General features: G+C 63.8%; 208 protein-coding genes, 9 tRNA genes, 1 other RNA gene and 1 riboswitch (2 of these 219 running past the window's edge). Of the genes, 106 read left to right on the top strand and 112 right to left on the bottom strand.

Annotation, left to right across the window (positions count from 1 at the left end; genetic code table 11):
* Positions 1–239 carry the 5' portion of a homoprotocatechuate degradation operon regulator HpaR gene (gene hpaR / locus HKX24_RS07330; RefSeq protein WP_067263235.1) on the bottom strand. It extends 223 nt beyond the left edge of the window, so the window shows 239 of its 462 coding nt (coding positions 1–239); the start codon lies at positions 237–239; the stop codon falls past the left edge of the window.
* Positions 240–434: 195 nt separating this feature from the next.
* On the opposite strand from hpaR, the gene HKX24_RS07335 reads away from it, so the two are divergent.
* A complete protein-coding gene (locus HKX24_RS07335; protein ID WP_271691583.1) occupies positions 435–1835 on the top strand; it encodes a pyridoxal-dependent decarboxylase in 1401 nt (466 codons plus the stop codon).
* On the opposite strand, the gene HKX24_RS07340 is transcribed toward HKX24_RS07335, so the two are convergent.
* Positions 1832–2707: a hypothetical protein gene (locus HKX24_RS07340; RefSeq protein WP_271691584.1), complete on the bottom strand. Its 876-nt coding sequence runs from the start codon at positions 2705–2707 to the stop codon at positions 1832–1834. The genes HKX24_RS07335 and HKX24_RS07340 overlap by 4 nt on opposite strands.
* Positions 2708–2834: 127 nt before the next feature.
* On the opposite strand from HKX24_RS07340, the gene HKX24_RS07345 reads away from it, so the two are divergent.
* Positions 2835–2910 (top strand) — tRNA-Thr (locus HKX24_RS07345).
* Positions 2911–3038: 128 nt separating this feature from the next.
* On the opposite strand, the gene purU is transcribed toward HKX24_RS07345, so the two are convergent.
* Positions 3039–3923, bottom strand: coding sequence for a formyltetrahydrofolate deformylase (purU, locus tag HKX24_RS07350; RefSeq protein ID WP_271691585.1), 885 nt, complete (start codon positions 3921–3923; stop codon positions 3039–3041).
* Positions 3924–4158: 235 nt separating this feature from the next.
* Positions 4159–9378: a DUF11 domain-containing protein gene (locus HKX24_RS07355; RefSeq protein WP_271691586.1), complete on the bottom strand. Its 5220-nt coding sequence runs from the start codon at positions 9376–9378 to the stop codon at positions 4159–4161.
* 272 nt (positions 9379–9650) lie between these two features.
* On the opposite strand from HKX24_RS07355, the gene HKX24_RS07360 reads away from it, so the two are divergent.
* Positions 9651–12170, top strand: a complete 2520-nt coding sequence (locus HKX24_RS07360; protein WP_271691587.1) for a heavy metal translocating P-type ATPase — start codon at positions 9651–9653, stop codon at positions 12168–12170.
* Between the two features lie 9 nt (positions 12171–12179).
* Positions 12180–12572, top strand: coding sequence for a Cu(I)-responsive transcriptional regulator (gene cueR, locus HKX24_RS07365; RefSeq protein WP_067260948.1), 393 nt, complete (start codon positions 12180–12182; stop codon positions 12570–12572).
* A 68-nt stretch (positions 12573–12640) separates the two neighbouring features.
* Here the strand turns inward: cueR and choV are convergent, their stop codons facing one another.
* From choV to dctP, 14 genes are all read right to left on the bottom strand, one after another.
* Positions 12641–13657, bottom strand: coding sequence for a choline ABC transporter ATP-binding protein (gene choV / locus HKX24_RS07370; RefSeq protein ID WP_271691588.1), 1017 nt, complete (start codon positions 13655–13657; stop codon positions 12641–12643).
* A complete protein-coding gene (gene choW / locus HKX24_RS07375) occupies positions 13654–14487 on the bottom strand; it encodes a choline ABC transporter permease subunit (RefSeq protein ID WP_271691589.1) in 834 nt (277 codons plus the stop codon). Before choW ends, choV begins: the two co-directional genes overlap by 4 nt.
* A gap of 86 nt (positions 14488–14573) precedes the next feature.
* The gene (locus HKX24_RS07380; protein ID WP_271691590.1) at positions 14574–15494 is read right to left on the bottom strand and encodes a choline ABC transporter substrate-binding protein; all 921 of its coding nucleotides are present in this window, start codon (positions 15492–15494) and stop codon (positions 14574–14576) included.
* Between the two features lie 127 nt (positions 15495–15621).
* Positions 15622–17238, bottom strand: a complete 1617-nt coding sequence (locus HKX24_RS07385; protein ID WP_271691592.1) for a caspase family protein — start codon at positions 17236–17238, stop codon at positions 15622–15624.
* A gap of 118 nt (positions 17239–17356) precedes the next feature.
* Positions 17357–17752, bottom strand: a complete 396-nt coding sequence (gene mnhG / locus HKX24_RS07390) for a monovalent cation/H(+) antiporter subunit G (RefSeq protein WP_271691594.1) — start codon at positions 17750–17752, stop codon at positions 17357–17359.
* On the bottom strand, positions 17749–18036 hold the full coding sequence (locus tag HKX24_RS07395; RefSeq protein ID WP_067260936.1) for a K+/H+ antiporter subunit F: 288 nt from the start codon (positions 18034–18036) through the stop codon (positions 17749–17751). Before HKX24_RS07395 ends, mnhG begins: the two co-directional genes overlap by 4 nt.
* Entirely contained in the window at positions 18033–18533 is a 501-nt protein-coding gene (locus tag HKX24_RS07400) for a Na+/H+ antiporter subunit E (protein WP_067260934.1), read from the bottom strand. Before HKX24_RS07400 ends, HKX24_RS07395 begins: the two co-directional genes overlap by 4 nt.
* A 1-nt stretch (position 18534) precedes the next feature.
* Positions 18535–20079, bottom strand: coding sequence for a monovalent cation/H+ antiporter subunit D (locus HKX24_RS07405; protein WP_067260933.1), 1545 nt, complete (start codon positions 20077–20079; stop codon positions 18535–18537).
* Complete coding sequence (locus tag HKX24_RS07410) at positions 20076–20423, bottom strand: Na+/H+ antiporter subunit C (RefSeq protein WP_271691596.1); 348 nt, start codon at positions 20421–20423, stop codon at positions 20076–20078. The genes HKX24_RS07405 and HKX24_RS07410 overlap by 4 nt, the downstream gene beginning before the upstream one ends.
* A gap of 2 nt (positions 20424–20425) precedes the next feature.
* Positions 20426–23284, bottom strand: a complete 2859-nt coding sequence (locus tag HKX24_RS07415; RefSeq protein WP_271691597.1) for a monovalent cation/H+ antiporter subunit A — start codon at positions 23282–23284, stop codon at positions 20426–20428.
* Positions 23285–23458: 174 nt separating this feature from the next.
* Positions 23459–24976, bottom strand: coding sequence for a malonyl-CoA synthase (locus HKX24_RS07420; RefSeq protein ID WP_271691598.1), 1518 nt, complete (start codon positions 24974–24976; stop codon positions 23459–23461).
* A 175-nt stretch (positions 24977–25151) separates the two neighbouring features.
* A complete protein-coding gene (locus HKX24_RS07425; protein WP_271691599.1) occupies positions 25152–26468 on the bottom strand; it encodes a TRAP transporter large permease in 1317 nt (438 codons plus the stop codon).
* Position 26469: 1 nt separating this feature from the next.
* Positions 26470–26952, bottom strand: coding sequence for a TRAP transporter small permease (locus HKX24_RS07430; protein ID WP_271691601.1), 483 nt, complete (start codon positions 26950–26952; stop codon positions 26470–26472).
* A gap of 19 nt (positions 26953–26971) precedes the next feature.
* Entirely contained in the window at positions 26972–27943 is a 972-nt protein-coding gene (dctP, locus tag HKX24_RS07435) for a TRAP transporter substrate-binding protein DctP (RefSeq protein WP_271691602.1), read from the bottom strand.
* Positions 27944–28171: 228 nt separating this feature from the next.
* On the opposite strand from dctP, the gene HKX24_RS07440 reads away from it, so the two are divergent.
* Together HKX24_RS07440 and HKX24_RS07445 are read left to right on the top strand one after the other, a co-directional pair.
* Positions 28172–29407 carry a putative DNA modification/repair radical SAM protein gene (locus tag HKX24_RS07440; protein ID WP_271691603.1) on the top strand — a complete coding sequence of 412 codons (1236 nt, stop codon included), beginning with the start codon at positions 28172–28174 and terminating at the stop codon, positions 29405–29407.
* On the top strand, positions 29407–30837 hold the full coding sequence (locus HKX24_RS07445) for a UdgX family uracil-DNA binding protein (RefSeq protein WP_271691604.1): 1431 nt from the start codon (positions 29407–29409) through the stop codon (positions 30835–30837). The genes HKX24_RS07440 and HKX24_RS07445 overlap by 1 nt, the downstream gene beginning before the upstream one ends.
* On the opposite strand, the gene HKX24_RS07450 is transcribed toward HKX24_RS07445, so the two are convergent.
* Complete coding sequence (locus HKX24_RS07450; protein ID WP_276153904.1) at positions 30834–31472, bottom strand: SOS response-associated peptidase family protein; 639 nt, start codon at positions 31470–31472, stop codon at positions 30834–30836. The two genes, HKX24_RS07445 and HKX24_RS07450, sit on opposite strands and share 4 nt — an antisense overlap.
* Before the next feature lie 145 nt (positions 31473–31617).
* Here HKX24_RS07450 and HKX24_RS07455 point away from each other — a divergent pair, with 145 nt between their 5' ends.
* The 13 genes from HKX24_RS07455 to HKX24_RS07515 all read left to right on the top strand — a co-directional run bounded on the left by HKX24_RS07455 (position 31618) and on the right by HKX24_RS07515 (position 44818).
* Entirely contained in the window at positions 31618–32352 is a 735-nt protein-coding gene (locus tag HKX24_RS07455) for a hypothetical protein (protein WP_271691607.1), read from the top strand.
* Positions 32300–33787, top strand: a complete 1488-nt coding sequence (locus tag HKX24_RS07460) for a DNA polymerase Y family protein (protein WP_271693833.1) — start codon at positions 32300–32302, stop codon at positions 33785–33787. The genes HKX24_RS07455 and HKX24_RS07460 overlap by 53 nt, the downstream gene beginning before the upstream one ends.
* The gene (locus tag HKX24_RS07465; protein WP_271691608.1) at positions 33787–37116 is read left to right on the top strand and encodes an error-prone DNA polymerase; all 3330 of its coding nucleotides are present in this window, start codon (positions 33787–33789) and stop codon (positions 37114–37116) included. The genes HKX24_RS07460 and HKX24_RS07465 overlap by 1 nt, the downstream gene beginning before the upstream one ends.
* 111 nt (positions 37117–37227) lie before the next feature.
* A riboswitch (TPP riboswitch) is annotated at positions 37228–37324 on the top strand.
* Between the two features lie 68 nt (positions 37325–37392).
* Positions 37393–38196, top strand: a complete 804-nt coding sequence (gene thiD, locus HKX24_RS07470) for a bifunctional hydroxymethylpyrimidine kinase/phosphomethylpyrimidine kinase (RefSeq protein WP_271691609.1) — start codon at positions 37393–37395, stop codon at positions 38194–38196.
* The gene (locus HKX24_RS07475) at positions 38189–39169 is read left to right on the top strand and encodes an FAD-dependent oxidoreductase (RefSeq protein ID WP_271691611.1); all 981 of its coding nucleotides are present in this window, start codon (positions 38189–38191) and stop codon (positions 39167–39169) included. The genes thiD and HKX24_RS07475 overlap by 8 nt, the downstream gene beginning before the upstream one ends.
* Positions 39159–39356, top strand: a complete 198-nt coding sequence (gene thiS / locus HKX24_RS07480) for a sulfur carrier protein ThiS (RefSeq protein ID WP_067260908.1) — start codon at positions 39159–39161, stop codon at positions 39354–39356. Before HKX24_RS07475 ends, thiS begins: the two co-directional genes overlap by 11 nt.
* Positions 39357–39359: 3 nt before the next feature.
* Positions 39360–40121, top strand: a complete 762-nt coding sequence (locus tag HKX24_RS07485) for a thiazole synthase (protein ID WP_067260906.1) — start codon at positions 39360–39362, stop codon at positions 40119–40121.
* On the top strand, positions 40118–40714 hold the full coding sequence (locus tag HKX24_RS07490; RefSeq protein WP_271691613.1) for a thiamine phosphate synthase: 597 nt from the start codon (positions 40118–40120) through the stop codon (positions 40712–40714). Before HKX24_RS07485 ends, HKX24_RS07490 begins: the two co-directional genes overlap by 4 nt.
* Complete coding sequence (locus HKX24_RS07495) at positions 40711–41673, top strand: HesA/MoeB/ThiF family protein (protein ID WP_271691615.1); 963 nt, start codon at positions 40711–40713, stop codon at positions 41671–41673. Before HKX24_RS07490 ends, HKX24_RS07495 begins: the two co-directional genes overlap by 4 nt.
* Before the next feature lie 37 nt (positions 41674–41710).
* Positions 41711–42658, top strand: a complete 948-nt coding sequence (locus HKX24_RS07500; protein WP_271691616.1) for an ABC transporter substrate-binding protein — start codon at positions 41711–41713, stop codon at positions 42656–42658.
* Positions 42655–43338, top strand: coding sequence for a TenA family protein (locus tag HKX24_RS07505; RefSeq protein ID WP_271691617.1), 684 nt, complete (start codon positions 42655–42657; stop codon positions 43336–43338). Before HKX24_RS07500 ends, HKX24_RS07505 begins: the two co-directional genes overlap by 4 nt.
* Positions 43335–44072: an ATP-binding cassette domain-containing protein gene (locus tag HKX24_RS07510; protein WP_271691618.1), complete on the top strand. Its 738-nt coding sequence runs from the start codon at positions 43335–43337 to the stop codon at positions 44070–44072. Before HKX24_RS07505 ends, HKX24_RS07510 begins: the two co-directional genes overlap by 4 nt.
* On the top strand, positions 44072–44818 hold the full coding sequence (locus HKX24_RS07515) for an ABC transporter permease (protein ID WP_271691620.1): 747 nt from the start codon (positions 44072–44074) through the stop codon (positions 44816–44818). Before HKX24_RS07510 ends, HKX24_RS07515 begins: the two co-directional genes overlap by 1 nt.
* A 259-nt stretch (positions 44819–45077) precedes the next feature.
* Here the strand turns inward: HKX24_RS07515 and HKX24_RS07520 are convergent, their stop codons facing one another.
* Positions 45078–45425 (bottom strand): GNAT family N-acetyltransferase, encoded by a 348-nt coding sequence (locus HKX24_RS07520; protein ID WP_209218687.1) that lies wholly within the window; start codon positions 45423–45425, stop codon positions 45078–45080.
* A 553-nt stretch (positions 45426–45978) separates the two neighbouring features.
* Here HKX24_RS07520 and hemN point away from each other — a divergent pair.
* From hemN to HKX24_RS07540, 4 genes are all read left to right on the top strand, one after another.
* Positions 45979–47334: an oxygen-independent coproporphyrinogen III oxidase gene (gene hemN, locus HKX24_RS07525; protein WP_271691624.1), complete on the top strand. Its 1356-nt coding sequence runs from the start codon at positions 45979–45981 to the stop codon at positions 47332–47334.
* Positions 47335–47492: 158 nt separating this feature from the next.
* Entirely contained in the window at positions 47493–47837 is a 345-nt protein-coding gene (locus HKX24_RS07530) for a DUF3140 domain-containing protein (protein ID WP_271691625.1), read from the top strand.
* Positions 47838–48193: 356 nt separating this feature from the next.
* Positions 48194–49147: a TAXI family TRAP transporter solute-binding subunit gene (locus tag HKX24_RS07535; protein ID WP_271689789.1), complete on the top strand. Its 954-nt coding sequence runs from the start codon at positions 48194–48196 to the stop codon at positions 49145–49147.
* Between the two features lie 61 nt (positions 49148–49208).
* Complete coding sequence (locus HKX24_RS07540; protein WP_271691627.1) at positions 49209–50993, top strand: TRAP transporter fused permease subunit; 1785 nt, start codon at positions 49209–49211, stop codon at positions 50991–50993.
* A gap of 425 nt (positions 50994–51418) precedes the next feature.
* Here HKX24_RS07540 and HKX24_RS07545 read toward each other — a convergent pair.
* Positions 51419–51508: transfer RNA gene (locus HKX24_RS07545), tRNA-Ser, on the bottom strand.
* Positions 51509–51755: 247 nt separating this feature from the next.
* Here HKX24_RS07545 and HKX24_RS07550 point away from each other — a divergent pair.
* The 7 genes from HKX24_RS07550 to HKX24_RS07580 all read left to right on the top strand — a co-directional run bounded on the left by HKX24_RS07550 (position 51756) and on the right by HKX24_RS07580 (position 58295).
* Complete coding sequence (locus HKX24_RS07550) at positions 51756–52655, top strand: SPOR domain-containing protein (RefSeq protein WP_276153905.1); 900 nt, start codon at positions 51756–51758, stop codon at positions 52653–52655.
* Between the two features lie 22 nt (positions 52656–52677).
* A complete protein-coding gene (locus HKX24_RS07555; RefSeq protein WP_271691629.1) occupies positions 52678–53868 on the top strand; it encodes a D-alanyl-D-alanine carboxypeptidase family protein in 1191 nt (396 codons plus the stop codon).
* Entirely contained in the window at positions 53865–54509 is a 645-nt protein-coding gene (gene tmk / locus HKX24_RS07560) for a dTMP kinase (RefSeq protein WP_271691630.1), read from the top strand. Before HKX24_RS07555 ends, tmk begins: the two co-directional genes overlap by 4 nt.
* Positions 54510–54561: 52 nt before the next feature.
* A complete protein-coding gene (locus tag HKX24_RS07565) occupies positions 54562–55674 on the top strand; it encodes a DNA polymerase III subunit delta' (RefSeq protein ID WP_271691631.1) in 1113 nt (370 codons plus the stop codon).
* 13 nt (positions 55675–55687) lie between these two features.
* Positions 55688–56494: a TatD family hydrolase gene (locus HKX24_RS07570; RefSeq protein WP_271691632.1), complete on the top strand. Its 807-nt coding sequence runs from the start codon at positions 55688–55690 to the stop codon at positions 56492–56494.
* Entirely contained in the window at positions 56494–57303 is an 810-nt protein-coding gene (locus HKX24_RS07575) for an MBL fold metallo-hydrolase (protein ID WP_271689690.1), read from the top strand. The genes HKX24_RS07570 and HKX24_RS07575 overlap by 1 nt, the downstream gene beginning before the upstream one ends.
* Positions 57304–57365: 62 nt before the next feature.
* Complete coding sequence (locus HKX24_RS07580) at positions 57366–58295, top strand: AEC family transporter (RefSeq protein WP_276153906.1); 930 nt, start codon at positions 57366–57368, stop codon at positions 58293–58295.
* Between the two features lie 40 nt (positions 58296–58335).
* Here HKX24_RS07580 and HKX24_RS07585 read toward each other — a convergent pair.
* Positions 58336–58419: transfer RNA gene (locus HKX24_RS07585), tRNA-Leu, on the bottom strand.
* A gap of 134 nt (positions 58420–58553) precedes the next feature.
* Between HKX24_RS07585 and HKX24_RS07590 the strand changes: the two genes are divergently transcribed.
* Entirely contained in the window at positions 58554–59075 is a 522-nt protein-coding gene (locus HKX24_RS07590) for a Hint domain-containing protein (RefSeq protein WP_067266333.1), read from the top strand.
* Here HKX24_RS07590 and HKX24_RS07595 read toward each other — a convergent pair.
* Complete coding sequence (locus HKX24_RS07595) at positions 59072–59926, bottom strand: NAD(P)H-hydrate dehydratase (protein WP_271691635.1); 855 nt, start codon at positions 59924–59926, stop codon at positions 59072–59074. The genes HKX24_RS07590 and HKX24_RS07595 overlap by 4 nt on opposite strands.
* 211 nt (positions 59927–60137) lie before the next feature.
* On the opposite strand from HKX24_RS07595, the gene HKX24_RS07600 reads away from it, so the two are divergent.
* From HKX24_RS07600 to ligD, 11 genes are all read left to right on the top strand, one after another.
* Positions 60138–60476, top strand: a complete 339-nt coding sequence (locus HKX24_RS07600) for a P-II family nitrogen regulator (RefSeq protein WP_067266338.1) — start codon at positions 60138–60140, stop codon at positions 60474–60476.
* Positions 60477–60525: 49 nt separating this feature from the next.
* A complete protein-coding gene (glnA, locus tag HKX24_RS07605; protein ID WP_168613076.1) occupies positions 60526–61932 on the top strand; it encodes a type I glutamate--ammonia ligase in 1407 nt (468 codons plus the stop codon).
* A 139-nt stretch (positions 61933–62071) separates the two neighbouring features.
* A complete protein-coding gene (locus HKX24_RS07610; protein ID WP_271691636.1) occupies positions 62072–62662 on the top strand; it encodes an exopolysaccharide biosynthesis protein in 591 nt (196 codons plus the stop codon).
* Positions 62663–62745: 83 nt separating this feature from the next.
* Positions 62746–62976, top strand: a complete 231-nt coding sequence (locus HKX24_RS07615; protein WP_271691637.1) for a hypothetical protein — start codon at positions 62746–62748, stop codon at positions 62974–62976.
* Between the two features lie 140 nt (positions 62977–63116).
* Positions 63117–63872 (top strand): lytic murein transglycosylase, encoded by a 756-nt coding sequence (locus HKX24_RS07620; RefSeq protein WP_271693835.1) that lies wholly within the window; start codon positions 63117–63119, stop codon positions 63870–63872.
* Positions 63873–64157: 285 nt separating this feature from the next.
* On the top strand, positions 64158–64775 hold the full coding sequence (locus HKX24_RS07625; protein WP_271691638.1) for a hypothetical protein: 618 nt from the start codon (positions 64158–64160) through the stop codon (positions 64773–64775).
* Complete coding sequence (locus HKX24_RS07630) at positions 64772–65170, top strand: phage holin family protein (RefSeq protein WP_067266354.1); 399 nt, start codon at positions 64772–64774, stop codon at positions 65168–65170. The genes HKX24_RS07625 and HKX24_RS07630 overlap by 4 nt, the downstream gene beginning before the upstream one ends.
* Complete coding sequence (locus HKX24_RS07635; protein ID WP_271691639.1) at positions 65160–66431, top strand: DUF3618 domain-containing protein; 1272 nt, start codon at positions 65160–65162, stop codon at positions 66429–66431. Before HKX24_RS07630 ends, HKX24_RS07635 begins: the two co-directional genes overlap by 11 nt.
* 74 nt (positions 66432–66505) lie before the next feature.
* Positions 66506–67453 (top strand): YihY/virulence factor BrkB family protein, encoded by a 948-nt coding sequence (locus HKX24_RS07640; protein ID WP_067266359.1) that lies wholly within the window; start codon positions 66506–66508, stop codon positions 67451–67453.
* Between the two features lie 10 nt (positions 67454–67463).
* Positions 67464–68303: a Ku protein gene (locus HKX24_RS07645; RefSeq protein ID WP_271691640.1), complete on the top strand. Its 840-nt coding sequence runs from the start codon at positions 67464–67466 to the stop codon at positions 68301–68303.
* Complete coding sequence (ligD, locus tag HKX24_RS07650) at positions 68303–70762, top strand: DNA ligase D (RefSeq protein WP_271691642.1); 2460 nt, start codon at positions 68303–68305, stop codon at positions 70760–70762. Before HKX24_RS07645 ends, ligD begins: the two co-directional genes overlap by 1 nt.
* Positions 70763–70800: 38 nt before the next feature.
* Here the strand turns inward: ligD and HKX24_RS07655 are convergent, their stop codons facing one another.
* Complete coding sequence (locus HKX24_RS07655) at positions 70801–71955, bottom strand: aminotransferase class I/II-fold pyridoxal phosphate-dependent enzyme (protein ID WP_271691643.1); 1155 nt, start codon at positions 71953–71955, stop codon at positions 70801–70803.
* Between the two features lie 168 nt (positions 71956–72123).
* On the opposite strand from HKX24_RS07655, the gene HKX24_RS07660 reads away from it, so the two are divergent.
* From HKX24_RS07660 to HKX24_RS07675, 4 genes are all read left to right on the top strand, one after another.
* On the top strand, positions 72124–73335 hold the full coding sequence (locus HKX24_RS07660) for a bifunctional alpha/beta hydrolase/OsmC family protein (protein ID WP_271691645.1): 1212 nt from the start codon (positions 72124–72126) through the stop codon (positions 73333–73335).
* A gap of 315 nt (positions 73336–73650) precedes the next feature.
* The gene (gene purB, locus HKX24_RS07665; protein WP_271691646.1) at positions 73651–74955 is read left to right on the top strand and encodes an adenylosuccinate lyase; all 1305 of its coding nucleotides are present in this window, start codon (positions 73651–73653) and stop codon (positions 74953–74955) included.
* A gap of 74 nt (positions 74956–75029) precedes the next feature.
* Positions 75030–75188, top strand: a complete 159-nt coding sequence (locus tag HKX24_RS07670) for a hypothetical protein (RefSeq protein ID WP_162931827.1) — start codon at positions 75030–75032, stop codon at positions 75186–75188.
* A 137-nt stretch (positions 75189–75325) separates the two neighbouring features.
* On the top strand, positions 75326–76234 hold the full coding sequence (locus HKX24_RS07675) for a lysophospholipid acyltransferase family protein (protein ID WP_271691647.1): 909 nt from the start codon (positions 75326–75328) through the stop codon (positions 76232–76234).
* A 9-nt stretch (positions 76235–76243) separates the two neighbouring features.
* Here HKX24_RS07675 and HKX24_RS07680 read toward each other — a convergent pair whose 3' ends face one another.
* Positions 76244–76966, bottom strand: a complete 723-nt coding sequence (locus HKX24_RS07680) for a DUF1223 domain-containing protein (protein WP_271691649.1) — start codon at positions 76964–76966, stop codon at positions 76244–76246.
* A gap of 251 nt (positions 76967–77217) precedes the next feature.
* On the opposite strand from HKX24_RS07680, the gene acnA reads away from it, so the two are divergent.
* On the top strand, positions 77218–79992 hold the full coding sequence (gene acnA / locus HKX24_RS07685; RefSeq protein ID WP_271691651.1) for an aconitate hydratase AcnA: 2775 nt from the start codon (positions 77218–77220) through the stop codon (positions 79990–79992).
* 143 nt (positions 79993–80135) lie between these two features.
* Positions 80136–80948, top strand: coding sequence for a hypothetical protein (locus HKX24_RS07690; RefSeq protein WP_271691653.1), 813 nt, complete (start codon positions 80136–80138; stop codon positions 80946–80948).
* Between the two features lie 34 nt (positions 80949–80982).
* On the opposite strand, the gene HKX24_RS07695 is transcribed toward HKX24_RS07690, so the two are convergent.
* From HKX24_RS07695 to yajC, 10 genes are read right to left on the bottom strand one after another with little or no spacing between them, the layout of a single operon-like run.
* The gene (locus HKX24_RS07695; protein WP_271691654.1) at positions 80983–81522 is read right to left on the bottom strand and encodes a DsbE family thiol:disulfide interchange protein; all 540 of its coding nucleotides are present in this window, start codon (positions 81520–81522) and stop codon (positions 80983–80985) included.
* Entirely contained in the window at positions 81515–81670 is a 156-nt protein-coding gene (gene ccmD / locus HKX24_RS07700) for a heme exporter protein CcmD (protein ID WP_271691655.1), read from the bottom strand. Before ccmD ends, HKX24_RS07695 begins: the two co-directional genes overlap by 8 nt.
* Complete coding sequence (locus HKX24_RS07705; RefSeq protein ID WP_271691656.1) at positions 81670–82404, bottom strand: heme ABC transporter permease; 735 nt, start codon at positions 82402–82404, stop codon at positions 81670–81672. The genes ccmD and HKX24_RS07705 overlap by 1 nt, the downstream gene beginning before the upstream one ends.
* A 52-nt stretch (positions 82405–82456) precedes the next feature.
* Complete coding sequence (gene ccmB / locus HKX24_RS07710; protein ID WP_271691657.1) at positions 82457–83113, bottom strand: heme exporter protein CcmB; 657 nt, start codon at positions 83111–83113, stop codon at positions 82457–82459.
* On the bottom strand, positions 83110–83721 hold the full coding sequence (gene ccmA, locus HKX24_RS07715; RefSeq protein WP_271691658.1) for a heme ABC exporter ATP-binding protein CcmA: 612 nt from the start codon (positions 83719–83721) through the stop codon (positions 83110–83112). The genes ccmB and ccmA overlap by 4 nt, the downstream gene beginning before the upstream one ends.
* Positions 83722–83740: 19 nt before the next feature.
* Complete coding sequence (locus tag HKX24_RS07720; protein ID WP_067266397.1) at positions 83741–84094, bottom strand: Mth938-like domain-containing protein; 354 nt, start codon at positions 84092–84094, stop codon at positions 83741–83743.
* Positions 84095–84112: 18 nt separating this feature from the next.
* Positions 84113–84868 carry a sulfite exporter TauE/SafE family protein gene (locus HKX24_RS07725; protein WP_271691659.1) on the bottom strand — a complete coding sequence of 252 codons (756 nt, stop codon included), beginning with the start codon at positions 84866–84868 and terminating at the stop codon, positions 84113–84115.
* Positions 84861–85829: a protein translocase subunit SecF gene (gene secF / locus HKX24_RS07730; RefSeq protein WP_271691661.1), complete on the bottom strand. Its 969-nt coding sequence runs from the start codon at positions 85827–85829 to the stop codon at positions 84861–84863. The genes HKX24_RS07725 and secF overlap by 8 nt, the downstream gene beginning before the upstream one ends.
* 1 nt (position 85830) lies before the next feature.
* Positions 85831–87480, bottom strand: a complete 1650-nt coding sequence (gene secD / locus HKX24_RS07735) for a protein translocase subunit SecD (RefSeq protein WP_271691662.1) — start codon at positions 87478–87480, stop codon at positions 85831–85833.
* Between the two features lie 35 nt (positions 87481–87515).
* On the bottom strand, positions 87516–87794 hold the full coding sequence (gene yajC, locus HKX24_RS07740) for a preprotein translocase subunit YajC (RefSeq protein ID WP_067627241.1): 279 nt from the start codon (positions 87792–87794) through the stop codon (positions 87516–87518).
* Positions 87795–88011: 217 nt separating this feature from the next.
* Between yajC and serS the strand changes: the two genes are divergently transcribed.
* Positions 88012–89304, top strand: a complete 1293-nt coding sequence (gene serS, locus HKX24_RS07745) for a serine--tRNA ligase (RefSeq protein WP_271691663.1) — start codon at positions 88012–88014, stop codon at positions 89302–89304.
* Between the two features lie 167 nt (positions 89305–89471).
* The gene (locus HKX24_RS07750) at positions 89472–90188 is read left to right on the top strand and encodes a hypothetical protein (RefSeq protein ID WP_271691664.1); all 717 of its coding nucleotides are present in this window, start codon (positions 89472–89474) and stop codon (positions 90186–90188) included.
* A 6-nt stretch (positions 90189–90194) separates the two neighbouring features.
* Here the strand turns inward: HKX24_RS07750 and der are convergent, their stop codons facing one another.
* From der to HKX24_RS07765, 3 genes are all read right to left on the bottom strand, one after another.
* A complete protein-coding gene (der, locus tag HKX24_RS07755) occupies positions 90195–91676 on the bottom strand; it encodes a ribosome biogenesis GTPase Der (protein ID WP_271691665.1) in 1482 nt (493 codons plus the stop codon).
* A 60-nt stretch (positions 91677–91736) separates the two neighbouring features.
* A complete protein-coding gene (locus HKX24_RS07760; protein ID WP_271691666.1) occupies positions 91737–93119 on the bottom strand; it encodes a PQQ-like beta-propeller repeat protein in 1383 nt (460 codons plus the stop codon).
* 67 nt (positions 93120–93186) lie between these two features.
* On the bottom strand, positions 93187–93891 hold the full coding sequence (locus tag HKX24_RS07765; protein ID WP_271691667.1) for a tetratricopeptide repeat protein: 705 nt from the start codon (positions 93889–93891) through the stop codon (positions 93187–93189).
* A gap of 151 nt (positions 93892–94042) precedes the next feature.
* Between HKX24_RS07765 and HKX24_RS07770 the strand changes: the two genes are divergently transcribed.
* Entirely contained in the window at positions 94043–94492 is a 450-nt protein-coding gene (locus HKX24_RS07770) for a DUF302 domain-containing protein (protein ID WP_276153907.1), read from the top strand.
* A gap of 23 nt (positions 94493–94515) precedes the next feature.
* Here HKX24_RS07770 and HKX24_RS07775 read toward each other — a convergent pair whose 3' ends face one another.
* The 3 genes from HKX24_RS07775 to HKX24_RS07785 all read right to left on the bottom strand — a co-directional run bounded on the left by HKX24_RS07775 (position 94516) and on the right by HKX24_RS07785 (position 99505).
* The gene (locus HKX24_RS07775) at positions 94516–95346 is read right to left on the bottom strand and encodes an ion transporter (RefSeq protein WP_271691669.1); all 831 of its coding nucleotides are present in this window, start codon (positions 95344–95346) and stop codon (positions 94516–94518) included.
* A gap of 103 nt (positions 95347–95449) precedes the next feature.
* Positions 95450–97234: an ABC transporter ATP-binding protein/permease gene (locus HKX24_RS07780; protein WP_271693836.1), complete on the bottom strand. Its 1785-nt coding sequence runs from the start codon at positions 97232–97234 to the stop codon at positions 95450–95452.
* 204 nt (positions 97235–97438) lie between these two features.
* Complete coding sequence (locus HKX24_RS07785; protein WP_271691670.1) at positions 97439–99505, bottom strand: LysM peptidoglycan-binding domain-containing protein; 2067 nt, start codon at positions 99503–99505, stop codon at positions 97439–97441.
* A gap of 104 nt (positions 99506–99609) precedes the next feature.
* Between HKX24_RS07785 and HKX24_RS07790 the strand changes: the two genes are divergently transcribed.
* Entirely contained in the window at positions 99610–100158 is a 549-nt protein-coding gene (locus HKX24_RS07790) for a TIGR00730 family Rossman fold protein (RefSeq protein ID WP_271691671.1), read from the top strand.
* Here HKX24_RS07790 and rarD read toward each other — a convergent pair.
* The 9 genes from rarD to HKX24_RS07835 form a co-directional block, all read right to left on the bottom strand.
* Complete coding sequence (gene rarD / locus HKX24_RS07795) at positions 100095–101015, bottom strand: EamA family transporter RarD (RefSeq protein WP_271691672.1); 921 nt, start codon at positions 101013–101015, stop codon at positions 100095–100097. The two genes, HKX24_RS07790 and rarD, sit on opposite strands and share 64 nt — an antisense overlap.
* A 66-nt stretch (positions 101016–101081) precedes the next feature.
* Complete coding sequence (locus HKX24_RS07800) at positions 101082–101537, bottom strand: host attachment family protein (protein WP_209218648.1); 456 nt, start codon at positions 101535–101537, stop codon at positions 101082–101084.
* Complete coding sequence (locus HKX24_RS07805; protein WP_067266439.1) at positions 101534–101743, bottom strand: hypothetical protein; 210 nt, start codon at positions 101741–101743, stop codon at positions 101534–101536. The genes HKX24_RS07800 and HKX24_RS07805 overlap by 4 nt, the downstream gene beginning before the upstream one ends.
* A gap of 256 nt (positions 101744–101999) precedes the next feature.
* On the bottom strand, positions 102000–102599 hold the full coding sequence (locus HKX24_RS07810) for a superoxide dismutase (protein ID WP_276153908.1): 600 nt from the start codon (positions 102597–102599) through the stop codon (positions 102000–102002).
* 122 nt (positions 102600–102721) lie between these two features.
* Positions 102722–103300, bottom strand: a complete 579-nt coding sequence (locus HKX24_RS07815) for a sarcosine oxidase subunit gamma family protein (RefSeq protein WP_271691675.1) — start codon at positions 103298–103300, stop codon at positions 102722–102724.
* Entirely contained in the window at positions 103293–106310 is a 3018-nt protein-coding gene (locus HKX24_RS07820) for a sarcosine oxidase subunit alpha family protein (RefSeq protein ID WP_271691676.1), read from the bottom strand. Before HKX24_RS07820 ends, HKX24_RS07815 begins: the two co-directional genes overlap by 8 nt.
* 61 nt (positions 106311–106371) lie before the next feature.
* Complete coding sequence (locus HKX24_RS07825; RefSeq protein ID WP_209218644.1) at positions 106372–106701, bottom strand: sarcosine oxidase subunit delta; 330 nt, start codon at positions 106699–106701, stop codon at positions 106372–106374.
* A gap of 108 nt (positions 106702–106809) precedes the next feature.
* Positions 106810–107100, bottom strand: a complete 291-nt coding sequence (locus HKX24_RS07830) for a hypothetical protein (RefSeq protein WP_209218643.1) — start codon at positions 107098–107100, stop codon at positions 106810–106812.
* Between the two features lie 103 nt (positions 107101–107203).
* Complete coding sequence (locus HKX24_RS07835; RefSeq protein ID WP_271691677.1) at positions 107204–108448, bottom strand: sarcosine oxidase subunit beta family protein; 1245 nt, start codon at positions 108446–108448, stop codon at positions 107204–107206.
* 196 nt (positions 108449–108644) lie between these two features.
* On the opposite strand from HKX24_RS07835, the gene ccmI reads away from it, so the two are divergent.
* Genes ccmI through HKX24_RS07850 form a run of 3 tightly spaced genes read left to right on the top strand, consistent with a single transcriptional unit; the run spans position 108645 to position 110576 of the window.
* Entirely contained in the window at positions 108645–109874 is a 1230-nt protein-coding gene (gene ccmI / locus HKX24_RS07840; RefSeq protein ID WP_271691678.1) for a c-type cytochrome biogenesis protein CcmI, read from the top strand.
* Positions 109871–110344 (top strand): Holliday junction resolvase RuvX, encoded by a 474-nt coding sequence (gene ruvX, locus HKX24_RS07845; protein ID WP_271691679.1) that lies wholly within the window; start codon positions 109871–109873, stop codon positions 110342–110344. Before ccmI ends, ruvX begins: the two co-directional genes overlap by 4 nt.
* The gene (locus tag HKX24_RS07850; RefSeq protein WP_271691680.1) at positions 110337–110576 is read left to right on the top strand and encodes a DUF1289 domain-containing protein; all 240 of its coding nucleotides are present in this window, start codon (positions 110337–110339) and stop codon (positions 110574–110576) included. The genes ruvX and HKX24_RS07850 overlap by 8 nt, the downstream gene beginning before the upstream one ends.
* A gap of 8 nt (positions 110577–110584) precedes the next feature.
* Here the strand turns inward: HKX24_RS07850 and HKX24_RS07855 are convergent, their stop codons facing one another.
* A complete protein-coding gene (locus HKX24_RS07855; RefSeq protein ID WP_271691681.1) occupies positions 110585–110839 on the bottom strand; it encodes a hypothetical protein in 255 nt (84 codons plus the stop codon).
* A 151-nt stretch (positions 110840–110990) separates the two neighbouring features.
* The gene (locus tag HKX24_RS07860) at positions 110991–111812 is read right to left on the bottom strand and encodes a sulfite exporter TauE/SafE family protein (protein ID WP_271691682.1); all 822 of its coding nucleotides are present in this window, start codon (positions 111810–111812) and stop codon (positions 110991–110993) included.
* A 185-nt stretch (positions 111813–111997) separates the two neighbouring features.
* On the opposite strand from HKX24_RS07860, the gene HKX24_RS07865 reads away from it, so the two are divergent.
* Positions 111998–113185, top strand: a complete 1188-nt coding sequence (locus tag HKX24_RS07865) for a multidrug effflux MFS transporter (RefSeq protein WP_209218638.1) — start codon at positions 111998–112000, stop codon at positions 113183–113185.
* Positions 113186–113187: 2 nt separating this feature from the next.
* Here the strand turns inward: HKX24_RS07865 and dusA are convergent, their stop codons facing one another.
* Entirely contained in the window at positions 113188–114213 is a 1026-nt protein-coding gene (gene dusA / locus HKX24_RS07870; protein ID WP_271691683.1) for a tRNA dihydrouridine(20/20a) synthase DusA, read from the bottom strand.
* Between the two features lie 116 nt (positions 114214–114329).
* Positions 114330–117209, bottom strand: a complete 2880-nt coding sequence (locus tag HKX24_RS07875) for a response regulator (protein ID WP_276153909.1) — start codon at positions 117207–117209, stop codon at positions 114330–114332.
* 373 nt (positions 117210–117582) lie between these two features.
* Between HKX24_RS07875 and HKX24_RS07880 the strand changes: the two genes are divergently transcribed.
* From HKX24_RS07880 to HKX24_RS07890, 3 genes are all read left to right on the top strand, one after another.
* Positions 117583–118713: a DNA repair exonuclease gene (locus HKX24_RS07880; protein WP_271691685.1), complete on the top strand. Its 1131-nt coding sequence runs from the start codon at positions 117583–117585 to the stop codon at positions 118711–118713.
* Positions 118710–121310, top strand: coding sequence for a chromosome segregation protein SMC (locus HKX24_RS07885; RefSeq protein ID WP_271691686.1), 2601 nt, complete (start codon positions 118710–118712; stop codon positions 121308–121310). The genes HKX24_RS07880 and HKX24_RS07885 overlap by 4 nt, the downstream gene beginning before the upstream one ends.
* A gap of 72 nt (positions 121311–121382) precedes the next feature.
* On the top strand, positions 121383–122489 hold the full coding sequence (locus tag HKX24_RS07890) for an AI-2E family transporter (RefSeq protein ID WP_271691687.1): 1107 nt from the start codon (positions 121383–121385) through the stop codon (positions 122487–122489).
* Positions 122490–122495: 6 nt separating this feature from the next.
* Here the strand turns inward: HKX24_RS07890 and HKX24_RS07895 are convergent, their stop codons facing one another.
* The 3 genes from HKX24_RS07895 to HKX24_RS07905 all read right to left on the bottom strand — a co-directional run bounded on the left by HKX24_RS07895 (position 122496) and on the right by HKX24_RS07905 (position 125639).
* Positions 122496–123896 (bottom strand): TRAP transporter large permease, encoded by a 1401-nt coding sequence (locus tag HKX24_RS07895; protein WP_271691688.1) that lies wholly within the window; start codon positions 123894–123896, stop codon positions 122496–122498.
* Complete coding sequence (locus HKX24_RS07900) at positions 123896–124525, bottom strand: TRAP transporter small permease (RefSeq protein ID WP_067260512.1); 630 nt, start codon at positions 124523–124525, stop codon at positions 123896–123898. Before HKX24_RS07900 ends, HKX24_RS07895 begins: the two co-directional genes overlap by 1 nt.
* A gap of 97 nt (positions 124526–124622) precedes the next feature.
* Positions 124623–125639 carry a C4-dicarboxylate TRAP transporter substrate-binding protein gene (locus HKX24_RS07905; protein WP_271691689.1) on the bottom strand — a complete coding sequence of 339 codons (1017 nt, stop codon included), beginning with the start codon at positions 125637–125639 and terminating at the stop codon, positions 124623–124625.
* A gap of 349 nt (positions 125640–125988) precedes the next feature.
* Between HKX24_RS07905 and acs the strand changes: the two genes are divergently transcribed.
* Positions 125989–127944 (top strand): acetate--CoA ligase, encoded by a 1956-nt coding sequence (gene acs / locus HKX24_RS07910; RefSeq protein WP_271691691.1) that lies wholly within the window; start codon positions 125989–125991, stop codon positions 127942–127944.
* Between the two features lie 60 nt (positions 127945–128004).
* Positions 128005–128577 (top strand): hypothetical protein, encoded by a 573-nt coding sequence (locus tag HKX24_RS07915; protein WP_271691692.1) that lies wholly within the window; start codon positions 128005–128007, stop codon positions 128575–128577.
* A gap of 72 nt (positions 128578–128649) precedes the next feature.
* On the opposite strand, the gene HKX24_RS07920 is transcribed toward HKX24_RS07915, so the two are convergent.
* On the bottom strand, positions 128650–129156 hold the full coding sequence (locus HKX24_RS07920) for a DUF992 domain-containing protein (protein WP_271691693.1): 507 nt from the start codon (positions 129154–129156) through the stop codon (positions 128650–128652).
* A gap of 278 nt (positions 129157–129434) precedes the next feature.
* Here HKX24_RS07920 and HKX24_RS07925 point away from each other — a divergent pair, with 278 nt between their 5' ends.
* A complete protein-coding gene (locus HKX24_RS07925) occupies positions 129435–129953 on the top strand; it encodes a flavin reductase family protein (protein ID WP_271691694.1) in 519 nt (172 codons plus the stop codon).
* Between the two features lie 33 nt (positions 129954–129986).
* Here HKX24_RS07925 and HKX24_RS07930 read toward each other — a convergent pair whose 3' ends face one another.
* From HKX24_RS07930 to HKX24_RS07940, 3 genes are all read right to left on the bottom strand, one after another.
* Positions 129987–134327, bottom strand: coding sequence for a translocation/assembly module TamB domain-containing protein (locus HKX24_RS07930; RefSeq protein WP_271691696.1), 4341 nt, complete (start codon positions 134325–134327; stop codon positions 129987–129989).
* Positions 134327–136141, bottom strand: coding sequence for an autotransporter assembly complex family protein (locus tag HKX24_RS07935; RefSeq protein WP_271691697.1), 1815 nt, complete (start codon positions 136139–136141; stop codon positions 134327–134329). Before HKX24_RS07935 ends, HKX24_RS07930 begins: the two co-directional genes overlap by 1 nt.
* A 290-nt stretch (positions 136142–136431) precedes the next feature.
* A tRNA-Leu gene (locus HKX24_RS07940) sits at positions 136432–136517 on the bottom strand.
* A gap of 220 nt (positions 136518–136737) precedes the next feature.
* Between HKX24_RS07940 and HKX24_RS07945 the strand changes: the two genes are divergently transcribed.
* From HKX24_RS07945 to HKX24_RS07965, 5 genes are all read left to right on the top strand, one after another.
* Positions 136738–137418: a DsbA family oxidoreductase gene (locus tag HKX24_RS07945; protein WP_271691698.1), complete on the top strand. Its 681-nt coding sequence runs from the start codon at positions 136738–136740 to the stop codon at positions 137416–137418.
* A gap of 46 nt (positions 137419–137464) precedes the next feature.
* Positions 137465–138145 (top strand): lipoyl(octanoyl) transferase LipB, encoded by a 681-nt coding sequence (gene lipB / locus HKX24_RS07950; protein WP_271691699.1) that lies wholly within the window; start codon positions 137465–137467, stop codon positions 138143–138145.
* A gap of 186 nt (positions 138146–138331) precedes the next feature.
* On the top strand, positions 138332–140005 hold the full coding sequence (gene ctaD / locus HKX24_RS07955; RefSeq protein WP_067261244.1) for a cytochrome c oxidase subunit I: 1674 nt from the start codon (positions 138332–138334) through the stop codon (positions 140003–140005).
* Between the two features lie 219 nt (positions 140006–140224).
* Positions 140225–140299 (top strand) — tRNA-Gly (locus tag HKX24_RS07960).
* A gap of 155 nt (positions 140300–140454) precedes the next feature.
* Positions 140455–140529: transfer RNA gene (locus HKX24_RS07965), tRNA-Gly, on the top strand.
* Positions 140530–140779: 250 nt separating this feature from the next.
* Here the strand turns inward: HKX24_RS07965 and rlmB are convergent.
* Positions 140780–141556 (bottom strand): 23S rRNA (guanosine(2251)-2'-O)-methyltransferase RlmB, encoded by a 777-nt coding sequence (gene rlmB / locus HKX24_RS07970; RefSeq protein ID WP_271691701.1) that lies wholly within the window; start codon positions 141554–141556, stop codon positions 140780–140782.
* A 113-nt stretch (positions 141557–141669) separates the two neighbouring features.
* On the opposite strand from rlmB, the gene HKX24_RS07975 reads away from it, so the two are divergent.
* Positions 141670–141753, top strand: a tRNA-Tyr gene (locus HKX24_RS07975).
* A gap of 80 nt (positions 141754–141833) precedes the next feature.
* On the opposite strand, the gene HKX24_RS07980 is transcribed toward HKX24_RS07975, so the two are convergent.
* A complete protein-coding gene (locus HKX24_RS07980) occupies positions 141834–142409 on the bottom strand; it encodes a hypothetical protein (protein ID WP_271691702.1) in 576 nt (191 codons plus the stop codon).
* A gap of 92 nt (positions 142410–142501) precedes the next feature.
* Here HKX24_RS07980 and HKX24_RS07985 point away from each other — a divergent pair, with 92 nt between their 5' ends.
* Both HKX24_RS07985 and HKX24_RS07990 read left to right on the top strand, forming a co-directional pair.
* Positions 142502–143506, top strand: coding sequence for a hypothetical protein (locus HKX24_RS07985; protein ID WP_271691703.1), 1005 nt, complete (start codon positions 142502–142504; stop codon positions 143504–143506).
* A gap of 76 nt (positions 143507–143582) precedes the next feature.
* Entirely contained in the window at positions 143583–144875 is a 1293-nt protein-coding gene (locus HKX24_RS07990; RefSeq protein ID WP_271691705.1) for an O-acetylhomoserine aminocarboxypropyltransferase/cysteine synthase family protein, read from the top strand.
* A 51-nt stretch (positions 144876–144926) separates the two neighbouring features.
* Here HKX24_RS07990 and HKX24_RS07995 read toward each other — a convergent pair whose 3' ends face one another.
* Positions 144927–145628, bottom strand: a complete 702-nt coding sequence (locus HKX24_RS07995) for an SIMPL domain-containing protein (protein WP_271691706.1) — start codon at positions 145626–145628, stop codon at positions 144927–144929.
* 151 nt (positions 145629–145779) lie between these two features.
* On the opposite strand from HKX24_RS07995, the gene HKX24_RS08000 reads away from it, so the two are divergent.
* Complete coding sequence (locus HKX24_RS08000; protein ID WP_271691707.1) at positions 145780–148590, top strand: hypothetical protein; 2811 nt, start codon at positions 145780–145782, stop codon at positions 148588–148590.
* Between the two features lie 61 nt (positions 148591–148651).
* Here HKX24_RS08000 and hppD read toward each other — a convergent pair whose 3' ends face one another.
* Positions 148652–149746, bottom strand: a complete 1095-nt coding sequence (hppD, locus tag HKX24_RS08005; RefSeq protein WP_271691708.1) for a 4-hydroxyphenylpyruvate dioxygenase — start codon at positions 149744–149746, stop codon at positions 148652–148654.
* A 137-nt stretch (positions 149747–149883) separates the two neighbouring features.
* Between hppD and HKX24_RS08010 the strand changes: the two genes are divergently transcribed.
* Both HKX24_RS08010 and HKX24_RS08015 read left to right on the top strand, forming a co-directional pair.
* Positions 149884–150339 carry an Lrp/AsnC family transcriptional regulator gene (locus HKX24_RS08010; protein ID WP_067262495.1) on the top strand — a complete coding sequence of 152 codons (456 nt, stop codon included), beginning with the start codon at positions 149884–149886 and terminating at the stop codon, positions 150337–150339.
* A gap of 18 nt (positions 150340–150357) precedes the next feature.
* Entirely contained in the window at positions 150358–152271 is a 1914-nt protein-coding gene (locus HKX24_RS08015; RefSeq protein WP_271691709.1) for a monovalent cation:proton antiporter-2 (CPA2) family protein, read from the top strand.
* A gap of 37 nt (positions 152272–152308) precedes the next feature.
* Here HKX24_RS08015 and cobT read toward each other — a convergent pair whose 3' ends face one another.
* Positions 152309–153322, bottom strand: a complete 1014-nt coding sequence (cobT, locus tag HKX24_RS08020) for a nicotinate-nucleotide--dimethylbenzimidazole phosphoribosyltransferase (RefSeq protein ID WP_271691710.1) — start codon at positions 153320–153322, stop codon at positions 152309–152311.
* A gap of 79 nt (positions 153323–153401) precedes the next feature.
* On the opposite strand from cobT, the gene cobS reads away from it, so the two are divergent.
* The gene (gene cobS / locus HKX24_RS08025; RefSeq protein WP_271691711.1) at positions 153402–154208 is read left to right on the top strand and encodes an adenosylcobinamide-GDP ribazoletransferase; all 807 of its coding nucleotides are present in this window, start codon (positions 153402–153404) and stop codon (positions 154206–154208) included.
* Between the two features lie 52 nt (positions 154209–154260).
* On the opposite strand, the gene HKX24_RS08030 is transcribed toward cobS, so the two are convergent.
* From HKX24_RS08030 to HKX24_RS08050, 5 genes are all read right to left on the bottom strand, one after another.
* Positions 154261–154773 carry a CarD family transcriptional regulator gene (locus HKX24_RS08030; RefSeq protein WP_007120274.1) on the bottom strand — a complete coding sequence of 171 codons (513 nt, stop codon included), beginning with the start codon at positions 154771–154773 and terminating at the stop codon, positions 154261–154263.
* Positions 154774–155086: 313 nt separating this feature from the next.
* Positions 155087–155422: a ferredoxin FdxA gene (gene fdxA, locus HKX24_RS08035; RefSeq protein WP_271691712.1), complete on the bottom strand. Its 336-nt coding sequence runs from the start codon at positions 155420–155422 to the stop codon at positions 155087–155089.
* A 51-nt stretch (positions 155423–155473) separates the two neighbouring features.
* Entirely contained in the window at positions 155474–155857 is a 384-nt protein-coding gene (locus HKX24_RS08040) for an RNA-binding S4 domain-containing protein (protein WP_271691713.1), read from the bottom strand.
* Positions 155858–158842: a helicase-related protein gene (locus HKX24_RS08045; protein ID WP_271691714.1), complete on the bottom strand. Its 2985-nt coding sequence runs from the start codon at positions 158840–158842 to the stop codon at positions 155858–155860.
* A gap of 15 nt (positions 158843–158857) precedes the next feature.
* On the bottom strand, positions 158858–159415 hold the full coding sequence (locus HKX24_RS08050; protein ID WP_271691716.1) for a hypothetical protein: 558 nt from the start codon (positions 159413–159415) through the stop codon (positions 158858–158860).
* Between the two features lie 74 nt (positions 159416–159489).
* Here HKX24_RS08050 and HKX24_RS08055 point away from each other — a divergent pair, with 74 nt between their 5' ends.
* From HKX24_RS08055 to HKX24_RS08080, 6 genes are all read left to right on the top strand, one after another.
* Entirely contained in the window at positions 159490–159780 is a 291-nt protein-coding gene (locus tag HKX24_RS08055; RefSeq protein WP_271691717.1) for an SCP2 sterol-binding domain-containing protein, read from the top strand.
* Entirely contained in the window at positions 159780–160727 is a 948-nt protein-coding gene (locus tag HKX24_RS08060; RefSeq protein WP_271691718.1) for an alpha/beta hydrolase, read from the top strand. Before HKX24_RS08055 ends, HKX24_RS08060 begins: the two co-directional genes overlap by 1 nt.
* Before the next feature lie 70 nt (positions 160728–160797).
* A complete protein-coding gene (locus tag HKX24_RS08065) occupies positions 160798–161802 on the top strand; it encodes a ligase-associated DNA damage response exonuclease (protein ID WP_271691719.1) in 1005 nt (334 codons plus the stop codon).
* On the top strand, positions 161799–163397 hold the full coding sequence (locus HKX24_RS08070) for an ATP-dependent DNA ligase (protein ID WP_271691720.1): 1599 nt from the start codon (positions 161799–161801) through the stop codon (positions 163395–163397). The genes HKX24_RS08065 and HKX24_RS08070 overlap by 4 nt, the downstream gene beginning before the upstream one ends.
* 56 nt (positions 163398–163453) lie before the next feature.
* Positions 163454–165274 (top strand): M3 family oligoendopeptidase, encoded by a 1821-nt coding sequence (locus tag HKX24_RS08075; protein ID WP_271691721.1) that lies wholly within the window; start codon positions 163454–163456, stop codon positions 165272–165274.
* Positions 165274–165516 (top strand): hypothetical protein, encoded by a 243-nt coding sequence (locus tag HKX24_RS08080; protein ID WP_067262457.1) that lies wholly within the window; start codon positions 165274–165276, stop codon positions 165514–165516. Before HKX24_RS08075 ends, HKX24_RS08080 begins: the two co-directional genes overlap by 1 nt.
* A gap of 2 nt (positions 165517–165518) precedes the next feature.
* On the opposite strand, the gene HKX24_RS08085 is transcribed toward HKX24_RS08080, so the two are convergent.
* From HKX24_RS08085 to HKX24_RS08095, 3 genes are all read right to left on the bottom strand, one after another.
* Positions 165519–165788, bottom strand: a complete 270-nt coding sequence (locus tag HKX24_RS08085; RefSeq protein ID WP_276153910.1) for a DksA/TraR family C4-type zinc finger protein — start codon at positions 165786–165788, stop codon at positions 165519–165521.
* Positions 165789–165953: 165 nt separating this feature from the next.
* Positions 165954–166340 (bottom strand): hypothetical protein, encoded by a 387-nt coding sequence (locus HKX24_RS08090; RefSeq protein ID WP_271691722.1) that lies wholly within the window; start codon positions 166338–166340, stop codon positions 165954–165956.
* Positions 166341–166541: 201 nt separating this feature from the next.
* On the bottom strand, positions 166542–167102 hold the full coding sequence (locus tag HKX24_RS08095; RefSeq protein ID WP_271691724.1) for a hypothetical protein: 561 nt from the start codon (positions 167100–167102) through the stop codon (positions 166542–166544).
* Between the two features lie 87 nt (positions 167103–167189).
* Between HKX24_RS08095 and HKX24_RS08100 the strand changes: the two genes are divergently transcribed.
* Complete coding sequence (locus HKX24_RS08100; RefSeq protein WP_271691726.1) at positions 167190–167825, top strand: GntR family transcriptional regulator; 636 nt, start codon at positions 167190–167192, stop codon at positions 167823–167825.
* A gap of 56 nt (positions 167826–167881) precedes the next feature.
* Here the strand turns inward: HKX24_RS08100 and rpoH are convergent, their stop codons facing one another.
* On the bottom strand, positions 167882–168778 hold the full coding sequence (rpoH, locus tag HKX24_RS08105; protein WP_276153911.1) for an RNA polymerase sigma factor RpoH: 897 nt from the start codon (positions 168776–168778) through the stop codon (positions 167882–167884).
* Between the two features lie 173 nt (positions 168779–168951).
* Positions 168952–169998 carry an RluA family pseudouridine synthase gene (locus HKX24_RS08110; protein WP_271691727.1) on the bottom strand — a complete coding sequence of 349 codons (1047 nt, stop codon included), beginning with the start codon at positions 169996–169998 and terminating at the stop codon, positions 168952–168954.
* Here HKX24_RS08110 and HKX24_RS08115 point away from each other — a divergent pair.
* Positions 169997–170287 carry a DUF6476 family protein gene (locus tag HKX24_RS08115; RefSeq protein ID WP_271691728.1) on the top strand — a complete coding sequence of 97 codons (291 nt, stop codon included), beginning with the start codon at positions 169997–169999 and terminating at the stop codon, positions 170285–170287. The genes HKX24_RS08110 and HKX24_RS08115 overlap by 2 nt on opposite strands.
* On the opposite strand, the gene HKX24_RS08120 is transcribed toward HKX24_RS08115, so the two are convergent.
* Positions 170288–171073 (bottom strand): inositol monophosphatase family protein, encoded by a 786-nt coding sequence (locus HKX24_RS08120; protein WP_067264836.1) that lies wholly within the window; start codon positions 171071–171073, stop codon positions 170288–170290.
* Positions 171074–171240: 167 nt separating this feature from the next.
* On the opposite strand from HKX24_RS08120, the gene HKX24_RS08125 reads away from it, so the two are divergent.
* Complete coding sequence (locus HKX24_RS08125) at positions 171241–172281, top strand: NADP-dependent oxidoreductase (protein WP_271691729.1); 1041 nt, start codon at positions 171241–171243, stop codon at positions 172279–172281.
* Between the two features lie 84 nt (positions 172282–172365).
* On the opposite strand, the gene HKX24_RS08130 is transcribed toward HKX24_RS08125, so the two are convergent.
* Positions 172366–173271, bottom strand: coding sequence for a LysR family transcriptional regulator (locus tag HKX24_RS08130; RefSeq protein ID WP_271691731.1), 906 nt, complete (start codon positions 173269–173271; stop codon positions 172366–172368).
* Between the two features lie 94 nt (positions 173272–173365).
* On the opposite strand from HKX24_RS08130, the gene HKX24_RS08135 reads away from it, so the two are divergent.
* Both HKX24_RS08135 and HKX24_RS08140 read left to right on the top strand, forming a co-directional pair.
* Entirely contained in the window at positions 173366–174232 is an 867-nt protein-coding gene (locus tag HKX24_RS08135) for a methylenetetrahydrofolate reductase (protein WP_271691732.1), read from the top strand.
* A gap of 85 nt (positions 174233–174317) precedes the next feature.
* Positions 174318–174800 (top strand): PaaI family thioesterase, encoded by a 483-nt coding sequence (locus HKX24_RS08140; protein ID WP_271691733.1) that lies wholly within the window; start codon positions 174318–174320, stop codon positions 174798–174800.
* A gap of 78 nt (positions 174801–174878) precedes the next feature.
* Here the strand turns inward: HKX24_RS08140 and HKX24_RS08145 are convergent, their stop codons facing one another.
* Together HKX24_RS08145 and HKX24_RS08150 are read right to left on the bottom strand one after the other, a co-directional pair.
* On the bottom strand, positions 174879–175334 hold the full coding sequence (locus HKX24_RS08145) for a PRC-barrel domain-containing protein (RefSeq protein ID WP_271689592.1): 456 nt from the start codon (positions 175332–175334) through the stop codon (positions 174879–174881).
* Between the two features lie 169 nt (positions 175335–175503).
* Positions 175504–175580, bottom strand: a tRNA-His gene (locus HKX24_RS08150).
* 337 nt (positions 175581–175917) lie between these two features.
* Here HKX24_RS08150 and HKX24_RS08155 point away from each other — a divergent pair.
* On the top strand, positions 175918–176106 hold the full coding sequence (locus HKX24_RS08155) for a DUF6324 family protein (RefSeq protein WP_209219317.1): 189 nt from the start codon (positions 175918–175920) through the stop codon (positions 176104–176106).
* Between the two features lie 63 nt (positions 176107–176169).
* Here the strand turns inward: HKX24_RS08155 and HKX24_RS08160 are convergent, their stop codons facing one another.
* The gene (locus tag HKX24_RS08160; RefSeq protein ID WP_271691734.1) at positions 176170–176646 is read right to left on the bottom strand and encodes an MmcB family DNA repair protein; all 477 of its coding nucleotides are present in this window, start codon (positions 176644–176646) and stop codon (positions 176170–176172) included.
* An 89-nt stretch (positions 176647–176735) separates the two neighbouring features.
* Here HKX24_RS08160 and HKX24_RS08165 point away from each other — a divergent pair, with 89 nt between their 5' ends.
* The 3 genes from HKX24_RS08165 (at position 176736) to ssrS (ending at position 179064) form a co-directional block, all read left to right on the top strand.
* Positions 176736–178061 (top strand): hypothetical protein, encoded by a 1326-nt coding sequence (locus HKX24_RS08165; protein WP_271691735.1) that lies wholly within the window; start codon positions 176736–176738, stop codon positions 178059–178061.
* Complete coding sequence (locus HKX24_RS08170; RefSeq protein ID WP_271691736.1) at positions 178058–178834, top strand: hypothetical protein; 777 nt, start codon at positions 178058–178060, stop codon at positions 178832–178834. Before HKX24_RS08165 ends, HKX24_RS08170 begins: the two co-directional genes overlap by 4 nt.
* A 75-nt stretch (positions 178835–178909) precedes the next feature.
* Positions 178910–179064, top strand: a non-coding RNA gene (gene ssrS / locus HKX24_RS08175) — 6S RNA.
* Positions 179065–179122: 58 nt separating this feature from the next.
* On the opposite strand, the gene nusB is transcribed toward ssrS, so the two are convergent.
* The 4 genes from nusB to HKX24_RS08195 form a co-directional block, all read right to left on the bottom strand.
* On the bottom strand, positions 179123–179599 hold the full coding sequence (nusB, locus tag HKX24_RS08180; protein ID WP_067264814.1) for a transcription antitermination factor NusB: 477 nt from the start codon (positions 179597–179599) through the stop codon (positions 179123–179125).
* On the bottom strand, positions 179596–180147 hold the full coding sequence (locus HKX24_RS08185) for a 6,7-dimethyl-8-ribityllumazine synthase (protein ID WP_271691737.1): 552 nt from the start codon (positions 180145–180147) through the stop codon (positions 179596–179598). The genes nusB and HKX24_RS08185 overlap by 4 nt, the downstream gene beginning before the upstream one ends.
* A gap of 5 nt (positions 180148–180152) precedes the next feature.
* Entirely contained in the window at positions 180153–181277 is a 1125-nt protein-coding gene (gene ribB / locus HKX24_RS08190; protein ID WP_067264809.1) for a 3,4-dihydroxy-2-butanone-4-phosphate synthase, read from the bottom strand.
* An 81-nt stretch (positions 181278–181358) separates the two neighbouring features.
* Complete coding sequence (locus tag HKX24_RS08195) at positions 181359–181946, bottom strand: riboflavin synthase (protein WP_209219322.1); 588 nt, start codon at positions 181944–181946, stop codon at positions 181359–181361.
* Positions 181947–182076: 130 nt separating this feature from the next.
* Here HKX24_RS08195 and HKX24_RS08200 point away from each other — a divergent pair, with 130 nt between their 5' ends.
* The 3 genes from HKX24_RS08200 to HKX24_RS08210 all read left to right on the top strand — a co-directional run bounded on the left by HKX24_RS08200 (position 182077) and on the right by HKX24_RS08210 (position 186648).
* Positions 182077–183369 (top strand): capsular biosynthesis protein, encoded by a 1293-nt coding sequence (locus tag HKX24_RS08200; protein ID WP_271691738.1) that lies wholly within the window; start codon positions 182077–182079, stop codon positions 183367–183369.
* Positions 183370–183483: 114 nt separating this feature from the next.
* Entirely contained in the window at positions 183484–184614 is a 1131-nt protein-coding gene (locus HKX24_RS08205; protein WP_197470901.1) for a polysaccharide biosynthesis/export family protein, read from the top strand.
* A gap of 9 nt (positions 184615–184623) precedes the next feature.
* A complete protein-coding gene (locus HKX24_RS08210; RefSeq protein WP_271691740.1) occupies positions 184624–186648 on the top strand; it encodes a capsular polysaccharide biosynthesis protein in 2025 nt (674 codons plus the stop codon).
* A 3-nt stretch (positions 186649–186651) separates the two neighbouring features.
* On the opposite strand, the gene ribD is transcribed toward HKX24_RS08210, so the two are convergent.
* Together ribD and nrdR are read right to left on the bottom strand one after the other, a co-directional pair.
* A complete protein-coding gene (gene ribD / locus HKX24_RS08215; protein ID WP_271691741.1) occupies positions 186652–187749 on the bottom strand; it encodes a bifunctional diaminohydroxyphosphoribosylaminopyrimidine deaminase/5-amino-6-(5-phosphoribosylamino)uracil reductase RibD in 1098 nt (365 codons plus the stop codon).
* Positions 187750–187760: 11 nt separating this feature from the next.
* Positions 187761–188228 (bottom strand): transcriptional regulator NrdR, encoded by a 468-nt coding sequence (gene nrdR / locus HKX24_RS08220; protein ID WP_067264800.1) that lies wholly within the window; start codon positions 188226–188228, stop codon positions 187761–187763.
* A gap of 186 nt (positions 188229–188414) precedes the next feature.
* Between nrdR and HKX24_RS08225 the strand changes: the two genes are divergently transcribed.
* The gene (locus tag HKX24_RS08225; RefSeq protein WP_271691742.1) at positions 188415–189086 is read left to right on the top strand and encodes an SDR family oxidoreductase; all 672 of its coding nucleotides are present in this window, start codon (positions 188415–188417) and stop codon (positions 189084–189086) included.
* 18 nt (positions 189087–189104) lie between these two features.
* Here HKX24_RS08225 and HKX24_RS08230 read toward each other — a convergent pair whose 3' ends face one another.
* The 11 genes from HKX24_RS08230 to HKX24_RS08280 form a co-directional block, all read right to left on the bottom strand.
* On the bottom strand, positions 189105–189521 hold the full coding sequence (locus HKX24_RS08230) for a secondary thiamine-phosphate synthase enzyme YjbQ (protein WP_271691743.1): 417 nt from the start codon (positions 189519–189521) through the stop codon (positions 189105–189107).
* 1 nt (position 189522) lies between these two features.
* Positions 189523–190002: a hypothetical protein gene (locus HKX24_RS08235; RefSeq protein ID WP_271691744.1), complete on the bottom strand. Its 480-nt coding sequence runs from the start codon at positions 190000–190002 to the stop codon at positions 189523–189525.
* 70 nt (positions 190003–190072) lie between these two features.
* Complete coding sequence (locus HKX24_RS08240; protein ID WP_271691745.1) at positions 190073–190486, bottom strand: hypothetical protein; 414 nt, start codon at positions 190484–190486, stop codon at positions 190073–190075.
* Positions 190487–190587: 101 nt separating this feature from the next.
* The gene (gene rpoD, locus HKX24_RS08245; RefSeq protein WP_067264850.1) at positions 190588–192570 is read right to left on the bottom strand and encodes an RNA polymerase sigma factor RpoD; all 1983 of its coding nucleotides are present in this window, start codon (positions 192568–192570) and stop codon (positions 190588–190590) included.
* A gap of 135 nt (positions 192571–192705) precedes the next feature.
* On the bottom strand, positions 192706–194700 hold the full coding sequence (dnaG, locus tag HKX24_RS08250; protein ID WP_271691746.1) for a DNA primase: 1995 nt from the start codon (positions 194698–194700) through the stop codon (positions 192706–192708).
* 114 nt (positions 194701–194814) lie between these two features.
* Entirely contained in the window at positions 194815–195123 is a 309-nt protein-coding gene (locus HKX24_RS08255) for a hypothetical protein (RefSeq protein WP_271691747.1), read from the bottom strand.
* A 51-nt stretch (positions 195124–195174) separates the two neighbouring features.
* A complete protein-coding gene (locus HKX24_RS08260) occupies positions 195175–195711 on the bottom strand; it encodes a sarcosine oxidase subunit gamma family protein (RefSeq protein ID WP_271691748.1) in 537 nt (178 codons plus the stop codon).
* On the bottom strand, positions 195704–198640 hold the full coding sequence (locus HKX24_RS08265; protein WP_271691749.1) for a sarcosine oxidase subunit alpha family protein: 2937 nt from the start codon (positions 198638–198640) through the stop codon (positions 195704–195706). Before HKX24_RS08265 ends, HKX24_RS08260 begins: the two co-directional genes overlap by 8 nt.
* Positions 198637–198909, bottom strand: a complete 273-nt coding sequence (locus HKX24_RS08270) for a sarcosine oxidase subunit delta (RefSeq protein ID WP_271691750.1) — start codon at positions 198907–198909, stop codon at positions 198637–198639. Before HKX24_RS08270 ends, HKX24_RS08265 begins: the two co-directional genes overlap by 4 nt.
* Before the next feature lie 12 nt (positions 198910–198921).
* The gene (locus HKX24_RS08275; RefSeq protein WP_271691751.1) at positions 198922–200175 is read right to left on the bottom strand and encodes a sarcosine oxidase subunit beta family protein; all 1254 of its coding nucleotides are present in this window, start codon (positions 200173–200175) and stop codon (positions 198922–198924) included.
* Between the two features lie 151 nt (positions 200176–200326).
* Positions 200327–201757 carry a Glu/Leu/Phe/Val dehydrogenase gene (locus HKX24_RS08280; protein ID WP_168612392.1) on the bottom strand — a complete coding sequence of 477 codons (1431 nt, stop codon included), beginning with the start codon at positions 201755–201757 and terminating at the stop codon, positions 200327–200329.
* A 340-nt stretch (positions 201758–202097) separates the two neighbouring features.
* Between HKX24_RS08280 and HKX24_RS08285 the strand changes: the two genes are divergently transcribed.
* From HKX24_RS08285 to HKX24_RS08295, 3 genes are read left to right on the top strand one after another with little or no spacing between them, the layout of a single operon-like run.
* On the top strand, positions 202098–203534 hold the full coding sequence (locus HKX24_RS08285; protein ID WP_271691752.1) for a Tad domain-containing protein: 1437 nt from the start codon (positions 202098–202100) through the stop codon (positions 203532–203534).
* Positions 203531–204070 carry a pilus assembly protein gene (locus HKX24_RS08290; RefSeq protein ID WP_276153912.1) on the top strand — a complete coding sequence of 180 codons (540 nt, stop codon included), beginning with the start codon at positions 203531–203533 and terminating at the stop codon, positions 204068–204070. The genes HKX24_RS08285 and HKX24_RS08290 overlap by 4 nt, the downstream gene beginning before the upstream one ends.
* The gene (locus HKX24_RS08295; RefSeq protein ID WP_271691754.1) at positions 204070–204618 is read left to right on the top strand and encodes a hypothetical protein; all 549 of its coding nucleotides are present in this window, start codon (positions 204070–204072) and stop codon (positions 204616–204618) included. The genes HKX24_RS08290 and HKX24_RS08295 overlap by 1 nt, the downstream gene beginning before the upstream one ends.
* Here the strand turns inward: HKX24_RS08295 and HKX24_RS08300 are convergent.
* The 5 genes from HKX24_RS08300 to HKX24_RS08320 form a co-directional block, all read right to left on the bottom strand.
* Positions 204615–205121: a hypothetical protein gene (locus HKX24_RS08300; RefSeq protein ID WP_276153913.1), complete on the bottom strand. Its 507-nt coding sequence runs from the start codon at positions 205119–205121 to the stop codon at positions 204615–204617. The genes HKX24_RS08295 and HKX24_RS08300 overlap by 4 nt on opposite strands.
* 123 nt (positions 205122–205244) lie before the next feature.
* Positions 205245–205763, bottom strand: coding sequence for a periplasmic heavy metal sensor (locus tag HKX24_RS08305; RefSeq protein WP_271691756.1), 519 nt, complete (start codon positions 205761–205763; stop codon positions 205245–205247).
* 1 nt (position 205764) lies between these two features.
* On the bottom strand, positions 205765–206121 hold the full coding sequence (locus HKX24_RS08310) for a hypothetical protein (protein ID WP_271691757.1): 357 nt from the start codon (positions 206119–206121) through the stop codon (positions 205765–205767).
* The gene (locus HKX24_RS08315) at positions 206114–206710 is read right to left on the bottom strand and encodes an RNA polymerase sigma factor (RefSeq protein WP_067264752.1); all 597 of its coding nucleotides are present in this window, start codon (positions 206708–206710) and stop codon (positions 206114–206116) included. The genes HKX24_RS08310 and HKX24_RS08315 overlap by 8 nt, the downstream gene beginning before the upstream one ends.
* A gap of 46 nt (positions 206711–206756) precedes the next feature.
* Positions 206757–207380 carry a calcium sensor EFh gene (locus tag HKX24_RS08320; protein WP_271691758.1) on the bottom strand — a complete coding sequence of 208 codons (624 nt, stop codon included), beginning with the start codon at positions 207378–207380 and terminating at the stop codon, positions 206757–206759.
* A gap of 217 nt (positions 207381–207597) precedes the next feature.
* On the opposite strand from HKX24_RS08320, the gene HKX24_RS08325 reads away from it, so the two are divergent.
* Together HKX24_RS08325 and HKX24_RS08330 are read left to right on the top strand one after the other, a co-directional pair.
* Positions 207598–208014, top strand: a complete 417-nt coding sequence (locus HKX24_RS08325) for a DUF983 domain-containing protein (protein WP_276153914.1) — start codon at positions 207598–207600, stop codon at positions 208012–208014.
* Between the two features lie 42 nt (positions 208015–208056).
* Positions 208057–208752, top strand: coding sequence for an NUDIX hydrolase (locus HKX24_RS08330; RefSeq protein ID WP_271691759.1), 696 nt, complete (start codon positions 208057–208059; stop codon positions 208750–208752).
* Here HKX24_RS08330 and HKX24_RS08335 read toward each other — a convergent pair.
* Genes HKX24_RS08335 through HKX24_RS08345 form a run of 3 tightly spaced genes read right to left on the bottom strand, consistent with a single transcriptional unit; the run spans position 208749 to position 211298 of the window.
* Positions 208749–209669: a DMT family transporter gene (locus HKX24_RS08335; RefSeq protein ID WP_271691760.1), complete on the bottom strand. Its 921-nt coding sequence runs from the start codon at positions 209667–209669 to the stop codon at positions 208749–208751. The genes HKX24_RS08330 and HKX24_RS08335 overlap by 4 nt on opposite strands.
* Before the next feature lie 40 nt (positions 209670–209709).
* Positions 209710–210255 (bottom strand): lipocalin family protein, encoded by a 546-nt coding sequence (locus HKX24_RS08340; protein ID WP_271691761.1) that lies wholly within the window; start codon positions 210253–210255, stop codon positions 209710–209712.
* Positions 210255–211298 carry an aldo/keto reductase gene (locus HKX24_RS08345; protein WP_271691762.1) on the bottom strand — a complete coding sequence of 348 codons (1044 nt, stop codon included), beginning with the start codon at positions 211296–211298 and terminating at the stop codon, positions 210255–210257. Before HKX24_RS08345 ends, HKX24_RS08340 begins: the two co-directional genes overlap by 1 nt.
* Before the next feature lie 155 nt (positions 211299–211453).
* Here HKX24_RS08345 and HKX24_RS08350 point away from each other — a divergent pair, with 155 nt between their 5' ends.
* Together HKX24_RS08350 and metG are read left to right on the top strand one after the other, a co-directional pair.
* Entirely contained in the window at positions 211454–212677 is a 1224-nt protein-coding gene (locus HKX24_RS08350; RefSeq protein ID WP_067267478.1) for an MFS transporter, read from the top strand.
* Between the two features lie 70 nt (positions 212678–212747).
* Positions 212748–214460 (top strand): methionine--tRNA ligase, encoded by a 1713-nt coding sequence (metG, locus tag HKX24_RS08355; RefSeq protein WP_271691763.1) that lies wholly within the window; start codon positions 212748–212750, stop codon positions 214458–214460.
* Between the two features lie 66 nt (positions 214461–214526).
* Here metG and HKX24_RS08360 read toward each other — a convergent pair whose 3' ends face one another.
* The gene (locus HKX24_RS08360) at positions 214527–215117 is read right to left on the bottom strand and encodes a PAS domain-containing protein (RefSeq protein ID WP_271691764.1); all 591 of its coding nucleotides are present in this window, start codon (positions 215115–215117) and stop codon (positions 214527–214529) included.
* A 310-nt stretch (positions 215118–215427) separates the two neighbouring features.
* On the opposite strand from HKX24_RS08360, the gene HKX24_RS08365 reads away from it, so the two are divergent.
* Positions 215428–216969 carry an MHYT domain-containing protein gene (locus HKX24_RS08365; RefSeq protein WP_271691765.1) on the top strand — a complete coding sequence of 514 codons (1542 nt, stop codon included), beginning with the start codon at positions 215428–215430 and terminating at the stop codon, positions 216967–216969.
* Positions 216970–216983: 14 nt separating this feature from the next.
* Here the strand turns inward: HKX24_RS08365 and HKX24_RS08370 are convergent.
* Positions 216984–217070 (bottom strand) — tRNA-Leu (locus tag HKX24_RS08370).
* A 78-nt stretch (positions 217071–217148) separates the two neighbouring features.
* Complete coding sequence (locus HKX24_RS08375; protein ID WP_067267484.1) at positions 217149–217625, bottom strand: Lrp/AsnC ligand binding domain-containing protein; 477 nt, start codon at positions 217623–217625, stop codon at positions 217149–217151.
* Positions 217626–217732: 107 nt separating this feature from the next.
* Here HKX24_RS08375 and putA point away from each other — a divergent pair, with 107 nt between their 5' ends.
* The 4 genes from putA (at position 217733) to HKX24_RS08395 (ending at position 223536) form a co-directional block, all read left to right on the top strand.
* Positions 217733–221149 (top strand): bifunctional proline dehydrogenase/L-glutamate gamma-semialdehyde dehydrogenase PutA, encoded by a 3417-nt coding sequence (gene putA / locus HKX24_RS08380; RefSeq protein ID WP_271691766.1) that lies wholly within the window; start codon positions 217733–217735, stop codon positions 221147–221149.
* 26 nt (positions 221150–221175) lie between these two features.
* Positions 221176–222327 (top strand): amidohydrolase, encoded by a 1152-nt coding sequence (locus tag HKX24_RS08385; protein ID WP_271691767.1) that lies wholly within the window; start codon positions 221176–221178, stop codon positions 222325–222327.
* 82 nt (positions 222328–222409) lie between these two features.
* On the top strand, positions 222410–223153 hold the full coding sequence (locus HKX24_RS08390; protein WP_271689547.1) for a rhomboid family intramembrane serine protease: 744 nt from the start codon (positions 222410–222412) through the stop codon (positions 223151–223153).
* Positions 223150–223536: a GFA family protein gene (locus HKX24_RS08395; RefSeq protein ID WP_271691768.1), complete on the top strand. Its 387-nt coding sequence runs from the start codon at positions 223150–223152 to the stop codon at positions 223534–223536. Before HKX24_RS08390 ends, HKX24_RS08395 begins: the two co-directional genes overlap by 4 nt.
* Here the strand turns inward: HKX24_RS08395 and HKX24_RS08400 are convergent.
* From HKX24_RS08400 to HKX24_RS08410, 3 genes are all read right to left on the bottom strand, one after another.
* Positions 223509–224528 (bottom strand): DUF2235 domain-containing protein, encoded by a 1020-nt coding sequence (locus HKX24_RS08400; protein WP_271693837.1) that lies wholly within the window; start codon positions 224526–224528, stop codon positions 223509–223511. The genes HKX24_RS08395 and HKX24_RS08400 overlap by 28 nt on opposite strands.
* A gap of 73 nt (positions 224529–224601) precedes the next feature.
* Positions 224602–226899: a xanthine dehydrogenase family protein molybdopterin-binding subunit gene (locus HKX24_RS08405; RefSeq protein ID WP_271691770.1), complete on the bottom strand. Its 2298-nt coding sequence runs from the start codon at positions 226897–226899 to the stop codon at positions 224602–224604.
* 70 nt (positions 226900–226969) lie between these two features.
* Entirely contained in the window at positions 226970–228130 is a 1161-nt protein-coding gene (locus tag HKX24_RS08410; RefSeq protein WP_271691771.1) for a type III PLP-dependent enzyme, read from the bottom strand.
* A 100-nt stretch (positions 228131–228230) separates the two neighbouring features.
* Here HKX24_RS08410 and HKX24_RS08415 point away from each other — a divergent pair, with 100 nt between their 5' ends.
* Positions 228231–228385, top strand: the 5' portion of a protein-coding gene (locus tag HKX24_RS08415) for an Lrp/AsnC family transcriptional regulator (protein WP_271691772.1). Its footprint extends 286 nt past the window's final position; the window shows 155 of its 441 coding nt (coding positions 1–155); its start codon is at positions 228231–228233; its stop codon lies beyond the right edge, outside the window.

Raw genomic sequence — 228385 nt, forward strand, 5'->3', positions numbered from 1 at the left:
AGCCCCTCCTCCTCCATCGCGCGCAGCATGCGGGTCAGGCTCGGCAGCAGCAGACAGGCCTGCTGCGCCAGTGCGGTCTGCTCCATCGGGCCGGATTCCTCGACCACGCGCAGCACGCGGAATTTCTGTTCCGAGATGCCGCTTTCGTTCAAGATCTCGCGGATCGGCCCCATCACCCTTTCCCGCGCGCGCAAAAGCGCAATCGGAAGGGAGCGGGCAGTGCGGCGCAGGGGGGGCATTGGGGCCATTCTTGACGGTTTCCTGATCGCTACTTACCAAGTCAAAGACCGCCCAAAAGGGCGTGACGACCACCATAGCCGCTGCGACAACATTCTTGAAGAGGTCAAGCCCAGCGGAACAACAGTGAGACAATACAACAACATGGGGCAGGAAATGCGGATGACAACCAGAATTCCACAGCAAGGGAGCGGCGCATGAATTGGGAGGATTTCCGAGCTTGGGGCCGCCGCGCCGCCGACTGGGCTGCCGATTACCACGCGGGTCTGCGCAACCGCCCGGTGCGCGCGCAGGTGGCCCCCGGCGCGGTGCTTTCCGTCCTGCCCGATGCCCCGCCCGAAGGGGCCGAGGCGATGCAGGCGATCTTCGACGATTTCGAACAGACGCTCATGCCCGGCATGACCCATTGGCAGCATCCCCGCTTCTTTGCCTATTTTCCCGCCAATGCCGCGCCGGTCTCGGTGCTGGCGGAATATTTCGTCTCGGCCATCGCGGCGCAATGCATGCTGTGGCAGACCTCTCCGGCCGCGACGGAGCTGGAGACCCGCGTTTGCGATTGGATGCGTCAGGCGATCGGCTTGCCGGATGGCTTTACCGGGGTGATCCAAGACAGCGCCAGTTCCGCCACGCTCTGCGCCGTGCTGACAATGCGCGAACGCGCGCTTGATTGGCAGGGCAACCGCGCGGGGCTGTCGGGCCAGCCGCGCCTACGGGTCTATTGCTCGGACGAGGTGCATACCTCGGTCGACCGGGCCATCTGGATCGCGGGGTTGGGCGAAGAGAACCTTGTCCGCATTCCGACCCAAGGGGCGAGCCGCGCGATGGATGCCGAGGCGCTGCGCGCCGCCATCGCCGCCGACCGCGCGGCGGGGCATCTGCCTGCGGGCATCATAGCCTGCACCGGGGGCACCAGCGCGGGGGCCAGCGATGACATTGCCGCCGTAATGGATGTGGCCGAGGCCGAAGGGCTCTACACCCATGTCGACGCCGCTTGGGCCGGGTCGGCGATGATCTGTCCTGAATTCCGCAGCCTCTGGGCCGGCGTCGAACGGGCCGACTCGGTGGTGATGAACCCGCATAAATGGCTGGGGGCGCAGTTTGACTGCACGACCCACTTCCTGCGCAATCCCGACGATCTGGTGCGCACCTTGGCGATTCAGCCGGAGTATCTGAAGACCCATGGCGCGGATGGCGTGGTGAACTATTCCGAATGGTCCGTGCCGCTGGGCCGCCGTTTCCGCGCGCTCAAACTGTGGTTCCTGATCCGCGCCCATGGGCTGGAGGGGCTGCGCGAGATGATCCGCAACCATGTGACATGGGCGCAGGATTTGGCCGCGCGGCTGGACGCGACGGAGGGGTTCGAGATCGTGACCCAGCCGATGCTCTCGCTCTTCACCTTCCGCCATCTCGGAGCCGAAGATCTCGATGCCCATAACCAAGACCTGCTGAACCGGATCAACGACGATGGGCGCATTTACCTGACCCAGACCCGGATCGACGGAGCATTCGTGATCCGCTTTCAGGCAGGTGCCTTCACCGCCACGGCCGAAGATGTGGCCATGGCCTATGACGTGATCACCGAATTGGCCGGGACTTAGGGTGCGATCAGCGTGACGCCCGGCATGGCGCGGATGACCTCGACATCCGCGTCATAGATCGCCGTCATCCGCTCGACCAATTCCTCGGTCCAGCCGGGCATGTCGAGCTCTTCTTCGATCTCTTCCTTCAGCGCGTATTTGTCGAGGAACGCGGTGATCACGCGGCGCTTTTGCGCCTCGGACATATCGGGGTGGGTGTCGAGATAGCCGCGAAAGCGTTTCATCCCCTCCTCCGACATGATCGTCTGCAAAAGATCGAAACCGCCTTTGATCTTGGTCTCGGGCGCCAGCCCCGCCATCTCCCGAATGATCTGCGCCCAGATCAGCGGCGCGTCTTCATTGCACCACAGGGTGATGGGAATCCCCGGCGCGGCCTCGCGCAGCTGGCCAATCGTCTCGGACCAGCGCAGATCCTCCGGCCCCCGCTCCCCCCAGAACGCGGCCGAGGTTTTATCCGCCGCTTTCTCATAAAGCACCGGCACGAGGGAGGCGGGATTGCGGATCGCCATAAAGATGCGAATCTCATCTTCGGGGAAAAGCTGCGCCATGCGCAGCATGCGCACGGCGGCGGCGGGATAAAGCACGCCTTCTTGCAGGGCCGTGGCAGGCGAGCGGAAGAAATTCGCATCCGATAGGATCACCCGGCTGGCTGTCCCATCATCGAGGATCGCATCCAGCAAAACGTCCCGCGCCATCTCCGACGGCTCCGCCTTATGCATCGCGTTGAGCGTGTCGCGGAACAGGTTGCGATAGGTGCTAGGCCCGGGCACTTTGACGCCCGTCTTGGCGAAATCGTTCTGATTGCGCAGCAGGCATTTCAGCAGCCGCTCGTCTTCCGTGAAATGGACACCTGTGTGCAAAACGAGCTGCATGATACTCTGCTTACCCTTGAAAATCTCGGCGTTGAATAGCCCGTCCCGGCGCGCGTGTAAAATCCGAAAGAATCTCGCATTTCCCCTCTTGCACCCCCCGGCTCCTTTCTCTAAATGAGCCCTCAGTGCCCCTATAGCTCAGCTGGTAGAGCAACTGATTTGTAATCAGTAGGTCCGCGGTTCGAGTCCGTGTGGGGGCACCACTTATCTCTTTAAATCATACGCTGATCCGCTGCCGTTGCGTGCTAGTTTACGCCTGCCTACAGGCTCGGCCAAGCCGCCCGATGGCCCCGCGCCCCCGCCGCATTCGGCAGACGCGGGGCCGTGGCCCCTAACCCATTCGCTTGGAGCTGTAGCTGCCGGGCGATGCGGGAAAGACCACGGTTTTATTGCCGTTCAGAAACACCCGGTGGTGGGCATGGGCGTGAATCGCGCGCGCCAAGACGCTCGCCTCCACATCGCGACCGAGCGAGACATAATCCGAGGCGCTTTGCGCATGGGTGATGCGCACGATGTCCTGTTCGATGATCGGGCCCTCGTCCAGATCGGCGGTGACGTAATGCGACGTGGCACCGATCAATTTCACGCCCCTTTCATAGGCCTGCTTGTAAGGGTTCGCCCCCTTGAAGGACGGCAGGAAGGAATGGTGAATGTTGATGATCCGCCCTGACATCTTTTGGCACATGGCGTCCGACAAGATCTGCATGTAGCGCGCCAGCACGATCAGCTCGGCGCCGGTTTCCTCCACCACTTCCATGATCCGCGTTTCGGCCTGCGGTTTGTTCTCCTTCGTCACCTTGATGCAGTGAAATGGAATGTCGTGGTTCGCCACGACCTTTTGATAGTCCATATGGTTCGAGATCACGGCGACGATCTCAATCGGGAGCGCGCCGATGCGCACACGGTAGAGCAGATCGTTCAGGCAGTGCCCAAAGCGCGAGACCATGACCACGACCTTCATCGTGGTGTCTTGGTCGTGGAATTCATAGGTCATGCCAAAGGGTTCCGCGACCGCTGTGAACCCCTCGCGCAGGGTCTCGAGCGTGCCACCGGTTTCAGCCTCGGCGCTGATCCGCATGAAGAACTGGCCGTTTTCGGTGTCGTCGAACTGCGCGCTGTCGGTGATGTTGCAGCCGGTTTCGGCGATGTAATTGGCGATGGCGGCGACAATCCCGCGTTGCGAGGGGCAGGTCACGGTCAGGCAGAACTTGGTCATGGGCGGTCCTTAGGGAGGTTGGTCGGGGCGGCAGGGCTTGCGTCGCTTACTCTACCGTTTGCAGGCTCCACGCGGGAAGGCAAGCGATAGCGCGCGTATGACGGGGGTCGCCCATGCCAAGATCGACAGCCCTGCCTAGGTGCCGTTTTCCTATGCGCATCAATGTTGATCATCCGTCAAAAAAACAGGCGGCGGCGCATCAAAATGCACCGCCACCCCGGCAAGCATTAGCGACCTATTGAATGCCGACCCTGAATTGCACGGCCCCGGTCTCCCCCGGCAACATCTGGCCCGTGCAATTCCACTCGATCGTCCCGGCATAGCTGGCCACATTGCTTGCCGGCACCACCAGATCACAGCTGAGGTTGGGCGAGACCTGTTGCGGATCGACGATAGGCTCCGACAGCTGCGTATAGGGCGGGGTTCTATCGTAAATCTTGACGTTGGACGCCTGCGTGGTCGCGTTGTTTTGCAGATAGATGCGGTAAAGAAGGATATCGTTCACACTGCCGAGGTTGGTGGTGCCCTCCCCAGTGCCTTGGGTCTCATTCTCGACCGTTTTGCGCAGTTCAATCTGGGTCGAACGCCCCCCGACCGAGACCTCATCTGTATTGCTGGCCGAACTGGTCACCGTGGTCCGGGCGAATGCCGTGGTCGCCAGCACCTGATAGACGTAGGTACTGCCCTGCCCAGCGCCCGAACCGGCTGACACCCGTGAGACGATACAGATGGTCTGCCCCGTGGTGACGGCGATGGGGCCGGTGATCGGCCCGTCGACGCTATCGTCACAGCCGATATCTTGGAACAGGGCCGCGCTGAACGCGCCGGTGGGGGTCGAGGTGGCACCGGCGTAGGAGAAGGTCACCTGCCCGTCTGAGGTGGCGGTATAGATATGCGGCAGGGTCGCAACCTGCCCCTGCGCGACGGTCGTGGTCCGGTCGTTGGTCAGACTGGGCAGTTGCAGCAGTCCAATATCCAGCCCCATGCGATTGCCAAAAGCCTCGGGCGTGAAGGTGAATTCACCGTCATGCGGGTTGGTGTCAACCAAATCGGGCAGGCCGGTCGTCGCTTCCGAGATCGCCCGGTAGTTATTCGCCGGGATCGCGCGGATCGTGATCGGCCCGCTGTAGCTGCCAGAAAGCCCATAGCTCCAAGTGCCATCGGTCGCGAGACCGGGGGTCGCCAGCACTGCACCGCCACTGTCGAGGATCTCCAACACCGCCGAGGATGCCCCCCCTTCGCTGCCATTGCGCAGAGCGTCATGGGCGGTGCCGCCATCTGCACCATTGTCGATGAAGACACGGCCCGTCAAAATCCGCTCTCCGGTGACGAGGGTCACGGAATAGGAGGCTTCGTCATCGTCGGGCAGTTGGTCGAACAGGTCATCGGTCAGCGGGCCCGTGCTGGGATCGCTGTCGGGATCGGGCAGAGAGCTATAGATGATCTCGGCCTGATTGGTGAAATCACCGCTGCCCAGCACCGTGGTGGTGATCCTCAGGGTCTCGCTCTCTCCGCTGAGCAGTTCATCCACGAACCACAAGCCCGTGTCGGGGTCATAGGTATCCCCCGTCGCGGGCGCATCGTCCGAGACATAGGCGAAACCGCTTGGGATCTGGTCGATCACCTTGACCCCCGAGGGCGAGCCGCCGCTGACATTGGTGATGGTGATGATCCAATCGATGGTATCCCCCTCCGATACATTGGTGATCGGTGTCGTCGTCCCGGTAGCGGCGGCGATTTTGCTGAGTTCGAGGTCACTGCCAGCCGGATCGAAGCCAAAGTCTTGGTCACTTGTCACGCTATTGCCGGAGACAGGAACACCAAGCAGCGGGTTGGAGGTGCCAATGGTCAGCCCCGAAGGCAGATCGGGGTCCGCCTCGTCCAATGCGACACGGTAGGTCGTGTTCACCATCAACTCCCCAACCGCATAGGTGCCATCGGCCAAGGTATCCGTGGTTACTAGAAAGATGTCATCGGCGGTATTGGCCGGGGTGCCATTGTCGGCATAGACCGAAATGCCCACGCCCGCGCCGAAATTGGTCTCCCCATTGTCTTTCACGTCCGAGGCATCCGCGTCTTCATAGATGTTGCCCGAGATGCCCCCCAGTGGGATCGGCGCAGGCCCCCGGCAGGAGATGCCATCGCTGCGCCCGCCTTCATCGACCGGAATGCCGGATACCAGTTGCGGCACACCTGTCGCCGTTGAGATGACAAAGAGGTTGTTGGTGGTGTTGGAATAGCCATAGAGCCTGCCGTCACGGTCGAACCACAGCGCGTCGAACATGCCCGCATAGACGGCAGGGCCGATCGCTTTGGGTGTCACGCTCCCCGGGGTGCCGTTGTTGACCGCTGCGCGGAACAGGAAGCCCGAGTTTCTGTCGATCCCGTACATGATGCCATCCACGGGGTTGAAGGCGAGGTCTTCGGGATTGACGCCGATGGAGAGGCTGATCTCGCCCAAGGCGATCGGCGTGGCGGGATTGCTCAGATCGATGATCTGCCATGTATTCAGATCCACTTCGTAGATCAGCCGCCCATTCGGCAGGATATCCCCCGCGTTCAACGCATCCCCCGCGCCGGGGATACTGCCGAAATCCGTGATGTCGCCCGCCCCGTCGATCCGGTAGAGCCGCCGACTGTTCTCATCCACGCCGTAGATATAGCCGTCCAGCGCGTTATAGCCCCAGGCGCCGTCGCGGTTCTGTCCGGTGCTGCCCGAGGTCTCAACCGTCGTGGCATAGCTCCCCCCACCATCGCGGAAGGTCATACGCCTCAGCGCTGAGGGGCTGTCGATGATGGCATAGAGCGAAGCATCGCAGACCAGCGGCGGCGGATCGCTTGAGATGGTGAGCGTATAGTCCTCCACCTCCCCCTCAAAGGCTGTGACAAGGCCGGTGCTGTCGGTCGACCAGCGAAAGCGGGCATAGGTGGGCAGTGTCGTAGCCCCCGCGGGCACAGCCACTTCGAAAAGGATCGTACCATTGCTGAGGCCGTCCTTGTCCTGCGGGCCGCCGTCTTGCAGGTTCACCGCCACCTGCTCCCCGGCTTGGTTGAAGGTGCCATCGCCATCGAAGTCGATAAAGGCCTGCAGATAGGACGACCCCGGCGCGGCGATCAGATCGCTGACTGTCACCGTGATCTCGGCCAGACCACCACGGTAGAATTGCGGCAGGATCACCCCGTCCTCATCATCCGACCCGTCGGTATCATCCCCCGTGGCCCCGATGGAGTTCTGCGTCAGCAGATCGATATCCGGCGGTGTGCTGCCCAGATAGACCTCAGGTGCGCCCGGGCCTTCGATGATATGCTGCGGATCGCCATAGCTCGCCGGGGCATCGCCCCGGTCGGCGTCGGGCGGTGTCTTGATGGTGATGCCATAGTCTTCGACCTCCCCATCCGGGGCGGGGGTGATCGCATCGAGCCCCGCGGTCGAAGACCAGCGCAGCCGGACGAAGGTCGGGGTCAGAACGGCGGTAACCGGCACGCTGACGGGGAATGAAATCTCACCATTCACCACCCCGTCGAGGTCTTGCGCCCCGCCGTCTTGGATATCCGTCGCAACCTGATCGCCAAGGAAGAGGCCATCGCCGCCGAAATCGACGAAAGCCTGCAGATAGCCGGTGCCGGGGGTGGGTTCGTTGACCACCACGGTCACCGTGCGGGTCAGATCGCCATAGAGCTGGGGAAAGCTCTCTTCGCTTTCGTCATCCTTACCGTCGAGGTCATCGCCGGTGCCATCGACGGAATGCTGCGCCGAGCCATCGCCGTCACCGTTGAGCGCGCCGATCCAATATTGCGCGGTGTCCGCGTGCTGCGGATCGCCATAGGTGACCGGCGCATCCCCCCGGTCGGGGCCGGAGCCTGCGTAGATCGTCGTGGGATCATCACGCCCTTCGCCCGGCCCGTTCGACGCCACGCCATCCCCGTCCCCGGGGTTCTCGGAATCCGACAGGTCCGAGACTGCTGTCCCCCCCGGTGTCTCAGCCGTGACCTGCGCTTGGTTGCTGATCGTGGTGTCCAGATCCTCAGGCACCAGCGTGTAGGTCGCCGTATAGACGGCCTTCTCCCCGACCAACAGCGTGCCTTCGGGCGACAGCGACGTGGCGGCCTGAAAGGTGATCACCGGGGGCACGCCTTTGCCGCTGAACTGCGTCTCGGCAAGCTGCACATTGGTCAGATCGACGTTGCCGAAGTTCTCAGCGGTAAAGACATAGGCGATCGTCTCACCCGGATCGGCATAGCCGTTGAGGTTGGTATCGACCAATTGCGCCAGTTTCAACAGACCGACAGAGCCCACATCGATCGAGACCTGCGCGGGCGCGGAATAGGCCCGCGGCTCATTCGGCAGGATGATGGGCGATTGATAGCGGTAGCTGATTGGCGTCGGCGCGGCAAAGAAGGCGACGAAGGGGGTAAAGGTCAGCTCCCCGGTCAGGTCGTCATAGCTCCATGTGCCCTCCCCCAGAATGTCGAAACCCACCCGGTGGCCCTCGGAATCGGTCACGATGTTCTGCGCCCCAGCAGGGGGGATCAGATCGACAGCCTGTTTCGCATATTCGCTAGGCTGGCCCGAATTATTGGCCGGCGCATTGTTGTTTTCCGTCGCGAGACTGTCGTTGAACAGGATGTTGACCACCACAGGCTCGCTCAGCACCTGTTCTTTCAGATCGTCCTGCAAAACGGGTGCTTTGAAGTCACCGCATTGCAGGTCATAGGTCTGCGCTTCGTCATAGGTCGGATTGGCGAGCCGGACGAGGAAGCCACTGTTGGCGGTCCGACCAAAGCGAAAGGTCGAGGTCTGCGGGTAGAAGATTTCAAGCCCCGATACCGGCTGGTTGCTATAGTTGCGGTCCCCGGCAAGATAGAACACCTCTGTCCCGAGGTTTGCATCCGGCCCTTCGATATAGCCCCGATAGGTCGTCGCGCTGCGGTCAATGCGGACATATTCGACCGTGCCGTCGCAGACGTTCACATAGACCTGCTCATTCAACGGACCGTCGATGTCATTAATCTGAAAGAAAACATCCGCCACCACCGGCACCCCGCCAGTATTGGTCGTGATGTTATGGGTGCCTGCCTCATAGAGGTAGAAATCCATGAAATGCGGGTCTTGCCCGGTCGAGGTAATCTGGATTTGCCCATTGCCCGAGGCGAAAATATGATCCCGCCCGGCAACGGCCATTTCACCGACGATATCGACCGACACCCCGCCAACCGTGCCCGCGTTGCGCCACAAGGCCCGCTCCCCCACGCCGGCCCCGACCACGGTGGGCGCGGCGACGGGATTGAGAATGAGCTGCTGCGCCAAGGCGGCTCTGGTCAGCAAAGCCAGCAAGAACAATGTCCAAAACGATGCCGCGATCATCCGAAGCCAAGGCCCCTGCCCTGCCAAGGCCGAAAGGCGGCGCAAGTGCTGCGCCGTGAACGTGCCGAGAAAATAAGTGTAAAAATGCATATCTTTGCTCACAACCTTTTAAGACACAGCCTAGCGACGAAGCGGGTTCTGGGGACTTACGCAGAAAGGTATTAAGATATGCTTCCGGTTATAGGGGCGGTGAAGGGATAGGTGGTGGTCGCTCTTGTGCATATGCCTCTGTGCCCTAGCGGGCAGGCAAAACTGCCGCGCCTGTGCCGCCGCGCTACCAAATCAATTTTCCGAAAATGACCTATTGACCCTCCAGCGACTGGAAGCCCCATATTCAGCCCCAGACGAATAGAGGGCGTGAAATGGGTAAAGCGGAAACACTCACTTTTGGCGTGCAGAACATGAGCTGCGCGTCCTGTGTGGGGCGGGTTGAAAAAGCGCTAAACGCGCTGGAGGGGGTCGACGAGGCCCGGGTGAACCTTGCGGCAGAAACCGTGCGCGTGACGGCACACCCCGCGTTTAACGCGGGCGAGCTCGATGCCGCCTTGGCGCAGGCGGGCTACCCGGCGCGCAAGACCACCCACCGTTTGCGGCTTTCGAACATGAGCTGCGCCTCCTGCGTGGGCCGTGTGGAACGCGCGCTGCTTGCGGTGCCGGGGGTGCTCTCAGCCTCGGTGAACCTCGCCAGCGAAGAGGCGCGGGTCGAAATCTTGGAAGACGCCGATCTTTTGCCCGCCCTGCGCGATGCGGCGGCAAAGGCGGGCTATCCCGCCAGCGTCGACACGCCCGAGGCGGGCACCCCCGAGGCCGCGACTCGCAAGGAAGCGGAGGCCATCCACCTCAAACGGATGACCCTGCTGGCCGCCGCGCTCACCCTACCCGTCTTCGTGCTTGAGATGGGTGGCCATCTGGTGCCCGCTTTCCACCATTGGATCGCGACGACCATCGGGATCGAGACAAGCTGGCTCATCCAATTCATTCTCACCACCCTCGTGCTGGCATGGCCGGGGCGGCATTTTTATAGCAACGGCCTGCCTGCGCTGGCGAAGGGCGCGCCGGATATGAACTCTCTCGTGGCACTCGGATCGGGAGCGGCGTGGCTCTACTCGGTCACCGCGCTCTTCGCGCCGGGGCTACTGCCCGCAGGCAGCCGCGTGGTCTATTTCGAAGCCGCCGCCGTGATCGTCACGCTGATCCTGCTGGGCCGCTATCTTGAGGCCCGCGCCAAGGGGCGCACCGGGGCCGCGATTGCCAAGCTCATGGGCCTGCGCGGTACCAGCGCACGGGTGGAGCGGGACGGCGCCGTCATCGAACTGCCCTTGGAAAAGATCGAAACCGGCGACATCATCTACCTCCGCCCCGGCGAGAAGATCGCCACCGACGGCATCGTCGTCGAAGGGCAATCCTACGTCGATGAAAGCATGATCACCGGTGAGCCTGTGCCGGTGGAGAAGACCGGCGGTGCGGCTCTCGTCGGCGGCACGGTCAATGGCACCGGCAGCCTGACCTATCGCGCCACCAAGGTGGGCGGTGACACGGTTCTGGCGCAGATCATCCGCATGGTCGAAGAGGCCCAAGGCGCGAAACTGCCCATTCAGGACTTGGTCAACCGCATCACCCTGTGGTTCGTCCCCGCGGTGATCGCCGTGGCGCTGGTGACCTTTGGCGGCTGGCTGGCCTTTGGCCCCTCGCTCAGCCACGCGTTGGTGGCGGCAGTGGCGGTGCTGATCATTGCCTGCCCCTGTGCGATGGGGCTGGCCACGCCCACGTCGATCATGGTCGGCACCGGGCGGGCGGCGCAATTGGGCGTGCTATTCCGGCAAGGCGATGCGCTGCAAAGCCTACAAGGCGTCACGACCGTTGCCTTGGACAAGACCGGCACGCTGACCAAGGGCACCCCCGAACTTACCGACCTCGTGCTGATGAACGACATGACCGAGGAGAGGCTGCTGCCGCTGATCGGCGCGGTCGAGGCGCGCTCGGAACATCCTATCGCCCAAGCCATCCTGCGCCGGGCCGAAGCGGCTGGCCCCGTGCCGCGCGAGGTGAGCGACTTCCAATCCCATACCGGCTACGGCGTCAGCGCATTGGTGGCGGGCCGCCGTGTCACGCTGGGCGCGGACCGGCTGATGACCCGCGAGGGGATTGATCTGGGCAATGCCCAGCGGATCAGTGCGGATCTGGCCAAGGCGGGAAAAACCCCGCTGTTCGCCGCGATCGACGGCAAATTAGCGGCGGTCATCGCCGTGGCGGACCCGATCAAGCCTGGCACGCCCGAGGCCATCGCGCGGCTGCACGACCTCAACCTCGAAGTGGCGATGATCACCGGCGACAACCGCGGCACGGCAGAGGCCATCGCAGCGCAACTGGGCATCGACCGCGTCGTCGCCGAGATACTGCCCGATGGCAAAGTGGCCGCCATCGACGACCTGAGAAAAGGCGACAACCGCATCGCCTACGTCGGTGACGGGATCAACGACGCGCCAGCGCTTGCGCAGGCCGATGTCGGGCTGGCCATCGGCACCGGCACTGATGTGGCGATCGAAGCGGCGGATGTGGTGCTGATGTCGGGCGATCTACGCGGCGTGGTCAATGCCATCGACGTAAGCCAGCGCAGCATGGCGAATATCCGGCAAAACCTCTTCTGGGCCTTCGGCTATAACGTCCTGCTGATCCCCGTGGCCGCTGGCGCCTTCTACCCGCTGACCGGTTGGCTCTTGTCGCCCGCGCTGGCTGCCGGGGCAATGGCTTTGTCGAGCGTTTTCGTTCTCAGCAATGCCCTGCGCCTGCGCTGGATCGCCGCCCCTCTGAATGAGAGTGCCACCCCATCCCACGGCCCCCAGGCCGCCGCCCCCGTGGCCGCAGACGTAGCCGCAGAATAGGATCGTCCCATGAATATCGGAGAAGTCTCACAACGCACCGGGTTGCCGCCCAAAACCATCCGCTATTACGAGGATATCGGGTTGGTCAAACCGCTGCGCGACGCCAATGGCTACCGTGCCTTCCGCGAAAGCGAGATGCACAAGCTCGCCTTTCTGGGCCGCGCCCGCACGCTGGGGTTCAGCATCGAAGATTGCCGCAACCTGTTGGCGCTTTGGGAGGACAAGAACCGCGCCAGCGCCGATGTGCGCGCCATCGCCAAGGACCATCTGGCCCAGATCGAAGCCAAGATAAGCGGCCTGCAAGAGATGCGCGACACGCTCAGCACGCTGGTCCGCGACTGTGCGGGCGATGACCGGCCAGATTGTCCGATTCTGAAGACGCTCGGGACAGCGGCGAACTGACCCTATTAACCGCGGAGGGCAGCGCTGCCCTCCGTGAGACAGCGCTGCCGGGGCGGGTGGCCCCCGCCCTAGCGTTTCAGCCGTTCCACGATGCTATGCGCCGTCACCGTGCCAATCTGCCTGCCCTCGTCCATCACCGCGAAACCCGCCTCCGGGCCGCGCAGACCGTCCATCAGATCCCGCACCGGCGTCTCGGCGCTGGTCTCGGGATGGGCGGCCCCATCGGCTGGCCCCATCACATCGCGGGCGGTCAGAACCTCCAGCGGGTTCATATTGGCCACGAATTCCGCCACATAATCCGAAGCGGGGTTCGAGAAAATCTCGCGCGGGGTGCCGATCTGCACGATCCGCCCGCCTTCCATGATCGCAATACGCCCGCCCAGTTTGAACGCCTCATCAAGGTCATGGCTGACGAAAATAATCGTGCGGTTAAGATCGCGTTGCAGGTCCAACAACTCATCCTGCAACCGCGTGCGGATCAGCGGATCGAGCGCTGAAAAAGGCTCATCCATCAGCAGGATCGGCGCTTCGGTGGCAAAGGCACGGGCAAGGCCCACACGCTGCTGCATGCCGCCCGAAAGCTCCCCCACCTTGCGATCGGCCCAATCGCTGAGCCCCACCAGCTTCAACTGCCGCTCGGCCCGTTCCAACCGCTCGCCCTTGGGCACATTCGACAGTTCCAACCCAAGCGCCACATTGTCGCGTACCGTGCGCCAAGGCAGCAGGCCGAACTGTTGGAACACCATCGACACGCCTTCACGGCGTACCCGGCGCAGCTCTGCCGCGTTGCTCTCATGCACATCGCAGGACCAGCCCTCGGCATGGACCCGCACGGTGCCGCGCACCATCGGGTTCAGCCCGTTCACCGCCCGCAACAGCGTTGATTTGCCCGACCCCGACAGGCCCATCAGCACAAGGATCTCGCCATTCTCAACGGTGAGCGAGCAATCATGCACGCCCAGCACCTGCCCCGTCGCCGCTTCGATCTCGGCGCGGCTTTGGCCTTCGTCCATCAGCGGCAGCGCCTTCTCCGGCTTGTCGCCAAAGACGATGGATACGTTGTCGAATTCTACTGCTTTATTCATTTCCGTCCCACCCGCAGGATACGGTCGAGCATGATCGCCACGACAACGATCACCAACCCGGATTCAAATCCCAAGCCTGTGTTGACTTGGTTCAGGGCACGCACCACCGGCACGCCCAAGCCATCTGCGCCCACCAATGCTGCGATCACCACCATCGACAGCGACAGCATGATGGTCTGGTTCAGACCCGTCATGATCTGCGGCAGCGCATAGGGCAGTTCGATCTTCCACAGCGTCTGGCGCGGCTTGGCGCCGAACGCCTGCGCGGCCTCAAGAAGCGCCTTTGGGGTCGAGGAGATGCCAAGCTGCGTCAGCCGGATCGGCGCGGGCAAAACGAAGATCACCGTAGCGATCAACCCGGGCACCATGCCGATGCCGAAAAAGACAATCGCGGGGATCAGATAGACGAAGGTCGGCAGCGTCTGCATCAGGTCCAAGACCGGGGCCACCCATGCATAAAGCCGGGGCCGATGCGCCACGGCGATGCCAATCGGCACGCCCACGCCCATGCAGACCACACAGGCCGAGAGCACCAGCGTCAGGCTCTCCATCGTTTCTTCCCAGTAGTCTTGGTTGAGGATGAACAGAAAGCCGAGCACCACAAAAGCCACGGTTTTCCAATTGCGCTGAATGGCCCAAGTGATCGCGGCGAAGACGGCGATCAGGATCAGCGGATGCGGGGTTTGCAGCACCCAGAGGATCGCCTCGATCAGCCGCTCCATCAGGTCCGACAGCCCGTCAAAGAACCACGCCCCGTTCGTTTGCAACCAATCCAGCGCCTCTTCGGCCACATCGGCCACGGGGATCTTGTTTTCTGTCAGCCAGTCCATGTCAGTCCTTCAGGATCGGAGAATTGCGCATGAGAATGACCCGCCCCATCGATCTGGAGCGGGTCTTGTCCATCATAGCGTGAGGATCACTTCAGCGAAGCGACAGCTTCCATCGCATCGCCGCCATCGACGGTGGTCACACCGTCCAGCCATGTGTCGAGCACGTCAGCGTTCGCCTTGATCCAATCGGCGGCGGCCTCTTCCGGCTTTTCGCCATCATCGAGGATCGCGCCCATGATCTCGTTCTCCATCTCAAGGCTGAATTCGAGGTTCTGGAGGAATTTGCCAAGGTTCGGGCATTCTTCGACGAAACCGGCGCGTGTGTTGGTGTAAACCGTCGCACCGCCCAGATCGGGGCCAAAATAATCGTCACCACCTTCAAGATAGGTCAGGTCGAAGTTGGCGTTCATCGGATGTGGCTCCCAACCAAGGAAGACAACAGGCTCTTCCTTGCGGCTGGCGCGCTGCACCTGAGCGAGCATCCCTTGTTCAGAGGATTCGACAACTTCGAAGTCGCCCAGTTCAAAGGCATTTTCGTCGATCATCGACTGGATCAGGCGGTTGCCGTCGTTGCCCGGCTCGATGCCGTAGATCTTGCCTTCGAGTGCGTCGGCATTGGCAGCGATGTCGGCGAAGGTCTTGATGCCCATATCTGCGGCGGCTTTGTTTACGGCCAGCGTGTATTTCGCGCCTTCAAGGTTCGCGCGCACGGTGTCGACGCTGCCCTCTTCACGGTACTTGGCGATATCGCCTTCCATGGTCGGCATCCAGTTGCCGAGGAAGACGTCGATGTCGCCCGAGGCAATGGAGGTATAGGTCACCGGCACGGCGAGGATCTTGGTCTCGGTGTCATAGCCGAGCGCGTCGAGCACAACAGAGGCAGCGGCGGTGGTGGCGGTGATGTCGGTCCAGCCCACGTCGGAGAAGGTGACTTCGCTACATTCGGCAGCGGCCAGCGAGGTCGCAGCGACCGTCGCCAGAGCGGATGTCATAAGCAGTTTTTTCATTGGTGTTCTCCCCAGAGAAGTTTTTATTGACTGATGCGCCAATCAAAAGCCATCGGCCGCGATATTGCAACCGGATTAATTTTGCCAACCTACTGGAGGGCAAAATGCAATACACTTGTTTCAAAACTCACTCCCGCGCGGCCTGTTTGGGGCGTAGAACCGGGGTGACATTTTCACCCGCGCCGGGCTCTGGCTCGGCATCGATTTCGGGGGCGTCTTCGGTTTGGGTTGTCGTCTCTTGGTCAGGCTCCTCCTGCGGCGTCTCGGATTCTATCGGAGACGTTTCCGACGTCTCGCCCTCCGCCGTTTCCTCAATTGTTTCAGTGGCTTCACCCGGAAGCGCGCCCGCCTCCATCCCAAACGCCGCGCGGATCGCGGCTTGGGTGCCATCGCCATAAAGCCCGTCGATCGCACCGTCATAAAACCCGAAATCCGACAGCTTGCGTTGCAGCGCTTTGCGGGTGTCGCTGTCGAACAAACGCGGCTCTTCCTGCATCAGCCCCAGCAAGGTGCCATCCCCTGCCCGCAGCGCGCGATAGAGGTAGAGCGCGGCATCCGCAGCCCCGCGCCCCGGCACTTTGTCATCGTCGATCATCGCGGCAAAGTTGAACATCGCAGCAGGGTGTCGCCTGTCGGCTGCGCGGCGGAAGTAATCAAGCGCCAGTTCGGGGTCGGCCTTTTGCCCCAATTCGCCCTGCAAATGGATGAAGCCCAGATCGTTCAACGCCCCGGCATGGCCCCGCTCGGCAGCGTCGCGATAAAGCTGCATCGCGCGGGCCTCGTCCTGCTCCACGCCCCGGCCCTCTTCGTAGAGCTGGGCCAGTTGATAGCGCGCTTCGGCTGAGCCGGTCTCAATCGCGCGCATGAGCTGCGCCGCCGCATTCTGCGGATCATAGCGCGGATCGTCGGGATCGCTTTGCAGGGCGGCGAGGCCGAGTTGCGAGCGGGTATCGCCCTGCCCCGCCAATTCGGCCAAACGCTGGCCCTGCGTCTCGTTCAAATCGGCCCAGCCCCCCGGGGCCGCCTCCCCGTCACCGCTGCCGAGGAAGAATGGCATGGGGTTCAGCCGCCCATAGCGCCGCGCCGAGAGGCTGCCACCGCTGCGGCTGCGCAAAGCCGCGCGGAAATCATCCAGCATGGCCCCGACTTCGACCTCCGGCTGGGCCAAAACCTCGGCCAGCGTTGCGGCGAAAAGGCCCGCGTTTTCACCACCCTCATCACAAGCGCCCACCTCGCCAGAAGTCACGACCAACGTGCCAAGGCGTGGCTCAGGCGGTGGCAAGGGCGCGGTGGCTTGCTGCGGGGCGGCGTGACAGTTGTCGAGCAGAACAAGCCGTATCTGCCGCGCCTTGCCCGCCGCACGCAGCAGCGCAGGCAGGGCCACCCCCTCGCGCCGCAGCGCCGAGGCTGGGGCCAAGGGCGCGTCGACCGGGATCAGGTAGCTCTGCCCGCCGGAGGCGACACGGCGGCCTGCGTAGTAAATCAGGGCGATGTCCGCCGTTTCGGCCTGAAAGGCAAAGTCGGATAGCGCTTGTTTGAACGCTGCGCTCTCGGCGTCGATCAGCGTGGTGACGTCGAAGCCCTGCCCGTCCAGCGCCTTGGTCAGCCGCGCCGCATCCGCGCGCGGGCCGTCGAGCGTGGCGGCATCCTCATAGGCGGAGTTCCCGATGACCATCGCCACACGGTCTTGCGCTGCCGCGGCGAAGGGCAGGAACAACATCAGCAGAAGCGCGGTCAGACGCATATGGCAGGATCCTTTCGGTCAGCTTCGGTTGGGCAGCGCCGCCCATTAACCTATGCTGGCAGGAAAAGGTTTCCACCATCGTAACAGTTTGAAATGAATCCGACCTTGGCCCCGCGCCTCAGGCGTTGGGCGAAGTCTCTTCGATCTCGCGGTCTTCTTCAGGCACGTTCAGCGTGGCCCAAGTATCGCCATCCGGCAGCTCCGGCGGGTTTGGCAGGCAATCGCGGCGGTGGATATTCGCCTTGGCCATGAAATTGGCCGAGACCGGCGCGGTGACAAAGATGAATGCCATGATCAGCAGCTCATGCAGCGACCCCGCGCCAGAGACGAAGGAGTTCACCACGGCGGCCAGCAGATAGGCCCCGATCCCCAGCGTCGCGGCCTTGGTCGGCGCGTGCAGACGCGTCATCGGGTCGTTCAGCTTGAGCAAGCCAATCCCGGCAACAAGCACGAAGAAACTGCCGATCACCAGCAGCGCGATAACGAAGTAAGTGGCGATGATCTCAGGGCTCATTCGATGATATCTCCGCGCAGGACGAAACGGGCATAGGCCACGGTCGAGACGAAACCAAGCATGGCGATGATCAGCGCGGCCTCAAAGTAGATCTGCGTGCCTTGCAAAACGCCCAAAAGTACGATGATGCCGATGGCGTTGATGAACATCGTGTCCAGCGCCAGAATACGGTCCCCGGTGCCGGGGCCGATCCACAGACGGATCATCGCCATGAACTGCGCGATGGCGACGAGGGTCAGCGCCCCATAAAGTGCCAGCGTCAAAAGGTCGGTCGCTTGGGTCATACGAAAATCTCCTTCAAGCGGCGTTCGTAGCGGTCTTTGATCTCATCACGCACGGCGTCGGGGTCGCTCGCGTCCAGCGCGTGTACCAAAAGGTAGCGCCCGTTGTCCGACAGGTCCGCCGAGACGGTGCCGGGGGTCAGTGTGATGGTGCCCATCAGGATCGTGATCGCCTCGGGTTCTTTCAGGTCCAGCGGCACGACGACCCAAGCGGGCGACATGCTGGCGTTGGATTTGGTCAGGATGATCCAAGCCACTTGAATATTGGCGATGACGATATCCCAGATCACCAAAAGCACATAGGCCAACGTCCGCAGCGGGCGGATGCCCTGCGCACGGTCGGTCCACCAACGCGCGGTCAAGATCGGGATCACGACGCCAAGGATCAGGCCAAAGACCAGCATGCCGGCGCTGAACTTGTTTTGCAGCAGGATCCACACCGCCGTCAGCAGCAGGGTCAGAAACGGGTGCGGCAAAAGCCAACGGATCGGTCGCATCATGTCAATGGGCCTCCTCTTTGCCGTCCGACAGTTTGCCGGGGGTCTCCAACACGGTGGTCAGGTAACGTTCCGGCCCGAACAATTGCTTTGAAATCGCGGTGGCATATTGGGTGGCCGGTCCGGCCAGCAGGGTATGTGCCACCAGCAGGGCCAAGAGCCCGCCCACCGCGACATAGCTCAGCGCCGAGGGGCGCTCGGCCGGGGTCGCCCCCTCCTCCGGGGTGACGCTGCGCGCCTTCCAGAAGACCACGCTGCCCGCGCGGCCAAAGCCCACGAGGCTCAAAAGGCTCGCGCCCAAGATCACGGCCCAGATCCAGACCCAAGCATCGCTGGCGGCGGCGGCATCCATGATCAGCAGCTTGCCCAGAAAGCCGGAAAGCGGCGGCACGCCGACCATGGCGATAGCGGCAACAAAGAACAGGGCCGAGGTCAGCTTGGCCCCCGCCACCTGCGGCTGCGCCGTCAGATCAAGATTGTCGCGCCCGGCCCGCGCCAGATCGGCAATCAGGAACAGCGCGCCCGCGGCCAGTGTCGAATGCACGATATAGTAAAGCGCCGCGGCGATCCCCTCGGGCGTGAACAGCGCGATCGAGATCATCACCATGCCCATGGAGCCGATGACGGAGAAGGCCACCATACGGTCCAACTGCTTGGCCGCCAGCACGCCGATCATGCCAAGCGCCAGCGACAGCAGCGCGGCAGGAAGCAGCCATGTGGTGTGCAGATCCGCCGTCACGGCCAGTTCGGGCGGGAAGATCAGCGTATAGACGCGGATGATCGCATAGGCGCCGACCTTGGTCATGATGGCGAAAAGCGCCGCCACCGGGCCGGGCGCTTCGGCATAGCTCGACGGGAGCCAGAAATGCAGCGGCACCACGGCGGCTTTGACCGCAAAGACCATCAAGAGCAGCACCGCCGCGATGCGGATACCCACGGTCGCGCCTGCGTCGATCAGGGCAACGCGCTGCGCCAGATCGGCCATGTTGAGCGTTCCCGTCTCGGCATAGATGGCACCAAGCGCAAAGAGGAACAGCGTCGAGCCCAGCAGGTTATAGAGCACATATTGCACCCCTGCCCGCAGACGCGGCGTGCCACCGGCGTGGATCATCAACCCGTAGGAGGCGATCAGCAGCACTTCGAAAAAGACGAAGAGGTTGAAAAGGTCGCCCGTCAGAAAGGCGCCCATGATCCCCATCAGCTGGAACTGGAACAGCGCATGAAAATGCCGCCCGCGTTCGTCCCATTTCGACCCGATGACGTAGAGCAGCACAAACAGCGCCAGCACCGCCGTCAGCGTCACCATCAGCGTCGACAGGCGGTCGCCGACCAGCACGATGCCAAAGGGCGCGGCCCAATCGCTGAGACGGTAGAGCATGACATTGCCGCTCGCCGCCTCGACCGAGAGGCCAAGGCCCACGACGACCAGCGCCAGCGCGCCAAACAGCGACAGCACCCGCTGGATGGTGATGTGATAGCGTGCGGCCAGAATGATGAAAGGCGCGATAAACGCGGGCAGCACGATGGGCAGGATCAGCCAATGGGTCATGTGCAGTCCTCCGCCTTGGTATCGGTCAGCGGCTCGTCCACATGATCATCCTTATTGCCCAGATAGGCCCCGAGGGCGATCATCACCACCACGGCGGTCATGCCAAAGGAAATCACGATGGCGGTCAGCACCAGCGCTTGGGGCAGCGGATCGGTATAGCGCGCGGCATCGCTCAGGATCGGCGGCGCGCCCACGGTCAAACGGCCAGAAGCAAAGAGAAAGACGTTCACCGCATAGGTCAGCAGCGACGTGCCCATGATGACCGGAAAGCTCCGCAAGCGCAGCACGAGGTAGAGGCCAGAGGCCGTCAGGATGCCGATGGCGGACGCGACGAGAAGTTCCATGTTTATGCCTCCGCCTTGGTGTTGTCTTCGCGCGATGGGTCGATGTCCATCGGATGATCGGCCTCGGGCACATGCGCCCGGCGCGCCAGCCGCGAGAAGCTTTCAAGCGACAGCATCACCGCCCCGACCACGGCAAGGAACACGCCCAGATCGAACAGCGCCGCCGTCGCCAGTTCGAACTTGTCGAAGGGCGGGATGCGCACATAGGTGAAGTCCGACGTGAGGAAGGGTTTGGCAAAGAGCCACGATCCGATCCCCGTCAGCCCCGCGATCAAGACGCCGGTGCCGATGATCCCATGATAGGGATAACGCAGCCGCGCCGAGGCCCAGGCAAAGCCACTGGCCATATATTGCATCACCACGGCGATGGAGACGATCAGACCGGCGATGAAACCGCCCCCCGGCTCGTTATGACCGCGCAGGAAGATGTAGAAACCCACCATCAGCACGACGGGCATGATGACGCGGGTCATCACTACCATCATCATCGGATGCCGGTCGCCCGCGCGCGGCTGGTCGGGCTTGCGGTTCAGCAAACGCGCCCGCACCGGGCCCGAGAGCAGCGTCTCGGTCAGCGCGTAGATCAGCAGGGCGGCAATGCCCAGCACGATGATCTCACCATAGGTATCGAAGCCCCGGAAATCGACGAGGATCACGTTCACCACATTGGTACCGCCGCCACCCTTGTAGGAGTTGGCAAGGTGGAATTCGGAAATGCTCGGCGCGACGGTGTCGCGCAGCAGATAGTGATAGGACAGCGCCATGGTCGCCGCCCCCGCCGCGAGGGAGACGACAACGTCCCGCGTCCGACGCAGCACGCTGCTTTCGATCGGTGTGCGGTTGGGCAGGAAGTTCAGCGCCAAAAGCAGCAGGATGATCGTCACCACCTCGACCGTCAGCTGGGTCATCGCCAAGTCAGGCGCGCTGAAGAAGACGAAACCAGCCGAGACGATCAGCCCGACGATGCCGATCAGGATCAGCGACAACAGGCGGTTGCGGTGCAGGAAGACAAGGCCGCAGGCCGCCGCGACCAGCATCAGCCAGCCCGCGATCTGCACGGCATTCGTCGGTTGCAGCGCGCGGCTCGCCGCGCCCACCGTGCCGGTGGCCCAAGCGTAATAGCCCACGCCCACGACGGTCACCGCCATCACGGCGGCATAGCGCGAGAAGGCCCCATTGTGCAGCCGCAGCGATACCGCCTGCGACAGGCCGACAGAGGCCGCGATGATCCGGTCAAAGATACGCTTGGCCTCGGGCCGTGGTGCGGCATCCCAGACGCGCAGCAACGGGGTGAAGAGCGCCAGCAGGATCAGCCCGCCCACGACCGCGATGATCGACATATAAAGCGCCGGACCCAGCCCGTGCCAGATTTTGAAATGCGCAGAAGACATCTCGGCCGCGTCGCCAAGGACAGAGGCGGTCACCAGCTTGACGAAAGGCTCGGCCAGAAACGGCGCGAGGCCGATCACCACCACGGGGATGATCAACAGCGCCGGCGGCAGCCAGAGGCCGGGCTTGGGGTCATGCGGATGGTCGGGATAGTCGTCGCGCTCTTTGCCAAGGAAGGTGTGGCCGATCAGCCGGAAACTATAGGCTGCCGAGAAGAGCGCGCCAAAGGTCGCCAGCGCAGGCACCAGCCACGGCAGATCGAAAAGCGTAGTGTGCAGCGTCTCTTCCAGCATCATCTCTTTCGACAGGAAGCCATTGAACAGCGGGATCCCCGCCATCGAAAGCGATGCCAGCGTGGCGATCACGAAGGTTACCGGCATCAGATGCCGCAGCCCGCCCAAACGGCGGATATCGCGCGTATGCACCGCGTGATCCACAATCCCCGCTGACATGAAGAGCGCGGCCTTGAAGGTCGCGTGGTTCAGGATGTGAAACACCGCCGCCAGCGCGCCAAAGGCCGTGCCAGTGCCCAGAAGCATGGTGATCAGACCAAGGTGACTGACGGTCGAGAAAGCCAAAAGCGCCTTCAGATCATGGTTGAACAGCGCGATCACCGCGCCCAGCACCATGGTGATCAGCCCCGCCGTGGTGACGATGACGAACCACTCCGGCGTGCCCGAGAGCACCGGCCACATCCGCGCCATCAAGAAGATCCCCGCCTTCACCATCGTGGCGGAGTGCAGATAGGCCGAGACCGGCGTGGGCGCGGCCATGGCGTGGGGCAGCCAGAAGTGGAATGGGAACTGCGCCGATTTGGTGAAACAGCCTAGAAGGATCAGGATCAGCGCAGGCAGATAGAGCGGCGAGGCTTGGATCGCCTCGCGGTTTTCCAAGATCACGCTCAGGTCATAGCTGCCGACGATCTGCCCCAGCAGCAACATGCCACCGATCATCGCAAGCCCGCCCATGCCCGTCACGGTCAGCGCCATCCGCGCCCCTTGGCGGCCTTCGGGGAGATGCTTCCAATAGCCGATCAACAGGAAGGACGACAGCGAGGTCAGCTCCCAGAAGATCAGCAAGATCAGTACGTTATCACTCAGAACGATGCCGACCATCGCGCCTTGGAAGAGCAATAGATAGGTGAAAAACTCACCCATATGATCGTCGCGCGACAGGTAAGAGCGCGCATAGGCGATGATGAGCAGACCGATGCCAAGGATCAGGCAGGCAAAGAAAAAGCCAAGACTGTCGAGCATCAAGGTCAGGTTCAGACCAAGCTGCGGGATCCAGTCAACCCGCGCGGTCAGCACCTCTCCGGCCAATACGGCGGGCAGATGGGTGAGCAGGCCGACAAAGGCCACGAGGGTAACCATGAAGGTGACCCCGGCGCAGGCTTGGCGCCCTGCGGAATTCATCAGTCCGGGTAGCAAAGCACCAAGGAAAGGCAAGGCAACGATAAGGAAGAGGGACACGCGAACTCCTGATCTAGCGGACTGAAAGGTCACCACGTTCTGTAGAAATTTTCCCGGCACCTCAAGCGAAACCGGGCATTAAACGCCAGATTGTCGCAGGTTACGCCCCCTCCCTACCCCGTGGGAGGGAGATGCCCGTGCCTTTGCCCGTCCGACAGTCCCCCTCGGGCCGCGTCACCCCGGCTGGAAGAGGTTCCGGTAGTTTTCGCGCAGCACGTTCTTTTGCACCTTACCCATCGTGTTGCGCGGCAGTTCCGGCAGCACGATCAACTTCTGGGGCTGTTTGAACTTGGCCAGCGATCCGGCCACGCCCTCAGCGATCTGCTCCACGTCCAGCTCCACCCCCCTGCGCGCCACCAGCACCGCCACCACGCTTTCGCCGAAATCGGGGTGCGGCACGCCGATCACCGCGCTTTCCAACACGCCCGGTTGGTCGTCGAGCAGCAGTTCGACCTCTTTGGGGTAGATGTTATAACCGCCCGAGATGATCAGATCCTTGTCGCGGCCCACGATGGTGACATAGCCATCCGCATCGCGCCGCCCCAGATCGCCGGTGATGAAAAACCCGTCTTCGCGCAATTCGGCGGCAGTCTTCTCGGGCATTTGCCAATAGCCCTTGAAGACATTCGGCCCCCGCACTTCGATGCTGCCAATCTCGCCATCCGGCAGGGTCGCGCCGGTTTCGGGGTCGGTGATCTTCAACTCCACATCCGGCAGCGGCAGGCCCACAGTGCCGGCGCGGCGCTCGCCCTCATAGGGGTTACTGGTGTTCATATTGGTCTCGGTCATGCCGTAACGCTCAAGGATACGGTGGCCGGTCCGGGTCTCGAAATCCACATGGGTTTCCGCCAGCAGCGGGGCGGAGCCCGAGATGAACAGCCGCATATTCGCCGCCGTCTCACTGGTAAAACGCGCGTCGTCCAACAGCCGGGTGTAGAAGGTGGGCACCCCCATCATCGCGGTGGCATGGGGCATCCGGTCGATCAGTCGGTCGATGTCGAGCTTGGGCATAAAGATCATCGCGCCCCCCGCCACCAGCGTCACATTGGTCGCCACGAACAGCCCGTGGGTATGGAAGATCGGCAGCGCATGGAGCAGCACGTCTGCATTGGTAAAACGCCACAGATCGGCCAGCGTCTGCGCGTTGGACAAAAGGTTCGCCTGCGTTAGCATTGCCCCCTTTGAGCGCCCCGTCGTGCCGGAGGTATAGAGGAATGCCGCCAGATCATCAGCCTCACGCGCGACGGTCTCGAACTGATCGGGGGCCGAGGCTGCGCGGTCCGCAAAACTGCCATCGTTTTCGGTGCCCAGCGTCTCAAGCTGGCAGCCCGTGTCCTTGGCCAGCGGCGCCATCTCATTGCGCCGCGCAGGCTGGCAGACGAAAGCCGCCGCCCCGCTGTCGGTCACGAAATAGCGCACCTCATCCGCCGTATAGGCCGGGTTCAGCGGCAGAAAGATCACCCCCGCCTGCACGCAAGCGGCATAGAGCGCCAGAGCATCCGCGGATTTGTCGATCTGCACCGCCAGCCGGTCACCCGGCTTCACCCCCAGCTCGGTTAGCACATTGGCAAAGCGGCCCGCCCGGCTCAGAAAGCCCGCATGGGTCAGCGTCACCCCGCCGTCGAGGTGCAAAAAGGCGGTCGTCTTGCCCGCGTGACGGCCAAACAGAGTGTCATAAAGGGGATTTGCCATCACGGTGCTCCTCACGTGTTGTTCTTGGGAAAGCCGATTGGCTCCTCGCGGAATTACAACCGTATTACGCAGGGTAATGCAAGCAGGCGGAGGGCTGCGTGCGGCTGCGGTGAGGGGAAATGTTGAACCGAGGCAATAGCTTGTAGGGCGACGCTCGGACGCGTCGCCCTGCGGATTAGCGGCCCATCAAGCCCGGCAACCACGTACCGATGCCCGGCAGCCAGACGACCAGCGCCAGCACGAAGAGCTTGATTAACAAAAAGGGCATCACCGAGGCATAGATTTGCGGCATCCGGATCTCTTCGGGCGCCACGCCCCGCATGACGAAGAGAAGCAGCCCGAAGGGCGGTGTCAGCAGACCGATCTCCATGGTCAACAGGTAAACCACGCCGAGGGTCAGCTCGTTGATCTCCATCGCGCCCGCCAAGGGCACGAAAACCGGGACCGTCACCATCAACATCGACACTTGATCGATGAAACACCCCAGAAACAGCAGGATCGCGATCATCCCCAAAAGCACCATCAAGGGCGTCGGATCGACCGCGTTGATCGCATTGATCAACCCGTTGGTCGCGCCCGAAAAGCTCAGCACCTGCGCAAAGGACTGGCTGGCCGCAATGATGAACAGGATCATCACCGACAGTTTCAGCGTCTCCATCAGAGCACGGCCCATCTTCTCCCAACTCAAGGCCCGATAGGCTGCCCCGATGATCACCGCCGTGATACTGCCCAGCGCAGCGCTCTCCGTGGGTGTGGCGATCCCTGCCAGCAAAGAGCCGATTACCACCGCGAAAAGTACCGTCAGCGGCAAGACATAGATCGCAAAGGGCGTCCACCGTTCGCGCAGCGACATATCCTCGTAAACATCGGGCGGCGCGACCTTTGGGTCCAATACACTGCGCCCCACCACATAGGCCACGAAAAGCACCGCCAGCAGCAGGGCCGGAAGTACCCCCGCGATCAGCAGCCCCGCGATGGAAATACCGGCGAGCGAGCCCACCAGCACCGCCAGCGCCGAAGGCGGGATCAGCATCGCAATCGCCCCCGAAGCCATGATCGGCCCCATGGCCATCGACGGGTGGTAGCCCCGTTTCAGCATCCCCGGAAGCAGCGTGCCGCCCAGCATCGCGGTATTGGCGATGGTCGAGCCGGAGAGTGCCGCAAAGATCGTGCCGCCGAAGATCGTCACCACTGACATGCGGCCCGGGATGCGGGTCACCACCCGCTCAATGGCGTCGATGGCGCGGTGCGCCACCCCGGTCTGGAAGAGGATCTCCCCCATCAGGATGAACAGGGGTATCGGGGCAAGCTGGAAATTCGCCACCGACTGCGCAGAGTTGCGCGCCAGTTGCAGAATGCCACGTTCGCCACCCAGCACGAAGTATGCGCCCACGGTGGTCACGGCGATAAAGGCAAAGGCGACCGGCAAGCCGATCAGCAAAAGCACCGCGAGGCTGCCCAGCATGAGCGTCAGGATCAAAGCCCAATCCATCTCAAAGACCACTCAGACTACGCTCGGCCGTTTCCGGATAGAAAAGGCGGCGGATAAAAATAATCGTGCAAAGCGCCAATGACAGCGGCACAAAGGCCAGCATCCACCATTCCGGGATGACGAATGACGTGCGGATCATCGACCCCCGCGCGGCCGACGCCAGCACCGCTTGCAATCCGTACCACCCCAACACCCCCGCCGTGACAGCGCCGATGGCGCTGGTAAGACGGGTGAGCACATGGGCCGTGCGTGGCGCAAGATTGCTGGTGATCAGATCGACCTTCACATGGCCACCGATCGACAGCACCCAAGGCGCGCCAAGGAAGGTGGCGATCATCAGCGCGTATTGGATCGCATCCAGCGCGCCATAGACCACCGGCAGGCCAAGATTGCGCAGCACAACATTGAGAGCGATGAACACCGCGATCACCCCGAGGATACCAGCCGAAAAGACGGCCAGCCCCCGGAGTGTCCGGTCAAACATTCTAGAGATCATTGGAGGATCACTTGGTCATGCAGGCGCGCATCTGCTGCGCAAGATCGGCATCGACCTCTTCCACCGCGGCCCAACCGGCATCGCGGGCGGCAGCGATCCAAGTCTCGGCATCGGCCTCGCCAAAGGTGATCGTCTCGATACCCGCCTCGGCCTGCGCCGCATATTCCGAGGCGTTCCGATCCGCGTTGTCGTTGTTCAGCTCTTCCATCCAAGCGGCACCTTCGGCCAGCTTGGCGCGCTGCTGCTCCGTTAGCCCGTTCCAAGTATCAAGGTTCACCAGAACGTTGACGTCGACGTTGTAAAAGCTCGGGTCGACACGGTACTTCGTCTGCTCGTCCCAACCAAGGTCCAGCACCCCCTGCGAGGGCCAGCCGTAGCCGTCAATCGCCCCACGCTCCAGCGCGCTGTAGACCTCGCCCGGCGCGGTCCGCACGAGGTTGGCACCAAGCTGCGTAAACATCGCTTGGTAAACCGGCGTGGTGCGGATGGTCAGACCGCTCAGATCCGGCCCCTCGACCGGTTTGGTGAGATAAAGGTGATAGCCGATCCCGTCGCCCGCATGGGCGAGGTATTTCACGTTCATCTGCTCTTGATGGATACGGTCGACCAGTTCATAGCAGCCATTGGCGCGCTGGTCCTGAATGGTGTTCTCGGCCAGATGCAGTGCGTCGCCGGTGGGCAGCAGGTTGGGGTAATAGGCCGTGGTGTTATTAGCGATGTCGACGACACCGGACTGCACCGCATTGCCCAGTTCAAAAGGCGGCACGGCCTCAGGACCGCCGACCAGATTGATCTGCACGACCCCTTTGCCGTTCTCGTTGATCCACTCGACAAAGGACTCAAACTCGCGGCTAAAGGCGGTGCCAAGGGTAAAGGCCGAAACGGCGCGCAGGGTCACTTCTTCGGCCTGAGCGATGCTGCCGGTGGCAAATGTGCTGACGGCAAAGACCGCCGCGCTAAGCGTGGTTGTTGTTTTCATGGTCGTCTCCCAGTTGTGATCAAAAGCCCGCGATCTTTGCCCCGGTGCTCTCGCATGCAAATGCATAATATGTATCTGCATGTAATTGGTAGCGACTAGATTTCCCTACGTCAATTTAATCTCGGCGCCACGGGGCCACCCCGCCCCCCCTTGCCTGCCCCCGCGCAAATTGTCGCGGCATTAAGATAGATTAATGACGCCGCCCCGTTGAGAACATATATAGAACGCATGGCAAGACAAACCCTCGATCAGAAACTGGCGATTCTCAGCGACGCGGCGAAATACGACGCCTCCTGCGCCTCCTCGGGCTCCACCGAGCGCGATTCGCGCGACGGCAAGGGGCTGGGCTCCAACGAAGGCAGCGGCATCTGCCACGCCTATGCCCCGGACGGGCGGTGCATCAGCCTGCTCAAGATCCTGATGACGAATTTCTGCATCTACGATTGCAGCTATTGCATCAACCGCGTCTCCTCGAACGTGGAGCGCGCGCGCTTCAGCGTGGACGAGGTGGTCAAGCTCACCATCGAGTTCTACCGCCGCAATTACATCGAAGGGCTGTTCCTCTCCTCGGGCGTGATCCGCTCGCCCGATGCCACGATGTCCGACATGGTGCAGATCGCCCGCAAGCTGCGCCACGAGGAGAATTTTCGCGGCTACATCCACCTCAAGACGATCCCCGACGCCTCCCCTGAGTTGATCGAGGAAGCGGGCCGTCTGGCGGACCGACTGTCAATCAACGTGGAACTGCCCACCGACACGGCGGTGCAGCAATATGCGCCCGAGAAAAAGCCCGAGCAGATCCGCCGCGCCATGGCCAACGTGCGGATGACCAAGGAGGCGAGCAAGGAGAAGTCCTTCTCCGGCAAGCGCCCGCCGCGGTTCGCGCCCGCGGGCCAGTCGACGCAGATGATCATCGGCGCAGATGGGTCCAACGATGCCACGGTGCTGGGCCAATCGACGCGGCTCTATTCCAGCTACAAGCTGAAGCGGGTCTATTACTCCGCCTTCTCGCCCATTCCCGACAGTTCCTCGAAACTGCCGCTGATCCGCCCGCCCCTGCAACGTGAGCACCGGCTTTATCAGGCCGACTGGCTGCTGCGGTTCTACGACTTTCAACTGGATGAGATCACCTCCGTCACCCGCGACGGCAACCTTGATCTTGAGGTCGACCCCAAGCTCGCCTGGGCGCTGGTGCACCGCGAACACTTCCCGCTCGACGTCAACCGCGCCAGCCGCGAGATGCTGCTGCGGGTGCCGGGGTTTGGGGTGAAGACCGTGAACCGCATTCTCGCCGCCCGTCGGCATCGCAGCTTGCGCTACGAGGACCTCACCCGCATGGGCGCTTCGATGAAAAAGGCCCGCGCCTTCGTCACCGCGGGGGGCTGGACCCCCGGCGGCCTCACCGACAGCGCCGACCTGCGCGCGCGCTTCGCGCCGCCGCCCGAGCAGTTGACCCTGTTCTGATGCACCGCGTCTCCCTGCCCCCGATCGGCACCGCCAAGGCATGGCGCGAGGCTGCGCGCGGCTTTCTGGCCGCGGGCGTGCCGCCCGAGCAGATCCTCTGGGGCGATCATGCCGCGGCTCCCGACCTTTTCGGCGGGGAGTCCGCGCCCGTGGCCACGGGCCACGTCGCGGTGCCGCGCAGCTTCGTGTCGATGGCCGAGACGGCGGTCTGGCACAGCGACCCGGAGCGTTTCGCGCGGCTTTATGCCTTCCTCTGGCGCGTGAAGGACGCGCCGCATCTAATGGCCGACCGGGGCGATGCCGACCTCGCCGTCTTGCGCGGGATGGAGAAGAACGTCCGCCGCTGCCAGCATAAGATGAAGGCCTTCGTCCGCTTCCGCGAGATTGGCGATCCGAACGCCCCGCGCCGCAGCTTCGCCGCGTGGTTCGAGCCCACGCATCACACGGTTGAGCCCACGGCGGATTTCTTCGTGCGGCGGTTTTCCGACATGGACTGGCGCATTCTCACGCCCGACGTCTCGGCCATCTTCGAGGGCGGCAAGCTCAGCTTTCAAGAAGGCCACGCCAAGCCTGACCTGCCCGAGGACGCGGGCGAGCAGTTGTGGATCACCTACTTCCAGAACATCTTCAACCCCGCCCGCCTGATGGTGAAGGCGATGCAGTCGGAGATGCCCAAGAAATACTGGAAGAACATGCCCGAGGCCGCCTTCATTCCCCAGATGATCGCCGAGGCCCCGGCCCGCGCCCGGGCCATGGCCGAGGCCGCCCCCACCCTGCCGCCCGCGCGCATGGACCGGGTGCAGGCGCAGCTTTCGGCCTTCTCATCTGCTTGGGACGGTCCAATGGAAGAGCTTCCCGCCGCGATCCGCGCCTGCGCCCGCTGTCCGCTGCATTGCCACGCCACGCAGGCCGTGCCGGGTGAAGGGTCGAGGCATGCCGATCTCATGGTCGTGGGCGAACAGCCCGGCGATCAAGAAGACCTCGCGGGCCGCCCCTTCGTCGGGCCGGCGGGGCAGATGTTCGACCGCATCGCCGGCGAAGCGGGGCTGGACCGAGACGCTGCCTTCGTCACCAATGCGGTCAAACACTTCAAGTTCACCGCCCGCGGCAAACGCCGCATTCACCAGCGCCCCGAGACGCCGGAGATCGACCAGTGCCGCTGGTGGATGAACGCCGAGGTGGCGCAGGTTCAACCGAAACTCATCCTCGCCATGGGCGCCACGGCGGCGCAAAGCCTGACCGGCAAGGGCGCGGGCATCCTGAAACGCCGCGGCACGATCGAGGCGGGGCCGGAGGGCATTCCGGTGCTGATCACCCTGCACCCCTCCTACCTCTTGCGCGTCCCCGACCCCGCATTGCGCGAGGAGGCGGAGGCGCAGTTCCGCTCGGACCTCGCGATGGCGGCGCGGATGATGGCCGAGGCGGCCTAGTCCTCGGGGTCGATCACCTGCAGGGCACCGTCGGGCAACGGGCGCTGCAACGCCGCAAGCTCGGCGGTCTCGGCGCTGAGCCACGTCTGCACCTCGTCGGGCGTGGTCAGGATCACCGGCATGGCCTTGGGGTGCACGGCACCGACCTCAACATTGGGCTCGGTGGTTAGAAAGCCGAAGAGGTCGTCGGTCGTCTCCTCGTCTTTCAGTTTTCGCACGCTCGTCCAGTTCGTCCAGACCCCAGCAAAAAACCCCAGCGGGCGGTCCTCGCCAAGCGCGAACCAGATCGGGCGCGAACGCTCTCCGGGGCGGTTCAGCGGCTCGGAAAAGGCGGTGAAGGGCACCACGCAGCGATGCGCAGGCCCCAGCCATCGCCGCCAATGCGGTGAGGCGATGTTGCGGATGTTCGTGACGCCGCGGTCGGTCTTCTTGCCCTTGAGCGCAAAGGCCGGGGACGGCATCCCCCACCGCATCATCTGCAAGATCGGGCCGCCGTCGCTACTGCGCACCACCGGGGCCGGGTAGTCGGGGTAAATGCCGGGCATCGGCGGCAGATTGCCCGCCTGGTCGTCGATCCCGTCGAACCAGCCGCGGATCGCGTCTTGCCCCTTGGTGAGGGAGTAAAGATTGCACATCGGTCGCCTCCTGTCGCAGCCCTTGGCCCAGTAAATGCGGGTTTTCCGCGCCCCGACAAGGGCTTCGCGGTGCCGCTCAAAATTTTGACAGCAGCGCAGTTCATCGTTTATGAATAGAACAAAATGTGAACATATGGAGTCGTGCATGACAACCGATTCTACATATGGGCAGGTCCTTACCCTGCCGCGGCGACGGCCGTCGACACCGCCCGAGCCGGGGGTTCTGGCCACGCATGCGCCGCTGACGGATGTCTTTCCCGGGGCCTTCGCCAGTGCTTCGGCGAGTGGCTTCGTGCTGTCGCTCTTGCCGCGCGGCAAGGGGCCGGTGCTCTGGGTGCAGGACTTCCTGTCGCGGCGCGAAAACGGCGCGCCCTATACCCCGAGCCTCGCGGCCTTCGGGCTGGAACAGCCGGTGCTGCTGGTCACCGCCAGCCATCCGCGCGACGTGCTTTGGGCGATGGAGGAAGGGGCCGCCTGCGCGGGTCTTTCCGCCGTGGTGGGCGAGGTGCATGGCGGGCCGGAGGTGCTGGATTTCACCGTCACCAAGCGGCTATCGCTGCGGGCCGAGGCTTCGGGCGTGCCGCTCTACCTCATCCGCAGTGGCGACCCCGGGGGCCTGAGTGCGGCGCGAATGCGTTGGCGTATCGCCTCCCTGCCCGCGCAGGCGCATCCCGACGATCCGCAGGCCCCGGGCGCGGCCCGCTGGGATCTGGAACTGTTTCGCGCGCGCGGCCATGCGCCCGGCCGATGGGTGGCCGATTATGAGCCCGACAAACGCCACAGCCCCCGCGCCGCGGATCGTCTCCGTCTGGTTCCCCGATCTGACGATGGAGCGCTGGCGCCGGGTGATCAGCCAATACCGCAGCGTTCCGGGGGATGAGGTGCCGGTGGTCCTGTCGCGTGACGGGACGCACGGGCCGGTGGTCCATGGGCTGAGCGCCGCCGCCCGCGCCCGCGGCATCGAGGTGGGCGCGCGGGTGGTCGATGTGCAGGCGATCCACCCCGATCTGCATGTCGAGCCCGCCGATCTCGACGGCGACACCGCGCTGGTCAAACGGCTGGTGCATTGGGCCCGGCGCTGGTGCCCCTGGACGGCGCGGGATCAGGACCACGGCCTGCTGCTCGACGTGACCGGCTGCACGCATCTGTTTGGCGGCGAGGCGGCGATGTTGCGCGACATCCGCAGCCGCTTTGCCCTGCAGGGGCTGACCGCGCGCTGCGCCATGGCCCCCACCCCCGGTGCCGCGCAGGCGCTGGCGCGTTTCGGCTCCGGCGCGCAGATCTGCGGTGCCGAGGACGTGGGTGCCGCCCTTGCCCCCCTGCCCGTCGCCGCCCTGCGGCTCGATGCCCAGACCACGCGGCTGCTGGACCGGCTTGGCCTCAAGGCCATCGGCGCGCTCAGCGATCTGCCCCGCGCCGCGCTGATGCGCCGCTTCGCCAGCCTGAAGCCCGAGCGCAACCCGCTGATCCTGCTCGACAAAGCGCTCGGCAAGGCCGCCGATCCGCTGAACGCCCCGCCCGACCATCGCCATTTCATGGCCCGCAGCCGCCTGGCTGAGCCGGTGCTCGACCCCGCCCCGCATCTGCCCGCGCTGGTGGAAGACCTCTGCACACAACTGGCCCGGGCCGAGCTCGGCGCGCGACGGCTGCGGCTGACGGTCTACCGCATCGACGGCGATTGGCGCACCCTCGGGGTCGCCACAGCGCGGGCCAGCCGCGACCCGGCGCATCTGCGCAGGCTTTTCGATGGCAAGCTGGAGAATATCGACAGCGGCTTTGGTTTCGATCTGCTGACGCTGGAGGCCACCGACAGCGAGCCGCTGCCGCTGATGCAGGACCACCTCGACGGCAAGCGCGATCCTTCGGCGGACGTGGCCGGGCTCTTGGACCGTCTGGTCGCCAAGCTCGGCCCCGAAAAGGTGAGTTGGCCGCAGTGGCGCGAGACCCACAAGCCCGAGGCGGTAGAGGAACGCGCCCCGGCCCTGCAGGCCAGCCCCACAGCCGCCCCCGCGCTGCTGCGCGAACGCCCACTGCGTCTGCTCACCCCGCCCGAGGAGGTGCGCGTGATCTACGCCGTGCCCGAAGGCCCGCCCTCGCAGTTCAACTGGCGCCGCGTCACCTACAAGACCACCCGCCACGCGGGGCCTGAGCGCATCGCGCCGGAATGGTGGCGCGACCGCCCCGGCACCCGGCTGCGCGATTACTATAAAGTGGAGGTCGCGGGCGGCCAGCGCTTCTGGCTCTACCGCGAGGGCGTGATCCACGACGGACGCGGGGCCGAGCCGCGCTGGTTCCTGCACGGGATGTTCGCCTGATGCCGCAGCAGGAGGGACATAAACGCCGCACCTTAGGCGAGGACGGTTTCGCCGCCCCCGCCCGCGCAGAATATGTGGAGTTCGGGCTGGCCAGTTGCTTTTCCTTCCTGCGCGCTGCCTCCGACGCCGTCGATCTGGTCCAGACGGCGCATCACCACGGCTACGACAGCCTCGGCATCGCGGATCACAACACGCTGGCGGGCGTGGTGCGGCTGCATGTAGAGGCCGAAAAGGCGCATATCCGGCCCCTGATCGGCGCGCGTCTGGTGCTGCTCTGCGGGACCGAGATCCTCGCCTACCCGCAAGACCGCGCCGCCTATGCCCGGCTCTCGACGCTTCTGTCGGCGGGCAAGATGCAATCGGTCGACGGCGAGTGGCAGCAAAAGGGCGAGACCCATCTGACGCTGGAGATGCTGCAGGGCCATGCCGAAGGGCTGCACCTCATCGTCATGCCGCCCGAGAACCTCGACCTCTTCGCCGCGGGCCTGCCGCGGCTGCTGAAAGCGCTGCCGGGGATGCGCCACATCGGCGCGAGCTTTCTCTACCGGGGCGACGACCGGGCGCGGATCAACCGGCTGGATGCGCTGGCCCGTGCCCATGGGCTGAGGCTGCTTGCCACCAACGATGTGCTTTACCACGCCCGCCACCGCCGCCCGTTGCAGGACGTGATGGTGGCGATCCGCGAGGGGGTGATCGTGCCCAAGGCGGGCTATCTTCTGGCCGCCAATGCCGAACGCCACTTGAAATCCCCCGAGGCGATGATGCGCCTCTTCGCCGACTGGCCCCATGCCATCGCCGAGACGCGCCGCCTTGCCGACCGGATCGAATTTCGCCTCACAGATCTGGCCTATGAATACCCCCATGAGATCGTCCCCGAGGGCGGCAGCCCGATGGAGGAACTGGCGCGCCTCACATGGGAAGGCGCCGCCCGGCGCTACCCCGAAGGCGTGCCCGAGGCGGTGAAAAAGACCATCGAGAAGGAATTCGCGCTGATCTCCTCCAAGAAGATCGCGCGTTATTTCCTGACCATCTATGACATCGTCCGCTTCGCCCGCGAGGAGGCCGAGCCGCCGATCCTCTGCCAGGGGCGCGGCTCGGCGGCCAATTCCGCCGTCTGCTTCTGTCTCGGCATCACCTCGGTCGACCCGGCGGTGCATGACCTGCTCTTCGAGCGCTTCCTCAGCGAGGAACGCGACGAGCCGCCCGACATCGACGTCGATTTCGAGCATGAGCGGCGCGAGGAGGTGATCCAGTACATGTACGGCAAATACGGCCGCCACCGCGCCGGGCTCTGCGCCACGGTGATCCACTACCGCCCGCGCTCGGCCATTCGCGAGGTCGGCAAGGCGATGGGGCTTTCCGAAGACGTGACCTCGAAACTCGCGGGCACGATCTGGGGCAGTTTCGAGGGCGAGATGGACGACGCCCGCGCCCGCGAGGCGGGGCTGGACCTGTCGGACCCCTACCTCCGCATGGTGCTGAAACTCGCCTCCCAGATGATCGGTATGCCGCGGCACCTGAGCCAACACGTCGGCGGCTTTATCCTCACCGAACGCCCCCTGACCGAGATCGTCCCCATCGGCAATGGCGCCATGCCCGAGCGCAGCTTCATCGAATGGGACAAGGACGACATCGACGCGCTGCAAATCTTCAAGGTCGATATCCTCGCCCTCGGCATGCTGACCTGTATCGCCAAATGTTTCGACCTAATCGAGGCGCATTACGACCGCCCGCTGGAACTGGCCACGGTCCCGGTGGAGGATCACGAGGACGATGCCACCGGGCGGCCCACCTACGACATGCTCTGCCGGGGCGACAGCCTTGGCGTGTTTCAGGTCGAAAGCCGGGCGCAGATGGCGATGCTGCCGAAACTGCGCCCGCGCGTCTTCTACGATCTGGTGATCGAGGTCGCCATCGTCCGCCCCGGCCCCATTCAGGGCGACATGGTGCACCCCTACCTGCGCCGCCGTCAGGGGCTGGAAAGCGTCGTCTACCCCGCCCCCGGCCCGGCCTATCCGCAGGACGAGCTGTTCAGCATCCTCAGCCGAACATTGGGCGTGCCGATCTTTCAAGAACAGGCGATGAAAATCTCCATCGACGCGGCGCGGTTCTCGCCCGCCGAGGCCAACGAGCTGCGCAAGGCCATGGCCACCTTCCGCTCGCGCGGGACCATCGAAAAGCTGCAGGACAAGATGGTGGGCCGGATGACCAAACGCGGCTACGATCCGGTCTTCGCGCAGCGCTGTTTCGACCAGATCAAGGGCTTTGGCGAATACGGCTTTCCCGAAAGCCATGCGGCGAGCTTCGCCAAGCTGGTCTATGTCTCGTCATGGATGAAATGCCACTACCCGGCGGCCTTTGCCTGTGCGCTTTTGAACTCCCAGCCGATGGGGTTTTACGCGCCCGCCCAGATCGTGCGCGACGCGCGCGAGCATCAGGTCGAGGTGCGCGGCGTCGACGTGAACCTCTCGGACTGGAACTGCACGCTGGAGCCCTGCGGCGATGGCTTTGCCCTGCGGCTGGGGCTGCGCATGGTAGACGGGCTGCAGGAAAAGGCCGGCGCGCGGATCATGGACCGGCGCGACGCGCCTTACGCCGATGTCGAAGACCTCAAGACCCGCGCGGGTCTCGATGCCAAGGCGATCCGCCAGCTCGCCGCCGCCGACACGATGCGCAGCATGGGGGTCGACCGGCGCCAAGCGCTCTGGCAGGCCCAAGGGCTGCGCGACGCGCCCGCCTTGCCGATCTTCGATCATGCCGAAGCCTCGGCCCGCGGCCCGGAACCAGAGGTGCATCTGCCGGTGATGCCGAAGGCGGAACAGGTCGTGGCCGATTACCAGACGCTGCGCCTGTCGCTGAAGGCGCATCCGATGTCCTTCTACCGCGCCAGCCTTGCCGCGCAGGGGTTCTCCTCAGCGCGGGACCTTTCACGCATGGGCCACGGGCGGCGGGTGAAACTGGCGGGGCTTGTGCTGGTGCGCCAGAAACCCGGCAGCGCCAAGGGGGTCTGTTTCATCACGCTGGAGGATGAGTTTGGCGTCGCCAACCTCGTGATCTGGCCAAACATGTTCAAGCTCTACCGCCCCACGATCATGTCGGCGAGGCTTCTGGTCGTGGAGGGGCGCGTGCAGACCGACGGGCGGGTGATCCATGTCGTGGCAGACCGGCTCGAGAACCGCTCCGACCGGCTGGCAGCACTATCGGAAGCACCGATGCCCGGCATCACGACGCGCGGCGATCACCCGACCCATCCGCTGCCCGGTCAGGTGGCCATGCACGGCCACCCGCGCGATGCCAAGGTGATCCCCAAATCGCGGGATTTTCATTAACGAATCCTCATGCAATGCATGAGGTACGAACCACAACTACTTGATATAAAAAGTAAACAAATAAATAACCGATCCCCTGTTGACCCTCTGAACGCCCCTCGCTAGCCTGCCGGAAATCCGTTGGGGTGCCGCAAGGCTGAGAGGTGAAAACCGACCCATCGAACCTGATCCGGGTCGTACCGGCGTAGGGAACGGAAGCAAGCATCAGCCCCATCCGGGCGGTCGTTTACCCCGTATCTCCATGCCCTCGGCCCATCTAACGAATGGGGGGGCCGAATGGCGTTTCAAGCACTGACGATTGCGGGGTCCGACAGCAGCGGCGGGGCGGGGATTCAGGCCGATCTCAAGACCTTTAGCGCGCTTGGCGTCTATGGGGCCAGCGTGCTCACCGCCGTCACCGCCCAGAACACCCGCGCCGTCGCCGCGGTCGCCATGATCGCGCCTGCGATGATCCGCGCGCAGATGGCGGCGGTCTTTGACGATCTGGCCATCGGCGCGATCAAGATCGGCATGTTGGGCGATCCGGCCACGATCTCCGCCGTGGCCGAGGGGCTGGCCGACTGCCCCGCGCCCATTGTGCTCGACCCGGTGATGGTGGCGAAATCCGGCGATGCGCTGCTCTCTGCCGAAGCGGTCAAAACCCTGCGCGCCCGGATGCTGCCCCGCGCCCATGTGCTGACGCCGAACCTGCCCGAGGCCGCACGGCTACTGGACACAGAAGAAGCCACCGACGAGGCCACGATGCTCGCGCAGGGCCGCGCGCTGCTGTCGCTCGGTCCGCGCGCGGTGCTGATGAAGGGCGGCCATGGCAAGGGCGAGACCTGTGTCGATCTGCTGATTTCCAAGACCGACACCCTGCGCCTTTCCGCGCCCCGCCAGCAGACGGCGAACACCCATGGCACCGGCTGCACGCTCTCTGCCGCCATTGCCGCCGGTCTGGCGCGGGGCCTGCCTCTGCCGCAGGCGGTGGGAGCCGCTCATAGCTATCTGCAACGCGCCATTGCCGCGGCGGACGCCCTCAACATCGGCCATGGCCACGGGCCGGTCCATCATTTTCACGGCGTTTGGCCCCATGAGTGATGTCACCATCATCGGCGCGGGCGTGGCAGGGCTTTGGGCCGCGCGGGCCTGTCTGGCGCAGGGGCTGCGGCCCCGGCTCGTTGACCGCAAAGGCCCGCCCGGGCCGCATGGCTGTTCGTGGTGGGCGGGCGGCATGCTCGCCCCCTTTTGCGAAGGCGCGCTGAGCGAGCCTGCGGTGGTAACCCATGGGCGGCGTGCCGCGGCGCTATGGGGGGAGATCACGGAAGTCACCCATCGGGGCACGCTGGTCCTCGCCCCCGAACGGGACCGCGCGGAATTGCAGCGTTTCGCCGCCCGCACCGAAAGCCACAGCCCCTGCGACGCCGAAGCCATCGCGGCCTGTGAGCCGGACCTCGCCGGGCGCCATCGCCGCGGGTTGTTCTTTGCCGAGGAAGCGCATCTGAACCCGCGCCAAGCGCTGCAAGACCTGACCCATGCGCTGGCCGCCGAGGGCGTGACGGTTAAGACCACGGCCCTCACCCCTTCGGAGGTCACAGGCCCGGTGATCGACTGCCGCGGCATGGTGGCCCGCGACGCTCTGCCCGGTTTGCGTGCCGTGCGCGGCGAGATGATCCTGCTGCGCGCGCCTGAGATCACCCTCACCCGCCCGATCCGCCTGCTGCACCCGCGCCACCCGCTTTACGTCGTGCCGCGCGGGCAAGGCATCTACATGCTGGGCGCGACCCAGATCGAAAGCGCCAGCCGCAGCGGCATGACCGCCCGCTCGGCGCTGGAACTGCTCTCAGCCGCCTATGCGCTCGACCCGCGCTTTGCCGAGGGCGAGATCATCGAGATGGGCGCCGACCTGCGCCCGGCTTTCGCCGACAACCTGCCCGGCATCGTACAGCGCGGGGCGGTGCTGCATCTGAACGGATTGTTCCGGCACGGCTTTCTCATGGCGCCCGCCTTGGCCGAACAGGCCGCGGGCTTTCTGGCAACAGCGACAACGGGGGATTTATTCCGTGAAGATTGAAGTGAACGGCGAGACGCGTGAGGTCACCGCCGCGCAGCTTGACGCGGCACTGGCAGAGCTTGGTTGGGGCGAAGCGAAAGTCGCCACCGCCCTCAACGGCAGTTTCGTCCCCGCAGGCGCGCGGGGTGAGACCATGCTGAGCGACGGCGACCGGCTCGAAGTGCTCAGCGCCATGCAGGGGGGCTGAACGATGCGCGATTTCTACGGCACCGCCCTGCCCCTGCCGCTGATGCTGGGCACCGCGCGCTACCCCTCGCCCGCAGTGATGGAGGCCGCCTTTCGCCAAAGCGCCGCGCCGGTCGCCACGGTTTCGCTGCGCCGCGAACAAGGCGCAGGACAGGCGTTTTGGGACATGGTGCGCGGCTTGGGCGTGCATCTGCTGCCCAACACCGCCGGCTGCCATTCCGCGCGCGAGGCGATCACCACGGCGCAGATGGCGCGGGAATACTTCGGCACCAATTGGATCAAGCTAGAGGTCATCGGCCATGCCGACACGCTGCAACCTGACCCCTTCGGGCTGGTCGAGGCTGCCGAGGCGCTCTGCGCCGATGGGTTCGAGGTCTTCCCCTATACCACCGAGGATCAGGTGCTGGCCGCGCGGTTGGTCGATGCGGGCTGCCGGGTGCTGATGCCTTGGGGTGCGCCGATCGGCTCGGGGCTGGGGCTGAACAACCTGCACGGGCTGCGCAGTCTGCGGGCAGCATTTCCCGATGTGGCCATGGTGATCGACGCGGGCCTCGGCCTGCCCAGCCATGCGGCACAGGCGTTGGAGATGGGGTTCGACGCGGTGCTTTTGAACACCGCCGTGGCCGAGGCCCGCGACCCCGCCGCCATGGCCGAAGCCTTTGCGCTGGCCTGCCGCGCGGGCGCGCTTGCCGCCGCCTCCGGCCCTATGGGCCAGCGCGACATGGCCGTGCCCTCCACCCCCGTCATCGGAAAGGCTTGGCTATGAGCTTGCCGCGTTTCTACCCCGTCTTCGATAGTACCGCATGGGTCGCGCGGGCCGTGCCCTTGGGCGTGAAGCTGGTGCAACTGCGCATCAAGGACGCGCCCGAAGAGGTGCTGCGCGCCGAGATCACCACCGCGCTCGACCTCTGCCGCCAGCACGGCGCACTGCTGGTGGTGAATGACCACTGGCAACTGGCGATTGAACTGGGGGCCGATTGGCTGCATCTGGGGCAAGAGGATTTGGACAGTGCCAACATCCCCGCGATCCGCGCCGCCGGGCTGAAGCTGGGCCTGTCGACCCATGACCATGCCGAGCTTGACCGCGCGCTGGCCCTCGCCCCCGATTACATCGCCCTCGGCCCCGTCTATCCGACCATTCTGAAAAAGATGAAATGGACCGAACAGGGGCTCGACCGTTTGACGGAATGGAAGGCGCGGATCGGGGATATCCCGCTTTGCGCCATCGGCGGCATGTCTGTCGCCCGTGCGCCGGGGGCCTTTGCCGCCGGGGCCGATACGGTGGCGGCGGTCACGGATATCACGCTGAACGCAGACCCCGAAGCGCGGATGCGCGAATGGCTTGAGGTGACGGCATGAGCCGTTACGCCCGCCAGATCATTCTGCCGCAGGTTGGCGCCGAGGGGCAAGCGCGGCTCACGGCGGCGCATGTGCTGGTCGTCGGTGCCGGAGCGCTGGCGGTGCCTGTGCTGCAATATCTCGTCGGGGCCGGTGTCGGGCGGATCACATTGGTGGACGGCGATCAGGTGGCCTTGAGCAATCTGCACCGCCAACCGCTCTACCGGATGGACGGTATCGGCAGGCCCAAGGTCCGTGCCGCCGCCGAGGCGATGGCGGCGCTGAACCCCGAGGTGACGCTTGTCCCGCGTGCCGAATGGCTCACCCCTGCCAATGCGCCCGCCCTGCTGGCGGGCTGCGATATCGCGCTCGACTGCGCCGACACTTTCGCCGCCAGCCTGACCCTGTCGGACGAAGCCCGCGCGCAGGGCAAACCGCTGATTTCAGCCTCGGCCCTTGGGCTGTCGGGCTATGTCGGTGGTTTCTGCGGGGGTGCCCCTTCGCTCCGCGCTGTTTTCCCTGACCTGCCGCAGACCGCAGCGACATGTGACACGGCGGGTGTTTTGGGGCCCGTGGTGGGGATGATCGGCGCGGCGCAGGCGCAGATGGCGCTCTCGGTCCTGCTGGGCCTCGCGCCCTCCCCGCTGGGGCAACTCTTGATCTGGGACGCCGCGCAATGGCGCATGTCGGGCTTTCGTTTTGACAGCGCGCCCGAGCCTGCGCGCGCCGCGGGTTTCATCGCCGAAAGCCAGATCGCCCCGCGCGATATGGTCATCGACCTGCGCGCCGAAGCGCCCGCGCCTTTCTCAGCCCAAGCGCGCCATGTCCCGCCCGAGGCGCTGCCGGACCTGCCGTTGCCAGCCGATGCACCCCGCATCGTGCTCGCCTGTCGCACCGGCCTGCGCGCGCATCACGCGGCCAACACCCTTCGCCCCCGCTGGCGGGGCGAGATCGCCCTACTCGCCCTCCCCGGCGCCTGACCCTTTTCCCGCATAAACGATATACTGGAGACCCTTCGTGAAAAACATCCTCGCCCCCCTTGCCCTGACGCTGATCGCAGCCCCCGCCTTGGCCCAAGACAAGATGACCGTCATGCTCGACTGGTTCGTGAACCCCGATCACGGGCCGATCATTCTAGCGCAGGAGAAGGGCTATTTCACCGATGCGGGGCTGGAGGTCGAACTCGTCTCTCCCGCCGACCCGAATGAGCCGCCGCGCATGGTGGCGGCGGGCCGGGTCGATCTGGCAGTCTCTTACCAGCCGGAACTGCATCTCGCCCAGCGCGAGGGGTTGGACCTGCGGCGTGTGGGCACGCTGGTCGAAACCCCGCTCACCTGCCTCGTGGTCCGCGCCGACGGGCCGGTGCAGGAGATGGCGGACCTGAAGGGCCGAAAGGTGGGTTTCGCCGTGGCGGGCGTGCAAGAGATGCTGCTGGATGCGATGCTGAGCCACAATGGCGTGGCGCCTGCCGAGGTCGAGCAAATCAACATCGGCTGGTCAATCTCGCCCGCGCTAATGTCGGGACAAGTCGACGGCGTGATCGGCGCGTTCCGCAATTTCGAGCTGAACCAGATGCAGATCGAAGGCCATGAGGGCCGTTGCTTTTACCCCGAAGCCGAGGGCGTGCCCGCTTATGATGAGCTGATCTACGTCGCCCATGCCGAAGAGATGGACCGCGACATGATCGCCCGCTTCCTGCGTGCCACCGAACGGGCCGCCGCCGATATCGTGAATGATCCGGCGGCCAGCGGAGAGGTTTTCTTTGCCTCCGACGCCGAGCTGCGCAACGAGCTGAACACCCGCGCATGGGAAGACACATGGCCCCGTTTCGCCACCCGCCCCGCCGCGGTGGACCACGGGCGCTATGACCGGTTCGAGACCTTCATGCAGGAAAGCGGCGTGGTGGAAACCGTGATCCCCGCCGCCGATCTGGTGGTCGACGTCACAGCGCAGGCGAAACCATGACGGCGCCCGAATACGGCAAGGCCTTCGCCGCTTGGCGCGATGGTGCCGGAGAGTCATGGCGGGCCTATACACGCCATGACTTTGTCGAACAGTTGGGCAACGGCAGTCTGTCGCAGGCCAGTTATCTGCATTACCTGCGGCAGGACTATGTTTTCCTCATCCACTTCGCCCGCGCTTGGGCGCTTGCGGCGGCCAAGGCGGAAACGCTGGATGAAATGGCCGCCGCGAGTGCCACGGTCCACGCGCTCGTGCATGTGGAGATGCCCCTCCATGTAGAGACCTGCGCAGGCCATGGCATCGACCGCACCACGCTTGAGGCCACGGCAGAGGCCCCCGGCAACCTCGCCTATACGCGCTATGTTTTGGAGGCGGGCTATTCCGGGGACTTCCTTGACCTGATGGCCGCCCTCGCCCCCTGCGTTCTGGGCTATGGTGAAATCGGGTTGGCCCTGCGGGGCAATGACGGCCCCTATGCCGATTGGTGCGCGGTTTATGGGGGTGAAGAGTATCAAGCACTGTGCCGCGATGTTGGCGCGCTGATCGACGGGGGGCTAGAGCGGCGTCTGGGCGCAAACTGGCAAACCCTGCCACGGGCCAAGACCTTGCAAGAGCGTTTCAACACGGCCACCGCCCTTGAGGTTGGCTTTTGGGACATGGCGCTGTCGCCCGCGGCAGCATGACCGCCCCAGCGGTGCATCTATCGGGCGCGCTTCACGGCGCTGCTGGCCCTTTGATCAACCATTTCGATCTTACCCTCAAGGCCGGGCAATGGAACGTCTTGCTCGGCCCCTCGGGTGTGGGAAAAACCTCGCTGCTGCGTCTGCTTGCGGGTCTGCCCACTGTGGCCCGTCTCACCGGACGCATCGCCGCCGACGACGACCGCCCTCTCGCCCCCCGTGTCGCCATGATGGCGCAGGACGACCAGCTACTGCCGTGGGCGAGCGCGGTGGAGAATGTCACCATCCCCGCCCGCCTACGCGGAGAACGGGCGGACCCTGACCGCGCTGCTGCGCTTCTGGCCGAGGTCGGGCTTCGCGCGGAGCTGCGCCGCAAACCTGCACAGCTTTCCGCCGGTCAGCGCCAGCGCGTCACCCTCGCCCGCACGCTGTACGAAGACCGCCCCGTGGTCCTGCTGGACGAACCGTTCTCGGCCCTCGATGTGGTGACCCGCCTTAAAATGCAGGATCTAGCGGCGCGGCTGTTTTGCGGGCGAACCGTCGTATTGATCACCCATGACCCGGCGGAGGCCCTAAGGCTCGCCAATTACGCTTGGATCGTGAGCCGCCATGGGGCCGCCCCCTGCCCCCTGCCCAAAACGCCGCCACCGCGCCGGATCGACGCCCCCGAGACCCTCGCCGCTCAAGCCGATCTGCTGCGCCGGATGGGGCTGGCCTCACCCGCGCAGGTCGCCTGATGGTATCTACGCTCCATAAATTATGGCGTGGCATGGTCTGCTTCGCACTCGCCGTCGCGATTTGGCAGCTTGTCGTCACCCTCAGCGGCGTGCCGCGTTTCATCCTGCCGGGGCCTTGGCTTGTCTTGCAGGCGCTGGGCGGGAATGCCGCGCTGCTCTGGCAAAATGCGCTATGGTCGGCGGGCAATCTTGCGCTGGGCCTAAGCTTAGGCATTTTCCTCGGCATTGAGACCGCGCTGTTGCTGACCCTCTCGCGCCGCGCGCGCTGGCTGCTGCGCCCGATGCTGGTGGTGGCTCAGGCCGTGCCTGTCTTCGCCCTCGCCCCGGTCATCACCCTCTGGCTCGGTTACGGGATGCCCTCCAAGATCGTGACCATCGCGCTGGTCACCTATTTTCCCATCGCCTCGGCCCTCTTCGACCGGCTGATGGCGCTGCCCCCGGGCCTGCGCGATCTGGCGCATCTTTCAGGCGCCAACCGCTGGCGCGAAACACTGCTGCTGCGCCTGCCCCATGCCGTGCCGGGGCTGATCTCGGGCCTGCGTCTGGCGGTGGTCTATGGCCCCCTCGCGGTGCTGATCGGCGAATGGGTCGGCTCCTCCCGCGGGCTGGGGCATCTGATGCTGATGGCCAATGGCCGCGGCCAAACCGCGCTCATGTTTGCGGCCCTGATCGTGCTCGCGGCGCTGTCGCTGCTGCTTTGGTCCACGGTCGAAGCGCTCGCCCGCTGGACGGCACGGTGGTTTTAGGTGCTTTGGAACCCCATGGATAGCGTGATGCCCTTATGCGGCACGGCATGGCAATCCGCGCTCCAGCGTCCAAGGATATCCGGGCACCGAAAAAGATATCGGCTATGTGAAATGGTTGATCGATGAAACCGACCCCGTGGGCCGCGGGTTCACCATCACCTAAAAGCTAAAACGTGAAAATTGGCCGCCGCAACCTAAGTGGGGGCCATTCACCTGATAGCCAGAGGCAGATTCCACATGTCCCTCTCAAATTTTCCGGTCAGTTCAACGACAGCTGCGCGACACATTCGGCCCCGCGGCAACGTATCTCTCCCCCTTCTTCGATGCAGAGCTTTTTGATCGCGATATTGCTGCGCAAGAAGTTCACATCCACCGTCTCAATATTTCGCGCACGCGCTTCGGCCAGACCGCGATGGAAGAGCCTCCGGCCATAGCCGCGCCCTTGATAGGCGTCTTCAACCGAAAGCCCGATCTCCGCATGGGTGCTGTCAATGCAATGAAGCTCCAGTATCGCACGCAAAGCATCATCGCATTCGACGCCGAGCGTCAGGTCGGGGTTGGAGCCCCGAACCACGCGCAGCAAGGCATCATCGTTAAGCTGGCCCATGAATCTCAGTTCTCGCGAGGCGGGGCTAAGTCTTTGGTAATGTTCGCATAGGGTCTGCTTTAGAAGCGGGAGGGGAACGGAAAGAGGTTCTGGAACGGCGGTGTGCATGGTGTCTCCAATCTCAAGTCCAAGATGGGAGTCCGACCCGCCCGGAGTAGATATCGAACAGGGCAGGAGAAATGCGCTGTTTGCATAGGTTGCCGGGACGTTTGCTATTCCAGCCCGTGGCGCGCGCTGCGAGAATAGCGCGCTGCTGCCCTCGTCATCCTGTTGTCCTTCGTGCAGTTCCGGGAAACCGCAGGCGCGGCGTGCATCAATCCCGCGACGGCCTATACTGCCCCCTCCACTTCTGCTTTCAACCGCTGCGCTGCCCCGCCGGGGGCGGCACCCCAGACGGCGATCCAGCGGTAGAGGATCGGCGTCAGAAAGAGCATGAAAACCGTAGCAAAGCCCAAGCCGCCGACGATCACCCAACGGACGGCAATGCGCGATTTTTGCGTCCGAATTGATCCAACGCAAAGACCGCTGAACGGCGCCCCCCTAAACCGGTGCCATGGAACAGATACAGATGCTCGAGGCTCTCGGCCTCTTCGACGCGCGCGTGCCGCGCTACACCTCCTATCCCACCGCGGCGGCTTTCACCCCCGCGGTCGGCGCCGCGTTTCAGCGCTCAGCGCTCGGCACGTTGGACCCCGGCGTGCCGGTCTCGGTCTATGTCCACATCCCCTTTTGCGAGCGGCTGTGCTATTTCTGCGCCTGCCACACGCAGGGCACCAAGACGCTCAGCCCTGTCGAGCGCTATATCGAGGCTCTTGAGGCCGAGCTTGAGCTTCTGCGCGCCGCGATGCCTGCGGGCATACGGATGGGGCGGATGCATTGGGGTGGCGGGACACCGACCATCCTACCGCCCGCCCTCATCGACCGCCTGAACCGCGCCCTTCATCAGATCTTCACCCCGACCGAGGATTTCGAGTTCTCCGTCGAGATCGACCCCACCCAGATCGATCCCACCAAAATCGCTGCCCTGCGCGCCGCGGGCCTCACACGGGCCTCTATCGGCATTCAGGATTTCGACCCTGAGGTGCAGCAGGCCATCGGGCGCCTCCAGTCCTTCGAGGTCACACGCCGCTGTGTCGATCAGTTGCGCGTCGAGGGGGTCACCTCGCTCAATACTGACTTGGTTTACGGTCTGCCTCATCAGACCATGGCGCGGCTGGAGGATACGATTGACAAGACCCTGTCCCTTGCCCCGGATCGCGTGGCGCTTTTCGGCTATGCGCATGTGCCATGGGTCGCGAAACGGCAGAAACTCATCCGCGAGGCGACACTGCCCGACGCAGTCGCACGCTATCACTTCGCCGAGAAGGCCGCGGCACGCTTCGCCGCTTCGGGCATGGAGGCAATTGGCATCGATCATTTCGCCACGCCGCAGGATGGGCTGACCCAAGCAAAGAACAACCGCCGTCTGCGCCGGAATTTCCAAGGCTACACCGATGACAATTGCCAAACCCTGATCGGCCTCGGCGCCTCGTCAATCTCGCGTTTTCCGGGGGGCTACGTACAGAACGCACCCGCGACAGCAGCCTACACCGCGCGCATCGCGGCTGGCGAGTTGCCCGGAACGCGCGGCTACGCTTTGAACGACGCTGAGCGCCTGACCGCGCGGGCGATTGAATGTCTGATGTGCGACTTCACTCTTGACCTGAACGCCTTGGCAGAAACCTTCGGCCCACGGGCCTTCGATCTCGCGCCCGAGTTGAAGGCCATCGCGACCCGCTACACGCCATTCGTGCGCTTGTCCGGAACGCGCCTCGACATCCTGCCCGAAGGTCGCGCCCTGACCCGCATGATCGCATCGATGCTTGACCGAGAGGTGCCGGAGGGCATGCGCTATTCGCAAGCGTCTTGAGCTTTCACCGGCTCGCCCGAGGCGCGGGCCGTTCAGACACTGACAAGCCAACAGCAGACAGATCGTTGTGCGTCAAACTGACCATGGCAGACCGCTGTGACCTATCGGAACAAAGCGCGCGCAAGCCGGTTTCTTCCCAGTAATGGATTGGGAAAAAAATGTCTTCATCGAAATCGAAGGACGAAATCTGGGACGAGTGGCGCGATCTGGTCAACATGGCACCGGCGGAGCTTGAGGAATGGCTGGAGACCGAGGCCTCCAAGTCCGTGGGCGACAGCGGAAGCGGTGAAAGCACCGGGCACAAATCCGGCCGCAGGATCGTCAAGATCAAACGTACCAGCAAGGACGACCTGACCGACGATCAGTGGGATCACATGGCAACCGTCGTTGGCTATATCAAACGGCACCTCTCCCAAGGCGGGCCGAAGGATGGAGTTGAAGACTCGAAATGGCGCTATTCGCTGATGAATTGGGGCCACGACCCTTTGAAGGGCGATAGCTGACGCACTGCGCCTTGCCCGATTGATAAGGGTATGGACCTTTGATCGGGCTTCAACATTGGCAAAGGAGCGCAGACAGTTGCGCTTTTTCGCAACTCAAGCGTCGATATCTCTCGCCCCCTATGGCCTGCGATCCGCGCATCGCAGAATTGGTTGCGGGGCGCAGCGAACCTGCCGCCTCTGCCATCTTCGCCCCCGCAAGACCGAAGCGGCCCGCCGTATTGGTCCGTAAGAGCCACCCAACAGCGAAACCCCATTCTCGACAATGCCGTAGTGTGCTGCCACAAAGTCACCCAAAGGCAGTCCCGCACATGTTTCGCCGGGAGAACGTTGGCCTTGCGCTTGGAGGAGGAAAAACCATGAATGCGTTGAGACAAACTATTTGCGCGGCATTGGCCCTGGGGCTTGTGGGGGGTGCCGCGAGCGCCGAAACCAGAGTGACCTATAAGTCGGCCAAATCGGGCTCGTCCTACTATCAAATGGGCGTGGAGCTTGCCGAGGCCATGAAAGCGGGCAGCGGCGGAGACATCTCGGTTACCGTGGAAGAGAGCCAAGGATCGGTTCAAAACGTCATGGAAGTCCGCGCGCGTGGGGCCGACTATGTCTTTACCACCCCGCCCTCGCTCGTTGGTCTGGCCCAGAACGGCAAGGCTATGTTTGAAGGCAAGACCGCACCGGCTTTCGATGAGATTCGCGCGCTTTTCCCGATCCCATCGCTGACCATGCATTTCGTGATGTCTCAGGACAGCGGCGCCACCGCGCTCGCGGATTTGGAAGGCAAGAGCATCCTGCTGGGCAAAGGGTCTTTCGGCGCGACCGAAGGCGCGAAGTATCTGGATATGTTCGGGCTGGCAGACAGTGTCGAGATCGCGGATGCGGAATTGAGCAACGCCGTGGCCGCTTTGAAGAACGGGCAGATTGACGGGTTTGTCACAGCGGGTTCCTTCCCGGCGCCAAATGTCGTCGAAGCCGCCGCCTCCACCCCCGTGACCGTTGTCCCGTTGTCGGACGAGCAGATCACCCAATCCAAACGGACCCGCATTGTCATTCCGGCGGGCACCTATGCGGGCCAAGAGCAGGATGTGACCACAACGTCCCTGCCCGTCGTCGCTTTCACGACAACCAAGATGGACGATGAAACGGCTTATCAGCTGACCAAGACCTATTGGGAAAACAAGGCCAAGATGGCCGATACTTCGCCTTGGTGGGGCAATGTCACGCCTGAGTTGATGGCCAATATCACCACTGAACTCCACCCCGGCGCGCTGCGCTATTACGAAGAAGCTGGGATCGCGACAGAGACCTCGCAATAACAAGAGGCGCGGCGCGGGTTTTCCGCGCCGCGCTTGCCCAGCCAAAGCCGGACCCCCATAGATGACAAACCTCCCCGAAAGCCGATTGGCGGCGAGTTTCTGGATCGCGCTGGCCATCGCGCTGGTCAGCTATCACTTGGCGCTGGTGTTTTCGGGTCTGGTGCCGAACCTGATCAGCAGGCCGCTGCATATGGCCTTCATCCTGCCCTTCGCCTTGGTCTTTGACGCGCAGACCCCGCTGCGGCGGATCACTGGCAGCATCTTGGCCGCATTGGGCATCGCCGCAGCGCTTTGGGTGGCCTTCAACAGCGATGCGCTTGGCGATCAATACGGGTTCATTGAAAGCAACTTCCAGCTCGCCGTGGCGGCGACGCTGCTCTTGGTGGTGCTGGAAACGGCGCGGCGCGTGATCGGTTGGCCCTTGCCACTGGTCGCGGCACTCGCCCTGCTCTATGGCCTGTTCGGGCAGCATATTCCTGGCGAGTTCGGTCATTCCGGCACGCCAATAAAAAGCTATTTCGGAACACTGACCATTGCCGAGGGCGGCATCTGGGGAACGCTCACCGGTGTCTCCGTTTCTGTCGTGGCGATCTTTGTCATCTTCGGCGCAGTTCTGAACGCTGGCGAAGCGGGGCAAGGTTTCATGAATGTCGCCGCCGCCGCCGCGGGGCGGCTGAAAGGCGGCGCGGCGAAGGTGTCTGTTTTGTCGTCGGCGCTCTTTGGGTCGATCTCCGGCTCGGCCTCCGCAAATGTCGCGTCCACCGGCGCGATCACCCTGCCCGCGATGACCAAGCTTGGCTACCCCAAACGCCTCGCCGCCGCGGTCGAGGCCGTGGCCTCCTCAGGCGGGCAGATCATGCCGCCCCTGATGGGCGCAGGCGCTTTCGTCATGGTCGAGCTGACCGGCGTGCCCTACACTGGCATCATGGCTGCCGCCGCGCTTCCGGCGGTGCTTTACTTCGTGGCGGTCTGGGTTGGCATCAACGCCTATGCGCAGCGCTTCGCCCTCAAAGGGATCGCAGAAGCGGATCGCCCTGCATTGCGCGATGTGGTTGTCACATCGCTCTTCTTCCTCGTCCCCTTCTCGGTCCTGCTATGGGGGATGTTCGTCGCGCAGTTCACGCCGGAATATGCGGCGGCTATGGCGATCCTCGCAGCGGCGTTGCTCTTGTTCTTCAACGCGCAGCTCACTTTCGAGCCGCGCCAGATCGCCACGCGAATGGCAAGTGCAGTTCTCAATGCCGCGCGGCAGGTTGCCCTGATCGCCTCTATCATCCTTTGCGCCTCAATCATCATCGGCGTGCTGTCGATCACCGGGCTTGGCGTGAAAATCACCTCTCTCATTCTGGCGGGGTCTGGGGGGCTTCTTTGGCCGTCCCTGCTGCTCACGGCGCTTGCTTGCCTCATTTTGGGCATGGAAGTGCCCACCACGGCGGCTTATGTGATCTGCGTCTCCGTCGCCGGGCCTGCGCTCATCGAACTGGGTCTTTCGCCGCTTCAAGCGCATCTCTTTGTCTTTTGGTTCGCGCTTCTCTCGACAATCACGCCCCCGGTCTGCGGCGCTGTTTTTATCGCCGCGGGGATGATTGGCGAGAATTGGTTGAAGGTCGCTCTGACAGCGATGGCGCTTGGCATTGGACTCTACATCATCCCGCTCGGTATGGTCGCGAACCCGGATATGCTGACCCTTTCGGACGCCCCATTGGCAGCTCTCTTGGCGGCTGGTCGTGTCGCATTGGGGCTGACCCTGCTTTCATACGGTTTGATCGGCGCGCGACGACCCTTGCCGACGCTCGCGCTTTGCGCAGGTGGGCTGGCTGTTGTGTTTTTTGGCCTGTGGATTTGAGCGCGCGGCGTTAGAGCAGGCGATTGGTTAAGTTGATGGTTCGAAGCAAACGCGCGAACCAATTCGCGCTCTATTGGAGGCGTGACCTGTCACTGAATTTTCACCCAGCCGCGCCCGGACCCCGATTAGTCTTTACAATAGATGCCTTGCGGAACTCGATACTCCGTGGGCATTTGATCGAAGACAGCTTTGTTCGGCAAAATTCAAACAAGGCGTCACGCAGTTCACATAAAATACGGACGTGTATGGTCCCTCCCTAAATGCAGGTGAAATTTTGATAATAAAAACCGTCTTCTACAACAAACGTTGTTAATTTGGCCCATTTAGGATCACATTTTAGGGCAGCTTTTGTGGGGTGTATTAAAGGCTGGAGGCCCAGCCAAACGAGAAAGGTTTTCAAAGCCATATATATTCAGCTGAAGAGCTGGCGGAGGAGGTGGGATTCGAACCCACGGTACGCTCTCACGCACGCCGGTTTTCAAGACCGGTGCATTCGACCACTCTGCCACTCCTCCGCAGCACGCTCCTCCTAGAGCGCCGGGATCGATTCGGCAAACGCACATTTTCGAGGCCAGCCCCCCGCGCGCCTTTGGGGAAATTCGCCGATCTGCCCTGCGCGGTCTTTTCAAGCGCTGCCCGGTCGGGTTACTCTGCGCCAAAGCCCCTTTCAGAGGGGCGCAGGGCGTGCCGATCCAACGGCGCGACATTCTCGCGGGACATGGGTCGCGGCGCGCGACGACAGCAGGCAAGGACATCAAGGGCATGAGCAGGGACAATCAACCGTTGCGCATCAAGAAAAGCCGCGCGGCGGGCTTGGGCGTGGGCATTCTGACAGTTGGTTTGCTGGCCGGTTGCGAGGGTGGCGATTTCAAACTCCCCTTCGGTGCAAACGAAGGCGCCAGCGCGCCGCGCAGCACCTCGACCAAATTGGTGGAACGTGATGTCGAAGCACCTGAGGTCTTCTCAGCCACGGATGAGGGTCTTTGGGACGGGCGCCCCTCGCTCGGCGGGGTCTGGGTGGCGCATCCGGACGTCACCGAACCTGAGCGCGTGATCGTGCGCAATGAGGCGAACGGCAAATTCGTCATCGGTGCCCTGTTCCGGCGCGAGCGGGAGCTGCCGGGGCCGAAGCTGCAAATCTCTTCGGATGCCGCCGCCGCGCTTGGCATTCTGGCGGGCGCTCCGACGCCGCTGAACGTAACCGCCTTGCGGCGCGAGGAAAGCGCCGCCCCGGAAGAGAGCTTTGAGGCCGAGAATAGCGGTGACGTTGCAGCCACTCTTGCCAGCCCTGCCCCTGTCACCGCCACCGCGCTGGCCCCTGCGCCGACGGCCAGCACCGCTGCCACTGCCACCGCGAGCGCCAAACCGGCGGCCAAACCGCCCGCCCCTGCGGCCCCGAAACCGGCGCGCCCGGCGGCTGGTGCGAAACTGTCCAAACCCTACGTGCAACTGGGCATCTTCAGCGTGGAGGCCAATGCCACCCGCACCGCCAAACAGATGCGCGGCGCGGGCATGGTGCCCACCGTCAAGCAAAGCGCGATCAACAACAAACCCTTCTGGCGCGTGGTGATCGGCCCCGCCACCAGCAAATCCGAACTCGATACCCTTCTCAAGAAGGTCAAGGCCGAGGGCTTTACCGACGCCTACGCCGTGTCGAACTGACAAACCGGAGGAAATGCTTCCTATGATCCGCCTTTTTGCCGCCGCCGTGGCGCTGGTGCTGACGCTCCAGCCCGCCGCCGCTTTCGATACCCGCGCCACCGCCGCCTATGTGTTGGACCAGACCACTGGCACCGTGCTGCTGGCCAAGAACGCGGATGAGCCGCTGCCGCCCGCCTCCATGTCCAAGCTGATGACACTTTACATGGCCTTCGAGGCCGTGGAGCGTGGCAAGCAGAACGGCGGGCTCGATTTGGTTGAGAAACTGCCCGTGTCCGAACACGCCATGTCCTATGGCGGCTCGACCATGTTCCTCGACACCACCGACCGCGTCTCAGTCGAGGACCTGATCCGCGGCATCATCGTGCTGTCGGGCAATGACGCCAGCGCCGTGATTGCCGAAGCGCTGAGCCCCGATGGTACGGAATACGGCTTTGCTCGGCTGATGACGCAGCGCGCGCAGCAGATGGGGATGACCAATTCCACCTTCGCCAATTCCAATGGCTGGCCGCAGGCGGGGCATCTGATGTCGGTTCGCGATCTGGGGCTGCTGGCCAACCGTATCATCACCGATTTCCCGCAGTTCTACCCGCTTTTTGCAGAGCGTGAGTTCGCCTTCGATGGCCGTGCGCCGCAGAACAAGACCAACCGCAACCCGCTTTTGGGTCTAGGCATCGGCGCGGATGGCCTGAAAACCGGGCACACCAATGAGGCGGGCTATGGGCTGGTTGGCTCGGCCAAACAGGGCGACCGCCGGGTGATCTTTGTGCTTTCCGGCCTCGACAGCGCCGCCGCCCGCGCGCAGGAGGCTGAATCGGTGGTCAACTGGGCCTTCCGCCAGTTCACGCAGCGCGATCTGGGCGAAGCGGGCACCCGCATTGCCGAAGCCCCCGTGGCCCTTGGCACGACCAAATCGGTCGGGCTTGACCTGAAAGACGATCTGTCGATGCTGGTGCCTGTCACCGGCGGGGATGAGATCGAGGCCGAGGTGATTTACACTGGCCCGTTCCAAGCGCCGATCAGCAAGGGGGACGAATTGGGCGAACTGGTGGTCGACCGGGGCGAATTGCCTGCCATGCGCGTGCCGCTGGTGGCCTCGGCCTCCATCGCGCCGGGGGGGTTCATGGTCAAGATGACCGCCGCCGCCCTGCATCTGATGAACCGCCTCAACGCCGGGCCGCAGGCGGCCCCCACCGTGGAAGCGGAAACTTCGTGACCAGCGCAGAGAAGGCCCGCGCGCCGGGCCTCTTCGTCACTTTCGAAGGCATTGATGGCTCTGGCAAATCCACCCAAGCGCGGCTTTTGGCGGATCATCTGACGGCACAGGGCCATGACGTGGTGCTGACCCGCGAACCGGGCGGCAGCCCGGGGGCCGAGGAAATCCGTGCGCTTGTCTTGCAGGGTGATCCCGACCGCTGGTCGGCGCAGACGGAAATCCTGCTCTTCACCGCCGCGCGCCGCGATCATCTTGAACGCACCATTCGCCCCGCGCTCGACGCCGGAAAGGTCGTGATCTGCGACCGTTTCGCCGATAGCACGCGGATGTATCAGGGCCTTTCGCGCGGCGATCTGCGGCAGATGGTGGACGATCTGCACGCGCTGATGATCGGGGTAGAGCCTGACCTGACCCTCTTGATCGACATGGACCCTGTCCATGGGCTGGAGCGTGCCCTCTCGCGCCAGACCGCCGAAGAACGGTTCGAGGATTTCGGCGTGGAACTTCAAGCCAAGATGCGCGGGGGCTTTCTGAGCCTTGCCGAGGAGTTCAGCGACCGCTTCCATGTGATCGACGGGGGCCGCGACATCGACAGCGTGGCCCGCGACGTGACCGCCTGCGTCACCGCGCGTTTGGGCTGATCCACGCGCCCTGCCCGCTTCCCTCTGCGGCGAAACATGCTAGACCGAGGCCATGACAGACGACGCCCCCCAGCCAGACCGTGTGGAAGGTGCCCGCCACCCGCGCGACACGCCGAAACTGATCGGCCAAAGCGCCGCCGAGGCTGCCTTTCTCGACGCTTTCAACAGCGGCAAATTGCATCACGCTTGGATGCTGACCGGCCCGCGCGGTGTGGGCAAGGCGACGCTGGCATGGCGCATCGCGCGGTTTCTTTTGGCGACCCCCGACCCCGATGGCGGGATGTTCGACCTGCCCCCGGCCGAGACGCTTGAGATCGACCCCGAGCATCCTGTCGCCCGCCGTGTGGCCGCCGGGGCCGAAGCGGGGCTGAAATCCGTCACCCGCACGCTGAACCCCGATACCAAGAAAATGCGCAAGCAAATCGTCGTCGATGACATCCGCGCGCTGAACGGTTTCTTCCAGATGTCCGCCGCCGATGGGGGCCGCCGCGTTGTCATCATCGACGACGCGGATGAGATGAACCCCAATGCCGCCAACGCGCTGCTGAAGATGCTGGAGGAGCCGCCGGAACGGGCCGTCCTGCTGCTGCTCAGCCACCAGCCCTCCAGCCTGCTGCCCACCATCCGCTCGCGCTGCCGCACCCTACGGCTCGGCACGCTTGACGCGGGTCAGATGGCCGAGGCGCTGGCCGGCTCGGGCGTGGAGGTTGAAGACGATCCCGCCGCACTGGCCGAGCTTTCCGGCGGGTCGGTCGGCGGGGCGCTGCGCCTGTCGCTGATGGGCGGGGTGAAAACCTATGCCGATCTCGTCGGCCTGATCTCTTCGCTGCCGCAACTCGACCGGGGCCGCGCCATTAAGCTGGCCGAAGCCGCAGCACAGCGCGGGGGGGAGGCGAAACTCGACCTGCTCTTTACTCTGCTGGACCTGCTGCTGGTGCGTCTGGCCCGCACCGGGGCCACCGGTGCGCCGCCCGCGCAGCCCGCCTGCGCCGATGAGATTGCCGTGCTGCAACGCCTTTCGCCCAGCCCCGCACAGGGGCGCGCATGGGCCGATGCGGCGCAGCAGATATCCGACCGCGCCCGTCACGGGCTGGCGGTGAACCTTGACCCTGCCGCGCTGGTCCTAGATACCCTGCGGCAGATAGGCCAGACGGCGCCAAGATAGCCGAAAGGACAGCATGACCGACACGCCCCAGATCACCGACAGCCACTGCCACCTCGATTTCGAGAGCCTGCAAGAAGACCTGCCCGGCGTCATCTCCCGCGCGGCGGAGGCTGGCGTCACCCGCATGGTCACCATCTGCACCCGGCTAAAGAACGAGCCCAGCGTGCGGGCCATTGCCGAGGCGCATGAGCCGGTGTTCTACGCCGCAGGCACCCATCCGATGTCCGCCGCGGAAGAGCCGATGGCTTCGGTCGACGAACTTCTCGCCCTGACCCAGCACCCCAAGATGGTCGGCATCGGTGAGACGGGCCTCGACTACCACTACACCGCCGAGAGTGCCGAGGTGCAAAAGACCTCTCTGCGCATCCATATCGCCGCGGCGCGGGAAAGTGGCTTGCCGCTGATCATCCATGCCCGCGATGCGGATGACGACATGGCCCGCATCCTGCGCGAGGAACATGCGAATGGCGCCTATAGCTGCGTCATGCATTGCTTCTCCTCCTCCGCTGAACTGGCCCGTGCCGCGCTCGATCTGGGGTTCTACCTGTCGATGTCCGGCATCACCGCCTTCCCCAAGTCGCAAGAGCTGCGCGAGATTTTCGCCGCCGCCCCGCTCGACCGTATTCTGGTGGAAACGGACGCGCCCTATCTCGCCCCGCCGCCGCATCGCGGCAAACCGAATGAGCCTGCCTTTACCGCCCATACCGCCCGCCGCGCGGCTGAGACCTTTGGCCTCGACTACGCCGATTTCGCGGCCCGCACGCAGGCGAATTTCGAGCGTCTCTTCGCGAAAGCCGCCGCTTGGGAGCCTGCGCGCTGATGGCCGACCTGCGGGTGACCATATTGGGCTGCGGCTCTTCCGGCGGGGTCCCGCGGATCGGCGGCCACTGGGGGGCTTGCGACCCGAATGAGCCCAAGAACGCCCGCCGCCGCTGCTCGATCCTTGTGGAGCGGGTGACGGAGGCAGGCAGCACCGCCGTCTTGATCGACACCTCCCCCGACATGCGCAGCCAACTCTTGGACGCAGGCATCGGGCGGCTCGATGCGGTGATCTACACCCATTCCCACGCGGATCATGTGCACGGGCTGGACGATTTGCGCATGGTGGTGATGAACATGCGCGCGCGGCTGCCGGTCTGGGCCGATGCGCCCACGCGGGACGCGCTGATCGAACGGTTCGGCTATGCCTTCGTGCAGCCCGAATGGTCAAGCTACCCGCCCATCCTCGACATGCATGAGATCACCGGCGAGGTCAGCATCGACGGCCCGGGTGGCACCCTGAAGTTCAACCCCTTCACCGTCACCCATGGCAATATCGACGCGCTCGGCTTTCGCTTTGACGATATCGTCTACCTGCCCGATGTCTCGGCCATCCCCGAGGACTGCTGGCCGATGATGGACAACCTGCGCTGCTGGATCGTTGACGCGCTGCGGCGGGAGCCGCATCCGACCCATAGCCATCTGGCGCAGACCCTTGGGTGGATCGACCGGGTGGCGCCGCAGACGGCGGTCCTGACCAATATGCACAACGACCTTGATTACCACACCGTCGCCGCAGAGACGCCGGATCACATTCAACCGGCCTATGACGGGCTGACCCTTCATTTCCCCCTTCCCCATTCAGACTAGGCAGCGCCGGGCGCGGGCCTGAGGGTCGGCGCCCCCGCCGCACCCCATAAGGCCCCTTTCAAGTGCAAACTCTTTTAGACGTCATTCTGCCGGTCTTTCTGGTCATCGGTTTTGGTTATGTTGCGGTCTGGCGCGGGCTCTTCCCCGTGTCTGGCATCGATGGGGTGATGAAATTCACCCAGAACTTCGCCATCCCCTGCCTTCTGTTCCAAGCCATCGCCCGCATTGACCTGTCGAGCAGCTATGACCCGCGCCTTTTGGGCAGTTTCTATGGCGGCGCGGCGCTTTGCTTTGCGCTTGGCGTCCTTGGCGCGCGGCTCTTGTTCCGCCGCGATTGGGAAGACAGCGTGGCGATCGGATTTTGCTGCCTGTTCTCGAACTCGATTCTGCTGGGCCTGCCGATCACCGAACGCGCTTACGGGCCCGAGGCGCTGGCCGGGAACTATGCGATCCTGTCGTTCCACGCGCCCTTTTGCTACGGTCTGGGCATCACTGTGATGGAATTCGTGCGCAACCGCGGGCAATCTGGCCTGTCGCTGCTGCGCAATGTCAGTCGGGCAATGTTCCGCAACGCATTGGTCATCGCGATCCTAGGGGGCTTTGCCGTCAATCTCAGCGGCCTACCGATCCCCGGCGTGGTGGATGACGCGCTGTCACTGATCGTCCGCGCCGCCCTGCCCGCCGCGCTTTTTGCGCTTGGCGGCGTGCTGCTGCAATACAAGCCCGAGGGCGACATGAAAGCGATCCTCATGGTCTGCGCCATCGCCCTTTTGGTGCACCCCGCGCTGGTCTGGAGCTTTGGCACCATGCTGTCGCTGCCGCAGGCCGGTTTCCGGTCCGGTGTGCTGACGGCGGCGATGGCACCGGGGTTCAACGCCTACATTTTCGCCAATATGTACGGCCGCGCGCGCCGTGTGGCGGCCAGCTCCGTGCTGATCGCGACGGGCAGTTCGATCCTGACAGTATGGCTTTGGCTGACGGTGCTGGGCTGAGCGGGCCACGCCTGCGATATCATTGATTTACCGGGAAAAGTGGTGCGGGTGAAGGGACTCGAACCCCCACGCCATAGGCGCCAGAACCTAAATCTGGTGCGTCTACCAATTCCGCCACACCCGCACTGCACCAACCGGTGCCCGCGCTGATTAGCAAACCCGCGCGGCAGATGCGAGAGCAAAAAAGCACAAGACATTAACCGGATGTTTGCATATGGTTGGTGATACCTGAGGCAGGTACAATAGAAAGAGACGCCCATGAAACCGAATACGGTCGGGTGCGTAGGCGGCAAAGATCGCCATGGGGGGCAGTTTTCCCCTTTCGCTGCGCTGGACACCGGTCTTGTGCAGGGCGCCCTTATTTTGACGCTGGATGGTGAAATCCCGGTTGAGTATCTCTCGGTCGGGGATCGTGTCATTACGCGCGACAGTGGCTTTGCAAAAATCCTTCATATTCAACGCACAACCCGCAGCGTGCGGCGCATCGCGCTGGCAGCGGGATCACTAGGCCACACGCGGCCCGAACGCGACGTCGCGCTCGCCGGGGATCAGATGGTGCTGGTGCGGGATTGGCGCGCGCGGGCGCTTTTCAATTCCGAACGCGCCTTGGTCGCGGCGCGGGCCTTGGTCGACGATGAATTCATCACCGATTTGGGGGAGGAAGAGACGACCCTGATCCAGATATTCTGCGACGGCCCGCATGTGATCTACGCCGATGGGCTGGAGCTTGGCACAGCCGATGCCGCCCGCGCCCGCGGCGCTGTGTTGCACGCGGCCTAAACCCCCAAGTCCCGCAGCACCTGCGGCATCAGATCGGGCAGGTCCTCGGCGATCAGCCCCGGCCCGTGCAGCAGCGCTGCCTCGGCATGTATCCATGCCGCGGTGGAGGCTGCTTCGACCGGGGCGCTCCCCCGCGCGAGCAGCCCGGTGATAAGCCCCGCCAAGACATCGCCCGCCCCAGCGGTGGCCAGCCAAGGGGTTGCACGGTCTTGAGTCGCATGGTGGCGCCGCACCTCCCCCTCGGGCGTGGCGATGATCGTCTCCGGGCCTTTCAACAGGATCACGCAACCGAACCGCGCGGCAGCCTCGCGCGCGGCCTGCGCCTTGGCCCCCTCCTCATCGGCCTTTGCTGCCTCGGCCAGATCTGGGGCGAGCCGGGCGAACTCCCCCATATGCGGGGTCAAAACGCAGCCGTCGTGCAGGGCGTCGCGCAGATCCGCATCTTGCGACAGCAGGGTGATCGCATCGGCGTCCAACACGATATGCAGCGCGGCGAGGGCTGCTTTGACAAGCTCCGCTGCGCGCGCGCCCAATCCCAAGGCTGGCCCCAGGCAGAGCGCGTTGATCCGGCTGTCTTCGAGCGTTTCGGACAATCCCGCGCCATCCGGTATCCGCTGCAGCATGACCGCCGTGAGTTGCATCGCCGCTTCAAGCTGCGCGGCGGGCGGCACGCCCAAGGTCACGGCCCCTGTCCCGATCCGCAGCGCCCCGCGCGCCGCCATACGCGCGGCCCCGGTCTGGCCCGGCCCGCCGGATAGGACGAGCGCATGGCCGTGGTCATATTTATGCCCCGGCTCTTTGCGCAGCAAATCGACGTTCAAGCTCTCGCGGGTGATCTCGGAAATACGCATGCAAAGGGATCTAGCAACTGCCGCCCAAAGGTACAGCCCGGAGCCGATTCACGAATGCTTATTTTTTAGGCGCGTTGCGCAAATTCTCAGCGCCCCTTGGCAAATGCATCCGCCGCGCCATGTTACCCCCTGCCCGGCGCTGGACGTTACGCGGGCGGGATGCTCTGTCGAAACCAGAGCATAAATGCGCGGGAATTGTCAGGGGATTACCATGAAAAAGATCGAAGCCATCATCAAGCCGTTCAAACTCGACGAAGTCAAAGAAGCCCTTCAAGATGTGGGTGTTCAAGGTCTGAGTGTGATTGAAGTGAAAGGCTTCGGCCGCCAGAAAGGCCACACCGAGCTCTATCGCGGTGCGGAGTATGTTGTAGATTTCCTTCCCAAAGTGAAGGTCGAAGTGGTATTGGATGACGATCAGGTCGATGCCGCTATCGAGGCCATCGTCGACGCCGCCAAGACGGAGAAAATCGGTGACGGCAAAATCTTCGTTTCCCCTGTTGAACAAACAATTCGCATCCGTACCGGTGAATCCGGTTCAGACGCACTGTGACAACGGCCCTCGGGCCCAGACTACGAATAGACCATAAAGGACCTACACGATGGATACCCAGGAATTCCTGAGCAAAATCAAAGATGAAGGCATCGAATATGTCGACATCCGCTTTACCGACACCCGCGGCGCCTTGCAGCACGTTACCATCGTGAGCGATCTGGTCGACGAAGACTTCCTCGAAGAAGGCTTCATGTTCGACGGCTCCTCCATCGCAGGTTGGAAAAGCATCGAAGCCTCCGACATGAAGCTGATGCCCGACGTCAGCACCGCCTATGTCGACCCCTTCTATGCCGAAACCACCATTTGCCTGCACTGCTCCATCGTTGAGCCCGACACCGGCGAAAGCTATGAGCGTGACCCCCGCGGCACTGCCGAGAAGGCCGAAGCCTACCTGCGTTCTTCGGGCATCGGCGACAATGCCTACTTCGGCCCCGAGGCTGAGTTCTTCCTCTTTGACAACGTCAAATTCTCTAACGAAGTCAACAAGGTATCCTACGAAGTTGACGCGTCCGACGGTTCGTGGAACACCGACACCGACTATGAAATGGGCAACATGGGCCACCGCCCGGGCCTCAAAGGCGGCTACTTCCCGGTGAACCCGGTGGACGAAGCGCAAGACCTGCGCGCCGAGATGCTCTCGACCATGAAGCGCCTTGGCATGAAGGTCGACAAGCACCACCACGAGGTTGCCTCCTGCCAGCACGAGCTGGGTCTGATCTTTGGTGAGCTGACCAAACAGGCGGATGAAATCCAGAAGTACAAATATGTGATCCACAACGTGGCCCACGCCTATGGCAAATCGGCGACCTTCATGCCGAAGCCGGTCTTTGGCGACAACGGCTCGGGCATGCACGTGAACATGTCGATCTGGAAAGACGGCAAGCCGCTGTTTGCGGGCGACAAATACGCCGACCTCAGCCAAGAAGCGCTGTGGTTCATCGGCGGCATTCTGGCCCACGCCAAATCGCTCAACGCCTTCACCAACCCGACGACCAACAGCTACAAGCGTCTGATCCCGGGTTTCGAAGCGCCCGTTCTGCGCGCCTACTCCGCGCGTAACCGTTCGGGCTGCGTGCGTATCCCGTGGACCGAAAGCCCCAAGGCCAAGCGCGTTGAAGCCCGCTTCCCCGATCCGGCGGCGAACCCCTATCTGGCGTTCTCGGCGCTCTTGATGGCTGGCCTTGACGGCATCAAGAACAAGATCGACCCGGGCGAGGCGATGGACAAGAACCTCTATGATCTGCCCGCGGAAGAGCTGGCGGATATCCCGACAGTGGCCGGTTCGCTGCGCGAGGCGCTGGACGAGCTGTCCAACGACATGGACTATCTGCTGGCCGGTGACGTGTTCACCCGCGACCAGATCGAAGGCTATATCGGGTTGAAGATGGAAGAGGTTCTGAAATTCGAACAGACCCCGCACCCCGTTGAATTCGGCATGTACTACAGCTGCTGATCAGCCACCGGCCCCGCGGGGGCGAGAGAGAAGATCGAAAGGGCGCGGTTCATTCCGCGCCCTTTTGCGTGGCACCCCTCGGAACAGAGCCTGCCCTACCGCGTTGCCTTGGCAGAGCAGCAAAGAAGGAGTGCGCATCATGGCCGATGATTCAACGGCGCTGACGGATGTTGTCGATGAGTTGAAAGACGCCTCCGAGGGGAAAGAGACCGTTGAAGTTGGCCAATTGATCGACGCGCTCGACCAGCGCGGCTATGGCCCCGCCCTTGCCGTGCTGCCGCTGATGGAGCTTACCCCCCTTGGCGGCATCCCCGGCTTTCCCACTGCGCTGGCCATTCTGGTGGGGCTCCTCGCCCTGCGGATGCTGCTGGGGTATGAGCATTTCTGGGCCCCCAACTGGCTGCGCAAGCGCACATTGGATACCGACAAGGTGCTGAAATCCGTCGAATGGCTGCGGCCCGTCTCGCAATGGATCGACGACAAGCTACAGGCCCGGCTGTCGCGCATCGCAGGCGCCACCGGTCAAAAGGTTGCCTGTGTCGTCATCCTTTGCCTGTGCTTTGCCGTCCCCCCGCTTGAGGTTGTGCCCTTCGCCACCTCCGCGCCGATGATCGTGATTTCCATCTTCGGGCTCGCGCTGCTTTATCGCGACGGGCTGCTGATGCTGCTGGGCTTTATCGGGGCCGGGATCGCGGCTTTTGCAGGTGCCTCCTATTTTCTGGGCGGCTGACCGCCCCGCGCCCCACCATCGCCATAAAAGGGCCATAGCACCCAAGCAGTCTTAACCAAGACCCTGCAGAGGAACCGGATAAGATGGCGATTTCCACGACGACATTTAATGAACGGCTGCTGCGCATCGAACAGCGCGCCAAACGCGCCGACAACAAACACCGCCGCGCCAAGCGTAGCCGCAAAGGGCTGATGTTTCTGGTCACAGTCGGCCTGCTATTCGGCGGGGCGAGCTTTGCCCAAGACAGCGCGCCGCAGGTCAACGTCTGGGCGGGCACCGCCATGGAATATATCCGCGCCCTTCTGCCACGGTGAAGGCCAAAGATTTCTCTTTCCTTTGCCTACCTAGTTGAACCGTTTTCCATATGGGCTAACCTTTGCACGACACATAGACGCAGAGGGTCAAACTCATGTTCAAAACACTTTTCACCACCACCGCGGCCATCTGCACCTTCATGGCCGCGCCGACTTTGGCAGCGCAATGCGGCAATACGGCCAATGGCTTTGAGGCATGGAAAGGCGCTTTCGCCCAAGAGGCCCGCGCCGCAGGCGTCGGCCAGCGCGGCTTGGACGCATTGGCAAGCGCGCGCTACGCCAATGGCACCATCGCCGCCGACCGGAATCAGAAATCCTTCAAATACTCCCTGTCCAAGTTCATGCAGGTACGCGGCGCGGATACGATCGTGGCCCAAGGCCGCAAACGTAAAGCCCGCAACGCCGCGCTCTATAACGCGCTTGAGCAGCGCTATGGCGTGCCTGCCGGTGTCCTGCTGGCGATCCACGGGATGGAAACGGGCTTTGGCGGTTTCATGGGCAATAGCGCTGTCGTCTCGGCCATCACCACGCTGGCCTATGACTGCCGCCGCTCCGACTTTTTCGTGCCCCATGCCATCGGCGCACTGAAACTGGTCGACCGTGGCGCCATCACCTCCAACACCAAAGGCGCGAAACATGGTGAGCTGGGCCATACGCAATTCCTGCCCGGTAACGCGCTGCGCTATGGGGTTGACGGCAATGGCGACGGTCGGGTCGATTTCTACAATCAGGTCGACGCGTTGGCCTCTACCGCCAATTTCCTGCGCCAGAAAGGCTGGCAGCCGGGGGCGGGCTATCAAGAGGGTCAGCCGAACTTCCGCGTTATTCAGGCGTGGAACGCGGCGGGGGTTTATCAAAAGGCCATCGCCATCATGGCCAGCCGCATCGACGGCTAACAGCCCACTTAAACTATGTTAAGCGGCGGCGCGTCCCAATCGGGGCGCGCCGCTTGCGTTTGTGGGCTCGGCGGGCTTCTGCGCCTGTTTAATTCCTATAGGCCAAAGGGTTCCCAGCATTCTTTTGCCCCGGCGGGGGAACCGCCCGCGGCGTCAGTCGTTGGACTGTAGATAAGATAACTGCTGCAGACGAATGGAGGGACCCATGCACGGAATTTTCTACCTCATCGGCCTGATCGTGGTCGTTCTCGCGATCCTGAATCTCGTATTTTAAAGGAGGTTACCATGCCCGACAACAACACCACACAGACCCAAAGCGCCGCTGCCAAAGAGCAGGCGACCGCTGCAAAAGACAAAGCTGCCGCCGCCGCGAGCAACGCCGCTGAATCCGCCAAGGCGCAGGCCCGCGACGTGGCCGACACCGTATCCGCCGAAGCGACCAACTATGCCTACCAAGCGCGCGACACCGCCGCTGACGAGGTCAAAGGCGTGGCCTCTGCCCTGCGCACTGCAGCTGATGAGCTGCGCAGCGGCTCCCCGCAGGAGCGCAGCTTTAGCCAGCTGGCCGACGGCCTTGCCGATGTCTCTGACAGCATGCGCGACAAGGACTTGGGCGAAATGATGGGCGACCTGAACGGTTTCGCCAAGCGCAACCCGATGGTCTTCCTCGGTGGCGCTGCCCTTTTGGGCTTCGTGGCCACCCGTTTTGCCAAAGCGTCCAGCGACCGGCCCCAAGGCGGCTATGGCGGCACCGGCGTCGAATATGACGACGACGACCGCATCGACCGCCCGATGACCGGCACGGCGCCCACTGGTGCCGCAAGCACGGTGCCCGGCCGCACTGCCGCCCAGCCGACAACTCAGCCTGCCGCGCCCAACGTCGTTACAGGAGATAAAGTATGACCACCGAAAGCAATAAATCCGCCGGGAGCCTGCTGACCGAAGCCCTCTCCCACGTCAGTTCGCTGATGCGCAAAGAGGTCGATCTGGCCCGCGCCGAAGTGAATGAGAACCTGAAACATGCGGGCGTGGCCATTGGCCTGATCGTCGGCGCCGTGGTTGTGGCCCTCACCGCCCTGAACGTGCTGAGCGCCGCCCTCGTGGCCGCTCTGACCGAAGCTGGCATCGCCGCCGGTTGGTCCGCCGTGATCGTGGGCGTTCTTCTGGCCATCGTCGCCTATGTGATGATCCAGAAAGGCACCAATGATCTGAAGCTCAGCAGCCTTGCGCCGAGCCGCACCGCCAAAAACGTCAAGCGTGACGCAGAGACCATGAAGGAGGTCTACGATGACAAATGACTCCAGAAACCCCGAAGAAATTGAACGCGAAATCGAGCGGGAGCGTGCCGGTCTGGCCGATACGCTGGACGATCTGCAAGACCGCTTTTCGGTCGAAGGTATCGCGCGTCAGTTCTCTGACCAGTTCCGCGAGCATGGCGGCGACTGGGGTCGCTCCATCTCTGACGCGGCCAAGCGCAACCCGGTCGCATTGGCGCTGACAGGTGCGGGCCTTGCGTGGATGATGTTCGGCAGCGGCAACAACCGTGACCGCCGGGGCTACGAAGGTCTGGACCGCGACCGCGCACATCCCGTGCCGGTGCCGGTAACCAATACCGAAAACCGCCCCGCCGTGCGCGATGCGCGTCGTTCCTCTGCCCCCGAAAGCGCCTATGCCACCAGCTATGGCTCCGAACGCGGCGCTGCCGACGATGTGCCTGCTTGGGCCCGTGACGTGCATCACGACGATGATGATGGCCGCGGCTTCGGCGATCGTGCCCGCTCTGCCGCAGGCAGCGTGAAAGGGGCCGCAGGCTCCGCCGCGAGCGGTGTATCCGGTGCCGCAGGCTCTGCCGCCGGTAGCGTCAAGGGCGCTGCAAGCTCGGCTGCCGGGCGTGCCCGCTCCGCCGGTTCCTCGGTCGCCAGCGGCGCCCGCTATGCCCGTGACCGCGCCTCCTATGGCACCCGTTCCGCCGTGGACAGCATCCGCAGCACCGCCAGCGGCGCCGCCCACAGCGTACGCGACAGCGCGAATGCCGCCAATGAGCGTGCCCATGCCCTGCGGGACCGTCTGTCGGAAGGCACTGAAAACATGACCGCCGAAGCGCGTGAGCGTATCGTGATGGCCCGTGCTCGCGCCGTGGATGCGTGGAACGCCAGCGGCCGCTATGCCCGTCAGGGCGGTGAACGCGCCTCGGACATGTTCGAAGAGCATCCGATGGTCGCCGGTGCGCTGGCCCTCGCAGTGGGAGCCGCAATCGGCGCCGCCCTGCCCCGCAGCCGCACCGAAGACGCCTATATGGGCGAGCACAGCGATGCGCTCTTTAACGAAGCCGAGCGTATTTACGCGGAAGAGCGTGACAAGCTGGGCAAGGTCGCCAAAGCCGCGACGGATGAGGCAGGCAAGGTCTTGAAAGAGACCAAAGACAATGCCGATGCCGCCGCCGACGAAGAGACCGCCGCCGATGCCGCCGTGAAAAAGGCAAAGGAAAGCGGTCAGCGCGTCGCGGACGCCGCTAAAAGCGAAGCCGACAAGCAAAAGCTCGGCGACGTGAAGAGCTAAGCCAAGCCACGCCCGCTCCCGGCCTCGGGGGCGGGCATATTTTACGATACGAATTAAACGTCAAAGGACCAGATATGGCGCGCGGACGGAAAGCGGAAACGCCGATGGAGATACCGGCCCCCGGATGGAAAGACATCCTGTTGCGGGTCAAGGATGAGATCGCCGCCGATCATGTGTCGCTTGTCGCCGCTGGTGTCGCCTTTTACGCGCTGCTGGCGATTTTCCCTGCCGTGACCGCTCTGATGGCCCTCGCCGGATTGGTGATGGAGCCCGCACAGGTCACCGCGCAGCTTGAATCCCTAACCAACCTCATTCCCGAAGAAGCCGCCAATATCATCCTCGGCCAAGCCGTCGCCGTGACCGGGTCGGAAGAAACCGGTCTGGGCTGGGCCTTCTTGATCGGTCTGGCCCTCGCGCTCTACTCCGCGTCCAAGGGCGTGGGCAGTCTGATGGAAGGTTTAAACGTCGCCTATGACGAGGATGAGACCCGCGGTTTCGTCTCCAAACTGATCTGGACACTTGGCCTCACCCTCATGTTGATCGGCGTGCTGCTCTTGGGCCTTGCGGCCACGTTGGCTGTGCCCGCTGTGGTCGCCTTTCTCGCCCTACCCGATTGGGTCGAGACGCTGCTCACCTATGGCAGCTGGGTGCTGCTTGCCGCACTTACCGCGCTCGCGCTGGCCGTGCTCTACCGCTACGGCCCTGCCCGTGACGATGCGGAGTGGAAATGGCTCACCCCCGGCTCCATCATCGCCTGCATCTTGTGGATCGTCGCCTCCATCGGGTTTTCGATCTACGTCAGCAACTTCGGCAGCTACAACGAAAGTTTCGGCAGCATGGCCGGGGCGATCATCCTGCTGATGTGGCTTTGGATCTCGGCCTTCATCGTGCTTCTGGGGGCTGAGTTCAATTCCGAGATGGAGGCCCAGACCCGTAAGGACAGCACCACCGGCCCCGATGAGCCAATGGGCCAACGCGACGCGGTCAAGGCCGATAAGCTGGGCCGCGCGAAGGGCAAATAGGAGAGTTCTCATGGCACCGCGCGCACTTTGGAAAGGTCAACTTCGCCTCTCGCTGGTGTCGATCCCGGTCGAGATATTCTCGGCCACCAAGACCAGTTCCAGAGTCTCCTTCCGGCAAATTCACAAACCCTCGGGCAAGCGGGTCCGCTATGAGAAATCCGTGCCCGGCATCGGCCCGGTCAAGGCCGAAGATATCGTCAAAGGCTATGAGGTCGGCAGCGACGAATATATCCTGCTCGACCCTGATGAGGTGGATGAGATCAAGCTAGAGACGAAAAAGACCTTTGAGCTGGTGCAATTCGTCGATGCCTGCGAAATCTCTCCGCTCTATTTCGACAAACCCTATTACATCACCGCTTCCGACGATCTGGCCCAAGACGCCTACCGCGTGGTGCGCGATGCGCTGCGCCAATCCGGCAAGGTTGGTTTGGGGCAGGTCACCATGCGCGGCAAGGAATATCTGGCCTGCGTCAAACCCTGCGGCGACGGGCTGTTGATGGAGACGCTGCACTATGCCGATGAGCTGCGCGAGGCGGATCAGATTTTCACCGATATCGGGGACGACAAGACCGACAAGGAATTGCTCGATGTCGCGACTTCGCTCATCGACAAGAAAACCGCGCCTTTCGACGCCTCCGCCTATACCGACAAATACGCCGAAGCGATGCAAAAGCTGTTGGATGCGAAGGTGAAAAATAAGAAGACCCCGCGCGTGCAGACCGGGGATGACAGCCCCTCCGAGGGCGAGAATGTGATCGACCTCATGGGCGCGCTGAAAGAGAGCCTGAAAGAAGCAGGCGGCGGGAAATCCAGCGCCAAGAAAAAGGCGCCGCGTAAGAAGGCCTCGTGATGGCCAAATCCCCAGACAGGCTGGCCAGCTACAACGCCAAACGCGATTTCGAGGCAACCGCCGAACCCCGTGGTCAGATAGGCAGTGGCGCGGGGCAAAGTTTCGTCGTCCAGAAACACGACGCCACCCGACTGCACTATGACTTTCGCCTTGAATGGGAGGGGGTGCTGCTGAGTTGGGCTGTCACCAAAGGCCCCTCCCCCGACCCGTCGGAAAAACGTCTTGCCGTGCGGACGGAGGACCATCCGCTTGACTATGGCGGCTTTGAGGGGACGATCCCCAAGGGGCAATATGGCGGCGGTACGGTCATGCTTTGGGACCGGGGCACATGGATGCCGCAGGGCGATGTGGCAAAGGGGCTGGAAGACGGCAAGCTCAAGTTCACGCTGCAAGGCCAGCACATGCAGGGCGGTTGGACGCTGGTGCGGATGCGGGGCCGGGAAAAACGCGAAAATTGGCTGCTGATCAAAGAGCGCGACGACTATGCCCGCGACCTGCCCGATGGGCTGACCAAGGGCACCGCCCGGTCGATCACCACGGGCCGCACCATGGCCGAGATCGCCAAAGACGCCCCCGCCAAAAAGGTCGCCGACCCGCGCCCCAAGCGCAAAGGCAAGAACCCCGCTTTCGTCAAACCCCAGCTTGCCACCCTTGTTGCCGACGCGCCCGAGGGCGACGGTTGGATGCATGAGACGAAGTTCGACGGCTACCGCTGTCTGGTGTCCCTGGGCAAGGGCGGCACGCGGCTTTTCACCCGCTCCGGCAAGGATTGGACCGATAAGTTCGGCGCGCTTGGAGCCGCCTTCGATCCGCTGCCCTGCGACCGGGCGCTGTTGGACGGAGAGGTCATGGCGGCCAAGATCAACGGCTCGGCCTTCTCTTCGCTGCAAAAGGCGCTGAAAGAGGGGCATCCGCTGGTCTTTTACGCCTTCGATCTGCTGTCACTCGACGGTGAGGATTTCCGCGACGCGCCGCAGATGGACCGCCGTGCGCGTCTGGCGCAGTTGCTATCCGGCGTGCCCGCAGGCGGGCCGCTGCGGCTGAGCGAGCATGTCATCGGCCATGGTCCCGAAGTCTTCGACCGCGCCTGCAAAGCCGGAGCTGAGGGGATCATCTCCAAACGCGTTGACGCGGCCTATTCCGGCAGGCGCAGCAAAAGCTGGCTCAAAATTAAATGCACCCGGCGGCAGGAATTCGTCATCATTGGCTATTCCCCCTCCGACAAAAAGGGCCGCGCCTTTGCCTCGCTCCTGCTGGGCAGCCATGAGGACGGCGAATTGCGCTACAAGGGCCGCGTCGGCACAGGGTTTTCCGAGGCGGTGATGGCCGACCTCGCCCGCGCCATGACCGCCCGCAAGACCCCGCCCGCAAGCGATGTGCCAACGGAGGTGGCGCGCGATGCCAAATGGGTCCGCGCCGATCTGGTGGCCGAGGTCGATTTTGCCGAGTTTACCGACGATGGCGTGATCCGGCACGGAAGCTTTCTGAGCCTGCGCGAGGATAAGGACGCGGGCAGCGTGACCTTGGAGGAACCGCAAGAGGAGCCTAAAATGGATAGCGACAGTAAGATCGGCGGCGTGCAGATCAGCAATGCCGACCGCAGAGTCTTCCCCGATGCGGGCTGCACCAAAGGTGATGTGGCACGGCATTACGAACGTGTCGGGGAGCGGATGATCGACCTCATAGGCCACCGTCCGCTGTCGCTTTTTCGCTGCCCTTCGGGGATTGATGGGCAATGTTTCTTTCAAAAACACGACAGCGGCGGGATGCCCGACGCGCTGTCACGCGTCTCGATCGAGGAAAGCGATGGCGACGCGGCGGATTACCTCTATGCCACGCGCCCCGAAAGCTTGATCGCGGCGGCGCAGATGGGCAGTCTGGAATATCACATCTGGGGCGCGCGGGTGGATCGGCTGGACCGCCCCGACAGGCTGGTCTTTGACCTCGACCCCGATGAAGGGCTGGATTGGGCCGATGTCCGAGCGGCAGCGTTTGAGCTGCGCGATGCGCTGGCGGCCCTCGGCCTGCAATCGGGGGCCATCGTCACCGGCGGCAAGGGCGTGCATGTCTGGCTGGCCCTGCGCCGCACGCGCGGTTGGGAGACGGTCAAGCTTTTCGCCAAGACCTTTGCCCATGTCATGGCGGCGCAGGACCCCGACCGCTATGTCGCGACCATGTCCAAGGCCAAGCGCAAGGGCCGGATTTTCATCGACTGGCTGCGCAATGAACGCGGTGCCACGGCCATCGCGCCCTATTCCCTGCGCGCGCGCACCGGTGCGCCGGTCGCCGTGCCGGTGACATGGGAGGAACTGGAAAACCTCGACAGCGCCAACGGGTTTCGCATGAGCGATATCGCCGCGCGGCTGGATCGGCCCTGCCCCGCGCTGGCGGTGCAAGACGATCTGCAATCGCTGACCGATGGGGTGATCGACAAGTTGCAGGAATGGTCTGAAACGTGAGGCAAGATTGGCCGCGAGGGTGCGCGGCCAATTTCGTTTTACTGCCCGAGCGCTTGGCCCAGATCGGCACCAAGATCTTCGACATCCTCGATCCCGACCGACAGGCGCAACAGCCCCTCAGGGATTCCGGTATGCGGCTCGATCGTGTGGCGATGCTCGACAAGGCTTTCCACCCCGCCAAGCGAGGTCGCGCGGTGGAACAGCTGCAACCGCCCCGCCGCTTTCAACGCCGCCTCGGCCCCGCCTTTGGCGACAAAGGACAACAGCCCGCCGTAGCCCCCGTGCATCTGCTGCGCGGCCAGCGCATGGCCGGGGTGGTCCGGCAGGCCGGGGTACATCACCTGTTCCACCTGCGGATGATCCGACAGAAACTCGGCCAATGTCATGGCATTGCGGGACATCTCGCGCATCCTGAGCGGGAGGGTCCGCATCCCACGCGCCAATAGCCACGCCTCCATCGGGCCAATCACCGCGCCCGCCTCATTGCGGTCATCGCGGATCATCTGCCAGCGCGGCGTCTCGGCGTCTTTGGTGGCGAGCGATCCGGCCAGAACATCGGAATGGCCGTTGATCCCCTTGGTTGCCGAATGCATCACGATATCCGCGCCATGCTCCAACGGGTGGCTCAGCACGGGCGAGGCCGCGGTGCTGTCGACCACCAGCGTCGCGCCCACCTCATGCGCGGCGGCAGCGGCCCCGGCGATATCGGTGATCCGCAACCATGGGTTCGACGGCGTCTCGATCAGGCAGAGGTCAGGCTTTTCGGCGCGGCATAGCGCGGCAAAGGCATCAAGGTCGCTTGCGTCCACCTCATGCAGCGCGATCTGCCGCCGGGCGCAGAAATCGCGGATCCATTTCGTCGTGCCCCAGTAAATCTGGCTCTGCACCACCACGCTCGCGCCATTGGGCACGGTGCGGAACACCGCCGCGATGGCCGCCATGCCCGAGGGGAAGATCAGCGTCTCGTCGGCCCCTTCGAGCGCGTTCAGGATACGCTCCGCCACACGGGTGTTTTCATTGTGCGAGCGCAGATAGACGTTGTCAGGATTGACCAGATCGTAATTCTCGTCCCGCAGATAGGTGGTGGCGAATTGCACCGGCGGCACCACCCCGCCTGACGCGGGATCGACGGCGCCCGCGGCTTGGGCCGCGATGGTGGCAGGGTGCAGGTTCGGTTTGGGGGGCTGGGCCAAGATATGTCTCCGACAGGGGTTTTGCACAAGTCGTATACAAAGCAACAACCGGGGGCAAATGCGATCACGCGCAGTGCTTTCGCGTCACGCTTGGGTGAGCGCGCGGCCCCGGCCCTTGATCCGCCCGCTAGAGATGTCACCTTTACCTCAAGCAAATTGGAGAGCCTCATGGCCATCGAACGCATCACCTTTCCCGGCCCGGGCGGCACGGAACTCTCCGCACGGTTGGACATGCCGGAGGGGCCGCATCTGGCGACCGCGCTTTTCGCGCATTGTTTCACCTGCGGCAAAGACATCCCCGCCGCGCGGCGCATCGCGGGCCGTTTGGCGGCGATGGGGATTGCGGTGCTGCGCTTTGACTTCACCGGGCTAGGCCATTCAGAGGGCGATTTCGAGGAAACTTCGTTCTCGTCCAACGTCGATGATCTGCTCGCCGCTTGCCGCTATCTGTCGGGCCGTGACATGGCCCCCGCCCTTTTGATCGGCCATTCACTGGGCGGCGCGGCGGTTCTGAAAGCCGCAGCCCAGCTGCCTCATGTCAGCGCTGTTGCCACGCTCGGCGCGCCTTTCGATCCGGCCCATGTGACCCATAACTTTGCCGAGAGCCTGCCCGAGATTTCTGCCAATGGCAGTGCCGAGGTCAATCTCGGTGGGCGGCCCTTCACCATCAGTCAGGGGTTCATCGACGATCTGCAGGGAGCCACGCTCGCCCCCGATATCGCTGGGCTGAAAGCCGCGCTGCTGGTGATGCATGCGCCGCGCGATGAGATCGTCAGCATCGACAACGCCGGACAGATTTTCATGGCCGCGAAACACCCCAAAAGCTTTGTCACCCTCGACGATGCCGACCACCTGATCACCCGCCCGCGCGACGCCGAATATGCGGCAGAGATCATCGCCACATGGGCGGATCGCTACATGTCGTTGAAATCCCCCGCCCCGCCGCCCGGCGCGCCGGAAGGCATCGTGCGCGTGACCGAAGCGGATGCCGATGGGTTCTTGCAAGACGTGAACGCAGGCCCGCATCACCACGCACTGGCGGATGAGCCTCGGGCCTATGGCGGCACCAACCGCGGCATGTCGCCCTATGGGTTTTTGTCTGCCGGATTGGGGGCTTGCACCTCGATGACCATCCGCATGTATGCCCGGCGCAAGGGCTGGCCGCTCGACGGCGTGAGCGTGGATGTCTGCCACGACAAGGTGCACGCGCAGGACGCATGCACAGGCGCGGCAGAGAAGATCGACACTTGGCGGCGGCGTATCCGGCTGGAGGGGGATTTGACAGAGGAACAGCGCCAGCGGTTGTTGGAGATCGCGGACAAGTGTCCGGTGCATCGGACGTTGGAACGGAGTTCTACGGTGGTGACCGAATTGCTTTAGCTACAACAGGTTTACCATCCCGGCCCGGAATCAAGCCGCAGGCGCCGGGCCATCGTCTGCCCGCCCGTCACGCCAAAGGCGTGCCGATATACACTGGCGCACCTTTGGTGCGACCGGGTAGGCGATTTGGTGAGGCTGGGCGTAACCTCGCGAGCGCACATCATGGTTGAGCCATAAAGTGGCACCGACCTACGTATGACCGCCGACCCGCGGGCAGGCGATGGCCCTCGTCACCCTCCCCCCTCAGACTTGTCCTTAACCCCAAGTCAGTCTATGCCGCCCTTGACCCATCCCCTGTCCTAAAAAGGTGCGCGCATGATCCCCCGCTACTCCCGTCCCGATATGGTTGCCGTTTGGTCGCCGGAAACGAAATTCCGCATCTGGTTCGAGATCGAGGCCCATGCCTGCGACGCCATGGCCGATCTGGGCACCATCCCGCGCGAAAACGCCGAAGCCGTCTGGAAAGCCAAGGACGTCGAATTCGACGTGGCCCGCATCGACGAAATCGAAGCCGTGACCAAACATGACGTCATCGCCTTCCTGACGCATCTGGCCGAACATGTCGGCAGCGATGAGGCGCGTTTCGTGCATCAGGGGATGACCTCCTCCGACGTGCTCGACACCTGTTTCAACGTGCAACTGACCCGTGCCGCCGACCTGCTGCTCGACGGTATGGACAAGCTGCTTGCCGCGCTGAAGAAACGCGCGCTTGAGCATAAAGACACCGTGCGCGTGGGCCGCAGCCACGGCATCCACGCAGAACCCACCACTATGGGCCTCACCTTTGCCCGTTTCTATGCCGAGATGGACCGCAACCGCGCCCGCCTCGTCGCCGCGCGTGAGGAGATTGCCACCGGTGCGATCTCGGGCGCTGTCGGCACTTTCGCCAATATCGACCCGCAGGTCGAAGAGCACGTCTGTGAGAAATTGGGCCTCAACCCCGAGCCGATCTCGACCCAAGTCATCCCGCGCGACCGTCATGCGATGTTCTTTGCCACGCTCGGCGTCATCGCCAGCAGCATTGAAAACGTCGCGATCGAGATTCGCCACATGCAGCGTACCGAGGTGCTGGAGGGGGCGGAATTCTTCTCCATGGGGCAAAAAGGCTCCTCGGCCATGCCGCATAAGAAGAACCCGGTGTTGACCGAGAACCTGACCGGTCTGGCCCGCCTCGTGCGCATGTCGGTGATCCCGGCGATGGAAAACGTGGCGCTTTGGCACGAGCGCGACATCTCGCATTCCTCTGTCGAGCGTGGCATTGGCCCCGATGCCACCGTGACGCTGGACTTCGCCCTGCACCGTCTGGCGGGCGTCGTCGACAAAATGCTGATCTTCCCCGACAACATGCTGGAGAACATGAACAAATTCCCCGGCCTCGTGATGAGCCAGCGGGTGCTTCTGGCCCTGACCCAAGCGGGCGTGAGCCGCGAAGATGCCTATTCCATGGTGCAGCGCAACGCGCTGAAGGTCTGGGAAGAACGGCTCGATTTCCGCGAGCTGCTGCTGGCCGATGAAGAGGTCGTCGCCGCCCTCGGCGAAGATGGCATTAATGAGAAATTCGACATGGGCTACCACACCAAACATGTCGACACGATCTTCAAACGCGTCTTCGGCGCGTAAGGCGATCATCCTATTGCTTTGAGATTGGCGCGGGTGGGTGTACCCTATCCGCGCCTGTCAAAGGAGCAAACGACATGAAACTCGCACTGACACTCGGCGCCCTCATGGCGCTCACGGCCCCCTCCCTCGCCCTTGCTTCGGGCTGCGTCCATGACAAACAGGTCATGACCTGTGCGGAGGGTATGAAACTCGACATCAGCAGCGGCACCTGCGTGCCGGACGCCACCGCCTGAGCTTTCCACCGGCGGCAAAGTAAATGCCCCCTGCCCGGGCATCTGACGGCTGACCCCGGCCTATGCTGCTCGGCATGGCTTGTTGCGCGCGTCGGCGCAGGCTATGTCAGGAAAAGTTTAACAGCCTGTCAGAGCCCATGTCGGACCCAGCCACCAAAGCCAAAAAGCCTTATCCCTTCGGTCGCCGGGCCCGGCATTACCTAAGCAACCTGCTGATCGTCGGCATCATCCGCACGGCTTTGGCCCTGCCCTATAAGACGCGGGTCGGCTTTGTCGGCGGATTGGTGCAGCATATTCTGGCCCCGCTCGCGGGCTACCGCCGCCGGGCGCTGGACAATCTTGAGCATGTCTGGCCCGAGATGCCGCTTGCCCGTCGTGAGGAAATTGCCACCCGCTGCCTCAACAATCTCGGGCGGTCTTTTATCGAGAATTATTCCGCCGAGGACTTTCCCAAACGCATGGCCGAGATCGCCCCACAGGGGCCGGGCATGGCCGCGCTGGAAGAGGCCAACCGCACGGGCCAGCCGGTGATCCTCGTGACCGGGCATTACGGCAATTACGAAGCGGCGCGGGCCTCCCTCGTGGCGCGGGGCTATGATATCGGCGGGCTCTACCGCAAGATGAAGAACCCCTATTTCAACGCGCATTACGTCAAGACGCTCGAAGCTTTCGGCGGGCCGGTGTTCCCCCAAGGGCGGCGCGGCACGGCGGGCTTCGTGCGGCATCTGAAACAGGGCGGTCGGCTGGTGCTGCTGTTCGACCAACATGTCATCCGCGCGCCGATCCTCGACTTTATCGGCAAGCCTGCCCGCACCGCCATCTCGGCGGCGGAATTGGCGCTGCGCTATGACGCGTTGCTGATCCCCTTTTACGGCATTCGTCAGGACGATGGCGTCAGCTTTGACGTGGTGCTCGAAGCGCCGGTGCCGCATAGCGATCCGATGACCATGACGCAGGCGCTGAACGACAGTCTGACCGCGCAGGTCACCAAGACGCCGGAACAGTGGTTCTGGGTGCACCGCCGCTGGCGGCCCCACGAAACCTAACGGCGCGCCTTACTTGGCTCGCGCGGCGGCAAGGATCGCCCCTGGGCCGCCCTGCTCTTTGCGCTGAACGATGACCACGACGGGCAGATCGCCCTCAGCATCGGCACGCAGTGACAGCGGCGCGGCCCCGTCCCACTCCGTCAAGACCTGCCAGCCCTGCACCACATTGCTGTGCTCCATGACATGGCCCGCGTTTTCACCCCGGGTGACCTTGGTCCGCTCCATCGGGGAGTAGCGCAGCATGTGGACCTGCATCGGCCCCACGCCTTTGGCCAAAGGTTCTGCCGTGATCTCAACCGCTGCACCTGACCGCGCGACCGTCAGCGCCACCGTCAGCGCCACCTGCGGCGCGGCCTCTGCGTGACGTTCGACCGCGTCCATCAGTTTCATCGGTTTCGCGCCGACGATATCGGTCTGCCCCTGCACGATCAGCTCAGGCGTATAAACGCTGCGCCGCCCGCCGACAGCGGCATAGCCGCGCTGACGCTCGGCATGGGCCGGATCGCCAAAGGGATCCTCCCAGCCGATGTAATCCCAGTAATCCACATGCAGCGCGAGCGCGATGATATCCTCCCGCTCGGCCAATTCGGCGAGCATCGCATCGGCATCGGGGCAAGAGGAACAGCCCTGAGAGGTAAAGAGTTCGACCACCACAGGCTGCTCCTGCTGAGCCTGCAAGGGCTCGGCCAGCAGCGAAAATGCGGCAAGGACGGGAAAAATCAGGGGCTTCATAAAATTCCAGACGGATCAATATCGCGGTGATGGGTTTGGTCTAACGGCTGGGAGGGTAAAATACCAATCAACCTTTGTTGAAACGGCCGTTAGCGCCCACAGCCTGAAATGCGCAAGATGCCCCCTTCAAATTCGGTACACAATGGTATACAAAATCGCGCGAAACCGCCTGATAACAGTTGAACCGCCGCGCCCGTAGTGGCATTGAGACGGCAATCTAGCCACCCATCAGACCCCGAAGGGAGCCCGCCATGACAATCCAAGTCGGTCACGACAGTGCCAAGACACGGAAAACCCTCTCCGTTGGCAGCCAGAACGTCGCCTATTACTCCATCCCCGCCGCCGAAGCGGCCGGTTTGGGCGATTTCTCGAAATTGCCAGCGGCGTTGAAAGTCGTTCTGGAAAACATGCTGCGTTTTGAGGACGGCAAGACCGTCACCCAAGATGACATTAAGGCTTTCGCCGAATGGGCGACCAAAGGCGGCAAGAACCCCCGTGAGATTGCCTACCGCCCTGCGCGCGTTCTGATGCAGGATTTTACCGGCGTGCCTGCGGTCGTCGACCTTGCCGCGATGCGCGACGGTCTGGTAGCGCTCGGTGGCGATGCCGACAAGATCAACCCGCTGAACCCCGTCGACCTTGTGATCGACCATTCCGTCATGATCGACGAATTTGGCAACCCGCGCGCCTTCCAGATGAACGTGGACCGCGAGTATGAGCGTAACATCGAACGTTACACCTTCCTCAAGTGGGGCCAAAAGGCGTTTAACAACTTCCGCGTTGTGCCCCCCGGCACCGGCATCTGCCACCAGGTAAACCTTGAGTATCTGAGCCAAACCGTCTGGACCGACAAGGACCAAAACGGCGAAGAAGTGGCCTACCCCGACACGCTCGTCGGCACCGACAGCCACACCACCATGGTCAACGGCGCTGCCGTTCTGGGCTGGGGCGTTGGCGGGATCGAGGCCGAGGCCGCGATGCTGGGCCAGCCGATCTCCATGCTGATCCCCGAGGTCGTGGGCTTCGAGCTGACGGGCCGCATGATGGAAGGCACCACCGGCACGGACCTCGTGCTGAAAGTGGTCGAGATGCTGCGCGAAAAAGGCGTGGTCGGCAAATTCGTGGAATTCTACGGTGACGGCCTTGACCACCTGCCGCTGGCGGACCGCGCGACCATCGCCAACATGGCGCCTGAGTACGGCGCGACCTGTGGCTTCTTCCCGATCGACGACGAGACCCTGCGCTACCTGACCAACACCGGCCGCGACAAGGACCGCGTGGCGCTGGTCAAAGCCTATGCGCAGGAAAACGGCATGTGGCGCGATGCGGATTACGCGCCGGTCTACACCGACACGCTGAGCCTCGACATGGGCACCATCGTGCCCGCGATCTCGGGCCCCAAGCGTCCGCAGGACTACATCGCACTCGACAAGGCGCACACCGCTTTCGCCGAATACGTCAAAGGCATCCGCGAAGGCAAAGACACCTCCGCGAACTCCGAAATCCGTTGGGAAGGCGAAGGCGGCCAGCCCGAGCCGCAGGAAATCCCCGGTGACGAGGGCCACCACAACCGCGGCTATGTGATGACCGACGACGGCCATTACCAGCTGCATGACGGCTCCATCGTGATCGCCTCGATCACCTCCTGCACCAACACCTCAAACCCCTATGTCATGATCGGCGCGGGCCTCGTGGCGCGCAAGGCGCGTGAGCTGGGCCTGACGCGCAAGCCTTGGGTCAAGACATCGCTGGCACCGGGCTCGCAGGTTGTGTCGCATTACCTTGAGGCCGCGGGCCTGCAAGACGATCTGGACGCCATCGGCTTCAACCTCGTGGGCTACGGCTGCACCACCTGCATCGGCAACTCCGGCCCGCTGGAAGCGCCGATCAGCAAGGCGATCAACGACTATGACCTGATCGGCACCTCCGTGCTCTCGGGCAACCGCAACTTCGAGGGCCGCATCAGCCCCGACGTGCGCGCCAACTACCTCGCCTCCCCGCCCCTCGTGGTGGCCTATGCGCTGGTGGGTGACATGAACCACGACCTGACCAACAGCCCGCTGGGTCAGGATAAGAACGGCAATGACGTCTACCTGAAAGACATCTGGCCCTCGACGCAGGAAGTCGCCGAACTGGTCGAACAGACCGTGACGCGCGAAGCCTTCCAAGAGAAATACGCCGATGTCTTCAAGGGCGACGAGAAGTGGCAGGCGGTCGAGACCACCGACAGCAAGACCTACGATTGGCCGCCGCAGTCGACCTATGTTCAGAACCCGCCCTACTTCCAAGGCATGTCGCCTGAGCCGGGCACCATCTCGAACATCGAAGGCGCGAAAGTGCTGGCGGTGCTGGGTGACATGATCACCACCGACCACATCTCGCCTGCCGGTTCCTTCAAGGAGACCACGCCTGCGGGCCAGTATCTGACCGAACGTCAGGTGCCGGTGCGTGAGTTCAACTCCTACGGTTCGCGTCGTGGTAACCACGAGGTCATGATGCGCGGCACCTTCGCCAACATCCGCATCAAGAACGAGATGCTGGATGGCGTCGAAGGCGGCTACACCAAAGGCCCCGATGGCGAGCAGACTTCGATCTTCGATGCCGCCATGGCGCATCAGGAGAACGGCACTCCGCTGGTTATCTTCGGTGGTGAGCAGTATGGCGCGGGCTCCTCGCGTGACTGGGCCGCGAAGGGCACCGCTCTGCTGGGTGTGAAGGCCGTGATCGCCGAGAGCTTTGAGCGTATCCACCGCTCCAACCTCGTCGGCATGGGCGTCATCCCGTTTGAGTTCACCGGCGGCGACACACGCAAATCGCTGGGCCTCACCGGGGATGAGACCGTCTCCATCGAAGGGCTGGACACGATCAAGCCGTTGCAGGAAGTGCCCTGCGAGATCACCATGGCGGACGGCAGCACCAAAGAGATTACTCTGAAGTGCCGCATCGATACCGCGATTGAGATCGAGTACATCGAGCACGGCGGCGTGCTGCACTACGTGCTGCGCAACTTGGCGAAATCGGCCTAAGCGCCAATCGCAACCGCGAAACAAGTCAAGGAGCGGCCCCATCGGGTCGCTCCTTTTCAGTTGCCGCGCGCTGCTGCGCGGGAACCTGCCCGCCCATCATGGGTTGCCTTCATAAGACGATCGCGTTCGAGGAAGGCACAGCAATGTTAGCAGGTTACGCACTAGGCGCTTTGGGCGCGGTGATCCTTGTTATCGTGCTGCTGGATTTTCTCTATACCGCGATTGGCGCGGCCCCTGTGGCCCCCCTGTCGGAACGGGTGGCACGGGCAGCCTTCTTCCTCTTTTCCAAGGTGATGCCAAAGGGAGATACGCGCCATCGCCTCTCAGGTCCGGTGGTGATGACGGCCATCGCGGCGACGTGGATCCTGCTCGTCTCTCTCGGATGGACCTTGGTGTTTCAACTCAGCCGCTACGCGGTGGTGATGTCTGACAGCACGCAGCCTGCGGGTTTCATCCGCGATTCCGCCTTTGTCGGCCATCTGCTTTCCACCCTCGGGGGCGGGCCGCTGCAAACGCAAGGCGCCTTCTGGCAGGTGATGTCGGTGCTCGTCGGGGTCAACGGTATGGTAATCCTGACCCTCTCGGTCAGCTTCGTGCTGTCGACCACCACCACCGTCGCGCAAGCGCGGGGGCTTTTGAGCAAGGCGTCGATGTTCGCGGCGGACAGCGATGAGATGAACACGATCATTATGCCCGCCCTCGCCGATCTGGTGTCGAACCTCAATGCGATGCAATTCGCGCTTTACTACAGCGCCGAACACCCCGCCCGCCGGGTGCCCGCAGGAATGGTGGAACTGGCCGAGCGGGTCGCCCCCTATCCCGAACAGATTCGCCGCCTGCGCATCGCGCTTGAGCCGCTGCCCGGGTTCTCTGCGTCCGAAGGAAGCTTGGACCAGTTAACCAACGCGCAGTTCATCGCGCACCTGAGGGAATGGGCGCGGCCTTATTCGCACTGATCCCGAAGGCGTCTGATCGACCGCGCAGCCGAAATCAGCGGGTGATTGCATCCCGCAGCGCCGGGAGGAACCGCTGTTCGTAATCGCTGCCCACCAGCGGCCCGGCAAAGCGGAACAACACCGTGCCGTCCCCGTCGACGATGAAAGTCTCCGGCGGGGCGGTCACGCCCCAGTCGATTGCCACACGCCCCTGCGGGTCGAAACCGACCCCGCCAAAGGGGCTTTCTTCGTCATCGAGATAGGCGGTCGCGTTCTTCTCGGTATCCTTGAAATTGATGCCGATGATGTTCATCCCCTCGGCCTGCATCTCAAGCAGTTTGGGGTGTTCGGCACGGCAGGGCGGGCACCAGCTGGCCCAGAAGTTCACCAAGCTCACTTGCCCTGCGCGCAGCATGTCATCCGTGGCCTGCGGATAGCCGGGCAGCGTGGCTTCGGGCATGGCAGGCGCCTGCTGTCCCACCAGCGTTGAGGGCAGCCCCTCGGGATCGTCGCGGTACATGCCAACGGCGGCCAGTGCGACGAAGGCGGCAAAGATCACCGGCGGCGCGATCATCATGGGCGAGAGTTTAGCCACGGCGTCCGGCCTCCTGCTCTGTCTCTTCCAAAGCCCGGCGCGCCGCGCGACCGCGCCAGAGGGTCAAGCCGATCAGCGCTGCCAGCAGCAGCAGCGATACGGCATAGGCCGAGAGCACCTCGGCCGCGTATTTCCCAAGCTCTGGCATCACGCCCCCCTGTTCATCCGCGCCCGCAGCGCCGCCGTGCGGCGCAGGCGAATTTCGGTGCCCGTGCGGTAGACCACCAGCGCCAGAAACAGCAGGCCAAAGCCGATCATCGCCAGCACCAAAGGATAGAAAAACACATCCGCCACGCTGCGGTTGCCCGTCGCCACGGGGATTGAGGTGCCCTGATGCAACCCTTGGTTCCAGAACTGCACCGCATAGCGCGACAGCACCGCAAAGACGGAGCCGACAAGGCAGAGAACCGACGTCAGATCGGCAGCGGTGTCCGGATCCTCCACCGCCTGCCACAGCGCGATGTAGCCGAGATAGAATAGGAACAGGATCAGGAAGGACGTAAGCCGCGGATCCCACGCCCACCATGTGCCCCACATCGGCTGGCCCCAAATCGCCCCCGTCACAAGCGCAATCAGCGTCATCACCAGCCCCACGGGTGCCGCGGCCTTGGCCGCCAATGCGCTGACGTGGTGACGGCGGATCAACCAGATGAGCGAGGCCACCAGCATCATGAACCACGCATTGATCGCCATCAGGGCGGCGGGCACATGCAGATAGATGATCTTGACCGTGCTGCCTTGCCGCGCGTCATCAGGCGTGCCGAAAAAACCCCAAAGCAAGCCCACGCTCACGAAGGCCGCCGCCAGCACCCAAAGCGCAGGTTGCACGCGCTGCGAAAGCGCAAGGAATTTGACCGGATTTGCGTATTGCCAAAGGGACATGCAGACTACCTATCGCGCGGTTGGGTGGTGCTCAATGCACGATTTACCCGGGTCATCGCAACCCCATCCGTAGCACGGCGGCTGCGGCAAATGGCATCAAGGCCACCACGGCCAGCGTCAGCCCCGCCAGCATCAAAAGCGGCGTCGTGGCCTCCAAGCCCGCCGCCCCGCGCCGGGCAACCTCGGCCCCGAAAATCAGGGTCGGGATATAGAGCGGCAGCACGAGTAGCGACAGCAGCAGCCCGCCGCGTTTGATCCCCACCGTCAGCGCCGCGCCGAACATGCCGATCACCGACAGCGCAGGCGTGCCGAGCGCTAGCGAGAGCAGCAGCCACAGATGCCCCGGCGTTGCGAGTTGCAGCATCACCCCCAGAAAGGGCGCCGCCAGAACCAGCGGCAGCCCGGTCGTCAGCCAATGTGCCAAAGCCTTGACCGCCAGCGCCCCTTCCAGCGGCAGCGGTGCCGTCAACAGCAGCTCCAACGAGCCGTCTTCGAGGTCGAGCGCCAGCAGACGGTCGAGCGACAGAAGACAGGCCAAAAGCGCCCCGAGCCAAAGCACACCGGGCGCAATCGCGCGCAGCAGCGTGGCCTCTGGCCCGACGCTGAAGGGCACCAGCATCGTCACGATCAGGAAGAACGCCAAGCCGAGGCCAAAGCCCCCGCCCGCCCGGAGCGCCAAACGCAAGTCTCGCAGCAGCAACGCCTTCATAGGAAGGCCGCATCGCTTGCGCCAAGATCGGCGTCGGGGGCCGCACGGTAGGCGCTGATGTCGAGCATCCGCGCCTCCACGCCCAGATCGATATGCGTGGCCATGAGGGCCGATCCGCCCAACGCCAAATGCCCGCGCAGGACAGAACCGAACAGCGCCACCGCATCCGCGTCGAGCGAGACCGTCGGCTCATCCAAGACCCAGATCGGCCGCCCCGTCACCAAGAGCCGCGCCAAGCCCAAACGGCGCTTTTGCCCGGCGGAAAGGGTCGCAGCCAAACGGTCAGCCAAAGGGCGCAACGCATAGCCATCAAGTGCTGCGGAAATGTCAGTGTTGCCAAAGACCTGCGCCCAAAAGCTCAGGTTCTCGCGCACGGTCAGCATGGATTTCAGCCCATCCGCATGGGCGGCATAGGCGACACGGTCCTCCGCCCCCTCAATCTGCCCTGTGAGCGGCGCTTGCAGCCCGGCGATACAGCGCAGCAGCGTCGTCTTCCCGGCCCCGTTCGGGCCGCGCAGCACCAAAGCCTCCCCCGCCGCCAGCGCGAAGGACAGGCCCAAAAGCACGGGCACCCCGCCGCGTGCGACGCTAAGGTTACTGACTTGCACTGGCCGCGCCGCTCCGCCCTTAGACCGGCAAGAGAGCCAGCGCGATGCGCCGCCCCTCGCTCAGCAGAATGTTGTAGGTGCGGCAAGCGGCGGGGGAGGACATGACTTCGACCCCCAGCCCGGCCTCTTCCAAGGTCTCACGCAGGTCATCGGGGATATGCGCCACCTCCGACCCGGTGCCGAGAAAGACCACGTCGACCTTGCCTGCCAGCGCCAGCACCGGCGCGGGATCGGCCAGCCCGCCCCAGCCGGTGATGCCCTCCGGGCCGATCACCTGCGCGCCCTCCACGACCTCGCCATCGATGCGGAAGAAGCCGGGGCCGTAGCCGTCGATCGGTTTGGCATCGGTATAGGTGATCTCGTTCAATCGCATGTCATGTCCCTCTCAGGCTCAGATATTCCACAGCGGCAGGCCAAGGATAGCCGATGCGGCGATGACGATATAGGCCACCGCGCGAAAAAGCCGCTCTCGCTTTGGGTCAAATAGCCGCGCCCCGATGATATTGGCGATGACATTCGGCACCCCGGCCAAGAGGCCCAGCCACAGCACCGGCCAGACCACCTGCCCCGTCGCCGCGAGCATGGCAAAAAGCATCAGGTCGAGCCCCAGAAGATAGAGCAGGAAATTCGCCCGGATCACCGCAGCGGGCCTGCGGCTCGCCATATAGAGCAGGATCACCGGCGGCCCGGCGATGCCCGCGAAACCGGTCATAAAGCCACCCAGAGCGCCGGTGGCCGTCACCAGCTTCGCGCCAAGCGGCCCGTGATAGCGCCAGCCCGCGAGTAGCAGCACCAGCAAGCCCAGCACCACGCCCGAGACGATCCAGCCGAACCCTTCGGGTGAGATCAGCGACAGCCCCCATAGGCCCAGCGGCAGCCCGATCAGCACGCCGAGCAGCAGCCGCCCCACTTCACGCGGCGCGCCTTCGCGCAGGGCATCGGGGAGGTTTGGCAGGGGGCCGATCACCTCGGCAGCGGTGAGGAAAAGAATCGCTTCGACCGGAGACAGGACAGAGGCCGCGACGGGCATGATGATCATGGCGGAACCGAAACCGGCAAAGCCGCGCACCAGCCCCGCCACGATCACGGCCAGCGCAAGCCATGCCACCCCGGGGGTGGCGATGGCCTGCGCCAGCAGGTCAGGCATCAATATTGGCGAATTGCGTGCCCGCGCCCGCGTCGGGCTTGGACCAGTCGCGCTTCACGCCAAGGTAGAGCACCACGTTCTTGGCCACATAGACCGAAGAATAGGTGCCCACGATCACGCCCCATGTGATGGCAAAGACGAAGGCCCGGATCACATCGCCGCCCAAGATCAGCAGCGCGATCAGTGCCAGCAGCGTGGTGCCCGAGGTCATCAGCGTACGGCTCAGCGTCTCGTTCACGCTGAGGTTCATCACATCGCGCAGAGGACGCTTTTTGTATTTGCGCAGGTTCTCCCGCAGGCGGTCAAAGATCACCACGGTGTCGTTGATCGAATAGCCGATGATGGTCAGGATCGCCGCCACGACCGGCAGGTCGAAACGGATCTGCAGGAGCGAGAACAAACCGATGGTCAGCACCACGTCGTGGAACAGCGCCACCACCGCGCCGACCGAGAATTGCCATTCGAAGCGCAACCAGATGTAGATCAGGATCGCCGCCAGCGCCCCGCCCACGGCAAGGAAAGCGGTCTGGATCAGCTCGCCCGAGACTTTGGGGCCCACGGATTCGACGGAGGTGAACTTGATATCGGGGGAGACGCTTTGGAGTGCCGCTTCGATGGTTTCGATCGTGTCGGTGGTCGCCGCCTGCTGCCCTTCTTGGGCCTGCACGCGGATCATCGCCACATGGCGGTCCGCGCCGAAACCGGGGTCGAAGACCTCAGAGATGGTCACGTCGCCCAGCTCCAGCGGGGCCAGTGCATCGCGGTATTCGCCCACGTCGACGGCTTGGGTGCTTTCGGTCCGCAGCGTGGTGCCGCCGCGGAAGTCGATGCCAAAGTTCAGCCCCATCACGCCCCAAGCAATCAGGGACAGGACCATCAACACCACGGAGGCGCCGAAGGTGATCTTGGCGTAGCCGAAGAAATCGAAGTTCGTATTGTCGGGTACCAGCTTCAGTCGCATGTCAAACCTCGATTGTCTTGGGACGGCGGCGTTCAAACCAGATCACCACCAGCAAGCGGGTGACGAAATAGGCGGTGAAAACCGATGTGACGATGCCCAGGCCCAGCGTGACGGCAAAGCCGCGCACCGGACCAGAGCCGAGAGCGAAGAGGATGACCGCCACGATGAAAGTCGTGATATTGGCATCCAGAATGGCGCTGAGCGCGCGCTCATACCCCAGTGAGATCGCCCGCGCAGCGCCTTTGGCATTGCGTTGCTCCTCGCGGATACGCTCGAAGATCAGCACATTTGCGTCGACCGCCATGCCGACGGTCAGCACGATCCCGGCGATGCCCGGCAGCGTCAACGTGGCCCCGATCAGGCTCAAAAGGCCAAAGATCAGCCCGACGTTGATGATCAGCGCGATATTGGCAAAAAAGCCGAACAGCCCGTAGGACGCCCACATGAATAACAGCACGGCGACGAAGGCGACCATGGTCGCGATCTTGCCTGCGTCGATGCTGTCTTGTCCCAGTTCCGGGCCGATGGTGCGCTCTTCGACAAAGCTGAGCCCCGCGGGCAGGGCGCCCGCGCGCAGCAGCACAGCAAGGTTGGTGCTTTCCTCGACCGAGAAGCGCCCGGTGATGATGCCCGACCCGCCGGGAATATGGCTCTGGATGGTGGGCGCGCTGATGACTTCGTTGTCGAGCACGATGGCGAAGGGCGAGCCGATGTTTTCAGCCGTGTAATCGCCGAACTTGCGCGCACCAGAGGTGTCAAAACGGAAAGACACGGCAGGCGCGCCGTTCTGGTCAAAGCTGGGCTGCGCGTCGACCAATTGCTCGCCGGTGACGACGGGGGCAGTCTCAATCGTGTAGAAGACGCCTTCTTCATCCGCCGCGGGCAGGATGGCGTTGCCGATGCCGGGGTTGTCGTTCTCGTTCGAGCCGCGGTTGACCACCGGGTTGAAGGTCAGCTGCGCCGTGGTGCCGATGATGGCTTTCAATTCGGCCGCTGAACCGATGCCGGGGACTTGGATCAGGATGCGGTCCGCCCCCTGACGCTGGATCGTCGGCTCACGGGTGCCGACTTCGTCAATGCGGCGGCGCACGATTTCGAGGCTCTGCTGCATGGTGCGTTCGTCGGTCGCCTGTTTTTCGGCATCCGACAGGGTGATGGTGATGATGCCATCGGCCCCGCTTACGTTGATGTCGCTGCCGCCTGCGCCGGTCACGGTGGTGACGGGGCGGGCCAGATCACGTGTAATTTGCAGCGCTTCGGCCATTTTCGACGGATCGTTCAGGCGGACCCGCAATTCCCCCGCTGGCGCCTCTTGCCGGCGAACCGGGGTCAGGCTGCGCAGGGCGTCGCGCACCTCGGGCCATTGGGCTTCCATGCGCGAGGCATAGACATCGGCCAGTTGCACCTCGGCCAGCAGATGCGCACCGCCGCGCAAATCGAGGCCAAGGTTGACCAGCCCCGAGGGCATCCATTCGGGCCAAAGCGCGCGCTGCGCTTCCAGTTCGGGCGTGCTGCCCTGAACCTCGATGGCCGCAACGGCGTCATTGTGCTTTTCGACAGGAGCGTAAAAGGCATTGGGAAGCGCCAGCCAAAGCCCTGCCAGACAGGTCAGGACAATGACAATCCGCTTCCACAGATCAATCTGTAGCATAGTTCCGCCTTTGGGTTGCGGCCTCGGGGTAGGGTTTATTTCGCCGGTTCGGTCTTGGAGACCACGGTGGCGATGGTGGCCTGCACCACGCGAATTTTCACGCCCTCGGCGATTTCCACCTCAAGCTCACCGTCGTCTTTGACCTTGGAGACCTTGCCGATGATGCCGCCTTGGGTCACGACCTGATCGCCCCGACGCAGACCGGCCACCATGGCCTGATGTTCCTTCGCCTTCTTCTGCTGCGGGCGGATGAGCAGAAAATACATGATCGCGAAGATCAGGATCAGCGGCACGAATTGCTGGATGCCTTCCATGGGGGTCGTCCTTTTCGATGGGTATTGGGCCGCAAAATGGGCCTTGAGAATTTGGCCAGAACCTATGCGCGGTGGCAGCGGGGTGCAAGGTGGAAAGCCGATGCCGCCTGCCCGCCCGCGCGGGGCCAATCGCCGCATGGTTGCGGCCCCTACCCCCGCACCGCACATTAAGGCATAAGGCAGCAAAACCGACTCACCCGATCTTGAGGACAAACCCATGCACGACATCCGCGCCATCCGCGACAATCCCGAGGCTTTTGACGCCGCTCTTGCCCGCCGGGGCGAGGCGGCGATGTCGCAGGCGGTGCTGTCCCTTGATGCCGCGCGCCGCGCCAAGATCGCCGCCGCCGAGAGCGCCAAGGCCGAGCAGAACAAGGCCAGCAAGGAAGTCGGCGCCGCCAAGGGCCGTGGTGACGAGGCCGAGTTCGAGCGCCTGCGCGCGCTGGTAGGCGACAAAAAGGCCGAAGTCGCCGCGATGAACGCCGAGGCGCAGGAGTTGGACGCGAAGCTGACCGACATGCTCGCCCGCATCCCCAACAACCCCGCCGAGGACGTGCCTCAAGGCGATGATGAGAACGACAATGTCGAGGTGAAGAACTGGGGTGAGAAGCCCGCCTTCGATTTCAAACCGGTTGAGCATTACGAGATCAAAGGCGTCAAACCCGGCATGGATTTCGAGACCGCCGCCAAGACTTCGGGCGCGCGTTTCGTCATGCTGAAAGGTGCCGTGGCGCGGGTGCACCGCGCGCTGGCGCAATTCATGATCGACACTCATGTGGATGAAAACGGGCTGACGGAGGTAAACTCCCCCGTGCTGGTGCGCGACGAGGCGATGTATGGCACCGACAAACTGCCGAAATTCGGCGAGGACAGCTATCAGACCACGGATGGCTGGTGGCTGGTGCCGACCTCCGAAGTGCCGCTGACCTATTCGGTGGGCGGCGACACGCTGGAGCAAAGCGCTCTGCCGATCCGTCTCACTGCCCATACCCTCTGCTTCCGTTCCGAGGCCGGAAGTGCGGGCCGCGACACCGCCGGGATGCTGCGCCAACACCAGTTCGAAAAGGTTGAGATGGTCTCGATCACCCACCCGGATGAGAGCGACGCCGAACAGCAGCGCATGGTGGGTTGCGCCGAGGGCATCCTCGAAAAACTCGGCGTGCCCTACCGGACGGTGATCCTCTGCACCGGCGACATGGGGTTCGGCGCGCGGCGGACCTATGACATCGAAGCCTGGGTGCCGGGGCAGGATTGCTACCGCGAGATCTCCTCGGTCTCGACCACCGGCGATTTTCAGGCGCGGCGCATGAACGCGCGGTTCAAACCCGAGGGCGGCGGCAAGCCGCAGTTCGTGCATACGCTGAATGGCTCGGGGCTGGCCGTGGGGCGTTGCCTGATCGCGGTGCTGGAAAATGGCCAGCAGGCGGATGGCTCTGTGAAGCTGCCCGAAGCGCTTGCGCCCTATCTGGGGGGCAAGACGACCCTCACGGCGGAAGGTGTGCTCGCCTAAGGGTGAGCCACCGCTAGGCCCGATCCGCCCCGCCCCGCCGGGGGGCGTACCAGATAATTTTGGGCGCACTTGCGGTGCGACCGCGTAGGCGCTGGCCCTGGGTTGCCGTGGCGCGCGGGCGCTCTAGGATTAGCTGTACCGCAACAGCTAATCCCGCGAGGCCGACCTTGCCCAAATCCTCCCGCACCCTGATCGCCGTGCTTGCCCTGCTGCTCAGCATCGCCTTCGCGATCTCACCCTTTTTCGTTCCCAGCTTTTCGGGCTTTGATCCGAACCAATTCCCCATTCCGCAGGACAACCCGCCCGCGCAGCCTGCGGGCTATGCCTTTTCCATCTGGGGGGTGATTTACCTGTGGCTGATCGCGGGCCTTGGCTATGGCCTGTTGCGCGCGCCGCGGGATGGGCAGTGGCATCACATGCGCGTGCCGCTCTGCCTGTCGCTCGCCGTGGGGACCACATGGCTCGCCGTGGCGACCATGAGCCCGGTCTGGGCCGCGATACTGATCTGGATCATGCTGATCACCGCCCTCATCGCCCTGTTCCTCGCCCCGGTCGAAGACCCGCTCTGGGCCGCCGCCCCGGTAGGGCTCTACGCAGGCTGGCTCTCAGCCGCTTCCTGCGTGTCGCTGGCGCTTCTGGCCGCAGGATACGGCTATTTGGAAGAGCAGACAGCGGCGGTGGTCTTTGTCGGGCTGGCGATCGCAATCGGCACCATCGTCCAGACCGCTCTGGGGCGGACACCGACCTATGGCATCGCGGTGATCTGGGGGCTGGTGGGCGTGGTCGTGACCAATTGGGGCGAGACGGCCTTGGTCGCCTATCTGGCGCTCGGGGGCAGCGTCATCGTGGCGCTGCCCACCGTCAGGGCGTTCCGGCGCGGCTGAGCCCGCTTAGTCCTTGCGGCGACCGTCAGTGTGCTTGCGCAGCTTCGACGGCGCCGCTTTCTTGCGGTTCTTATAGGGGTTGGCATCCGACTGACCGCGCATCCACAGACGGATCGGCGTGCCGGGCATGTCGAAATCCAACCGCAACCCGTTGACCAGATAGCGCGTATAGCTGTCCGGCACCTTGTCGGGGTGGCTGCACATCACCACGAAGCCCGGCGGGCGGGTCTTGGCTTGGGTCATATAGCGCAGCTTGATGCGCTTGCCCTGCGGCGCGGGGGGCGGATGCGCCTCCATCATGCCCGAGAGCCAACGGTTGAGCTGCGCGGTGGTCACCCGGCGGTTCCAGACCTCATAGGCGCGCATGATCGCGGCTTGCAGGCGGTCGAGGCCCCTGCCCGTCTTGGCCGACACGGTGATCAGCGGCGCACCGCGCAACTGCGGCAAGAGCCGCTCGAAGCTCTCTTTGAGATCGCGCAGTTTCTCCTGCCGGTTCTCTTCGATGTCCCATTTGTTCACGGCGACAACCACCGCGCGGCCTTCGCGTTCGGCCAGATCGGCGATGCGCAGATCCTGCTGTTCGAACGGAATCTCGGCGTCGAGCAGGACCACGACCACTTCGGCGAACTTAACCGCGCGCAGACCATCGCTGACGCTGAGTTTTTCGAGCTTCTCCTGAACCTTGGCCTTTTTGCGCATCCCCGCGGTGTCGAAGATGCGCATCGGCACCGGCTCACCATCCGGCCCGGCCCATTCGGTCGTCAGAGAGATCGCATCGCGGGTGATCCCGGCCTCCGGCCCGGTGAGCAAACGATCCTCACCCAGAATTTGGTTGATCAGCGTCGATTTGCCCGCATTGGGGCGGCCCACCACGGCGACCTGCAAAGGCTTGGCGCGGGTCGGCATCGGCACGGATTCGGCCTCAAGATCGGCGTCATCCTCGGGCAGATCCACATCCGTCTCAGGCGCGTCCTGCGTGGCGCGTTCGGCATATTCATCGGCCAGCGGCATCAACGCGGTGTAAAGATCGGTCAGCCCCTCGCCATGTTCGGCGGACATGCGAATAGGCTCGCCCAGACCCAGCGAATAGGCTTCGATCATGCCAGCATCGGCGGCCTTGCCCTCACCCTTGTTGCCAGCGAGAATCACATGCGCGGATTTCTTGCGCAGGATCTCGGCAAAAACCATATCCGAGGGCGTCACGCCGACGCGGGCGTCGATCATAAACAGGCAGATGTCAGCCATATCGACCGCGCGTTCGGTCAGGCGGCGCATCCGGCCTTGCAGGCTGTCGTCGGTGACCTCTTCCAGCCCCGCGGTGTCGATCACGGTAAAGCGCAGGTCGGCCAATTTGGCCGCGCCTTCGCGCAGGTCGCGGGTCACGCCGGGCTGGTCATCGACCAGAGCGAGGCGTTTGCCGACAAGGCGGTTGAACAGCGTGGATTTCCCGACATTGGGACGGCCCACGATGGCAAGGGTAAAGGACATAATTCAGGCTCCGGGCCCCGGTTGGGCCAGTTCAGACACGCGCCTTAGCCTATTTGCGGCCTAACGGAAAGCGTGCAATTGCCCCTTGGTGGAGACGACATAGAGCGTGCCGCCCGCCACGACGGGGGCGGTGGTCGCCCCGCCGGGGATTTGGGTGGTGCCGGTCAGCCCGCCGCTCACGGGGTCAAAGCTGCGCAGCACCCCGTCGTTGGAGGCCACGATCACGCGCCCCCCGGCGATGATCGGGCCGTAATGGGCCACCACTTCGGATTGCTTCTTGGGCTTATCTTTGACGAAATTCGGCAGCGGCGTGCCCCAGATGCGGCGGCCCGTGCTGGCGTCGAGCCGGACCAGTTCGTTCAGGTCCGTGACCGCAAAGACAGAATCGCCCGCAGGCCAGACCGGACCGATCGCCCCGTCGCGCGCGACCCATTTGCGGTCGCCGCTGTTGACATCCAGCGCGGCCAGACGGCCCGAATGGTTGCCCACATAGACGGTCCCGTTCGAGACCACAGGCGCACTTGTCACATCGCCCACAAAGCTCAGCGCGCGGCCCGGACGTTTGCCCAGAACGGAGGTCGACCACCGCTCAAGCCCGCCTTGGCGGAACAGCCCCTGCACCTCGCCTGAGCCGAAGGCAAAGATCGCCAGATCGCTGGTGACGGCGGGCGCAGGCGCGCCCAAAACGTTGCTGAGGCTGGTCACAGCGCCGGTCTGCCACTGGATGCGGCCATCGGTTTTGTCGAGCGCCCAGCCGGTATCGTCGCCCGCCGTGAGATAGACCAGATCGCCCGAGACGGTCGGCGTGCCCGAACCGGTGGCGTCAAGGTCTTGGGTCCAGTGCACGCCGCCCGTCGTCACGTCGAGCGCGGCCAGAACGCCAAAACCCACGGAGACATAGAGCGTTTCCCCATCCACGGCGAGGCCGCCACCGGTGGCTTGGCCTTCGCGGTCGGATGCGGGGGTGAGGTCACGGGTCCAGAGCGTTTGGCCCGAGGTCGAGGTCGCTGTGACCTGCGCCCCGGCGTCGAGCGTGAAGACACGCCCGCCCGCCACCACCGGATCGGCGGTGATACGTTGTTTGCGGCTGTCGCCCGCGCCGATATCGGCACTCCAGACCGGCTGTAACGCGGTGCGCAGCGCGGGATGGCTGATGCGGGTCGCGGCGGTACCGATGCTATGGGTCCAGTTGGCGTTGTTCACCGTGCCGCCCAGAGCGATGGCGCGGCTGGTATTCTCTGGCACGGGGCCAGTGGCGGCGTCAAAGGCAGGGTCTTGCACGCCGGGGTTTTGCAGCACCGCGCGCACGTCTTCGCGTTTGCCCGGCAGATAAGTCTGCTCATCCGCGCAGGCCGTCAGCAACAGCGCGGCACCGATGGCCCCCGCCACGCCCAGACCCCGCAGACCCGCTTGCCCGGGTTCGGTTTCGCGATGCTTCGTCATGGACCTGCTCACTTTCTGTCTTTCCTCAACCTTCACGCCCCCGCCATTTTTGGCGGGTGGATATGTGTCAGTCACCCGTTGCTTCGGGGATCTCCAGCGCGGCCTCTGCGGCGGCACTCTCGTCACCCGGTTCTTCACCCAAGGCCACAATCACCTGAAGGGCGCGTTGTTGCAAGTCCGGGGTGGTTTCCGCATCGGAGAGAATGGACTGGTAGCGCGCCACGGCCTTGTCGGTCTCACCCTCTTGCATGTCGATCAGGGCCAGTTGCTCTTCTGCCAACAGGCGCAGCGGGGCACCGGGCTGGGCCAGCGCTTCGAGCGCCTGACGCCGCTCGGCCACGGGCACCGATTGGCCCTGAAGGGTCACGATCTTGAACTGCGCCAGGGCCCGGTAGATCGGCGCGAGGTCACCGTCGAGCGCCACGGCATCAAGCTGCTCCACAGCGGCATCGGTCTCACCCGCTTCGGCCAGCGCATCGGCGCGCATGAAATTCAGCACGGCGCGGGCACCGGGGCCATCGGCCTCGATCGGGGCGAGCGCTTCGGCGCGGGCATTGCTGGCATCCGCTTCGAGCGCGGCAAGCATCGCATCCCCCAGAGCTTCGGCCTCGGCCCGCTCCTGTGCTTTGCTGTATTCGTTCCACGCCGCCCCACCAACGATGGCCACCACGGCCAGCACGGCGATCCAACCATAGCGGCGCAGGTAGCCGTATAGCCGGTCGCGGCGGACCTCTTCGTTCACTTCGTCAATAAAACTGTCGGTATCGCTCATCGCGCCCTGCCCCCGGCCTGATTTTGCCCCTCTTACCGCGCGTGGCCGGCCAAGCCAAGACCCAGCGAACCGCAGCGCCTTTTCGCCGACCGCTTGGCCCGGGGGCGCGTCACGCTAGGTCAGGGGCAGAATGCAGCGAAAGGAGACGATGATGAAAGCGATTGCACTGGCAGCAGGTGTCGTGATGGCGGCCATGCCCGCTTTGGCGCAGGATTTGGTGGCCAAAGTCTCACCCCATGATGTGCCGACGACGATGGACCGACTGGAAAGCGCGGTCGAGGCGGCGGGGGCCGAGGTCTTTGCCCGGATCGATCATGCCGCCGGGGCCGAAAAGGCCGAGATGGAATTGCGCCCGACGCAGCTTTTGATCTTTGGCAACCCAAAGCTCGGCACCCCCGCGATGCAGGATGCCCAGACCGCCGGGCTGGATCTGCCGATGCGGGTGCTGGTCTACGCCGATGGCGAGGGGGCCGTGCATGTGACCTATGCCGCGCCTGAAACGCTGGTCACCGCCCACGGCCTGCCCGAAGAGGCGGAATATCTCACCAAGATGACCAAGGCGCTGGACAATCTCACCGCCAAGGCGATCGGCGAGGAATAACGCCCCCTCCCCGCCCCGGCCTTTTAGGGTTTGGGCGGGGTGTTCTGCGCCTTGATCAGGTTTTCCAGATCGGTCAGCCGCGACATGACCTCATCGCGGTAGGTGTTGGTCTGCTCGTTGCTTTCCTCATGATGCGCGTCTTGCATCGAGTTCACGATCAGGCCGACCAAAAGGTTCACCACCGCGAAGGTGGTGACCATGATAAAGGGCACGAAGAACATCCAGGCATAGGGATAGACCTCCATCACCGGGCGCACGATGCCCATGGACCACGACTCGAGCGTCATGATCTGGAACAGCGAATAGCCCGACTGGCCCAGCGTGCCGAACCACTGCGGGAAATCCGCGCCAAAGAGTTTGGTGGCCATGACGGAGGCGATGTAGAAGATCACCCCCATCAGCAAAAAGACCGAGCCCATCCCGGGCAGCGCGTTGACCAACCCCTCGACCACGCGGCGCAGCGAGGGCGCGACCGAGACGACGCGCAAGAGCCGCAGGATGCGCAGGGCGCGCAAAACGCTGAGCCCCTGTGTCGCCGGGATCAGCGAGATGGCGACGATGACGAAGTCAAAGATGCTCCACCCGCGTTTGAAGAAATCAAGCCCGCGCCCGAAAAGCTTGATCGCAATTTCGATGACGAAAATGGCGAGACAGATACGGTCCAGCAGCAGGATCAGCGGCCCAACCTGCCCCATCACCTCGTCCGAGGTCTCGAGCCCCAAGATCACGGCATTAAAGAGAATCACGCCCAGAATGAAATTCTGGAACGAAGGGCGGTCGGCCAGCCGGGCGGCGCGGGCGCGCAGCGAGGTCTGCGAAGGGGTCGAAAGATCGGTCATGGCGGTAGATATCATGCGCCGCCCCGCACAGTGCAAGAGCAGATCGCCCGCAAATGCACCCCTCGGCGGCAATGCCCCGCCTGCCTGCCGAAACAGAAGGCGGGGCCAGCTTCGCCGTCTACTCTTCTTCCGCCTGCTGGCGCTGCCAAAGCTGGGCATAGCGCCCACCTTGGGCGAGCAGCACCTCATGGCTGCCCTGTTCGATGATCTCGCCCTTCTCCAACACGACGATGCGGTCGGCCTCGGCGATGGTCGAGAGGCGGTGGGCGATGGTCAGCACCGTGCGCCCTTGGCCCGCGCGGCGCAGCGCATCTTGGATCTCATGCTCCGTCTCGCTGTCGAGCGCGCTTGTGGCCTCATCCAACAGCAGGATCGGCGGGTCTTTCAGCAGGGTCCGCGCGATGCCGACGCGCTGTTTCTCGCCGCCCGACAGTTTCAGGCCCCGCTCGCCCACCGTGGTCTCATAGCCCTGTGGTAGCGCCATGATGAAATCATGGATCTGTGCTGCGCGCGCGGCGTCTTCGACCTCTTCCTGCGTCGCCCCATCGCGGCCATAGGCGATGTTGTAACCAATGGTGTCGTTGAACAGCACTGTATCCTGCGGCACCACACCAATCGCCATATGCAGCGAATGCTGGGTCACGTCGCGCACGTCCTGTCCGTCGATCTTGAGCGCCCCGCCCGCGACATCGTAGAAGCGAAACAGCAGCCGCCCGATGGTGGATTTGCCCGAGCCGGTCGAGCCGACGATCGCCACCGTCTCTCCGGGGCGCGCCTCAAGCGAGATGCCTTTGAGGATTTCGCGGTCGGTGTCATAGGCAAAGCGCACGTTTTCCAGCGTCACATGGCCACCGGTAACCTTTAGGTCCGGCGCGTTCGGCTTGTCGTCAATCTCAGCCGGTTGTTCGAGCAGGCCAAACATCTGCCCCATATCTACAAGCGCCTGACGGATCTCGCGGTAAACGGTGCCAAGGAAGTTCAGCGGCACGGTCAGTTGAATCATGTAGGAGTTCACCATGACGAAGTCGCCGACGCTCAGCTCGCCGCTTTGCACGCCCATCGCCGCCATGACCATGACCCCCACGAGCCCCGCTGTGATGATCAGAGCTTGGCCAAAGTTCAGGAAGGCCAGCGAATAGTTCGTCTTGATCGCCGCGTTCTCATAATCGGCCATCGCGGCGTCATAGCGCGCGGCCTCACGCCCCTCTGCGCCGAAGTATTTCACCGTTTCATAGTTCAGCAGACTGTCGATCGCCTTTTGGTTGGCGTCGGTGTCGCTGTCGTTCATCTGCCGTCGCAGGCGCACGCGCCATTCGGTGACGGCAAAGGTGAACCAGACGTAGAGCGCAATGGTCACCGCCACGACCGCCAGATACCAGACGTCAAAGAGGACGGCGAGGATCACGCCCACGAGGATCAGCTCAAGGATCAGCGGCCCGATGGAGAAGAGCAGGAAGCGCAGCAGAAAGTCGACACCTTTGACCCCCCGCTCAATGATCCGGCTGAGGCCCCCGGTCTTGCGGGTGATGTGATAGCGCATCGAGAGTTTGTGGATGTGCTGGAAGGTCTCAAGCGCCAGCATCCGTAGGGCGCGCTGCCCGACGCGCGCGAACACCGCATCGCGGACCTGTTGAAAGCCCACCCCCATCAGCCGCGCCATGCCGTAAGCCACGGTCAGACCAATCGCGCCAAGCGCCAGCATCGGCGCCCCCTCGCCCGCCAGCGCATCCACCGCGTCGCGGTAGAAGAACGGCGTGGCGACGATGATCAGCTTCGACACCAGCAGCGCCAGCATGGCCAGAACCACCCGGCGTTTCACCCATGGCATATCCTTGGGCCAGAGGTAGGGCGCGACCTTGCGCAGCACCAGAAAGCCCGACTGCCGTTCGGCGGCGTCGATCATCTCGGCCTCTGTGGGGATGCGTTCGGGCTTGGGCGTCTTGCGGTCGCGCCGCCGCGCGGCGTTAGATTGGTCTGTATCGGCTGGCATGGGAATTCCTGAAGTGATTACAGGCTACATAGGCCCCATGGCCTTGGGTTGCCAGTACCGGGCGGCGCACAGCCGCTCTGCGCGCTGCGAATGCCGCCCCGGTTTTGGCCGCTTAGATCACTCCGATGCCGGGTCTTCGGGCAAGTCGAAGACCTGTCCGGGGTAGATCAGATCGGGGTCGCGGATGTTGGCGCTATTGGCCTCGAAAACCTTCACATAGAGCAGAGGATCTCCGTAGCGCGTGCGCGAGATTGCCCAGAGCGTATCGCCTTTTTGCACCGTCACAGCGCTAAGCGGGCCGGTCAGCCCTTCGGTGGCGGCGGCCAGCACCTCGGGGGATTCGCGCTTGAAGGGGGTCTCTACCCGGCTCGTCACATCGCCGCCGCGGGAAAGCTCATCCACGCGCAGGGTATAAACGCCCTCATCGACATCAGGCAGATCGCCGCGCCAGCGTCCCTCCTGATCGACCGGCAGGCTGATGACGGCGTTGTTGTTGAGATAGACGCGGACTTCGCTGGTCTCCGGCTGGGCGCGGCCCGCCAGTTGCACATCGCCCTGATCGGAGTAGCCGATGGTGTCGAGCGCCACATTGGTCATCACCTGCGGCGGCGCGGTGTCGAGCCGTTCGACCCCTTCGGCGGTGGATTTCAACACCGGAGCCGGCGCGGGCGGTATCGCAGGCGCAGCGGCGGTGTCGGGTTCCTCCGCAGGCGCGGGAGTGGTCGTGTCCGGCTTTGGCGCGGTGCGCTCGGCGAGGCTCGGAGCCTCGGTTTCTGCCTCAAGCGGTCGCGTTTGCGCAGGGGTGTCGGCGTCGGTCTCTGCTGTTCCCGTCTCTGCCAGCGGGGCGGCTTGGGAGGGCGTCTCACCGTCAGGGTCTTGCGCAGCGCTGTCGCCATCGTCAGTGCCGGTTTCTGCCATTGGCATCGCTTGGGCCGGGGCGGCTTCGGTGCCGAGGTCACCGCTTTGCTCAGCGGGGTCGTTTGGCTCTGACGGCGCGGCAGCTCCATCGTCAGCGGTACCCGTTCCGGCCATCGGCGTTGCTTGGGACGGTGCGGGGTTGGTGGTATCTTCCCCCTGCACAACGACACCGTCTTGCTCCGGCGTCGCAGCGCTCTCGTCGTCGGCGGTGTCAGTTCCAGCCATTGGCGTGGCTACGGAAGGTGCCGGATCGGAGGACCGCTCTTGCTCCGACGTAGTGCGTTCCGTGTCCACGGTGCCAGTATCGGACATCGGCGTGGCCTCAGAAGGAGTGCCACCTTCCCCGTCGTTGGTGGCCGGGTCCTGCTCTGTCGATGCGGTGTCTCCGACCGTCTCGGTTTCCTCTAGCTCCGGCTGACTTCGGTCCTCGTCAGCTTCTTGCGCCGCCGCACCGCTATCAAATGCAGGCTGGCTTTCCTCAGCCCCCCCTCCCTCGGCAGTCGCCGTTCCGGCCAGCGGGGTCGCCTGCTCCGGCTGCGCTGTGGTTGGCTCGGTGTCCGTCGTTACCTCTTTTTGCCCTGCACCGTCGTCCGCCGATGTGGGACCAACTGGCTCGCCCGCCGCAACCGCGTCAATCGCTTCAGGCCCCCCCGCCGGGGCCACTGCCTGTGCAGCCCCCTCTTCTCCGACCTCGTCCATCACCCTAAGCGGGTTTTCCTCCGGCGTGATATCCGCCTCCGCCATTTGCACCGGCGCGGCGGTCGGTGTGAGGATGATCTCCTCTTCCGAGGCAAGCTTTGCCTCACCGTCCTGCCCCAAGAGCGTCAGCACGTGGCCCTTGCCATCGGGGGGGATCATGGCGAGGGTCGCGAATTTTCCGGCTCCATCGGCAGTGGCTGTGGCGATCTCCTCGCCATCCTTTAAAACAGCCACGGTGCTGCCGGGTGCCGCGCGGCCTGCGATCACCGTCATCCCATCGCTTTCGCGGCGCACTTCGTCGAAGGCCGGCGCTTGCGGCGCTGCTTCAGGCTCTGTCGCCGCATCACCCTCAGGGCTGACCGAGACACCCTGCACCGCATTTGGCACCAGCGTGGCATCCTCAGGGGTGGCATCGCGTTCAGGAAGCACGGCCACCGTTTCGGGCGCCGCATCCTCCGGCCCGCCGCGCTTGCTGCCGATCCAGGCACCGAGCGCCAGCACCGCCGCCGCAAAGGCGCCCGCCGCCATCGCCCCCATGCCGCCAAACCGGCCAAATCCCTTGAACATTCTCTACTTCCCCTGTGGTTGAGCCTTTTTAGCAAGCAGGCTAACAGGGGTCAAAAGCGCAGACGATCCGCGCCGAATTTTCCTAATTAACAGGACGCTTTACCATGCAACATTCTGTCTGTGTCTATTGCGGCTCCCGCCCCGGCGACGACGAAGCCTTCACCCAAGACGCCGAAACACTGGGCCGCGGTCTGGCCGAGGCCGGGCTGCGGCTGGTCTATGGCGCGGGCGATGTTGGGCTGATGGGCAGCGTCGCGCGTGCGGCCCAAGCCGCAGGCGGCGATACCTTCGGCGTGATCCCCGCGCATCTCGTGGCATGGGAAGTCGGCAAGACCGATCTCACCCGCTATATCGTGACCGAAACGATGCACGAACGCAAAAAAGTGATGTTTATGAACAGCGACGCCGTGGCGGTTTTGCCGGGTGGCGCGGGGTCACTTGATGAGCTTTTCGAAGTGCTGACGTGGCGCCAGTTGGGCCTGCATGAAAAGCCTATTTTCCTTGTGAACACAAACGGCTACTGGGAACCCTTCGTGTCGCTGATGAACCATGTCGTGAGCCATGGCTTTGCCGATGCGACGCTGCTGGATTACGTCACCGTGGTGCCGGATGCCGATGCTGCTCTCAGCGCTCTGCGCCGCGCCTTGTCCTGACGGAAGGTGCTGATGGAATAGACCGCCAGCGCGCACCAGATCAGCACAAAGGCCTGCACATGCCAGCCCGTGAACGGTTCGCGAAACAGGACTACGGCGCAGAAAAACTGCAAGGTCGGGTTGATGTAGCTTAGCAATCCGGCCGTCGCCATCGACAATCGCCGCGCCGCGTAGCTGAACAGGATCAGCGGCGTCGCGGTGATCGGCCCGGCGAGTATCAGCAGCGCCGTATCGCGGAAGGAGGCCCCGAAGGCCCCCGCTCCATTGTCACCCGTTTGCCACAGCACGAGCACCGCAAGGGGCGACAACAGCAGCACCTCAGCGGTGACAGAGACGACCGGCCCCACCGCCAACCGCTTTTTCGCCAGCCCATAAAGCCCAAAAGACGCCGCCAGCGCCATGGCGAGCCAAGGCGCGGTCCCCAAGCCATAGGTGAGCAGCGAGACCGCGACCGTCACCAACCCCACCGCGCAAAGCTGTACGGGGCTCAACCGCTCGGCAAAGACAAGACGGCCCAACAGGACCGAGACCAGCGGGAAGATGTAATAGCCTAAGGCCGCCTCCGTCGCCTGCCCGCTCTGAACCGCCCAGATGAAAAGATACCAATTCGTCGCAATCACCAGCGCCGCGAAAGCAAGCAGCCCAAAAGCCCGCGGCCCTGCCATCGCGTCAAGGATCGCGCGCAAACGCCGCTGCACTGCCAGCACGATCACGAAGAACACGAGCGACCAGAGGGTGCGATGGGCCAGCACCTCGGCGGCGGGCACATGCGACAGCAATTTGTAGAAGATAGACGACAGCCCCCAGATACAGCAGGCCGCGATCATGGCGGCGAAACCCTTGGTGGTGTCGGTCATGGGAAATCCTTAGCGCGGTAGACTGCTTCCTTGTGAAGGCAATCAATTCCCGCACCAAGGGGAAAGTCAGGCTTGGGCCAATTCCCCGGCCACAATCTTTTCGATCTCGTCGATGGGGTGGTTGGTCAGGGTCTTGGGGATTTCCCCCACCACCTTGCTCTGCACCTCTTTGTGGAGGTCATCGCGTAGGTCCCCCAGCACTGCCGGAGGGGCCACCAAAACGATCCGATCAAAGCGGCCTTTGTGAGCCAGTTTGTAAAGGATGTCCGACAAGTCTTTGGCAAAGCGCTCTTTTTCCAGCTCATGCCAATCCGTGTCGTCAAAGGCAGAGCGGTGCCCGCTAGGACCATCGCTCATCCGACCGGGGCGGTTGGCGGCTTGCTCCCGCGCCGGTGGGTTCTCCTGCTCTTCCTTGCGCACGACTTGAAGATAGGGGTCTTCGCCGTCCGTGTGGTTTTGCAGGAAAAGGGCCTTTTCGCCATCCGCGATCAGCACCCATGTGTCTTGGCTGAGTTTGGTCATGAAGGCTCTCCATGGTTGCGTTTGTCTTCGCCGGTGACGCGGGTCACGCCGTCTTCGCCCTTTTCGGCGCGGCGCATGGCGTCTTGGGTGCCAACGTCCTTTTGCAGATCACCCCCGGCGCGGCCACCTTGGTCTGGCGTCTCGGTATCGGAGAGGAATTTTTCCGTCTCCTTGCTACCGTCATTGGATCGCTTCCGCTCGGCCATGTTGTCCTCCTTTTTTGACGTGAAGTCTCAGGAGAAAAACATCCGCGAAGGGTCTTGGGTTCCAACGAAAAACCCCGCAGCAGGCTGCGGGGTTTCTGTCTTGTTCCGGCTGGCCGTAAGGCCGCACCGTCATATCACAGACGCTAGGCGACGTTGTCCCAGTTCACCCAGCCTGCGGCGTAGCCGTGGGCGTCGGTGACTGGGAGAGCGCCACACACAGCAGGCGCGGGCGTCTCTCGCACGCACTGTCCCCCGCTCACATGCGCGACGCGACGTTGTCCCAGTTCACAAGGTTGTCGAGGAAGTTCGACAGGTAGTCGGGGCGCGCGTTGCGGAAGTCGATGTAGTAGGAATGCTCCCACACGTCACAGCCGAGCAGCGCGGTCTGGTCAAAGCAGAGCGGGTTCACGCCGTTCTCGGTCTTGGTGACCTTCAGGCTGCCGTCTTTGTCTTTCACCAGCCATGCCCAGCCGGAGCCGAACTGGCCTGCGCCCGCGGCCTTGAACTCGTCCTTGAACTTGTCGACGGAGCCAAAGCTCTCGTTGATCGCCTTTTCCAGCTCACCGGGCATTTTGTTGTCTTCGGGGCTCATCATTTCCCAGAACTGGTTGTGGTTCCACAGTTGGGAGATGTTGTTGAAGATGCCGGACTGGGCCACGGCGTTCGGGTCATAGGTGCCCTTGATGATCTCTTCGAGGGTCTTGCCCTCCCACTCGGTGCCCTCAATCGCCTTGTTGCCGTTCGTGACATAGGCGTTGTGGTGCTTGTCGTGGTGGTATTCCAGCGTTTCCTTGGACATGCCCTTGGATGCAAGCGCGTCGTGGGCATAGGGGAGATCGGGAAGTTCAAAAGCCATTTCTGGGCCTCCTCGTTTGGAAATTTCGCTGCGGCTACTTGATGGGGATCAAGCGGCAACGTCAAGGTCAACGTCTGCAAATCACAGCCGTTCCGAGAGAAATAGTCAGTTTTTCTCCCGACTTACGCCGTTTGGAAATGACCGACCGCGCTGCCGGGCTGGGCTGCCACGCAAAGCTGGTCGAACATATACTGCGCCACCGAGCGAAAGCAGATCACCTCAAAGGCGCCATCGTCGCGCAGCCAAAAGGCGGCGGGCACCTGCCCCATCCGCGTGCGGCGGAACATGCCGGGGGTGAATTGATCTGGGGCGAGGTCGACGGGGGCGAGCTTGGCCAGCACCTCCCGCGCATGGGGGCCTTCGACACGAAACGCCGCCCGCGCGCCGGAGACATCCATGGCGGTGGTATGGGTATCCTCGAAGGCCGCATGCAGCCGCGCCAGCACCTCGGGCGCCTGCGCGTGGGGGCAAAAGAGCAGCAATTCATCGGGCGACATCCAAGCCACCCCGGCATCCCCGGCGAAGCGGCATTGCCCCCGCTCGGGGCGCTCCACCCCGGTGAGCTTCTTGGTCACCTTGCGCAGATAGGGCGCATCAAGATCGCCGCGGATCGCAATCATGCCCATGGGTGCCACTTCGGAAATCACAGCAATACCAGCGTCATAGCGGGCGTTCCTCAATGCGCTTACGGGTTCAGACATTCTGTTTCTCCCCCTTGGGATCATAAAACACCGGATCGACGATCCGCGCCTCATAGGTCTTGCCATCGGTGCCGGGGAAGGTCAGCACCTCGCCCATCCGGTCTGGTCCATGCAGCACCAGCCCCATGGCGATGCCCCGGTCTAGCGTTGGGGAGTGATAGGAGGAGGTCACCCGCCCCTGCATCACCTTCTGGCCGTTCTCATTCTCACCTTCGCCAAGCGCATAGGCCCCATCCGGCAGGGTGCTGCCATCCGTGGTCTCAAGCCCCACGAGTTTCCAGCGGGTCGGATCCTGCATATGGCTGCGCTCTTGCGCGCGTTTGCCAAGGTAGTCGTCCTTCTTTTTCGAGATCGCCCAGTTCAGGCCAAGGTCTTGGGGGATCACCGTGCCGTCGGTCTCATCCCCGATCATAATGAAGCCCTTTTCAGCGCGCAGGATGTGCAAACATTCCGTGCCATAGGGCATCACGCCCAAGTCATGCCCGGCGATCAGCAGCGCGTCCCAGAAGGCCTGCCCCTGCCCGGCCTCAACGGCGATCTCATAGCTCAACTCGCCCGAGAAAGAGATGCGGAAGACGCGGACCTTGAAACCGCCCAATTCGCCCTCGGTCCACTCCATGAAACCAAGCGCTTCGCGGCTGAGGCCCATCCCGCCAAGTTTCTCCAGACATTTCCGCGCGTTGGGGCCGACGACAGCCACCTGCGCGTAATGTTCGGTGGCGTTGACCACATGCACTTTCCAGTCCCACCACTCGGTCTGGAGCCATTCCTCCATATGGGCATGGATGCTGTCGGCCCCGCCGGTGGTCGTGTGGCAGAGGAAGGTCTGCTCATCCAGCCGCGCCACGACGCCATCGTCGATGAGGAAACCATTCTCGTTGCACATCAGCCCGTAACGGCATTTTCCGGGTTTCAGCGTCGACATCATATTGGTGTACATCATGTCGAGAAACCGCGCCGCATCCGGGCCGCGCACGATCAGCTTGCCAAGGGTCGAGGCATCCAGCAGGCCGAGGTTCTGGCGCGTGTTGGTCACCTCACGCATCACCGCGTCATGGGTGCTTTCGCCGTCTTGCGCATAGGCATAGGGCCGCCGCCACTGGCCGACCGGCTCCCAGACAGCGCCATTGGCTTCGTGCCAATCATGCAGCGGGGTGCGGCGGATCGGCTGGAAGGTATCGCCCCGCGCCGCCCCCGCAATCGCGCCCATCGAAATCGGGTGGTAAGGCGGGCGGAAGGTGGTGGTGCCGACGTTGGGGATCTCTGCATCCAGCGCCCCGGCGAGCGTGGCCAGCCCGTTGATATTGCTCAGCTTCCCCTGATCCGTCGCCATGCCGAGCGTGGTATAGCGTTTGGCGTGTTCGACAGAAACAAAGCCCTCTTGCGCCGCCAGCCGCACGTCCGAGACCTTCACGTCGTTCTGGTAGTCGAGAAAGGTCTTCTCGCGCAGTTTGACGCTGGCGCCCTGCGGCATTTGCCAGACCGGCATCATCGGCGCTTCCTCGCGCCGCGCCGCCGTGGGTGCCGCCAGATCGCGCGGCAGTTTGAAGCCGAGCGACGTCGCCACCCCATCGGCAGCGGCATGGGCGTCATGCAGCACGTCGTCGAGGGCAAAGACCCCCGCTGCCGCCCCCGCTGGCGTCACGAAACCATGGCCGTCTGCCCCGCTGGGCGGGTGGTCCTGATCGGGGCGGAAACAGGCTTTCGCCCCGTCCCATGTCAGCTTGCCGCCGCAGTGGGACCACAGATGCACCACGGGCGACCAGCCGCCCGACATGGCCACCGCATCGCAGGCGATCTCTTCCAAAACCGCCCCTTCGCCCGCCTGCGAACAGACGGTCACACCGCTCACCCGCTTGCCCCCCTGAACCGAGGATACCGCATGGCCCATGACCACCCGAATGCCAAGCGCGCGGGCCTGTGCGACCAATTCGCTGTCTTGCGGCAGGACGCGGGCATCCAGCACGGCGGGCACGTCAAGCCCCGCCTGTTTCAGCGCAATCGCCGTGAGATAGGCGTTGTCGTTATTCGTCACCACCACGGTGCGGTCACCGGGTGAGACCCCGTAATTCGCCACATAGTCGCGCATGGCCGAGGCCAGCATCACGCCCGGCACGTCATTGCCCGCAAAGCTCAGCGGCCGCTCAATCGCGCCCGTGGCGGTGATCACATGGGCCGCCCGCACGCGCCAAAGCCGATGACGTGGGCCTGCGCTCTCGGGGGCATGATCCCGCAGCCGTTCATAGCCCAGCAAATAGCCGTGATCGTAGACACCCGCGCCCATGGTCCGGTCGCGCAGGTCGACATTCTCCATGCCGCGCAGCCGGTCGAGCGTTTGGGCAATCCAATCCTCAATCGGTGCGTCATCCACCGTGCCCCCATCGACCGGCGCACGCCCGCCCCAATGGGCGGATTGCTCCATCACGATGACCCGCGCGCCGCTCAGCCCCGCCGCCAGCGCCGCTTGCAGCCCCGCGACCCCGCCGCCGATGACCAGCACATCGCAGAAGGCGTGGAAGTGCTCATAGGTGTCGGCATCTGCCGCCTTGGGCGCTTTGCCCAGACCGGCGGAATGGCGGATGATCGGCTCATAGAGATGCTTCCACAGCGGACGCGGATGCATGAACATCTTATAGTAGAAGCCCGCCGGCAGAAAGCGGCTGAGGTGTTTGTTGATCGCGCCCACGTCGAACTCAAGGCTCGGCCAGTGGTTCTGGCTTTCCGCGGCCAACCCCTCGTAAAGCTCGGTCGTGGTGACGCGGGCATTGGGCTCGAAATGCCCCTCTTGGCCAAGACCGACCAGACCGTTGGGCTCTTCTGGGCCGGAGGTCACGATGCCGCGCGGGCGGTGGTATTTGAACGAACGCCCGACCAGCACCTGATCATTGGCCAACAGCGCCGAGGCCAGCGTGTCCCCCTCATAGCCGCGCATCTGCTTGCCGTTGAAGGTAAAGCTCAGCGGTTTGCTTTTGTTCAGCAGGCGGCCGCCTGTGGCCAGTCTTGTGCTCATCGTGGAAAACCTTGGGGGCTGAGAATGGGGTGAATACCGGGGCGAGAAACGAGGTCGGGGGTTAGCTGGCGCGCTGCCACTGCCAATCGGGATGGCGTTTGCGGATCGCCTCAAGGATGTGATCCGGCGGGGCGAGGGTCTGCGCGGGATAGCTGCCAAAGACTTCGAGCGTGGCGGTATCGCGGGCCATGTGGAACCACTTGCCGCAGCCATAGACATGTCGCCAACGCTCAAGATGCACGCCCTTGGGGTTCTCACGCATGAAGAGGTAGCGCTCGAAATCCTCTTCGGAGCCGCCGGGGCCGATACGTTTCAAATGCGCCTCCCCGCCGCCGTGAAACTCCGTCTCTTCGGCGGTGACATGGCAGCAAGGACAGGTGAGGATCAGCATGGGCAGGCTCCTGCGCGGGTAGAGAACGGCAAAACGCCGCCCCGGCGCGACTGCGCGGAGCGGCGTGAATCGTGAAAAGGCGACGCTGCGCGCGTGGCCGAGGGGGTTTTACTCGGTCGGGGTTGCGGCCTCATCGACGGCATCTGCCGTGCCTTCGGCCGCGCCCTCAATAGTCTCACCAGTGCTTTCGGCAGCACCTTCGATGTTGACGTTGACGTCATTCGCACCATCAAGGTCACCGCCCGCGAAGAGGAAATAGGCCAGCAAAGCCACCACGACGACGACCGCGCCAACGATGAAGGCAAGGCCGCTGTTGCCGCCACGATCGGTCGTAGTCGTGGTTGTGGTGGTGTTGGTATGATCGACGTGATCCGTGCGGTTGTGATCCGGGGTTGCCATTGTTCAGCTCCGTTATATTCAATGTCTGAACGGGTAACCCCGGGCCGGGCACTGGCGTTCCCCCCCCTGCTGAGCAGCGGCGAATTGTGGCCGATCCACAACATCAATGCGCCACCCCGGCGGCCACGGATTCGTCGATAAAGCGGCCTTCGGCGAAACGCTCAAGCCCGAAGGCGTCGGTCAGCGGCGAATGCCCCTTGGCCATCAACTCCGCAAAACCCCAGCCCGAGCCGGGGATCGCCTTGAAGCCGCCCGTGCCCCAGCCGCCATTGATAAACACCCCCTCGACCGGGGTCTTGCTGAGGATGGGAGAGCGGTCGCCAGTGACATCCACGATGCCGCCCCATTGCCGCAGCATCTTGAGCCGTGAGATCATCGGGAAGGTCTCGACCAGCGCGCGCACCGTCTCTTCGATATGATGAAAGCTGCCGCGTTGCGTGTAGTTGTTATGCCCGTCCGTGCCGCCGCCGATGACCATCTCGCCCTTGTCGGACTGGCTCATGTAGCCGTGCACCGTATTGGCCATGACGACGACATCCATACAGGGTTTGACCGGCTCGCTGACCAGTGCTTGCAGGGCAACGCTCTCAATCGGCAGACGGAAACCCGCCATATTTGCCAGTTGCCCGGAATGCCCGGCCACGACGATCCCCAGCTTGTCACACTCAATATCGCCGCGGGTGGTGGTGACGCCGTTCACCTTGCCGCCTGATTGGCGCACCCCGGTGACTTCGCATTTCTGGATGATGTCCATGCCCATATCCGAGCAGGCCCGCGCATAGCCCCAAGCCACAGCGTCATGCCGCGCGGTGCCGCCGCGTGCCTGCCAAAGCCCGCCCAGCACCGGGTAGCGCGGCCCGTCGATGTTGATGATCGGCACCAGTTGTTTGACCCGGTCCGGCCCGATAAATTCGGTCTGTACGCCTTGCAGAGCGTTGGCATGGGCCGTGCGTTTGTAGCCGCGCACCTCATGCTCGGTCTGCGCCAGCATGATGACGCCACGGGGGCTGAACATGACGTTGTAGTTCAGGTCTTGGCTCATCGTTTCATAAAGACTGCGCGCCTTTTCGTAGATCGCAGCCGAAGGGTCTTGCAGGTAGTTCGAACGGATGATCGTCGTGTTGCGCCCGGTGTTGCCGCCGCCGAGCCAGCCCTTTTCCAGCACCGCGACATTGGTGATGCCGAAATTCTTGCCCAGATAATACGCCGTCGCCAGCCCATGCCCGCCCGCGCCCACGATGATCACGTCATAGCGCTTTTTCGGCTGCGCATCCCGCCATGCGCGGGTCCAGCCCGTATGATGGCGCATCGCCTCTCGGGCCACTGCGAAAACGGAGTATTTCTTCATCACGTCACTTCCCGGCAAGGATTCGAGCCGCGCGGGCGGCTGTGCTCAGTTCTGAGCCTAGGAGCAGATATGCGAAATGACCACCACGGCATTTGGACGCGGTTTTGCGACATGCGGCGCGATTGGTGAAAAATGCCGCAGGGCACGCGGCATTTGCGGGCTTTTGTCGGGGCCGGTCAAAGGTTAGGTAGAGGCCATGATATTCTGGTTTCTCTCTGGCGCGATGGCGCTTGTCGTGGGCGGTCTTCTGGCGCGGGCCGCTTGGCGCGGCGCGGATACGCCCCTGCCCGCTCAGGCGGACTATGATCTGAAGGTTTACCGCGACCAGTTGGATGAGGTTGAGCGCGACGTGGCGCGCGGCATTGTCCCCGAGGCCGACGCCGCCCGCATCCGGACCGAGATTTCGCGCCGCATCCTCGCGGCCGATGCCGCCCGCGACGGTGGCCCGCAAACCGCCGCGCGCCCCGCGCCCTTCGTGCTGATCGCCGGGGTCGTGGCCTTGGGCGCCGGGTCTTTGGCGCTTTATTGGCATCTGGGGCAGCCCGGCTATGGCGATCTGGCCCTCGCCGACCGCATCGCCTTTGCCGAGGATATGCGCCGCAACCGTCCCAGCCAGCAAAGCGCGGTGGAGAGCCTGCCCCCCAGCCCTGCCACCGAAGGGCTGAGCGCCGATTACCTCGCCCTGATGCAGCAGCTGCGCGCCACGGTCAAAGACCGGCCCGAAGATCTGCAGGGGCAGACCCTTCTGGCGCAGAACGAAGCCCGGATCGGCAATTTCGCCGCCGCCGCCGAGGCACAGGCCAATGTGCTGCGTCTCAAAGGGGCCGACCGCACCGCCAAGGATATCGCGGATTATGCCGAACTCTTGGTGCTGGCAGCGGGCGGCTATGTCTCGCCCGAGGCGGAAACCGCCCTGCGTGAGGTTTTGAACCGCGATGAGCAGGATGGCCGGGCGCGCTATTACCTCGGCCTGATGATGGTGCAGACCGGACGGCCCGATGTGGGCTTTCGCATCTGGGACGCGCTGCTGCGGCGCGGGCCTGCCGATGCCCCGTGGATCGAGCCGATCCGCGCGCAGATCGCTCAGGTCGCCGCCCTTGCCGGGGTAAACTACGAAATGCCGCAGATTGGCACTGGCGCCCCCGCGCGCGGCCCTTCGGCCGAAGACATCGAAGCCGCCTCTGAGATGAGCGCGGATGACCGGATGGAGATGATCGGCGGCATGGTCGCAGGGCTGTCGGACCGTCTGGCCAGCGAAGGCGGCCCGCCGCAGGACTGGGCGCGGCTGATCACGTCGCTGGGTGTCTTGGGCGATACCGATCAGGCCCGAGCGGTCTATGATAACGCGCTTGAGGTCTTCTCGGGCGATAACGCCGCGCTGGACATGATCCGCAGCGCCGGGGAACGCGCAGGGGTGGCAGGATGATTTACGACGAAACCGCAGATTTCATCGCCGCCCTGCCCCCGATGCAGGCGCTGATCGGGCTGGACTTGGGTGAGAAAACCATCGGCGTGGCCGTGAGCGATAGTTTCCAATCCGTCGCCACCCCGCTGGAAACCGTGCGACGCAAAAAGTTCGGCGTCGATGCCGCCCGGCTGACCGAGATCATCGCCGAACGCCGCATCGGCGGGCTGGTTCTGGGGCTGCCGCGCAATATGGATGGCACCGAGGGGCCGCGCTGCCAGTCGACCCGCGCCTTCGCGCGCAACTTCGACCGGCTCAGCCCCCTGCCGATCACCTATTGGGACGAGCGCCTGTCGACCGTGGCCGCCGAACGCGCACTTCTTGAGGCCGACACCACCCGCAAGCGCCGCGCCGAGGTGATCGACCATGTGGCGGCGGGCTATATCCTTCAGGGATTGCTGGACCGTTTGCAGGTGATGCGCCGTGTCTAAAAAGGTCTGGCAACGTGATGAGGTCGAAAGCCCCTGCATCAACATCTGCGTGGTGCATCCCGAAAGCCGTCTTTGCACCGGCTGCCTGCGTTCGATCGACGAGATTGGCCGCTGGTCCGCGATGAGCGCCGAGGAACGCCGCGCCATCATGGCAGAACTGCCCTCACGCGAGAGCACCCATGCGAAACGGCGCGGGGGCCGCGCGGCGCGGCTGGCCCGGCGGCGTGACTAACGCCGGCCTCAGGCCCCGCGGCGCTGGACGATCTGGTTCAGGAAAATAAGGGCCGCTTCGCCGTTTGTGACATCCTGATACCCAATCGGGGCCCCGTTGTAGTTGGCGGCGGGCACAGAGGCGCGGGCGAAGGTCAGGCTGGTCTCACGGGTGAACATCCCATCGAAACGAAACGCCCGACGGCCCCGGCGCGCAGGTTTCCAATAAGCAAGGTCGGTGCCCTGCCCTTTGAGAATGATCGCTTTGGTCCCGCTTCGGCGCATCTCGTCACGTCCCTTGGTTCGGATGATTCTGCGTTCGTTATGGCATTTAGCCCGCAGTTTGTGTCGAGATTGCGGCAATTTAATGAACATTGTCCGAAATTGGGCGGAAAGAGCCGCATTCCGGCAGGAGTAAGGTCAAAAACAGGACGGCTCAGCCCCAAAGCGCCTTTCTCAACATATTCAGGGCCACCAGCACGAGGAAGACAGCAAACACCCGCCGCAGCGGCTTGGGATCCATCGCATGGGCCAGCCGCACGCCCCAAGGCGCGGTGATCAGCGTCATCGCCACGACGATCCCAAAGGCTGCGAGGTTGACCGCGCCGAGGGTCAGCGGCGGGCGGTTCTGGCCGATGTCGACAAACAAAAAGGCAATCACCGAAGGCACAGCGATCAAGAGGCCAAAGCCCGCCGCCGTGGCCACGGCCTTGTGAATGGGCCGCCCGTGCAATGTCATCAGCGGCACGCCAAAGCTGCCGCCACCGATCCCCATGAGCACCGACAGAAAGCCCACCATCGGCGACAGGAGCGCGCGTTTCAAGCCGCGGGGCATGGTCTCCCCCAAGCGCCACTCGCTCCGTCCAAAGCCAAGGTAGAGACCCACGCAAAGCGCCAACCCGCCAAAGATCACCTGTAGCGTCTGGGTCCGCAATTGCGACACCAGCAGCACGCCCACAACGGCCCCCACCATGATCCCCGGTGCCCAAGTGCGCAGAATTTCCCAATCCACCGCGCCCTTTTTGTTGTGCGCATGAACCGAACGCGCCGAGGTGACGATGATCGTCGCCAGAGAGGTCGCAAGGCAAATCTGCATCAACTGCGGCCCGCCGTAGCCCAGCGATTGCAGCACGTAGAAGAACGCCGGGACCAAGACGATGCCCCCGCCGACGCCTAAGAGCCCGGCCAAAATCCCGGCAAAACCGCCGATCAGGGCGAGCAGCACCAGCATCGGCAATAGATCGTTCAATTCTGGCATGCGCCCCTCCCCGGCTGTCCTTGCGCTCTATCAAGCCGTTTCGCGCGGGGGGTTCAAGGTGATAACGGCGGGCTTGCACTTTGCCCGGGGGCAGTTAGGTTGCGCGCGATTGTGGGCCCCATGCGCACCGACCGTTTGCCGCCCGCCCCATATGGCCCCGGCCATCCCATCCGAAAGGACATTTCGTGCTACGTTCAGCGCTTATTCTTGGGTTGCTGGGGCTGGTCGGCCCCTTCGCCATCGACATGTATCTACCTGCCATGCCCGCCATCGCCGCGAGCTATGGCGCGTCCGAGACGGCGGTTCAGGCGACGATCACCGCCTATTTCATCGCCTTCGGACTGGGGCAGCTTTTCTACGGCCCTTGGGCCGACCAGGCGGGGCGCAAGCTGCCGATCATGGTCGGGCTCGCGCTGTTTCTGGTCGCCTCTTTCGGGGCGGCCTTTGCCCCGTCGATGGCAGCGCTGACCGGCTGGCGCGCCCTGCAAGGGCTGGGCGGCGCGGTGCTGATGGTGGTGCCGCGCGCGATCATCCGCGACCAATATACCGGGACACAGGCGACGCGCTTGATGGCGATGTTGATGCTGGTGATCTCGATCTCGCCCATGCTGGCCCCACTGGCGGGCAGCGCGGTTCTGGCCTTGGCCGATTGGCGCGCGATCTTCATCGCCCTCGGCGTGCTGGCGGTTGCCGCGCTGGCACTCACCGCCACCGCACAGCCTGAGACCTTGCCCGCAGAGCGCCGCGTTCGGATCAACCCGCGCAGCCTTTGGCGCGGGGCGAAAGTGCTGCTGAGCGATCCGATCTTCATGGGGCTGACCTTTATCGGCGGCTTTGCCATGGGGTCTTTCTTTGTCTTCATCGCCTTCGCGCCCTTCGTCTATACCGGGCAATACGGGCTGGGGCCGACGGGGTTCTCGCTGGCCTTCGCGGTCAACGCGGTTGGCTTCTTCTCGGCCTCGCAATTGGCGGGATGGCTGGGCGAACGCTGGGGCATGCGCAGCCTCGTGCGGCGCGGGGTCGCGGGCTTCGTGCTCTTTTCCGCCGCGATCTTTGTCACCGCGTTGGTCACCGAGCCGGGCCTCTATCTGGTGATGGCGGGTCTGTTCTGCGCCAACGCCTGCCTCGGCGTGGTGGTGCCGACGGTGATGGTCGTGGCGCTGGACGACCACGGCGATATCGCGGGGCTGGCCTCGTCCTTGGGCGGCACCTTACAGATGGTGGCCGGGGGCCTCTCCATCGCGCTGGCCGGGCCGTTTTTCGACGGCAGCGTCACGCCGATGTTGGGGGCCATCGCGGCCTGCGGTCTGGTGGCGGCCCTGCTCACGCTGGCGCTGCTGCGGCCCCGCCCTGTGGCTGAGCCCAGCGTCTGACCCTACCCCGCCGCGGCCATGTCCTGTGCCGCGGCGACTTCGGCCAAGGCAGCCTCGACCAGTTCCGGCCCCGCGCCGGGCTTATGCGCCCCTTCGGAAAGGATACGCCGCCACTGCCGCGCACCGGGCCGCCCGGCGAAAAGCCCCAGCATATGCCGGGTGATCTGCCCGAGCCGCCCGCCGTCTGACAAATGCGCCTCGATATAGGGCAACATCCCCTGCACCGCCGCCTCCGCACTGCTGTCGCCGCCCTGCCCATAGATGCGCCGGTCTGCGGTGGCGAGGATATCCGCAGGCGCGTGATAGGCGCTGCGCCCCACCATAACGCCATCGAGCCCCGCATTGAGAAAGGCTTCGGCCTGATCAAGCGAGGTGATCCCGCCATTGACCGAGATGTGCAGGTTCGGGAACAGCCCCTTCATTCGATGGACGAGGTCATAATCCAACGGCGGAATATCGCGATTTTCCTTGGGGCTTAGCCCCTGCAACCACGCCTTGCGCGCATGGATCGTCACACGGGTGCATCCCGCCGCCACGATCCGCGACAGGAATTCGGGGAGGATCTCTTCGGGGTTCTGATCGTCCACCCCGATGCGGCATTTCACCGTGACCTCGACATCGCAGGCCGCGCGCATCGCGTCGACGCAATCGGCCACCAGCCCCGGCTGCTGCATTAAAACGGCCCCGAATGCGCCCGATTGCACCCTGTCAGAGGGGCAGCCGCAATTAAGGTTGATCTCATCATAGCCCGCCGCAGCCCCCAACCGCGCCGCCTGCGCCAGCTCTTGCGGGTCCGACCCGCCCAATTGCAATGCAACGGGATGTTCTGCAGGGTCGTGATCCAGCAGATGCAACGCGCCACCGCGCACCAAGGCGGGGGCGGTCACCATCTCGGTGTAAAGCAGGGTCTCGCGGCTGAGCAGACGGTGGAGGTAGCGGCAGTGGCGGTCGGTCCAATCCATCATGGGTGCAACGCTTAGGCGCGCGGCGCGGTAAACCTCGGCGTGGGTGAGTTTTTGGTCGCGCATGCGGCGGGCTCCGTCTTTGGGTCACGGCCTTCTGCACGGCTTTGCAGGGGTGGCGCAAGCTGTTCTTATGCCGCGGCCGCCCCCGCGCGGGATGTCGCGAAGGGCGGCTGGCCGCGTCACACCGCCGTCGCCGTTTCCGTCTGTGCCAGAATGCCCAAACGCGTGAAAACCCGTTCAAGGTCGCGGTCACCGAAGGGTTTCTGCACCACGGCACAACGGCCCAGCGCTTCGGCGGCGGGCACTTCCGCTTGGCCGGTGGCAAAGATGATGGGCATATCGGGATGCGATGCCCGGACCCGGGTCGCCACCTCTTCGCCCGAGATATCTGGCAGGCCCACGTCGATCAGCAACACGTCGTACTCGTCAGCTTGCAGCCTGTCCAAGGTTTCCTGCCCCGAGGCGGTTTCCGTGACTTCGGTGCCAAGCCCGCTGAGGATATCCGCCAGATCGAGCCGGATCAGCGCGTCGTCTTCGCACAGCAGCACATGACGGGGCCGGTCGGGCTGCTCTTGCGCCGGGGTCCCGGTCTTGGTCGAGGTGACCGGGGCCGAAGACAGCGCATCGCGCACCTTGATCGCCAAAGCGTCTTTGGTGAAGGGTTTGGCAAGGAACTGCACCCCGGCATCGACCCGGCCATCGCGCACGATCGCATCGCGCGAATAGCCGGAGATGAACAGGATCGGCAGATCGGGCCGCTCGGCCTGAAGGGTTTCCGCCATCTCGCGGCTGCTGAACTCGCCGGGCATGACCACGTCCGATATCACAAGGTCGAAGTCCGGTGCATGCCGCGCTGATTTGAGCGCCGCGGTGGGGTCTTCTGCGGTGCGCACGTTATAGCCCAAGTCTGTCAGCAAGGCGGCGGTGGCGTCGCGCACCTCAGCGTCGTCTTCGACCAGCAGCACGGTCTCACTCCCGCCTGCGATCTCGGATGGGTCATGCCACTGCAAAGGCTCCGCCGCCGTCTCGGCCCGCGGCAGCAGCAGCGTCACCGTCGTGCCCGCGCCGGGGCGACTGGCGATGGTCACCCGCCCGCCCGATTGCCGCGCGAAGCCATAGACGGTGGACAGGCCCAGCCCGGTGCCCTTGCCCACGGGTTTGGTGGTAAAGAAAGGGTCGAAGACCTTGGCCAGCGTCTCGGCCGGGATGCCGGGCCCCTGGTCGATGATTTTGACCTCGACGTAGTCGCCCGCCACCATGTCAGGCTCACCAAAGAGTTCTTCTGGGCCGACGTGCCGGTTTTCGACAGCGATCCTCAGCTTGCCGCGCCCCTCCATCGCGTCGCGCGAATTGATCACGAGGTTCAGCACCGCATTCTGGGTGCTGGCGGCATCGGCATAGGCCGGCCAGAGGGCCTCGGGCGTGTCGATCTCGACCTCCATCCCCTCGCCCAAGGCGCTGCGCATAATGTCGTCGATATCCCGCAGCAGATCGCGCAGGTCGATCGAGCGGGGCTGCAACGGCTGGCGGCGGCTGAAGGCGAGCAGTTGCGAAGAGAGCGAGGCACCGCGCTCCACCGCGCGCATCGCCGCATCGATCCGCACCCGCGCGGGCGAATCCGCGGCGATCTCGCGCGCGGCCATGGTCAGGCTGCCGGTCATCACCTGCAACAGATTATTGAAGTCATGGGCGATGCCACCGGCAAGATTGCCCACCGCCTCGACCCGCTGGCTCTGGGCCAATCGGTCGTGCAGCTCTTCCAACTCACGGTTGCGCTTCTCGACACGTTCTTCCAACGTCGTGTTCAAATCGGCCAGTTGGCGGGAGAGTTCTTTCTGCTCGTGGATGTCGGAGTTCGTGCCGACCCATCGGATCAGCGCGCCATGCTCATCCTTAATCGGTGCGCCCCGAACCAGATGCCAGCAATAGGCCCCATCGGCCCGCCGCAGCCGGAATTCCGTTTGATAGACCGATCCAGTTTCCACCGCATGGGCCCAAGTCGTCAAGGCCTTCGCACGGTCATCGGGGTGAATGATCGTCGGCCAAGCATCCCCCACCAGACTGCCCGGCTCGGCCCCGGAAAAGGAATAGACCTGATCGCTGATCCAGTCCAAATGTCCATCGGCGGTGGCGGTCCAGACATGGACCGGCATGGTATGCGCCATGGTGCGGAACCGTTTCTCGGCCTCGCGCAGCCGAATTTCGGCAAGCTTATGGGCGGTCACGTCATTGCCTTGGATCATGATGCCGATGGTCTCGCCCCGCACATTGTCGAGCGGTTGGAAAACGAAATCGACGACGACACGCTCCTCCGGGCCATCAGCGCTGCGTTGCAGCCACGCCTCGGCCCCATGCTGGCTTAAAGCCTTGCCGGTCCGATAGACTTCGTCCAGCATTTCGAAAAAGCCCTGTCCCGCGATTTCTGGCAAGGCTTCGCGGATTGGTTTGCCAATTAGCTCGCGTTGGCCGACCAATTGCATATAGGCGGCGTTGACCGTCCGGAAGACGTGGTTCGGCCCCATAAGGGTGACCATGAAGTTCGGCGCCTGTTCAAAGATCATCTTGAAAAGGCTGATGCCGGTATCAAGCTCTAGGTTCTGCTGCGTCACTTCATGTGCACGGCGCATCACGGCGGCATGGGCAGAGCCCGCTCGCTCTTCGCCGGGGGCTTCAGCGATATAGGCTTCGGTCACATCTTGGGTGTGTTGCAGAAGAAATTCCACCTCCCCTTCCGGGCCCAGGATCGGCGTATGGGTCGCACTCCAATAGCGGTCTTCGGTTTTGCCGTCGGCCGTGTCGATCGGATAGGGAATGACAGGCAGGTGATCCGTGGTGCCATCGCGGAACACCCGCTCGAAAGACGCCCGCAGCATCCGCCCCGACTCGCTTTCGGGGTCCGAGGGGAACTCGTCGAAGAGGTTCTTTCCAATAAGCCCCTCCATCTTGCGGTCCGTCACCTGCAGATAGGCGTCATTGGCCCAGACCACCCGAAGCGCACTGTCCAACAACACGAAAGGCGACGGCGCAGCTTGGAGGATTCTTTCAAAGTCGTGGTTCATCTTGGGGGGTCTTCTATCCAATGGAATGTGCTGGTCGACAGGCCGAAGGGCGCAAGGACGCCCGCAGCTGACAAGCGGTGCCCGCCACGTTGGGGCGGATTTCGAATGCGGGTCTACATGGTATCCTATCTCGGAACTGTCGGGTTTGGGCAATGGCGCCGCTGCGTTTCGAACGCGTTTCGGGCATAGTTAGCGCGCAATCTGCCGAGTGCCAGAAATTCGCGCATATTTTGCATGGCCTTGCACTCCGCGCTGAGTTTGCGATGAATGGGGAGGCAGCGATGGGCCGCCCCGGGCGGCCGCGCAGCCGATCGACCATTGCCCTCTGCCTATTGACCCCCCGCCCTTTGCCAAAGCCATTCAGGACCCCCGCATGACATTCCGCTTCATCCACGCGTCCGACCTGCATATCGGGCGCAAATTCGCGAATATTCCGCAAGCGCCTGACGGCAATATCCGGGGGCGTCTGATGGAAGCGCGGCATGGCGCCATTGCCAAACTGGCCCAGGCCGCACGAGATCACGGTGCGGCGCATGTGCTCTTGGCGGGCGATACATTCGATACCGCGACGCCCTCGGCCAGCGTGCTGCGGCAGGCGCTCACCGCCATGGGCGAGGCGGCGGAGATGACATGGTGGCTCCTGCCCGGCAATCACGACAACCTGCGCGATGCCGAACCCCTGTGGGAGGTCATCGCCCGCGATGCGCCGCCCAATCTGCGCGCCCTCACCGAAGCCGCCCCGATCGAAATGGTCGAGGGTGTCAGCCTCCTGCCCTGCCCCGTGGCCTTTCGCGCGGGCGCCAGTGATCCAAGCGCCCCGCTGGACCGCATGCACAGCCCCGAAGGCCATATGCGCATCGCCCTTGCCCATGGCGGGGTCACCGATTTCACCGACAGCGGAGAGGCCATCGCGCCGGACCGCGACCAGCGCGCGCGGCTCGACTACCTCGCCCTTGGCGACTGGCACGGTCGGATGGCCGTCTCTGACCGGGTGCACTACTGCGGCACGCCCGAGCAGGACCGGTTCAAACACGGGCGCCGTGGCGTCTGCCTTGCGGTTGAAATCGCAGGCCCCGGCGCACGACCCAAGATCGAAGAGGTCGAGACCGGCAGTTTCCTGTGGTCGGAGGCCGAGGTCACGCTGCACCCCCGGCAAGATGTCGCGGCGGCTTTGCAGGCGCTCTTGCCCGAGACAGGGCGCCGGGACCACCTCTTGCGCGTCAAGGCGGGGGGTTGGGCAAGCCTTCCCGACCGCGCGGCTCTTGCCCACGCGGCCCAAGCCTGCGCGCCCGATTTCGCCCATTTCGAATTGCTGACTGAGGGGCTGGGCACCCAGTATGAGGCCGCGGACCTTGATGAGATCGACCGCGGCGGCGCGCTGCGTATGGCGGCGGAAACCTTGGTGAGCGAGGCGCAGTCCGAGACCCTTCCTCAATCCGACCGAGACGTGGCCGCCGACGCGCTGGCCCGGCTGCATGCCTATGTGCAGGGGGCCAAAACATGAAAATCCGCGCCATCACCCTCAACAACGTCCGCCGTTTCACCGACCCCGCGCAGGTCACCGGGATCGGCGATGGGATCAACGTGCTGAGCGAGCCGAATGAGCACGGCAAATCCACCCTCTTCGACGCGATACAGGCGCTGTTTTTCAAACCCTTCGGTTCGCGCGACAAAGAGGTATCGGCCCTGCGCCCCCATGCGGGCGGCGCACCCGAGGTCACCATCGAGGTCGAGACCGAGGCGGGCCGTTTCGCCCTGCACAAACGCTGGTTTCAAAAGCCCCTCGCCACCGTGCACCGCGAGGGCAAGCTGATCGCGCAGGCGGATGAGGCCGAAGCATGGATCGCGCAGCTTTTGGGCGGCGATGCGGGCGGCCCCTCGGGGCTGATCTGGGTGCGGCAGGGGATGACCGCGCTGACCGGCGGCTCGACCAAGGAAGAGAAACTGGCGCTGGAGGCGCGGCGCGATCTGATGACCTCGGTCGGGGCCGAGGTGGAGGCGATGACCGGCGGGCGGCGCATGGACAAGGCGCTGGCGCAATGCCGCGAAGAGCTTGCCCAATACGCCACCAGCACCGGACGGCCACGCACCGGCGGGCCGTGGAAAGAGGCGCAAGATCAGGTCGAGGCGCTGACGGCCACGCGCGATCAATTGGCCGCGACCGCACGCGCGTTGCAAGACGCTTTGGCCGAACGCCAGCGCGCGCGGCGCGCCTTGGCCGAGCTTGAAGCGCCCGAGGTGGTCGCCGAACGGCGCGAGAAACTGGAGGCCGCCCGTGCCGCCCATGCCGCCGCGACCCGCCACGCGGAAGAGATGGAAGCGCTGAGCCGGGCCGTGGAACTGGCCCGTCTTAACGCCGAAAGCGCCACTTCGCGTCTCGACAGCTACCGCGCCGGAGAGGCCGAGCAAAAGGCCGCCCGCCGCGCTGAGGCCGCAGCACGCGAAGCGGCGGAGGCGGCCCGCGCCGCCCTGTCAGACCGTCGCGCCACGTTGGAGGCCGCAGAGGCCGCCGCCTCGGAAGCCCGAACGGCGCTCAAAACCGCCGAGGATGACCACCGCCACGCCCTCCGCGCCCGTGCGGCCCGCGATGGTGCTGACCGACGCCAAGCGCTCGAAGCGCGTATCAAAGAGGCCGAAGACGCCCGCCGCCGGATGGAGAGCGCCAGAGCCGTTGCCAAATCCGGCCCGGACGCCGCGGCGCTGCAGCGGTTGGAAAGACTATCCGCCGAACTCTCTGCCAGCCGCGCCGCCCGCGATGCCGCGGCCCCGCAGGTGACAGTCCGCTACGCCCCCAATCAATCGGGCGCCATCCACGGCGATGACGGCCCTTTGGCCGATGGCGCCCCCCTGCCCCTGCCGCGCCGCGCCACCCTGCGGATCGACGGGATCGGCGAATTGGAGATCGAGCCCGGCGCGGGGGGCGGTGAAGACGGCTCGGTCGACGCCGCCGCGACCCGGTTGCAAACCGCCCTTGACGAGATCGGCGCAGCTGATCTGGCGCAGGCCCGCGCCGCCGGTGCTGCGCGTGTCGAGGCCGCCGCGCGGCAGGGAGAGGCGAAAGCCGTGCTGGCCAGCCTCGCCCCCAATGGGATCGACGCGCTGCACCAAGCCCTCGCCGCCATTCCTGCGCCGGAAGAGGTCTCGGACGCACCCGATCTCGCGCAGGTCGAAGACGCATTGCAAACCGCGCAGGCCACACATGAACGCTGCCGCATCGCGCGTGAGACTACCGCCGAGGCGCTGGCCGACGCCAAGGCCGATGCCGCGGGCAAAGAGGCGCAGCTTGCCTCGCTAAGCGACCGGCTGCAGCGCGCCGAGGCACAGCAGGCCAAGCTGGGTGACGTCACCGAAAAAGACCTCGCCGCCCAAACCGTCACCACCGCCGCCGCGCTGGAGGCCGCCCGCCTCGCCCATGCAGAGAAGGCCAAGGACGCGCCGGATGCGGCCAGCCTTCAGGCCGCGCTCACCCGCGCGGAATCGGTCGAGACGCAGGCCCGAGAGGAGATCGCCCGCCTGCACCCCCTGCTCGCCCGGCTGAGCGAACGCATCACCCGCGCCTCTGGCGATGCGGTGGAGGAACGGCTGGCCGAGACCGAAGACCAATTGCAAGCCGCCGAAGCGAGCCTTGCCCGGATCGCCCATGAGGTCGCGGTGCTGACCCGGCTGCAAGAGGCTTTGCAGGATGCAAGGAACGAAGCGCGAGAGCGCTATTTCACCCCCATCGTCAAGGAACTGAAACCGCTTCTGCAACTGCTTTGGCCCGATGCGGAACTGACATGGGGCGAGGAATCGCTCCTGCCCCATGCGCTGATCCGCGAGGGCCGGGAAGAGCCGATCGAGGTGCTTTCGGGCGGCACGCAGGAACAGGTGGCCCTGCTGGTGCGACTGGCCTTCGCGCGGATGCTGGCCCGGGCGGGGCGTATCGCGCCGGTGATCTTGGACGACGCGCTGGTCTTTACCGATGACGACCGGATCGAGCGGATGTTCGACGCGCTGCACCGGCAAGCGGGGGATATGCAGATCATCGTCCTGACCTGCCGCCAACGCGCCTTTCGCGCCCTTGGCGGGCAGGCTTTGCGCCTGCAAGCGGTGGCCCCCTAGCCGCGAATGAACTTTTCCCCCCGTTCCGCGTTAGCCTCCTGACGTATGCGCAGGGCATCTGGGGGGAAGACATTGAACGATATCGCCGCGATCAGACGGCTGCTGGAAGTGCTGGTTCTGATCGCCCTCTTCGTGACGGCCTATTTCGCCAAGGACTTGCTGCTGCCGATCCTGCTGGGCTTCCTCCTCGCGCTGACGCTCAGCCCGCTGATCCGCTCTTTCGAGAAATTCGGCATTTCCGCCCCATTAGGTGCCGTGCTGCTGATTGGCTGTGTCGGGCTGATCATCTTTGTGCTGGCCGGTCTGTCGGCGGGCACCGTGGCGACTTGGTCTGACGAAATTCCCACCATGGGCAATGAGATAAGGCGCAAGCTGCAGGGCTGGGCGCAGACGGTTGAGGATGTCCGCTCGGCCACCGAACAGGTCGAACAGATCGGCACCGAGAATGGCAGCGGGAAGCCCGAAGAGGTGGTGGTCAAACAGCCCGGCTTGCTCGACAACGCTATGAATACCGGCGCGCGGATCGGGGGCACCGTGGCGGTGGCCTTGGTCTTGGCGCTGTTCCTGCTCGCCTCAGGCGATCTGTTCTACCTCAAACTCGTGCAGTCCTTTCAGACCTTCACCGGCAAGAAACGCGCGCTAAAGGCCGTCTATGACGTGGAGCGCCGCGTGTCGCGCTACCTGCTGACCATCACCATCATCAACGCAGGCCTGGGCATTTCGGTGGGGCTCTACCTCTTCGCGCTTGGACTGCCCGTGCCTTATGTCTGGGGCCTGGCGGCGTTCTTGCTGAACTTCCTGCCCTATATCGGCGGGGTGATCGGTGCGGTGCTGGTGGGGGCCTATGCCATCGCGACCTTCGACAGTGTCGGCTATGCCATCCTCGCCCCGATTGGCTATCAGATCCTCACCGGGATCGAGGGGCAGTTCATTACCCCCTACCTCGTCGGGCGGCGGTTGGAGTTGAACACCGTCGCGGTGTTCCTCACCGTGGTCTTCTGGGGCTGGCTCTGGGGGATTGCGGGCGCGCTGGTGGCGGTGCCCTTCCTCGTGGTTTTCAAGGTGATCTGCGAGAACGTGACGGCGCTCAACATGATCGGGCATTTTCTGGACAAATCCGCCCCCGATGTGGCGGCAACCGCGGCGGATGAACCCGCCGCGGAAAAGCCCGGTGGCTAAGGCCGCTTACCCCGCGAGGGACGGCAGCCAGAGCACGATCTGCGGGAACGCGACCAAGAGGCCGATGGTGACCGCGTCGGCGACGAAGAAGGGCATCACGCCGCGGAACACATCCTGCACGCTGAGGTCGGGGCGCACGCCCGCGACGACAAAGCAGTTCAGGCCGATGGGCGGGGTGATCAGACAGAACTCCGCCATCTTCACCACCAGAATCCCGAACCAAATCGCGCACATCGGACCCGACATGCCAAAGGCACTGTCGGCGGCCGAGACCATCTCGCCCCCGTTAAGCGCCATGACCGCCGGATAGACCACCGGCAACGTCAGCAGCAGCATCCCGATGGCGTCCATGAACATCCCCAGCACCGCATAGGCCAAGAGGATGCAGATCAGGATCAGCATCGGCGAGGTTTCGAGCGAGGAAATCCAATCGGCGAAAGCGCCCGGCAGATCGGCGAAGCCAAGGAAGCGCACATAGATCAGCACGCCCCAGATGATGGTGAAGATCATCACCGTCAACTTCGCGGTCTCTAGCAGCGCGTCCTTCAACTCGGCCAGCCGCATGCCACGGAAGACGGCCATGCAGAAGACGATAAAGGCGCCCACGGCCCCGCCCTCGGTCGGGGTGCCCCAAGCGTCGCCGAAGGGGTTGTAGACGAAAAAGATGATGATCACGACCACGGCAACAATCGGCATCGCGGCGGGAAGCGAGGCAAAGCGTTCGCCCCATGTAAAGCCGCGCACCGGCGGGCCGACGCTTTTCCAGATCATCGCGATGCCGATGATCAACACCGCATAGACCACCGCCGAGAAGGCACCCGGGATAAAGCCCGCGAGCAGCAACTTGCCCACGTCCTGCTCAACGATGATCGCGTAGATCACGAGGATCGCCGAAGGCGGAATCAATGAGGCCAGCGTGCCACCAGCGGCCACAACACCGGCCGCGAATTGCTTGTTATAGCCGATCTTGAGCATCTCGGGGATGGCGATGCGGGCGAAAACCGCCGCCGTGGCGACCGATGCGCCCGACACCGCCGCAAAGCCCGCCGTGGCGAAAACGGTCGAGACCGCCAGACCGCCCGGCACCCAAGCGAACCAACGTTTCGCCGCCTCAAAGATCGCCTTGGTCAGGCCCGCATAATAGGCCAAAAAGCCGATCAGGATGAAGGTCGGGATCAGCGAGAGTGTCTGGCTCGATACCTTAGAGTGCGGCACTTGGCCCGCGGTCTTGATCGCCACGGTCAGCGCCCAGCCAAGCTGGTCCCACTCCATGCCCTTCTTGGCCCAGAAAATCCAGATCAGGCCGACAAGCCCAGCCATGGCCGCGGCAAAGGCGACCCGCATGCCAAGCACCACCATGACGAGCATACCGCCCGAGACCCAAAGGCCGATTTCAATAGGATCCATCAGTCACGTCCATCCAGTTGTTCGGCCTCGGCCATTGCTTGTTCCGCCGCCGATTGCACCAGCGGCACGGCCACGGGGCGTTCCAGCCCCAGCACCAAGGCCCGGCCATAGCCCCAAATTTGCAGGCAAAGCCGCAGAGAGATCACGACGAAAGCCAGCGGCACCACCAGTTTGCTGGGCCAGATCGGCAGGCCGATGTCGATCGAACTGTCGCGGCTCCACATCGGGGCGTTCATGTCAAAGCTGCGGTCGAAATGCGCCCAAGCGCCCCATGTCAGCGCCAGCATCAGCAAAAGGATCAGCACCACCGACAGCAGTTCCGCCGCCCAAAGCGCGCGGCCCTTCAGCTGGCCGATCAGGATGTCCATGCGCACATGGCCGCCCATCCGTTGGGTATAGGCGATGCCCATGATGGCGATGAAAGGCATCGCCGCTTCGATCCAGTCGACATAGCCCGCCAGCGGCGTGGAAAAGAACTTGCGCCCCCCCACGGACCAGACGGCCAGTATCATCAGTGAGAAAACGGCAAGCCCCGAGATCAGGGCAAAGAAGGTTTCCAGCTTCAGCAGGCCCCGGTCGAGGCGGCTGAGGAGGCTGCTGTCCTCCAGCACGGCGGATGATCCGGCCATCGGCTCTCCTTTTCAGAAAGTCTGTTTGTTGCGTTTTGGAAGTCGAAAGGGCCGCGCGGTCAATCCGCACGGCCCTCACAGTCATGCCCGGCTGGGCTTAGTTCGAGGCGCGCTCTTTTTCCAGCGTCTCCATCACGAGGTCATAGAGTTCCTGACCCGGGATGCCCTGCGCTTCCATGTTCTCGATCCATGCTTCGCGCGCGGGATCGGCGGCTTTCTCTTTGAACTCGGCGATAACTTCGGGGGAATACTCAACCTTCTCCACGCCTTTTTCTTCGAGAACGGAATCCCATTTCTCCAGCAGTTCCGCATAGTTGGCGAGGTAGTGATCCAGCGCCTCATCGACCGAGCTGTCGAGCGCTTCACGCTCTTCGTCGCTCAGCATCTCATAGGCGTCGATGTTCACCACGACGGGGCAGTTCACGGTGCCGGGGTTGAGGTTCGCGGTCCACCAGTCGGCCTTGTTGATGGTGCCAAAGGACAGATGCGCGTGCTGGGCGAAGGCCACGGTGTCAACGACACCCGATTCCATCGCGTTATAGGCTTCGGTCGCGGTCACGGATGTGGGCACGGCGCCGACAGCTTCAAAGGCTTTGCCCAGACCGCCGGTGGCACGCACGCGCATGCCGTCGAAATCTTCCAGCGTGGTGCGCGGATCGCCGGTGCCGACAAGGTTGTACTGCGGCATGGGCGAGGTCATCAGCATTTTCGCGTTCCACTGCGCCATCTCCTTGGCGACGGCGGGGTGGTCATAGACCGCTTTGGAAACCGCGACTTCCTCTTCAAGGTTGCTCACCCCCAGAAACGGCAGTTCCAGCACGGTGATCGCGCGGTTCTTATCGGCGTGGTAGCCGGCGCAGAACTGGGCCATCTCGAAAGCGCCGATGGAGATACCATCGAGGTTTTCGCGGTTCTTGGACAGGCCGCCGTAGCTGACGTTGATGGTGAATTCACCGTCGGTCTTCTCAGAGACCAGTTCGGCAATCTTTTCCACATGTTCGGTGAAGGCGCGGCGCTTGCCCCAGACCGAGGCGTTCCATTCGGTCGCGGCTGCTTCGCTTACAAACGCGACACTCAGCGCACAGGCGGCGGCACCGCTTAGCAGATTTTTCATGATGGCTCTCTCCCATAGTTGCCGCCCTTGGGTGGGCGGATTGGCGCACAGGCTACCCCGCGGGGGCTGGCCTGCCAACCCCGTCATGCCGCGCAAATACGACAGCGGCAAGACAGTTGCGCCAAGTTTGACTGGCAAGGCTTTGAAAAATCGTACCAATCACCGGGGGCAAGCGGAAAATTTACAGAATTCGCCCCCTTCGGGAAAAACCTTTACAGGCAAGCCCTTGTAATCCAGTTGCTTATTCCCTTCTTTTCACGGGCCGCTATGATCCGGCTGAGGAGGACGCCACGGAAGCCGGCTGTGACCCGCGCCCCGTGGCGATGCGAACATCAAGGGAGGAACCACCATGTCCGACGCCACCGCCAAGACCTATCCGCCATCCGCCGACATGGCCGCCCGGGCCCATGTGGACGCGCAGACCTATGACAAGATGTACCAAGCATCGGTCACCGACACCGATGGGTTCTGGCGCGAACAGGCGCAGCGGATCGACTGGATCAAACCCTTCACCCAAGTGCGCGACGTGAACTTCGATCTTGGGTCGGTCAGCATCAATTGGTTCGCGGATGGCGAGCTGAACGTCAGCGCCAATTGCATCGACCGCCACCTTGAGGCGCGCGGCGATCAGACCGCGATCATCTGGGAGCCGGACAGCCCCGAGGATGAGGCCAAGCACATCAGCTACCGCGAACTTCACAGCGCCACCTGCCGCATGGCCAATGTGCTGCGTGATCTCGGCGTGGGCAAAGGCGACCGCGTGATCATCTATATGCCGATGATCCCCGAAGCCGCCTATGCCATGCTGGCCTGCGCGCGGATCGGGGCGATTCACTCGATCGTTTTCGCAGGCTTCTCCCCCGATGCTTTGGCCGCGCGGGTGAACGGCTGCGAGGCGAAGGTGGTGATCACCGCGGATGAAGCGCCGCGCGGCGGCAAGGCCACGCCGCTCAAGGCCAATGCCGACAAGGCGTTGGCGCAATGCGATGCGTCCGTGCAATGCCTCGTGGTGCGCCGCACGGGCGGTGACGTGGCATGGGATGATGCCCGCGACCGTGATTACAACGCACTGATCAAGGATGCCGCCGAGACCTGCGAAGCGGAGGCGATGGGCGCCGAAGACCCGCTTTTCATCCTTTACACCTCAGGCTCCACCGGTCAGCCCAAGGGCGTGGTCCATACCACCGGCGGCTATATCACCTATGCGGCGCTGACCCATGAGGTGACGTTCGATTACCACGACGGTGACATCTACTGGTGCACGGCGGATGTGGGCTGGGTCACCGGGCACAGCTATATCGTCTACGGCCCGCTCGCCAATGGTGCCACCACGCTGATGTTCGAAGGCGTGCCCACCTACCCCGATGCCAGCCGTTTCTGGCAGGTCTGCGAAAAGCACAAAGTCACGCAGTTCTACACCGCCCCCACCGCGATCCGCGCGCTGATGGGGCAAGGCAATGACTATGTGACCAAAAGCGATCTGTCCTCGCTGCGCATTCTTGGCACCGTGGGCGAGCCGATCAACCCCGAGGCGTGGAACTGGTATCATGAGGTCGTCGGCCAGAACCGCTGCCCCATTGTCGACACGTGGTGGCAGACCGAGACCGGCGGCCATCTGATGACCCCCCTGCCCGGCGCGCATGACATGAAACCGGGGGCCGCGATGAAACCCTTCTTCGGCGTCAAACCGGTGGTGCTGGACCCAACATCGGGTCAAGAGATCGAGGGCAACCCCGCTGAGGGCGTGCTCTGCATCGCCGACAGCTGGCCGGGGCAGATGCGCACGGTCTGGGGAGATCACGAAAGGTTCGAAAAGACCTATTTCGCCGATTACCCGGGCTATTACTTCACCGGCGACGGCTGCAAACGCGATGCCGATGGCGACTACTGGATCACGGGCCGCGTTGACGATGTGATCAACGTCTCGGGCCACCGCATGGGCACCGCCGAAGTGGAAAGCGCCCTCGTCGCCCATGACAAAGTGGCCGAAGCCGCCGTGGTCGGCTACCCGCATGACGTCAAAGGCCAAGGCATCTATTGCTATGTCACCTTGATGAGCGGTGAGGCGCCTTCCGAAGAGTTGCGGGCCGAGTTGCGCAATTGGGTTCGGCAAGAGATCGGCCCCATCGCCTCGCCCGATCTGATCCAATGGGCACCGGGCCTGCCAAAAACACGTTCGGGCAAGATCATGCGCCGCATCCTGCGCAAGATCGCCGAGGATGATTACGGCGCGTTGGGCGACACCTCGACGCTGGCGGACCCCGGCGTGGTGGACGATCTGATCGGCAACCGCATGAACCGCTGACACGCTGCGCGGCGCGGGCGGCTACCTGCCCCCGCGCCGCGTTGCATGAGAAAGAGAGACATGGACCAAACAGCCCCCCAAGTGCCGCCGCCCGCCTCCGCTGCGGAATGTGACGCCGCCCTCCCGGATATCCTCGCCGCGCCCAAGGATGGCGCCGTGATCGAAGAACTTTGCTTTCGCCCCGATTACGGGGAGCGGGATTTCCGTGATGAACTGGATCTGACCGTGGCCCAAGGCATCCTTGGCGAACGTTGGACCGAGAAACCTTGGCTAACCCTGCCCGACGGCAGCCCCGATCCGCGGATACAGGTCTCCATCCTGCCCAAACGCGTGATGGACCTCTGCTGGCGCGACCGGGCAAACACGCCGCACCCCGGCGATACGATGATCGTGGACATGGACCTTGGCCATGAGAACCTGCCCGTCGGCACGCGCCTTCAAGCCGGGTCTGCAGTGCTGGAGGTGAGCGACAAGTTCAACACCGGCTGCATCAAATGGCGCGATCGCTATGGCCAAGACAGCCTGCGGTGGATCAACCGAAAGGAAAACCGCCCGCATCGATTGCGCGGCGTTCTGTGCAAAATCGTGCAGGACGGCACCGTTCGCCGTGGGGACCGGCTGACCAAGCTCTGACGCCTCTCACATAGAAATGGGCCGCCCCCAAGGGACGGCCCAGATCATCATTTCAAACGTTTTCGCGCGGGTTTAGCCTTCGACGCGCTGAAGGTTGATCTCACCCACGCCCACGGCAAAGTTCACGCCGCTCTGGGTATTCACGCTCAGCGGCTGAAGCGCCAATGTGTTCTCGGAACCACCCGTCATCAGGTTGGCCCCCGCGCCGACACCGACGGTCGCCTCGGCGGAAACGCCTTTGTAGCTACCGTTCAGCCCGCCTTCGGAATATTCCTGCTCGGTCGGGGCCAGCACCAGCCATGACATCTGGCCGTTCTCGGTTTTGCCGATATCGACGCCCCAGCGGTTGATCTCGCCCACATAGGTCTCATCTTCGAGACCTTCTTGGATGGGGTTGAAGGTGCAGGTCAGCTCACGGGCGGAGCCGAAAACGAAGCCAGTGCCCTCGCCCACATCGCAAGACAGGGAGCCGATCTCGACGTGGTCGACGGTCTCATTGTCATCGGCCATCGCGGTGGAGCCGAAGGCGGTGGCGCTCAGAAGGGCCGCGCCGAGGGTGAGTTTGCTTGCATGCATCATCTTTGTCACTTTCCGGCGCGACGAGACGCGCCTTTTCTGCTGTGAACGGCATTCGGGTGCCTTGGACAGACGGCGCAGACCTCCTGCGCCGCCCCTTTCAGACAGCCAGCATCGACACCGGTTGGGGCCGATGATGCCTCTCATCGCTGGCCCAACGCCGGGCCTTGGCAGCGGTTCCTCGGCCCAACCGCGGGCGCGAAAATCCGCGCACGGGGGCCGATGCGCAACGCCCCGGCACCGCTGGACAAATCAGCCGCCACATGGCACCGCTTGTCGCTATGAGTGATGATCTGATCCCCTTCTCGCCCGACAGCGGCGATGCCCCGGCGCTGCGCCGTGCCTTCGGGCGTTTCGGCACCGGCGTGACCGTGGTGACCGTGAAAACTGCCCAAGGCCCCTTGGGGATGACTGCGAATTCCTTTGCCTCGGTCTCGCTCGACCCGCCTTTGGTGCTGTGGTCGCCTGCGATCTCTTCCAAACGGCACGACAGTTTCACCTCGGCGGCGTCCTTTTGCATTCACGTTTTGGGCGCGGATCAAGAGGGTTTGGCCCAGCGTTTCGCAAGCCAAGGCCATGATTTCTCTGGTTTCGATTGGACGGAGGACGCCGCCGGTGTGCCCACTTTCGCAGGCTGCCTCGCCCGGTTTCACTGCGCGACCTATGCCGTGCATCCGGCGGGCGATCATTCGCTGATCTTGGGCCATGTGCAACAGGTCGCTTTGCGCGAGGATGGGGCGGCGGGCTTGATGTTCGACCAAGGCCGTTACGGCCACTTCACCCCCCGCGACGACAGATAAGAAAAAGGGCGCCCCGTAAGGCGCCCCTTTCAATTAATAGTCCCGCTCGAAGAAGATGCCGATGCTGCTGTCGCCGTCCGAGCCAAGTGTGCCCTTGGCCGTCAGGCTTTCGGTGATATCGAGGTTGAGCGACACCTCCCCCGTGCCATCCGAAGCCGCCGTCACATCGGTATAGATGTTGTCGGTCAGGTATTTCCCCAGCCGCAGCGCAGTCTCGCCATCCTCCGTGGTGGTCACATCCAGATCGTCGAGGCCGAAGCCCTCACGCAGGTTGCCGATCACCCCGTCGCCGCCGCGGCCTGCGAGGGTCGCCACTGCACTGGCCAATTGCAGCGCCTGAAAGGCCGAGATTTCCGAGATGTTGCGCCCAAAGAGCAGCTGCGACAGCACCTCGTCCTGCGGCGCGGCGGGGGTGGATTCGAAAGTGACCTCAGGCTCATTCGCCGGGCCGCTCACGATGACACGCACCTCCCCCGCTTCGGTATCGGTCGAGGTGACGAACCGGATATAGGGGATGAAATCGCCCTGAAACTGGATCGACCCTTCGTCGAGCAAGAAGCGTTTGCCCAAGATATCGAGCCGCCCGCGGATCAACTCGAACCGCCCGGCCGAGATGATGCGGTTGGTGGTGCCGCTGAGGTTCAGCGCGCCGCCCAGTTCCGCATCCAGCCCGCGGCCCCGGACGTAAATCCGGTTCGGCGCGTTGAGTTGCAGGTCCAGTCCGAAACCGGGGCCGGAGGCATCCTCAGTAGGGTCATCCCCGGCATCCGCGCCCTCCAAACCGGCCTTGCGGCGGGTCGCCAGCACATCGGCAGGCGCGTTGACTTGGGTGATCTGCGGGATGTCCCCGATCGAGGTCAGCCCCGTCGCGGGCACCTGAATATTCGTCTCGCCCGCGTTGATCACCCCGGTAATCTGCGCCCCCCCGCTCAACGGCCCGGCAAGCCGCAAATCACCGTTCAACGTGGTGCTATAAAGGCTCGGGTCCGCATAGACGAGGTTGCGCAGGGTGACGCTGATATCCGCAGGCAGCGCCGGTGTCAGGGTGATCGCCCCCGCCACGCGCAGCTCTCCGCCATCGACGGCCTGACCGGTCACATTGAGCTGCGCCCGATTGCCCCCAAGCTGAACATCCGCGTCGATCCCCCGCAGCGCCACCCGCAGGTTCGGCGCGGTGAAGGTCGCGCCGCTGGTGGTGATGCGCCCGCTGACCGACGACAGCGCCGCCGGTCCGTTGATCTGCAAATCGAACCGCGCTTGGCCTTGCAAATTGCGCGGGGCGAGGAAGGGACGCGACAACCCCAGCGGCGCATTGCCCGCGATATCGAGGTTCAGCGTCCCATCGGGGTTCACCAGCCCTGCCACAGTCGCCTGCGTGCCTGCGGGGCCATTGGCACTGGTGTCGATGCGCCAGGCCTCCCCCTCGCGCCGGGCCGAGCCTGCGACGCTGAGCGGGCCGTTCACTTGCTCCACCAAGGCGCCGATGTCGGGCATGTTCAACTGGAAATCGACAGCCGCATTGGGGCCGGTGACCAAACCTTCGACCGTCGCCCGCGCGCCGTAGGGGCCGCTGGCGCTGGCATCGAGGACCACGCCGTTTTCGGTCTGACGCGCCACGCCGTTGGCCGCGAAAGAGCCTGAGACGCTGGGCACCAGCGGGTTCACGTTGGGCACCGAGACGTCGAACCGCAGAGAGACCTCTCCGGTCACCAGCCCTTCGACCATGGCGCTGCTGCCATAGGGACCATCGGCGCTGACATCCACGGCGATTCCGTCATCGGTCTGACGGATGTCGCCCGTGGCCGAAAGCGGGCCGTTCACACCGGGTGCGAGGGGGCTGACGTCGGGCACTGAGAGGTCAAAGCTGAGCGCCATATTCGGGCCGGTGGCCAGCCCCTCAACCACGGCGCTGCTGCCATAGGGGCCACTCGCGGCGACATCCACGGCAATGCCGCTCTCCTGCTGCCGCACCGTGCCTTGCGCCGCCAGCGGCCCGTTCACCCCGGGGGCCAGCGGGCTGACATCCGGCAAGGTCAGGTCAAAGCGCAGCGCCATGTCAGGCCCCGTCGCCAAGCCTTCGACCGCGACGCGGCTGTCGTAGGGGCCGTTTGCAATGGTATCGACGACAACCCCCTGTTCGGTCTGCTCCAGCGTGCCGCTGGCCGCGACCCCGCCGTTGATCTGCGGGACGAGGGATTGGATATCGGGCAGCGACAGGTCAAAGGCCACATCGACGCGCGGCGTGACCAACCCTTCGACCGAGGCCTGCGCCTCCAACGGGCCGCTGGCTTCGGTGTCGATTTCCCACCCCTGCGGCGTCTGGCGCAATGCGCCCTTGGCGGTGACCGGGCCGGTGATATCCGCCTCGGGCAGGAAATCTTCGATCCTGGGGATATCGGCGGTGAAGTCGATCTGCGCATCCTCGCCCGTGGCCAAGCCCGAGACGGTCAGCGCCGCGTCATAGGGGCCATCGGTGACCGCGTCGACAACCCAGCCGCGCGGCTCTTGCACCGCTGTGGCCTTGACCGCGATGGGACCTTCGTATTGCGGCAGCACCAACCCAACATCGGCGAGCGTGAAGTCCAAGGCCGCGCGGCTGCCTTCGCTCCGCAGTTCTACATCGCCGGTCAGGTCCAGCGCATCGTTCTTTAACTCAAGATCGCGCAGGAAAGTCCCCGTCTCGTTGCGTTTCGCCACCATGCTAAGGCTGGTCCGCCCCGCGAGAACCGCATCGGCCTGTTCGATCCCGATCTCAAGGTCATCGGTCCCCCCAGCAAACGCCAGATCGAACATGCCGCCCAAAGGTGTGACCGTGCCGTTCAGCGCCAGCGCCGTGGCCCCCGCGATATCGCGGCCCGCCAGCGCGGAAAAGCGGCTGATATCTTGGGCTTCGAGCGTCATCTTCAACTGGGTGAGCAGCCCAGTGTCGACCCCGTCGATCGCGGCTTCGCCGGTGAGGCCATAGTCTTCGCCCGATAGGGTCAGCCCGTTGATCTCAATCGGTTCACCTTCGACAAAGCGGATCTCGGCGCTGCCGGTGATCGCATCGCCGATGGCCTCGGCACTTGCCGGATCGGTCAGCGTCAGCCCCTCGGTTGCAAAGGTCACATCGCCGAGGAATTGCCCCAGACTGCCAAGGTTGCCTTCGAGAATACCGTCGAGCGCCAGTTGGGTCTGCGCGATTTGCAGCGCGCCCGTGTCCAGCCCGGTGATGTCGAATGCGCTGTCGAAACGGTCGCCATCGGCGGCATCGTAATCCACCCGCAGGGTCACGGCTTCGACCCGTGTGCCCTCACCCGAGATCGGCAGAAGGGTCGAGGTGCCATCGGGGTTTGCGATCCGGCCTGAGATGTCGATCAGCGTCGGCCATTTCTCTTGGTTCAACGTGACCTGCCCCTGCAGATCGACGGAATTCGCGGCAAGGGCAAAGCTGCTGACCTCTACCGCACCGTTGCTTTCCAGCAGCGCATCCAGCGCAAGCCGCACGTCCTCGCCGAAGAAGTCGCGGTAGCGCGGGGCGAGCAGCGCAGTGATGTCGCCGCCGATATCGGCTTGAATGCGGCGGTCCGGTGTATCGCTGGCGCGGCGTGGGGCCTGCGTGCCAAGGGTCACCTGCCCCGCCAAACGCTCTTGCCCATCGGTGGCGATGGTCACATCGGTCGCGAAATCATCCAGCGGCCCTGCGCCTTCGACGGTCATCTGCACCGAAGGCTGCCCCGGCAGGTTCAGCAGTTTCGACGCGATGCCTTCGGGGTCTTCGGTCAGGTTCAACAACAGGTCCAGCACATTTTCGGTGCGGTCAAAATCGGCCTGAATGTCGAACTCGCCCCGTTTGCCATCAGTGCGGCGGGCCTGAAAATCGACGATGCCGACCGTATCGGTCAGCCGTGCATTGGCGCTTACCGAAAGCTGCGCCGCCTCGCCCAAGATCGGCTCGCCCAAATTGATCTCATCCACCGAGAAATCCGCAATTTCGATGGAGACAGGCAGATCGGGCAAGGAAAAGGGTTTGGCCTCGGCATCGGGCAGATCGACTTCATTGCTGGCCGGCAGACGCTCGACATCGAGCCGCCCGGCGGTGAGTTGCTCGACCTCAAGCCGTCCGCGCAGCAGGGCCGAACGGTTCCAATCCAGCACCACATCGTCAAGCGTCAGCCAGATGCCATCGTCATCCGCAATCGTCATCCGGTCAAAGGAGGCCTCCGAACTCAGCGCCCCTGCGAATCCGTCGATGCTGACGGTGCGGCCCGCGCCGCTCAGCGCGTCTTGAATGGTCCGGGTGAGAAAGCCCTTGTCGTCATCCTGTGCGGCAGCCGCTGTGAGGCATGCCAGATAGACAAGGCTGGCGGTGAGGATCTGCAAAAACTGTCGCATTAAAACGCCTGTCCAATCCCGATATAGACTTGGAAATCTTCATCCACTTCTGGCCCCGATGTGGGCACGGCCACGTCCAGCCGGATCGGCCCGATGCCCGTAGCATAGCGCAGCCCCAGACCTGCGCCGGAGTGCCAAGTGCCTGATCCGTCGTAGAATTCCTCCGACCCGATATAGCCCGCATCGGCAAAGCCCACGACGCCGATCTTTTCGGTCAGGGCCACGCGCGCCTCTGCCGAGAGCCCGACAAAGCTGCGCCCGCCCACGGTGTCGCCGCTCGGCAGCTCAACCCCAAGCGTTTGATAGGGTTGTCCGCGGACGCTGCCGCCCCCGCCGGAGTAAAAGAGGTAATCCGCCGGGGCTTCCGACAGGTCCGGCCCCGCGACCGAACCAAGCTGCCCCCGGAAGGCCAGTGTCACGGGGCGTTCGGACCCGAAGCTGCGGTAGTAGCGTGCATCCAGATAGGTCCGCAGCCCGCTTTCTGAGCCCGAGAGCGCCACAAAAGGCGTGATGCTGGCGTCGATGTAATAGCCATCGGTCGCGTCCAACTCATTGTCGCGGTAGTCGAACTCCGCCCCCAGCGGCAGGGTCAGCAGGGTATATTGGTTGGTGCCGAAGGCATCCTCGGTCTCAGCCACGCGCAGGCCGAGACCCGCGGAATAGGTGCGGTTCTGGTTGGCAATCCGCTCGATCCCCGCCTCCAGATCCAACTGGCGGGAGAAGTAATTCACCTCATCAAGCTGTTCCAACGTGGCCAGCGCGTAGAAATCGGTATCTTCGTTAAAGGTCGCCGGACGTTCGAACCGGGCAGAGAGCGTATAGTCCTCCCCCCCCGAATTGCCGCCGATGCCTTCGATCTCAGCCGAGAGGCGCAGACGTTCGGCCCCGCCCAACAGATTGCGGTGCAGCCAGAAAGTGCTCAGCGTCAGCCCTTCTAGCGAGGACAGTTCCGCACCGAAGCCAAAGCGCCGCTTGGGCGCTTCGGTCACCTGCGCGGTGATGGGCAGCGTGTCGTTGGGGCCAATGCGATCCGCTTCGATGAGCGCCACAGCGTCGAACGCGCCGGTGCGGCGCAGCCGTTCAGTAGCCAGCTCCAACTCTTCGGGCGAGAAGACCTCCCCCTGTGGCAGCCCTGCGATTTCGATCAGCCGCGCGGTGCGCACGTCTTCGTTGCCGGTCACAGTCAGCGCGCCAAAGCGCAGCTTTGGCCCCGGGGCCAGCCGCAGGGCAGCGTCGATCTGGCGTTCGCGGTGTTTGGCCACAAGATCTTGATCTGCCAATGCCGCTTTCGCGTGGCCCACGTCACGCCAACCGCTGACCCCGGCCGAGACGGTTTCCTTCAGCACGCCAAGGCTCGCGGTCTCCCCCGCGGCAAATCCGTCCGGCAACTCGGTGCCCGGGGCTATGGGCGCGATGCGGGTCGCGCCAAAGCGGAACTTCGGCCCCGGGTCTACCGTGATCACGGCCCGGTCGATGCGGCGCGGCGGTTGCACAGGAGGAATCGCGGCGGCATCGACGCCATCCAAGGTGATCTTGAGCGTCGGCCCGAAATACCCGTTGTCGTAAAGCAGCGCCAAAAGCCGCCCGTAATCGGCCTGCGCCGCGGCGACCAATTCCTGCGGCGTGGCAGGCTCGGCATCCTCATCGGTCTGCTCGGCCAACAAGGACCCATCGCGCAGGGTGGCATAGAGGTCCGAATCCGCTGCGATGCCAGTGATGGCCAGTTCCGCCGCCTGTGCCGCAGCCCCCCCGCCAAGAAGTAGTCCAAGAGCGAGACAAAGCGCCGCCCCTTGAGTCTGCCCTTGTTGCGCCACGCGCTACCCTCCTTGCGTTCGTCACCCCGGTTTTCGCGCCGGTTCTCCTTTGCCCGCCCAAACGGGCCTTATTCTTAGCAACCGTTAAACGGCATTGCCGCCTTGGCTGCAAACACTCTGCCGGTGGAATCGCGCGATGAGAACGGTCTGCCCCGCCCCGCGCAGGTGTCACGCGCGGAATCGGCAAGATACCGCGTAGCAAGACTGTAGGCTGACCACGCCCCGAGACGAGGGTAAAAAGGATTTTTCTTTCAGGGGGTCCGACCATCGCTTTGCATTGCAAAGCATGGTGGTGCGGTCGGAGAGACTCGAACTCTCACGGGTGTTACCCCACAGCGACCTCAACGCTGCGCGTCTACCATTCCGCCACGACCGCACGCCATGGTTGGTGGGCGGGGTTTAGCCAAAGACCAAGGGCTTGTGAAGAGGCAATCTGCAAATTTTTTCAATGCGTTTCAGAAAGCGGGTTCAGCCCTCGATTTTCCGCAGCCGCACCCCCGATCACAATCCCCTTACCGCCCTACAATCTGACGGCTCAGCCGTTGAAAGCGCGCGTTCGGCGGGCCATCTGTGACGCAAGCAAGAAGGAACACGCCATGCCCGCAGACACCGCCACCCCCGCAGATACCGCCACCGTACAAATCGACATCGTATCGGATGTGATGTGCCCTTGGTGTATCGTGGGCTACAAACAACTTGAGCAAGCACTCGGCGCGGTTGGCGTCGGCGCCTACGTGCGTTGGCACCCCTTTGAGTTGAACCCGCAGATGCCAGCAGAAGGCCAGAACATGGCCGAACATCTGGCCGAGAAATACGGCTCCACCCCTGCCCAATCGGTCGAAAATCGCAAACGGCTAACGCAGATGGGCCGAGACTTGGGCTTTACCTTCAACTTTTCCGACGACACGCGGATGCAAAACACCTTTGCCGCGCATCAACTGCTGACATGGGCGCAGGCCCAAGGGCTGCAACACCCGCTGAAGATGGCCCTTTTTGACGCGCATTTCACCCAAGGGCGCAATGTGAACGACACTGATGTGCTCGCCGATGTTGCCGCTTCCGTCGGATTGGACCGGGATGAAGCGCTCGAAGTGCTCCGCAGCGGCAGTTTTGCCGAACAGACGCGCGAAGCGCAGCAATTCTGGACTTCGCGCGGCATCTCCGGCGTGCCGTCGATGATCTTCGAGGGCAAATACCTGATCACCGGGGCGCAGGGGGCAGAAAACTATGCCCAAATCCTGCGCAAGGTCTTGGAGGAACGCGACGCCGCCGCCTGACACTGTGCCTCTGGCGGTGCGGCGCGGGTCTTGCTAAGGCATCCCCATGGTTGAATGGATCATCACCGACGGCTTGACCGATTACCGCAGCGCCGAGGCGTGGATGGAGGCGCGTGCCACCGCCATCGCCGCCGGTGAGGCCGAGGAATGCATCTGGCTGGTCGAACATCCCCCGCTCTACACCGCCGGAACCTCGGCGCGGGTGGAAGACCTGACAGAGCCCGACCGCTTTCCCGTCTACCCCACCCGGCGCGGTGGGCAGTATACCTACCACGGGCCGGGCCAGCGTGTGGCCTATGTGATGCTCAACGTCGCCGCTCGGGGACGCGATGTGCGCTGTTTCGTGCGCCAGCTCGAAAATTGGGTCATCGCCACGTTGGATCAATTCAACCTGCGCGGCGAAATCCGCCCCGGTCGCGTCGGCGTTTGGGTGCAACGGCCCGAGAAACCCGCCCAGCCCGATGGCAGCCCCGCCGAAGACAAGATCGCCGCCATTGGAATCAGGCTGCGCAAATGGGTCAGCTTCCACGGCATCAGCATCAATGTGGAGCCGGACCTCAGCCATTTTGGCGGCATCGTTCCCTGCGGCATCACGAACCACGGCGTGACCTCGCTGGTCGATCTGGGCCTGCCCGTCACGATGGACGATGTCGATCTGGCCCTGCGCGCCACCTTTGATGAGGTCTTTGCCAGCGACCCCACCGGCAGTTGCGACATCACCCCCTAACAGCAGCAAAGCACGCGCCAAGCGCCCCAAAGGCCGCATTTTACGGCGATCGCCACAGCGCAAAAAATACCCACCCTGCGACCATCGCGCCCATTGCCCCCGCGAGACGGTCGCTCTAAAACGGGCGCGACACCGCATGTGCCGCCTATGGCGCCATGTGTCCAATTCATTTGCAGGAGGCACCGCATGGCAGACGCAGCCATTCACGGCCAAGATCATCACGACGACCGGGGGTTCTTTACCCGGTGGTTCATGTCCACCAACCACAAAGATATCGGTATTCTGTACCTTATCGTCTCGGCCTTGGTCGGTCTTATTTCGGTGGCATTCACCGTCTACATGCGCCTTGAGCTCATGGATCCGGGCGTTCAATACATGTGTATGGAAGGCGCGCGTTTCATTGCGGATAGCTCTGCCGCCTGTACGCCAAACGGCCACCTGTGGAACGTGCTGATCACCGGCCACGGCATCCTGATGATGTTCTTCGTCGTGATTCCCGCGCTCTTCGGCGGTTTCGGCAACTACTTCATGCCGCTGCAAATCGGCGCGCCGGACATGGCCTTCCCGCGGATGAACAACCTCAGCTTCTGGCTCTATGTCGCGGGCACCACGCTTGCGGTCTGCTCGCTGCTGACACCCGGCGGCAACGGCCAGCTCGGCTCCGGCGTGGGCTGGGTGCTCTACCCGCCGCTTTCGGTCCGCGAAGCGGGCATGTCGATGGACTTCGCGATCTTCGCGGTGCACGTCTCCGGTGCCTCCTCGATCCTCGGCGCGATCAACATGATCACCACCTTCCTGAACATGCGTGCCCCCGGCATGACGCTGTTCAAAGTGCCGCTCTTCGCGTGGTCGATCTTCGTCACAAGCTGGCTGATCCTCCTGTCCCTGCCGGTTTTGGCGGGCGCGATCACCATGCTCTTGATGGACCGCAACTTCGGCTTCGCCTTCTTCGACCCCGCAGGCGGCGGTGACCCGATCCTCTACCAGCACATCCTGTGGTTCTTCGGCCACCCCGAAGTCTACATCATCATCCTGCCCGGCTTCGGCATCATCTCCCACGTCATCGCGACCTTCTCGCGCAAACCGGTCTTCGGCTACCTGCCGATGGTCTGGGCGATCATCGCGATCGGTGCTCTGGGCTTCGTCGTCTGGGCGCACCACATGTACACCGTGGGCATGACCCTGAACCAACAGGCCTACTTCATGCTGGCCACCATGGTCATCGCGGTGCCGACGGGTGTGAAGGTGTTTAGCTGGATCGCCACCATGTGGGGCGGCTCAATTGAGTTCAAAACACCGATGCTCTGGGCCTTCGGCTTCCTGTTCCTCTTCACCGTCGGTGGCGTCACCGGCATCGTGCTGAGCCAGGCCGCTGTGGACCGCGCCTATCACGACACCTACTACGTCGTGGCGCACTTCCACTACGTGATGTCGCTCGGCGCCGTCTTCGCCATCTTCGCGGGCATCTACTTCTACCTGCCCAAGATGACGGGCCGCATGTACCCCGAATGGGCCGGCAAGCTGCACTTCTGGGCGATGTTCATCGGTGCCAACCTGACCTTCTTCCCGCAGCACTTCCTGGGCCGTCAGGGCATGCCGCGCCGCTACATCGACTACCCGGAGGCATTTGCCTACTGGAACCAGTGGTCCTCGATCGGCGCCTTCCTCAGCTTCGCCTCCTTCCTCTTCTTCTTCGGGGTGATGGCCTACACGCTGACCCGCGGCGCGCGCTCCACAGCAAACAACCCGTGGAACGAATTCGCAGATACGCTGGAATGGACCCTGCCCAGCCCGCCGCCCGAACACACGTTCGAGCAGCTTCCGAAACAGGAAGACTGGGACAAGCAGCACAGCCACTAAGCTGACCCAAACCACAAAGGCCCCGCTCTCCCGCGGGGCCTTTTCTTTTGCCCCCACTCCTCTGACAGCCGCCCCCCCCCTCCAACTTCATCCTTTCTCAAATACCCTCGGGGGTCCGGGGGCAGAGCCCCCGCCTTACGCAAATTTTTCCACCAAAAACCACATTTCCCTCTTGAAGCCCCCCGCCCCAATAGGTATCTCGCCCTCACCAGACGGTAAGCGGGCGTAGCTCAGGGGTAGAGCATAACCTTGCCAAGGTTAGGGTCGGGCGTTCGAATCGCCTCGCCCGCTCCATCTGGACTTCACAGGGTCGCATCTTCGGATGCGGCCCTTTGTGTTTTCCGCCCCCAAAACCTTCCCGAAAAAAATTGCCGCGCGACGCTCAGATCGCTACATTTCCCCCTTGCAGCCCCCTGCGGGAATGGGTATTCCCCCCTCACCAACCGGATGCGGGCGTAGCTCAGGGGTAGAGCATAACCTTGCCAAGGTTAGGGTCGGGCGTTCGAATCGCCTCGCCCGCTCCAGGTTGATCCTACCACCCCGTAGGAAACGCAAAGCCGCCCTTCGGGGCGGCTTTTGTGTATCTAGCCCTACATAAAAAAACGCCCCATGACGAACACGGGGCGTAAGGTACGGAACGAGGGACAGTAGGTGGCCGGCAGGCGTTCCGGGCCTGCGGTCACCTTTAAATTTAGGAAGCCTTAGCCGTTTTCAAAGGGGCCGGGCCCAGCCGCCCTGCCCCCTGTTCGAATTTGAGCCAGTTCTTGCCGATTCTCAGCCGCCAACCCGGCTGGCATAAAGCGCGATAGCCGCCGCGTTGGAGACGTTGAGCGAGCCGAAACCGCCCGCCGCATCAATCCGCACCAGCGCGTCTACGGTCTCGCGGGTCTTCTCCCGCAGCCCCGGCCCCTCGGCCCCCAGAACAAGCGCCACAGGGCGGTCACGGCGGCCTTCGACGGCTTCCTCGATGGTCTGCGTCGCCTCGCCATCAAGCCCCAGCACCAGATAGCCCATCTCCTGCAAGGCCCGGATGGCATCGGCAAGGTTGCGGACCCTCAGATAGGGCTGGCGCTCCAGCGCACCGCTGGCGGTTTTGGCCAGCGCCCCGGTCTCGGGCGCGGAATGATGTTTGGTGCCGATGACCGCCGAGGCGCCAAGCACTTCGGCAGAGCGTAGGATCGCACCGACGTTATGCGGATCGGTCACCCGGTCGAGCAGCAAAAGCCGCGGCGCGGAATCACCGATGGCCACATCTTCCAATCGGCCCCAGTTCAGCGGCTTCACCTCCAGAACGGCACCTTGGTGGACCGAGTTCGGATCGAGCGGCGGGCGGAACTTGCGCGGGTCCACGACCTGCGGCGTGATTCCCGCCTCAACGATGGCCTCTTCCAGCTTCGCCTGCGCGTTCGGCGTGACCATCAACTGCAATTTTTCACGGCGCGGGTTCATCAGCGCATCGCGCACCGCATGCAGGCCGAACAGCCAGACCGTCTGCGCCGCTTCGGCCTTCTTGTCCTGCTCTTTTTGCACGACCCATTTGGGTTTCTTCATCTCTTTATCCTTTCGTGCGATTTCCCCAAGATTTCTCAGGAATTCGCCTTGACGCTTCTTTGGCTCGCTTGTAATCACGCCCCCACGTCAGGTGCAATGCACCGGGACAAAGTGGGCGACAGGCCGCAAGGTGTGGCAGGGGACTGTAACTCCCTCGCGGAGACGCACGCCTGGTTCGATTCCAGGGTCGCCCACCACTTTCTCCCCCCTCGCGATAGTTCGTATGCGCAGTTAAGGCGCGCTCGTGGCGACCAATCAATGTCGGGCCCGATGGCCATCACGGGATCAACACATCGCTCCGCAAAAAACCCTCAAGCGCCATTCCCAGATCGTCGTAAACCAGTTGAACCCGAACCCTTTGAACCGCCCCGAGATCAAACGTCAGATAAGGCTGCGGGTCCCCCTCCAGAATCGCATTCGGCGTCGGCAATAAATCGTGACAGGGCGGCATCGGCAGATTCCGCATCGGCGCGTCGTTCACCGCGATTGCCATAGCGGCCAGCCCGCAGCGCCAGCTCCACAGTTGGGTCACATAGAGCAAGTCTCGCCCATCATACTCCCGCACGGCGATCCAATTCCCGCGGGTGGCGTTCAGAATAGGCCGCACCTCTGCGGCGGTGGTGAAACGGCCCGTGGGTGTCTGGTCTTCGGCGACCAAGCCGGAGGGCACGGCATCCATGTAGAATGCAGGCGGCGGGGCAGCCGGCGCCGGGGGCGCTGCCGGGCTGGCGGGGGCCGCAGGGCGTGCCGGAGCCTGCACCGTCATCGGCGCATCCGGTCGGCCTACCCCGTCCGAAGGCGTAGAGGGGCCGCCAAGGCTGATCGCGATCACGGCAAAGACAAAATCGAACATTCGAACCCCTTTCGCAGGCCGCTCAAATTGCTGGCTTTTGCCGACAGAGCCCTACCCCTATACTGGCCGAAAACCAAAGGCCGCAGTTAAGTATGACACGCAATTCGCGTATCCCGCAAATTTTCAACGTCGTCATCGTGGGCCAAGAGGGGCGGCTGGCCTATGAGGCGCTGCTCTTCGCCGCCTCCCTGCGCCATTCCTGCCCGGAGTTCCAAGGCCGCCTGCTGATCGCCGAGCCGCAGCCCGGCCCGCTTTGGGATCGTGATCCGCGCATCACCGACAGCGCGCTGCGCGAGGCGCTGAGCGAGCTTGGGGCGGAGTTCGTCCCCTTTGACAATCAGCATTTCGGCAGCGCCTACCCCAATGGCAATAAGATCGAGATGCTCAGCGCCCTGCCCGCGGGCGAACCCTTTGTTTTCTTTGACACCGATACGCTGATCACCGGCGATCTGTCGGCGGTGCCGTTTGATTTTGACCGCCCCTCAGCCTCTCTCAAACGCGAGGGCACATGGCCCAGGCCGCAGCTATACGGGCCGGGCTATAGCGCATTGTGGAAGTCGCTTTACGACAAGTTCGGCCTCGACTTCGCCAGCAGCCTCGACCTAAGCCAACCGGATGAACATTGGCGGCGTTATCTGTATTTTAACGCCGGGTTCTTTTACTACCGCTGCCCGAAGGAATTCGGCGATCTCTTTCTGCGCTACGCCCTGGCGGTACGCGACGACCCTCCGGTCGAGCTTTGCGCGCAGAGCTTTGATCCTTGGCTCGACCAAATCGTGCTGCCGCTGGTGATCCACGCCCTTGGCGGCGGGCGGGACACCCTGCCCGCTGGTCTGTTGGATGGTACGGTCTCCTGCCACTATCGCTTTCTGCCCCTGCTCTACGCGCGAGAGAGCGATCATGCGATCGAGGTGCTAGAGGCCATCACCGCCCCCAACCGAATGAAAAAGCTGCTCAAGCAGCGCGATGCGATCAAGCGGATGGTCTATCAGGGCCGCGGGGCCAAGGTGCGCGCGCTTTTCGATCAAGACAACCTGCCCCGCCGGGAACAGGCCATCCGCAACCGGATCAAATCAAACGGTTTCTGGATGCGCTGAGCCCCGCCTGCCCCGTTGTCTGGACGGGTCTTTGCGCCTAGGCTGCGCGAGAACCATTTTCTGAGAGGACAGACCAATGGCCGATAGCCCCACCCCACATTTCGACACGCTGCAAATCCACGCAGGCGCCAACCCCGACCCGGCCACCGGCGCGCGGCAGACGCCGATCTATCAGACCACAGCCTATGTCTTTCGCGATGCCGATCACGCGGCGGCTTTGTTCAACCTTGAGGAAGTCGGCTATATCTATTCGCGCCTGACCAACCCGACCAACGCGGTCCTGCAAGAGCGTATCGCCACGCTCGAAGGCGGTGTGGGCGCGGTCTGCTGCTCCTCGGGTCACGCGGCGCAGATCATGGCGCTTTTCCCGCTGATGGGACCGGGCAAGAATATCGTCGCCTCCACCCGTCTCTACGGCGGCACGGTCACCCAGTTCAGCCATACGATCAAGCGGTTCGGCTGGTCCTGCAAATTCGTCGACTTCGACGATCCGCAGGCCGTGGCCGATGCGATCGACGACGACACCCGCGCGGTCTTTGGTGAGGCCATCGCAAACCCCGGCGGCTATATCATGGATGTGCGCGCCATCGCGGATGTAGCCGATGCGGCGGGCATTCCGTTGATCATCGACAACACAAGCGCCACCCCCTACCTCTGCCGCCCGATTGAGCATGGCGCGACGCTGGTGGTGCATTCCACCACCAAATACCTCACCGGCAATGGCACCGTTATGGGCGGCTGCGTGGTGGATTCGGGCAAGTTCGACTGGTCTGCCAATGACAAATTCCCCTCTCTCAGCCAGCCTGAGGAAGCCTATCACGGCATGAAGTTCCATGAGACCTTCGGCCCCATGGCCTTTACCTTCCACGGCATCGCCATCGGGCTGCGCGACTTGGGGATGACGATGAACCCGCAGGCGGCGCATTACACGCTCATGGGGATCGAGACCCTGTCGCTGCGCATGGAGCGGCATGTGCAAAACGCGGTGAAGGTGGCCGAATGGCTCGAACAGGACGACCGGGTTGACTATGTCACCTATGCCGGGCTGAAATCCTCGCCCTATCACGAGCGGATGCAAAAGGTCTGCCCCAAGGGCGCGGGCGGGCTTTTCACCTTTGCAGTCAAGGGCGGCTATGACGCCTGTGTGAAACTGGTCAACAGCCTTGAGATCTTTAGCCATGTGGCGAACTTGGGCGATACGCGCTCGCTGATCATTCACTCGGCCTCCACAACGCACCGACAGCTGACGGCAGAGCAGCAAGAAGCGGCAGGGGCCGGTCCGGGCGTCGTGCGCATCTCCATCGGGACCGAGGACGCCGACGATCTGATCGCCGATCTCGATCAGGCACTGGCCAAGGCGACCAGCTAAACCACCTTCCCCCGCCGATCACCTCGGCGGGGGTTTTCCATCTGCGGCACCTTACTGCCCCGGCGCAATCGCAAAGGTCATCGACACCTGCGCCCGCACCTCAACCTCGCCTTCGGCCACGGCGCTGTCCATCGCCATCCCCATACGGGCGGATTCGAACATCTTGGGTTGCGCGTGGGAGTTTTCGGTCATGCGGATCAGCGTGCCAAGCTTCACCCCAGCCGCCTCGGCCAACTGCCGCGCGCGTTCGGTGGCATCCGCAACGGCGGCCTTGCGTGCCTCGGCCAGCGCATCTTTCGGGTCTTGAAGTCCGAAGTCCAACCCGTTGAAATCATTCGCACCCTCATCGATCACCGCATCCATCATCGCGCCCAAACGGTCCAGATCGCGCACCTTGACCGTCACGGAGTTGCCCGCCTGATAGCCAGTGATGCGCGGCGGCTGGCCGTTTTCATTCCCGCGGCGGTCATGCACCGGGCGCAGGTAGAAACGGCTGGTCTGACGGTCCTTCGCCGCGACGCCCTGCGCGTCGAGCTGGGTGAGGATCGCGCTTACGGCGGCATTCACCCCGTCCATCGCGGCCTTGGCGGTTTCGGCCTCTTCGGTCACGCCCAGAGTGATCGTTGCCATGTCGGGCGCGGCGGCGATGCTGCCTTGGCCGGTGACGATAATCCCCTCTTCCGGTCCCTGCTGGGCCGAGACCAATCCGGCCCCCGCCATCCACGCCAGCGCCACCCAATTCATCAGTCGCATGTTCGTTCCTTTCCGTGCATCAATGCGCCGCCATTTGCCCATCGCGGGCCGGTTCTGACAAGCACCTGCGCGGTGCGCACCCTTCCCTTGGGCGAACTCCTGCTCTATCCTTCGCGATGACTGCGGCGCGTCTGTAAGTGCGCCCGACCCCATGCTAAAGTCGACCGCGATGAAGCCGAATTTTACCCTCTCCCTGTCGTTCGACGGCATTCGTTTGCTCCACCGCACATCGGGCGGTTGGCAGCTTGTTGGTGAAGTGGCGCTCGACAGTGCCGATCTGGCGGCGGAACTGGCGGTCTTGCGCAAAACCGCCACGGCGTTGGAGCCCGGCGGGCTGCGCAGCCTGCTGTTGATCCCCGACGCGCAGATCAAATACCTCACCCTCGACACGCCGGATATGGACCCCGCCGCCCGCCGTGCCGCAGCGGCAGAGGCGCTGGAGGGGGCCACGCCCTATCCGGTTTCCGATCTGGTGTTCGATGTGCATGCCGATGGCGGGCAGAGCCATGTGGCCGCCGTGGCCCGCGAGACTTTAGACGAAGCCGAGGCCTTCGCGGTGGAGCACCGTTTCCACCCGGTCAGCTTCGCCGCCGCCCCGGCCAATGAGAGTTTCCATCGCGGCGCGCCGCATTTCGGCATGACGAAAGCCGCGTCGGACCTGCTGGAACCCGGCGAAACCGTGGAGCCTGAGACGGCCCCCATCGTAATTTCCGGCGTGATGAACGCGCCCGAAGGGCCGGTCGTGGACACGGATGAGACGACCCCCGTCGCCGAGCCTGAGCTTGCCCCGACGCCGGAGGAGACCCCGCCGCCGGTAGAGGAAGACCTGCCGGATTTGGGGTCGACCGAAGGCGCTTCGGAAGCCTCCCCCACGTTGGAGCCGACCCCCAAAGACACGCCACCGCCCTTGGACGAAGACCTGCCCGCCTTGGACGCTGCGGCGGAAACGGAGGCGACGGAAGACCCGGCAGAGGCCGAACTGGCCCCCACTCCAGAGGAAACCCCACCGCCGTTGGCAGAAGACCTGCCCGCGTTGGAGACCCACGCGCCAAGCGAGGAACCGGAAGAGACGGAGGCGGACGCGCCGCCCGCCCCCACGGGCAGCGTTGCGGCATCCGCAGCCCCCCTCGCGGCGGCGGCCAGCACGCAGACCGCGCCGCAGCCCGAGCCTTCGCGCAAGGTTGATTTCTCGGCACCGCCCTCGCGCAGCGCCCCTGCCGCCGGTTTTGCAAGCCGCCGTGGCGGGTCAGACAACGCGCCCAGCCTTGGCGGCGCGAGCCGGGAAACACCCCCGCCCCCGCCTGCCGCCAAAACGGAACCGACGCCCGCGCCCGCCCCCAGCACAGCCTCCCTGCCCGTCGGCGCGCCTTCGCCCGCCGCGGCCCCGCTTGCGCCGCAGATGCCCGTCGAACCGGCCACCGCCGCCGCCGCGACGGAGGCCGCAGCCCCCCAGCCCGACAGCAGCTCGCTGACGCCCGAGGCGACCACCTCCACCGGCACCTTCCTCAGCCGCCGCAAACCGAAAGCGTCGAAAGACCGCCGGACGGCCCCTGCCAGCCCCGCCGCGGCCACCCCGGCATCAGAGGCCGAGCGGATGACCGTCTTTGGCGCGCGCCGCCGGAACGAAGTCGGCGGCAAGCCGCGTTTCCTTGGCCTGATCCTGACGGCGGCGCTTTTGGTCTTCTTGGCCGGTGTCGCGGCTTGGGCCTCGATCTTCCTCGACGAGGGCAGCGCGCTTTCGCGGCTCTTTGGCGACCGCAGCCCGCGCAGCACAGCCGAAGCCTTGGCCCCTGCGGAAACTCCTGAAATCGAGAATGACATCGCCGTGCTGCCCCCCGAACCGGCAGCGCCTGACGCCATCGAAACCGCCGCCTTGGACGCCGGTCTGACCGACGAAGACGGTGCCGTGCTCGACGCGCTGCGCGACCCCGAGCCGCGCCCCCTGTCAGAGATGACCGAGGCCGAGATCGACGCCAAATATGCCACCACCGGCATCTGGGCCCGCGCCCCGGACGTGCCCCCGGCCCCGGCGGCGGCGATTGATATCGACGATCTCTACCTCACCAGCATCGACCCGATCAGCAGCACGACAGACGCCGTGGCCCTGCCGCCCGCCGATGGGTTCGGCACCGACATGGCCCCCGGCACGGTCAGCTCTCCGGCGGCGGCGGGCACACGCTTTGCGCTGGACGCGCGCGGCTTGGTCAAACCCACGACGCAGGGGGCGCTCAGCCCCGATGGCCATCTGGTCTACCTCGGACGCCCCGCCGTGCAGCCCCCCGCCACTCTGACCCGGCCAGACGCCGAACCGGCTGAGCCCGAGGTCGACAGCGCCTTGGCCGAGGCCCGGCCCCGTCCGCGCCCCGACGATTTGGCAGAGACGACCGAACGCGCCCAGCTTGGCGGGCTGACACGTTCCGAATTGGCCGATCTGCGCCCGCAACTGCGGCCCAAATCCGTTCAAGAAATCGCTCAGGAAGCGCTCGCCGCTGCCACGCCTGAGCCCGAGGTTGCCCCCATCGACACCAGCGGCGCGGTTGCCGCCGCCCTCGCCACGCCGCCGGCAATCCAAAACGCGACGAAACAGGCCACAACCCAGTCGCGCCGCCCCGATACCCGGCCCCGCAATTTCGACCGGATCGTGAAACGCGCCGCCCGCCGGGCTGCGCCTGCGCAGGTCGCGAGCGTGGCACCCAAGGCCGTGCAGCCCCGCTTTCCATCGAAAACCTCCGTGGCGAAACAGGCCACGGTGAAGAATGCGATCAACCTGCGCGACGTCAATCTGATCGGCGTCTATGGCAAGCCCTCGAACCGCCGCGCTCTGGTTCGGCTCAGCAACGGGCGCTATCAAAAGGTTGAGGTCGGCGACCGGATCGACGGCGGCCGCGTCTCGGCCATTGGCGATAGCGAGTTGCGCTATGTGCGCCGGGGTCGGAATGTCGTGCTGAAGATGCCGAACTAGGTCTCACCACAAAAAGGGACGCCGCAGCGCCCCTTTTTCCCTCCCCCGGATGTACTTCTGACTAGGTGGCCTCAAGCTCACCATTGTCGATCTGCTCTTGCTCGATCGATTCAAAGAGCGCCTTGAAGTTGCCCTCACCGAAACCATCGTCGCCCTTGCGTTCGATGAACTCAAAGAAGATCGGCCCGATCACGGTTTTCGAGAAAATCTGCAATAGGATGCGCGTCTCGCCCCCGTCGACCACGCCTTCGCCGTCGATCAGGATGCCGTGTTTCTGCATGCGGTCCAGCGGCTCTTCGTGGCCGGTCACCCGCTCTTTCGACATCTTGTAATAGGTCTCGGGCGGCCCGGGCATGAACTTCAGCCCATTGTCGGCAATCGCATCGGTGGCGTCATAGATGTTGCGCGCGCCGACGGCGATATGCTGGATGCCCTCGCCGTTGTACTTCTTGAGATAGGCCACGATCTGCCCGGTCTCGCCCCGGTCTTCGTTGATCGGGATGCGAATGCGCCCGCAGGGCGAGGTCAGCGCGCGGCTGGTAAGCCCCGTATATTTGCCCTCAATGTCAAAAAACCGGATTTCGCGGAAGTTGAACAGGTCGCCGTAAAACTTGAACCAGACGTCCATATTGCCCTTGTGAACGTTGTGCGTCAGGTGATCTAGGTAGTAGAACCCCACGCCCTCGGGCTTGGATGTGGCGATCCAGTCGTATTCCCAATTGTAGGGCGAGGTGTCGTAATACTGGTCGACGAAATAGATCAGCGAGCCACCGATGCCCATGATCGCGGGCACGTCGAGCACCTTGCCATCGCCCTTATATTCCTCGGCCCCATTGGCCACCGCGTGTTGCAGCGCCTTTTGCGCATCCACGACGCGCCAGCCCATCGAGGGGGCGCAGGGGCCGTGCTCTTCGACGAAGCGTGCGGCAAAGCTCTCGGGGTCATGGTTCAGGACATAGGTGATGTCACCCTGCTGCCAAAGCTCGATCTTCTTGGTCTTGTGATTGGCCACATGGACATAGCCCATTTTGGTGAAGACATCGCGCAGTGCCTGTGGGTCGGGGCTGGCAAATTCGACAAACTCGAAACCATCGGTGCCGGCGGGGTTCTCTGCCGTGATCTGCGATTTCGGGGCGTCATGCGGGAAAGGGCCCATGTCAGTCTCCTCTGCTTTGGGATTTGCCCCAGTCTACGCCGCAACCGCCGCGCGAATTGCGCGTATCGCAGCATTCAACTGGTCAATTTCGCGGAAGTGACGCATAGTACCTCCAAACCATGCGGAGATCGCGCATCATGCTCGATGAGATCGACAGGCGGCTGCTAACGGCGCTGCAAAAGAACGCCCACCTCACGGCGCAGGAGTTGGGGCAAGAACTGAACCTCTCCCCCAGCCAAGCCGGGCGCAGGCGTCAGCGGTTGGAGGTCGAAGGCTACATTCGCGGCTATCACGCGCGGCTTGATCCGGTGCGGATGGGGCTGAACGTCCAGGGCTTCGTGCAGGTCCATCTGGGCACCCACGGGCCGGAACATTCGGCGAGCTTTGCCCGGCTCATGGCCACCCGGCCCGAGATTGTGAGCGCTTGGACGATGACGGGGGATGCGGACTACCTCCTGAGGGTCTATTGTGACGATCTGCCGAGCCTGAACAGGCTCATTCACGACGTTCTTCTGCCCCATCAGGCCGTGAGCCGGGTGCATAGCCAGATTGTCATGGATCAACTGAAACAGGACGGGCCGCTGCCCACCTGACGCTGAAAGAGGACCGCAATGGAAGGTTTCCTGTTCCAAGCCTCCGTCTATCTGGCCGCCGCGGTGATTGCCGTGCCCATCGCCGCGCGATTGGGGCTGGGGTCGGTGCTGGGCTATCTGGCGGCGGGCATTCTGATCGGGCCGGTGCTGGGCCTCGTCGGGTCCGAGACGAAGGACGTGCAGCATTTCGCGGAATTCGGCGTTGTGATGATGCTCTTCCTGATCGGGCTGGAGTTGGAGCCGCGCGCGCTCTGGGACATGCGCCACCGTCTGCTGGGCTTGGGGGGCTTGCAAGTGCTGCTGTCGACCGCGGCGCTCATGGCCATCGCCATGGCTTACGACCAGCCGTGGCGCGTGGCACTGGCAATCGGGCTGACGCTGGCGCTGTCTTCGACGGCCATCGTGTTGCAAACCCTCTCGGAAAAGGGGCTGATGCGGACCCAAGGCGGGCGCTCCGTCTTCTCTGTCCTGCTGACGCAGGATATCGCGGTGATCCCCATTCTCGCCTTCCTGCCGCTGCTGGCCACGGGCATTCCGGGCGGGCTTTTGCCCGATGGGTCAATCTCGCTCGACCCGGAGGCGGTGGAGAATGCACATCGTGGGACCGAGGGCAGCCACGCGGGCGACGTCGCCCATACCGCACAGACCTTTGTCCAAAGCCTGCCGGGCTGGGGCGTTACGCTGGTCACCATCGGCGCGGTCGCCGCGATCATCCTCGTGGGCATTTACCTGACCCGTCCGGTGTTCCGCTACATCCACCTCGCCAAGCTGCGCGAGATGTATACCGCATTGGCGCTGCTGATCGTGGTGGGGATTTCCTCGCTGATGACCGTGGTCGGCCTGTCGCCCGCACTCGGCGCCTTTCTGGCGGGCGTGGTGCTGGCCAGCAGCGAGTTCCGCCATGAGTTGGAAACCGACCTCGAACCCTTTAAGGGGCTGCTCTTGGGGCTGTTTTTCATCACCGTGGGGGCGGGCATCAACTTTGCCCTGCTGTTCGAAAAACCGCTGATCCTGATCTGCATGGCGCTGTTGGTCATCATCGTCAAAGCGCTGATCCTGATGGTGCTGGGCCGCCTCTTCCGCCTCAAAGGCCGCGACGGTTGGCTTTTCACGCTGGCGCTGGCGCAGGCCGGGGAATTTGGCTTTGTGCTGGTCAGCTTTTCCCTCGCCACCGGCGTCATGCCCGACCCGATTGGCGAGACGCTTTTGCTGGTCGTGGCCCTAACCATGCTGATCACGCCGCTGCTTTTCATCCTGCACGACCTGATCAGCCGACGCCTTGACGACGGCGGCCCCGTCATCGCCGATGAGATCGACAGCAGCGGCCCGGTGATCATCGCGGGCGTCGGGCGCTTTGGCCAGATGGTGAACCGGATGGTCCAAGCCAGCGGTTTTCAAACCGTCGTGCTGGACCACAACCCCGAGACCATCGCCGTCATGCGGCGCTTTGGCTTCAAGGGCTTTCTGGGCGATCCGACGCGGCCTGACATCCTGCGCAAAGCGCGGCTGCAAGACGCCAGCGTCTTGGTGGTGGCCCTTGATGACCCGAAATCCGCGGTCTCTCTCATCTCCTACGCGCGCAAAGAGAACCCGAACCTGCATATCGTCAGCCGCGCGCGCGACCGCGAGGAGGTCTACCGCCACTATCAGGCCGGGTCGAATGACATCGTGCGCGAGATGTTCGACAGCTCGCTTCGGGCCGGGCGCTATGTGCTGGAAAACATGGGACTTTCGGATTTCGAGGCGAATGAGGCGCAAAAGCTGTTCTACGCCCATGACCGGGTCTCGGTCCGCGAATTGGCGGCGCTTTGGCGGCCCGATGTGCCGCCTTCGCAAAACGCCGCCTATGTGGCCCGGGCGAAGGAGTTGCAAAAGGATTTGGAGACCGCCTTTCTCAACCTTGGCGAAGACAAGGGCAAGGAAAGCGCCTGAACCGGGCAGCCCCTTTCGGGGGGCCACCAGCACCGCCCTATGCGTCGCTGACGCCCGCTTCGGCGAAGGTGGCCATGCCCGCGTGACAGGCGAGCGCGGTCTTGAGGATGCCAATCGCCAAGCCCGCGCCAGAGCCCTCCCCCAGACGCAGGTTCAACTCCAGCAGCGGCTCCTTGTCCAACGCGCCCAAGAGCCGCCGGTGACCGCTTTCCGCGCTGAGATGCCCCGCGACGCAGTGATCCAGCGCGCCGGGTGCCGTGCGCGCGAGGCTGAGCGCGGCGGCACAGCAGATGAAGCCGTCGAGGATCACCGGGATGCGCAAGGCCCGCGCCCGCGCCAAAGCTCCGGCCATCGCGGCCAATTCCCGCCCTCCGAGGCGGCGCAGCTGCTCTAGCCCATCGCCCTTGTCGGCATGCAGGACGACACCTTCAGCCACGACCTCGGTCTTCAGTGACAGGCCCGCGTCATTCACCCCGGTGCCGCGCCCGGTCCAGAACTCCGCCCCGCCGCCCAAAAGCGCCGTGACAAGTGCCGCCGCCGAGGTGGTGTTGGCGATGCCCATCTCACCCACGACAAGCAGATCGGCTTCGGGATTCACCGCCTCCCAGCCCGCCCGCAGCGCCTCAACGAATTCGTCTTCCGCCATCGCGGGCGCGACCGTGAAATCCTCGGTGGGCCTGTCCAAGGACAGCGGCACCACGTCGAGGCTCGCGCCATTGACCCGCGCGATCTGATTGATCGCCGCCCCGCCGTGCTGAAAATTCGCCACCATCTGCGCGGTCACCTCTGCCGGAAACGCCGAGACACCCCGCGCGGCGACCCCGTGGTTGCCTGCAAACACGATGATCTGAGGCGCGGCGATCTCGGCCCGCGCACCGCCGCGCCAGCCCCGATACCAGACCGCGAGGTCCTCCAACCGGCCAAGCGCGCCGGGGGGTTTGGTCAGCATGGCGTCATGGGCCCGCGCCTCTGCCATCGCCGCGTCGTCGCAGGCGGGCATCGCACGCAGCAGGCTGCGAAATTCGGTAAGACTGGCGAAAGACGTGTTCATATGCGGCCCTTTGCGGATTGATATTCAATCGTTTCTAGCCTTAGCCTGTCGGCGCTGAAAGTGCCGAAGGGGCGAAATAATGGCCATTCCCGACATCACCGCCCTGAGGCAGGCCTTCCGGCCCCGCGACATCGCCGTGGCCTTTGCCCTGCTGACCCGCCTGCCCCTGCCGCATTTCCACTTCCCGACGGTGGCGCACCGCCCCCCGGCCCGCAGCGCTTGGGCCTATCCATTGGTCGGGATCGTGCTGGCGCTGATTGCCGGGGCCGTCGGTATGGCGCTGACGCGCATGGGCGCGACGCCGCCGCTGGTCGCCGCCTTCGTGCTGCTGACACTCGTGATGCTAAGCGGGGCGATGCATGAGGATGGCCTTGCCGATTGCGCCGATGGGTTCTGGGGCGGCTGGACCCGCGAAAAGCGCCTGAAAATCATGAAAGACAGCGTGATCGGCACCTATGGCGTCGTGGCGCTGGTGCTGTCGCTTTTGCTGCGTTGGTATCTCATCAGCGAATTGATCACGGATGAGGCGCTGATCTGGGCGCTGGTCGTCGCCTCCTGCGGGTCGCGGGCGGCGATGGTCTGGGTGATGGACAGCCTGCCCACCGCCCGCCGCGATGGGCTGTCGGATCGCACAGGCCGCCCTGGCGAATTGGCAACCGCGGTTGCCGTGTTGATCGGCGTGGGGGTGATCGTGATGGCACCGGACTATTCGGCGTGGCGTTTAGCGCTGTTGGGGCTTCTGGCCGCGCTGGTGGTCCGTCAAATCGCCAAGCGCAAGATCGGCGGACAGACCGGAGATGTCTTAGGCGCCACCCAGCAAGTAACCGAAATTGCCCTGCTAACTGGCTGTCAGATGATGGCCTATGGCTGGCAGGCCATTCCATAAAAAAAACCACGCCCCCGGAAGGGACGCGGCCTTTTCTTAAATTCTGCGGCCTTTAGGCGGCGACGCGGCTTTCCAGCACATCGCCGACCTGTTTCGCAGCGGCGAGTTCGTCGCCCCCCGAAACAGCGGCCACTTCACGGGTCAGGCGCTCAAGCGCTGCTTCATAAAGCTGGCGCTCGGAATAGCTCTGCTCGCGCTGGTCGTCGGTGCGGTGCAGATCGCGCACGACCTCGGCAATGGCGATAAGATCGCCGGAGTTGATCTTTTGCTCATACTCCTGCGCGCGGCGGGACCACATGGCGCGCTTGACCTTTGCCTTGCCCTTGAGCGTCTTCATCGCGTGGTTGATCACATCGGGTGTCGACAGGGCGCGCATGCCGATTTCGGTCGCCTTATGGGTCGGCACCCGCAGGGTCATCTTGTCTTTTTCAAAGGAAATTACGAAGAGCTCCAGCGCGATACCGGCAACTTCCTGCTCCTCAATCGAGACGATCTGCCCGACGCCATGCGCAGGGTAGACGACGAATTCGTTAGGGCGGAAATCAAGCTTTTTCGATTTGGTCATATAGATCGCTCCTTGGCGCGCGGGGGAAGCCCCGCCATTAACTCAGACACCTGAACAGCACGTAAAACGCATGCGAAGCGCAGCCTGAGTGGTCTGCGTTCGGGTGCGTTTGAGTTAGAAATGTGAGGTCAACCTTGGCAGCAGGGTCGAAACATTATCAGGCTCGTGTGTTACAGCTTGAAGACACTATAGCACAGAATCACGCCTTTCGGAAGCGCCCCCAAGCCGCCATCGGCGGTTTCCCGGTCAATTCAGCGGGTTAACACTTAAAGTTGAGGTCACAGAGGCGCAACAAAGCGCGAATCGCCGTGCCTTAGCCGCCCTCGCCCGGTTTTTCGGAGAAGAGCTCCATCTTGCCCTCTTTGCCGTCCATCTCCTCTGCATCGGGCAGCGGGTCTTTCTTGGTGATGATGACGGGCCAAAGTTCGGAATACTTGCGGTTGAACTCCACCCATTTCTCCATATCCGGCTCGGTGTCCGGGCGGATCGCATCGGCGGGGCACTCGGGCTCGCAAACGCCGCAATCGATGCATTCATCGGGGTGGATCACCAGCATGTTCTCGCCTTCATAGAAGCAGTCCACCGGGCACACTTCGACGCAGTCGGTGTATTTGCAAGCGATGCAGGCGTCATTCACGATATAGGTCATGCGGAAACTCTGGCTGGATGTGTGAGAGACTAGCTAAACCGGGGCGCGGGATCATTCAAGGTGGCGCGCCTTAGAAAGATCAAGCTGCCTGCGGTCGCGCTTGGTCGGGCGGCCCTTTCCCTCAAAACCGGGATTTTCGGGCTGTCTGTCCTTTGATTTGGGCTGCGGCGGGGACAGATCGGTGTAGAGCGTCTGCGCTTCCGGGGCCGGGCCGCGGCGATGGCCGATCGCCTCGATGCGGATCACCCGCACATGGTCACCCTGCGGAAAAGTCAGCACATCGCCGGGGCCGACGTTGCTGGCGCGTTTCTGCGTCGGCGTGCCGTTGATCCGAACCGCACCGCCCGCCACCTGCGCGGCAGCGAGCGAACGGGTCTTGAAAAAGCGGGCGTGCCACAGCCATTTGTCCAGCCGCAGTTTCGCGCCCGGCTCCACTTACTTGTCGTCCTTCAGCCCCATCAGCGCGGCGGCAAAGGGATTGTCGGGGTCGATCTGCTTTTCCTTGCGCGGAGGACGGGCGGAGAAGTTCTGCGACTTGCCGCCCTTGTCCCCGCCGGGCTTGCGCCCTTTGCCTTTGGCAGGCTTGCCACGCGGCTTGCCTTGCCCTTGATTGCGGTCCCCGCCGCGACGGTTGCTACCGCCATTGCCACGCGGGCTGCGGGCCCATGTGAAGATGTAATAGGTCTCCATCTCCGGCCCGGCGACATCGGCATCGGGCGCGGTGCCCTGCGGGATTTCCTCCGCTGGTACTTCGGGGATGTTGGTGTCGACCTCGGGGTCTTCCGATGCCACGTCCGCGATAGGTGCGATGCCGTCGTCGGGTATCTGCGCCACATCTGCGGGGCGGTCGTCGGGGTTGGTCTCATCTGAAGGAGTCTCGATGATACCGCCCGCAGGTTCCTCGGCAGCGACATCCATGATCGGCTTGTCCGCCGCATCGTCACCGGGAAGATCGCTGTCGAGTTTCTCGGGCACTACGGTATCGGCGGAAGGGGCCATCGCGTCATGGCTGCCGTCTTTGGGCATCACCACATCAACGGGTTTCACCTTAGTCCGCTCATCCTTCTCGGCCTTATAGCCAAGGCCCTCCATCAGGTCGGCGAATTGCTCAAGCGTCATGCCGGTGATCGAAAGCATGTCAGGCTTGGCCTCGAACCCACCGCGCGAATCTTCGGCCCGCAGCATATCAGCGAGACGTTCCAGCATGTCGATGCGGATCGCGCGTTTGCCGGCGTTGCGGTAGCCCGACATGGTGTCGGCCCCGGCGGGTGCTTCGGCCTCGACCGGGATGGTCACCAGGCCGGGCGGGGGGGATTCTGGGAATTCGTTCAGCCCTTTGGCCAGCGACCAGAGCACCAGACGCAGACGTGTCGGCGCGGGTTTGAGCATCAGCGGCATGAAGATGGTGAACTGTCCAAAACGAATGCCATGTTTACGCAGCGCACCACGGGCGTCTTGATCCAGCGCCTTAACATCCTCGGCCACTTGGGCGCGGGGCAGAATGCCGAAATTCTCAACCAGTTGGAAAGCAAAGCCTCGGGCAAGACCTGTTAACGTCTCGTCTTTGCTCAGCCCCAACAGAGGCTCGAACAGCGCAGCGACCTTGCGGTCAATGAAATGCTGCAAACGGCGCTTTACCTTCTCCGCCACTTCAGGCCCGGCGATATCGTCGACGAAAACCTCGACCTGCGGCTTCAGCGCGTCGCTGCCAGCGGTCAGTTTGCCCACCGCGGCGCTGCCCCACATGAGGCCGCCCTGTTCGGTAAAATCAATCTCGGTGTCCGGGGCGTTGTAGAACCGGTCGGCGCGCAGATGGAACTGCGGAGCCAAGGCCTGCAATGCGGCGGTCTTCACCGTTTTGTCTTCAGCCGCACCCGCGCCCTTGTCCACCCGAAAGCGGAACCCGTCCAGCTTGCCTACAAATTCACCTTCAACGGTGACTTCACCGGTCTCGTTTACATCGGCCACCATGGCTTCCTTCTGTCCAAGCCGGCGCAGCAATACACTCGTGCGCCGATCTACAAATCTTTGAGTCAAACGCTCGTGCAGAGCGTCCGACAAGCGGTCTTCTACGACACGCGTCGTGTCGCGCCAATGGCTTTCGTCCTTTGTCCAGCCCTTGCGCTGCGCAACGTAGGTCCATGTGCGAATAAACGCGAGTCGTTTGGACAACGCATCAATGTCGCCATCGGTTCGATCAATTCGTTTGATTTGTCGTGCGAGCCAATCATCGGGGATATATCCGCGCTGGTGCAGATCGTTGAAAATGGTCTCGAGCAACCCGGCATGTTCCGCATGGCTGATGCCGCGGAAATCGGGAATCCGGCAGACATCCCACAGGAGCCGCACCGAGGCGCCATCCGTGGCCCGGGCAAAAACCTCATCCACCTGCGCCAGCGCCTTGAGCGCGCGCAGATCGTCGGATTCCCGCGCCCTGACCAGCCGCTCATCTTCGGGAGGCATTTCCAAGGTCTTGATCAGGCGGTCAATGCTGCCGAATTGCAAAGCGTGGTTGCGCCAGTTGATCTTGTTCTGCGGGGTAAAGTTGTGATCCATGATCGCGCGGGCAACGTGATCGTCCAGCGCGGGCGCGTCCCCGGTGGTGCCAAAGGTGCCGGATTTGAACCCGCGCCCTGCCCGGCCAGCGATCTGTGCCAGTTCATTCGGGGCCAAGGGCCGCATCCGCCGCCCGTCAAACTTACTGAGCGCCGAGAAGGCCACATGATCGACATCGAGGTTCAACCCCATGCCGATGGCATCGGTGGCAACCAGATAGTCGACCTCTCCGTTTTGATACATCGCCACCTGCGCATTGCGCGTGCGCGGAGAGAGTGCGCCCATCACCACCGCCGCACCGCCCTTCTGGCGGCGGATCAGCTCGGCGATGGCATATACATTCTCAACAGAAAAGCCGACGATTGCGCTGCGGGGTTTCATCCGGCTTATCTTTTTCTGACCTGCATAGATCAATTCGCTCATCCGGTCGCGGCGCATGAAATCGACGCCCGGAACCAGCGCCGCGATGGTGCCGCGCATGGTGTCGGCCCCCATGAACAGCGTCTCATGCAGGCCCCGCGCGCGCAGCAGACGGTCGGTAAAGACGTGGCCGCGCTCGGGATCGGCGCAAAGCTGGATCTCGTCGATGGCCACGAAATCCGCGCCCATCTCCTGCGGCATCGCCTCAACAGTGCACACCCAATACTGCGTGCGCGGCGGCACGATCCGCTCTTCGCCCGTGACCAGCGCCACCACCGAGGGGCCGCGCGCCTTGACGATCCGGTCATAGACCTCACGCGCCAAGAGCCGCAGCGGCAGGCCGATCACCCCGGTCCGATGGGCCAGCATCCGTTCGATTGCATAGGTCGTCTTGCCGGTATTTGTCGGGCCGAGAACGGCCACGACGCGCTTGTTGCCTGCCACCTGTCTATCCTTGAATTAAAGCTCGCGCCCGATGCCGTCCCGGCGCAGCCCCTCAAGGGCCACGCGGGCGTCTTCGTGATGCGGGTTGAGGGCGAGCGTCTTGCGGTAAAGTGCGGCCGCGCGGCCCAGATCTCCGAACTCCTGTATCATCACGGCAAGGCCGAAGATCGCGTTGTAATTGTCGGGGTTCAGCGCCAGCGTCCGCTCCAAATCATCCAACGCGGGGCCATAGAGATCGGCCCCGTAATAGGCCTGCGCCCGGGCATGAAACCCTTCGGCGAAACCGGGGGCGTGATCGGTCAGCGCGGTCAAATGCTCGATCGCCAGACGTGCATCGCCATCCGCCATCGCCTCCCGTCCCCGCGTCAGCAGCAAATCCATCGCAGCCGAACCAGAGCGCTGCCAATGCGCCTCGATCTCATGGGCGATTCTGGGGGCCTCCTCCGCCGGGGCCTCGCGCAGCTTTTGCAACAGCTCGGGCGGAGCCTTCTCGGCCACGGCCATGCCCGCAAGCAACACAAAGCTACCAACTGCCGCAACGGTATGTTTGAGGTTGACGGGTATGATGCGCATAACAAAACTGAATGTAACAGGCTGCCGCCGCAATTCCAGACGTAGCGGGGCCAAATGCCAAAAAAGGGCGAGCGATGAGCGATATTGTGAACGAAGCGGTAGTGGTGCTGAACGAAAAGCTGGCCGGCAGCGATTTTGACGGCACGGCCAAGTTCGACATCGAAGGTGAAGGCACCGTGATGATGGACGAAAACGGCGCCCGCGCGGCGGACGAAGAGGCCGACGTGACGCTGAGCGCGGATGCCGGAACCTTCCAGTCCATCCTCGAAGGCGACACCAACCCCACATCCGCATTCATGACCGGCAAGCTTAAGATCGACGGCGACATGGGCATGGCGATGAAGCTCGCCGCTGTTCTCGGTTGATGCAGCTGGACCCGGCCCCGCTCTACACCGATATCGCCCCCGGCCCCGATGGGGGCCAAGCCCATTGGGCCGAGACATCGGATGGCAAGCGGATCAGGCTGGGTCATTGGCGCTGCGCAGGCGCGCGGGGCACGGTGCTGCTCTTCCCGGGGCGGACCGAATATATCGAAAAATACGGGCTTTGCGCCGCCGATTTCGCGCGGCGCGGCCTTGCCACCATGGCGATCGACTGGCGCGGTCAGGGACTGTCGGACCGGCTTTTACCGGATGCGCGCGTCGGCCATGTGGATGTTTTCAGCGACTATCAGAAAGACGTCGCCGCCATGCTGCGCGCCGCGCGCAGCCTGAACCTGCCGCGCCCCTATTTCCTGCTGGCCCACTCCATGGGCGGCTGCATCGGCCTGCGTGCCGTGATGGAAGGGCTGCCGGTGCAGGCCGTCGCCTTCACCGGCCCGATGTGGGGCATCTATGTCGTCCCGCATCTGCGCGCGCTGGCGTGGTCCTTGGCGCAATTCATGCCCCGCGTCGGACAGGGCCACCGCCTGCCCCCGGGCACCAAGATCGAAGCCTACCCTGCCATCGCCCCTTTCGAGGACAACCTGCTGACCACCGATCCGCAGATGTACGACATGATGCGCGATCAACTGGCCGCCCACCCCGAGCTGAGCCTCGGCGGCCCCAGCTTCGTCTGGCTGCGCGAGGCACTGGCCGAGACCAAACACCTCGCCGGACGCTCGGCGCCTAACATTCCCTGCGTCACCTACCTTGGCAGCAACGAGCGTATCGTCGCCACCGACCGCGTCCACAAGCGCATGGCGCAGTGGAAAGGCGGGCGGCTTGAGATCGTACCGGGCGGCGAGCATGAGGTGCTGTTGGAGAGGCCCGAGTTGCGCAAGCCGATCTTCGACGGGCTGGAAAAGCTCTATCTGGGCAATATCACCGGTTAACCCCGCGCCTTAACCCCGCGCCCGCGTCATTTTCCTGTGCAATCCGCCCGCGCCGCCTAGATTGCTTTGGATGACACGCGAACCCGTCCTCAGCTTCACCGAAAACGGCATCTACTGCGCCGCCGGTGATTTCTACATCGACCCCTGGCGCCCCGTCGCCCGGGCGCTGATCACCCACGGCCACGCCGACCACGCCCGCGACGGGATGGGCAGCTATCTGGCCACCCATGCCGCGCTGCCCGTGATGCGCCACCGTCTGGGCGAGATCGCCGTCGAGGGCATCGCCTATGGCGAGCGCCGCCAGATCGGCGGGGCCACGGTCTCCTTCCACCCGGCGGGCCATGTGCCGGGCAGCGCGCAAATCCGGGTCGAGGTCGGTGGCGAGGTTTGGGTCGCCTCGGGCGACTACAAGGTGATCGACGATGGCATGTCCGAGGCTTTCGAGCCCGTCCGCTGCCACCATTTCATCACTGAGAGCACCTTTGCCCTGCCGGTCTTCCGCTGGGCCCCACAGGCCGAGGTGGCAGCGCAGATCAACGACTGGTGGGCGGGCTGCAAGGCGGCGGGCAAGACGGCCTTCCTCGGGGCCTATTCGCTGGGCAAAGCACAGCGGCTTCTGTCGATGCTTGACCCCGAGATCGGTCCGATCCTGACCCATACGACGGTGGAGAACACCAACGAAGTGCTGCGCGGCCAAGACATCGCGCTGCCCGAGACCACGCTGGTCACGCCCGAGCTTAACCCCAAGGAACATCCCGGCGCGCTGGTGCTGGCCCCGCCCTCCGCGCTCGGCAGCCAATGGGCGCGGCGCTTCGGCGCGCAGGAAAGCGCCTTCGCCTCGGGCTGGATGGCGCTGCGCGGGGTGCGCAGGCGGCGCGCGGGGGATCGAGGCTTTGTCATCTCGGACCATGCGGATTGGCATGGGCTGCTCTGGGCAATCCGCGAGACCGGGGCGGAAAACATATATGTCACGCATGGTTACACGGATATCTTCACCCGTTACCTGAACGATCAGGGCTGGCACGCCGAAGTTGTTCCAACACAATTCGACAGCGACGGGGGCGACAACGAATGAAGGATTTCGCCGCCCTCTTCAACGCCGTCGACCAGACCACCAAGACCACGGTGAAGGTCGCCGCGCTGGCCGAATATTTCACCAGTGCCGTTGAGGATGACCGCCTCTGGACCGTCGCGCTTTTCTCCGGCCGCCGCCCGAAACGCGCGGTCACAACGACCAAACTGCGCGAATGGGCCTCCGAGGCCTCCGGCGTGCCGCTGTGGCTCTTCGAGGATAGCTACGCCATCGTCGGCGATCTGGCCGAAACCATCGCGCTGGTCCTGCCCCCGGTCGAGAGCGAGGACACCGGCACACTCACCTCTTGGATCAACGCCCTGCGCGAGTTGAAAGACGTCGACGACGCGGCGCGCAAGGAATTCGTGCTTTCGGCGTGGCAGCAACTCGGCGGCACCGAGCGGTTTCTCTTCAACAAGCTCATCACCGGCGGCTTTCGCATCGGCATCAGCCAGAAGTTGATGACCCGCGCCCTCTCGCGCGCCACTGGCCGGCCCGAAGCGGAGATGGCGCACCGCCTGATGGGCAACTGGCACCCCGACGACGTCACATGGCACAGCCTGATCGAGGCCGAGGACGCCAGCGCCGACGCCTCGCGCCCCTACCCCTTTTACCTCGCCTATGCGCTTGAGGACGGGCCGGAAGGCTTGGGCGAACCTGAGGACTGGCGGGCGGAGTGGAAATGGGACGGCATCCGTGGCCAACTCATCCTGCGCGACGGCGACTATTTCGTCTGGTCGCGCGGTGAGGAGTTGATGACGGACCGTTTCCCCGAATTGGCCCGTGCCGCCGATCACCTGCCGCCGGGCACCGTGCTCGACGGCGAATTGCTAGTCTGGCAGCCGGGGGCGGAATTCCCCTCCTCCTTCAATGCTTTGCAAGCCCGCATCGGACGCAAGACCGTACCGAAGAAGCTGCTGACGGAAGCCCCCGTCGTGCTGCACGCCTACGACCTGCTGGAATGGCAGGGCGAAGACATCCGCCACCGCCCCTTCGCCGAGCGCCGCGCCCTGCTGGAAGAGGCCGCCGCCGATTTGCCCGAGGACGCACCCGTCCGCCTCTCGCCCCAGCACCAATTCACTGATTGGGCCGAATTGGCCACCCTGCGCGAAACGGCGCGCGAGGCGCAGGCCGAGGGGCTGATGCTGAAACGCGCCGACAGCCCCTATCTTTCGGGCCGCAAGAAGGGCGACTGGTGGAAATGGAAGCTCGACCCGCTGACCATCGACGCGGTGATGATCTACGCGCAATCAGGCTCGGGCCGCCGCGCGAACCTCTTTACCGATTTCACCTTCGCGGTCTGGAACGGCAACGATCTGGTGCCCTTCACCAAGGCCTACTCCGGCCTCACCGACGCCGAGTTCCGCCAGATCACCGCTTGGGTGCGCAAGAACACGCAGCAACGCTTCGGCCCCGTGCGGCAGGTTACGCCGCACCATGTCTTCGAGATCGCCTTCGAGGGCATCCAGCCCAGCCCGCGCCATAAATCCGGCGTCGCCCTGCGCTTCCCGCGGATGCTGCGCTGGCGCAAGGACAAGCCGCTGCAAGAGGCCAACACCCTCGACGATCTGAAAGAAATGCTGCGCATCTACGGATAGGTTGTTCCGGCCCGCCCGGAGGCATAGATGTGACGAAACGCAAATGAGGTACACCGATGTTTCAGCTTCCCTTTCCGCTTCACGATGCCAACGCCAGCGCCGGGGGCAAAGACCTTGGCGATCTGCCGGAATGGGATCTGAGTGATCTCTATACCAGTGAAGACGCGCCCGAATTGAAACGCGACCTCGACTGGCTGGAGGAAGCCTGCGCCAGCTTCGCCGCCGATTACGAAGGCAATCTGGCCACGCTGGATGCCAAGGGTCTGCTCGACTGCGTGCTGCGCAACGAAAAGATCAATCAGGTCGCCGGGCGCATTATGTCCTTCGCGGGCCTGCGCTACTACCAGCAGACCACCGACGCGGGCCGGGCCAAGTTCATGTCCGACATGCAGGAGAAGATCACCGATTACACCACGCCGCTGGTGTTCTTCACGCTGGAGCTCAACAAGCTGCCTGACGATCACCTCGCCAAACTGCTGGACGAGAACCCCGACCTTGCGCGCTACAAGCCCGTCTTCGACCGGATCCGCGCGATGAAGCCCTACCAGCTGTCGGACGAGATGGAGAAGTTCCTGCACGACCTCGGCGTCGTCGGCGACGCATGGGAGCGCATGTTCGATGAGACCATCGCCGGGCTGGAGTTCGAGGTCGAGGGCGAGACGCTGAACATCGAAGGCACGCTGAACCTGCTGACCGACCCCGACCGCGCCAAGCGCGAGGCGGGTGCGCGGGAACTGGCCAATGTGCTCGGCCGCAACATCCGCACCTTCGCCCGGGTGCACAACACGCAAGTGAAGGAGAAAGAGGTCATCGACCGCTGGCGCGGTATGGAGACGCCGCAGACGGGCCGTCACCTCAGCAACCACGTTGAACCCGAGGTCGTCGAGGCCCTGCGCAACGCCGTGGTCGAAGCCTATCCGAAGCTGAGCCACCGCTATTATGAGCTCAAGCGCAAATGGCTGGGCCTTGATGTGATGCAGGTCTGGGACCGCAACGCGCCGCTGCCGATGGAAGACCCCAAGGTCGTCGACTGGGCGCAGGCCGAAGCGACTGTGATGGAGGCCTACAACGCCTTCGATCCGCGCATGGGCGAACTGGCCAAGCCGTTCTTCACCAAGGGCTGGATCGACGCGGGCGTGAAACCCGGCAAGGCGCCCGGGGCCTTCGCGCATCCCACCGTGACGGACGTGCACCCCTACGTGATGCTGAACTACCTCGGCAAACCGCGCGACGTGATGACACTGGCGCATGAGCTGGGCCACGGCGTGCACCAAGTGCTGGCCGCCGATCAGGGCGAAATGCTCTCCTCCACCCCGCTGACACTGGCCGAAACGGCGTCGGTCTTCGGCGAAATGCTGACCTTCCGCAAGATGCTCGACAAGGCTCAGACCCAAGCCGAGCGTAAGGTGCTGCTGGCGGGCAAGGTCGAGGACATGATCAACACGGTCGTGCGCCAGATCGCCTTCTATGACTTTGAGTGCAAACTACACGAGGCGCGCCGCGGCGGGGAGCTGACACCCGACGACATCAACGCGCTGTGGATGAGCGTTCAGGCCGAAAGCCTCGGGCCGGCGTTCGAGTACATGGAGGGCTACGAGACCTTCTGGGCCTATATCCCGCACTTCGTGCACTCGCCCTTCTACGTCTATGCCTATGCCTTCGGCGACGGCCTCGTGAACGCGCTCTACGCCGTCTACGCGGAAGGTGAAGAGGGCTTTGAAGAGAAGTATTTCGACATGCTGAAAGCGGGCGGATCGAAGCACCACAAAGAGCTGCTCGCCCCCTTTGGCCTTGATGCCAGCGACCCGGCTTTCTGGGACAAGGGCCTGTCGATGATCTCTGACATGATCGACGAACTGGAAGCGATGGAGGACTGATGTCCCGCGCCGAGCGCATGAAAGAAAGGTTCGCACCCTTCTTTGTCTGGATTCAACGGCGGGTGCCGCCCGGATTTAGATTTGCGCTCGGCCTGCTGCTCATCTGTGGCGGCATCCTCGGGTTCTTGCCGATCCTCGGATTCTGGATGCTGCCGCTTGGCCTCATGGTGGCGGCGATGGATGTGCGGCTATTTCGGCGCTGGCGCTCCCTTCGCCGCAGACGGCGGGCAGAACGGCCTTGAGGTCACTTCAACTGGCTGTCTTTCGAGCCACGCCGATTAATTCCGCCGCGCATCTGCGCCTGCCCGTCTCGTTCCCGCACGCAGTCGATACAAAGCTTTACCCCCGGCAGCGCCATGCGCCGCGCCTCTGGAATCGGCTCTTGGCATTCCGCGCAATGGGTGCGGCTCTCGCCCACTGGCGCGCGGCGCGCTTTTAACCGCGCCAGTTCGTCGGAAATGGAGGCTTCGATCTGCTCGCTCACCGCGCCATCGCGTGTCCATCCACCTGCCATGTTGCGCCCTCCTTATGCGGTTCACTCCAGAGATATGGGGCGCAGCGGCGGCATGTCACGGCTTCACCCGGGATATGTCCCCCGCCCCAAGGTTTATTAAATGGGGCGCGCAGACAAATAAACACCCCCAAAAGGGGGTGCAGTTGCTAGGCATTGGGCTGTGAGTCAAGCAGCACGCAGGGTCGTATCTCCTCCATTCAAGCAGTTTAGCAGGGTGGACAGGGTGACGGCGCTTTGAATGAGCCGTCGGCGAAGCTCTTGTCGCTGGCCGGCAGGGCGCAGCGGAACGTTGGTGCGCAGGTAGACCCTTTGCGGCATGGCGGCGGGATGGCAGGTATAGGTCACTTCAACCATCGCCTCGACCCGGCCAAAGTCGCGGGCATAATGTACACTATGAAATCGGGCGTCGCAGATGGTAAGAGTGACGGGGCATTCATCGGACGGGTGACCAATGGTGACGGGATCATAGCTGCGTTTGCGGCGGAGAATGTCACCTGCATTGAGGGACGTGATGGGGCCGGGTGTTTCTGGCGCGGGTGAGCAGCTTGGCATGTCTGATCCTCTTCCTAATCGTCTGGTCGCTTATCTTCCCTTTCTATGGGCCTTTGCGTTCTCTGAGGTGCCGCTTTTGCCCAACCTGTATACATGTTGTCGGGCTTAATTGTGGCAGAAATGGGGCAAGAACTTGCCGACAATGGGGGGGAACGTATAATTCGCCAAACTTTATTCACATTTCCTATGCGAAAGGGAGGTCTACCTCTCCTTTTCGACCTCTAGCAGCCAGTTCTCCTGAAGCCGGTTTTCGATCGCTTCGGGGAAATGACTGCGCACCAAGGCGATGGCTTCCGCAGCGGGCATTCCGGCCCCGATCAGCAACCACGCCGCGATCAGCCCACTGCGCCCCGCGCCGTATTGGCAGGAAAGGGCAACCGTCTCTCCTGCTTCTAGCGCCGCCTCGAAACGCACCCGGTGTGCAGGCCATTCGGCTAAGAATCTATCGCAAGGGACGTTGAAATCTTCGATCGGCGCGAAAGAGAGCCTTAAGCCAAGAGACTGTGAAGTCATTAAAATCAAGGGAAAAGCTCCGTCAGACAGCTCGACCTCCTCGGTAAGAACCAGCAACTCACGCGCCCCAGCCGCGCGCAGGCCTTCCAAGGTTTCCCGCATCTGTTGAGGATCGAGGTAAGCGCTGCCATCGACATGGGTCAACAGCCCCGGAAAGCCCGTCATCGCCAGATGCCCGCCGCGGGGCGTGGGGATAACAGCGCGTATCGAGGTCGCTTCAGGATCGAAGAAAGGCACATCATGAGACATAAAAACATCCATAGAATTTGAGTAACGGCAGGAGCACCTGTATACATGTTAAATAGGTAAAATCGAACAGACGAAGGATGCCGGGCAATGTCTACCCAAGTCAAATCCTGCGCCGCGATTGCAGAAGCGCTTCGGACGGACATCTGCCTGAACCGGAACATCGCCGACGGCATGCTGCATGAGGTGGCCCTCGCCCAGCGTTTCGGCGTGTCCCGCACGCCCATTCGGCAAGCGTTGCAACGCTTGGCCTATGAACGCATGATCGCCGTGAAATCCGGCGTAGGGTCTGTCGTGACCCCTTTGGACGCGCCCATGCGCGCGAATGACATTCGCGCGGCTGGGGCGATTATCGAAGCCGCCGGCAAATGTGCACCGCCCTCCCCCGCCCCACCGGCGCACTTCATGCCACTCGCCGGGATTCTGGGCATGATGGACCTCGCCCCGCTGGACAATGCCGAGGCGTTTTTCGACATCCGCGCCCGGCTTTTGAACGCCCTATCGGAGATGATCGAAAATCCGATCCTCAGCGACGCCTTTCGCGCGGCCTATTGGCGGCTGATCAGATGGTCCCTGCGTGATTTCGACACCGCGCCGGAACCTCAGATCGTGCATCTGCGGGCGGTGCTGCAAGCCGCTGCCCGGGCGATGCAGTCGGGCACGATCGGCGCCTGTTTCGGAGAAGTCGCAAGGCTCGAAAGCCAGCTCATCGAACCCCGAATTTAATAAAGAAAAGCCCCGCTTCAAAGAAGCGGGGCCCTCTGCATCATCTGGATCAGCCGTTAGCTGGCCGCCAACATGCCCTTTTCCTTCGCCAAGTCGCGCATCCGCTTTTGCAGCTTCTCGAAGGCGCGCACTTCGATCTGGCGGATCCGCTCGCGGCTGACATCGTATTGCGCCGAGAGGTCTTCGAGCGTGACCGTCTCATCCGACAGGCGACGCTGGGTCAGAATGTCCTTCTCGCGCTCGTTCAGCACGTCCAAAGCCTCTGCTAGCATCTCACGCCGGGTTTCCAGCTCGTCACGCTCCGCATAGTCGCCCGCTTGGTCGGCGTCTTCGTCCTCCAACCAATCTTGCCACTGCATCGTGCCTTCGCCTTCGGACCCGACGGTGGCGTTGAGCGAGGCATCCCCGCCCGACATCCGCCGGTTCATGGAGACGACCTCATCTTCGGTCACGCCGAGTTGGGTCGCGATCTCTTTCACGTTTTCAGGGCGCAAATCGCCCTCTTCCAGCGCGCCGATCTTGTTCTTGGCCTTACGCAGGTTGAAGAACAGCTTTTTCTGACCCGAGGTTGTGCCGAGCTTGACCAGCGACCACGACCGCAGGATAAATTCCTGAATCGAGGCGCGAATCCACCACATCGCATAGGTGGCAAGGCGGAAGCCCTTCTCAGGGTCGAAACGTTTCACCGCCTGCATCAGGCCGACGTTCGCTTCCGAGATCACCTCGGACTGTGGCAATCCATAGCCGCGGTAGCCCATCGCGATCTTCGCCGCGAGGCGCAGGTGAGAGGTGACCATCTTATGCGCGGCTTCGGTGTCTTGCTCTTCGACCCAGCGTTTGGCCAGCATGTATTCTTCCTCAGGCTCCAGCAGCGGGAACTTGCGGATCTCTTGCATATAGCGGTTCAGCCCGCCTTCGGGCGTTGGTGCGGGCAGATTTGCATAATTTGCCATGTCTTGTCCCTTTCCCCAGTTTAATCGGGGCCTATGTTATTTCGCTTAACATGCAATATGGGCGGCCCCCTTCGTGCTTTCAAGACAGAAGCATTCACGCTTTTGTTCATGACTGCACAGTTTCTGTGGACAAAACGTAACCGATCCTTAGGCGGTTCCGCGGGGCGGCGGGGTCACGCCGATGTGGCGGTGGGGCCGTCGCGCAGCAGGTCCAGCAGGGCCGCCATATCGGGCGGCAGCGGTGCTTCGAAACGCAGGTTCTCACCAGTCACCGGATGTTCGAACCCCAGAACGGCAGCGTGCAGCGCTTGGCGGGGGAAGGCACGGATTGCTTCGGCGGTGGCCTCAGGCAAGGCCGTCTTGGCCAGTTTGCGCCGCCCGCCATAGGTCGCATCCCCCACCAAACCATGGCCCGCGTGGGACATATGCACGCGGATTTGATGCGTGCGCCCCGTCTCAAGCCAGCATTCCAGCAGCGCCAGTACGGGCGGGGTGCCGAAACGCTCAACCGTGCGGGCACGGGTCACCGCGTGCCGCCCGCCTTGAAACAGCACCGCCTGCCGCTGGCGGTCGGTCTTGTGCCGCGCCAGTTGGGTGGTCATCCGCAGGATATTCCCCGCCTCGAAAGACGCGCCTTTGACGCCCCGCAGGCGCGGGTCATTGGCATCCGGCACCCCATAGACGAGGGTCTGGTAATAACGCTCTACGGTATGTTTCTCGAACTGCGCCGCCAGCCCGTGATGCGCCGCATCAGATTTGGCGACGACGAGCAGGCCGGTGGTATCCTTGTCGATCCGGTGCACGATGCCGGGCCGTTTCATTCCGCCCACACCAGAGAGATCATCGCCGCAATGCGCCAGCAATGCGTTGACCAGGGTGCCGGAGGGCGAGCCCGGCGCGGGGTGCACCACCATGCCCGCGGGTTTGTCGATCACGATCAGGTCGTCATCCTCAAAGACCACCGAAAGGGGGATGTCCTCAGGCAGGATGTGGCTTTCCGCCGCCTCTTCGACCGTGATCTGCACCGCCTGCCCTTCGGCGACTTTGGCGCGGGGGTCTTGGACCACGACACCGTCCAGCGTGACAGCGCCTTCGGTGATCAAACGGCCCAACCGCGTGCGCGACAGGTTCGCTTCCTCTGGCACATCGCGGGCCAGCGCCTTATCAAGACGGGCGGGCGGGCTATCGTTCAGAATGAAATCAATACGGCGGTGAGACATGGACACGGACAACCCTGATGAACCGGCGAACCTGCGGTTTCTGCGGCGGATGGTGACGGTCTTGACCGTCGTGATGATTGGCGGGGTTCTAGTGCTGATCTTCGTGCTTGTCACCCGCCTGAGCGATCAGGGCCCGACCATGCCGCGCAGCATCACCCTGCCCGATGGCAGCAGCGCCCAAGCGTTTACGCAGGGGCGCGGCTGGTATGCGGTGGTGACGGATGCGGATGAGATCCTGATCTTTGACCAGCTGACCGGCGCATTGCGCCAGACGGTCGTGATCGAGTAATCAGCCGCGGATCGTTTTGGCGAAGGTCGAATAGATCGGCTCGTTCGCGCAGATGATCTCACCATGTTGCAGGATGTTGCGCTCAGGGCGGATCGGCTCGACAAGGCCACCAGCCTCTTTGACGATCAACATGCCCGCGGCCACATCCCAAGGCTTCAGACGACGCTCCCAGAAGCCATCGTAACGGCCCGAGGCGACATAGGCGAGATCGAGCGAAGCCGCGCCCCAGCGGCGCACACCGGCGCAGACGGGCAGCAGGCGGCCCAAATCCTTGAGCGTTTCAGGCAGATCGGCACGGCCCCCGAAAGGCAGACCCGTGGCAAAGATCGACTCGATCATGCGGTGACGGCCCGAAACCCGCAGGCGCCCTTCGTTCATCCATGCGCCGGTGCCCTTCTCGGCAAAGAACATCTCATCCTTGGCGGGGTCGAAAACCACACCGGCGACAATCTCGCCCTTATGCTCCAGCGCGATAGAGATGGCCCAATGCGGCAAACCGTGCAGAAAGTTCGTCGTGCCATCCAGCGGGTCGACGATCCAGCGACGGGTCGGGTCTTGGCCCTCTTCCTCGCCCCCCTCTTCGGCCAGCCAGCCATAGGTTGGACGCGCGCCCATGAGGTCGTCTTTGATGATCTTCTCGGCGCCGATGTCGGCCTTGGTCACGAAATCGCCCGCGCCCTTGACCGAGACCTGAAGGTTCTCGACCTCGCGGAAATCCTTGACCAATGCACGCCCCGCTTTGCGTGCCGCCTTGATCATGATGTTGAGATTCGCACTGCCGATCATTGTTCGCGCCCTTTGATGGATAAGGCGGGACGTATAGGGCGCAAGAGCGCAATTGCCAAGGGGGCAGAAACCTGCACCGCTTATTGATTCTCGCGCGCTTCACGGGTTGCATTCAGAGCGCGAGGGAACACCTTGGACGCTGTAGCAACCAGCACGAAGGAAACCCCATGTCCGACCAGATGCAGAGAATCGTCCTCGCCTCCCGCCCCGATGGCGCACCCACGCCCGAGAACTTCCGCCTTGAAAGCGCGGATATCCCGCAGCCGGGCGACGGCGAAATTCTGGTCGAAGTGCATTACATGTCGCTCGACCCATACATGCGGGGCCGGATGGACGATGCCAAATCCTATGCCGATCCTGTGCCCATCGGCGGGCTGATGGAAGGCGGCAGTGTGGGCAAAGTGATCGCCTCCAATGACCCCAGCTTTGCCGAGGGCGACTTTGCCTTTGGCGCCTTCGGCTGGGCCACCCATGGCGTCGCCCCGGCGAAACAGTGTCAGAAGGTCGACGCCGAAGGCGTGCCGATCACCGCCTCCCTCGGCGTGCTGGGCATGCCCGGCCTGACCGGCTGGTACGGTTTGAGCGACATCGGCCAGCCTAAAGAGGGCGAGACCCTCGTCGTGGCCGCCGCCACCGGCCCCGTCGGCTCGATTGTAGGGCAGTTGGCCAAGGCCAAAGGGCTGCGCACCGTGGGCATCGCAGGCGGAGCCGAGAAATGCGAGATCGCCACCCGCGATTTCGGCTTTGACGTCTGCCTTGATCACCGCGCCTATGACGATGCCAAATCCCTGCGCGCCGCCCTGAAAGAGGCTGCGCCGGATGGCATTGATATCTATTACGAAAACGTCGGCGGCAAGGTGCTGGACGCGGTGCTGCCGCTGATGAACCCCCATGGCCGGATCCCGCTTTGCGGCATGATCGCATGGTATAACGCGGGCGGACTGGGTGCCGATGCCGAGGGAGCTGGCCTCACCGCGCCGCGGCTGTGGCGGACGATTTTGGTGAACTTCCTCACCGTGCGCGGCTTCATCATCTCGAACCACTGGGACCAGATGCCGAAGTTCCAGCGCGAAGTAGCCCCGATGGTCGCCGATGGTCGCGTGAAGGTGAAAGAGGACATCACCGAAGGGCTGGAGAATGCGCCGCAGGCCTTCATCGACATGCTGAATGGTGGGAACACCGGGAAAGCCATCGTTAAGGTGAAGTAAGCTTTGGAATGCGTCGTTCCGCCTTGTGGAACGACGCATTCACGCACCCGGCCAGGAAGCAACCCGCAGGCGCCGGGCCATCACCTAGGCCCGCTGCAACTTCCGCGCCTCCTGCCCGGCCAGCTTCAACAACTCATCCATGAACGGCTTGCCCAGATCATCCCGCCGCACCGCTGCATAAAGCCGCCGTGTAATCCCCTCGGCCGTCAAAGGCCGCGTGACGTAATCGGAGGAATATTTCACCTCCCGCACCACCCAATCCGGCAGGACCGAGACCCCGCGGTTGGACGCCACCAGCAACAGGATCACCGCCGTCAGTTCCACCTGCCGGATCGCCGCAGGCTCGACCTTGGTGGGGATCAACAACTGGCTGAACACGTCCAGCCGGGTCCGCTCCACTGGATAGGTAATCAGCGTCTCCCCGCGAAAATCGGCCGCCTCGACAAAGGGCTTTTCGGCCAAAGGGTGGTTCTGAGAGGCCACGAAAACCGGATTATAGTCAAAGAGTTCGACAAATTCGACGCCCGGCAGTTCCTCAGGGTCCGAGGAGACCACCAGATCAACCTCCTCCCGCAACAGCGCAGGCAGCGCGTCAAAGGCGAGACCGGGGCGGATATCGACATCCACATCCGGCCAATGGCGGCGGAACTGTTCCAGCACCGGGAAGAGCCACTCGAAACAGGCGTGACATTCGATCGCAATGTGCATCCGCCCCGTGCTGCCCGCCCGCAGGCCCGAAAACTCGTCCTGCAAGGCTTCGACCTGCGGCAAGACCTGCTGCGCAAGCTTCAACAGCCGCTGCCCGGCGGGCGACAGCTTCAACGGTTTCGAACGCCGCACAAAGAGTTCGACCCCCGCCTGATCCTCCAACCCCTTCACCTGATGACTTAACGCCGATTGCGTGATATTCATCTGATCCGCCGCGCGGGCCAAGCCGCCCGCCTCGTGGATGGCCTTGATTGTGCGCAGGTGACGGAACTCAATGTGCATTTGAGGCATTACTCATGTTCAAGATGAATGTTATGAGTTTGTCTCACAAGCCTAGATGTGAGACAAGACGTGAAACCGCCAAAAGGATCTCTCAATGACCACCCCTGCCGTTTCCTTCGAAGTCTTCCCGCCCCGCACCGTCGGCGCGGCGTTCAAACTGTGGGATGCGGCGCAGGCATTGGCCCCGCTGGCGCCGCGTTTCTTCTCTGTCACCTACGGCGCGGGTGGCACCACGCGCGATCTCACCCATGATTCGGCGCATGTGCTGCACCGCACCTCGGGCCTGCCCGTTGCAGGCCACCTGACCTGCGTCGGCGCCAGCCGGGCGGAGACGCTCGACGTGGCCGATAAATTCGCCGAAGCAGGCATCAAGGACATCGTCGCCCTGCGCGGCGACCCGCAAGCGGGCACCGACAAGTTCGTGCCCCACCCCGAAGGCTTCGCCGACAGCTGCGAGCTGATCGAGGCGCTGGCGAAAACCGGCAAATTCACAATCCGCGTGGGCGCCTACCCCGACCCGCACCCCGAAGCGGCGGACCAGCAGGCGAATATCGACTGGCTCAAGCGCAAGTTCGACGCAGGCGCGGATGAGGCCCTGACCCAGTTCTTCTTTGAGGCGGAGACCTTCCTGCGTTTCCGCGATGCCTGTGTGAAAGCAGGCATCGACAAGCCGATCACGCCGGGCATCCTGCCGGTGGTGAACTGGACCTCGGCCCGTAAGTTCGCCGTCAAATGCGGCACGCCGGTCCCGGAATGGGTCGACCAAGCCTATGCGGCCGCGATCCGCGATGACCGGCACGACCTGCTGGCCCAAGCCATGTGCACCGAGCTGTGCAGCGAGTTGATCGACGAAGGCGTGGATGCGCTGCATTTCTACACGCTCAACCGCGCGGAACTCACCCGCGACGTCTGCCGCGCCATCGGTGTGACCCCGCAGGTCGATCTCTCGGACGTCGCGTAAGCGCCGCCCCTCTGGCAGGGGGGGGGGCTTGCCCCTGCCCCGCGCGGGCGTATCCTTCGGCGAAATTCACTTGCCGGAGAAGACCATGCCCCGCATCGCCCAAAGCCCTGCTGACCTTTTGTCCCAATCCGAAGCGCTCAAGCTTTCGGGGCTGGAGTTCATGCAGGCCATTCTCGATGGCACCAACCCCGGGCCGCCAATCGGCCAGACCATGGGCTATGCGCTGCATTCGGTCGAAGAGGGCCGCATCGTCTTTCGCGGCGCGCCGAGCTTTGCCATGACCAACCCGATGGGCACGGTGCACGGCGGTTGGTATGGCACGCTGCTCGATTCAGCGATGGCCTGCGCGGTGATGACGAAAATCCCCCGCGGCTCGGTCTATACCACTTTGGAATACAAGATTAATATCCTACGTGGCCTGCCTTTGGGGACGGAAATTGACTGTATCGGGGTGACCGATCATGTGGGCCGTTCAACCGGTGTCGCACATGGCGAGATTCGCGGCGTCGAAGATGGCAAGCTTTATGCCACAGGCTCCACCACCTGCATCGTGATGAAGCTGGGCTAAGTCCATTCATGAAGAACCCCGGCGCGGAAGGCTCCACGCCGGGGTCTGAAAATTCAGCTTAAGCGTTAACCGCCTAAATTAGTCCCAGAAGCCTTCGTCAACGCCGGGCAGCGCTTCGAGCTCTTCTTCGCTCAGACGCGTGACATAGGCGTAGGTCTGGTCATCGACGGCCACGAGGTTCACATCGGGTGTCGAGATCATGACGTGTTTGTCACCGATATCGAGGAAACCACCGACTTCGGCCACGATGCCGACCATCTGGCCGTTCTTGGACAGAACGATATCTTCGATCTCACCAATTTCGTTCCAATCGGCGCCGATTTCGTTATAGGCCGTATTCGGGCTCCATTCGTCGCCGGCTTCGTTGAGGGTGTAGATCTCACCGCCGGTGATGTCGCGCGACCGGATCAGATCGCCGCGCATTTCGTTCATCTGCATGCTGTCGACGTTGGAATAGTCGGTCATATGCGTTTCAGCGAAAGCGGCGGTGCCTGCGAGTGTCAGGGCAAGGGTGCTGGCTGTAAGCGTTTTCATGTCTCTCTCCTCTTCGTTATTTGCTATGGTCACAACGAAAGCTCGGACAGAACGTTCCAAAAAATCTAAAATTTACTATGGGTTAGGTGCCAGCGCGCTGGCAGCATCATGCCGCGCGCCGCAAAAAGGCAGTTCGCCCCAAAGCGCAGATGGAATGAAATGGGGGGGGTGGTACCACCTCCTGGTCTCGAACCAGGGACCTCTTGATCCACAATCAAGCGCTCTAACCAACTGAGCTAAGGCGGCACTGGGGCGGATTTAGCGCCCGTGGCGGAGGAATGCAAGACCTCAAAGTCAGAAGAAATGCCGGTTTCCGTCAGATTTTTCGCACGCCCTGTGTCATCGGCACTCATGCGGGAAACGCGGGTGGATGACGCGGCGATTCCGCCCTCGGTCTTCGAGCTGCGCGTCGCGGCAATCTCCCGATCCGCCAGAACGGCACCACACCCTCTTCCAGAACGGTGATGATGCATCCGTCACCTAAGGCCAACGCGGCCCCTGCCCTGCGCCGCAACCCGCCAAGATATCTTGCCTTTTCGCCCATGCCGCGCTAGCGATAAGCCCCACCAAACCGGAGGCTCCCATGGGCATCGACACCGAACGCGACATCGAAGCAAACCTGCAAATCGGCCCGACAGACAAGGGCATGGTCCGCCTTTTCGTCGAAGGCGGCGGCGTTGAAATTCCGATGGATTTCACCCCGGAAGAAGCCCGCGAAATCGCGGAAGAGATCATGGCCGCCGCGAACCGCGCGGGCAAAAAAGGGCGCTAAGCCGCCTAAACGCGGGTTCGCCCCGCCTTAGGAATATGGGCGAACAACCTCACCCCCCCCCTTTCAAGACCAGTTCGGCGCCATGTCGGGATCGCGTAGGCGATGCAGGCGCCGGGCGGCATGGGTCGCGAATTTCTGCACCATCACCTTGCGCCGGGCGGGCGCAAGCTTGGTCTCATCGCACATCCTCACAATCTCGGCCCCATAGGAGTCACCGATGATGAGACCGCTTTCCTCGGGCAGCAGTTCCACCGGGAACTCACTGTCCACGGCCCAAAAGAACCGGTCGGCCCATTCCAAATAGCCCTCCCATTTTGCGTCGCCCATGAAGTCGGCGCGACTGGATTTGCATTCGACGATCCAAATCTCCCCCTTCGGGCCAAGCGCCATCACGTCGACCCGCAAACCGCGCGTCGGCACAAGTTCCTCCACCGAGGCGAACCCAAGATCGGCCAAATGCCGCATCACCCCCCGCGCCAGTAATTGGCCGGGTTGGAGTTGTCGTATGTCATTCTCCATCATGGCGACAAATATGAACATTTGATGAACATCCACAAGGGGCAGCACCGGAAAGTTTGGTAATTCCCCCGTGACCCCCTATCATCACCCCAGCAAAGCGAGGGAGGCCCATGGCACAACGCGAACCGATGAGTGAGACGCAGGCGCGCGGGGTGCGTTACGCCCGTGAATTGGAGGGCCACCTGACATGGCTCGATACATTCTCGGGCACGGCGCTTGGCGTTTTGGCCGTGGCCTCGGGCATTTACACCTACCTTGGCGTCTCGTCGCTGCTGGATGACAACGGCGCCATGTCGGCCTTTGCCGCGATCGCCTATTCGGTGGCGGTCTCGGTGGGGATTTTCGTCTTCTGGTCCTATCTGCTGAGACTCTTCCCCGCAGTGCGCACCACCCGTGCGCGGATGGGACTTTTGGGGGCGATGGGGCTCGGCTCCGTCGCGATCATCGCGATGTCGAGCTGGCTGAACGCCGCCGCGCTCGCCGGATCGGCGGCGGTAGAGCAGCATCTGGCCGAGACGGTGCAGGACTACCAAGGCGCGTTGGAGCGCACCCATGAGATTGCCCTGTCGGCCCAAGGGCTTGAGCGGGACGTGGCGCGGGTCAGACAAAGCTTTGAAGACCTGAGCGAGCAAGAGGCCGCTGGCAGCCTGTCGGGTCTTGCCGGACGCGGCGCGGTGTTCCGGGTGCTGCGGCAGAAGTCGGCAGAACTGGGCGCGCTGGAGGCGCAGATCGCCACCCAGACCCCGCTGGTGAATGACGCCTTCGCCGAGGGGAACCAGATCCTCAGCCGCATGCGCGCCCTTACGGTGGAGCCCGGCCCAGTTCAGGCGCGCTCGGTCGAGTTTTCCGAACAGGCCGTGCGGCTTGCAGGTCTGATCACCCGGCTGCGGCAGCTTTCCGTGGCCCCGCTGGTGGAGCGCGCGGCGCAGGATTTGGCGGCCTCCGTCGTGCTGCCTGAGCTTGACGGCAGCAACGAAGAGCAACGCGGCGCGCAAGGGGCGACAATCACTTCGGTTCTGGAGGTACTGGCCCAGCGTGCAGCGACATTGGAGCGCGCAGCGCAGGATGTGCAGGCCATGCCGCCCGCTGCCGACACGACATATACGCCGATTTCCAGCGCCGATGCGGTGATCCTCTATGCGCGCAATTTCGTGCCCTCGTGGGCCGGGGCCATCGCGATTGACCTGTTGCCCGCCGTGCTGGTGCTGATCCTCTCCATCACCCAAGGGGCGATCCGCTCGGGCCGGGAGGGGGCCGCGGTCGAAGACACGCTGACCCTTGCAGAACTGCGCGCCGCGCTGGCCGCCGTGCGCGATGTCGATGTGGCGATGCAGGAAAGCCCCGCCCACAAACGCCCCGCCGCCGAAGCGCCGCCCGCTGCGGATGCGACCGAAGAACCGGCCCCCGGCCCCGTCACATCGATCAAAAGCACATGAGCGAGGAGACCCCACCAGAAGCCGACGCCCCCCACCGGAAGCCGATTGTCGGGCGGGTGCTGATCGGCGTGCTGATCTTTCAACTTGGCCTTGCGGTGCTGCTGTTCTGGGGGGATTTGGGCGCAGGGCTGCGCCTGCCGGGCTTTGGCCCGCGCGCCCCGGAATTGACCGAGCCGATCCGCCCCGGCGACCAGACCCGCCGCTTCCGCCCCGAGCGCGCGCCAACCCCGGGCCAGCCGATGCCCGAGACCGCCCTTCCCGACCGGCTGGTGCTCACCCCCGTCTCGGGCGGGCGGGCGGCGCTGCTGGAAGGGGCCATCGAAGCGGGCGATGCGGAGCGGATCGTCAAACAGTTGAGCGAACTGACCCCCGCGCCCGAGGAAATCTATCTCAATTCCCCCGGCGGATCGGTCCGCGACGCTTTGGAACTGGGCCGCTACCTACGGCGCGAAGCGCTAGACACCGCGCTGCGGGAGGGCGACATCTGCTATTCCGCCTGCCCCTATCTGCTGGCCGCCGGCGCGGCACGGACGGTGCCCGAGAGCGCCTCGGTCGGGGTGCATCAACATTACTTTGGCGAAAGCACGATCCTGCCCGCCTTTGTCGCCGTGGAGGACATCCAGCGCGGCCAAGGTGAGGTGATGCGATACCTTGATGATATGGGCATTGATCCGATGGTGATGCAGCACGCGCTGGTCACGCCACCCGATGAAATCTATGTGCTGCTGCCCGAAGAATTGCGCCGCTACGGCTTTATCCCCGCCGACGATTGAACCGGCAGAGAAGTTTTGCAAATCCACTTCCGCCCCCTTGCCGCAGCCCCCCATGGCCCCTACATCGGGGGTCGACGGGTTCTGCCCTGTTCGTGAACGTTACATTCCAGTGGCCTTAAGCAAATCCGAGGGAGCTGGCTCTGTCCGAGCCCTGGTTCGGTTACCTGGCGCCCACCTGTACATACAGGTCCTCGGGAATATAAAACAGCAGCGGCAGGCGCGGTTCCCGTCACTTTCCCAAGACATCAATGTGGTAGATGGCCCCCTCGGGGCCACTTTCCCGCGCGTTTAGAACGCTTCGGGGCGCGCCTCGCGGGCCATATGGTCAAGCACGGCGTTGACAAAGCTCGGCTCGCGCCCATCGGGGAAGAAGGCATGGGCCACGTCGACATATTCCTTGATCACCACGCGCGGCGGCGTGTCGTCATGGCGGAACTCGGCCCCGGCGGCGCGGAACAGCGCGCGCAGGGTCGGGTCGATCCGGGCAATGGCCCATTTGGCGACGATGGCGCGGTTGGCCATCTGGTCGATCGGCGCTTGATAGTTCACCGCATCTTCGAGCACGCGAGAGAAGTGATCAACATCCCCCTCCTGCATCTCGTCGCCCTCATAGACGGCACCGAAACGGTGGTCGATGAATTCGTGACGCACGACATCGACCGTCTGCGCGGAATGCTCCATCTGGAACAGCGCCTGTACGGCATAGAGCCGCGAGGCCGACTTCATCTTACGTTTCTGGTTGCCCGAAGGCCCGTTGCTGGTCATGCGATGTTTGATCCATCCGTGTCGCCGGCCATCAAAGTGTCCTGCCCGAATGGCTTGAACCCGATGCCCTTGCTCTGGCGGCCCCATTTACGAGCGAGCGCGATAAGATGCAAGGCCGCAGCGGCCGCGCCACCGCCTTTGTTTTGCCGCTGAGGGTCGGCGCGCACCTCGGCCTGTTGTTTGTTCTCGACCGTCAGGATGCCATTGCCGATGCAAAGCCCTTGCAAGCCAAGCAGTTGCAAGGCGCGGCTGCTGTCATTGCAGACGGTCTCGTAATGCGTGGTCTCGCCCCGGATGACGCAGCCAAGCGCGACATAGCCGTCGAAATTGCTGCCCCGGTCGGAAATGCCGATGGCGGTGGGAATCTCCAGCGCGCCGGGCATTTCGATCACCTCATAACTGGCGCCCGCAGCCTCCAACTCGGCCTTGGCGCCGGTCAACAGGCCATTCGCAATGTCCGAGTAATAGGGCGAGACGACGATCAGCAGCTTCACCGGTTCGTCGAAGCTGGGGCGCGGCAGGATGGTATGCTCTTCGGCGGATGCCATGGCGATTACTCCGTAGTGATGGGCCGGGTGCCCACGATTTCCAACGCATAGGCGTCGAGGCCCAGATAGCGCGTGTCGGGATTGTCGGTCAGCAGGACCAGTTCATGCAGCCCCATTGTCGAAAGGATCTGCGCGCCCAGACCGGTGCGTTTGATCGTGCGCGGGCGGTCGTCATCCTCGGGGTCGAGCTTGAGGCGCGGGTAAGGATCGCGGAAGAGCACCACGGCCCCTCGCCCCTCTTCGGCGATGATCTGCATGGCGCGGGGCAACTCATCCGCAGGGCTGGGGCCGAGGCCGAGAATATCTTCCAGCGCGTTGATCGCATGGGTGCGGATCAGTACCGGCTCGGGCGTTGAGATGTCGCCCTTGGTCAGCACCACATGGTCGGTCCCGGTGATCTGGTCGGAGAACACCCGCATCTGCCAATCGCCGCCATAGGCTGAGGTCACGGTGCGGCTGTCGCGCTCCACCAGCAGATTGTCGTGCTTGTGGCGGTAAGTGATGAGATCGCTGATCGTGCCGATCTTAAGCCCATGCGCGGCGGCGAATTCCACCAGATCGGGCAGACGGGCCATTTCGCCGTCGTCCTTCATGATCTCGCAGATCACGCCCGAAGGATGCAGCCCCGCGAGGCGCGAAATATCGACCGCCGCTTCGGTATGGCCTGCCCGCACCAGCACGCCACCATCGCGGGCGCGCAGGGGGAAGACATGGCCGGGGGTGGCAATATCTGCCGAACCGGATTGTTCCGAGATCGCCACGGCCACGGTCAGCGCACGGTCGGCGGCAGAGATGCCGGTGCTGACACCCTCACGCGCCTCAATGCTGACGGTAAAGGCCGTTTCATGCCGGGAGGAGTTGTTCACCGCCATCATCGGCAAGCCAAGGTGATCGACCCGCTCTGCCGTCATCGGCAGACATATCAGCCCGCGCCCATGGGTCGCCATGAAATTGATCGCCGCAGCATCGGCAAACTCAGCCGGGATCACCAGATCGCCTTCGTTCTCGCGGTCCTCATGGTCCACAAGAATGAACATACGGCCTTGGCGCGCGTCTTCGATGATCTCTTCGATGGGCGAGATCGCATCGCTCAGCCCTGTCTCGACCGGTCCGGGTTTGTCAAATTGCATCGGCTGCTTCCATCTATCTGTTGCCCGGCTCTTAGCCTGACCCGCGCCGCTTGGCCAGAGCGCGCCCCGAAGGGCGCGGCGTCACATCTCGTTCAAACGCGCCACGTAACGGGCCAGCGTGTCGATTTCGAGGTTCACCAGATCGCCGACGCCTGCATCGCCCCAAGTCGTCACCTCCTTGGTATGCGGGATGAAGTTGATGCCGAAATCACAGCCATCGACATCATTCACCGTCAGCGAGGTGCCATTCAGCGCCACGGAACCTTTGGGCGCGATGAACCGCGCCAGATCCTCGGGCGCGCGCAGGGTCACGCGGGTGCTGTCGCCCTCGTCTTTCATCTCAATGATCTCGGCCACGCCATCGACATGGCCCGAGACGATATGCCCGCCCAACTCGTCACCCACCTTCAAGGCGCGTTCAAGGTTCACGCGTTTGCCCTCGCGCCAGTGCTGGCCGAGGTTGGTCTTGGCCACGGTCTCGGCGCTGATCTGCACCTCATACCAATCCTCGCCCAGCCCCACGACGGTCAGGCAGACCCCGTCGCTGGCGATGGAGGCGCCCATGTCGATGCCGCTGGTGTCATAGCCGGTCTGGATGCGCGCGCGCAGGTCGCCTTCCTGCTCCAGCTTGGTCACGGTGCCAACGTCTGTGATAATGCCGGTGAACATGGGGTAGGCTCCTTTGCTGGTTCCGCGCAGTGGTAAACCCGGTCACCGCCACAGGCAAGAGCGGGTGACGCCACATTGTCGCCCCTATTATATGGTGGTTAAGAGGGCAAAGCCCCACCAAAGGACCAGAATGACCGTGACCGCCGCCCCGACCAGAACCTTCCTGTTCCTGCAAGGACCGCATGGCCCTTTCTTTAACAGTCTGGGCAAGATGCTGCGCCGCGCGGGGGCCGAGGTCTGGCGCGTGGGCTTCAACGCGGGCGACCGGGCCTTTTGGTTTCATCCGTCGACCTACATCCCCTATCGCGGCAGGGTCGAGGATTGGCCGGGCGTCTTTGCCAGCCTGCTGGACGACAAGCAGGTCACCGACATCGTGCTTTACGGCGACACCCGCCCTATCCACGCCGAAGCGGTGGCCGAGGCCAAGCGCCGTGGCATCACCGTCCATGTCTTCGAGGAGGGCTATATGCGGCCCTATTGGGTCACATATGAACGCGGCGGATCGAACGGCAATTCGCGGCTGATGGAGATGACAATTCCCCAAATGCAGGCCGCCCTCGCCCGCTCAGACATGGAAGCCCCCCTGCCCCCGGGCCATTGGGGCGACATGCGCCACCACATCTTTTACGGCGCGCTTTACCATTGGTTCGTGATGTTCCGAAACGGCGACTACCGCAATTTCAAACCCCATCGCAGCCTGCCGGTCACCAAGGAATTCCGCCTCTACCTCAAGCGGCTCTTGCTGATGCCGGTGCTGGCCGCCGACCGCCTGCTGGCCACGCTGAAGATTCGGCTGGGCGGCTTTCCCTATCATCTGGCGCTGCTGCAACTGGAGCATGATTCCTCTTTCCAGAAACATTCGCCCTTCAACACAATGGCCGATTTCCTTGAACTGGTGATCGAAGGTTTCGCCAAGGGCGCGCCGCAGCATCACCACCTCGTCATCAAGGCGCATCCGCTGGAGGATGGCCGCGTGCCGGTGCGGCGCGATGTCAAACGGCTGGCCCGCGCGCATGGGGTTTCCGACCGGGTCCATTTCGTGCGCGGCGGCAAGCTGGCACAGCTTCTCAATGACACCCGGAGTGCTGTCACGGTGAATTCCACCGCCGGGCAACAGGTGCTCTGGCGCGGCATCCCCCTCAAGGTCTTTGGCCGCGCGGTCTATTCCCAGCCTGAGTTTGTCTCGGACCAGCCGCTGCCGGAATTCTTTGCCACCGCCAACCGCCCCGACAACCGCGCCTATAAGGATTACCGCCGCTATCTGCTTGAAACCTCCCAGGTTCCCGGCGGTTTCTATGCCGCACGCGGGCGGCGGCAATTGCTGCGCCAAGTGGTCGATATGATGCTCGCCACCGAGGATCCCTATGACGCACTGGAACAGGGCACCGCGGCCCCTCGGCAACAGTTGCGGGTCGTCACCTGAGTTAACCCATTCCGCCCTGTAGATTTTTTCGCTAGGCTGCGCTAAGTTGTAAAGTAATACGTCAAGACAATTGGCGATTTCGAGGCAGATATTTCAGGTCGAGGAGACCGGGCAGTGAAATCCGTATCTTTCCGGTGGGCGCGCCCCATCGCAGCGCTGGCGGCGGTGGCCGTCGTCTCATCATGTGGTTTGCCGCAGGTCGGACCGAACAAACGGCAAATCTATGCAGGCTCTGTTCAGCGCGAAGGCGATGCCTTTGTCGTCAGCGTGAATGACCGTGTGACCCGCGCCACCGCTGTGGCCCCGGCGCTTGGCTTTTCGGAAAGCTTCAAGAACGCGGGCCGGGTCGGTTCCGACACGATCCAGCCGGGCGACATCCTTGGCATCACGGTTTATGAGAACGTGGACGATCCGCTTCTCGGCGTCGAAGGCGCGCCAGCCACGATGCTGGAAGAGGTGCAGGTCGACGGCGCGGGCTTTATCTTTATCCCCTACGCGGGCCGCATTCGCGCTGCGGGCAACACGCCCGAGGCGATCCGCCGCATCATCACCAACAAGCTCGGCGAGCAGACCCCCGACCCGCAGGTCGAAGTGCGCCGCGCCGCCGGTGACGGCTCGACCGTCTCGCTCATCGGTTCCATCGGGGCGCAGGGCGTCTACCCGATCGAGCGTCCGACCCGCACGCTGGCCGCCATGCTGGCACGCGCGGGCGGTGTGACCATCATCCCCGAAATCGCGCAGGTCACCGTCATCCGCGGCGGGCAGCGCGGTAAGATTTGGTTCCAAGACCTCTATGACCACCCCGAACTCGACATCGCCCTGCGCCCGGGCGACCGGATTTTGGTCGAGGAAGACACCCGCTCTTTCACCGCGCTTGGCGCCACCGGCGGACAGGCCCGCGTGCCCTTTGAATCGCAAAACCTCTCGCTTTTGGAAGGCATCGCGCAGGTGGGCGGGCTCAGCCCCCTCTCGGCCGACCCCACCGGCGTCTTCGTGTTCCGCAATGAGCCTGAGGAAGTCGCCGAACAGGTGCTGGGCCGCAGCGATCTGACCGGCGCGCAGCGCATGGTCTATGTGACCGACCTGACCAAGCCCAACGGCATGTTCATGGCCCGCGATTTCGTGATCCGCGACGGCGACACGATCTATGTGACCGAAGCGCCCTTCACCCAGTGGAGCAAGGTAATCTCGGCCATCACTGGCACGGCGGGTTCGGCGGATAGCATCACCTCGCTGACCGAATGATCCACCCCGGTGGCATTCGAAGCTGACCCATACCAACACCCCGCCGCCGGTCCCGAAAGGAGCCGGCGGCTTTTCGTATATAACGGCGGGTTTCTGACGCAGCGCCGTCTGCGGCGCATCTTGCAACTGTCGGGCCATTCCCTGCGCCTTGGCCTGCCCGGGCCGGATGATGCGGTGGCGGTCTGGGGCAACTCCCCCACCGCGCATCGCGGGCTGGCCGTGGCCGCCAAACGCGGCGTGCCAGTGATCCGGGTGGAGGACGGATGGCTGCGCTCGCTCCACCCCGGTCGCGCGGGCGAGCCGCCCTTGGGCCTGCTGATCGACAGCCGAGGCGCGCATTTCGATCCCGCCCACCCCTCGGACCTCGAAGAGCTGCTGGCCCGCCACCCGCTGGACGACACCGCCCTCCTGGACCGCGCCCGGGGCGGCATGGCGCAGATGGCCGAGGCGCATCTGACAAAATATGCGGGCTTTGACCCCGACATGCCCGCGCCGGAGCCGGGCTATGTGTTGGTGATCGACCAGACCCGCGGCGATGCCTCGGTCACCGCCTCAGGCGCGGATCGTTCACGGTTTCTGGAAATGCTCGTCTTCGCGCAAGAGGAACACCCCGGCGCGCGGGTCATCATCAAGAGCCACCCCGAGACGGCACAGGGCTTCCGCGCCGGGCATTACGGCCCCGAGGATACCAACGAGCGGATCACCCTGCTGACCGATCCCATCAGCCCTTGGGCGCTGTTCGAAGGGGCGGTGGGTGTCTACACCGTCTCATCGCAAATGGGGTTCGAGGCGATCTTTGCAGGCCACAGGCCGCGCGTCTTCGGCCAGCCCTTCTACGCCGGTTGGGGGCTGACCGAAGATGAATTCCCCGTCCAACGCCGCCAGCGCCGCCTTAGCCGCGCGCAACTCTTCGCCGCCGCGATGATCCTCTATCCGACCTGGTACGACCCCTATCGCGACGAACTCGGCAGTTTCGAGACGGCCCTTACCGCCCTTGCCGCGCAGGCCCGCGCGTGGCGAGAGGATCATCGCGGCTGGGACGCATGGGGCATGCGCCTGTGGAAGCGCCGCCCGCTGCAACAGTTCTTCGGAACGGCCACGCCCCTTCGCTTTCGCAAAGGCCCGGCAGAAGTCCCCAAGCCGCCCCGCCGCGCCATGGTCTGGGCCAGCAAGGCCGAGGTCGCGCCCCAAGATGCGCTGCGGGTCGAGGACGGGTTTCTGCGCTCGCGTGGGCTGGGGGCCGAACTGGTCCCGCCCCTGTCGCTGGTCTGTGACGATCTGGGCATTTACTACGATCCCCAAGGACCCAGCCGGTTAGAGCAATGGATCGCGAAACGCGCCGACCTGCGCCCCGATCAACTGGCCCGCGCCCGCGCGCTGATCGCGGCGCTCACCGGGGCGGGCCTCAGCAAATACAACCTCGGCGGTGCCGCGCCCGACCTACCGCCGGGGCGGCGCATCCTCGTCCCCGGACAGGTCGAAGACGACGCCTCCATCCTCACAGGCACGGGCGATGTGTGCAGCAACGCGGCCCTGCTGGCCGCCGCACGCGCCGCAAACCCGGATGCCGTGATCCTCTACAAACCCCACCCTGATGTTGAAGCGGGCCTGCGCAAAGGCGCGACGGAGGCGGGCGACGCCGATCTGATCCTGCACCGGGCCGACCCGGTGGCGCTTCTCGGCCAAGTCGACGCGGTTTGGACCATGACCTCCCTTCTGGGGTTCGAAGCGCTCCTCCGCCGGGTGCCGGTGGTGACCTTGGGCGCGCCTTTCTACGCGGGCTGGGGGCTGACCGAAGACCGGGGCGATGTGCCCCCCCGCCGCCGCGCGACACCGACGCTCGAAGGGCTCGTTCATGCCGCGCTCATCGACTACCCGCGCTACCGCGACCCGGTCAGCGGCTTGCCCTGCCCCGTCGAAGTGGTGGTCGAACGGCTGGCCACGGGCCGCCTGCCCCGCGCCGGGTTGGACAACCGGATGCTGTCGAAACTCCAAGGGGTCTTTGCCAGCCAGAGCCACCTTTGGCGGCGATAGCGCTCAATCGGCTGCGTTTCGCCGCCAGACGTGCAGCAGGTCCGGCCCAATTTGCTGGCTGGATTGCAACGCAAAGCGCGGGGCCTCGGCCAGCCGCGACAGGCCAAGCGCCCCAACGCCGGGCAGACCTTCGGCCCCGATCACCAGCCCGGCGGTGAACCCCACCAGCCGGTCAACCAAATCCGCCTCGATGAGCGAAGCGGCCAAGGCGCTCCCCCCCTCGCAGAAGATCCTTGTGAGACCATGCGCCGCCAATTCCCGCATCACATCCTGCGGGTCCAACTGCGCCCCGCGTGCGGCACAGGGCAGCAGTGTCGCCCCCAGATCGGCCCAGGCTTTGACCAAAGCCGGATCGGCATCCGCACCGTGGCAGAGGATCAAAGGCACCTCAGCCGCCGTGCGCGCCAGTTGCCCCATCAACGGCAGGTCGAGCCTGCGGGAGACGACGACGCGCGCCGGTTGCTGGGCGATGCCAAGACCACGCACCGTCAGGCTCGGGTCGTCCTTGCGGGCGGTGCCCGCCCCGACCATTACCGCGTCATGACGGCTGCGCATAGCATGGGTCAGCCGCCGAGCGGGGGCGTCGGTGATCCACTGGCTTTCGCCCGTGCCGGTGGCGATGCGCCCGTCAAAGGAATTGGCCAGCTTCAGCGTCAGCATCGGGCGGCCCAGATCGGTGCGGCAGAAAAAACCGGCGTTATCCGCGCGGGCCGCGTCCTCGTGCAGACCGACCGAGACCTCGATCCCGGCATCTTGCAACATCGCGATGCCGCGCCCGTTGACCCGCGCGTCGTCATCCTGCGTCGCGATCACCACGCGGGCCACGCCTGCGTCGATCAGCGCCTGCGCACAGGGCGGCGTTTTGCCGTGGTGGGAGCAGGGTTCAAGCGTGACATAGACCGTCGCCCCCCGCGCCGCCGCACCCGCCTGCGCCAGCGCCTGCGGCTCGGCATGGGGGCGCCCGCCGGGTTGGGTCCAACCGCGCCCGACGATCCGCGTGCCTTGCACGATGACGCAGCCCACCGCCGGATTGGGCCAGACATTGCCCTGCCCGCGCCGCCCCAAGGACAGCGCCAGCGCCATATACCGCGCGTCGCTCATCCGCTCGCCGGTCACTCTTCCGGCAGGGCGTCGGGCCGCAGTTCCTGAACGAATTTGTCGAAATCGTCCGCGGCTTGGAAGTTCTTGTAAACAGAGGCGAAACGCACATAGGCCACGGTGTCGATCCGGGCCAGCGCCTCCATCACGATCTCACCGATATGTTTCGAACTGATGTCGGTCTCGCCCATGCTTTCCAACCGGCGCACGATGCCCGAGATCATCTGATCGATACGTTCGGGATCAATGGGGCGTTTCTGCATGGAAATACGGATCGAGCGTTCCAGCTTGTCGCGGTCAAAATCCTCGCGCTTGCCGGAGGTTTTGATGACCACAAGGTCGCGCAACTGCACCCGTTCGTAGGTGGTGAAGCGGCCTCCACAAGCCGGGCAGAACCGTCTGCGCCGGATCGAGACGTGATCCTCGGCCGGGCGGCTGTCTTTCACTTGGGTGTCGATATTTCCGCAAAACGGGCAGCGCATCGGCCGTCCCCCTCTTCATCCTGCCTCACTTGTGGGGCGCGCGGCCCTCTTGTCAAAACTTATAGGGGAGCCGCGAGGTTTTGGGTAGAGAAGATTTCCACAGCTATATCTTGCGTTCAAATATGTGTCATGGACCCAACGCCATGCCCCTGCGTTGGTCAGCGAAGGCTATAAACGGAGCATACCATGACCAAGACACTTTTCCTGACCGGCGCCTCCAGCGGGATCGGCGCCGCCACCGCCCGCGCCGCCGCGAAAGCGGGCTGGAACATCGGCCTCTTTGCCCGCAGCGAAGACAAGCTGAACGACCTCGCCGCCGAGATTGGCGACCAAGCACTCGTGCTGGTGGGCGACGCCACCGATTACGACGCGCAGAAACAAGCGATCGACAAACTGGCCGACCACTTCGGACAGGTTGACGCTGCCTTTGCCAACGCCGGGCGCGGCACCAGCCCGGCGGGGACAGAGAATGGCGACCCGCAGGATTGGAAAGCGATGGTCGAGCTCAACATCATGGGCGCGCTCTATACCGCCCATGCTGCCATGCCGCATCTGCGCAAGACCACGGGGCAATATATCGTGACCGGTTCTGCTGCCGGGCGGCGGCATATCCAAGGGTCGATCTACGGGGCGACCAAGTGGTTTATCCACGGCTACGCAGGTAACCTGGCGGATGAGATGGCCGAATGGGGTGGCCGCTGCATGGTGGTCTCACCCGGCATGGTCGACACCGCCTTTTTCGATGAGGCCAAACCCGACAAGTTGCAGCCTGAGGATGTGGCAGATGCAGTGATGCATGCGCTCGAAGCGCCCGCGCGGGCGGCGGTGCGGGAAATTCACCTGATGCCGACGGGGTGACCCCTGCCCGGTCCGGCGTCAGTCGGGCCGGAAATGCGCCGCGATGCGCCGCTGATGCGGGGCGTCGCGATGCTCGAACAGGTAAATGCCCTGCCAAGTCCCCAACATCATCCGTCCCCGCGCGACGGGGATGCTAAGGCTCACCGGCAGGACCGAGGCTTTGATATGCGCGGGCATATCATCCGGCCCTTCCATCAGATGCGTGAGATAGCTCATTTCTGGCGCATCGGCGGGCGGCACCAGCCGGGCGAAATAGGCCAAGAGGTCGCGCTGCACATCCGGGTCTGCGTTCTCTTGGATCAGCAAAGAGGCCGAGGTGTGCTGCACCATGAGCGTCAGGAGCCCGTCCCCCTGCCCCGCAATCCAGCGGGCCACGTCATCCGTGAACTCGTAGAGCGCCTGACCGCGGGTTTGAATGGTAAAGACTGTCTGCATTTCAGCAGGCCCCCCAGTGCTGCGCCTCAGCGCCCCAACATTGGCCAGCCGCCTCTTTCGCGTCGCTTATGGCAAAGAGGCCCAGTTCCGCTGACCCCCTGTCGCAGGAAAGCGAGGCGATCTCGCGCCCATTCTCGCGCACCGTCACCCCACCATCGCTGATCTGATCGAGTTTGTCGAAAGAGCCATGGACCTCGTATGTAAAAGCGCCATTCCGAAAGGTCGTGCTTTCCCAGATGGCACGACCTATGCCCGGCCAAGGCTGATGCGCCACCTCCGTGATCGGAGCGCTCAGGGTCAGACCGGGCGCGTCAGGCGGGCCGAAGCGGTAGATCACCTCTTCCCCGTCGAGGCAGACCTCCAACTGCTTCGTCCCATGGTCAATCGTACAGGTTAGAACCGTGGCGCTACGCTGGTGGCAATGGGCAAGGGCTTGGCTGGTGCCGAGGGTCAGAAGCAGGCTGGCGAGTAGAAAACGCATGAGATCAATCCGTCGTAACAATACCCGCAGAATAAGCCCGCCACCGCGTGAAAACAACGGCTTCCCCGGCTCAGAAATCCCGCAACTCAATTATGCGATCCAGACAGAACTGCCGCGCATGATGGCTGGGCAGGTTCTCTCCCGCTTGGTTGATCGTGACGGAATAGGACTGCCCCCTGTCGCCGCTCGCCCGCTGAGGGTTGGTGGTGTAAACGACGCCGGTACGGCCCACGCCGCTCACCGACGGGCCGCGAGGCGTTTTGATATAAAGCCGCTCCCCTCGCGGGAGGCCCAGAACGTCCTGCGCAAACTCCGCTGCGGCGCACCAGATGTGACGCGCGCCTGCGCCGTGGTCTTCGATCACCTCGAACTCCTGCGCGGTGAGGGGCACGACGATCAGCCGGTTCTCGGCCCGGTAGGCCTGTGCGGCGGCTTGCAGCGGCAGCATAAGACAAAGAAGGGTAAGGACAGTTTTGCGCATCATGGGAACCTTCTTGGGATACCCCCTTGATGTAAGCGGCGCGGGCGGCAGGTCAAAGACCCGCCCCGCAAAAGAAAACGCGGCCACCGGGGCCGCGTTTTGGTTTATTGGTCCAGAAAGCTGCGCAGCTTGCGCGAGCGGCTGGGATGTTTCAGCTTGCGCAGCGCCTTGGCCTCGATCTGGCGAATACGTTCGCGCGTGACCGAGAATTGCTGGCCGACCTCTTCGAGCGTGTGGTCGGTGTTCATGCCAATGCCGAAGCGCATCCGCAGCACGCGTTCCTCGCGCGGGGTGAGCGAGGAGAGCACCCGCGTCGTGGTCTCCTTGAGGTTTTCCTGAATGGCACTGTCGAGCGGCAGCACGGCATTCTTGTCCTCAATGAAGTCACCCAGCTGGCTGTCTTCCTCGTCGCCGATGGGCGTCTCAAGGCTGATCGGCTCCTTGGCGATCTTCATCACCTTGCGGACCTTTTCGAGCGGCATTTGCAGCTTCTCAGCCAGTTCCTCCGGCGTCGGCTCACGGCCAATCTCGTGCAGCATCTGGCGACCGGTGCGGACCAGTTTGTTGATCGTCTCGATCATATGCACCGGAATGCGGATGGTGCGGGCTTGGTCAGCAATCGAACGGGTGATCGCCTGACGGATCCACCATGTCGCGTAGGTGGAGAACTTGTAGCCGCGGCGATACTCGAACTTATCGACGGCCTTCATCAGGCCGATGTTGCCTTCCTGAATGAGATCAAGGAATTGCAGACCCCGGTTCGTGTACTTCTTGGCGATGGAGATGACGAGGCGCAGGTTCGCTTCGACCATCTCTTTCTTGGCCTGACGGGCTTCTTTCTCACCCTTCTGGACCTGCTGCACGATGCGGCGGAATTCCGAGATATCCAGCCCGACATATTGGCCGACCTGCGCCATGTCGGCGCGCAGTTCTTCGACCTTTTCCGAGGAGCGTTCGATGAACATCTGCCAGCCCCGGCCGGACTTCTCGGCCATCCGCTCCATCCAGTTGGGATCAAGCTCATAGCCGCGGTAGTTGTCGACGAATTCCTTGCGGTTGATGCGCGCTTGGTCGGCGAGCTTCACCATGGCGCTGTCGATCTGCATGATACGGCGGTTAATGCCGTAAAGCTGGTCGATCAGCGCTTCAATACGGTTGTTGTGCAGGTGCAGGTCGTTCACCAAAAGCACGATTTCCGACCTCAGCTTCTGATAGGTCTCTTCCTGTTCCTTGGTGAAAGAGCCGTCTTCGTTCAGCGTGGCCGAAATCCGGCTGTCCTGCATCGCGCTGAGCTTTTCATAGTCATCCGCGATGATGTCGAGCGCTTCCAGAACCTGCGGTTTCAGCGCCGCTTCCATGGCCGCAAGGCTCATGTTGGCCTGTTCGTCCTCGTCGTCGTCGTCGTCCGACGAGATCGGATTGCCGTCGGCGTCATATTCGGGCTTGGATTCTTCGGTCTTGGTTTCGGCCCCGGCGGCGGGGGCGACGACCGGAGAGGTTTCCTCCTCATCGCCCATCTGCGTGCCAAAGGTCGCCTCAAGGTCGATCACATCGCGCAGCAGAATGTCTTCAGACAGAAGTTCGTCACGCCAGATGGTGATCGCCTGGAAGGTCAGCGGGCTTTCGCAAAGCCCGGCGATCATCGTGTTGCGGCCAGCCTCGATGCGCTTGGCGATGGCGATCTCGCCCTCGCGGCTCAAAAGCTCCACGCTGCCCATTTCGCGCAGGTACATGCGCACCGGGTCATCGGTGCGGTCAAGCTTCTCGGAAGTGCCGGAGGACAGCGCCACATCGCGGTTGGACTCAGTGGTCGCAACCTCGGTCGAGCCTTTGTTCTCTTCCTCTTCGGCTTCCTCGTCTTCGATGATATTGATGCCCATTTCCGAGAGCATCGACATCACGTCTTCGATCTGTTCCGAGCTGACCTGATCGGGCGGCAGCACCGTGTTGAGCTGATCATAGGTGATATAGCCCTTCTCGCGGGCCTCACCGATCATCTTCTTCACGGCGGCTTGGCTCATGTCGAGCGAGTGGCCGGCCTCTGAATCGTTGCTCTTTGCGTCGTCATTCGTATCTTTGGCAGCCATCTCATGCTCCTTCAGCGCGTCAGCGCGAATCATCCGCAGACGATTCGGTTTTCCGAATCATGCGGGGTTATCGGTGATTCTTAAACCCGTTGCCCAGCATTTTCAAAAAGTCCTGCAAATGGGCCACGCCGATGCTCATCCGCGGCCCTTTGACTTGTCATATTTAATCGTTCCCAACAGCGCGTCCAATGCGCTGCGCTCATCGCGGTCCATCGTCATGCCGTTGTCGCCCACGTCGAATTCCCCGTTGCTTTCTTCCTGTGCGCTGCGGCGGGCAAGATCGGCGGCACGGGCCGCTTCGCTCAAACGCCAGGTGACCCCCTCATCCGCCGGGCCGCTGAGGTCTTCGACGGCTTCGGCGATCTCTTCGTTCAGCCCACGGGCGGCATCCAGTTTGGCCAGTTCCTCGGCCACGGTCAGGCGGGTCATGTCCACATTGCCGGGATTGCGGATGCAGGGCGTGATGGCAACGTGGCGTTGCCCCTTCATGTTTTCAAGTGTCTCCCAGCCGAGGGAGTAGGAAATCTCCTCGCTCAGCCGCTCTTCGCCCGCATGGCCAAAGCGCAGCAGCAGATCGCGCAGCCGCGCGTGATCAGGGTCATCGCAGCGCATCGCCTCCAACCCCGTCTCGAAGGTCTCGACCAACTGCGGGCAATCGACGAGGGCCACAAGGATCACCGCCTCGCGCAGATGCATGCCCACCTGCTCATCGCTCATCGCCACGAGTGCCGAGGCTTTGGTGCTGGCCAGCGGGGCCAGCGGCGCGCCCCAAGCAGCGCCCTTGCCGCCTTTGCCCTTGCCCGGCGCTTTGCCCCCGACGGGGCGGAATTCGGGCCGTTTCTTCTGCGGGCGGAACAGCTCCCACCGCAGGTCCTTGATCTCTTGCCCATAATGGCTGCGGATCGACGGGTCGCGGATCAGTTTGATCTTTTCGCGCAGGCTTTTGTCCAGCGCCGCTTTGCGTTCGGGGCTGTCGAAAACCTTGCCCTCGGTCTCGCGCTGCCACAGCAGGCGCACCATGGGCAAGGCGCTGTCCAGAAGCTTTTGCAAAGCGTCCGGCCCCTGCGCACGCAGCAGATCGTCGGGGTCCTGCCCCTCGGGCATGACCGCGAAACGCAGGCTTTGCCCGGCCTCCAACAGCGGAAGCGCCAGATCGATCAGGCGCAACGCCGCGCGTTGGCCCGCCGCATCGCCATCCAGCGTGATGATCGGCTCAGGCGCGATACGCCACAACATCTGCAATTGGTTCTCGGTGATCGCGGTGCCCAAGGGAGCCACGGCCCCTTCGAACCCCGCCCCATGCAGGGCGATCACATCCATATAGCCTTCGGCCACGATCAGCGGCTGCCCCCGCCCTGCGGCGGCGCGGGCGTGTTTGACGTTGTAAAGGCTGCGGCCCTTGTCAAAAAGTTCGGTCTCGGGCGAGTTGAGGTATTTCGCCTTATCCTCGGGGTCCATCGCGCGACCGCCAAAGGCAATCGCCCGGCCCCGCGCATCGCGGATCGGGAACATGATGCGCCCCCGGAACGTGTCATAGGGCTTGCCGCCCTTGGAGGAGGGTTTCGCCAGCCCCGCCCCGAGGATCAACTCATCCGCCACGCCTTTTGATTTGAGCGCATCCCACAGCCCCTGCCAACTGTTCGGGGCGAAACCAATCTCCCAATGGGCCTGCGCCTGTTCCGATAATCCGCGCTTGGCCAGATAATCGCGCGCAGCGCCCGCAGCCCCGGTGCGCAATTGCAGGCGGAACCATTGCACCGCTTGCTCCATCACCTCGGCCAATTGCGTGCGCTTGTCGGCCTTTGCCTGTGCGCGGGGGTCTTGCTTGGGGATCGGCATGCCGACTTCGCGGGCGATGATCTCCACCGCTTCCATGAAGCTCACATTCTCGGTCTCACGCACGAAAGAGATTGCATCCCCTTTTGCGTGGCACCCAAAGCAGTAGTAGAAGCCTTTGCGATCATCGACGTGAAAGCTCGCGGATTTTTCCTGATGGAAGGGGCATGGCGCCCACATGTCGCCCTTGCCCTGATTGGACTTTCGGTTGTCCCAAACAACCTTGCGCCCCACCACCTGAGACAGGCTGGCGCGGTCACGCAGTTCTTCCAAAAATCCGGGGGGCAGGCTCATGGCTTCATATACCGGCTGGGGCAGTACAGAGTCCAGAGGAGGCGGCGCGGCAGCGGGCGGTAAAACGCCCCTTTTGCCGGGCAGCGCCCCCTGCCCGGCACGGCGTTGGTCAGCCTATTGGGCGAGGCACATTTCTTTCCACGCGGCGGCGAGATCGTTCTTTTTCACGTCGCGCATCTTCACCTCGTAGACCCAAGGGGTCACCAGCGGAATCGCGGTGTTGAAGCTTTCGGGCCATGTCGCCTTGGCCTTCACGGCGGCGGGGACTTGGCGCTCTTTTACGCGGTCGAGGCGGGCCTGCTGCACGGCGGCGACCACGGCGGCCTGATGCATGCAGCTCGTCTCTTTCTTCGAGGCCGCCAGCGCCGGGCCCGAGACCGCCATGCTGATCGCGGCCAATGCGGCGAAAATCGTTTTGTTCATGTCTATGCTCCGTTGTTTGCCTAACGGGGATTCGGGCCCCTGCCGCACAACCTAGCGCCGCGATGCCACCGCTTCCATAGCGCGGCGCAACTCCTGCACCAAAGTGGCGGCCATCGACCGATAGACCATGAGCAGGAAGCCGGTGTCGGTTCGGGTGATCGCGGCGGGCATTTCGCGCAATGCGCTGCGCAGGGTCTGGCCGGGTTTGAACGCCGCCGCGCGCAGGTCCACCGGGGCCAGCCGCGCCAGCACATCTTCGGCCCCCGGCCCCTGCAACTCTGCCACCGCCCATCCGTCCGAGACATCGACAAGGGCTGCATGTTTCGCAAGCGCCTCATCCGGCGCGGGTCCGACAAGCAGCGCCTCTTCCCGGCCAAACCACAGGCATTGGACATCGCCCTTGGCGGTGCTCTGAAGCGGCTCCGGCAGGGCAACCCCATGGGCGGCCTCTAGCGCCTTGGTGAGGGCCGCCGGATCAAACACGCCCAGCACGGTCAACTGGCCCAGATCGCGGGCCGCCACCGTCATGTCACCGATGTGCAGCGGGAGCAGATCGCCAAACGGCGTTTGCGCTTTCAATTCAACCACGGGTGCGCCCTCCTTCCGGGTCCACAAAGACCGGGGCGCAGATCTCCACCTCCGCCTCGATTTCGCGCAGATGGTCGACCATGCGCATCACCTCCCCATGCCGGGCGCGGCCCCGGGTGACGAAGCCCAGCCCGATAAAAGTGCCAACATCCGGCGAAAAGCCGACCGAGGTCGTATGGCCTTGCGCATTCTCGCGGCTGGCCTCGGCCCCGGCCTCGAACAGAAACGCCCCTGCCGTAAGTTGTTTCACCGCGCCGACGGGCCGCAGCCCGACCAGTTGCGCGCGGTTTGGGTCGCGCAGGCCGGGGCGTTCGGACATGGTCTTGCCGATACAGTCCTTGGCATCCGACAGCATCCGCCCCATGCCGATATCCTCTGCCGTGGCGCGGCCGTCGATCTCTGCATGGGTGATATGGCCCTTTTCCAACCGCAGCACGTTGAGCGCCTCCATCCCATAGGCGCCGCCCTCCAGCGCCTCGGCCCGCGCGACCAGCAGATCAAACAGCGCCGCGCCATAGCGCGCGGGCACGGCGATCTCATAGGCATGTTCGCCCGAGAAGGAGATGCGGAACAGCCGCGCCGCGACCCCGCCGAGCCACACGTCACCACAGGCCATGAAGGGGAAGCTCTCATTGTCGATCGGCTGCTCCAGCAACCCGTTCAGCAATTCACGAGACTTCGGCCCTGCCAAGGCGAATTGCGCCCATTGTTCGGTGACCGAAGACAGATGCACCTGCCATTCGGGATGCAGGCATTGCGTGACGAATTCCAGATGGCGCATCACCTCACCGGCAGCGCCGGTGGTGGTGGTCATCAGGTAATGCGTCTCGCTCAAGCGCGCGCAGGTGCCATCGTCCATGACGAAACCATCCTCGCGCAGCATCAGCCCATAGCGCACCTTACCGACCTTCAAGGTATTGAACTTGTTCGTATAAACCAGATCGAGCAGCTTGGCCGCATCCGGCCCCTGAATGTCGATCTTGCCTAGGGTCGAGACATCGCAGATGCCCACCGTCTTGCGGACAAACCCGATCTCGCGATCACAGGATTGACGCCAGTTGCGCTCCTGCCCGCGCGGAAAATAGCTGGGGCGATACCACAGCCCCGCCTCCACCATCGGGGCGTTCATGGCAAGGCTGGCCGCGTGGCTGGTGGTCAGCCGTTCGGGCGCAAAGCCCTTGCCCTGCCCGCCCGCGCCCATCGCTGCAATCGAAACCGGGGTATAGGGCGGACGGAAGGTGGTCGTACCCGTCTCGGCAATGCCGCGCCCGGTGGCATCGGCCAGCATCGCCAGCGCCGCCACGTTGGAGTTCTTGCCCTGATCGGGGGCCATGCCTTGGGTCGTGTAACGCTTCATATGCTCGACCGAGCGGAAGCTCTCTGCCGCCGCCTGCTGCACATCCTTCACGCAGACATCGTTCTGGAAATCCAGCCACGCCCGGCCCTTGCCCGGCACCGCCCAAAGCGGGGCAAGGCGGTAGGGCGCGTCATCGGCCTGCGGCAGATCGATGGGCTCCGGCTTGCGGCCCAAAGCCGCCAACGCGTCCCCTGCCGCTGCCACACCCGCCGCAAGGCAGCCGTGGGTCGAGAAGCTGCCGTTACAGGCTCCCGCCACATGCATTCCCGGCACCGCGCCGGGGGTGGGCAGAAAGGCGTGGATCTCGGGCGACCATGTCGGTCGCCCGTTCATATGGCAGGTGAGGTGCAGCGAGGGGTTCCAACCGCCCGACATGGCCAGACAATCAGCCTGTATCTTATGCACGCCCCCGGCGGTGCGGATCGACACCGCCTCCAACTCCTTGCCGCCTGAGGTGTTGCAGACCACCGCCCCGCTCAGCACCGGGAAATCCGCGCCCTCGCGGCTGACGCCCTCGCGACTGTCGATCAGCGCGGCCACATGCACACCTGCTGCCACCAGATCGCGGGCCGTGCGATGGGCGTCGTCGTTATTGCCAAAGACCGCAACCTGCTTGCCCGGCGCCACGCCCCAGCGGTTGAGATAGGCGCGCACCGCGCCCGCGGTCATGATGCCCGGGCGGTCGTTGTTGGCAAAGGCCACGGGGCGCTCCAACGCGCCCGCTGCGAGGATGGATTGCTTGGCTGCGATGCGCCAGAAACACTCAAGCGGCGCGCCCTCGCCCCGCCGCGCGCGGTGCTGGTTGACCCGTTCGAGCGCGCCGAACATGCCGCCGTCATAGGCGCCGGTCACCGTCGTGCGGGGCATCAGCCGCACATTGTCCATCGCCGCGAGTTCCGCGACCACGCCCGCCGCCCATACATGGCCTGGCTCACCATCGACACGCTCGTTCTCGGCATTCAGCCGCCCGCCCATCAGCGCATCTTCGTCGGCGAGGATCACATCCGCCCCCGCCCGCGCCGCCACCAGCGCCGCCATCAAACCCGTCGGGCCTGCGCCGATCACCAAAAGATCGCAAAAGGCATAGGCTTTCTCATAGGCGTCCGCGTTGGGCTGGCCGCTCAGCCGCCCCAGACCCGCCGCGCGGCGGATCACCGGCTCATAGACGCGCCGCCAAAAATTGCGCGGCCACATGAAGGTCTTGTAATAGAACCCCGCCCCCAGAAAGGGTGATGCCAGATCGTTCACCGCCATGAGATCGAGATCGAGGCTCGGCCAAGCGTTCTGGCTGCGCACCTGCAAACCTTCGTAAATCTCTTGCATGGTGGCGCGAACGTTGGGCTCTGACGCGGGGCCGACGCCGGTGGTCACCAACGCGTTCGGCTCTTCGCTGCCCGCGCTCAAAACCCCGCGCGGGCGATGATATTTGAACGACCGCCCCATCAGCCGCTGCCCATTCGCCAGCATGGCCGAGGCGACCGTATCGCCCGCAAACCCGCCATAGCGCCGCCCGTCGAAGGTAAAGCTGACCGGCGTCTCCCGGTCGATCAATCCGCGCCCTGCAATCCTCATGCCATGGCCCTTTTCACATCCGACGCTAGTTCGACGGCGTGTACCGCATGGGTCACCGTATCGCGGGTGACGACGAGCCACGCGCCGCAGCCGGTCTCATGCTGCCACAGGTCGCGGGTCTCTCCCGCAGGGTTGTCGCGCAGGTGGAGGTAGGCGTCCCACACATCATCCCCGGCCTCGGGCGTAGGCCGCGCCAAGGCGATGGCATCGCCGCGATAATAAAACTCTCGCCGGTCCCGGCTGCCGCAAATGGGGCATTCAATCCGCATATCTGCCCTCCCTCAATGCAAGTTGTGCTGAGACCCGGTGGCCTCTTCATCCATCAAACCTTCGCCCGAGCGGAACCGGTCGAGCCTAAAGCCCGCCGCCGTCTCATGATGCTGCCCCGTTGCCATCAGATGCGCCAGCGCATAGCCCGAGGCGGGCACCGCCTTGAAGCCGCCGTAGCACCAGCCGCAGTCGACGAACAAACCCTCGGTCTCGGTCTTGTCGATGATCGGGCTGCCATCGGGTGTCATGTCCATGATCCCACCCCAAGAGCGCAGCACGCGGGCCTTGCCGATCATCGGCATCAGGGTCATCCCCGCCTCCATCACATGTTCCATCATCGGCAGGTTGCCGCGCTGCGCGTAGGAGGCATAGAAATCCAGATCGCCACCAAAGACCAACCCGCCCTTGTCGGACTGGCTGATATAGAAATGCCCCATGCCAAAGCTGATCACATGGTCGATGACGGGCTTTAACCCTTCGGAAACGAAGGCTTGCAAAACATGGCTCTCGATCGGCAGGCGCATCCCCGCCATGGCAGCGACTTGGCCCGAGCGCCCAGCCGTCACGATCGCCACCTTCTTGGCCCGGATCGCCCCGCGTGTGGTCTGCACGCCACGCACGCGGCCGTTTTCGATGTCGATGCCGGTGACTTCGCATTGTTGGATCAGATCGACACCGCGCTGGTCCGCGCCGCGCGCATAGCCCCACGCCACCGCATCATGGCGCGCCGTGCCGCCGCGTAGGTGCAGGAGGCCACCGTGGATAGGAAAGCGCCCGTTGTCGTAGTCCAGATAGGGCAGCAGTTTGCGCAGACCCTCGCGGTCGAGCAGTTCCGCATCGTCGCCCTGATTGATCATCGCATTGCCGCGCCGGGCTGAAGCATCGCGCTGCGCGTCGGAGTGGAACAGGCTGATCACGCCGCGCTGGCTGAACATCACGTTATAGTTCAACTCTTCCGACAGCCCTTCCCAGAGTTTCAGCGAATGGCTGTAGAACTCGGAATTGCCGGGCAGAAAGTAATTGCCGCGCACCACGGTCGTGTTGCGCCCGACGTTGCCCCCGCCAAGGTAGCCTTTTTCAAGCACCGCGATATTCGTCATGCCGTGGTTCTTGGCGAGGTAGTAAGCCGTGCTCAGCCCATGCCCGCCGCCGCCGATAATCACCGCGTCATATTCCGCTTGCGGCTCTGGATCGCGCCATTGCGCCGTCCAACCCCGATTGCCGGTCAAGCCTTCGCGCAATACCCGCAGTCCTGAAAATCGCATCATTCGCCTCCCCCGGTCTGGGCGCAGTCAAGCAACTTGGGGCGCAATTATCAATGACCGAAAACGCCTCTCGCGCCCCCTAAGCCCCCGGACGGCAAAAGGGGCGCAGGACGCCCCTTTTTCGGTCACTTCAAGAGAGGCAATACGCCCCTCAAAGCCCCTTGGCGTGATAGCTCGCCGCGACCTTCTCAATCGAGACGAGATAGGCCGCCGTGCGCAGATCATCGACATCGTCGCGGCTGTGCCAGACATGGGCCATCGCCTCATAGGCCGTGCGCATCGTGTCATCGAGACCGGAGCGGACCAGTTCCAACTCCCCCGCACCGCGCAGGTACTTCTCTTTGAAGTCGGGGCTCAGCGTCCAGCCGAGGTCCTTATCCGCGCTCAGCCGCTCAAGCTCATCCACCACCAGCTGGTGACGCGATTCCTCGGCGCGGCGCTGCATGCGGCCGAAGCGGATGTGGCTGAGGTTCTTGACCCACTCGAAGTAAGAGACCGTCACACCGCCTGCGTTGGCATACATATCAGGCACGATCACCGTGCCCTTTTTGCGCAGCACCTCATCCGCCCCGGCGGTCACCGGACCGTTCGCGGCTTCGATGATCAGGGGGGCCTTGATACGCTCGGCATTGGTGAGGTTGATCACCCCCTCAAGTGCGGCGGGGATCAGGATATCGCAGTCCGCTTCCAGAAACTTGGCGCCATCCTCTTCGAACTTCGCATCGGCATAGCCTTTGATGGTGCCATGCTTTTCGATCCACTTGTGCACCGCCTCGACGTTCAGCCCGTCTTCGCTGTGCAGTGCACCGTCGCGTTCGATGATCGCGGTGATCTTCGCGCCATCCTCTTCGCTCAGGAACTTGGCGGCGTGATAGCCCACGTTGCCGAGACCCTGAATGATGACCCGCTTGCCGTCGAGCTTGCCGGAAAGGCCCGCTTTCTTCAGACCCTCGGGATCGCGGAAGAAGGCTTGAAGCGCATATTGCACACCACGGCCTGTCGCCTCGGTCCGGCCTTGGATGCCGCCCGCGTTGATCGGCTTGCCGGTGACACAGGCCACACCGTTGATGTCGGTGGTGTTCATGCGTTTGTACTGGTCCGCGATCCAAGCCATCTCACGCTCGCCGGTGCCCATATCGGGCGCGGGCACGTTCTGCGCGGGGTGGATCATGTCGCGTTTGATCAGCTCATAGGCGAAACGCCGGGTGATCAATTCAAGCTCATGTTCATCGTAGTCGCGCGGATCGATGCAGAGCCCGCCTTTGGAGCCGCCAAAGGGCGCCTCCACCAGCGCGCATTTATAGGTCATCAGCGCGGCCAGCGCTTCGACCTCGTTCTGGTTCACGGCCATGGAATAGCGGATACCGCCTTTGACGGGCTCCATATGTTCGGAATGGACCGAACGGTAGCCGGTGAACGTATGCATTCGGCCCCGCAGACGCACGCCGAAACGCACCGTGTAGGTGGCGTTGCAAACGCGGATTTTCTCTTCGAGACCGGGCGGCAAATCCATCAGCGCGACCGCGCGGTTGAACATCAGGTCCACACTGTCGCGGAAACTCGGCTCATTGGCTGGATTCATCGGTCTCTCCTCTTCTTGTCCGGTCGCGGTCCCTTTGTTTGCGGGCGCGACTCATCTGGCTGCCCTAGGGGCATGCAGTCGCACCGTAGGACGCCTCATAGCGGGGCGCGACCCAATTCCTCGCGATTTGCGAAACTTTATCAACCGTGGGTAGGGGCGGCCCGCGCCACCCTCCCCGCCCGGTGGAAATCGGTCCAAAACGCCCCCGAAAACCGCCCCCAAGCGCCGCCTATTGCCCCAGACGTGCCAAACTCTGGACACTTTCCCGCAGCACAACAGGGCAAGGCAAATGCCGCCCATTCCCTTTGGCGCCCGCAGGACGCCAAAGGAAGAGAGGTTGATGACGATGCGCGATAGCACTCACAGTTCGGGAAATCCCCCGCAGCCCCTGCCCGCGCTGCTGCGCCGCTTCGCACGCGAAGAAGACGGGCTGGTCACGGTCTTTGCCATTCTGATGATCCTGCTGATGATCCTCATGGGCGGCATCGGCGTGGACCTGATGCGCCATGAACGCGAACGCGCAAGGGTGCAAGCAGTGGCCGACCGCGCCGTGCTGGCGGCGGCTGACCTTGACCAGACGCTCAGCCCCGAGGCCGTGGCCCGCGATTATTTCGACAAGGCGGGGCTGGCCGAATATGTATCCAGCGTAACGGTCGACGAAGGGTTGAACTACCGCCGCGTTACCGTCGATGCCTCGCGCACGCTCAACACGATGTTCATGACCAAATTCGGCCAAGACCGGCTGCATGTCCCTGCCAAATCTACGGCGGAGGAAAAGGTGAACAAGGTCGAGATTTCCATGGTGCTCGATATCTCGGGCTCCATGCGGGAGAACGGCAAGATGGCCAACCTCCATGACGCGAGCGACGCCTTCATCGACACCGTGCTCAAGCCCGAGAACGCGGACCTGATCTCAATCTCCGTCGTGCCCTATACCGCGCAGGTCAACGTCGGGAAGGACATCATGGATGAGTTGAACGTCACCCAGTTGCATTCCTTCTCCCATTGCGTTGATTTCGACGACAGCGAGTTTGACCTCACCGCCATCAGCCAGACCCGAAGCTATGAGCACATGCAACACTTCGAGGCGGGCTATAGCTGGAACGGCTATCATCGCGACAACACCGGCCGTTATGACAACATCTACAACCCCGGCTGCCCGAAGCAGGATTACGAAGAAATCGCGCCCTATTCGCAGAACGCCACCGCGCTGAAAGCCCGGATTTCCAATTTCCAGCCCCGCGCGAACACCGCCATTCATCTGGGCATGAAATGGGGCGTGGCGCTGCTCGACCCGTCCTTCCGCGCGATCAATCAAGCCATCGGTGGCGATGCGGCCTTCCAAGGGCGCCCGGCTGACTACAGCGATATCGACACGCTGAAAACGGTGATCCTGATGACTGACGGGGTGAACGTGACCACCCGCCGGATCAACCGCCAAGTCTACGCCAACCGGGACCACTACCGCCATTGGAGCGATTACCCCTTCTACTGGTGGCTGAACCGCAATGTCCGTTCAAGCGAGCGTCACCGCTGGTACTGGACGAAATACAGCGCATCGCAGGCCGACGCCCTGCTCGACAACATCTGCGACGCGGCCAAGGCCAAGGGCATCGTAATCTGGTCGATCGGCTTTGAAGTGACCGACCATGGCGCCTCGGTGATGAAGAACTGCGCCTCCTCCGACAGCCATTTCTTCCGCGTCGAAGGGGTCGAGATCGTCAGCGCATTCGAGGCCATCGCCCGCCAGATCAACCAGTTGAGGCTGACGCAATGATACAGCGCTGCATCAAGGCATGGCGCCGGTTTCGCGGCGATGAGGACGGCTCGGCCATGTTGATGGAATTCGCCATCCTGTCGCCGCTGCTGTTCGGCTGCTTGCTCATGTCCGTCGAGATGAGCTTTTACGCCATCCGCCACATGTTCCTTGACCGGGGGCTCGACATGACGGTGCGCTACATCCGGCTGAACACCAATACCCCGATGACGCATCAGACCATCAAGGACAAAATCTGCGAGGCCGCGATCTTCTTGGATGACTGCGAAGAGACCCTGCGCCTTGAGATGATCCGCGTGGACCCGCGCGATTTCGCCAGCTTCGACCAGTCGCCCGATTGCGTCGACACTTCCGAAGACCCCAGACCGGTGCGCGGCTGGATTCTTGGGGTCGAACATCAGTTGATGCTGCTGCGCGCCTGCGCGCGGTTTGAGCCCTTCTTTCCGACCACCGGCCTTGGCTATGCCCTTGAGAAAGACGGCGCGGGCCGTGTTTCCATGGTCTCAAGCGCGGCCTTCGTGCAGGAGCCGAATTGATGCGCGTTTTCTGCAGTTTGCTGGCCCGGTTCAAAGGGCGCGAGGACGGCTCCATCGCCGTTGAGACGGTGATCATGTTGCCGCTGATGTTCTGGGCCTATCTGGCCATGTATTCGACCTTTGACACCTTCCGGATGTACAACCTCAACCAGACGGCGGCCTATACCGTGGGCGATGCCATCTCGCGCGAGACGCAGGCGATTGACGCGGACTATCTCCAAGGGATGCAAGAACTGTTCGAGTATCTCACCCGGGGCACCGGGCAAACCGCGATACGGGTCAGCTCGCTTTGGTATGACGCGGAAAACAACCGCTATCAGGCCGATTGGTCGCAGGTACGCGGCACGGTTGAGCCGTTGACCAGCGACGATGTGCGCAATTGGCATGACAAACTGCCCGTCATGCCCGACAACGAACGTGTCACGCTGGTCGAGACATGGCGCGACTTCGAGCCACTGTTCAAAACCGGGTTGGAGCGGCGCGACATTCACAACTTCGTCTTCACCCGCCCGCGCTATGCGCCACGCACGGTCTGGTCGGACGGTTAAGCGGCCTCACGCTCGGCCAGTTTGGCGCGGATGATCTCGGCAATCAGCTTGGTTTCATTGGCCGGGGTCATGCCGCCCACGCCGATCCGGCGGCCAAGGCTCCACCACAGGCCCAAGCGCCAGCCCCGCGCCACGCGGCGGTTGGTCTTGAGCAGGAAACCGTTCGAGGGTTTGACCCCGAAAGCACCCTGATCGATGCGCGCGATTTCGTCCATGCGGACGATCACCCGGCCATCGGCATCGCGCAGCGCCTCTTCGGTCAGTTCCACCGCGCTGGCGGTGGCGCGGCGCATCACCTCGGCAATCGCGATAAAACCAAGCCCCACCAGCACCAGCACGGTCTGCCAGATCGGATCGGGGGAGCGGGTCAGTGCGGAATAGATCAGCAGCAACCCCAGCCCCGCCAGTGACAACAGCCCCACCGCCCGCCGCGCGGGTGACGCCTTGGCCGTGGCCAGCACGGTCTCCGCGTCGCTGTGCATCATCTGAGAGGTGTCGGTCATGGGCCGGGCTTTCTAAGGGGCAAGGGGCCGGTTAACGCCGCCCCCTGCCGGGGTCATTCGCCCTCGGCCTAGCCCGCCGTCCGGCAAAGGGCAAGACCGGGCACCGGGCGGCACCCGACCCGCTCACCGTTCGGGCTTGCCGTCGCGTTTGCCTTTCTTGCGGGGCGGCCCCGCTTCCAGCCGCTGTTGCAGCTTGTCGGCATAGTCTTGACGGGCGGCGGCATCCATCGCGCTGACCTCGGCCAACCACGCCTCATGGGCGACCTGCTGAACACTGGCTGCGGCCTCGCCTTGGGCGGCAAGCACCGCCGCGGCGACATCGGCCTCAAACGGCTCGGCCCGAAGCGCGGCGAGCATTTCGTCATAAAGCGCGCGGCGCGCATCCCGATCAAGGTGATGCGCCTTGCCGCTGGCGCGCATCTTGCTATGCAGTTCGTGCCGTGTCTCGGGCGGCAGCGTCTGTACATAGGGCGAGGCATAGCTGCGCAGCCCCGGCAAATCGCCAGCGCCACGCGGCCCCGGCCCGCCATGACGCCACATCGCCCCGCCAAGCGCGCCGAGGATCATCACGTTCAACGCCAGCGACAGGCCAAGGGCCACCCGCATGAGGCGCCTGCGCCGCGGTGTCGGATCCTGTGTCATCTCAACTTTCCTCCATGTCCCAGCCAAATCCACCGAATTCGCTGCCTGTGTCAGCCGCCGTGAGGTCCGAAGTCTCGGTCTCCCATGTGCCGGTCACGAACTGCCCGGCCAAATCCGGCATGCCTTCGGGCGGTGCCACTCCGACCCAAACCCCGACAGCCGCGGCAGTGGCAAGACCGCTCAGCCCCGCCGCACCGCCCAAGAGTTGCCAGAGCGCCTGATGCCACGGCTGGCGCGGCGCTTTGGGCATATGCGCTTCGGCATCAGCCAGAACGCGGGCCTGCAAATCGGCCGAGACCTGTGGCGGATTGGCCCGGGCCGCGGCAAAGAAATCTTCCAGATCGTCGACGTCACTCATTTTCAAACCCCAATGCGTCCCGTTGTGCCGACAGTTGCGCGGCCAATGCCCGTTTGCCCCGCGCGGTCAGGCTTTCCACCGCTTCGACCCCGATGCCCAGCACCTCGGCGATCTCGGGATTGGCCATACCGTCGATATGGCGCAACACCACCGCTTGCCGCTGGCGGTCGGGCAAAGTGGCCAGCGCCTGTTGCAGCGCGTCCACACGGGCGGCCTGCTGCATCTGCTGCGCGGCACCGGGGGTCGGATCGGCAGGTTCCGCCACATCATCGAGCCCGGACACCCCCGCCCCCCGGCGGCGCAGACGGTCGGTGCAGAGGTTGGCCACGACACGGTAAAGCCAAGTGGTCACCTTGGCCTCGCCCCTGCGCCACTTCGGCGCCTGACGCCAGAGCCGCAGCATCGCCTCTTGGGCCACATCCTCGGCCTCGGCCCGGTCACCGAGCACCCGCAGCGCATGGCCGTGGAGGCGCGGCACCAGCCGCGCGGTCAGCAACCGCGCCGCCGCCGCATCGCCATTGGCATAGCGTTGCAACAACTCGGCATCCGCATCTTGCTGCGCGTTGGGCAAATCCTGCATCCCGTCCATGGCTAAGGTCCGGGCGCGCCATGATCAAGCGCGCCCGAGGCTTCATTTAGTCGCGCTGCGGCTTGTCATGGTCCATTTTGTCACCCTTATGGTGCCGCTTGCCATGCATTTTTTTCGCCGCTTCAAACTCTTCGGCGCTGACGCTGCCGTTACCGTCTTTGTCCAGACGCTCGAACATCTTGGCCGGATCGTGGCGCTGCGTCATCTCTTCCATCGAGAGTTTGCCGTCGTCATTGGCGTCCATGCGCTCGATCATGCGGGCGCCCTTGTCACCGCCCTTATCACCGCCCTTATGACCGTGCTTGCCGCCCTCTTTGCCGCCGCGCTTGCCACCGTGTTTATCGCCCATGGCTTCCAATTCGGAGGCGTCGAGGCTGCCGTTGCCGTCGGTGTCGAAACGCTCAACCATCTTGGCGGCGCGATCGGCGCGGCGTGCATCGCCTGCGGCCTTCAGCTCTTCGCCGGTCACGAAACCGTCGCCATCGGCATCAACCTTGGCAAAACGCGCCTCGGCATGGGCCTGAAACTCTGCCTGCGTGATCGCACCGTTGCCATCTGCGTCAAGCTGCTGGAACCGGTCCTGCCCGTTTGGTTGGGCGGTGGCGGCCACGGCACCCACGGCCAACAATCCGCTGAGGGCTGCGATCTTCATATTGGTACGAATGGTCATCTTGATACTCCTCGTTTTTTAAAGATCGTCTCACGCTTTTGCGCCGCGATCACAGGGTCAAACGGCGGAGCCCGAAACTTCCGTCGCAGGTTTTCAAACTTTTTTTCGAAGAATTGGCAAAGCCCCGCCCTGCGCGACATGGCGCCGCAACGGCAACCTCCGGTCTTTTCATTTGACGCCCCAGACTGCATCTATCCCTCAACCAGAGGATCGCCCCATGTCACAGACCCAGCAATTGTCCCCCGACACCGCAGAGACCGACGCCAGCGAAGAGCGGCCCCGCCTGCCTGCCATGCTGCGCGGTTGGCGTGGCAAATGCCCCTCCTGCGGGGGCGGAGAGCTGCTGCATGGCTATCTGAAAGTGAACGACGACTGCGCAGTCTGCCTTCAGGAATTCCACCACCACCGCGCCGATGACGGCCCGGCCTATCTGACCATTCTGCTGGTCGGTCACCTTTTGGCACCGGGGCTGCACATCGCCTATGTGGTCTGGCGGCCCGAACCTCTGACCCTGTTCACCATTTTTGCGGTTGGCTGCACGGCGCTGTCGCTTTACCTTCTGCCCAGACTGAAGGGGGCCATGATCGGCTTTCAATGGGCCAAAAGGATGGGCGGCTTCGGCCGGTCAAGCTAAGGCGGCCTGCCCTTCGGCCCCTGACTGCCGGAGCGCTACCGCATGACCATCGACAAGACCAAAATCCGCAACGCCGCCACGGTGATCGTGCTGCGCGACCGCCATGAGACCCCGCATATCCTGATGGGGCAACGCGGGGCCAAGGCGGCCTTCATGCCGAATAAATTCGTCTTTCCCGGCGGGGCGGTGGACGCGGGCGATGCCCATGTGCCCCTTGCCGCACCGGTGAACGCGCTTTGCCACGGCAGGCTTTGTGATGATGCCGAACCGTCGCTCGCCCATGCCATCGCCGTTGCCGCCATTCGTGAGCTTTGGGAAGAGACCGGTTTGGTGCTGGGCCGCAAGGGCGCATGGCAGGGGGATGTGCCGCCCGACTGGCAGAGCTTTGCAGCCACGGGCCATTTGCCCGATGCCTCCGCCCTGCAATTCGTGTTTCGCGCCCTGACACCGCCGGGCCGCCCGCGCCGTTTCGACGCGCGTTTCTTTCTGGTGGATGCCGACGACATCGCCAGCGACCCCGATGATTTTGACGCCGCCTGTGATGAGCTGTCACATCTGCAATGGGTGCCGCTAAGCCGGGCGCGGTCTTTCGACATGCCCTTCATCACCGAGGTCGTATTGGCCGAGGTCGCCGCCCGGGCGCGTGACACCAGCCCGCCTGCCTCGGTCCCGTTTTTCAAGAACAACGACGAAGAAAGCCTGTTCCTGCGTCTGCATGGCCGCCCGATGTCGGGCTAGGTCACCAAAACCAGCATCAGGATCGAGACCGCCAGCACCGCCATGCCCGCCCACTCCCGGCGCGAAATCCGCTCGCGAAAGAACAGGGTCGTGGCGGCGATGCTTAGCATCAGTTCGACCTGCCCCAAGGCTTTCACATAGGCCGCGTTTTGCAGGGTGAAGGCGATGAACCAACAGAGCGACCCGCCCATCGAGGTCAGCCCGATCCAAACCGCCACCCGCCGCGCGGCCCAGACCCGGCGCATCTGCCCCGGTTCGCGCAGGCGTAGCCAAAGCGCCATGATCAACGTTTGCATCAGCACCACCGCGGCCAAAGTCACCCCCGCCCGCAACAGCGGATCGCCCGAGGCCACGGCGAGCGAAGCGCCGCGATAACAGACTGCCGAGATCGCGAAGAGAAAGCCCGAGGCGATGCCCAGCCCCGCCGCACGGTTGCGCAGATCGCTAAGGCGCAGCCCCCGCGCCTCGGCCCCGCCGGACAGCAACAGCAGCCCCAGCACGCCAAGGGCGATGGCCGCAAAGCCCGCGCCCGAAACACCCTCGCCCAGCACGATCCAGCCCATCAGCACGGTCTGGATCACTTCGGTCTTCTTGAAAGTGATGCCCACCGCGAAATTGCGCTGCTTGAACAACAGTACCACGCAGACCGTCGCCATGATCTGCGCCGTGCCGCCCATCGCCCCGTACAGCCAGAAGCCCGCCTCAAGCGGCGGCACCCCCTGCCCGCTCAGCGCCAGATAGAGCGGCAGCAACAGCGCCACGAAGGGCGCGGAATAGAGAAACCGCGAAAAGGTCGCCCCGCCTGCCGAAAGCGTATCGGTCGCCAGATGCTTTTGCAGCATGAAGCGCCCGGTCTGAAAGACGGCGGCGGCAAGGGTGACAAGGATCCACAGATCGGGGGCGAAAGCACTGTCCATAACAGCCTATAGGCCGAAGGCGGGCGGCAGGGCCAGTGCCTTAGGGCCTCATCTTTAGGGCCCCGAGGTCATAGCCGTTGAAGGCCAAGATCTCCTGCGCGGCGGCGATCCGGTCCGCCCCGCCTGTCACCTGTCGGTCAAGGATCCAGCCATATCCGCCATCGGGGCTGCCGATGACCGCCGTGCGGAACCCTTCGTCGACCCAAAGCACCCAGAAAGGCCGCTCGGCCCCGCCGACGGCGGCGCGCATCGTGTAACGGCCCGGCCCCTTTGCGCTCAGCGCCCAAAGAGTGCGGGTGTTACGGCATCCGGCGCTGTCGCAGGTCTGGCGCTGTTCAATCAGGGTCGGCCCTTCCGGCGCGAAGGTCACGGCCTGCAGGTCGGCGTCACCGGGGAATGCGGCCCGGACCTGCCAATCGCCGCCAAAGCGCGCTGCGTCATAGCGGCTGGTGGCCCCGATCAAAGCCTCCGCATCTCGAAACCCGGTCTGCGCGGGCGGTGCCTCACCGCCACTACATGCCGCGAGGGCGCCCAAGAGCAGCAACATGGCCCCCCGCCGCGCCAGATGCATCCCAAGGCGGGCCATCAATAGGGCATCGGATGGGCTTTATGCGCCGCGTCAAGGTCGGTCATCACCTCATCGCTCAAGGTCAGCTCCGCCCCGCCAAGCGCCACGTCAAGCTGCTCAAGGCTGGTCGCGCCAAAGATCACTGAGCCCATGAAGGGCCGTGTCGCACACCATGCCAGCGCCATCTGCACCGGGTCGAGCCCATGTTTCTCGGCCACGTCAAGATAGGCCGCGACCGCCTCAAAGGCGCGGGGGGTGACCCGACCGCCCAGATCTTCGTTCAGCGACAGACGCGACCCGGCGGGGACCTTCCCGCCCTGATATTTCCCGGTCAGCAACCCCGCGGCCAGCGGAGAGAAGGCCAGCATGTCAATCTGCTCATTGATGCAGGTCTCGGACACATCGGTATCGGCCAGTCGGCACATCAGCGAATATTCGTTCTGCACCGAGATCGGGCGCGGCCCGCCCACCCGTTCGGCCACGGCAGCCCATTGGGTCAACCCCCAAGCGCTTTCGTTGCTGAGGCCAAAGGCGCGGATCGTCCCACGTTCGACCTCACGTTGCAGCGCGCCGAGCGTGTCTTCCATATGCGCAATGGTCTCGGCCCGGTTCTGGTTCGACGGGTCGTAGTGCCAGTTCTTGCGGAACATATAGCTGCCGCGGTTGGGCCAGTGGAATTGATAAAGGTCGATGTGATCCGTCTGCAAGCGCTTCAGCGAGCCTTCGATGGCGCCGGGGATCGTGTCGGAGGAAATCGGCGCGCCGTCGCGGGCGTGCTGCATCCCCTCGCCGGAGTGTTTGCTGGCCAGAACCACCTCGTCCCGGCGCTTGTCGCGGGCGAACCATTGGCCGATGATCTCTTCCGTCCGGCCAATCGTCTCGGCGCTGATCGGGTTCACGGGGTACATCTCGGCAGTGTCGATGAAGTTGATCCCGGCCTCCAGCGCGCGGTCGATCTGCGCATGGCCCTCCTCGGCGGTGTTCTGGGTGCCCCATGTCATGGAGCCCAAACAGAAATGCGAGACCTCGATATCGCTTGAGCCGAGCTTTTTCATCTTCATCTTGTGGTCCTCGCTTGTGATTTGCCCGCAACCTAGCCGCCTGCCCGGCCTTCGCAAGGGCAATTGCCCCGCGCCGATCCTAGCACCCCGACAAAAGCGCAGCCCCGGTAGTTTTCGGCCTTCCGTTTGGGCAGCAATGGACGCAATCTGCGCCCATGCGCCTGCTCATATCCTTCGCCGCCCTATTCTTCTCGGTCATCCTCCTGCAACTCTCCACCGGAGGTGTGGGGCCGATTGACGTGCTGTCAGGCGCCCAGCTTGGGTTCAGCCGACAGGAAATCGGTATGCTTGGCTCGGCGCATTTTCTGGGGTTCTTCATCGGCTGCTGGTGGGCACCTCGGTTGATGGGCAGCGTCGGCCACAGCCGCGCCTTTGCGGCCTTCACCGCCGCCGGATCAATCGGCCTGATGGCGCATATGATGGTGGTGGACCCCTACGCATGGGGGCTGATGCGTGTCGCGTCAGGCATGTGCGTGGCGGGCTGCTATACGGTGATCGAAGCATGGATGCAGGCCAAAGTCACCAATGAGACCCGCGGGCGCACCATGGGCGTTTACCGGGTGGTGGACATGAGCGGCTCGCTCGCCGCGCAGTTGATCGTGGGCGTGCTCGCCCCGGCGTCTTACGTCTCTTACAACCTGCTGGCCATCGGCTGCTGTGCCGCCCTCTTGCCGCTGACGCTGACCAAGGTTCGCCCGCCCGAAACACCCAGCCAGCCACGGCTGCGCCCACGCCTCGCCTTTGACCGCTCGCCACTGGCGGCGGCGGGGGTCATCGTGGCCGCCGTCTCCAGCGCGTCTTTCCGGATGGTCGGGCCGATCTACGGCCAAGAAGTCGGCCTCAGCGCGCCGCAGATCGCGTGGTTCCTCGCCGCCTTCGTGCTCGGCGGTGCGCTTGCGCAATATCCCATGGGGATGCTGGCCGATAAGTTCGACCGCCGCTGGGTGCTGATCTGGCTCTCGGTCGCCGCGATGGGCGGCTGTGCGGTCACCGTGATGGGCGCGGGCTATGGCACGGCGGGGATCATGCTCTCCGCCGGGCTCTTCGGCGCCACGACCTTTCCGATCTATTCGGTCTCTGCCGCCCATGCCCATGACTTTGCCAGTTCCGACGAGCGGGTAGAGCTTTCCGCCGCCCTGATGTTCTTTTTCGCTCTGGGAGCCATCGGCGCGCCCTATCTCGCCTCGGTCCTGATCGACAATTTCGGCGCGGCGGCGCTTTTCGCGATGATCGCGGCGGCGCATGGGGGCCTGGTGGTCTTTGGCCTTGCCCGGATGCGCGCGCGCCCCACCTTGGCCGAGCGGACGCCCTACGTCTACGCCCCACGGACCAGCTTTCTCATCGGGCGGCTCTTGGGCCGCGCGCGGGACCGCGATTGACCGGTCCCGTCTTTTGCTGGAACTGGCGCAGCCCTTGCGATAAGGCTGCGCCAAGCACGGGAATATTTATATGACACGCCACCTCATCACCTCCGCCATCCCCTATATCAACGGGATCAAACATCTGGGTAACCTCGTGGGCAGTCAGCTGCCTGCGGACCTCTACGCGCGCTATCAGCGTGGCCGGGGGCAGGATGTTCTGTTCCTCTGCGCCACGGACGAGCACGGCACCCCCGCCGAGCTTGCCGCCGCGAAAGCGGGCAAGCCGGTCGATGAATATTGCGCCGAGATGTATGAAACACAGGCTCGCATCGCCGAAGGGTTCGGCCTATCCTTCGATCACTTTGGTCGCTCGTCCAGCCCGCAGAACCGCAAGCTCACCCAGCATTTTGCCGGTGCCCTGGCGGACCGCGGGCTGATCGAAGAGGTCTCCCAACGGCAGATTTATTCGCCGACCGACGGGCGCTTTCTGCCCGACCGCTATGTCGAGGGCACCTGCCCCAACTGCGGGTTCGAGGATGCGCGCGGCGATCAATGCGACAATTGCACCAAGCAGCTTGACCCCGAAGACCTGATCAACCCGCGCTCGACCATCTCGGGCGCTACTGATCTCGAGATGCGCGAGACGAAGCACCTGTTCCTCAAGCAAAGCCAGCTCAAGGACGAGCTCGACGCTTGGATCGACAGCAAGACCGACTGGCCCGTGCTGACCACCTCCATCGCCAAGAAATGGCTGCATGACGGCGACGGGCTGCAAGACCGCGGCATCACTCGCGACCTGAGCTGGGGCGTGCCGGTGAAACGCGGCGATCAGGATTGGCCGGGCATGGAGGGCAAGGTCTTCTACGTCTGGTTCGACGCGCCCATCGAATACATCGCCTGCGCGCAGGAATGGGTCGATGCGGGCAAAGGCACCGATTGGGAAAGCTGGTGGCGCACCGACAAGGGCGCCGAGGACGTGCGCTACACCCAGTTCATGGGCAAGGACAATGTCCCCTTCCACACGCTCAGCTTCCCCGCCACGATCAAGGGCTCGGGCGAGCCATGGAAGCTGGTGGATTACATCAAGTCCTTCAATTACCTCAATTATGACGGCGGTCAGTTCTCCACCTCGCGCGGGCGCGGCGTCTTCATGGATCAGGCGTTGGAAATCCTGCCGGCGGATTACTGGCGCTGGTGGCTCTTGAGCCATGCGCCCGAGACCTCGGATGCCGAATTCACTTGGGAAAACTTTCAAGCCTCGGTGAACAAGGACTTGGCCGACGTGCTGGGCAACTTCGTCAGCCGGATCACCAAGTTCTGCCGCTCCAAATTCGGCGAAGCGGTGCCCGAGGCCGGTGAATACGGCGAGGCGGAGCAGACGCTGATCGAAGACATCACCGCCCGCGTCGCCCGTTACGAGACGTTGATGGAGGCGATGGAGGTCCGCAAATCCGCCGCCGAACTGCGCGGCATCTGGGCGGCGGGCAACGAATATCTGCAAGCCCAAGCGCCTTGGACCACCTTCAAGACTGACCCCGACCGCGCGGCGGCGCAGGTGCGGCTGGCGTTGAACCTGATCCCGCTCTACGCCGTGCTTTCGGCACCCTTCATCCCCACGGCCTCGGCCTCGATGCTGGCGGCGATGAAGGTCGACGACATGCCCTGGCCCGACGATGTGCCCGCGGCCTTGGGCAAGCTTGCCCCCGGCCACGGCTTTGAAGTGCCCGAGGTGCTTTTTGCTAAGATCAGCGATGAGGACCGGGAAAGCTGGGCCGAACGTTTCGCCGGTAAGCGCGACTGATCAGAAATCTAGGAACAGCGGCGCGGGTTATGCGCCGCTGTTTCGTTCTACGGCGAAGGCGCTCGGCTAACCGCGCCGCGCGCGCTTTCCGCCTGAGACCGCGCGCACTGGCCCCACGCCATTCGCCGCCGCTTCGACACCCCGAAACCGGAGGCCATGCCCCCGCCCTTCGGGATCCCGCTCCGCCGTGAGCCATCCGTGGACAATGCGGGCCGTCTCCTCCCCCGGGTGCATTTGAAAGCCGCCCTGCGGCGCCAGCCCCTCAAGCGCCTGCGCCCAAAGCGTGCCGATCTCAGCCCCATCGCAAAGCCGCGGCCCGAACAGATCGCTGATATGCTGCCCGATCAGACAATCCCCCAGCCCATAGGTGACACCGCAGGCCGCCTCATTGGCATGGCAAACGCGCCCATCGGGAGTGAATACCACGTCGATTTCGGCCATATCGGCTTTCACGGGGGATAGGATGGGCTCACCCGCGGCCCCCTTCCCGCCCGCGGGGCCGAGAGAGGGCACAAGCGCCCCGCGAAGCCCTGCCTTGGGCCGACCATCAAGGTTCTGCCTAAACATGCGCCGCTCTGCCGCGAAAACGATGGAGATGAGCGGGAGTTGCCCTGAGGTAAGGCTGTCCTCCGCAGCAGCGGTATCTCCGTCTGACATGCTCCCCCTCTCACGCGGCCCGTTGGGCCCCGACGCGCCGCACCGCACAGCAGAACCCGACCTCCGAAAAGCATAGCCCCGCAGACAAAAAACCATGCGCCGTAAGAGGTTAAACGATCGCCCTCCTTTCCCTGAACCTGCCATCTGCCGCCTCTGCCTCATCCCGCCCCACTGCCGACCTGGGGGAGGATTAGCGGCAAGATCTTACCACGGAGTTAAAAAATGTAGGCACAGTGTGAGCTTGCGAGAGACTTATTTTCGCCCTATTCCGACAGCAATTAACCAAGTGTTAATATCAGATAGGATAAAGATGTTCCGGGTCGCCCATACAATTCATCACGATCACGACCTCGGGCTCGTGCTGCTTGCAGCACTTCTTTGTATCTTTGGCAGCTGGGTGGTGGCACGGCTCTATCGGCATGTACTTGAACAGCCGCGCCGCCAAGCGTTGATTTGGTGCTATCTGACCGCGATGACAGCGGGGGTGACGATCTGGTGCACCCATTTCATCGCGATCCTTGCCTATCAGCTCGACGCGCCGGCGACGTTCCATTTCTCGCTCACCTTCCTGTCGCTGATCATCGCCATCGTCGGCTCGATCTTGGGCGTCGTCATCGCCGGGCTGCTCAAATCCCGGCGGGCCACGGTTCTGGGCGGGACGATCTTTGGGCTGGCGATTTCGGCCATGCATTATACCGGCATGGTAGCCTATCGCGTGCAGGGTGCGATCCATTGGGACATGGGCTATCTGACCGCCTCCGTCATCATCGCGGTTGTCCTTGCAACCCTCGCGCTTGGCGCAGCGGGCCGTGGGGGCAAGGGCAGCGTGCTGTGGATGACCGCGCTTTTGGCGCTGGCGATCATCCTGCTTCATTTCACCAGCATGGCCGCCTTTCAGGTCACCCCGGTCGCCGCGCAGCCGCTCTATGCCAACCCCGTCGAGTACAGATTAATCGCGCTGATCGTGGCCGGGACCGCGGCCATCATCGCGCTGGCCGCTCTTTTTAGCTACGTCGTCGAAAACCGCACCCGCAACGAAAGCGTCGAGGAACTGCGAAAGGCCCGCGATGCCGCCGAAAGCGCCAGCCGGGCGAAATCGGAATTCATGAGCGTGCTCAGCCACGAATTGCGCACCCCGCTCACCATCGTCATCGGCTACGCCAGCTTCCTGTCGGAACTTAAACGCCACAACCTCGCCAAGCTGGGCCCGGATGAAAAACCGGAGTCCGAGCATTTCACCAAGATGGGCGATCAGGCGGAACTCTACGGCCAGCGCATCAAATTCGCGGGCGGGCAATTGTTGACCATTATCAACGACATCCTCGACTATACGAATATGGAGTTAAACGACCTCGCGCTGGACAAAACCGCCTTCGACACCCGCGCGCTTTTGAAGGAAGTGGTCGAAGAGCACCACGGCGCCGCGCATGACAAGACCGCCACGCTGCATATCGACACCCCGCCCCTCACCGTCACCGCCGACCGCCGCCGCAGCCTGCAATTGTTGGGACATATCGTCGGCAACGCGCTGAAATTCTCCAAGGCGCGGGACATCTATCTGCGTGCGCGCCTGCACGCGGGCGGGTTTGTTTTCGAGGTCGAAGACAATGGCGTCGGCATCGCCGCGCAGGATCTGGACCGCATTTTCGAGGCTTTCACCCAGATCGAAGACGCCGATGACCGCGCCGAGGGCGGCACCGGGCTGGGGCTTGCGATCTGCAAGAAACTTGCCCTCGCCCATGGTGGCGACATCACGGTCAAAAGCACGCTCGGTCAGGGGACGACCTTTACCGTCTTCATCCCCGGCGCCACGCAATTGGCAGAGCCTGCGACGCTGGCGCAGGCAAGCTAAGTCTTTGAAAACAGTGGTGCGGGCGGTGGGACTCGAACCCACACGGGGCTACGCCCCAACAGATTTTAAGTCTGGTATGTCTACCATTCCATCACGCCCGCATCGGGGCGCACAATAAGCATCACGCGGGCGGTGTAAATGGGCGAATGCCCCCGGCCCCATGGTTCTAGCACGATGCTTCAGGCCGTATCGGCCAGCATGGTTTCCTTCACCGCCTCCATCGCCACATAGGTCGAGGTGCTGGCCACATGCGGCAGGGTTGAAATCACCTCTCCCAGAAAGCGGCGATATTCCGACATGTTCCGCGTGCGCACCTTAATCAGATAGTCGAAATGGCTCGCGATCATATGGGCCTGTTCGATCTCTGGCACCTTGGCCACGGCGAGGTTGAAGGCCCGCAAGGCCGCCTCGCGCGTGTCGTTCAGGCGCACCTCGACAAAGGCGACGTGATCCAGCCCCAGCCGGATCGGGTCCAAAAGGGCGCGATAGCCAAGGATCACGCCGCTTTCCTCCAACCGGCGCAGACGCGCTTGGGTGGGGGATTTCGACAGGCCGATGCGGCGGGCAAGATCGGTGATGCTGATGCGCCCGTCCTCGGCCAACACCGATAGAATCGCGCTGTCGAACCGGTCCAGATTGAAAAGTTCATTTGACATGCGATTTCCCGCTAGTTCGGTCATAACGACCATGATAAAATACATATTAAGTCGATTAACCTTCTCAACATGCGGTATTCTGGTCCAAACATCAACTGGAGCTTGCCATGGCCCTCGATCACGCCCCCGCCCTTCGCCAAACCATCGACGCGCGCACCTATGCCGAGCCTGACGCGCTGCTGACCGAGCTCAAGGCACAGGCCGATCTTTCGCCCGAGGACCGCGCCAAGATCACCGCCGATGCGGCGGGTCTGGTGCGTGACATCCGCGGCACCTCGGCCCCCGGCATGATGGAAGTCTTCCTTGCCGAATACGGGCTCAGCACCGAGGAAGGCGTGGCGCTCATGTGTCTGGCCGAAGCGCTGCTGCGCGTGCCGGATGCCGAGACCATCGACGCGCTGATCGAAGACAAGATCGCGCCCTCCGATTGGGGCCGTCACATGGGGCATTCGACCTCCAGCCTCGTCAACGCGTCGACATGGGCGCTGATGCTGACGGGCCGCGTGCTGGACGACGACCAGCCCGGCCCGGTGCGCCACCTGCGGGCGGCGATCAAACGTCTGGGCGAGCCGGTGATCCGCACCGCCGTCAGCCGCGCCATGCGCGAAATGGGCCGCCAGTTCGTGCTGGGTGAGGACATTCAGGGCGCGATGAAACGCGCCCGCGGAATGGAAAAGAAGGGCTTCACCTATAGCTACGACATGCTGGGCGAAGCCGCGCGCACCGAGGCTGATGCCAAGCGCTACCATCTCAGCTATTCCCGCGCGATCTCGGTCATTGCAGATGCCTGCACCCATGACGACATCCGCAAGAACCCCGGCATTTCGGTCAAGCTCTCGGCCCTGCACCCGCGTTACGAGTTGGCGCAGGAAGAGGCCGTGATGCGCGATCTGGTGCCGCGCCTGCGGGCGCTGGCGCTCTTGGCAAAATCCGCCGGCATGGGCCTCAATATCGATGCAGAGGAGGCCGACCGTTTGGCACTCTCGCTCGAGGTGATCGACACGGTGATGGGCGAGCCTGCCTTGGCCGGCTGGGACGGTTTCGGCGTGGTCGTGCAGGCCTACGGCCCCCGCGCCGGCGTGGTAATCGACACGCTCTACGACATGGCGCAGCGTCATGACCGCCGCATCATGGTGCGACTGGTGAAAGGCGCCTATTGGGACACCGAGATCAAGCAAGCGCAGGTCGAGGGGATCGACGGATTCCCGGTCTTCACCCGCAAGGCCGCGACGGATGTGAGCTATATCGCCAACGCCCGTAAGCTCTTGGGCATGACCGACCGCATCTACCCGCAGTTTGCCACCCATAACGCCCATACCGTCGCCGCCGTGCTGCATATGGCCGACGATCCCGAGGCTTACGAGTTCCAACGCCTGCACGGCATGGGCGAGACCCTGCATGACATCGTCATGCAGAAACACGGCACCCGCTGTCGCATCTACGCCCCCGTGGGCGCGCACCGTGATCTGCTGGCCTATCTCGTCCGGCGTCTCTTGGAGAACGGGGCGAACTCCAGCTTCGTGAACCAGATCGTTGACGAGGACGTGCCGCCCGAAGTCGTGGCCGCCGATCCCTTCGACCAACTTCAGGATAACGCCCCAACGATCCCGAAAGGGCCGGAGGTGTTCCAACCGCAGCGCGCCAATGCGCGCGGCTTCGATCTGGCGCATACCCCAACCCTCGCTGCGATCGAAGAAGCCCGTGCGCCCTTTGCGGACGCCATATGGGAAGCCGCACCGCTACTGGCGGGCGAAGCTGCGCCCGAGGCGGCTGAAACCGTCGCCAACCCTACCGGGGGTGCCTCCCCCGGGACCGTGCGCCCTGCCTCCAAGGCCGATGTGGCCACGGCGCTCGACACTGCCGCGCCTTGGGACGCGCCTCTCAACACCCGCCGCGACACGCTTTTGCGCGCCGCCGACATGCTCGAGGACCGCTACGGCGAGATCTTCGCCATCCTCGCCCGCGAGGCTGGCAAGGGTCTGCCCGACTGCGTGGCCGAATTGCGTGAGGCGGTGGATTTCCTGCGCTACTACGCAGGTCAAGCCACCAACGAGCCGCCCGCGGGCCTCTTCACCTGCATCTCGCCGTGGAACTTCCCGCTGGCGATCTTCTGCGGGCAGGTCGCGGCAGCACTGGCCCCAGGCAATGCCGTACTGGCCAAACCGGCCGAGCAAACCCCGCTGATCGCACAGCTTGCCGTCAAAGTGCTGCATGAAGCCGGCGTGCCGCGCGCGGCGCTGCAACTGCTGCCGGGCGGCGGCGAGGTGGGCGCGGCACTCACGGGCGACGCCCGCGTCAACGGCGTGGCATTCACCGGCTCCACCGCCACCGCCCTGCGCATCCGCGCCAATATGGCCGAGCATTGCGCCCCCGGCACCCCGCTCATCGCCGAGACCGGCGGCCTCAACGCCATGATCGTCGACAGCACCGCCCTGCCCGAGCAGGCCGTGCAGGCCATCGTCGAAAGTGCCTTCCAGTCCGCGGGCCAGCGCTGCTCCGCCGTGCGCTGCCTCTACGTGCAGGAGGACATCGCCGAGGACCTGATCACCATGCTGAAGGGCGCAATGCAGGCGCTGCGCATGGGCGATCCGTGGCATCTGTCGACAGACGTGGGCCCGGTGATCGACGAAGCTGCGCGCAAGACCATCGTGGATCATATCGAAACCGGCCGCGCCGAGGGCCGGTTGATCGCCGAGTTGAAGGCGCCCGAAGACGGCACTTTCGTCGGTCCGGCGATCCTGCGGGTGAACGGTATCAGCGATATGACACGCGAAATCTTCGGTCCGGTGCTGCATGTGGCGACCTTTAAGAGCCACGAGCTTGACGACGTTATCGACGCGATCAACGCCACTGGCTATGGCCTGACCTTCGGCCTACACACGCGGATCGACGACCGGGTGCAGCATGTCTCCGAGAGGATCGAGGCGGGCAACATCTACGTCAACCGCAACCAGATCGGCGCCATCGTCGGCAGCCAGCCTTTCGGCGGCGAGGGTCTCTCGGGCACCGGGCCTAAGGCGGGCGGGCCGAACTACCTGCCGCGTTTCGCCGCCCCCGATCATCAGGAGGCTTCCGGCACATGGGACAGCGCGCAGCAGAGCCTGCCCGCCTTGCCCGCGCATCAGCCAACCGTTCTAGAGACCCAGTCAATGCCCGGACCCACCGGCGAGAGCAACCGCCTGTCGACCCTGCCCCGCCCCGCGCTTCTCTGCATGGGCCCGGGGGCCGAGACGGCGGCGGCGCAGGCCAAAGCCGTGCGCGCCCTCGGCGGCGTGGCGGTTGAGGCCACAGGCCCCATCGACCCCGAAGCGCTCACCACCGGCCCGGCCTATGGCGGCGTGCTCTGGTGGGGCGATGAGGAGACGGCGCGGCAAATCGACAAGGCGCTGGCGGCCCGCGAGGGGGCGATCATCCCGCTTCTGCGCGGCAAGCCCGACACCGCGCGCGTCCGTGCCGAGCGCCATGTCTGTGTTGACACCACCGCCTCGGGCGGCAATGCACAGCTCTTGGGGATGATGGCCTGAACGGGCCGCGCAATTAGGGGAGCGCCATGCTGACGAACCGCGATATCGAAGAGTTGACGCAGTTTCGCAGGGCGCTCCACCAATACCCCGAGATTTCGGGCGAGGAAGTGGAAACCGCCCGGACCATCGCGGCGGAACTGGAAAAGCTCGCGCCTACGCGCATCCTCACCGGCCTTGGCGGGCATGGGGTAGCGGCGGTTTTCGACAGCGGCAGCCCCGGCCCCACGGTGCTTTTCCGCGCGGAACTCGACGCCCTGCCAATCCCCGAGGAACATGACATTCCTTGGGTCTCCAAAGTGCCGGGCAAGTCCCATGTCTGCGGCCACGACGGCCATATGACCATGCTCTTGGCGCTCGGCCGGATGATGGCGCGCCGCCCCGTCGCAAAGGGCCGCGTGGTGCTGATGTTCCAACCCGCCGAGGAGGATGGCAGCGGCGCGCGGGCGGTGGTGAACGACCCCAGCTATGCCGAGATCGCCGCCGATTACGCCTTTGCCATCCATGTCGAGCCGGGCCGCCCCTTTGGCCATGTCGACACCGCGCCCGCGCTGATCAACTGCGCCTCGAAGGGCATCTCCGTCACCCTGCACGGCAAGACCGCCCATGCCGCCAGCCCCGAAGACGGCACCTCCCCTGCGCCTGCGCTGGCCGAATTGATCCCGGCGCTGCAAGCGCTCGGCCCCGGCGGGCCGCTTGATGATGACTTCCGCCTCGTCACCCTCACCCATCTGCGCATGGGTGAGCCGACCTTTGGCGTCGCCCCGGGCGAAGCGGCGCTCTACGCCACCCTGCGCAGCACCCGCGACGCGGCGCTGGCCGAGATCGAAGCGGCCCTGCGCGCCGAAGTCGCCCGCGTGACCGAGGCCCATGGGCTGACGGCAGCTTTCGCGGAATCAGACCATTTCGCCGCCTCCATCAATCACCCCGAAGCCTACGCGATCGCCGCCGCGGCGATGGACGCGCTCGGCGTGTCACACGGGCAGAAAAACCTGCCGATGCGCGCCTCCGAGGATTTCGGCCTGTTCGGGCGCGATGCCAAGGCCGCAATGCTCTGCCTCGGCCCCGGCGAGGGCTATGCCGCCCTGCACAACCCCGATTACGACTTCCCCGATGATCTGATCCCCGTGGGCGCCGGTATTTTTGAGCGGATCGCGCGGGATTTGCTCGGTTCCGCTTGACAGATGCCCCGGCGGGCGCAGCTAACTGCGCTGATCCCTCCGCCGCTTGACGCTGCGGACGACTTGGCAAAGGCTGGCCCGCATGTTCCCGATCCGCGATCACAACCCCTCGGGCCGAACGCCCTTCGTCACCTATGCGCTCATGGCGCTCAACATCGGGGTGTTTCTGTCTTCCCTGTCGCTGATGGCGGATGAGCGGGCCTTGGCAGAGTTTTACTACAGCTACGCCCTGCTGCCCGCGCGGCTGAGCCATGGGGAGGGATATTTCGGCCTCATCACCTCGCAATTCCTGCATGGCGGCTGGATGCATCTGGCGGGTAACATGCTGTTTTTGTGGATATTCGGCGACAATGTCGAAGATGAGATGGGCCATGGTCGCTATCTGCTGTTCTACCTTGCCTGTGGCATCGCCGCGGGTCTGGGCCAAGTCGTGACAGAACCGCTCTCATGGGTGCCCATGGTCGGAGCCTCGGGCGCGATCGCTGGGGTGATGGGAGGCTACCTGCTGCTCTTCCCGCGCGCCAAGGTCGACATTCTGGTGATCTTCATCGTGTTTTTCCGCATCTTCGCGATCCCCGCGTGGATCATGCTGGGCCTATGGTTCGGGATGCAGTTCATCGGCGGGATCGGGGCCACGCCGGGCACCGGCGGGGTGGCCTATTGGGCCCATGCGGGCGGGTTCATCGCGGGGCTGGTTCTAACCCTGCCACTCTGGCTGCGGCGGGGCGGCTTTGCCTTTTGGCGGCAGACCCACGGCCATCCGCCCCATGCCGCTGCCGATTATGACCTGAGCGAAAGTCGCATTCCGAAAGTGAGACGCAAATGACCGAAACCTCCGAAACCCGCCGCGCCTCTTGCCACTGCGGGGCCGTGGTGATCGAAGCGCTGTTCCCGCGCGGTCTAGCCTCGGCCGCGCGCTGCACCTGTTCCTTTTGCCGCCGCCGCGCCGCCGCCACGGTAACGGCACCGGCCGAGACGGTGACCGTGTTGAAAGGGGCCGAGAACCTTACGCGCTACACATGGGGCACCCATACGGCGCAGCACTACTTCTGTAAGACCTGCGGCATCTATACCCACCACCGCCGCCGCTCGACCCCCGATGAATGCGGCGTGAACCTTGGTGCGATCGAAGGGGTCTTGCCATGGGAGATGGAGCCGCTGCCCTATAGCGATGGCATCAATCACCCCTCGGACCGCGACCCCGACTGAAGGCCGGAGATCACACCCTGCATCCGGGCCAGCAACCCCGGTTGCGGCGCGGCTTGTTCGCGACGCTGCTCCACGCTTTCGTGCAGCCGCTCAGACGGATCCGCGCCCACCACCCGGCGGCGGCGGGTCACCAGCATCTTGCCATAGCCGCGCCAGCGCCCGATGGAGGGCGCAGCGGGGTCTTGATCGAACCGCGTGGCCCAGCCTACGGGCAGCGGCAGGCCGCTTTCCTCCATCCGCGACAGCAGCCAGACCAGCGGGATATTGGCCAAGGGGCGCGCGGCCTCATGCCCGCCCAACTGGCCGCCCACGTCGCCATGGGTGCCGGGGAACCAGACCTGTTCCAGCCGCCCGTCATAGCCCGCGGGCGTGGTCCATAGCACCGGGGCATAGGCGACGCGGGTCTCGTTCAGGGCCAGCGCCTGAAAGCCGTTCTTCACGTTGCGGCTTAGGTCGTGGTTGTGGAACATATGCAGCGGCTGCGAGAACCGCCAGAACAGCGGCGCGTTGAGGCCCAGCGACTTGACCGTATCCCAAACGCCAATCGCCTCAATCTCAACCTCGGGGTGGCATTTGGCGCGGGCAAAGAGTTCGCCCGCCTTGCTCAGATGGTGCGCCTCATAATGGCGGTAAACATCGCGGATGTTACGCTCTGTCGCCACCTCGGCGCGCAGAAGCCCCACCCGGTCGATCACCCCGGCGAGCGAGCGTACCGCATAGCCACCGCGCGAATAGCCCATCAGGAAAATCCGATCTCCGGGACGGTAGCGCGAGGCGAGATAGCCATAGGCGCGCCGAATTTGCCGGTTGATCCCGCGCCCAAGGATCACATCCAACGCGCTGCGCCAATCGCGCCATTGCAGCCCCGGCTCGTAATAGATCGACAGGGCGCTGCCCATCTCGCGGCAGAGGCCATAGGCGATGCCCGCGTTGGTCTCGCGCCCTAGGTCGAGCGAGGACATGGTCCCGTCAAGGATGATGACATGGGTCACCGCCCCCCGGCGCGGGCCGAAATCGCTCTCAGGCCGCCGCCAGAACCGCCCAAAGAGACGTTGGAACAGGGTTTTACTCGGCTGCGATTGCGGCACCTTGCAGCATCTCCCAGACACGGTGCGGGGTGAACGGCATATCCGCCTGCCGCACGCCGCGTTCCCACAGGGCATCTTGCACCGCATTCGACACCGCTGCCAAGGCACCAACGGTGCCCGCCTCCCCGCAGCCCTTCATGCCCATGACATTGGCTGTGGAGGGCACCGGTTCGGAGGTGAAGGAGATCATCGGCAGGTCCGCTGCGCGGGGCATGGCGTAATCCATGAAGGTGGCGGTCAAAAGCTGGCCGTCCTCGTCATAGACCACCCGCTCCTGCACCGCTTGGCCAATGCCCTGCGCCACCCCGCCGTGGACCTGCCCCTCGGCCAGCATCGGGTTGATCAGATTGCCGAAATCATCGACCACCGTGTAGCGGTCGAGCGTCACCACCCCGGTCTCGGGGTCGATCACCACCTCGGCCACATGCGCCCCGTTGGGATAGCTGCGCCCCGGCAGGCTGGCGCGTTCATGGTGGCTGAGCAGATCGTCCCGGCCCTTAGCGCGGGCCATCTCGGCCACCTCAAGCATCGTCGGGCTGATGTTCGAGCCCTCTGCGCGGAAACGTTCGTCATCAAAGTTGATATCCGCGGCGGCGACGCCCAATTCCTCGGCCAGAAACGCGGTGAAGACTTCGGTGATCTTCGCCACGGTGGCCAAGGTCGCCGTGTTCTGGGTGGTGACCGAGCGTGAGCCGCCGGTGCCGCCGCCCTTCTTGATCAGGTCGCTATCGCCCTGCACCACGTCGATCCGCTCGGCGGGGATGCCGGTCTGATCCGAGAGGAACTGGGCATAGACCGTCTCATGCCCCTGCCCGTTGCTTTGGGTGCCGACATAGATCGTAACGCGTCCATCCTCCTCAAAGACCACTTTGGCCCCTTCGGAAGGATCGCCCAGAATGCTCTCGATATAGTAGCACAGGCCCTGCCCGCGCAGCAGGCCACGCTTGGCATCCGCCGCCCGGCGCGCGGCAAAACCGTCGCGGTCGGCCTCCTGCCCCACACGGGCCAGCAGCCGCGCGAAATCGCCCACGTCGTAAAGCTCGCCCGTGGCAGTGGTATAGGGGAATTGCTCAGGCTTGATGAAGTTGATCCGCCGCAACTCCCAAGGATCGACGCCCAACTCCCGCGCGGCACGGTCCATCAGCCGCTCCAGCACATAGATCGCCTCGGGCCGCCCGGCCCCGCGATAGGCGTCGACCTGCACGGTGTTGGTGTAGAACCCTTCGACATGCAGATAGGTGTCTTGCACGTCATAGACGCCCATCAAGACCTTGGAGAAGAGCTGCGACTGGATCGGCTGGCCGAACTGGCTGTTATAGGCCCCAAGGTTGCAGCGTGTATCGACACGGTAGGCGGTAATCTTGTGGTTTTCGTCAAAGGCAAACTCGGCCCAAGACACCAGATCACGCCCGCCGTTGTCGGTGAGCATGGCTTCGGTCCGCTCTGACATCCAGCGCACCTGGCGGCCCAGCGCCCGCGCGGCTTGGGCCACGCAGAAATACTCCGGGTAGGTCATCGCCTTCATGCCGAACCCACCGCCGACATCGGGATTGGTGACGCGCACTGCGTCTTCGGGCAGGCCGAAGGCTTTGGTCAGAAACCCCTTATGCGCCCAGACGCCCTGCCCGCCCAGCGCCACATGCAACCGGCCCTCGGTCCATTCTGCATAGCAGCCCCGCGGCTCCATGGCGTTGACGATGATGCGGTTGTCCCCGATCTCCAGCTTGACGCGATGGGCGGCTTTGGCGAAAGCCGCCTTGACCTTGGCCTCATCGCCCATATGCCAGTCAAAGGCGCGGTTGTCGGGAGCCTCTGCGTGCAGAGGCTCTCCCCCCGGGGCGATGTCCATCTTGGCGGGCAGATCATCAGCGTCGAAAAGGATCATTTCCGCCGCATCGCGGGCCTGTTGCAAACTCTCGGCCACCACCAGCGCCACCGGCTCCCCTACATAGCGCACGCGATCCTTTGCCAACATCGGACGCAGCGGCGCCGCGCCTTTGCTGCCATCGCGGTTGTCGACGACCGTATGCGGCAGAGCAATATTCATTCCCGCCGCTTCCAGATCGGCGCAGGTCAGCACCAGATGCACGCCATCCGCCGCGCGGGCCTCGTCTACGTCCAACTCAGTGATCACCCCATGGGCCACGGGCGCGCGGAAAAAGACGCCATGCAGCGCCTCAGCGGGGGCGATATCATCGACATAGCGGCCCGTACCGGTCAGAAAGCGGTGGTCTTCCACCCGTTTGACCGGTTGGCTTTTCCCGAACTTTTCCATCTGACACCGCCCTCGCTGCCCTGCCTCTTTCAGCGCAACAGTAGCGGGCGCGCCGCCAGTGTCCAGAGGCTCAGGCCGCCTTGCGGGTAAGCGCGTCTTTAAGGCTTGAAACCAGTGTCACCCCTGCCAACCCATAGCCATTAAAGGCGGTCGACATGGCGATGGAATAGGCCCCCATGCCGCCGAACAAGAGGTAATCCCCGGTTTGCGCATCTTCGGGCAGCGGCAGGCCATCGGGCAGACGGTCCAGCGAATCGCAAGTGGGGCCGAAAACCACGCGCGGCTTGGTCGCCCCCTGACGCCGCATGCCATCGGGGCCGACCACATCGACAAGCCCCGAAAGCCCCATGTCGCGCAGATCAGGCAGCCCGCCATAGATACCATCGTTCAGAAAGACAGTGCGCCCGTCGTTGCGCATCCCTTTGATGCGGGTGGCCAACACGGCGGCATCGGCCACCATCGCCCGGCCCGGCTCGCAGAGCAGCGCAGGCGCATCCGCGCCAAAGCTCTCGGCCAGCGCCGTTTTGACCGCGGCGAAGACGGCCCGGTGGTCTGGCGCGTCAAATCCACGGTCCACCGCGAAGCCCCCGCCGATGTTCAACCGGTCGATCGAGACACCGGCCATGCGCAGAATATCAGCCGCCGCATGGACATATTGCACCCAAGCCTGCGGATCGTTGCACTGCGTGCCGGGGTGGAAACACATCGACGGCGTGAACCCCATCTCGACCACAGCGCGCAATAGCGCCGCCGCCTCTTCAGGGGCCGCGCCGAATTTCGAGCCGAAGTCATAGGCCGCGCCCTTGACCGGCAAGGCGAAGCGCACCGCCACCTCATTGTCGCGCGGCACGTCGCGCAGCTTGGCCAGTTCCGACATGTCGTCGACCGACCAGCTATAGACCCGCGCCGCGATCCCGGCCTCCACCTCGGAGGCCGAGCGCACGGGGTTGTTGTAATGCAGCACCGCCTGCGGGCAGACCGCCCGCACCGCCGCCATCTCTGGCGGGGAGGCGACATCGAAGGTGGTGATCCCCGCCGCGACAAGGTTCGACAGCACCTCCGCCCGGTCGTTGGCCTTGACCGCATAGGTCACCAGCCCGTCGAAATCCGCTTGAAACCGCCGCGCGGTCGCTTGCAGCACCGAAGGGGCCAAAAACAACACCGGCTTATCGGGGCTGTGTTTCGCCAAATAGTCTGCGGGAGTGTCGGAAAGGGGGGCGATATGCTGCATGGGGGCCTCTTCACTGCTTTTTCCCAGTGAAGCGCGGATTTCGGTCGATTCATCGTGTCATACCGCCTAAAGTGATGTGAACTTTGGGCAAATTGACGAAATGACAGAACAACTTGACGATACCGACCGCGCTTTGATCGCGGCGCTGCAATCCAACGCCCGCCAGCCGGTCGCCGATCTGGCGCGCGGCCTTGGCCTTGCCCGCACCACCGTTCAGGCCCGGCTGGAACGGTTGGAACGCTGCGGCGCCATCCT

This window comes from Sulfitobacter sp. M85, assembly GCF_029285915.1.
Taxonomy (GTDB): domain Bacteria; phylum Pseudomonadota; class Alphaproteobacteria; order Rhodobacterales; family Rhodobacteraceae; genus Sulfitobacter; species Sulfitobacter faviae.

Coding starts and splice junctions, on each gene's coding strand:
- HKX24_RS07335 (WP_271691583.1), top strand. CDS start 435: ATGAATTGGGAGGATTTCCGAGCTTGGGGCCGCCGCGCCGCCGACTGG.
- HKX24_RS07340 (WP_271691584.1), bottom strand. CDS start 2,707: ATGCAGCTCGTTTTGCACACAGGTGTCCATTTCACGGAAGACGAGCGG.
- purU (WP_271691585.1), bottom strand. CDS start 3,923: ATGACCAAGTTCTGCCTGACCGTGACCTGCCCCTCGCAACGCGGGATT.
- HKX24_RS07355 (WP_271691586.1), bottom strand. CDS start 9,378: ATGCATTTTTACACTTATTTTCTCGGCACGTTCACGGCGCAGCACTTG.
- HKX24_RS07360 (WP_271691587.1), top strand. CDS start 9,651: ATGGGTAAAGCGGAAACACTCACTTTTGGCGTGCAGAACATGAGCTGC.
- cueR (WP_067260948.1), top strand. CDS start 12,180: ATGAATATCGGAGAAGTCTCACAACGCACCGGGTTGCCGCCCAAAACC.
- choV (WP_271691588.1), bottom strand. CDS start 13,657: ATGAATAAAGCAGTAGAATTCGACAACGTATCCATCGTCTTTGGCGAC.
- choW (WP_271691589.1), bottom strand. CDS start 14,487: ATGGACTGGCTGACAGAAAACAAGATCCCCGTGGCCGATGTGGCCGAA.
- HKX24_RS07380 (WP_271691590.1), bottom strand. CDS start 15,494: ATGAAAAAACTGCTTATGACATCCGCTCTGGCGACGGTCGCTGCGACC.
- HKX24_RS07385 (WP_271691592.1), bottom strand. CDS start 17,238: ATGCGTCTGACCGCGCTTCTGCTGATGTTGTTCCTGCCCTTCGCCGCG.
- mnhG (WP_271691594.1), bottom strand. CDS start 17,752: ATGAGCCCTGAGATCATCGCCACTTACTTCGTTATCGCGCTGCTGGTG.
- HKX24_RS07395 (WP_067260936.1), bottom strand. CDS start 18,036: ATGACCCAAGCGACCGACCTTTTGACGCTGGCACTTTATGGGGCGCTG.
- HKX24_RS07400 (WP_067260934.1), bottom strand. CDS start 18,533: ATGATGCGACCGATCCGTTGGCTTTTGCCGCACCCGTTTCTGACCCTG.
- HKX24_RS07405 (WP_067260933.1), bottom strand. CDS start 20,079: ATGACCCATTGGCTGATCCTGCCCATCGTGCTGCCCGCGTTTATCGCG.
- HKX24_RS07410 (WP_271691596.1), bottom strand. CDS start 20,423: ATGGAACTTCTCGTCGCGTCCGCCATCGGCATCCTGACGGCCTCTGGC.
- HKX24_RS07420 (WP_271691598.1), bottom strand. CDS start 24,976: ATGGCAAATCCCCTTTATGACACTCTGTTTGGCCGTCACGCGGGCAAG.
- HKX24_RS07425 (WP_271691599.1), bottom strand. CDS start 26,468: ATGGATTGGGCTTTGATCCTGACGCTCATGCTGGGCAGCCTCGCGGTG.
- HKX24_RS07430 (WP_271691601.1), bottom strand. CDS start 26,952: ATGTTTGACCGGACACTCCGGGGGCTGGCCGTCTTTTCGGCTGGTATC.
- dctP (WP_271691602.1), bottom strand. CDS start 27,943: ATGAAAACAACAACCACGCTTAGCGCGGCGGTCTTTGCCGTCAGCACA.
- HKX24_RS07440 (WP_271691603.1), top strand. CDS start 28,172: ATGGCAAGACAAACCCTCGATCAGAAACTGGCGATTCTCAGCGACGCG.
- HKX24_RS07445 (WP_271691604.1), top strand. CDS start 29,407: ATGCACCGCGTCTCCCTGCCCCCGATCGGCACCGCCAAGGCATGGCGC.
- HKX24_RS07450 (WP_276153904.1), bottom strand. CDS start 31,472: ATGTGCAATCTTTACTCCCTCACCAAGGGGCAAGACGCGATCCGCGGC.
- HKX24_RS07455 (WP_271691607.1), top strand. CDS start 31,618: ATGACAACCGATTCTACATATGGGCAGGTCCTTACCCTGCCGCGGCGA.
- HKX24_RS07460 (WP_271693833.1), top strand. CDS start 32,300: ATGGAGCGCTGGCGCCGGGTGATCAGCCAATACCGCAGCGTTCCGGGG.
- HKX24_RS07465 (WP_271691608.1), top strand. CDS start 33,787: ATGCCGCAGCAGGAGGGACATAAACGCCGCACCTTAGGCGAGGACGGT.
- thiD (WP_271691609.1), top strand. CDS start 37,393: ATGGCGTTTCAAGCACTGACGATTGCGGGGTCCGACAGCAGCGGCGGG.
- HKX24_RS07475 (WP_271691611.1), top strand. CDS start 38,189: ATGAGTGATGTCACCATCATCGGCGCGGGCGTGGCAGGGCTTTGGGCC.
- HKX24_RS07485 (WP_067260906.1), top strand. CDS start 39,360: ATGCGCGATTTCTACGGCACCGCCCTGCCCCTGCCGCTGATGCTGGGC.
- HKX24_RS07490 (WP_271691613.1), top strand. CDS start 40,118: ATGAGCTTGCCGCGTTTCTACCCCGTCTTCGATAGTACCGCATGGGTC.
- HKX24_RS07495 (WP_271691615.1), top strand. CDS start 40,711: ATGAGCCGTTACGCCCGCCAGATCATTCTGCCGCAGGTTGGCGCCGAG.
- HKX24_RS07505 (WP_271691617.1), top strand. CDS start 42,655: ATGACGGCGCCCGAATACGGCAAGGCCTTCGCCGCTTGGCGCGATGGT.
- HKX24_RS07510 (WP_271691618.1), top strand. CDS start 43,335: ATGACCGCCCCAGCGGTGCATCTATCGGGCGCGCTTCACGGCGCTGCT.
- HKX24_RS07515 (WP_271691620.1), top strand. CDS start 44,072: ATGGTATCTACGCTCCATAAATTATGGCGTGGCATGGTCTGCTTCGCA.
- HKX24_RS07520 (WP_209218687.1), bottom strand. CDS start 45,425: ATGGGCCAGCTTAACGATGATGCCTTGCTGCGCGTGGTTCGGGGCTCC.
- hemN (WP_271691624.1), top strand. CDS start 45,979: ATGGAACAGATACAGATGCTCGAGGCTCTCGGCCTCTTCGACGCGCGC.
- HKX24_RS07530 (WP_271691625.1), top strand. CDS start 47,493: ATGTCTTCATCGAAATCGAAGGACGAAATCTGGGACGAGTGGCGCGAT.
- HKX24_RS07535 (WP_271689789.1), top strand. CDS start 48,194: ATGAATGCGTTGAGACAAACTATTTGCGCGGCATTGGCCCTGGGGCTT.
- HKX24_RS07540 (WP_271691627.1), top strand. CDS start 49,209: ATGACAAACCTCCCCGAAAGCCGATTGGCGGCGAGTTTCTGGATCGCG.
- HKX24_RS07550 (WP_276153905.1), top strand. CDS start 51,756: ATGAGCAGGGACAATCAACCGTTGCGCATCAAGAAAAGCCGCGCGGCG.
- HKX24_RS07555 (WP_271691629.1), top strand. CDS start 52,678: ATGATCCGCCTTTTTGCCGCCGCCGTGGCGCTGGTGCTGACGCTCCAG.
- HKX24_RS07565 (WP_271691631.1), top strand. CDS start 54,562: ATGACAGACGACGCCCCCCAGCCAGACCGTGTGGAAGGTGCCCGCCAC.
- HKX24_RS07570 (WP_271691632.1), top strand. CDS start 55,688: ATGACCGACACGCCCCAGATCACCGACAGCCACTGCCACCTCGATTTC.
- HKX24_RS07575 (WP_271689690.1), top strand. CDS start 56,494: ATGGCCGACCTGCGGGTGACCATATTGGGCTGCGGCTCTTCCGGCGGG.
- HKX24_RS07590 (WP_067266333.1), top strand. CDS start 58,554: ATGAAACCGAATACGGTCGGGTGCGTAGGCGGCAAAGATCGCCATGGG.
- HKX24_RS07595 (WP_271691635.1), bottom strand. CDS start 59,926: ATGCGTATTTCCGAGATCACCCGCGAGAGCTTGAACGTCGATTTGCTG.
- HKX24_RS07600 (WP_067266338.1), top strand. CDS start 60,138: ATGAAAAAGATCGAAGCCATCATCAAGCCGTTCAAACTCGACGAAGTC.
- glnA (WP_168613076.1), top strand. CDS start 60,526: ATGGATACCCAGGAATTCCTGAGCAAAATCAAAGATGAAGGCATCGAA.
- HKX24_RS07610 (WP_271691636.1), top strand. CDS start 62,072: ATGGCCGATGATTCAACGGCGCTGACGGATGTTGTCGATGAGTTGAAA.
- HKX24_RS07615 (WP_271691637.1), top strand. CDS start 62,746: ATGGCGATTTCCACGACGACATTTAATGAACGGCTGCTGCGCATCGAA.
- HKX24_RS07620 (WP_271693835.1), top strand. CDS start 63,117: ATGGCCGCGCCGACTTTGGCAGCGCAATGCGGCAATACGGCCAATGGC.
- HKX24_RS07625 (WP_271691638.1), top strand. CDS start 64,158: ATGCCCGACAACAACACCACACAGACCCAAAGCGCCGCTGCCAAAGAG.
- HKX24_RS07630 (WP_067266354.1), top strand. CDS start 64,772: ATGACCACCGAAAGCAATAAATCCGCCGGGAGCCTGCTGACCGAAGCC.
- HKX24_RS07635 (WP_271691639.1), top strand. CDS start 65,160: ATGACAAATGACTCCAGAAACCCCGAAGAAATTGAACGCGAAATCGAG.
- HKX24_RS07640 (WP_067266359.1), top strand. CDS start 66,506: ATGGCGCGCGGACGGAAAGCGGAAACGCCGATGGAGATACCGGCCCCC.
- HKX24_RS07645 (WP_271691640.1), top strand. CDS start 67,464: ATGGCACCGCGCGCACTTTGGAAAGGTCAACTTCGCCTCTCGCTGGTG.
- ligD (WP_271691642.1), top strand. CDS start 68,303: ATGGCCAAATCCCCAGACAGGCTGGCCAGCTACAACGCCAAACGCGAT.
- HKX24_RS07660 (WP_271691645.1), top strand. CDS start 72,124: ATGGCCATCGAACGCATCACCTTTCCCGGCCCGGGCGGCACGGAACTC.
- purB (WP_271691646.1), top strand. CDS start 73,651: ATGATCCCCCGCTACTCCCGTCCCGATATGGTTGCCGTTTGGTCGCCG.
- HKX24_RS07670 (WP_162931827.1), top strand. CDS start 75,030: ATGAAACTCGCACTGACACTCGGCGCCCTCATGGCGCTCACGGCCCCC.
- HKX24_RS07675 (WP_271691647.1), top strand. CDS start 75,326: ATGTCGGACCCAGCCACCAAAGCCAAAAAGCCTTATCCCTTCGGTCGC.
- HKX24_RS07680 (WP_271691649.1), bottom strand. CDS start 76,966: ATGAAGCCCCTGATTTTTCCCGTCCTTGCCGCATTTTCGCTGCTGGCC.
- acnA (WP_271691651.1), top strand. CDS start 77,218: ATGACAATCCAAGTCGGTCACGACAGTGCCAAGACACGGAAAACCCTC.
- HKX24_RS07690 (WP_271691653.1), top strand. CDS start 80,136: ATGTTAGCAGGTTACGCACTAGGCGCTTTGGGCGCGGTGATCCTTGTT.
- ccmD (WP_271691655.1), bottom strand. CDS start 81,670: ATGCCAGAGCTTGGGAAATACGCGGCCGAGGTGCTCTCGGCCTATGCC.
- HKX24_RS07705 (WP_271691656.1), bottom strand. CDS start 82,404: ATGTCCCTTTGGCAATACGCAAATCCGGTCAAATTCCTTGCGCTTTCG.
- ccmB (WP_271691657.1), bottom strand. CDS start 83,113: ATGAAGGCGTTGCTGCTGCGAGACTTGCGTTTGGCGCTCCGGGCGGGC.
- HKX24_RS07720 (WP_067266397.1), bottom strand. CDS start 84,094: ATGCGATTGAACGAGATCACCTATACCGATGCCAAACCGATCGACGGC.
- HKX24_RS07725 (WP_271691659.1), bottom strand. CDS start 84,868: ATGCCTGACCTGCTGGCGCAGGCCATCGCCACCCCCGGGGTGGCATGG.
- secF (WP_271691661.1), bottom strand. CDS start 85,829: ATGCGACTGAAGCTGGTACCCGACAATACGAACTTCGATTTCTTCGGC.
- secD (WP_271691662.1), bottom strand. CDS start 87,480: ATGCTACAGATTGATCTGTGGAAGCGGATTGTCATTGTCCTGACCTGT.
- yajC (WP_067627241.1), bottom strand. CDS start 87,794: ATGGAAGGCATCCAGCAATTCGTGCCGCTGATCCTGATCTTCGCGATC.
- serS (WP_271691663.1), top strand. CDS start 88,012: ATGCACGACATCCGCGCCATCCGCGACAATCCCGAGGCTTTTGACGCC.
- der (WP_271691665.1), bottom strand. CDS start 91,676: ATGTCCTTTACCCTTGCCATCGTGGGCCGTCCCAATGTCGGGAAATCC.
- HKX24_RS07760 (WP_271691666.1), bottom strand. CDS start 93,119: ATGACGAAGCATCGCGAAACCGAACCCGGGCAAGCGGGTCTGCGGGGT.
- HKX24_RS07765 (WP_271691667.1), bottom strand. CDS start 93,891: ATGAGCGATACCGACAGTTTTATTGACGAAGTGAACGAAGAGGTCCGC.
- HKX24_RS07770 (WP_276153907.1), top strand. CDS start 94,043: ATGAAAGCGATTGCACTGGCAGCAGGTGTCGTGATGGCGGCCATGCCC.
- HKX24_RS07775 (WP_271691669.1), bottom strand. CDS start 95,346: ATGATATCTACCGCCATGACCGATCTTTCGACCCCTTCGCAGACCTCG.
- HKX24_RS07780 (WP_271693836.1), bottom strand. CDS start 97,234: ATGATCGACGCCGCCGAACGGCAGTCGGGCTTTCTGGTGCTGCGCAAG.
- HKX24_RS07785 (WP_271691670.1), bottom strand. CDS start 99,505: ATGTTCAAGGGATTTGGCCGGTTTGGCGGCATGGGGGCGATGGCGGCG.
- HKX24_RS07790 (WP_271691671.1), top strand. CDS start 99,610: ATGCAACATTCTGTCTGTGTCTATTGCGGCTCCCGCCCCGGCGACGAC.
- rarD (WP_271691672.1), bottom strand. CDS start 101,015: ATGACCGACACCACCAAGGGTTTCGCCGCCATGATCGCGGCCTGCTGT.
- HKX24_RS07800 (WP_209218648.1), bottom strand. CDS start 101,537: ATGACCAAACTCAGCCAAGACACATGGGTGCTGATCGCGGATGGCGAA.
- HKX24_RS07805 (WP_067266439.1), bottom strand. CDS start 101,743: ATGGCCGAGCGGAAGCGATCCAATGACGGTAGCAAGGAGACGGAAAAA.
- HKX24_RS07810 (WP_276153908.1), bottom strand. CDS start 102,599: ATGGCTTTTGAACTTCCCGATCTCCCCTATGCCCACGACGCGCTTGCA.
- HKX24_RS07815 (WP_271691675.1), bottom strand. CDS start 103,300: ATGTCTGAACCCGTAAGCGCATTGAGGAACGCCCGCTATGACGCTGGT.
- HKX24_RS07820 (WP_271691676.1), bottom strand. CDS start 106,310: ATGAGCACAAGACTGGCCACAGGCGGCCGCCTGCTGAACAAAAGCAAA.
- HKX24_RS07825 (WP_209218644.1), bottom strand. CDS start 106,701: ATGCTGATCCTCACCTGTCCTTGCTGCCATGTCACCGCCGAAGAGACG.
- HKX24_RS07830 (WP_209218643.1), bottom strand. CDS start 107,100: ATGGCAACCCCGGATCACAACCGCACGGATCACGTCGATCATACCAAC.
- HKX24_RS07835 (WP_271691677.1), bottom strand. CDS start 108,448: ATGAAGAAATACTCCGTTTTCGCAGTGGCCCGAGAGGCGATGCGCCAT.
- ccmI (WP_271691678.1), top strand. CDS start 108,645: ATGATATTCTGGTTTCTCTCTGGCGCGATGGCGCTTGTCGTGGGCGGT.
- ruvX (WP_271691679.1), top strand. CDS start 109,871: ATGATTTACGACGAAACCGCAGATTTCATCGCCGCCCTGCCCCCGATG.
- HKX24_RS07855 (WP_271691681.1), bottom strand. CDS start 110,839: ATGCGCCGAAGCGGGACCAAAGCGATCATTCTCAAAGGGCAGGGCACC.
- HKX24_RS07860 (WP_271691682.1), bottom strand. CDS start 111,812: ATGCCAGAATTGAACGATCTATTGCCGATGCTGGTGCTGCTCGCCCTG.
- dusA (WP_271691683.1), bottom strand. CDS start 114,213: ATGCGCGACCAAAAACTCACCCACGCCGAGGTTTACCGCGCCGCGCGC.
- HKX24_RS07875 (WP_276153909.1), bottom strand. CDS start 117,209: ATGAACCACGACTTTGAAAGAATCCTCCAAGCTGCGCCGTCGCCTTTC.
- HKX24_RS07880 (WP_271691685.1), top strand. CDS start 117,583: ATGACATTCCGCTTCATCCACGCGTCCGACCTGCATATCGGGCGCAAA.
- HKX24_RS07885 (WP_271691686.1), top strand. CDS start 118,710: ATGAAAATCCGCGCCATCACCCTCAACAACGTCCGCCGTTTCACCGAC.
- HKX24_RS07895 (WP_271691688.1), bottom strand. CDS start 123,896: ATGGATCCTATTGAAATCGGCCTTTGGGTCTCGGGCGGTATGCTCGTC.
- HKX24_RS07900 (WP_067260512.1), bottom strand. CDS start 124,525: ATGGCCGGATCATCCGCCGTGCTGGAGGACAGCAGCCTCCTCAGCCGC.
- HKX24_RS07905 (WP_271691689.1), bottom strand. CDS start 125,639: ATGAAAAATCTGCTAAGCGGTGCCGCCGCCTGTGCGCTGAGTGTCGCG.
- acs (WP_271691691.1), top strand. CDS start 125,989: ATGTCCGACGCCACCGCCAAGACCTATCCGCCATCCGCCGACATGGCC.
- HKX24_RS07915 (WP_271691692.1), top strand. CDS start 128,005: ATGGACCAAACAGCCCCCCAAGTGCCGCCGCCCGCCTCCGCTGCGGAA.
- HKX24_RS07920 (WP_271691693.1), bottom strand. CDS start 129,156: ATGATGCATGCAAGCAAACTCACCCTCGGCGCGGCCCTTCTGAGCGCC.
- HKX24_RS07925 (WP_271691694.1), top strand. CDS start 129,435: ATGAGTGATGATCTGATCCCCTTCTCGCCCGACAGCGGCGATGCCCCG.
- HKX24_RS07930 (WP_271691696.1), bottom strand. CDS start 134,327: ATGCGACAGTTTTTGCAGATCCTCACCGCCAGCCTTGTCTATCTGGCA.
- HKX24_RS07945 (WP_271691698.1), top strand. CDS start 136,738: ATGCCCGCAGACACCGCCACCCCCGCAGATACCGCCACCGTACAAATC.
- lipB (WP_271691699.1), top strand. CDS start 137,465: ATGGTTGAATGGATCATCACCGACGGCTTGACCGATTACCGCAGCGCC.
- ctaD (WP_067261244.1), top strand. CDS start 138,332: ATGGCAGACGCAGCCATTCACGGCCAAGATCATCACGACGACCGGGGG.
- rlmB (WP_271691701.1), bottom strand. CDS start 141,556: ATGAAGAAACCCAAATGGGTCGTGCAAAAAGAGCAGGACAAGAAGGCC.
- HKX24_RS07980 (WP_271691702.1), bottom strand. CDS start 142,409: ATGTTCGATTTTGTCTTTGCCGTGATCGCGATCAGCCTTGGCGGCCCC.
- HKX24_RS07985 (WP_271691703.1), top strand. CDS start 142,502: ATGACACGCAATTCGCGTATCCCGCAAATTTTCAACGTCGTCATCGTG.
- HKX24_RS07990 (WP_271691705.1), top strand. CDS start 143,583: ATGGCCGATAGCCCCACCCCACATTTCGACACGCTGCAAATCCACGCA.
- HKX24_RS07995 (WP_271691706.1), bottom strand. CDS start 145,628: ATGCGACTGATGAATTGGGTGGCGCTGGCGTGGATGGCGGGGGCCGGA.
- HKX24_RS08000 (WP_271691707.1), top strand. CDS start 145,780: ATGCTAAAGTCGACCGCGATGAAGCCGAATTTTACCCTCTCCCTGTCG.
- hppD (WP_271691708.1), bottom strand. CDS start 149,746: ATGGGCCCTTTCCCGCATGACGCCCCGAAATCGCAGATCACGGCAGAG.
- HKX24_RS08010 (WP_067262495.1), top strand. CDS start 149,884: ATGCTCGATGAGATCGACAGGCGGCTGCTAACGGCGCTGCAAAAGAAC.
- HKX24_RS08015 (WP_271691709.1), top strand. CDS start 150,358: ATGGAAGGTTTCCTGTTCCAAGCCTCCGTCTATCTGGCCGCCGCGGTG.
- cobT (WP_271691710.1), bottom strand. CDS start 153,322: ATGAACACGTCTTTCGCCAGTCTTACCGAATTTCGCAGCCTGCTGCGT.
- cobS (WP_271691711.1), top strand. CDS start 153,402: ATGGCCATTCCCGACATCACCGCCCTGAGGCAGGCCTTCCGGCCCCGC.
- HKX24_RS08030 (WP_007120274.1), bottom strand. CDS start 154,773: ATGACCAAATCGAAAAAGCTTGATTTCCGCCCTAACGAATTCGTCGTC.
- fdxA (WP_271691712.1), bottom strand. CDS start 155,422: ATGACCTATATCGTGAATGACGCCTGCATCGCTTGCAAATACACCGAC.
- HKX24_RS08050 (WP_271691716.1), bottom strand. CDS start 159,415: ATGCGCATCATACCCGTCAACCTCAAACATACCGTTGCGGCAGTTGGT.
- HKX24_RS08055 (WP_271691717.1), top strand. CDS start 159,490: ATGAGCGATATTGTGAACGAAGCGGTAGTGGTGCTGAACGAAAAGCTG.
- HKX24_RS08060 (WP_271691718.1), top strand. CDS start 159,780: ATGCAGCTGGACCCGGCCCCGCTCTACACCGATATCGCCCCCGGCCCC.
- HKX24_RS08065 (WP_271691719.1), top strand. CDS start 160,798: ATGACACGCGAACCCGTCCTCAGCTTCACCGAAAACGGCATCTACTGC.
- HKX24_RS08070 (WP_271691720.1), top strand. CDS start 161,799: ATGAAGGATTTCGCCGCCCTCTTCAACGCCGTCGACCAGACCACCAAG.
- HKX24_RS08075 (WP_271691721.1), top strand. CDS start 163,454: ATGTTTCAGCTTCCCTTTCCGCTTCACGATGCCAACGCCAGCGCCGGG.
- HKX24_RS08080 (WP_067262457.1), top strand. CDS start 165,274: ATGTCCCGCGCCGAGCGCATGAAAGAAAGGTTCGCACCCTTCTTTGTC.
- HKX24_RS08085 (WP_276153910.1), bottom strand. CDS start 165,788: ATGGCAGGTGGATGGACACGCGATGGCGCGGTGAGCGAGCAGATCGAA.
- HKX24_RS08090 (WP_271691722.1), bottom strand. CDS start 166,340: ATGCCAAGCTGCTCACCCGCGCCAGAAACACCCGGCCCCATCACGTCC.
- HKX24_RS08095 (WP_271691724.1), bottom strand. CDS start 167,102: ATGTCTCATGATGTGCCTTTCTTCGATCCTGAAGCGACCTCGATACGC.
- HKX24_RS08100 (WP_271691726.1), top strand. CDS start 167,190: ATGTCTACCCAAGTCAAATCCTGCGCCGCGATTGCAGAAGCGCTTCGG.
- rpoH (WP_276153911.1), bottom strand. CDS start 168,778: ATGGCAAATTATGCAAATCTGCCCGCACCAACGCCCGAAGGCGGGCTG.
- HKX24_RS08115 (WP_271691728.1), top strand. CDS start 169,997: ATGGACACGGACAACCCTGATGAACCGGCGAACCTGCGGTTTCTGCGG.
- HKX24_RS08110 (WP_271691727.1), bottom strand. CDS start 169,998: ATGTCTCACCGCCGTATTGATTTCATTCTGAACGATAGCCCGCCCGCC.
- HKX24_RS08120 (WP_067264836.1), bottom strand. CDS start 171,073: ATGATCGGCAGTGCGAATCTCAACATCATGATCAAGGCGGCACGCAAA.
- HKX24_RS08125 (WP_271691729.1), top strand. CDS start 171,241: ATGTCCGACCAGATGCAGAGAATCGTCCTCGCCTCCCGCCCCGATGGC.
- HKX24_RS08130 (WP_271691731.1), bottom strand. CDS start 173,271: ATGCACATTGAGTTCCGTCACCTGCGCACAATCAAGGCCATCCACGAG.
- HKX24_RS08135 (WP_271691732.1), top strand. CDS start 173,366: ATGACCACCCCTGCCGTTTCCTTCGAAGTCTTCCCGCCCCGCACCGTC.
- HKX24_RS08140 (WP_271691733.1), top strand. CDS start 174,318: ATGCCCCGCATCGCCCAAAGCCCTGCTGACCTTTTGTCCCAATCCGAA.
- HKX24_RS08145 (WP_271689592.1), bottom strand. CDS start 175,334: ATGAAAACGCTTACAGCCAGCACCCTTGCCCTGACACTCGCAGGCACC.
- HKX24_RS08155 (WP_209219317.1), top strand. CDS start 175,918: ATGGGCATCGACACCGAACGCGACATCGAAGCAAACCTGCAAATCGGC.
- HKX24_RS08160 (WP_271691734.1), bottom strand. CDS start 176,646: ATGTTCATATTTGTCGCCATGATGGAGAATGACATACGACAACTCCAA.
- HKX24_RS08165 (WP_271691735.1), top strand. CDS start 176,736: ATGGCACAACGCGAACCGATGAGTGAGACGCAGGCGCGCGGGGTGCGT.
- HKX24_RS08170 (WP_271691736.1), top strand. CDS start 178,058: ATGAGCGAGGAGACCCCACCAGAAGCCGACGCCCCCCACCGGAAGCCG.
- nusB (WP_067264814.1), bottom strand. CDS start 179,599: ATGACCAGCAACGGGCCTTCGGGCAACCAGAAACGTAAGATGAAGTCG.
- HKX24_RS08185 (WP_271691737.1), bottom strand. CDS start 180,147: ATGGCATCCGCCGAAGAGCATACCATCCTGCCGCGCCCCAGCTTCGAC.
- ribB (WP_067264809.1), bottom strand. CDS start 181,277: ATGCAATTTGACAAACCCGGACCGGTCGAGACAGGGCTGAGCGATGCG.
- HKX24_RS08195 (WP_209219322.1), bottom strand. CDS start 181,946: ATGTTCACCGGCATTATCACAGACGTTGGCACCGTGACCAAGCTGGAG.
- HKX24_RS08200 (WP_271691738.1), top strand. CDS start 182,077: ATGACCGTGACCGCCGCCCCGACCAGAACCTTCCTGTTCCTGCAAGGA.
- ribD (WP_271691741.1), bottom strand. CDS start 187,749: ATGAGCGACGCGCGGTATATGGCGCTGGCGCTGTCCTTGGGGCGGCGC.
- nrdR (WP_067264800.1), bottom strand. CDS start 188,228: ATGCGCTGCCCGTTTTGCGGAAATATCGACACCCAAGTGAAAGACAGC.
- HKX24_RS08225 (WP_271691742.1), top strand. CDS start 188,415: ATGACCAAGACACTTTTCCTGACCGGCGCCTCCAGCGGGATCGGCGCC.
- HKX24_RS08230 (WP_271691743.1), bottom strand. CDS start 189,521: ATGCAGACAGTCTTTACCATTCAAACCCGCGGTCAGGCGCTCTACGAG.
- HKX24_RS08235 (WP_271691744.1), bottom strand. CDS start 190,002: ATGCGTTTTCTACTCGCCAGCCTGCTTCTGACCCTCGGCACCAGCCAA.
- HKX24_RS08240 (WP_271691745.1), bottom strand. CDS start 190,486: ATGATGCGCAAAACTGTCCTTACCCTTCTTTGTCTTATGCTGCCGCTG.
- rpoD (WP_067264850.1), bottom strand. CDS start 192,570: ATGGCTGCCAAAGATACGAATGACGACGCAAAGAGCAACGATTCAGAG.
- dnaG (WP_271691746.1), bottom strand. CDS start 194,700: ATGAGCCTGCCCCCCGGATTTTTGGAAGAACTGCGTGACCGCGCCAGC.
- HKX24_RS08255 (WP_271691747.1), bottom strand. CDS start 195,123: ATGAACAAAACGATTTTCGCCGCATTGGCCGCGATCAGCATGGCGGTC.
- HKX24_RS08265 (WP_271691749.1), bottom strand. CDS start 198,640: ATGAGGATTGCAGGGCGCGGATTGATCGACCGGGAGACGCCGGTCAGC.
- HKX24_RS08270 (WP_271691750.1), bottom strand. CDS start 198,909: ATGCGGATTGAATGCCCCATTTGCGGCAGCCGGGACCGGCGAGAGTTT.
- HKX24_RS08275 (WP_271691751.1), bottom strand. CDS start 200,175: ATGCGATTTTCAGGACTGCGGGTATTGCGCGAAGGCTTGACCGGCAAT.
- HKX24_RS08280 (WP_168612392.1), bottom strand. CDS start 201,757: ATGAATCCAGCCAATGAGCCGAGTTTCCGCGACAGTGTGGACCTGATG.
- HKX24_RS08285 (WP_271691752.1), top strand. CDS start 202,098: ATGACGATGCGCGATAGCACTCACAGTTCGGGAAATCCCCCGCAGCCC.
- HKX24_RS08290 (WP_276153912.1), top strand. CDS start 203,531: ATGATACAGCGCTGCATCAAGGCATGGCGCCGGTTTCGCGGCGATGAG.
- HKX24_RS08295 (WP_271691754.1), top strand. CDS start 204,070: ATGCGCGTTTTCTGCAGTTTGCTGGCCCGGTTCAAAGGGCGCGAGGAC.
- HKX24_RS08300 (WP_276153913.1), bottom strand. CDS start 205,121: ATGACCGACACCTCTCAGATGATGCACAGCGACGCGGAGACCGTGCTG.
- HKX24_RS08305 (WP_271691756.1), bottom strand. CDS start 205,763: ATGACACAGGATCCGACACCGCGGCGCAGGCGCCTCATGCGGGTGGCC.
- HKX24_RS08310 (WP_271691757.1), bottom strand. CDS start 206,121: ATGAGTGACGTCGACGATCTGGAAGATTTCTTTGCCGCGGCCCGGGCC.
- HKX24_RS08315 (WP_067264752.1), bottom strand. CDS start 206,710: ATGGACGGGATGCAGGATTTGCCCAACGCGCAGCAAGATGCGGATGCC.
- HKX24_RS08320 (WP_271691758.1), bottom strand. CDS start 207,380: ATGACCATTCGTACCAATATGAAGATCGCAGCCCTCAGCGGATTGTTG.
- HKX24_RS08325 (WP_276153914.1), top strand. CDS start 207,598: ATGTCACAGACCCAGCAATTGTCCCCCGACACCGCAGAGACCGACGCC.
- HKX24_RS08330 (WP_271691759.1), top strand. CDS start 208,057: ATGACCATCGACAAGACCAAAATCCGCAACGCCGCCACGGTGATCGTG.
- HKX24_RS08335 (WP_271691760.1), bottom strand. CDS start 209,669: ATGGACAGTGCTTTCGCCCCCGATCTGTGGATCCTTGTCACCCTTGCC.
- HKX24_RS08340 (WP_271691761.1), bottom strand. CDS start 210,255: ATGGCCCGCCTTGGGATGCATCTGGCGCGGCGGGGGGCCATGTTGCTG.
- HKX24_RS08345 (WP_271691762.1), bottom strand. CDS start 211,298: ATGAAGATGAAAAAGCTCGGCTCAAGCGATATCGAGGTCTCGCATTTC.
- HKX24_RS08350 (WP_067267478.1), top strand. CDS start 211,454: ATGCGCCTGCTCATATCCTTCGCCGCCCTATTCTTCTCGGTCATCCTC.
- metG (WP_271691763.1), top strand. CDS start 212,748: ATGACACGCCACCTCATCACCTCCGCCATCCCCTATATCAACGGGATC.
- HKX24_RS08360 (WP_271691764.1), bottom strand. CDS start 215,117: ATGTCAGACGGAGATACCGCTGCTGCGGAGGACAGCCTTACCTCAGGG.
- HKX24_RS08365 (WP_271691765.1), top strand. CDS start 215,428: ATGTTCCGGGTCGCCCATACAATTCATCACGATCACGACCTCGGGCTC.
- HKX24_RS08375 (WP_067267484.1), bottom strand. CDS start 217,625: ATGTCAAATGAACTTTTCAATCTGGACCGGTTCGACAGCGCGATTCTA.
- putA (WP_271691766.1), top strand. CDS start 217,733: ATGGCCCTCGATCACGCCCCCGCCCTTCGCCAAACCATCGACGCGCGC.
- HKX24_RS08385 (WP_271691767.1), top strand. CDS start 221,176: ATGCTGACGAACCGCGATATCGAAGAGTTGACGCAGTTTCGCAGGGCG.
- HKX24_RS08390 (WP_271689547.1), top strand. CDS start 222,410: ATGTTCCCGATCCGCGATCACAACCCCTCGGGCCGAACGCCCTTCGTC.
- HKX24_RS08395 (WP_271691768.1), top strand. CDS start 223,150: ATGACCGAAACCTCCGAAACCCGCCGCGCCTCTTGCCACTGCGGGGCC.
- HKX24_RS08405 (WP_271691770.1), bottom strand. CDS start 226,899: ATGGAAAAGTTCGGGAAAAGCCAACCGGTCAAACGGGTGGAAGACCAC.
- HKX24_RS08410 (WP_271691771.1), bottom strand. CDS start 228,130: ATGCAGCATATCGCCCCCCTTTCCGACACTCCCGCAGACTATTTGGCG.